This window comes from Streptomyces griseocarneus (assembly GCF_014655595.1).
GTDB classification, from domain to species: Bacteria; Actinomycetota; Actinomycetes; order Streptomycetales; family Streptomycetaceae; genus Streptomyces; species Streptomyces griseocarneus.
This window is the reverse complement of sequence record NZ_BNBL01000006.1, coordinates 125,906-353,602: the sequence shown is the minus strand read 5'-3', so window position 1 is coordinate 353,602 and position 227,697 is coordinate 125,906. Positions and strand designations below refer to the sequence as shown.

194 protein-coding genes, 2 tRNA genes, 3 pseudogenes and 1 riboswitch (1 of these 200 running past the window's edge) are annotated in these 227,697 nt (G+C 72.3%); of the genes and pseudogenes, 87 read left to right on the top strand and 112 right to left on the bottom strand.

Annotation, left to right across the window (positions count from 1 at the left end):
* Window positions 1-772, top strand: partial view of a S9 family peptidase gene (locus tag IE295_RS18120; RefSeq protein WP_190064696.1) — the 3' portion only. It extends 1,505 nt beyond the left edge of the window; only the last 772 of its 2,277 coding nucleotides appear in the window; the start codon falls outside the window, past its left edge; it ends in the stop codon at window positions 770-772.
* A 51-nt stretch (window positions 773-823) separates the two neighbouring features.
* Here the strand turns inward: IE295_RS18120 and IE295_RS18115 are convergent, their stop codons facing one another.
* Together IE295_RS18115 and IE295_RS33640 are read right to left on the bottom strand one after the other, a co-directional pair.
* Entirely contained in the window at window positions 824-2,386 is a 1,563-nt protein-coding gene (locus IE295_RS18115) for an ABC transporter substrate-binding protein (protein WP_190064695.1), read from the bottom strand.
* Between the two features lie 117 nt (window positions 2,387-2,503).
* The gene (locus tag IE295_RS33640) at window positions 2,504-2,785 is read right to left on the bottom strand and encodes an SCO4848 family membrane protein (protein ID WP_224323102.1); all 282 of its coding nucleotides are present in this window, start codon (window positions 2,783-2,785) and stop codon (window positions 2,504-2,506) included.
* Between the two features lie 109 nt (window positions 2,786-2,894).
* Between IE295_RS33640 and IE295_RS18110 the strand changes: the two genes are divergently transcribed.
* Window positions 2,895-4,277 carry a D-alanyl-D-alanine carboxypeptidase family protein gene (locus tag IE295_RS18110; protein WP_505016464.1) on the top strand — a complete coding sequence of 461 codons (1,383 nt, stop codon included), beginning with the start codon at window positions 2,895-2,897 and terminating at the stop codon, window positions 4,275-4,277.
* A gap of 75 nt (window positions 4,278-4,352) precedes the next feature.
* On the opposite strand, the gene IE295_RS18105 is transcribed toward IE295_RS18110, so the two are convergent.
* The 3 genes from IE295_RS18105 to trpS all read right to left on the bottom strand — a co-directional run bounded on the left by IE295_RS18105 (window position 4,353) and on the right by trpS (window position 7,058).
* A complete protein-coding gene (locus IE295_RS18105; RefSeq protein ID WP_190064694.1) occupies window positions 4,353-5,192 on the bottom strand; it encodes a YihY/virulence factor BrkB family protein in 840 nt (279 codons plus the stop codon).
* A gap of 83 nt (window positions 5,193-5,275) precedes the next feature.
* A complete protein-coding gene (locus IE295_RS18100) occupies window positions 5,276-5,902 on the bottom strand; it encodes a 2'-5' RNA ligase family protein (RefSeq protein ID WP_190064693.1) in 627 nt (208 codons plus the stop codon).
* Between the two features lie 142 nt (window positions 5,903-6,044).
* Window positions 6,045-7,058, bottom strand: a complete 1,014-nt coding sequence (trpS, locus tag IE295_RS18095) for a tryptophan--tRNA ligase (protein WP_190064692.1) — start codon at window positions 7,056-7,058, stop codon at window positions 6,045-6,047.
* Window positions 7,059-7,169: 111 nt separating this feature from the next.
* Between trpS and rocD the strand changes: the two genes are divergently transcribed.
* Window positions 7,170-8,384, top strand: coding sequence for an ornithine--oxo-acid transaminase (gene rocD / locus IE295_RS18090; RefSeq protein ID WP_190064691.1), 1,215 nt, complete (start codon window positions 7,170-7,172; stop codon window positions 8,382-8,384).
* Here the strand turns inward: rocD and IE295_RS18085 are convergent.
* Window positions 8,332-9,354, bottom strand: coding sequence for an Lrp/AsnC family transcriptional regulator (locus IE295_RS18085; protein WP_190064690.1), 1,023 nt, complete (start codon window positions 9,352-9,354; stop codon window positions 8,332-8,334). The genes rocD and IE295_RS18085 overlap by 53 nt on opposite strands.
* An 85-nt stretch (window positions 9,355-9,439) precedes the next feature.
* Here IE295_RS18085 and IE295_RS18080 point away from each other — a divergent pair, with 85 nt between their 5' ends.
* Entirely contained in the window at window positions 9,440-10,306 is an 867-nt protein-coding gene (locus IE295_RS18080; RefSeq protein WP_224323100.1) for a class I SAM-dependent methyltransferase, read from the top strand.
* Window positions 10,307-10,351: 45 nt separating this feature from the next.
* Here IE295_RS18080 and IE295_RS18075 read toward each other — a convergent pair whose 3' ends face one another.
* Window positions 10,352-11,554 (bottom strand): glutathionylspermidine synthase family protein, encoded by a 1,203-nt coding sequence (locus IE295_RS18075; protein WP_190064689.1) that lies wholly within the window; start codon window positions 11,552-11,554, stop codon window positions 10,352-10,354.
* Between the two features lie 10 nt (window positions 11,555-11,564).
* Window positions 11,565-11,939, bottom strand: a complete 375-nt coding sequence (locus tag IE295_RS18070) for a hypothetical protein (protein ID WP_190064688.1) — start codon at window positions 11,937-11,939, stop codon at window positions 11,565-11,567.
* 182 nt (window positions 11,940-12,121) lie between these two features.
* On the opposite strand from IE295_RS18070, the gene IE295_RS18065 reads away from it, so the two are divergent.
* On the top strand, window positions 12,122-12,970 hold the full coding sequence (locus IE295_RS18065) for a YwqG family protein (protein ID WP_190064687.1): 849 nt from the start codon (window positions 12,122-12,124) through the stop codon (window positions 12,968-12,970).
* Here IE295_RS18065 and IE295_RS34670 read toward each other — a convergent pair.
* The 3 genes from IE295_RS34670 to IE295_RS18050 are packed head-to-tail and all read right to left on the bottom strand — an operon-like array spanning window position 12,951 to window position 14,413.
* The gene (locus tag IE295_RS34670) at window positions 12,951-13,379 is read right to left on the bottom strand and encodes a DUF397 domain-containing protein (protein WP_190064686.1); all 429 of its coding nucleotides are present in this window, start codon (window positions 13,377-13,379) and stop codon (window positions 12,951-12,953) included. The two genes, IE295_RS18065 and IE295_RS34670, sit on opposite strands and share 20 nt — an antisense overlap.
* Before the next feature lie 9 nt (window positions 13,380-13,388).
* Window positions 13,389-13,586, bottom strand: a complete 198-nt coding sequence (locus IE295_RS18055) for a DUF397 domain-containing protein (protein ID WP_190064685.1) — start codon at window positions 13,584-13,586, stop codon at window positions 13,389-13,391.
* Window positions 13,571-14,413, bottom strand: coding sequence for a helix-turn-helix domain-containing protein (locus tag IE295_RS18050; protein WP_190064684.1), 843 nt, complete (start codon window positions 14,411-14,413; stop codon window positions 13,571-13,573). The genes IE295_RS18055 and IE295_RS18050 overlap by 16 nt, the downstream gene beginning before the upstream one ends.
* A 120-nt stretch (window positions 14,414-14,533) precedes the next feature.
* Here IE295_RS18050 and IE295_RS18045 point away from each other — a divergent pair, with 120 nt between their 5' ends.
* Together IE295_RS18045 and IE295_RS18040 are read left to right on the top strand one after the other, a co-directional pair.
* Window positions 14,534-14,887, top strand: coding sequence for a hypothetical protein (locus IE295_RS18045; RefSeq protein WP_190064683.1), 354 nt, complete (start codon window positions 14,534-14,536; stop codon window positions 14,885-14,887).
* 147 nt (window positions 14,888-15,034) lie between these two features.
* Window positions 15,035-15,910 (top strand): hypothetical protein, encoded by an 876-nt coding sequence (locus tag IE295_RS18040; RefSeq protein WP_190064682.1) that lies wholly within the window; start codon window positions 15,035-15,037, stop codon window positions 15,908-15,910.
* On the opposite strand, the gene IE295_RS18035 is transcribed toward IE295_RS18040, so the two are convergent.
* Complete coding sequence (locus IE295_RS18035) at window positions 15,885-18,266, bottom strand: hypothetical protein (RefSeq protein ID WP_190064681.1); 2,382 nt, start codon at window positions 18,264-18,266, stop codon at window positions 15,885-15,887. The genes IE295_RS18040 and IE295_RS18035 overlap by 26 nt on opposite strands.
* A gap of 56 nt (window positions 18,267-18,322) precedes the next feature.
* Complete coding sequence (gene pdxR / locus IE295_RS18030; protein WP_190064680.1) at window positions 18,323-19,744, bottom strand: MocR-like pyridoxine biosynthesis transcription factor PdxR; 1,422 nt, start codon at window positions 19,742-19,744, stop codon at window positions 18,323-18,325.
* 47 nt (window positions 19,745-19,791) lie between these two features.
* Here pdxR and IE295_RS18025 point away from each other — a divergent pair, with 47 nt between their 5' ends.
* Entirely contained in the window at window positions 19,792-20,304 is a 513-nt protein-coding gene (locus IE295_RS18025; RefSeq protein ID WP_190064679.1) for a carboxymuconolactone decarboxylase family protein, read from the top strand.
* A 137-nt stretch (window positions 20,305-20,441) separates the two neighbouring features.
* A complete protein-coding gene (locus IE295_RS18020; protein WP_190064678.1) occupies window positions 20,442-23,879 on the top strand; it encodes an NACHT domain-containing protein in 3,438 nt (1,145 codons plus the stop codon).
* Between the two features lie 10 nt (window positions 23,880-23,889).
* Here IE295_RS18020 and IE295_RS18015 read toward each other — a convergent pair whose 3' ends face one another.
* From IE295_RS18015 to IE295_RS17975, 9 genes are all read right to left on the bottom strand, one after another.
* Complete coding sequence (locus tag IE295_RS18015; RefSeq protein ID WP_190064677.1) at window positions 23,890-24,867, bottom strand: ABC transporter substrate-binding protein; 978 nt, start codon at window positions 24,865-24,867, stop codon at window positions 23,890-23,892.
* 7 nt (window positions 24,868-24,874) lie between these two features.
* The gene (locus tag IE295_RS18010) at window positions 24,875-26,872 is read right to left on the bottom strand and encodes an ABC transporter permease (RefSeq protein WP_190064676.1); all 1,998 of its coding nucleotides are present in this window, start codon (window positions 26,870-26,872) and stop codon (window positions 24,875-24,877) included.
* On the bottom strand, window positions 26,869-27,942 hold the full coding sequence (locus IE295_RS18005; RefSeq protein WP_190064819.1) for a quaternary amine ABC transporter ATP-binding protein: 1,074 nt from the start codon (window positions 27,940-27,942) through the stop codon (window positions 26,869-26,871). Before IE295_RS18005 ends, IE295_RS18010 begins: the two co-directional genes overlap by 4 nt.
* Before the next feature lie 86 nt (window positions 27,943-28,028).
* Entirely contained in the window at window positions 28,029-29,561 is a 1,533-nt protein-coding gene (locus tag IE295_RS18000; protein WP_190064675.1) for a GMC family oxidoreductase, read from the bottom strand.
* Between the two features lie 145 nt (window positions 29,562-29,706).
* Entirely contained in the window at window positions 29,707-31,215 is a 1,509-nt protein-coding gene (locus IE295_RS17995) for an aldehyde dehydrogenase family protein (RefSeq protein WP_190064674.1), read from the bottom strand.
* A 214-nt stretch (window positions 31,216-31,429) separates the two neighbouring features.
* Window positions 31,430-32,302 carry a serine/threonine kinase C-terminal domain-containing protein gene (locus IE295_RS17990; RefSeq protein WP_190064673.1) on the bottom strand — a complete coding sequence of 291 codons (873 nt, stop codon included), beginning with the start codon at window positions 32,300-32,302 and terminating at the stop codon, window positions 31,430-31,432.
* A 13-nt stretch (window positions 32,303-32,315) separates the two neighbouring features.
* Complete coding sequence (locus IE295_RS17985; RefSeq protein ID WP_190064672.1) at window positions 32,316-32,825, bottom strand: hypothetical protein; 510 nt, start codon at window positions 32,823-32,825, stop codon at window positions 32,316-32,318.
* Window positions 32,822-34,420, bottom strand: coding sequence for an AbeC-like domain-containing protein (locus IE295_RS17980; protein ID WP_224323099.1), 1,599 nt, complete (start codon window positions 34,418-34,420; stop codon window positions 32,822-32,824). Before IE295_RS17980 ends, IE295_RS17985 begins: the two co-directional genes overlap by 4 nt.
* A gap of 165 nt (window positions 34,421-34,585) precedes the next feature.
* Window positions 34,586-38,974: an FG-GAP-like repeat-containing protein gene (locus IE295_RS17975; protein WP_224323122.1), complete on the bottom strand. Its 4,389-nt coding sequence runs from the start codon at window positions 38,972-38,974 to the stop codon at window positions 34,586-34,588.
* An 848-nt stretch (window positions 38,975-39,822) separates the two neighbouring features.
* Between IE295_RS17975 and IE295_RS17970 the strand changes: the two genes are divergently transcribed.
* The gene (locus IE295_RS17970; protein ID WP_224323098.1) at window positions 39,823-45,675 is read left to right on the top strand and encodes an RHS repeat domain-containing protein; all 5,853 of its coding nucleotides are present in this window, start codon (window positions 39,823-39,825) and stop codon (window positions 45,673-45,675) included.
* Window positions 45,676-46,143 (top strand): hypothetical protein, encoded by a 468-nt coding sequence (locus IE295_RS17965; protein WP_190064668.1) that lies wholly within the window; start codon window positions 45,676-45,678, stop codon window positions 46,141-46,143.
* Window positions 46,144-46,231: 88 nt separating this feature from the next.
* On the opposite strand, the gene IE295_RS17960 is transcribed toward IE295_RS17965, so the two are convergent.
* From IE295_RS17960 to IE295_RS17945, 4 genes are all read right to left on the bottom strand, one after another.
* Complete coding sequence (locus IE295_RS17960; protein WP_190064667.1) at window positions 46,232-47,221, bottom strand: malate dehydrogenase; 990 nt, start codon at window positions 47,219-47,221, stop codon at window positions 46,232-46,234.
* 274 nt (window positions 47,222-47,495) lie between these two features.
* Entirely contained in the window at window positions 47,496-48,578 is a 1,083-nt protein-coding gene (locus IE295_RS17955; protein WP_308437404.1) for a helix-turn-helix domain-containing protein, read from the bottom strand.
* Between the two features lie 503 nt (window positions 48,579-49,081).
* Window positions 49,082-49,915, bottom strand: a complete 834-nt coding sequence (locus IE295_RS17950) for a helix-turn-helix domain-containing protein (RefSeq protein WP_190064665.1) — start codon at window positions 49,913-49,915, stop codon at window positions 49,082-49,084.
* Window positions 49,912-50,664, bottom strand: coding sequence for a helix-turn-helix domain-containing protein (locus IE295_RS17945; protein WP_190064664.1), 753 nt, complete (start codon window positions 50,662-50,664; stop codon window positions 49,912-49,914). Before IE295_RS17945 ends, IE295_RS17950 begins: the two co-directional genes overlap by 4 nt.
* A gap of 320 nt (window positions 50,665-50,984) precedes the next feature.
* On the opposite strand from IE295_RS17945, the gene IE295_RS17940 reads away from it, so the two are divergent.
* Window positions 50,985-51,389, top strand: coding sequence for a hypothetical protein (locus IE295_RS17940; protein WP_190064663.1), 405 nt, complete (start codon window positions 50,985-50,987; stop codon window positions 51,387-51,389).
* 110 nt (window positions 51,390-51,499) lie between these two features.
* Here IE295_RS17940 and IE295_RS17935 read toward each other — a convergent pair whose 3' ends face one another.
* The 4 genes from IE295_RS17935 to purN form a co-directional block, all read right to left on the bottom strand.
* Window positions 51,500-51,925 (bottom strand): DUF3017 domain-containing protein, encoded by a 426-nt coding sequence (locus tag IE295_RS17935; protein ID WP_224323097.1) that lies wholly within the window; start codon window positions 51,923-51,925, stop codon window positions 51,500-51,502.
* A 40-nt stretch (window positions 51,926-51,965) separates the two neighbouring features.
* Window positions 51,966-52,838 carry a bifunctional methylenetetrahydrofolate dehydrogenase/methenyltetrahydrofolate cyclohydrolase gene (locus IE295_RS17930; protein ID WP_190064661.1) on the bottom strand — a complete coding sequence of 291 codons (873 nt, stop codon included), beginning with the start codon at window positions 52,836-52,838 and terminating at the stop codon, window positions 51,966-51,968.
* Window positions 52,839-53,003: 165 nt separating this feature from the next.
* Window positions 53,004-54,551, bottom strand: a complete 1,548-nt coding sequence (purH, locus tag IE295_RS17925) for a bifunctional phosphoribosylaminoimidazolecarboxamide formyltransferase/IMP cyclohydrolase (RefSeq protein WP_190064818.1) — start codon at window positions 54,549-54,551, stop codon at window positions 53,004-53,006.
* An 11-nt stretch (window positions 54,552-54,562) separates the two neighbouring features.
* Entirely contained in the window at window positions 54,563-55,192 is a 630-nt protein-coding gene (gene purN, locus IE295_RS17920; protein ID WP_190064660.1) for a phosphoribosylglycinamide formyltransferase, read from the bottom strand.
* A 264-nt stretch (window positions 55,193-55,456) separates the two neighbouring features.
* Between purN and IE295_RS17915 the strand changes: the two genes are divergently transcribed.
* Entirely contained in the window at window positions 55,457-56,197 is a 741-nt protein-coding gene (locus IE295_RS17915; RefSeq protein ID WP_190064659.1) for a hypothetical protein, read from the top strand.
* 63 nt (window positions 56,198-56,260) lie between these two features.
* Here the strand turns inward: IE295_RS17915 and IE295_RS17910 are convergent, their stop codons facing one another.
* The 6 genes from IE295_RS17910 to IE295_RS17885 form a co-directional block, all read right to left on the bottom strand.
* Complete coding sequence (locus IE295_RS17910) at window positions 56,261-58,300, bottom strand: cell division protein PerM (RefSeq protein ID WP_190064658.1); 2,040 nt, start codon at window positions 58,298-58,300, stop codon at window positions 56,261-56,263.
* Between the two features lie 248 nt (window positions 58,301-58,548).
* Window positions 58,549-59,433: a succinate--CoA ligase subunit alpha gene (gene sucD, locus IE295_RS17905; protein WP_190064657.1), complete on the bottom strand. Its 885-nt coding sequence runs from the start codon at window positions 59,431-59,433 to the stop codon at window positions 58,549-58,551.
* Between the two features lie 20 nt (window positions 59,434-59,453).
* On the bottom strand, window positions 59,454-60,632 hold the full coding sequence (sucC, locus tag IE295_RS17900) for an ADP-forming succinate--CoA ligase subunit beta (RefSeq protein WP_190064656.1): 1,179 nt from the start codon (window positions 60,630-60,632) through the stop codon (window positions 59,454-59,456).
* 236 nt (window positions 60,633-60,868) lie between these two features.
* Window positions 60,869-62,071, bottom strand: a complete 1,203-nt coding sequence (locus IE295_RS17895) for a VWA domain-containing protein (RefSeq protein ID WP_190064817.1) — start codon at window positions 62,069-62,071, stop codon at window positions 60,869-60,871.
* Window positions 62,072-62,087: 16 nt separating this feature from the next.
* Complete coding sequence (locus IE295_RS17890; RefSeq protein WP_190064655.1) at window positions 62,088-64,544, bottom strand: DUF5682 family protein; 2,457 nt, start codon at window positions 64,542-64,544, stop codon at window positions 62,088-62,090.
* Window positions 64,541-65,635 carry an ATP-binding protein gene (locus IE295_RS17885; protein ID WP_190064654.1) on the bottom strand — a complete coding sequence of 365 codons (1,095 nt, stop codon included), beginning with the start codon at window positions 65,633-65,635 and terminating at the stop codon, window positions 64,541-64,543. Before IE295_RS17885 ends, IE295_RS17890 begins: the two co-directional genes overlap by 4 nt.
* A gap of 132 nt (window positions 65,636-65,767) precedes the next feature.
* Here IE295_RS17885 and IE295_RS17880 point away from each other — a divergent pair, with 132 nt between their 5' ends.
* Window positions 65,768-67,210 carry an SWIM zinc finger family protein gene (locus IE295_RS17880; RefSeq protein WP_190064653.1) on the top strand — a complete coding sequence of 481 codons (1,443 nt, stop codon included), beginning with the start codon at window positions 65,768-65,770 and terminating at the stop codon, window positions 67,208-67,210.
* A gap of 203 nt (window positions 67,211-67,413) precedes the next feature.
* Window positions 67,414-69,114 carry a DUF5691 domain-containing protein gene (locus IE295_RS17875; RefSeq protein ID WP_372478825.1) on the top strand — a complete coding sequence of 567 codons (1,701 nt, stop codon included), beginning with the start codon at window positions 67,414-67,416 and terminating at the stop codon, window positions 69,112-69,114.
* 116 nt (window positions 69,115-69,230) lie between these two features.
* On the opposite strand, the gene icmB is transcribed toward IE295_RS17875, so the two are convergent.
* Window positions 69,231-69,644 (bottom strand): coenzyme B12-dependent isobutyryl CoA mutase small subunit, encoded by a 414-nt coding sequence (gene icmB, locus IE295_RS17870; protein WP_190064652.1) that lies wholly within the window; start codon window positions 69,642-69,644, stop codon window positions 69,231-69,233.
* A gap of 376 nt (window positions 69,645-70,020) precedes the next feature.
* Between icmB and IE295_RS17865 the strand changes: the two genes are divergently transcribed.
* On the top strand, window positions 70,021-70,941 hold the full coding sequence (locus IE295_RS17865; protein ID WP_190064651.1) for an esterase/lipase family protein: 921 nt from the start codon (window positions 70,021-70,023) through the stop codon (window positions 70,939-70,941).
* A gap of 251 nt (window positions 70,942-71,192) precedes the next feature.
* On the top strand, window positions 71,193-72,812 hold the full coding sequence (locus tag IE295_RS17860) for a M23 family metallopeptidase (protein WP_224323096.1): 1,620 nt from the start codon (window positions 71,193-71,195) through the stop codon (window positions 72,810-72,812).
* 71 nt (window positions 72,813-72,883) lie between these two features.
* Here the strand turns inward: IE295_RS17860 and pcrA are convergent, their stop codons facing one another.
* Together pcrA and IE295_RS17850 are read right to left on the bottom strand one after the other, a co-directional pair.
* Window positions 72,884-75,349: a DNA helicase PcrA gene (gene pcrA, locus IE295_RS17855; RefSeq protein WP_190064649.1), complete on the bottom strand. Its 2,466-nt coding sequence runs from the start codon at window positions 75,347-75,349 to the stop codon at window positions 72,884-72,886.
* A 99-nt stretch (window positions 75,350-75,448) separates the two neighbouring features.
* Window positions 75,449-75,802 (bottom strand): hypothetical protein, encoded by a 354-nt coding sequence (locus IE295_RS17850; protein WP_190064648.1) that lies wholly within the window; start codon window positions 75,800-75,802, stop codon window positions 75,449-75,451.
* Window positions 75,803-76,081: 279 nt separating this feature from the next.
* Here IE295_RS17850 and IE295_RS17845 point away from each other — a divergent pair, with 279 nt between their 5' ends.
* Window positions 76,082-77,155 carry a C40 family peptidase gene (locus IE295_RS17845; RefSeq protein ID WP_190064647.1) on the top strand — a complete coding sequence of 358 codons (1,074 nt, stop codon included), beginning with the start codon at window positions 76,082-76,084 and terminating at the stop codon, window positions 77,153-77,155.
* Window positions 77,156-77,192: 37 nt separating this feature from the next.
* Here IE295_RS17845 and IE295_RS17840 read toward each other — a convergent pair whose 3' ends face one another.
* The 4 genes from IE295_RS17840 to IE295_RS17825 form a co-directional block, all read right to left on the bottom strand.
* Complete coding sequence (locus tag IE295_RS17840; RefSeq protein WP_190064646.1) at window positions 77,193-78,302, bottom strand: alpha/beta hydrolase; 1,110 nt, start codon at window positions 78,300-78,302, stop codon at window positions 77,193-77,195.
* Window positions 78,303-78,485: 183 nt separating this feature from the next.
* Window positions 78,486-79,169, bottom strand: coding sequence for a LuxR C-terminal-related transcriptional regulator (locus IE295_RS17835; protein ID WP_190064645.1), 684 nt, complete (start codon window positions 79,167-79,169; stop codon window positions 78,486-78,488).
* Window positions 79,166-80,446: an ATP-binding protein gene (locus IE295_RS17830; protein WP_190064644.1), complete on the bottom strand. Its 1,281-nt coding sequence runs from the start codon at window positions 80,444-80,446 to the stop codon at window positions 79,166-79,168. The genes IE295_RS17835 and IE295_RS17830 overlap by 4 nt, the downstream gene beginning before the upstream one ends.
* Window positions 80,447-80,529: 83 nt before the next feature.
* Complete coding sequence (locus IE295_RS17825) at window positions 80,530-82,083, bottom strand: serine/threonine-protein kinase (protein WP_190064643.1); 1,554 nt, start codon at window positions 82,081-82,083, stop codon at window positions 80,530-80,532.
* Window positions 82,084-82,229: 146 nt separating this feature from the next.
* Here IE295_RS17825 and IE295_RS17820 point away from each other — a divergent pair, with 146 nt between their 5' ends.
* Window positions 82,230-83,582 (top strand): PspC domain-containing protein, encoded by a 1,353-nt coding sequence (locus IE295_RS17820; RefSeq protein WP_190064642.1) that lies wholly within the window; start codon window positions 82,230-82,232, stop codon window positions 83,580-83,582.
* A complete protein-coding gene (locus IE295_RS17815; RefSeq protein ID WP_190064641.1) occupies window positions 83,569-83,796 on the top strand; it encodes a hypothetical protein in 228 nt (75 codons plus the stop codon). The genes IE295_RS17820 and IE295_RS17815 overlap by 14 nt, the downstream gene beginning before the upstream one ends.
* On the opposite strand, the gene IE295_RS17810 is transcribed toward IE295_RS17815, so the two are convergent.
* From IE295_RS17810 to guaA, 6 genes are all read right to left on the bottom strand, one after another.
* Window positions 83,789-84,343: a DoxX family protein gene (locus IE295_RS17810; protein WP_190064640.1), complete on the bottom strand. Its 555-nt coding sequence runs from the start codon at window positions 84,341-84,343 to the stop codon at window positions 83,789-83,791. The genes IE295_RS17815 and IE295_RS17810 overlap by 8 nt on opposite strands.
* A gap of 169 nt (window positions 84,344-84,512) precedes the next feature.
* Entirely contained in the window at window positions 84,513-85,529 is a 1,017-nt protein-coding gene (locus IE295_RS17805) for a L,D-transpeptidase (RefSeq protein WP_190064639.1), read from the bottom strand.
* Window positions 85,530-85,746: 217 nt separating this feature from the next.
* On the bottom strand, window positions 85,747-86,553 hold the full coding sequence (locus IE295_RS17800) for a class II aldolase/adducin family protein (RefSeq protein WP_190064638.1): 807 nt from the start codon (window positions 86,551-86,553) through the stop codon (window positions 85,747-85,749).
* 87 nt (window positions 86,554-86,640) lie between these two features.
* On the bottom strand, window positions 86,641-87,225 hold the full coding sequence (locus IE295_RS17795) for a Uma2 family endonuclease (protein WP_224323095.1): 585 nt from the start codon (window positions 87,223-87,225) through the stop codon (window positions 86,641-86,643).
* A gap of 108 nt (window positions 87,226-87,333) precedes the next feature.
* Entirely contained in the window at window positions 87,334-87,867 is a 534-nt protein-coding gene (locus IE295_RS17790; RefSeq protein WP_190064636.1) for a carboxymuconolactone decarboxylase family protein, read from the bottom strand.
* 111 nt (window positions 87,868-87,978) lie between these two features.
* Window positions 87,979-89,583: a glutamine-hydrolyzing GMP synthase gene (guaA, locus tag IE295_RS17785; protein ID WP_190064635.1), complete on the bottom strand. Its 1,605-nt coding sequence runs from the start codon at window positions 89,581-89,583 to the stop codon at window positions 87,979-87,981.
* 323 nt (window positions 89,584-89,906) lie between these two features.
* Between guaA and IE295_RS17780 the strand changes: the two genes are divergently transcribed.
* Window positions 89,907-90,230: a chorismate mutase gene (locus IE295_RS17780; RefSeq protein WP_190064634.1), complete on the top strand. Its 324-nt coding sequence runs from the start codon at window positions 89,907-89,909 to the stop codon at window positions 90,228-90,230.
* A 692-nt stretch (window positions 90,231-90,922) separates the two neighbouring features.
* Here IE295_RS17780 and IE295_RS17775 read toward each other — a convergent pair.
* From IE295_RS17775 to IE295_RS17760, 4 genes are all read right to left on the bottom strand, one after another.
* Window positions 90,923-92,719 carry a GMC oxidoreductase gene (locus IE295_RS17775; RefSeq protein WP_190064633.1) on the bottom strand — a complete coding sequence of 599 codons (1,797 nt, stop codon included), beginning with the start codon at window positions 92,717-92,719 and terminating at the stop codon, window positions 90,923-90,925.
* A 73-nt stretch (window positions 92,720-92,792) separates the two neighbouring features.
* Complete coding sequence (locus IE295_RS17770) at window positions 92,793-94,406, bottom strand: succinic semialdehyde dehydrogenase (protein ID WP_190064632.1); 1,614 nt, start codon at window positions 94,404-94,406, stop codon at window positions 92,793-92,795.
* Window positions 94,407-94,464: 58 nt separating this feature from the next.
* On the bottom strand, window positions 94,465-96,087 hold the full coding sequence (locus tag IE295_RS17765; protein ID WP_190064631.1) for a serine/threonine-protein kinase: 1,623 nt from the start codon (window positions 96,085-96,087) through the stop codon (window positions 94,465-94,467).
* Window positions 96,088-96,139: 52 nt separating this feature from the next.
* Complete coding sequence (locus tag IE295_RS17760) at window positions 96,140-97,738, bottom strand: serine/threonine-protein kinase (RefSeq protein WP_190064630.1); 1,599 nt, start codon at window positions 97,736-97,738, stop codon at window positions 96,140-96,142.
* 141 nt (window positions 97,739-97,879) lie between these two features.
* Here IE295_RS17760 and IE295_RS17755 point away from each other — a divergent pair.
* Window positions 97,880-97,952: transfer RNA gene (locus IE295_RS17755), tRNA-Arg, on the top strand.
* A gap of 143 nt (window positions 97,953-98,095) precedes the next feature.
* A complete protein-coding gene (locus IE295_RS17750) occupies window positions 98,096-99,274 on the top strand; it encodes a winged helix DNA-binding domain-containing protein (protein WP_190064629.1) in 1,179 nt (392 codons plus the stop codon).
* A gap of 64 nt (window positions 99,275-99,338) precedes the next feature.
* Here IE295_RS17750 and IE295_RS17745 read toward each other — a convergent pair whose 3' ends face one another.
* Together IE295_RS17745 and IE295_RS17740 are read right to left on the bottom strand one after the other, a co-directional pair.
* Window positions 99,339-100,643: a M64 family metallopeptidase gene (locus IE295_RS17745; protein WP_190064628.1), complete on the bottom strand. Its 1,305-nt coding sequence runs from the start codon at window positions 100,641-100,643 to the stop codon at window positions 99,339-99,341.
* Window positions 100,644-100,775: 132 nt separating this feature from the next.
* A complete protein-coding gene (locus tag IE295_RS17740; RefSeq protein ID WP_224323094.1) occupies window positions 100,776-102,107 on the bottom strand; it encodes an alpha/beta fold hydrolase in 1,332 nt (443 codons plus the stop codon).
* A gap of 78 nt (window positions 102,108-102,185) precedes the next feature.
* On the opposite strand from IE295_RS17740, the gene IE295_RS17735 reads away from it, so the two are divergent.
* Window positions 102,186-103,568, top strand: coding sequence for a helix-turn-helix domain-containing protein (locus tag IE295_RS17735; protein WP_224323093.1), 1,383 nt, complete (start codon window positions 102,186-102,188; stop codon window positions 103,566-103,568).
* A gap of 48 nt (window positions 103,569-103,616) precedes the next feature.
* Here IE295_RS17735 and IE295_RS17730 read toward each other — a convergent pair whose 3' ends face one another.
* A complete protein-coding gene (locus tag IE295_RS17730) occupies window positions 103,617-104,462 on the bottom strand; it encodes a DUF4344 domain-containing metallopeptidase (protein ID WP_190064626.1) in 846 nt (281 codons plus the stop codon).
* A 191-nt stretch (window positions 104,463-104,653) separates the two neighbouring features.
* On the opposite strand from IE295_RS17730, the gene IE295_RS17725 reads away from it, so the two are divergent.
* Window positions 104,654-105,331, top strand: coding sequence for a response regulator (locus tag IE295_RS17725; RefSeq protein ID WP_190064625.1), 678 nt, complete (start codon window positions 104,654-104,656; stop codon window positions 105,329-105,331).
* Complete coding sequence (locus IE295_RS17720; RefSeq protein ID WP_190064624.1) at window positions 105,328-106,458, top strand: sensor histidine kinase; 1,131 nt, start codon at window positions 105,328-105,330, stop codon at window positions 106,456-106,458. Before IE295_RS17725 ends, IE295_RS17720 begins: the two co-directional genes overlap by 4 nt.
* 37 nt (window positions 106,459-106,495) lie before the next feature.
* Here IE295_RS17720 and IE295_RS17715 read toward each other — a convergent pair whose 3' ends face one another.
* The gene (locus tag IE295_RS17715) at window positions 106,496-106,870 is read right to left on the bottom strand and encodes an STAS domain-containing protein (RefSeq protein WP_190064623.1); all 375 of its coding nucleotides are present in this window, start codon (window positions 106,868-106,870) and stop codon (window positions 106,496-106,498) included.
* A gap of 384 nt (window positions 106,871-107,254) precedes the next feature.
* Between IE295_RS17715 and IE295_RS17710 the strand changes: the two genes are divergently transcribed.
* Both IE295_RS17710 and IE295_RS17705 read left to right on the top strand, forming a co-directional pair.
* Window positions 107,255-107,821 carry a sigma-70 family RNA polymerase sigma factor gene (locus IE295_RS17710; RefSeq protein ID WP_190064622.1) on the top strand — a complete coding sequence of 189 codons (567 nt, stop codon included), beginning with the start codon at window positions 107,255-107,257 and terminating at the stop codon, window positions 107,819-107,821.
* Window positions 107,818-108,939: a zf-HC2 domain-containing protein gene (locus IE295_RS17705; protein ID WP_190064621.1), complete on the top strand. Its 1,122-nt coding sequence runs from the start codon at window positions 107,818-107,820 to the stop codon at window positions 108,937-108,939. Before IE295_RS17710 ends, IE295_RS17705 begins: the two co-directional genes overlap by 4 nt.
* Before the next feature lie 148 nt (window positions 108,940-109,087).
* Here IE295_RS17705 and purU read toward each other — a convergent pair whose 3' ends face one another.
* From purU to IE295_RS17685, 4 genes are all read right to left on the bottom strand, one after another.
* Window positions 109,088-109,951 (bottom strand): formyltetrahydrofolate deformylase, encoded by an 864-nt coding sequence (gene purU, locus IE295_RS17700; protein WP_224323092.1) that lies wholly within the window; start codon window positions 109,949-109,951, stop codon window positions 109,088-109,090.
* A gap of 47 nt (window positions 109,952-109,998) precedes the next feature.
* Entirely contained in the window at window positions 109,999-110,496 is a 498-nt protein-coding gene (locus tag IE295_RS17695) for an SCO4402 family protein (protein WP_190064619.1), read from the bottom strand.
* 203 nt (window positions 110,497-110,699) lie between these two features.
* Window positions 110,700-112,394, bottom strand: a complete 1,695-nt coding sequence (locus IE295_RS17690) for a hypothetical protein (protein ID WP_190064618.1) — start codon at window positions 112,392-112,394, stop codon at window positions 110,700-110,702.
* Window positions 112,395-112,900: 506 nt separating this feature from the next.
* Window positions 112,901-114,289 carry an NsdA family TPR-like regulatory protein gene (locus tag IE295_RS17685; protein WP_190064617.1) on the bottom strand — a complete coding sequence of 463 codons (1,389 nt, stop codon included), beginning with the start codon at window positions 114,287-114,289 and terminating at the stop codon, window positions 112,901-112,903.
* A 317-nt stretch (window positions 114,290-114,606) separates the two neighbouring features.
* Between IE295_RS17685 and IE295_RS17680 the strand changes: the two genes are divergently transcribed.
* The 3 genes from IE295_RS17680 (at window position 114,607) to IE295_RS17670 (ending at window position 117,893) form a co-directional block, all read left to right on the top strand.
* Window positions 114,607-115,275 (top strand): bifunctional DNA primase/polymerase, encoded by a 669-nt coding sequence (locus IE295_RS17680; protein ID WP_372478824.1) that lies wholly within the window; start codon window positions 114,607-114,609, stop codon window positions 115,273-115,275.
* Window positions 115,276-115,455: 180 nt separating this feature from the next.
* Complete coding sequence (locus IE295_RS17675; RefSeq protein ID WP_190064616.1) at window positions 115,456-116,247, top strand: ABC transporter ATP-binding protein; 792 nt, start codon at window positions 115,456-115,458, stop codon at window positions 116,245-116,247.
* Window positions 116,244-117,893 (top strand): transporter, encoded by a 1,650-nt coding sequence (locus tag IE295_RS17670; protein ID WP_190064615.1) that lies wholly within the window; start codon window positions 116,244-116,246, stop codon window positions 117,891-117,893. The genes IE295_RS17675 and IE295_RS17670 overlap by 4 nt, the downstream gene beginning before the upstream one ends.
* On the opposite strand, the gene IE295_RS17665 is transcribed toward IE295_RS17670, so the two are convergent.
* From IE295_RS17665 to IE295_RS17655, 3 genes are all read right to left on the bottom strand, one after another.
* Window positions 117,890-119,317, bottom strand: a complete 1,428-nt coding sequence (locus tag IE295_RS17665) for an FAD-dependent monooxygenase (protein WP_190064614.1) — start codon at window positions 119,315-119,317, stop codon at window positions 117,890-117,892. The two genes, IE295_RS17670 and IE295_RS17665, sit on opposite strands and share 4 nt — an antisense overlap.
* A gap of 148 nt (window positions 119,318-119,465) precedes the next feature.
* Complete coding sequence (locus IE295_RS17660) at window positions 119,466-120,374, bottom strand: alpha/beta fold hydrolase (RefSeq protein ID WP_190064613.1); 909 nt, start codon at window positions 120,372-120,374, stop codon at window positions 119,466-119,468.
* Window positions 120,375-120,921: 547 nt separating this feature from the next.
* Window positions 120,922-121,614 carry an iron-dependent transcriptional repressor DtxR gene (locus IE295_RS17655; RefSeq protein ID WP_190064612.1) on the bottom strand — a complete coding sequence of 231 codons (693 nt, stop codon included), beginning with the start codon at window positions 121,612-121,614 and terminating at the stop codon, window positions 120,922-120,924.
* A 165-nt stretch (window positions 121,615-121,779) separates the two neighbouring features.
* On the opposite strand from IE295_RS17655, the gene IE295_RS17650 reads away from it, so the two are divergent.
* Window positions 121,780-122,535 carry an SIS domain-containing protein gene (locus IE295_RS17650; protein WP_190064611.1) on the top strand — a complete coding sequence of 252 codons (756 nt, stop codon included), beginning with the start codon at window positions 121,780-121,782 and terminating at the stop codon, window positions 122,533-122,535.
* A gap of 48 nt (window positions 122,536-122,583) precedes the next feature.
* Here the strand turns inward: IE295_RS17650 and IE295_RS17645 are convergent, their stop codons facing one another.
* Together IE295_RS17645 and pdxH are read right to left on the bottom strand one after the other, a co-directional pair.
* Complete coding sequence (locus tag IE295_RS17645) at window positions 122,584-123,957, bottom strand: PAS domain-containing protein (protein ID WP_190064610.1); 1,374 nt, start codon at window positions 123,955-123,957, stop codon at window positions 122,584-122,586.
* Window positions 123,958-124,397: 440 nt separating this feature from the next.
* Window positions 124,398-125,090 (bottom strand): pyridoxamine 5'-phosphate oxidase, encoded by a 693-nt coding sequence (pdxH, locus tag IE295_RS17640; protein WP_268255705.1) that lies wholly within the window; start codon window positions 125,088-125,090, stop codon window positions 124,398-124,400.
* 315 nt (window positions 125,091-125,405) lie between these two features.
* Here pdxH and IE295_RS17635 point away from each other — a divergent pair, with 315 nt between their 5' ends.
* Window positions 125,406-126,506 carry a citrate synthase 2 gene (locus tag IE295_RS17635; RefSeq protein ID WP_190064609.1) on the top strand — a complete coding sequence of 367 codons (1,101 nt, stop codon included), beginning with the start codon at window positions 125,406-125,408 and terminating at the stop codon, window positions 126,504-126,506.
* A gap of 136 nt (window positions 126,507-126,642) precedes the next feature.
* On the top strand, window positions 126,643-127,671 hold the full coding sequence (locus IE295_RS17630; RefSeq protein WP_190064608.1) for a hypothetical protein: 1,029 nt from the start codon (window positions 126,643-126,645) through the stop codon (window positions 127,669-127,671).
* Window positions 127,672-127,816: 145 nt separating this feature from the next.
* Here IE295_RS17630 and serC read toward each other — a convergent pair whose 3' ends face one another.
* On the bottom strand, window positions 127,817-128,935 hold the full coding sequence (gene serC, locus IE295_RS17625; RefSeq protein WP_190064607.1) for a phosphoserine transaminase: 1,119 nt from the start codon (window positions 128,933-128,935) through the stop codon (window positions 127,817-127,819).
* A 117-nt stretch (window positions 128,936-129,052) separates the two neighbouring features.
* On the opposite strand from serC, the gene IE295_RS17620 reads away from it, so the two are divergent.
* The 7 genes from IE295_RS17620 to IE295_RS17590 all read left to right on the top strand — a co-directional run bounded on the left by IE295_RS17620 (window position 129,053) and on the right by IE295_RS17590 (window position 140,037).
* Window positions 129,053-131,989 carry an FAD-binding and (Fe-S)-binding domain-containing protein gene (locus IE295_RS17620; protein WP_372478823.1) on the top strand — a complete coding sequence of 979 codons (2,937 nt, stop codon included), beginning with the start codon at window positions 129,053-129,055 and terminating at the stop codon, window positions 131,987-131,989.
* Between the two features lie 88 nt (window positions 131,990-132,077).
* Window positions 132,078-133,790, top strand: coding sequence for an acyclic terpene utilization AtuA family protein (locus IE295_RS17615; RefSeq protein WP_190064605.1), 1,713 nt, complete (start codon window positions 132,078-132,080; stop codon window positions 133,788-133,790).
* Window positions 133,787-135,397 carry an acyl-CoA carboxylase subunit beta gene (locus tag IE295_RS17610; protein ID WP_190064604.1) on the top strand — a complete coding sequence of 537 codons (1,611 nt, stop codon included), beginning with the start codon at window positions 133,787-133,789 and terminating at the stop codon, window positions 135,395-135,397. Before IE295_RS17615 ends, IE295_RS17610 begins: the two co-directional genes overlap by 4 nt.
* 73 nt (window positions 135,398-135,470) lie before the next feature.
* Window positions 135,471-137,543, top strand: a complete 2,073-nt coding sequence (locus tag IE295_RS17605) for an acetyl/propionyl/methylcrotonyl-CoA carboxylase subunit alpha (RefSeq protein WP_308013112.1) — start codon at window positions 135,471-135,473, stop codon at window positions 137,541-137,543.
* A complete protein-coding gene (locus IE295_RS17600) occupies window positions 137,540-138,697 on the top strand; it encodes an acyl-CoA dehydrogenase family protein (RefSeq protein WP_190064602.1) in 1,158 nt (385 codons plus the stop codon). The genes IE295_RS17605 and IE295_RS17600 overlap by 4 nt, the downstream gene beginning before the upstream one ends.
* Before the next feature lie 18 nt (window positions 138,698-138,715).
* On the top strand, window positions 138,716-139,441 hold the full coding sequence (locus tag IE295_RS17595) for an enoyl-CoA hydratase family protein (protein WP_190064601.1): 726 nt from the start codon (window positions 138,716-138,718) through the stop codon (window positions 139,439-139,441).
* On the top strand, window positions 139,429-140,037 hold the full coding sequence (locus IE295_RS17590; RefSeq protein WP_190064600.1) for a TetR/AcrR family transcriptional regulator: 609 nt from the start codon (window positions 139,429-139,431) through the stop codon (window positions 140,035-140,037). The genes IE295_RS17595 and IE295_RS17590 overlap by 13 nt, the downstream gene beginning before the upstream one ends.
* Here IE295_RS17590 and IE295_RS17585 read toward each other — a convergent pair.
* Together IE295_RS17585 and IE295_RS17580 are read right to left on the bottom strand one after the other, a co-directional pair.
* On the bottom strand, window positions 140,034-140,858 hold the full coding sequence (locus tag IE295_RS17585) for an alpha/beta fold hydrolase (RefSeq protein WP_190064599.1): 825 nt from the start codon (window positions 140,856-140,858) through the stop codon (window positions 140,034-140,036). The genes IE295_RS17590 and IE295_RS17585 overlap by 4 nt on opposite strands.
* On the bottom strand, window positions 140,855-141,421 hold the full coding sequence (locus IE295_RS17580; RefSeq protein ID WP_190064598.1) for a TetR/AcrR family transcriptional regulator: 567 nt from the start codon (window positions 141,419-141,421) through the stop codon (window positions 140,855-140,857). The genes IE295_RS17585 and IE295_RS17580 overlap by 4 nt, the downstream gene beginning before the upstream one ends.
* 94 nt (window positions 141,422-141,515) lie before the next feature.
* Here IE295_RS17580 and IE295_RS17575 point away from each other — a divergent pair, with 94 nt between their 5' ends.
* On the top strand, window positions 141,516-142,187 hold the full coding sequence (locus IE295_RS17575; RefSeq protein ID WP_190064812.1) for a GDSL-type esterase/lipase family protein: 672 nt from the start codon (window positions 141,516-141,518) through the stop codon (window positions 142,185-142,187).
* Between the two features lies 1 nt (window position 142,188).
* On the opposite strand, the gene IE295_RS17570 is transcribed toward IE295_RS17575, so the two are convergent.
* From IE295_RS17570 to IE295_RS17550, 5 genes are all read right to left on the bottom strand, one after another.
* Window positions 142,189-143,184, bottom strand: a complete 996-nt coding sequence (locus tag IE295_RS17570) for an aldo/keto reductase (RefSeq protein ID WP_190064597.1) — start codon at window positions 143,182-143,184, stop codon at window positions 142,189-142,191.
* 29 nt (window positions 143,185-143,213) lie between these two features.
* Entirely contained in the window at window positions 143,214-144,350 is a 1,137-nt protein-coding gene (locus IE295_RS17565; RefSeq protein ID WP_190064811.1) for a permease, read from the bottom strand.
* Window positions 144,351-144,529: 179 nt separating this feature from the next.
* On the bottom strand, window positions 144,530-145,111 hold the full coding sequence (gene thpR, locus IE295_RS17560) for an RNA 2',3'-cyclic phosphodiesterase (RefSeq protein WP_190064596.1): 582 nt from the start codon (window positions 145,109-145,111) through the stop codon (window positions 144,530-144,532).
* Window positions 145,112-145,186: 75 nt separating this feature from the next.
* Window positions 145,187-146,557 (bottom strand): MFS transporter, encoded by a 1,371-nt coding sequence (locus IE295_RS17555; protein WP_190064595.1) that lies wholly within the window; start codon window positions 146,555-146,557, stop codon window positions 145,187-145,189.
* A gap of 91 nt (window positions 146,558-146,648) precedes the next feature.
* Window positions 146,649-147,095, bottom strand: a complete 447-nt coding sequence (locus IE295_RS17550; RefSeq protein ID WP_190064594.1) for a MarR family winged helix-turn-helix transcriptional regulator — start codon at window positions 147,093-147,095, stop codon at window positions 146,649-146,651.
* Between the two features lie 197 nt (window positions 147,096-147,292).
* On the opposite strand from IE295_RS17550, the gene IE295_RS17545 reads away from it, so the two are divergent.
* From IE295_RS17545 to IE295_RS17535, 3 genes are read left to right on the top strand one after another with little or no spacing between them, the layout of a single operon-like run.
* A complete protein-coding gene (locus tag IE295_RS17545; protein WP_190064593.1) occupies window positions 147,293-148,087 on the top strand; it encodes a CPBP family intramembrane glutamic endopeptidase in 795 nt (264 codons plus the stop codon).
* A 14-nt stretch (window positions 148,088-148,101) separates the two neighbouring features.
* Window positions 148,102-149,376 carry a sensor histidine kinase gene (locus tag IE295_RS17540; RefSeq protein ID WP_190064592.1) on the top strand — a complete coding sequence of 425 codons (1,275 nt, stop codon included), beginning with the start codon at window positions 148,102-148,104 and terminating at the stop codon, window positions 149,374-149,376.
* On the top strand, window positions 149,328-149,972 hold the full coding sequence (locus tag IE295_RS17535) for a response regulator transcription factor (RefSeq protein WP_190064591.1): 645 nt from the start codon (window positions 149,328-149,330) through the stop codon (window positions 149,970-149,972). Before IE295_RS17540 ends, IE295_RS17535 begins: the two co-directional genes overlap by 49 nt.
* A gap of 51 nt (window positions 149,973-150,023) precedes the next feature.
* On the opposite strand, the gene IE295_RS17530 is transcribed toward IE295_RS17535, so the two are convergent.
* Complete coding sequence (locus IE295_RS17530) at window positions 150,024-151,499, bottom strand: NCS2 family permease (RefSeq protein WP_190064590.1); 1,476 nt, start codon at window positions 151,497-151,499, stop codon at window positions 150,024-150,026.
* A gap of 218 nt (window positions 151,500-151,717) precedes the next feature.
* Here IE295_RS17530 and IE295_RS17525 point away from each other — a divergent pair, with 218 nt between their 5' ends.
* Both IE295_RS17525 and IE295_RS17520 read left to right on the top strand, forming a co-directional pair.
* Window positions 151,718-151,975 (top strand): DUF2530 domain-containing protein, encoded by a 258-nt coding sequence (locus tag IE295_RS17525; RefSeq protein ID WP_190064589.1) that lies wholly within the window; start codon window positions 151,718-151,720, stop codon window positions 151,973-151,975.
* Between the two features lie 89 nt (window positions 151,976-152,064).
* Window positions 152,065-154,419, top strand: a complete 2,355-nt coding sequence (locus IE295_RS17520) for an HAD-IC family P-type ATPase (RefSeq protein WP_190064588.1) — start codon at window positions 152,065-152,067, stop codon at window positions 154,417-154,419.
* Between the two features lies 1 nt (window position 154,420).
* On the opposite strand, the gene IE295_RS17515 is transcribed toward IE295_RS17520, so the two are convergent.
* From IE295_RS17515 to IE295_RS17505, 3 genes are all read right to left on the bottom strand, one after another.
* Window positions 154,421-154,612 (bottom strand): DUF1059 domain-containing protein, encoded by a 192-nt coding sequence (locus IE295_RS17515; protein WP_190064587.1) that lies wholly within the window; start codon window positions 154,610-154,612, stop codon window positions 154,421-154,423.
* Between the two features lie 41 nt (window positions 154,613-154,653).
* Window positions 154,654-157,881, bottom strand: coding sequence for a sacsin N-terminal ATP-binding-like domain-containing protein (locus IE295_RS17510; protein WP_190064586.1), 3,228 nt, complete (start codon window positions 157,879-157,881; stop codon window positions 154,654-154,656).
* 661 nt (window positions 157,882-158,542) lie between these two features.
* Window positions 158,543-159,427: a DUF3027 domain-containing protein gene (locus tag IE295_RS17505; protein ID WP_190064585.1), complete on the bottom strand. Its 885-nt coding sequence runs from the start codon at window positions 159,425-159,427 to the stop codon at window positions 158,543-158,545.
* A 326-nt stretch (window positions 159,428-159,753) separates the two neighbouring features.
* Between IE295_RS17505 and IE295_RS17500 the strand changes: the two genes are divergently transcribed.
* From IE295_RS17500 to IE295_RS17485, 4 genes are read left to right on the top strand one after another with little or no spacing between them, the layout of a single operon-like run.
* Entirely contained in the window at window positions 159,754-161,139 is a 1,386-nt protein-coding gene (locus IE295_RS17500; protein WP_190064584.1) for an MFS transporter, read from the top strand.
* A 26-nt stretch (window positions 161,140-161,165) separates the two neighbouring features.
* Window positions 161,166-161,642 carry a DUF2771 domain-containing protein gene (locus IE295_RS17495; protein WP_190064583.1) on the top strand — a complete coding sequence of 159 codons (477 nt, stop codon included), beginning with the start codon at window positions 161,166-161,168 and terminating at the stop codon, window positions 161,640-161,642.
* A gap of 11 nt (window positions 161,643-161,653) precedes the next feature.
* Window positions 161,654-162,379, top strand: coding sequence for a futalosine hydrolase (locus tag IE295_RS17490; protein ID WP_190064582.1), 726 nt, complete (start codon window positions 161,654-161,656; stop codon window positions 162,377-162,379).
* Window positions 162,376-163,227: a 1,4-dihydroxy-6-naphtoate synthase gene (locus tag IE295_RS17485; RefSeq protein ID WP_190064581.1), complete on the top strand. Its 852-nt coding sequence runs from the start codon at window positions 162,376-162,378 to the stop codon at window positions 163,225-163,227. Before IE295_RS17490 ends, IE295_RS17485 begins: the two co-directional genes overlap by 4 nt.
* A gap of 7 nt (window positions 163,228-163,234) precedes the next feature.
* Here the strand turns inward: IE295_RS17485 and IE295_RS34280 are convergent, their stop codons facing one another.
* Complete coding sequence (locus tag IE295_RS34280; protein ID WP_190064580.1) at window positions 163,235-163,618, bottom strand: cold-shock protein; 384 nt, start codon at window positions 163,616-163,618, stop codon at window positions 163,235-163,237.
* 226 nt (window positions 163,619-163,844) lie between these two features.
* Here IE295_RS34280 and IE295_RS17475 point away from each other — a divergent pair, with 226 nt between their 5' ends.
* Entirely contained in the window at window positions 163,845-164,093 is a 249-nt protein-coding gene (locus IE295_RS17475) for a hypothetical protein (RefSeq protein WP_190064579.1), read from the top strand.
* Here IE295_RS17475 and IE295_RS17470 read toward each other — a convergent pair.
* On the bottom strand, window positions 164,060-164,716 hold the full coding sequence (locus IE295_RS17470) for an HAD family hydrolase (RefSeq protein ID WP_190064578.1): 657 nt from the start codon (window positions 164,714-164,716) through the stop codon (window positions 164,060-164,062). The genes IE295_RS17475 and IE295_RS17470 overlap by 34 nt on opposite strands.
* A 129-nt stretch (window positions 164,717-164,845) precedes the next feature.
* Here IE295_RS17470 and IE295_RS17465 point away from each other — a divergent pair, with 129 nt between their 5' ends.
* Genes IE295_RS17465 through IE295_RS17455 form a run of 3 tightly spaced genes read left to right on the top strand, consistent with a single transcriptional unit; the run spans window position 164,846 to window position 167,750 of the window.
* The gene (locus tag IE295_RS17465) at window positions 164,846-165,880 is read left to right on the top strand and encodes a FecCD family ABC transporter permease (RefSeq protein WP_190064577.1); all 1,035 of its coding nucleotides are present in this window, start codon (window positions 164,846-164,848) and stop codon (window positions 165,878-165,880) included.
* Window positions 165,877-166,941, top strand: a complete 1,065-nt coding sequence (locus IE295_RS17460; RefSeq protein WP_190064576.1) for a FecCD family ABC transporter permease — start codon at window positions 165,877-165,879, stop codon at window positions 166,939-166,941. The genes IE295_RS17465 and IE295_RS17460 overlap by 4 nt, the downstream gene beginning before the upstream one ends.
* Complete coding sequence (locus IE295_RS17455) at window positions 166,938-167,750, top strand: ABC transporter ATP-binding protein (RefSeq protein ID WP_190064575.1); 813 nt, start codon at window positions 166,938-166,940, stop codon at window positions 167,748-167,750. The genes IE295_RS17460 and IE295_RS17455 overlap by 4 nt, the downstream gene beginning before the upstream one ends.
* Window positions 167,751-167,790: 40 nt before the next feature.
* Here the strand turns inward: IE295_RS17455 and IE295_RS17450 are convergent, their stop codons facing one another.
* Complete coding sequence (locus IE295_RS17450; RefSeq protein WP_190064574.1) at window positions 167,791-168,726, bottom strand: hypothetical protein; 936 nt, start codon at window positions 168,724-168,726, stop codon at window positions 167,791-167,793.
* A 100-nt stretch (window positions 168,727-168,826) separates the two neighbouring features.
* Here IE295_RS17450 and IE295_RS17445 point away from each other — a divergent pair, with 100 nt between their 5' ends.
* Complete coding sequence (locus IE295_RS17445; protein ID WP_190064573.1) at window positions 168,827-171,280, top strand: helicase C-terminal domain-containing protein; 2,454 nt, start codon at window positions 168,827-168,829, stop codon at window positions 171,278-171,280.
* Between the two features lie 13 nt (window positions 171,281-171,293).
* Here IE295_RS17445 and IE295_RS17440 read toward each other — a convergent pair whose 3' ends face one another.
* The 3 genes from IE295_RS17440 to IE295_RS17430 are packed head-to-tail and all read right to left on the bottom strand — an operon-like array spanning window position 171,294 to window position 174,655.
* Window positions 171,294-172,739 carry a PTS transporter subunit EIIC gene (locus IE295_RS17440; protein WP_190064572.1) on the bottom strand — a complete coding sequence of 482 codons (1,446 nt, stop codon included), beginning with the start codon at window positions 172,737-172,739 and terminating at the stop codon, window positions 171,294-171,296.
* Window positions 172,740-172,756: 17 nt separating this feature from the next.
* Window positions 172,757-173,692: an N-acetylmuramic acid 6-phosphate etherase gene (murQ, locus tag IE295_RS17435; protein WP_190064571.1), complete on the bottom strand. Its 936-nt coding sequence runs from the start codon at window positions 173,690-173,692 to the stop codon at window positions 172,757-172,759.
* A 57-nt stretch (window positions 173,693-173,749) separates the two neighbouring features.
* Window positions 173,750-174,655 carry a MurR/RpiR family transcriptional regulator gene (locus IE295_RS17430; RefSeq protein WP_224323091.1) on the bottom strand — a complete coding sequence of 302 codons (906 nt, stop codon included), beginning with the start codon at window positions 174,653-174,655 and terminating at the stop codon, window positions 173,750-173,752.
* 63 nt (window positions 174,656-174,718) lie between these two features.
* Here IE295_RS17430 and IE295_RS17425 point away from each other — a divergent pair, with 63 nt between their 5' ends.
* Together IE295_RS17425 and IE295_RS17420 are read left to right on the top strand one after the other, a co-directional pair.
* Complete coding sequence (locus IE295_RS17425; protein WP_224323090.1) at window positions 174,719-175,081, top strand: DUF8819 family protein; 363 nt, start codon at window positions 174,719-174,721, stop codon at window positions 175,079-175,081.
* Window positions 175,078-175,344 (top strand): DUF4031 domain-containing protein, encoded by a 267-nt coding sequence (locus IE295_RS17420; RefSeq protein WP_190064569.1) that lies wholly within the window; start codon window positions 175,078-175,080, stop codon window positions 175,342-175,344. Before IE295_RS17425 ends, IE295_RS17420 begins: the two co-directional genes overlap by 4 nt.
* Before the next feature lie 15 nt (window positions 175,345-175,359).
* On the opposite strand, the gene IE295_RS17415 is transcribed toward IE295_RS17420, so the two are convergent.
* Complete coding sequence (locus IE295_RS17415) at window positions 175,360-176,004, bottom strand: HD domain-containing protein (RefSeq protein WP_224323089.1); 645 nt, start codon at window positions 176,002-176,004, stop codon at window positions 175,360-175,362.
* A gap of 59 nt (window positions 176,005-176,063) precedes the next feature.
* On the opposite strand from IE295_RS17415, the gene IE295_RS17410 reads away from it, so the two are divergent.
* Window positions 176,064-176,762, top strand: a complete 699-nt coding sequence (locus tag IE295_RS17410) for a copper homeostasis protein CutC (RefSeq protein WP_190064568.1) — start codon at window positions 176,064-176,066, stop codon at window positions 176,760-176,762.
* Window positions 176,763-176,895: 133 nt separating this feature from the next.
* Here the strand turns inward: IE295_RS17410 and IE295_RS17405 are convergent, their stop codons facing one another.
* Window positions 176,896-178,953, bottom strand: a complete 2,058-nt coding sequence (locus IE295_RS17405; RefSeq protein ID WP_224323088.1) for a HelD family protein — start codon at window positions 178,951-178,953, stop codon at window positions 176,896-176,898.
* Between the two features lie 282 nt (window positions 178,954-179,235).
* Here IE295_RS17405 and IE295_RS17400 point away from each other — a divergent pair, with 282 nt between their 5' ends.
* Window positions 179,236-179,376, top strand: a complete 141-nt coding sequence (locus IE295_RS17400) for a hypothetical protein (RefSeq protein ID WP_190064567.1) — start codon at window positions 179,236-179,238, stop codon at window positions 179,374-179,376.
* 60 nt (window positions 179,377-179,436) lie between these two features.
* On the opposite strand, the gene IE295_RS17395 is transcribed toward IE295_RS17400, so the two are convergent.
* The 5 genes from IE295_RS17395 to thrC all read right to left on the bottom strand — a co-directional run bounded on the left by IE295_RS17395 (window position 179,437) and on the right by thrC (window position 185,567).
* Window positions 179,437-181,086, bottom strand: coding sequence for a DNA repair helicase XPB (locus IE295_RS17395; RefSeq protein ID WP_190064566.1), 1,650 nt, complete (start codon window positions 181,084-181,086; stop codon window positions 179,437-179,439).
* A 174-nt stretch (window positions 181,087-181,260) separates the two neighbouring features.
* Window positions 181,261-182,883, bottom strand: coding sequence for a chaperonin GroEL (groL, locus tag IE295_RS17390; RefSeq protein ID WP_190064565.1), 1,623 nt, complete (start codon window positions 182,881-182,883; stop codon window positions 181,261-181,263).
* Window positions 182,884-183,259: 376 nt separating this feature from the next.
* Window positions 183,260-183,463, bottom strand: coding sequence for a cold-shock protein (locus IE295_RS17385; protein WP_004929928.1), 204 nt, complete (start codon window positions 183,461-183,463; stop codon window positions 183,260-183,262).
* A 458-nt stretch (window positions 183,464-183,921) separates the two neighbouring features.
* Window positions 183,922-184,197, bottom strand: a complete 276-nt coding sequence (locus IE295_RS17380) for a MoaD/ThiS family protein (protein WP_190064564.1) — start codon at window positions 184,195-184,197, stop codon at window positions 183,922-183,924.
* Between the two features lie 83 nt (window positions 184,198-184,280).
* Complete coding sequence (gene thrC / locus IE295_RS17375; protein WP_190064563.1) at window positions 184,281-185,567, bottom strand: threonine synthase; 1,287 nt, start codon at window positions 185,565-185,567, stop codon at window positions 184,281-184,283.
* A 17-nt stretch (window positions 185,568-185,584) separates the two neighbouring features.
* Window positions 185,585-185,727: riboswitch (SAM riboswitch) on the bottom strand.
* A gap of 186 nt (window positions 185,728-185,913) precedes the next feature.
* On the opposite strand from thrC, the gene IE295_RS17370 reads away from it, so the two are divergent.
* The gene (locus IE295_RS17370) at window positions 185,914-186,861 is read left to right on the top strand and encodes a glucosyl-3-phosphoglycerate synthase (RefSeq protein WP_190064562.1); all 948 of its coding nucleotides are present in this window, start codon (window positions 185,914-185,916) and stop codon (window positions 186,859-186,861) included.
* Window positions 186,862-186,902: 41 nt separating this feature from the next.
* A complete protein-coding gene (locus IE295_RS17365; RefSeq protein ID WP_190064561.1) occupies window positions 186,903-188,414 on the top strand; it encodes an alpha,alpha-trehalose-phosphate synthase (UDP-forming) in 1,512 nt (503 codons plus the stop codon).
* Between the two features lie 45 nt (window positions 188,415-188,459).
* Here the strand turns inward: IE295_RS17365 and otsB are convergent, their stop codons facing one another.
* The 3 genes from otsB to IE295_RS17350 all read right to left on the bottom strand — a co-directional run bounded on the left by otsB (window position 188,460) and on the right by IE295_RS17350 (window position 191,065).
* Window positions 188,460-189,299 carry a trehalose-phosphatase gene (gene otsB, locus IE295_RS17360; RefSeq protein WP_190064560.1) on the bottom strand — a complete coding sequence of 280 codons (840 nt, stop codon included), beginning with the start codon at window positions 189,297-189,299 and terminating at the stop codon, window positions 188,460-188,462.
* Between the two features lie 76 nt (window positions 189,300-189,375).
* Complete coding sequence (locus IE295_RS17355) at window positions 189,376-189,594, bottom strand: DUF3263 domain-containing protein (RefSeq protein ID WP_190064808.1); 219 nt, start codon at window positions 189,592-189,594, stop codon at window positions 189,376-189,378.
* A 184-nt stretch (window positions 189,595-189,778) separates the two neighbouring features.
* Window positions 189,779-191,065, bottom strand: a complete 1,287-nt coding sequence (locus tag IE295_RS17350; RefSeq protein ID WP_443732310.1) for an extracellular solute-binding protein — start codon at window positions 191,063-191,065, stop codon at window positions 189,779-189,781.
* Window positions 191,066-191,260: 195 nt separating this feature from the next.
* Here IE295_RS17350 and IE295_RS17345 point away from each other — a divergent pair, with 195 nt between their 5' ends.
* From IE295_RS17345 to IE295_RS17325, 5 genes are all read left to right on the top strand, one after another.
* Window positions 191,261-192,295, top strand: coding sequence for an SIS domain-containing protein (locus tag IE295_RS17345; protein WP_224323087.1), 1,035 nt, complete (start codon window positions 191,261-191,263; stop codon window positions 192,293-192,295).
* An 82-nt stretch (window positions 192,296-192,377) separates the two neighbouring features.
* Entirely contained in the window at window positions 192,378-193,325 is a 948-nt protein-coding gene (locus IE295_RS17340) for an ROK family protein (protein ID WP_190064558.1), read from the top strand.
* Window positions 193,325-194,479 carry an N-acetylglucosamine-6-phosphate deacetylase gene (gene nagA, locus IE295_RS17335; RefSeq protein ID WP_190064557.1) on the top strand — a complete coding sequence of 385 codons (1,155 nt, stop codon included), beginning with the start codon at window positions 193,325-193,327 and terminating at the stop codon, window positions 194,477-194,479. The genes IE295_RS17340 and nagA overlap by 1 nt, the downstream gene beginning before the upstream one ends.
* Window positions 194,480-194,598: 119 nt before the next feature.
* Window positions 194,599-195,516 (top strand): 1-phosphofructokinase family hexose kinase, encoded by a 918-nt coding sequence (locus tag IE295_RS17330; protein WP_190064556.1) that lies wholly within the window; start codon window positions 194,599-194,601, stop codon window positions 195,514-195,516.
* Between the two features lie 147 nt (window positions 195,517-195,663).
* Entirely contained in the window at window positions 195,664-196,506 is an 843-nt protein-coding gene (locus tag IE295_RS17325) for a class II fructose-bisphosphate aldolase (protein WP_190064555.1), read from the top strand.
* Here the strand turns inward: IE295_RS17325 and IE295_RS17320 are convergent.
* On the bottom strand, window positions 196,493-197,467 hold the full coding sequence (locus IE295_RS17320) for a carbohydrate-binding protein (protein ID WP_190064554.1): 975 nt from the start codon (window positions 197,465-197,467) through the stop codon (window positions 196,493-196,495). The two genes, IE295_RS17325 and IE295_RS17320, sit on opposite strands and share 14 nt — an antisense overlap.
* Window positions 197,468-197,646: 179 nt before the next feature.
* A complete protein-coding gene (cdgB, locus tag IE295_RS17315) occupies window positions 197,647-199,416 on the bottom strand; it encodes a diguanylate cyclase CdgB (RefSeq protein WP_190064553.1) in 1,770 nt (589 codons plus the stop codon).
* 530 nt (window positions 199,417-199,946) lie between these two features.
* Between cdgB and IE295_RS17310 the strand changes: the two genes are divergently transcribed.
* The 5 genes and pseudogenes from IE295_RS17310 (at window position 199,947) to IE295_RS17290 (ending at window position 203,159) form a co-directional block, all read left to right on the top strand.
* Window positions 199,947-200,498, top strand: a complete 552-nt coding sequence (locus IE295_RS17310; RefSeq protein WP_224323086.1) for a flavin reductase family protein — start codon at window positions 199,947-199,949, stop codon at window positions 200,496-200,498.
* A 192-nt stretch (window positions 200,499-200,690) separates the two neighbouring features.
* A pseudogene (locus IE295_RS17305) lies at window positions 200,691-200,783 on the top strand (IS5/IS1182 family transposase); the annotation flags it as partial.
* Window positions 200,784-201,172: 389 nt separating this feature from the next.
* Window positions 201,173-201,628: an ester cyclase gene (locus IE295_RS17300; RefSeq protein WP_190064551.1), complete on the top strand. Its 456-nt coding sequence runs from the start codon at window positions 201,173-201,175 to the stop codon at window positions 201,626-201,628.
* On the top strand, window positions 201,625-202,230 hold the full coding sequence (locus IE295_RS17295; RefSeq protein WP_190064550.1) for a TetR/AcrR family transcriptional regulator: 606 nt from the start codon (window positions 201,625-201,627) through the stop codon (window positions 202,228-202,230). The genes IE295_RS17300 and IE295_RS17295 overlap by 4 nt, the downstream gene beginning before the upstream one ends.
* Entirely contained in the window at window positions 202,227-203,159 is a 933-nt protein-coding gene (locus IE295_RS17290) for an oxidoreductase (protein ID WP_190064549.1), read from the top strand. Before IE295_RS17295 ends, IE295_RS17290 begins: the two co-directional genes overlap by 4 nt.
* Window positions 203,160-203,233: 74 nt before the next feature.
* Here the strand turns inward: IE295_RS17290 and arfB are convergent, their stop codons facing one another.
* On the bottom strand, window positions 203,234-203,662 hold the full coding sequence (gene arfB / locus IE295_RS17285; RefSeq protein ID WP_190064548.1) for an alternative ribosome rescue aminoacyl-tRNA hydrolase ArfB: 429 nt from the start codon (window positions 203,660-203,662) through the stop codon (window positions 203,234-203,236).
* Window positions 203,663-203,861: 199 nt separating this feature from the next.
* On the opposite strand from arfB, the gene IE295_RS17280 reads away from it, so the two are divergent.
* Entirely contained in the window at window positions 203,862-204,437 is a 576-nt protein-coding gene (locus IE295_RS17280; RefSeq protein ID WP_190064547.1) for a TerD family protein, read from the top strand.
* Window positions 204,438-204,546: 109 nt separating this feature from the next.
* On the opposite strand, the gene IE295_RS17275 is transcribed toward IE295_RS17280, so the two are convergent.
* The 3 genes from IE295_RS17275 to IE295_RS17265 form a co-directional block, all read right to left on the bottom strand.
* Window positions 204,547-206,112 carry an MFS transporter gene (locus IE295_RS17275; protein WP_190064546.1) on the bottom strand — a complete coding sequence of 522 codons (1,566 nt, stop codon included), beginning with the start codon at window positions 206,110-206,112 and terminating at the stop codon, window positions 204,547-204,549.
* Between the two features lie 71 nt (window positions 206,113-206,183).
* On the bottom strand, window positions 206,184-206,891 hold the full coding sequence (locus tag IE295_RS17270) for a tRNA-dependent cyclodipeptide synthase (RefSeq protein ID WP_190064545.1): 708 nt from the start codon (window positions 206,889-206,891) through the stop codon (window positions 206,184-206,186).
* A gap of 6 nt (window positions 206,892-206,897) precedes the next feature.
* The gene (locus tag IE295_RS17265) at window positions 206,898-207,680 is read right to left on the bottom strand and encodes a 2OG-Fe(II) oxygenase (protein WP_190064544.1); all 783 of its coding nucleotides are present in this window, start codon (window positions 207,678-207,680) and stop codon (window positions 206,898-206,900) included.
* 259 nt (window positions 207,681-207,939) lie between these two features.
* On the opposite strand from IE295_RS17265, the gene IE295_RS17260 reads away from it, so the two are divergent.
* Window positions 207,940-208,296, top strand: coding sequence for a hypothetical protein (locus tag IE295_RS17260; RefSeq protein WP_190064543.1), 357 nt, complete (start codon window positions 207,940-207,942; stop codon window positions 208,294-208,296).
* A 489-nt stretch (window positions 208,297-208,785) separates the two neighbouring features.
* On the opposite strand, the gene IE295_RS17255 is transcribed toward IE295_RS17260, so the two are convergent.
* The 7 genes and pseudogenes from IE295_RS17255 to IE295_RS34275 all read right to left on the bottom strand — a co-directional run.
* Window positions 208,786-209,016, bottom strand: coding sequence for a DUF397 domain-containing protein (locus IE295_RS17255; protein ID WP_190064542.1), 231 nt, complete (start codon window positions 209,014-209,016; stop codon window positions 208,786-208,788).
* A 105-nt stretch (window positions 209,017-209,121) separates the two neighbouring features.
* Window positions 209,122-209,955: a helix-turn-helix domain-containing protein gene (locus IE295_RS17250; RefSeq protein ID WP_190064541.1), complete on the bottom strand. Its 834-nt coding sequence runs from the start codon at window positions 209,953-209,955 to the stop codon at window positions 209,122-209,124.
* Window positions 209,939-210,472, bottom strand: a complete 534-nt coding sequence (locus IE295_RS17245; protein ID WP_190064540.1) for a DUF6879 family protein — start codon at window positions 210,470-210,472, stop codon at window positions 209,939-209,941. The genes IE295_RS17250 and IE295_RS17245 overlap by 17 nt, the downstream gene beginning before the upstream one ends.
* A complete protein-coding gene (locus tag IE295_RS17240) occupies window positions 210,456-210,668 on the bottom strand; it encodes a hypothetical protein (RefSeq protein WP_190064539.1) in 213 nt (70 codons plus the stop codon). Before IE295_RS17240 ends, IE295_RS17245 begins: the two co-directional genes overlap by 17 nt.
* Window positions 210,669-210,779: 111 nt before the next feature.
* A complete protein-coding gene (locus IE295_RS17235) occupies window positions 210,780-210,998 on the bottom strand; it encodes a DUF397 domain-containing protein (RefSeq protein WP_190064538.1) in 219 nt (72 codons plus the stop codon).
* On the bottom strand, window positions 210,982-211,593 hold the full coding sequence (locus IE295_RS17230; protein WP_308013111.1) for a DUF5753 domain-containing protein: 612 nt from the start codon (window positions 211,591-211,593) through the stop codon (window positions 210,982-210,984). Before IE295_RS17230 ends, IE295_RS17235 begins: the two co-directional genes overlap by 17 nt.
* 92 nt (window positions 211,594-211,685) lie before the next feature.
* A pseudogene (locus tag IE295_RS34275) lies at window positions 211,686-211,823 on the bottom strand (helix-turn-helix domain-containing protein); the annotation flags it as partial.
* A gap of 113 nt (window positions 211,824-211,936) precedes the next feature.
* On the opposite strand from IE295_RS34275, the gene IE295_RS17225 reads away from it, so the two are divergent.
* Window positions 211,937-212,275, top strand: a complete 339-nt coding sequence (locus IE295_RS17225; RefSeq protein WP_190064831.1) for a hypothetical protein — start codon at window positions 211,937-211,939, stop codon at window positions 212,273-212,275.
* Window positions 212,272-212,373: pseudogene (locus IE295_RS34445) on the top strand (DUF6255 family natural product biosynthesis protein); the annotation flags it as partial. The gene IE295_RS17225 and the pseudogene IE295_RS34445, both read left to right, overlap by 4 nt.
* A 54-nt stretch (window positions 212,374-212,427) precedes the next feature.
* Here the strand turns inward: IE295_RS34445 and IE295_RS17220 are convergent.
* Window positions 212,428-212,751, bottom strand: a complete 324-nt coding sequence (locus tag IE295_RS17220) for a hypothetical protein (RefSeq protein WP_190064537.1) — start codon at window positions 212,749-212,751, stop codon at window positions 212,428-212,430.
* A gap of 272 nt (window positions 212,752-213,023) precedes the next feature.
* Here IE295_RS17220 and IE295_RS17215 point away from each other — a divergent pair, with 272 nt between their 5' ends.
* Both IE295_RS17215 and IE295_RS17210 read left to right on the top strand, forming a co-directional pair.
* Entirely contained in the window at window positions 213,024-213,215 is a 192-nt protein-coding gene (locus IE295_RS17215) for an antitoxin (RefSeq protein ID WP_190064536.1), read from the top strand.
* Window positions 213,216-213,449: 234 nt separating this feature from the next.
* On the top strand, window positions 213,450-213,647 hold the full coding sequence (locus IE295_RS17210) for a DUF1918 domain-containing protein (protein WP_190064535.1): 198 nt from the start codon (window positions 213,450-213,452) through the stop codon (window positions 213,645-213,647).
* 36 nt (window positions 213,648-213,683) lie between these two features.
* On the opposite strand, the gene IE295_RS17205 is transcribed toward IE295_RS17210, so the two are convergent.
* A complete protein-coding gene (locus IE295_RS17205) occupies window positions 213,684-214,175 on the bottom strand; it encodes a GNAT family N-acetyltransferase (protein WP_229922981.1) in 492 nt (163 codons plus the stop codon).
* A 488-nt stretch (window positions 214,176-214,663) separates the two neighbouring features.
* Here IE295_RS17205 and IE295_RS17200 point away from each other — a divergent pair, with 488 nt between their 5' ends.
* A complete protein-coding gene (locus tag IE295_RS17200) occupies window positions 214,664-216,271 on the top strand; it encodes a M4 family metallopeptidase (RefSeq protein WP_190064533.1) in 1,608 nt (535 codons plus the stop codon).
* A gap of 81 nt (window positions 216,272-216,352) precedes the next feature.
* Window positions 216,353-216,847, top strand: a complete 495-nt coding sequence (locus tag IE295_RS17195) for a hypothetical protein (RefSeq protein ID WP_190064532.1) — start codon at window positions 216,353-216,355, stop codon at window positions 216,845-216,847.
* Between the two features lie 115 nt (window positions 216,848-216,962).
* Here the strand turns inward: IE295_RS17195 and IE295_RS17190 are convergent, their stop codons facing one another.
* Window positions 216,963-217,694: a pentapeptide repeat-containing protein gene (locus tag IE295_RS17190; RefSeq protein ID WP_190064531.1), complete on the bottom strand. Its 732-nt coding sequence runs from the start codon at window positions 217,692-217,694 to the stop codon at window positions 216,963-216,965.
* Window positions 217,695-217,918: 224 nt separating this feature from the next.
* Between IE295_RS17190 and IE295_RS17185 the strand changes: the two genes are divergently transcribed.
* The 3 genes from IE295_RS17185 to IE295_RS17175 all read left to right on the top strand — a co-directional run bounded on the left by IE295_RS17185 (window position 217,919) and on the right by IE295_RS17175 (window position 221,264).
* On the top strand, window positions 217,919-218,929 hold the full coding sequence (locus IE295_RS17185) for a zinc-binding dehydrogenase (RefSeq protein ID WP_190064530.1): 1,011 nt from the start codon (window positions 217,919-217,921) through the stop codon (window positions 218,927-218,929).
* 183 nt (window positions 218,930-219,112) lie between these two features.
* The gene (locus IE295_RS17180) at window positions 219,113-220,678 is read left to right on the top strand and encodes an MFS transporter (RefSeq protein WP_190064529.1); all 1,566 of its coding nucleotides are present in this window, start codon (window positions 219,113-219,115) and stop codon (window positions 220,676-220,678) included.
* Between the two features lie 97 nt (window positions 220,679-220,775).
* Complete coding sequence (locus tag IE295_RS17175; RefSeq protein WP_190064528.1) at window positions 220,776-221,264, top strand: GNAT family N-acetyltransferase; 489 nt, start codon at window positions 220,776-220,778, stop codon at window positions 221,262-221,264.
* Between the two features lie 29 nt (window positions 221,265-221,293).
* Here the strand turns inward: IE295_RS17175 and IE295_RS17170 are convergent, their stop codons facing one another.
* Window positions 221,294-222,397, bottom strand: coding sequence for an aminopeptidase P family protein (locus IE295_RS17170; protein ID WP_190064527.1), 1,104 nt, complete (start codon window positions 222,395-222,397; stop codon window positions 221,294-221,296).
* 249 nt (window positions 222,398-222,646) lie between these two features.
* On the opposite strand from IE295_RS17170, the gene IE295_RS17165 reads away from it, so the two are divergent.
* Window positions 222,647-224,812 carry an MMPL family transporter gene (locus IE295_RS17165; RefSeq protein WP_190064526.1) on the top strand — a complete coding sequence of 722 codons (2,166 nt, stop codon included), beginning with the start codon at window positions 222,647-222,649 and terminating at the stop codon, window positions 224,810-224,812.
* A gap of 58 nt (window positions 224,813-224,870) precedes the next feature.
* On the opposite strand, the gene IE295_RS17160 is transcribed toward IE295_RS17165, so the two are convergent.
* Window positions 224,871-224,946, bottom strand: a tRNA-Thr gene (locus IE295_RS17160).
* 161 nt (window positions 224,947-225,107) lie between these two features.
* Between IE295_RS17160 and IE295_RS17155 the strand changes: the two genes are divergently transcribed.
* The 3 genes from IE295_RS17155 (at window position 225,108) to IE295_RS17145 (ending at window position 227,663) form a co-directional block, all read left to right on the top strand.
* Window positions 225,108-226,232, top strand: a complete 1,125-nt coding sequence (locus tag IE295_RS17155; RefSeq protein WP_190064806.1) for an ABC transporter ATP-binding protein — start codon at window positions 225,108-225,110, stop codon at window positions 226,230-226,232.
* 223 nt (window positions 226,233-226,455) lie between these two features.
* The gene (locus IE295_RS17150; protein ID WP_086575080.1) at window positions 226,456-226,872 is read left to right on the top strand and encodes a hypothetical protein; all 417 of its coding nucleotides are present in this window, start codon (window positions 226,456-226,458) and stop codon (window positions 226,870-226,872) included.
* Between the two features lie 68 nt (window positions 226,873-226,940).
* Window positions 226,941-227,663 (top strand): nucleotidyltransferase family protein, encoded by a 723-nt coding sequence (locus IE295_RS17145; protein ID WP_190064525.1) that lies wholly within the window; start codon window positions 226,941-226,943, stop codon window positions 227,661-227,663.
* The last annotated feature ends 34 nt before the right edge of the window (window positions 227,664-227,697 follow it).

Sequence of the window (227,697 nt, the reverse complement as noted above, 5' to 3'; positions counted from 1 at the left end):
GCCCCGGGGGTTCGACCCCGCCCGGCGCTATCCGGTGGTGGACAACGTCTACCCCGGCCCGCAGGTCGCCCGGGTCGCCCCGTGCTTCGATCCCGGCGGGATGGGCCTCGACGCGGAACCCCTCGCGGCGCTGGGCTTCGTGGTGGTGGCGCTGGACGGGCGCGGCACCCCGGGGCGGAGCAAGTCCTTCCACGACGCCTCCTACGGCCACCTGGCCGATGCGGGCGGCCTGGCCGACCACGTCGCGGCGCTGCGGCAGCTGGCCCGGACCCGCCCGTGGATGGACCTGGACCGGGTGGGCGCGTTCGGCCACTCCGGAGGCGGGTTCGCCGCGGCGCGGGCGATGCTGGACTTCCCCGAGGTGTACAAGGCCGGAGTCGCCCTCTCCGGCTCGCACGACGCCCCCTGCTTCAACCTGGGCTTCGTGGAGACCTACGACGGTGCGGACGCCCCCGAGGCCTGGGCCCGTACCTCCAACGTGGACATCGCGGACCGGCTGGCGGGCAAACTGCTGCTCGTCCACGGCGAAATGGACGACCAGGTCCACCCGGACCAGTCGCTGCGGCTGGCCGACCGGCTCCTCGCCGCCGACAAGGACTTCGAGCTGCTCATCGTGCCGGGGGCCGAGCACACGTTCATCGACTGCCTGGCCTACGTCCGCAAGCGCTGCTGGGACTTCCTGGTGCGGGAGCTGATGGGCACGCGGCCGCCCGCCTACCGCCCCGCCCCCATCGCCATCGGCCCCGAGCTGCTCGGCGAGCTGTTCGCCTGAGCGGACCGGCAGGCCGTCCGCGCGCCCGCCGGCGCGCCCCGTACCGCCCTCTCACATCCGTCGCAGCTGCCACAGCCGCCAGATGCCCGTGCCGTCCGACAGATACTGCGCGCCGGAGATGGACTTCGTGCTCACCGCGTAGTCCTTCTTCTGCCACAGCGGCACCAGGGGGACGTCCTCGGCCACGATGCGCTGGATGGCGCGGAAGTCGGTGGAGACGCGCCCCCGGTCGTCGTTCTTCTGGGTGGCACGGATGAGCTTTTCGATGCGGGGGCTGGAGTAGCCGGTGTGCAGGGCGTTGCCCGCGCCCAGCAGTGGGGTGGTGAAGGTGTCCGGGTCGGGGAAGTCGGCCACCCAGCTGATCGTGTACGCGTCGTACGCGCCCCGGGCGTAGCCCTCCTGGAACTCCTTCCAGCCCACGCGGCGGGTGTCCACGCGGAAGAGTCCGGTGTCCTCGAGCTGCTTCTTCAGCAGCGCCGCCTCCTCGTCCGTGGCGACGCCCTGCGAGTAGGCGAGGCCGAAGCGCACCGGGACCGTCACCCCCGCCCGGGACAGCAGCCGGGCGGCGAGGTCCGTGTCGGGCTTCGGGTAGGCGTCGTAGAAGGACGTCGTGTGACCCGTGATGCCCTGGGGGATGAGGGAGTACAGCGGTTCCACCGTGCGCAGATGGACGTCCCTGGCCAGCGCGCTGCGGTCGACGACCGCAGCGATCGCCTGGCGCACCGCCTGTTCCTTCATCGGTGCGCCGTCGCGCAGGTTGAAGACGAGCGCGCGCATGTTGGCGGCCGTCGTCTCGCTGACGCGGAACGCCGTCTCCGAGGGCGAGAGCCCCGCCAGGTCGGCGGGCGGCAGCTGGCGGCCGACGACGTCCAGGGACCGGCGCTGCCAGGCCTGTGCCAGCCCGCCCGGGTCGGCGAAGTAACGCACCGTCACTTCCTGCCCGCGCCGCGGCATCGCCCCCTCGTAGCGCTTGTTGGGCTTCAGCGCGGCGCTCGCGCCCGCCGAGTAGGAGTCGAGGAGGTACGGGCCGGAGCCGTCGACGGCGTTGCCGGTGCGCAGCCGGTCCGCCGGATAGGACCGGTGGTCGACGATCGCGCCGCCACCGGTCGCGATCTTGAAGGGGAAGGTGGCGTCCGGCACCTTCAGCCGGAAGGTCACCGTGTCGCCGGCCGCCGAGGCGTCGACCGAGCGCAGCGTCTCCACCAGCGACTCCGGGCCCTGCGGGGACTTGATCCGCACGATGCGGTCGAAGGAGAACTTCACGTCGGCCGCCGTCAGCGGGTGCCCGTTGGCGAACTTCAGGCCGGGTCGCAGCTCGCAGACGTAGGTGCGTAAGTCGTCGCCCGAGAAGCCGCACCGCCGTGCCGCGTCCGGCACCGGGGTGCTGGAGCCTGGGGCGTAGGTCAGTAACGACTGGTAGATGTTGCTGTACAGCGCCCAGGAGCCCGCGTCGTAGGCGCCCGCCGGGTCGAGCGTGCTGACCGTGTCGGTCGTGCCGACGGTGATCGGTCTTTGGCCGGATCCACCCCCCTCCGTGATCCCACAGCCTCCGACGGCTGCCGTCAGCAGCGCCGCCAGACCTACCGCACCCACCCGAATTCGGACACCACGCATCGCCTGCGCCCCTCCCGCCCAGTGATGCGCATCACGGTAAACACACGAACGTGCGTACGTCCTGGGAATCGGCCAAGTGATCGCCGACCGGGACGCGGGAGGGGCCCGGACCGTCCGCTATGAGCTGCGCCGCAACGCCCTCACGCCACGCAACCCGATGATCCCGACGGCCGTCCCCAGAAGAAACGAGGTGATCGCGAGCAGCAGATGCACCCAGAAGTACGCGGTCGGGTCACCGGAGTCGTCGAAGGCGAGCCCGCTGCCGTCCTTCCAGAGGTTCTTGACGAAAGTGATCCAGATGAACCAGCTCCACACCCCGAAGGAGAGCAGGAACCAGGACACGGGACGGGAGAGGGTCGCGGGGGTTCGGGGCGCGGCTTCCCCGGAAGACTTCACCATGGGTTTCAGTATGCGTTTCACTTCTCGCACTGGTCCTATCGGGTCCTCGACGCGGGCCCGCCGTGAGGCGCCGTCTTCCGTTACGGGGCGTGGAGGTACGTTCACCAGCGTGCCGACGAAGACATCACCTCCGCCGCGTTCCGCCGCGCGGTACTCCGCGACGCGCCGCCGACGCTCCCGCACCGCCGTCACCACCGCCACCGCGCTGGCCGCCGGCGCCTCGCTGCTGCTCCCGCTGGCGGCCGCCGCCCCCGTTCTGGCCGCCCCCACGCCGAACCCGAGCTCCAGCGCGAGCCCTCCGGCCGACGGCAAGGGCAAGCCCCCCAAGCAGCCGCCTTCCAGGATGTCCACGGTGGGCGGCGAGCTGCTCGGCAGGCCCGGCACCCAGGTCCGGCCGGAACCGGGAGCGCCCGCGCTGCCGGAGGAGCTCAGCGGCGACTCCTGGCTCGTCGCCGACGCCGAGTCGGGCGAGATCCTGGCCGCCCGCAACGCCCACTGGCGGCTGCCCCCGGCCTCCACCCTGAAGATGCTCTTCGCCGACACCGTGCTGCCGAAACTGCCCAAGAACCAGCAGCACCGGGTGCGGCCCGCGGAGCTGGAGGGCATGGGCGAGGGCAGCAGCGCGGTGGGGATCAAGGAGGACTCGTCGTACTCCGTCCACGACATGTGGCTGGGGGTGTTCCTCCGTTCGGGCAACGACGCGGTGCACGTGCTGTCCTCGATGAACGGCGGCATCGCACAGACCGTCAAGGACATGCAGGCCCACGCCGAGGACCTCCAGGCCCTCGACACCCACGTCGTCACCCCCGACGGCTACGACGCCGACGGACAGGTCTCCAGCGCCTACGACCTGACGCTCTTCGCGCGCTCGGGCCTGCAGAAGGCGGACTTCCGCGAGTACTGCTCGACGGCCACCGCGCAGTTCCCGGGCGAGGAGAAGCCGGGCAAGAAGCGCGAGACGTTCCCCATCACCAACACCAACCGGCTGCTCACCGGTCAGGGCGTGCCCGCCTACAAGGGCATGGCGGGCGTGAAGAACGGTTCCACCACCAACGCCGGCAACACCTTCACCGGCGTCGCCCAGCACGACGGCCGCAAGCTCCTGGTGACGGTCATGAACCCCGACATCAAGGAGCCCAACCAGGTCTACAAGGAGACCGCGAAGCTGCTCGACTGGGGCTTCGAGGCGGCGGGCCACGTGAAGCCGGTCGGCATGCTCGTGACCCCCAAGGGCGGGGCCGACAAGCCGGGCGGGAGGACGGCCGGGCAGGGCGGGCAGAGCGCCCAGGCGTCGGTCGCCGGGAGCGGCGGCGACGGCATGTGGACGGCGGTCGGCCTCACGGGGGCTGCGCTGGCCGTGCTGGCGGTGGCGGGGTTCGTGGTCAACCGGCGGCATCCGCTGCCGGCGCGGGCCCGGCACCGGGCCCCGGCGGAGCCGCAGCCCCAGCCGGGGCAGGAGCCGGATGGCAAGCCTGGGGCCGGCGACAGCTGAGCCGTAGGGTGCGGGCCGGTGGTCGGTTTGTGCCCACCCGTTCCGCCCCAGCGGAACGACTGCCCACAAACCTGCTTACTGTTCGTCCGTTGCCGTCCAGGCGGCGCAGTAGAGGGTCAGTTTTGCCGTGAAGTTGATCCACAGCAGCAGGGCGATCGGCGTGCCGAAGGCGCCGTACATGCTTTTGGCCGCCACGCCCTGCAGGTAGCCGCTCAGCACGAGCTTGAGGACTTCGAAGCCGACCGCTCCTATCAGCGCGCCGACGACGAGGCGGCGGCGGCCGGGGTGGACGCCGGGCAGGCGGGACAGGACGAAGACCATCATCAGGAAGTCGGCGAAGACGGCGGCGCAGAAGCCCGCCACGGTCAGCAGGGCGCCGACCCCGCCGAGGCCGGCCTTGTCGACCACCCAGCCCGCCGCCGCCGACGCGAACGCCGAGCAGGCGGCCGAGAGCAGGAAGACCCCGCCCAGGCCCACCAGCAGGGCCGCGTCCTTGACCTTGAGGAGTATGGGGTTTCCGGGGTCCTCCTCCAGCTCCCACACCGCCCGCAGGCACTCGCGCAGCGAGCCCACCCAGCTGATGCCGGTGAACAGCAGCAGGGCGCCCGCGACGACACCGATGGTGCCGGCGTTGTCGGTGAGGCTGCTGACGTCGAGGCTGCTGGAGAGGCCGGGGGCCTGCTCGGCGATCCGCTGCTCCAGGTCACGCGTGCGCGCGTCGCTCAGCGTCGCGGCCGCGACCGCCGCGCCCAGGGTCAGCAGCGGGAAGAGCGCGACGAAGCTGGTGAAGGTGATCGCGGCGGCGAGCCGGGTCCACTTCACCCGGTCGAGGGTCTCGTACGAGCGCCACGCGTGCGTGCGCATGGCCTTCGTGAGCGGGGTGCCGATCAGGGGAAGCCGGGTCAGCCAGTCCATGATCGACTTTTACCATTCCCCGGGCGGGCGTACGCCTCACCCGGACGGGTGAAACGGAGTGATGGCGCGGCGTACGGGCGCGCTCAGCGGGAGGGCGCCGCCGGGTGCGCCTCGCCCGTCTGCCGTTCGCCCGTCTGCCGCTCGTCCGTCTGGCGCGGCACGCCTGGGGGTGGGTGTTCCCCGTCAGTCCGTCCGAAAGGGAAATCGCGCTCCAGCCGCCACACGCCGTCGGCGCCCTGCTCGTAGAGCGCGAAGCCGTTGATCGTCCAGGCCGCCTCGTAGTCCGCGAGCTCCTCGAAGGCCCGGTCCATGGCCTCCTCGGGGATGCCGTGGGCGATCGTGACGTGCGGGTGGTAGGGGAACTGCAGCTCCCTGGCCACCGGCCCGGAGGCGTCCCGCACCCGCTTCTGCAGCCAGGCGCAGGACGAGGAGCCCTCGACCACGTTGACGAAGACGACCGGCGACAGCGGCCGGAACGTACCCGTCCCGGACAGGCGCATCCGGAACGGCCGGCCTTCGGCAGCGACCTCGGCGAGGTGGTCCTCGATCGCGGGCAGCGACGAGGCGTCCACCTCGGTGGGCGGCAGCAGGGTGACATGCGTGGGAATGCCGTGGGCGTGCGGGTCGCCGAAGCTCTCGCGGCGCTTCTGGAGGAAGCTTCCGTACGGCTCCGGGACCGCGATCGAAACGCCGAGCGTTACGGTCCCCACTGCGTTCTCCCTCCTGTGCGCCTGTACGTCCCCGTGGTCAGTGTGACGGCTGGGCCGCGTCCACTGCCAGGTCACCTGGTCCTGCGCCGCCGGGATCACGGTCCCGACGTGCGCGGATGCGGCCGAACCGTATCCGGATGGCTCAGTGCTTCGCGGGCAGGAAGCCCAGCTTGTCGTAGACCTGGGCCAGCGTCTCGGCGGCGACGGCACGGGCCTTCTCCGCACCCTTGGCCAGGACCGCGTCGAGCGTCTCCGGGTCGTCGAGGTACTCCTGCGTACGGGCGCGGAAGGGGGTCACCCACTCCACCATGACCTCGGCCAGATCGGTCTTGAGCGCGCCGTAGCCCTTGCCCTCGTACTTCTGCTCGAGCTCGGCGATCGTGGTGCCGGTGAGCGTGGCGTAGATGGTGAGGAGGTTGCTGACGCCCGGCTTGTTCTCGGCGTCGAAGCGGACGACCGTGTCGGTGTCGGTGACCGCGCTCTTGATCTTCTTGGCGGAGACCTTGGGCTCGTCCAGGAGGTTGATCAGACCCTTGGCCGTGGCCGCCGACTTGCTCATCTTGGCGGTCGGGTCCTGCAGGTCGTAGATCTTCGCCGTCTCGCGGACGATGTGCGCGGCCGGCATGCGGAAGGTCGAGCCGAAGCGGCCGTTGAAGCGCTCGGCGAGGTCGCGGGTCAGCTCGATGTGCTGGCGCTGGTCCTCGCCCACCGGCACGGCGTCGGCCTGGTAGAGGAGGATGTCGGCCACCTGCAGGACCGGGTAGGTGAACAGGCCGACGGTGGTGCCCTCGGCGCCCTGCTTGGCGGACTTGTCCTTGAACTGCGTCATGCGGGAGGCCTCGCCGAAGCCGGTGAGGCAGTTCATCACCCAGCCGAGCTGGGCGTGCTCGGGCACGTGGCTCTGGATGAACAGGGTGCAGCGCTCCGGGTCGAGGCCCGCGGCCAGCAGCTGCGCGGCGGCGATGCGGGTGTTCGCCCGCAGCTCCTTCGGGTCCTGCGGGACCGTGATCGCGTGCAGGTCGACGACCATGTAGAAGGCGTCGTGGGTCTCCTGCAGGGCCACGTACTGACGGACGGCACCGAGGTAGTTCCCGAGGTGGAACGAGCCTGCGGTGGGCTGGATACCGGAGAGAGCGCGCGGACGATCAAGGGCCATGCCCACATTCTCTCAGGTGCTGCACCGGACTCGGTTCAGCGGTGCGCGGGCGGGTGTAGAAAGACGTCAGCAGCATGCCCCGAACCCCCTACTGCAGGAACGGAGCACACGTTGACAGCCACGGAACGCAGCATCGCCGCCGCCGAGGAGTACAGCGCGCACAACTACCACCCGCTCCCGGTCGTGGTCGCGACCGCCGAGGGCGCGTGGATGACCGATGTCGAGGGGCGCCGCTACCTCGACATGCTCGCCGGGTACTCGGCGCTGAACTTCGGCCACGGCAACCGCCGGCTGATCAACGCGGCCAAGCAGCAGCTCGACCGGGTGACCCTGACGTCGCGGGCCTTCCACCACGACCGGTTCGCGGAGTTCTGCTCGGAGCTCGCGAAGCTGTGCGGCATGGAGATGGTGCTGCCGATGAACACCGGCGCGGAGGCGATCGAGACGGCGGTGAAGACCGCCCGCAAGTGGGGCTACCGCGTCAAGGGCGTGCCGGACGGGCGCGCGAAGATCGTCGTCGCCGAGAACAACTTCCACGGCCGGACGACGACCATCATCAGCTTCTCGACGGACCCCGAGGCGCGGGCGGACTACGGCCCGTACACCCCCGGCTTCGAGATCGTCCCCTACGGCGACCTGGCGGCGCTGGAGGCGGCGGTCGACGAGGACACGGTGGCGGTGCTGCTCGAGCCCATCCAGGGCGAGGCGGGCGTGCTGGTGCCGCCGCCCGGCTACCTGGCGGGCGTACGGCGGCTGACGAGCGAGCGGAACGTCCTCTTCATCGCCGACGAGATCCAGTCCGGGCTGGGGCGCACGGGCCGGACGTTCGCCTGCGAGCACGAGGACGTGGTCCCGGACATGTACGTCCTGGGCAAGGCGCTGGGCGGCGGCGTGGTCCCGGTGTCGGCGGTCGTCTCCTCCCGCGCCGTCCTCGGCGTCCACCGGCCCGGCGAGCACGGCTCCACCTTCGGCGGGAACCCGCTGGCGTGCGCGGTGGCCCTGGAGGTCATCGCCATCCTGCGCTCCGGCGAGTACCAGGAGCGCGCGACCGAGCTGGGCGACCACCTCCACCGCGAGCTGGGCATCCTGACGGGCACCGGCGTCGTGACCGCCGTCCGCGGCCGCGGCCTGTGGGCGGGCGTCGACATCGCGCCGGAGGTCGGCACGGGCCGCGAGATCTCGGAACGGCTCATGGCACACGGGGTGCTGGTCAAGGACACCCACGGCTCCACCATCCGGATCGCCCCACCCCTGGTCATCTCCAAGGAGGACCTCAACTGGGGCCTGGACCGCCTGCGCGAGGTGCTGGGGACCGCGGGCGCGTGACGAGCAGGGTGCCGGACCTCTTGACGTGCCGGGTGACCGGCGTGGTCTCGGCACCCCGCACGCCGGGCAGTGCGCCGACGCGCGTGGCGAGGTAGTCGTACAGCGCGTCGGCGTCCCGGACGATGACGACCGCCATCATGTTGGCCGGCCCGGTGACGGCCGCGGCGTACGCGACTTCGGGGTGGCCGGCGAGGGCCTCGGCGACGGCGGTGAGCTCGGCGGGCGCGACGGTCAGCCACAGGATGGCCTCGTGGGTGAAGCCGTAGAGCGCCGGATCGATGTCGATCTCGAAGTACAGCACCCCGGCGGTGCGGAGTTCGTCGATCCGGCGGCGGACGGTGGACTCCGACCACCCCGTCGCGGCGGCCAGGTCACCGACGGCGGCGCGGCCGTCCTCGGCGAGGGCGGCAAAGAGGCGGTGGTCCGCGGCGGTGGGCACCACGCCGCGGGAGGGCGCGCCGGACGCCGGCCGTGCCAGCTCTTCGGACTGCCGTGCGTCGAGCGCGGCGGTACGGCCCGGCCAGCCGGACGTACCGGCGACCATGCGCAGGATGCAGTGGGCGGTCACACCGGTGATCCGGGGCGTCCTGGGCAGCCTGGACAGCAGCATGCTGCCCTGGGCGGACCCTCCCCGGGCCCGGGTGATGCAGGTGATCTCGGTGCCGCCGGAGGCGAGCCCCACCCATGAGGTGTCCGCCCGCTCGGCAAGCGCGGCCGCGATCTCGGCCGAGGCGCCGGGGGCGCACTGGATGCGTACGGCCCAGTCGACGAGGCCGAGGCTGTGGGACTCCGGCGTCCCGATGACGCGCAGGACCCCGCCGGCGCGGAGGCGGTGGTAACGGCGGGCGACCGTACGGTCGGAGACGCCGAGGACGGCGGCGATCCGGCTGAACGGGACGCGCCCGTCGATCTGGAGGGCGTGCACCAACTGCCGGTCGAGGAGGTCGAGATCGCGTATGACGGAATCCACCCGGAAGACGCTATCCGATGTCGCATTCCGTCAGGTCGGGGCCGGACGAGGACGGGGGACGACCGGTCCGGTGAGAGTCCTTGGCATGACGACTGCGAACACGCTCGACACGAACGCGAACACGCTCGGTATGAATGCGAACACCTTCGATACGCATGCGAACACGCTCGACCCCGTCGCGAAGACGGCTCTTCTCACCGCTGCCATGCGGGCGCGGGAGTCGGCGAGGGCGGACGCCCTCTTCCACGATCCGCTGGCCGCGACACTCGCGGGGCCCTCGGCCATGGCCATGCTCGAGACGGTCGGCGAGGTGGCGGCGATCCCGGTACGGACGCGGTTCTTCGACGAGGCGATCGGGGGTGCGGTGGGGGACGGGGGTCCTCGCCAGCTCGTGATCGTCGCGGCGGGAATGGACACGCGCGCGTACCGGCTGGGTCTGCCGGACGATGTGACGGTCTACGAACTGGACCGGCCGGAGCTGCTGGACCGCAAGGGACGGCTGTCGGCCGGGGTCGCGTCGCCGACCGGCCGCCGGGTGGCGGTGGGCGTCGACCTCGCGGCGGACGGCTGGGAGGAGGACCTGGCCGGCGCGGGGTTCAGGACCGACGCGCCGACGTGCTGGCTGGTGGAAGGGCTCACGCAGTATCTGCGGGAGCCGGACGTGCACGCCCTGTTCGACAGGATCTCGGCGCTCTCCGCGCCCGGCAGCCACCTGCTGACCGACTTCGTGGCCGCGGAGCTGCTCGCCGCCCCGGAGGCCCGGCCGATGCTGGACCGGATGGAGGAGTGGGGCTCGGCATGGCACTACGGGGCGGACGATCCCGAAGCGCTGCTCTCGGAGCGCGGCTGGAAGGCCGAGGTCCGGTCGTTCGCCGGGGTCGCGGAGGCGCTGGGGCGGCGCATGGAGGGCGGCCCCGGCATGTCGGGGTGGCTGGTGCACGCCCGCCGCTAGAGCGTCCGGTGCGCGCCCTCCGTCAGGGGATCACGTGGGGGACGATCAGAGGATCACGTGGGGGACGAAGCGCGCGTACACGTCCGTGATCGGGCCCGAGGACTCCCGGATGCCGAGCCCGGCCGACTCGTCGCCGACCACCCAGGCGCCCAGGACCACGTGGTTGCCGTCGAAGTCCGGCAGCTCGGCGAGCTCCTGGTAGCAGCAGGGCTCGTCGCGGACGACCGGTTCGGCACCGGGGGCGTGGAGGGTGACGCCTGCGCCCTCGCGGCCGAGCAGCGGCTTGGCGGCGTAGCCGTTCGTACGGGCCAGCTCGCGCGGGCCGTCGAGGTAGGCGGGGAGAAGGTTGGGGTGGTCGGGGAAGAGCTCCCAGAGGATGGCCAGCAGGGCCTTGTTGGAGAGCAGCATCTTCCACGCGGGCTCGATCCACAGGGTCGAGCCCGTGCCGCCGCCGTTGTCGAGGGTGTCCAGGGCCTGGGGGCCGAAGTCGTCGGTCGCCAGCCACTCCCAGGGGTAGAGCTTGAAGCAGGACCGGATGAAGCGGAGCTTCTTGTCGACGAAGCGTCCCGAGAGCCGGTCCCAGCCGATGTCCTCCATGGAGATGGCCTCGGTCGCGATGCCGGCCTGTTCGGCGGTCTCCTGGAGGTAGGCGACCGTCATCAGGTCCTCGCCCAGCTCGTCCCCGGCCGAGTGCGCGAAGTGCACGGGCGCGCCGGGCGGCAGGAGGGAGGCCTGGCGCTTCCAGGCGTCGACGAGCCGCTCGTGGAGAGAGTTCCACTGGTCGGCGTGCGGAACGTCGGCGAAACGTTCCTCCATCCAGAACCACTGCGGCCCGGCGGCCTCCACCAGGGAGGTGGGGGTATCGGCGTTGTACTCCAGCATCTTGGCCGGGCCGCCGCCGGGCCGGCCGTCGTACCGCAGGTCGAAGCGCCCGTAGAGGGAGGGCAGCTCCGCGCGGCGGCGCCAGGACTCGGCGACCAGGGCCTTGAGGTCCGGATCGGTGATGCCGAGGTCGGCGAACCGGTCGCGGGCGACGATGTGCTCGGCGGCCTCCAGGCACATGCCGTGCAGCTCCTCGACGACCTCCTCAAGCGCCTCGACCTCGGGCAGGGTGAAGGAGTAGTACGCGCTCTCGTCCCAGTAGGGACGCAGCGAGCCGTCGGGCTGGCGGGAGAGCGGGTAGATCAGCCCCTGCTCCTCGACGATGGCCTGCCAGCCGGGGCGGGGGGATATGCGGTGACGCTCCATGGCTCTGCGCTCAGCCGCCGCTCGAGCCGCCGTGGGAGGAGGACGACGAACAACCGAAGCCGCCCCGGTCGACGGCCTGGCTCTTGCTGAACGTGCCCCGGTCGGCGAATCCGCCGCTGCCCGAATTGGAGGAGCCGTAGTACCAGCGCGCGGAGGAGGAACCGCCGCTGCTGGATCCGGAGCTCGAGGAGGACGTGGTGCCGCTGCTCTTCTTGCACGCCTTGGAGTCGAGGACCTTGTATCCCCGGCTGACGTCGTAGCTGTTCGGGTCGACGCACCGCTTGTCCGGCTCCGAACCGCAGGCGGTGAGCGTGGCGGCGAGCGCGCCCATGCCGCCGAGTATCACCGTGCTGGAACGAAGTCGCCTTCGTGTCTTCTGTGCCATGTGTGGGACGCCCCCGTCGCGAATAAGTCCACACACCCTAAGCCGCGAGCCGGCGAGGACGGTTTCCGGCCGGTCCCGGCTCGGTCACAGGATTGTCAGAGCACGGTCACGGGGTTGCCAGGAACCCGGTCAAAGGGTTTCCAGGAGGCGGAATTGTCAGTGGTGCCCGGCATCATCGAGCCATGACCGAGTCTTTCACCGACAGCGCCCTGCACGACCTCGCCCGTGCCCACCTGCCCGCCGACGTCGCCGAGCGCTGGATCGACGGGCTGCGCCCGGCAGCCCGCCTGACGGCCGCCTCCGGTTCCGACCCGGTCGTCGGCCGCCTCGGGGGCCTGCCCCAGCTGCCGGACGACGTGGAGTGGCCGGTATGGGAGGGCCACGGCCCCCTCGCCTTCGTCGCCTCCCTGGACTGCGCCGCGCTGCCGTCCAGTGCCCTCGACATCGAGCTGCCCGCAGACGGCACGCTGAACTTCTTCTACTTCGACGGCCAGATCGACGACGGCGACGCCCTCGTCACCCCGGACGAACCGGAGACCATGGCAGGCGCGCGCATCATCTACGTCCCCGCCGGCACCCCGACCGCCGAACGAGCAATGCCGGAGGACTTGCTCGAGGGCCTGGTCGAGGAGCTGGAGGACGTCGAGGCCTACCGCGAGGTGCCGCTCACCGCCGCGATCGAGGCGACCGTCTCCGACTCCTACGACGACACGGCGTTCCCGCAGGAGTTCCGGGACGCGCTGTGGGACCTCGCGGGCAGCGCCTGCCACCGCGTGGGCGGCCACGCCACCGCCGTCCAGAACCCGGTGGACTACGAGATCGCCCACGCCGTCCTCGAAGGCAAGGTCGCCTGGCACGAACCCGCCATGGACGAGGAGGCCCGCCGCTGGACGCTGCTCGCCCAGTTCGACTCCGACCACCGCGCCGACATGATGTGGGGCGACACCGGCTGCCTCTACTGGCTCATACGCCCCGAGGACCTCGCCGAACGCCGCTTCGACCGCGCGATGTTCACCTGGCAGTGCTGCTGAGGCGCTGCCGCTGGGCCAGGTGGTCGAGGAACGTGGACCAGGCCCCGGCCGTGAAGAGCAGGGCGGGGCCCGAGGGGTTCTTGCTGTCACGGACGGGGACGAGGCCGTTGGGTATGTTGTCGGCGATTTCGAGGCAGTCCTCCTGCCCGGCGCTGTACGTCGCCTTCCGCCAAGTGGCGTTGCTCAGGTCGGCTCGCATGAGGCCAACTCCTCCGGTCGAGGTCAGGTGTTCGATGAACGCGGACCAGACCCCGGCCGGAAGGACCAGGGCCGGGCCCGAGGGGTTTTTACTGTCGCGGACGGGGACGAGGCCGCCGGGTATGTTGTCGGCGATTTCGAGGCAGTCGCCTCCCCCGCCATTGCTGTAAGTCGACTTCCGCCAGGTGGCATTGCTCAGGTTGACCCGCATGAGGCCAACTCAGCCCCTCGGGGCCAGGTGTTCGATGAATACGGACCAGACCCCGGCCGGGAAGACCAGGGCCGGGCCTGAGGGGTTCCTGCTGTCGCGAACGGGGACGAGGCCGCCGGGTATGTTGTCGGCGATTTCGAGGCATTCTTCCTGCCCAGCGCTGTACGTCGCCTTCCGCCATGTGGCGTTGCTCAGGTCGGCTCGCATGAGGCCAACTCCTCCAGTGCCTTTTCAATCCACTTGCCGGATGCAGTCGGTGAGAGCGCGGCAGCGTGTACGCGATCGTATCGATGGGAATGCTGTGCTACCGCTTTACGATCCCTCACCATGTCGGTAAGGGAGGGGCCGCCCTCGAGGTACACCACATCCGGTGCGTTGTCGAAGGACAGCCTGGTCACCGATCCGCCCATGACCCCGTGCCCGCCAGTCGCGAACGGCAGAACCTGCAACTCAACGTTCGGGCGCCTGGAGGCCTCAAGCAGGTAGGCCAACTGCTCGCGCATGACGGACAGACCACCCACCGGGCGCCGGACGACGGCCTCGTCGAGCACGACCCAGTACAGCGGAGGGGAAACCCGATCGAGGATGCTTCGCCGGGCGAGGCGGGCTGCCACCCTTTCTTCGATTTCGTCAGCGGTCCACCATGGCAGTGACTGGCGCATCACCTCACGTGCGTAAGCCTCGGTCTGCAACAGACCAGGAACGTGGTGCGCCAGGTACTTGTGAACCGCAGTGGCCTTGGCCTCGTACTCCTTGTACTTGAGGAACGCGTCCGTGGGCGGGGATCGATCGAGGTGAACCCAAAGCTCGGACAGGTCGCCACCCGCCCCCAGGAGCTTGTCCAGCTGATCCGAGACGTCCTTCTTCGGCGTCTCCTTCCCCAGCTCGTACTGAGCGATCCGGCTGTGGGCGATAGGGATCCGATCGCCCAACTCCTTTTGTGACCAACCGGCTCGTACACGCAACTTGCGCAACTTGGCGCCGTACAGCGCGGCCAGCGATGTCGAGGGGTCGAGCTCCTTTGGTGCAGGCATCGTTGCCACCTGTTTTCGCGTCGGAAGGCCGAAAACCGTTACCCCTGGTGAGCGTAGCTCCACGCCCCGATGCTGGGAACCGAAACCGGAGTGCACACACCACGACCGAGGTACCCACCCATGCCCAATCCCCAGCCCGCCGATGCCGATGCGATCCGCCAGACCGCTGCCCGCGTGGCGGTCGAGCTGCACGATGCGCTGCGCGCGCACGGACACTCGGTCCAGGTCGTGCCCGAGCCGCCGTCGTACGGACAGCCGTACGTGACGTTCCTCAGCCCGCTCCGGGAGGACGAGGCGCGGCTGATCGCTGCCGCGCTCGCGGCGTATCCGGGGACGCGGAGGTCCGGGCAGCACTGCGGGGAGTGCCGGTCGATCAAGAAGGAATGGGCCACGGCCCAGCGTGGGGGCGACCGCGAGGGCGCGGCGGCGTTGGCGTGGAGCATGGGGCTTCACCAGCGGCGGGCGCACACCTGATCTACTCGTAACCGTACGGGTGTTGGAGTGGCGGAAGGGGCTCTTCACTTCCGCTCGCGCAGTACGTTTGCGCACAAGCGACCCCCCACGCTGGCGGCAACCGGCGAAGGGGGTCTACACCCGCGAGGAGACTAGGACCTCCTTGAGATGCTCAAGCATGTTAGCGCTCCGGCGCATTCGTTCACCCAGGTTCCGAACGAGATCATCCGCCACCCCCGCCTCTCCGCCGAGGCCGTCCGCCTCCTCCTGTGGCAGCTCGCGCTCCCGCCCGGCGTCGACGTACCGCTCTCGGAGACCGCCAAGCGCGCGGGGATCAAGAAGACCGCCTTCACGCGCGCCAAGGGCGAGTTGATCGCCGAGGGGTACGTCCACGAATGGAAACGCCAGGGCGTCGCGGGCCGCTGGGCCACCCGGCAACTGATCTCGAACATCCCCCTCACGGCGGAGGAAGCCGCGGCGGCGGCCGGTCGCCCACCGACTGCTCCGGAACCGGCCGTCGGTGAACCGGCACCCCGGGCCGTCGGCCGTCCCCAAGAGAACACTGAGGAGAACACTCCCCCACCTCCCCACCACCCGCTCGCCGAGCGGGGCGCGCAGGCCCTGGCCCTCGTCACCCGAGGCGACCGCCGCCTGCGGCTGTCGTCCCGCGACGTGCGCACCCTCGCCCCGCTCGCCGCCGAATGGCTCCAGCGCGGTGCGAGCCTGCGCGAGCTCCGTGACGCGCTGACCTCCGGCCTCCCCGACCAGGTCCGCTCCGCGAGGGGGCTCCTGCGCAACCGCCTCCTCCGCAAGATGCCCGACCCGGCCCCCGAGCCCACGCCCCCGCCGTCCCCGCTCCGCGCCTGCGCGGGCGGCTGCGGCCGCATGATCCGCCCTGCCGCCGGCGAGACCCAGTGCCGCGATTGCCGCTACGAGCTCGCCACCGCCGTACCGCACGACGACGCCTCCGGTGCCGCCGCCGCGACCAGGCGCGGCGTGGCCGCCATCCGCGAGGCCCTCAGTCCCTTCGCGCCAGCCCTGTGAGACCCACGACGGCGAGGGTGGCGGTGCCCCAGCCGACCACTGTGCAGGCGTAGGTGAAGTAGGCGAAACGCCTGCCGCAAGGGGTGGCGCCGTTCGGGCCCCAGTATTCGGACTGGTGCAGGTTGAGCACGGGTACGGCGACATCGACGGCGTACGCGGCCGGCTCGAAGGACGGGTAATCCTTCTGAGGGACGTTCGCAGTAGGCGTTGCCTTCTCCTTTGGAATGGTCTTGACCGGCACTATGAGGTCATCGTGCTGCTGGGCGCACGATGCGGCGCAAAAAACCGCACCCCAGAGGGCGATAAGGAAAAAGCCCATCCTCCAGGTCTTGAATCCGTAGGCAATAGTCTTGTCCAGGATCCAGCTCCGCATCCGGCGCGGCCGGAGGAGTTTGCCGTGCTTCCGCCTGTCCCTGCGCCGAGCGATACAAACCTTTCGAGCCGTTTTATCCCGCCCCATCTGCTTATAGACGCGAGCAAGCTGTTCGTAGGGTTGAGTGGCGAACACGTCAGGCGACGACTTGACGCCTTTGATATGTCCGCAGCGAACCCAGTCCAGCCGCTGTTCATATTCTGCCTGATTCGGGCCACCGAATCCGTCATAGGCGAAGCCGATCATTTGCAGCAAGCCATCTGAGGGCCAGTAGGCGAGCTCACGACCGTTCCAGTCGTCCTCCAGCCGATGGGCCGTCGCTCTCTCGAGGATTACCTTCCCCTTCACCGGCGCGACCGGCAACCACTGCAGTTCACCAACGATATGAGCCCCGGTAGCGTCGAGGGCTGTATGTTCGTTGGCTGCCATCTCGCTAGACACGATACGCAGCGATCCGTTGATGCGCGCACCGATGAGCCGCACTGTTCCGCGTGCCCGCAGATCCGTCCTGAACTGCTGCCCCTTCTTCTTGTTGCCCAAGTAAAGATGCTCACCCACCTGCACCCCGTCGGCATGCAGCGAAACGTGGTCGCTATCGGTGCCAAGGAGCCGGGCACCGGAGCAGTCCAGCCGTCCGACGACAGTTGCGCTACGCAGATACACAGCCCCCTTCAGGGCAGCGAATGCCTCAAGAAGCAGGTTCTGATGCACTGTGGCTCCGTCAACGTTCAGGGCCTCCCCATCCCTGTTGGCCCGCGTGACGACAGCTTCGGCGAAGTCTACGCTTCCCTTGATCTCGGCCCCGTCGAGCCGTATACCTCCGCACACCAAGGCGTATTGGAACAACGCATGCCCGCCCACCTTGATCCCATCTGCAACCAAGGCCTCCTCATCGCCATCCACGCCTTTGATCACGATGTATGAGGAGTCCAGCTGGAGCGCGATGTCGGAGCCGATCAGGCGCACGGCACCTTCCGCCCGGAAACTTCTTAGAAACATTCCGCCACGGACAGTGAGACCATCCGTTTCCACCGTGTTTCCTTCGGAGTTGGCGCGCAAAGCTTCACAGTGTGAGAGGTTCAACTGGCCCTTGATTTCTGCCCCCGGCATGAGCAGGGCCCCGCCAGCCTTCACATCCGCCAACGAAACGAAGCCATCGACGGTGATCCCGTCGGCCACCAAAGCATTCCTTTCTTCGTCCGACCCCAAAAGCCGGGCCGAGTACCCGTCGACTCCGCCGTCGATACTCGCCTGCATCAGCCGGACAGCCCCGACGAATGTCGTGGCTTTTCTGAGAACGAGTTGCCCCCCGACTTTGGCGTCGTCAGCCATCAGCGCACTGCGATCCTTGCTGCATCCCAGCAGCCTGGCCCCAGAGCAGTCGAGGCGACCGTTGATCTCGGCTCCGTCCAATTGCACTGCACCAAAGGCTCTGATGCCTTCAAGGGACACATGTCCGCCCACATCGACCCCGTCGGCGACCATCGCAACGCCTTCTGCGTCCACGCCCCTGAGCTCCACCGTGGACAAGGTCAACTCGTCAGTGAACCGCGCCCCGCTCAGGCGTACTCCCCGCCCGGCCGGAAACAGCGAACCGGCCAAGCTCAGGGAGGTCGCCTTGAGCCTCTCGGCGGAAAGCCCCACCATCTCGCAATGCAAGAAGCAGATACGCGACGCGGAGGAGTAATCGAGCGCGACCGGACCGTCGAAGGAGCAGTCCTCCAACACCAGCGCAGACTGCAGCCGTACAAACTCCAGATCGAGACGTCCAAGGATCCGAGCTCCGCGCAGCTGCACGCCCCGGAGGTTCCCCGGCTGCGAGCTGTCGAGGATGATCTTCCGCAGCGCCGAAGCCGAAATCGTGCGCTCCACACCCCACGCACGCATCGCTTCCCACGTCACGTGCTCACGGGGCTCCAGGTCGAGCTTCCTCCCGCCCGCGACGCGAGCCCGGAGCTGCGCTTCCACCGTCAGTGGGGGCATATCTCGACCGTAGGACCGCCCCGCTCACCCCGCGAGCGGGGGACCGACCCGCCCCCTCACCCCGCCGCCTGCAGCGCCCTCACCAGCGCGTCGAGGACGCCCGCGAAGGCGTGGTCCGGCGGGGTGCCGTAGCCCGCGATCAGGCCGTCCAAAGCCGCAGGCCCTGGGGCCTCGGGGTGGCGGAAGCGGCTGAGGCCGGAGAGGGCGAGGCCCTGCCAGGCGGCGGCCTTGAGGGTGTCGCGTTCGGTGCCCGGTGGGAGTTCCAGGACCGCGTGGAGGCCGGCGGCGATGCCGGTGACGCGGACGTGCGGGGCGTGCTCGGCGAGGACGGAGACGAGTTGGTCGCGGCGGCGGCGGTAGCGCAGCCGCATGGCGCGCAGGTGGCGGTCGTAGGCGCCGGAGTCGATGAACTCGGCGAGGGTGAGCTGGTCGAACACGCCCATCCCGTACTCGCCCTGGGCCTTGACGGCGAGGACCTCGTCGACGAGGTGTTCGGGCAGCACCATCCAGGCCAGCCGCAGGGCGGGGGCCAGGCTCTTGCTCGCGGTGCCGAAGTAGACGACGCGCTCGGGGTCCAGGCCCTGGAGCGCGCCGACCTGCTGCCGGTCGTAGCGGAACTCGCCGTCGTAGTCGTCCTCGAGGATCAGCCCGCCGGTGCGTGAGGCCCAGTCGGCGACGGCCGCGCGGCGGTCGGGGGGCAGGGCCATGCCCAGGGGGAACTGGTGGGCGGGGGTGAGCAGCACCGCGCGGGCCTGGCGGTGGGCGGCCAGCTCGTCGGTGCGCGTGCCGCGTTCGTCGAGGGGTAGCGGGATGGTGCGCAGGCCCGCGCGGTCGATGACGTTGCGGTGGAACCACAGCCCGTAGGACTCGACGCCCATCTCTCGTACGCCCCGGGCCCGCAGCACCCGGCTCAGGACGGACAGGCCCTGCATGAAGCCGGCGCAGACCACCACGCGTTCGGGGGTGGCGCGTACGCCCCGGGCACGCGCGAGATAGGCGGCGAGTACGGCCCGTAGCTCGGGGGCGCCGGCCGGATCGGCGTAGCCGAGGGCGGAGTTGGGGGCGGCGGCCAGGGCGCGGCGGGCGGCCGAGAGCCAGGCGCCGCGCGGGAAGGCGGAGACGTCGGCGGTGCCGGGCATGAGGTCGTGGGCGGGCCGGGGGGTGCGGGCGGGCCGTGCGCCGCGTGCGGGGGTGTCCGCGCGTGACGGGGTGGTGCGGGTCGCCACGCGGGTGCCCGAGCCCTGGCGGGCGGTGAGCCAGCCCTCGGCGACGAGGTCGCCGTAGGCCTCGGCGACGGTGTTGCGTGCGATGCCGAGGTCGGCGGCGAGGGTGCGCGAGGAGGGCAGCCGGGTGCCGGGGGCGAGCCGGCCGGTTCGTACGGACTCGCGCAGGGCGCGGGTCAGGCAGGCGCGCACGCCGCCGGGACCGGTGAGGTCGAGGTGCAGGTCGGTGCCGGAAGTGGCCCACTTTTTCGCCATGGAAATGGACCATATCCGTGGGCTACCGGAATCGTAGTGTCGTACCCATGACGACGAACGAGAACACGAACACCACTGGCCAGTACGTTCCCGAGCACACCCCCCGCCTGGTGCTGCCGAAGCTGGTCCCCGACTTCTACAAGGCGATGGTCAAGCTGGACCAGGCGGCGAGCCAGGGCCTGGACCCGGTGCTGCTGGAGCTGGTGAAGATCCGCGCCTCGCAGATCAACCACTGCGCCTTCTGCCTGGACATGCACACCAAGGACGCCCTGGCGGCGGGCGAGAGCTTCGAGCGCATCATCCAGCTGAGCGCCTGGGAGGAGTCCAAGCACTTCTACACCGCGAAGGAGATCGCGGCGATCGAGCTGACCGAGGCCGTCACCGTCCTGACGGACGGCTTCGTGCCGGACGAGGTCTACGAGCGGGCCGCCGCCCACTTCGAGGAGGCGGAGCTCGCGCAGCTCATCTCCGCGATCATCGTGATCAACGCCTGGAACCGCATCGCCGTGACGAGCCGCAGCGTCCCGGGCCACTACGAGCCGGGCTCGCTGAAGGGCTGACGCACACGGTCACGCTGGGGTGGGAACCGGAAGCCACAGGGGAGCCTCCGGTGCCCGCCTCCGCGGCTGTCATCGATTGGGGTGAAGGTCGTGCCATTACGAAAGCGTCGGGACATCGACAGTCGCACGATGAGGCCGTGTCCCGAGCACTGATTCAGCCAACACGTCGGCGCGTCGTCCGCAACGCCCTACTGGCCGGTCTCGCCCTGGTGTTCCTGGCAGCGAGCGCCTGGATCTTCCTCAGGCACCACAGCGGCGAGCGATTCATCGGTGTGTCCGGGCTGTTCACGGGCATCGCGGCGCTGGCCATGTCGGTCGCCGACTACTTCCGCCCCCGGGAGGAGCCGTCCGATCCGGGCACCCTGGCGGACCACCTGGCGACAACCGTCGAGGGCCAATGGTCCGAGGAAGCCGGGGCGCGCAGCCTGCGCGACCCCGGCGTTCTTCCTCTGAGCTGGGCTGCCAGCGCGCGTGCGGTCGCGGACTCCCCGGCAGCTCAGGTCTCCCGGTCACCGGAAGCGGGCCAGATCGTCCGGCTGCGCCTCGACGGCCGCCTGGACGGCCGCTTCACCGACGCGGTCGCGCAACTCGCGGACAGCTACGGCCGAGTGGACAGCGGGCGCCTGGTCGTCCTCGGGGAGCCCGGCGCCGGAAAGACAGTGCTGGCCATTCTGCTCACCCTGGGCCTGCTCAAAGCCCGCACGCCAGGCAGCCCCGTACCCGTCCTGCTGGCCGTGTCGACCTGGGATCCCATCTGCGAACCGCTCGACGACTGGATCGTCCACACCCTCGCCTCCTCCTACTACAGCGGGCGCCGGGACATTCCACGCAGGCTGCTGGAACGCGGTCTGCTCCTGCCGATCCTGGACGGCCTGGACGAGATCCCCGAATCCGAGCGCCGCAGCGCGATCCGCGCGATCAACCGCACACTCGGTGGAGACCGCCCGATCGTCGTCACGTGCCGCTCGGCCGAGTACGAGGACGTGATCCAGGGTGGCGCCCCGGTGCTTCGGCGGGCGCCGGTGGTGGAGGTGGAACCGGTCGCCGTCGACGACGTCGTCGCATACCTGAGAGACGTCGAATGGCCGGACGGGACGGATTGGACCGCCGTCTTCGCCCACCTGCGGGCTTCCGGCCGCGCAGACGACCCTTTGTCGTCCGCGTTGTCCACGCCGCTCATGGTGTCGCTGACGCGGCTGGTCTACGAGAAGGGCGGCGGTGATCCCGGTGAGCTTCTCGACTCCGATCGCTTCGACTGCCGGCATGCCGTCGAGGACTACCTGCTGGGGCGGTTGATCGACGCCGCGTACGAGCCGGAGCGGTTGCCGTCGGGGCGTGTCGTGGAGGAGAGCGAACCCGAATGGGACGCGGCCAAGGCCCGGCGGTGGCTCACGTACCTGGCCCACTACCTGCACCGGCACCGCGAACGTGACCTCGCCTGGTGGCTGATGAGCCAGCGCCTGCTGTCGCCGTGGGTGGCGCCCGGGATCGGTATCGGCGTCGGGGCGGTGCTGATGGTCGCAGTGCTGGCCTGGGCTTCCGTGGCAGGCGGGAACAGCCAGGGGGGCTCCCTCGTCTTCGGCTCCATGACCGGCAGCGCGTTCGCGGTCGTGGCCATGGTGATCTGGTACGCGACCGCGGGACGCCGGCCCGGGCGGCTCTCGCTGTCGGTACGGGGCTCACTGGGTCGACTGCGCCGTGGGTTCGCCACGGGCCTGGCGCTCGTCGCGGTCCCGGCTGTGCCGTTCCTCGCCGGCTCGTTCATCTTCACGTCGCTGGGCAGACACTGGTCCATGGGCGACATCAACATCTTCGCGATGCTCGTGGCCTGTTCGGTCACGCTGGCAACGGTGATCGGCCTTGCGATGGCCGTGCACAACTGGCTGCAAGCCCCGCCGAGTCGGCCCACCCAGGCAGACCCACTGACGTTCCTGCAGAAGGATCGCCGGTCCTCGCTGGCGGGAGCTCTCGCCGCCGGAGGGGTGGTCGGTGCGCTGTCTCTCCTCGCCGTGGTCCTGGGCATGACCCTGGGACGCTTCGGCGTCCAGAGCGTCACCCACCTGGCCGAGTGGTCGGGGCGGCCCGCCCTGCCTGAGCTCTGGAGCGCCGGATATCGAATGGTCAATGAGCAGCTCGTCGATTCCGTGGTCGCCCGGGTCGGGGAGGCCGTCATCCTGCCCGGCGTGATCGTCGCTCTGCTCATCCTGCTCAGCAGGGCGTGGCCCCGCTTTCTGATCACTCGTGCGCTGCTGGCACTGAAGGGCGAGCTGCCGTGGCGGTTGCTGACCTTCCTCTCCGATGCCCGCGACCGGGGGCTCCTGCGCCAGTCCGGGGGCACGTACCAGTTCCGGCACATCCGGCTGCAGGAACAGCTGGTCGACAACGCCTCCCGCACCCCGGCGGGCCTTCCGGGCCCGCGGGTCGTGCCCGAGACCACCACGCGTCGCCGGGTTCTGGCGGGGGCGTCGGCCACGCTGGCGGTCGGTGTGCTGGGTGGTGCGGCGGCGGCTTTGCCACGGGACCGGTCGCTGGCGATCCTCACCAGCGACCGGTTTCCCTTTCCCGAGAATCAATTCGGCGTCGCCGCCATGGCTTTCAGCCACGACGGGCGGACCCTCTCCGTGTGCAACCAGGTGGGAAGCACAAGTCTCTTGACCTGGGGAGATCCACGGCGTACCGCCGACATCCACATGCATCAGATGTTCGACATCCGCGAGATAACATTCAGCGCGGACGATCGGATTGTCGCGGTCAACTACAACACCAGCGATGGTTCGAGCTATATCGACCTCTGGGAGGCCGCCACCAGCCGCCCATTCAACCCGCCGGGATTCGCCGGGAACAGCGGGGCAGCCAGCAATGACGGGCGCTTCGTCGCAGTCACTCGAACAAGCGGGTCGATCGACTTGTGGGACACAGCCGCACGCCGGTGGTCCGCCAGCCTCTCAGTCGCCAATACGCTACCGGACAGCCCTCGTCCGACCACGATCTCACTCAGTCACGACGGTCTTTATCTGGCAGCGGCTACCGACGACGGCAAGGTCATTCTCTGGGACAGGAGAACAGAGACCGTCGTCGGCGGTCCCAAAATCCCCGGGACCATCACCGAACTGAAGGTCAGTACAGTCGGCACTGTCGTTGCCGTCGCCACCGACAAACAGGGAGACAAGCGATGCCACCTGTGGCACTGGCAGGCAGGCCCGATCGCGGTTCTTCCCGCGTACAACAACTGGCTGGTGAGCGGGGACGGAAGCGTGCTGGCCACCTCCCGTGACAAGTACGACGACCGGTACAAGGTCGAGCTGTGGGAAACAGCCACTGGCCGCGCGCTTCCGTCTCCCCCTGCCCCGTACGACATCTGCGCCCTGAACCGCAACGGGAGCCTGCTCGCCACCGCGGACCAAGACGGCGCGATCCATCTGTGGGACACCCGCGGTGGCGGCCGAGACGCTGCCGATCCTTTCCTCGGCCACACCGCACCGATCGTCGCGGCGGCGTTCGCCGACAAGGCCGGTTTCCTCGCCACAGCCTGTGATGACAACGTCATCCGCATCTGGCGGGTGCCCCACCCCTAGCGAAGGGCCCCTACTTCAGCCACTTCTTCCACACCTCCGGGTGCTTGTGCACCCACCGCTCGGCCGCCTTGTCGGCCGGCAGCTTGTCCTCGGCGATCATCTGCGCCACCTCGTTCTGGTCCGCCTTGGTCCAGGTGAAGTTCTTCAGGAAGCGGGCGGCCTTGCCGCCCTTCTTCGTGAACTCGGTGTTCAGGAACTTCTTCAGGGGCGTCGTCGGGTAGGCGCAGTCGATCGTGGCCGGGTCGGCGGTGCCCTTCTCGGCGCAGGCGTCGGTGTACGCAGGGAGCTTCACCTCGACCATCGGCACCTCGTTGAAGAGCCACTGCGGCTCGTACCAGTAGGTCAGGAAGGGCTTCTTGTCCTTGGCGTACTGCTGGATCTGGGTGATCTGTGCGGCCTCGGAGCCGGCGAAGACGACCTGGTAGTCGAGCTTCAGGTTCTTCACCAGCGCCTTGTCGTTGGTGACGTAGGACGGGGAGCCGTCCAGGAGCTGGCCCTTGCCGCCGCTCTCCGGGCCGCGCATCTGCGCGGCGTACTTGTTGAGGTTCTTCCAGTCCAGGACGTCCGGGTGGGCGTCGGCGAAGTACTTGGGCACCCACCAGCCGATGTGGCCGGTGACGCCCAGCTCGCCGCCGTCCGTCACGGTCTTCTTCTGCGTGACGTAACGCTTCTCCTGGTCCGGGTGGCCCCAGTCCTCCATGATGGCGTCGACGCGGCCCTGGCTGAGGGCGTCCCAGGCGGGGACCTCGTCGACCTGGACGGTGTCCACGCGGTAGCCCAGCTCGTGCTCCAGCAGGTACGTGGCGACCGCCGCGTTGGCGCGGGCGCCGACCCAGGACTGGACGGAGAGGGTGACCGTCTTCGTGCCCGCCGCGTTCGCGTAGGGCGAGGACTGCTTGGTCATGTCCGCCGCGCCGCAGCCCGTGGCCGTGACGGCCGTGACGGTCGTCAGACCGATGGCCGCGGCGGTGATCAGTGCTTTTCTCATGTCCGTCTCAGCCCTCCTTCGGCTTGGTCGGCTGGGTGACCCGGTCGAGCATCAGGCCCAGGCAGGCGATCGCCGTACCGGCCATCAAACCGGTCGCCAGGTCGCCCTGCGCCAGGCCGAACACGACCTCGTAGCCGAGCGCTCCGCCGCCGACCAGGCCGCCGATGATGACGACCGACAGCACCAGCACCACGGCCTGGTTGACCGCCAGCAGCAGCTCCGCCCGGGCGAGCGGGAACTGCACCTGACGCAGCTGCTGGCCGCCCGTCGCACCCAGCGAGCGGGCCGACTCCAGCGCCGCCGGGTCGGCCTGCCGCAGACCCTGGCTGACGATGCGGACGACGGCCGGCAGCGCGTAGACGATCGCGGCCGCGGCGGCCGGGGCCCGGCCGATGCCGAACAGTGCGACGACCGGGATCAGGTAGACGAACTGCGGCATGGTCTGGAAGACGTCCAGGACCGGGCGCAGCAGCCGGTCGACGCGCGGGCTGCGGGCCGCGACGACGGCGATGGCGAAGCCCGCGACGAGCGTGACGGCGACCGCCGCCAGCACCTGGGAAAGGGTGTCCATCGCGACGTTCCAGCGGCCCAGCACGCCGATCGCGGCGAGCGAGAGGGTCGCGGTCAGCGCGGTGCGCCAGGTGCCGATCATCCAGGCCAGGGCGGCTACGAGCGCCAGGGCGCCCCACCAGGGGAGGCCCTGCAGGCCGTCGCGCAGCGGGTCGAGGACCCAGCCGGTGTAGTGGGCGGCCCAGTCGGCGGTGCCGCCGATGCCGGGGATGCCGCTGTAGAGGTGGTCGACCATCCAGTCCTTGGCGGTGTTGACCGGGGTCGCTATCGCGACGGTCCAGTGGTCGGGCCAGGACTTGGCGCCGGCGGCGCGGCCGAGGGCCACCACGGCGGCGATGGCTACCGCCCACGTGGTGAGCGTTCGGGTGCGGCGGGGTGCCCACCCTCCCCCAGCTACCGCTGGGGGTGCCCCCAGCCCAGCGGAACGACTGCCCACAGAGCGGTGGCCCGCAGTCGTGCGGTCCAACACGATCGCCAGCAGCACGATCGGGATGCCTGCTGCCAGGGCGCTGCCGACGTCTACGGTCGAGAGGGCCTGGTAGACGCGGTCGCCTAGGCCGTCGGCGCCGATGACCGAGGCGATGACGGCCATGGAGAGGGCCATCATGATGCTCTGGTTGACGCCCAGCAGGAGCTCCCGGCGGGCCAGGGGCAGCCGGGCCGTCAGGAGGCGCTGGCGGCCGGTGGCGCCGAGGGAGTCCACGGCCTCGAGCACGCCCTGGTCCGTACCGCGCAGGCCCATGGCCGTGAGCCGTGCCATCGGCGGGGCCGCGTAGACGACCGTGGCGAGCACGGCCGGCGCCACGCCGATGCCGAAGACCAGGACGACGGGCAGCAGGTAGGCGAAGGCGGGCAGGGCCTGCATGGTGTCCAGGACCGGGCGCATCGCCCGGAACATGCGGTCGGACAGGCCGCCCGCGAGGCCCAGCAGCGCGCCGACGGCGACCGACGCCGCGACGGCGACGATCATCAGGGCGAGGGTGCGCATCGTCGGCACCCACATGCCCAGCAGCCCGCACACGGCGAACGAGGCGAGGGCGGTCACGGCCGCCCGTACGCCCGCCAGGCGCCAGGCCAGCAGCGAGGCGCCCGCCGTCACGCCGGCCCAGCCGAGGGCGAGCAGCACGAGGTACACGCCGCGCACCGACGTGATGATGGCGTTGCTGATGTGGCCGAAGAAGTAGAGGAAGAGCCAGTGGCCGTCGCGGTTGTCGATGATCCAGTCGTTGGCCCGGCCCAGGGGGCCGGCCAGGTCGACGGTCAGCGCGTCGGGCCAGGCGCCGCTGCCCCAGCGGGCCGCGGCGAGCGGCGCCAGGACGGCGGTGACGATGCCGAGCAGCAGCAGCTTGCGGGCGGCCGGCCGGCGCAGGGCGGTGCGCAGCCGGCCCGGCGGAGCGACGGCCCTCGGCGGAACGGCGGTGGTGGCGGTACTCATGCAACCGCCTTCTTCAGGGAGTGCACCCGGCCCGGCATCCGGTCCAGTCCCGCGACGATGCTCAGCAGGGACTTGAAGTCCACGATGCCCAGGCACCGCCCGGCGTCCACCACGCGGGCCGGGGCGCCCGTGCGGGCGACGGCCTCGATGGCGTCGGCGACGGTGGTGGCGGGGTTCAGCGCGGCGCCGGTCTCGGCCTCGCCGGCGCTGCGGACGGGGCGCATGGCGCGGCGGACCGTGAGGACCTGCTCGCGCGGCACGTCCCGGACGAAGTCGCGCACGTAGTCGTCGGCCGGGGAGCCGACGATCTCCTCAGGGGTGCCGCACTGCACGACGCGGCCGCCGCGCATCAGCGCGATGCGGTCGCCGACGCGCAGCGCCTCGCTGAGGTCGTGGGTGATGAAGACCATCGTGCGGCCCTCGTCGCGGTTGAGGCGTACGACCTCTTCCTGCATGTCGCGGCGGATCAGCGGGTCGAGGGCGCTGAACGGCTCGTCGAACAGCAGTACTTCGGGGTCGGCCGCCAGTGCTCTGGCCAGGCCCACGCGCTGCTGCTGGCCGCCGGAGAGCTGGCCGGGGCGGCGGGCCTCCATGCCCGCGAGGCCGACCTTCTCCACCATCTCGGCGGCCTTGGCACGGCGTTCGGCCTTGCCGACGCCCTGGATCTCCAGCCCGTAGGCGACGTTGTCGAGGACCGTGCGGTGCGGGAGCAGGCCGAAGTGCTGGAAGACCATGGCGGCCCGGTGCCGGCGCAGGTCGCGCAGGGCGCCCTTGTCCATGCCGCGCACGTCCTCGCCGTCGATGGCGATCGTGCCGGCCGTCGGCTCGATGAGCCGGGTCAGGCAGCGGACGAGGGTGGACTTGCCGGAGCCGGACAGGCCCATGACCACGAAGCACTCACCGGGGCGGACGTCGAAGGAGACGTCGCGGACGGCGACCGTGCAGCCGGTCTTCTCGCGCAGCTCGTCCGGCGAGAGGTCCGCCAGGTCGCTGCCGGGCACCCGCTCGGCCTTGGGGCCGAAGACCTTCCACAGGTTGCGGACGGAGAAGACGGGAGGTGCTTCGTTCATGCCGTGTGCTTCGCCCACGGCGTTCGGCTTCTTCAGGTCGTTCAGGTCGTTCACAGTCTCGGCGTTCATATCGACTGTAGGCATCTTTACGCCTCACCCCCTAGGGTCGCGGCCTCGGCCAGCAGTTCGGCGCACTTCTCCCCCACCATCAGCACGCCGATCATCGGGTTCACGGCCGTCATCGTCGGGAAGACCGACGCGTCGGCGATACGGATACCGTCAAGGCCCCGAATGCGCAACTGCGGGTCCACGACGGCGAGTTCATCGCTCGAAGCGCCCATGCGGCAGGTTCCGGCCGGGTGGTAGACGGTGTGCGCGACCTTGCGCGCGTACTCGCTGAGCTCCTCGTCCGAGGTGATCTCCGGGCCCGGGCAGACCTCGCGCTTGAGCCAGCCGGCCAGCGGCTCGGTCCTGGCGATCTCGCGGGCGAGGCGGATGCCGTCCACGAGCGTGCGGGCGTCGTAGTCCTCCTCGTCCGTGAAGTAGCGGAAGTCGAGGGCGGGCTTGACGGCCGGGTCGGCGCTGGTGAGGTAGAGCCGGCCGCGGCTGCGCGGCTTGGGGATGTTGGGGGTCATCGACACGCCGTGCTCGGGCTTTTCGTAGCCGAGCCGCTCGGGGTTGTCGGTGAAGGGGATCTGGTAGAAGTGGAACATCAGGTCGGGGCCGTTCGAGGCCGGGTCGCGGCGTACGAACAGGCCGGCGTCCGAGTCCATCGCCGAGTTCTCCGGGATCGGCCCGTCCGTCTCCCACACGATGACCGACTCGGGGTGGTCGAGGAGGTTCTCGCCGACGCCCGGCAGATCGTGGACGACGGGTATGCCCAGCGCCTCCAGGTCGGCCTTGGGGCCGATGCCGGAGTGCATCAGCAGCCGCGGGGTGTCCACGGCGCCCGCGCACACGAGGACCTCGCGGGCGGCCTCGACGTAGACCTCCTCGCCCTCCTTCGTGCGGACGTGCACGCCCTTCGCGCGGGTGCCCTCCAGCTCCAGCCGGTGCGCCCAGGTCTCCAGCATCAGGTGGAGGTTGGGACGGTCGAGGAAGGGGTGGAGGTAGGCGACCGAGGCGGAGGAGCGCTTGTTGTTCTCGGGGTGGTAGGCGAGGTCGAAGAAGCCCACGCCCTCGTGGAAGGGCTTCGCGTTGAAGCCCTCCACGCGCGGCACGCCGGCCGCCTCGCGCGCCGCCTCGACGAAGTCGCGCGCGATGGCGTTGCGGTCCTTCTCGTCCACCGGAACGATGTTGTTGCGCAGCCGGGAGAAGTACGGGTCCATCGACTCGGCGCCCCAGCCCTCGGCACCGGCCTGCTCCCACTCGTCCCAGTCGCCGGGCAGCGGCTTGAACGAGATGAGCGTGTTGTGCGAGGAGCAGCCGCCCAGGACGCGGGCGCGGCTGTGCCGGATGTGGGAGTTGCCGCGCGGCTGCTCGGTGGTCGGGTAGTCGTAGTCGAGGTCGCCGCCGAGCAGGCCGAGCCAGCGGCGCAGCGTCAGGACGTCCTCACGGTCGACGTCGGAGGGGCCGCCCTCGATGACGGCGACGCTGACGTCGGGGTCCTCGGTGAGGCGGGAGGCGATGACGGAGCCGGCGGTGCCGCCGCCGATGACGACGTAGTCGTAGACAGGCATGGTGGGGGTGAACTCCTTCTGCGGCAGGAACGTTCGCGCTGCCGCGGTTCCGCATTCCTGCGGTTCCGCGCCGCCGCGCTGTCGCGCGTGCGGGCTGCTGCGCGTACGCACCGTTTCTGTACGTACGAGCGGGGCGCTGCGGGCGTCAGCCCGCGAACCAGCGCACCGGCCTCGGCTCGAGGTTCTGGTAGATGTGCTTGGCCTCGCGGTACTCGGCCAGTCCGGACGGGCCGAGCTCGCGCCCGATGCCGGACTTGCCGAAGCCGCCCCACTCCGCCTGGGGCAGATAGGGGTGGAAGTCGTTGATCCACACCGTGCCGTGGCGCAGCCGGCCGGCGACGCGGCGCGCCCGGCCCGCGTCCTTCGTCCAGACCGCGCCCGCGAGCCCGTACTCGGTGTCGTTGGCCAGCGCCACGGCCTCGTCCTCGGTGTGGAAGGTCTCCACGGTGAGGATGGGGCCGAAGGTCTCCTCGCGCACGACCTTCATCTCGCCGTGGCACAGGTCCAGGACGGTCGGCGCGTAGAAGTAGCCGGTCTCCGGGCGGACGTCGCTGGGCTCGGGACGCTTGCCGCCGCAGCGCAGCGCCGCGCCCTCGGCGAGCGCGTGGGTCACGTACGCCTCGATCTTGGCGAGCTGCTGCGCGGAGACCAGCGGGCCGCATTCGACGCCCTTCTCCGTGCCGCGCCCGAGCTTGATCCGCTCGGCGCGGCGGGCGAGTTCGGAGACGAAGCGGTCGCGCACCGACTCCTCGATGATGAGGCGGGAGCCGGCCGAGCAGACCTGGCCGCTGTGGATGAAGGCGGCGTTGAGGGCCTGGTCGACGGCGGTGTCGAAGTCCTCGTCGCTCTCGCAGGCGTCGGCGAAGATGACGTTGGGGTTCTTGCCGCCGAGTTCCAGGGCGACCTTCTTGACGGTCGGCGCGGCCGCGGTCATGACCTTGGTGCCGCTGGCGAGTCCGCCGGTGAAGGAGACGAGGTCGACGTCCGGGTGCTCGGCGAGCCGGGCGCCGACCGGGTCGCCCGCGCCCGTGACGAGGTTGGCGACGCCGTCCGGCAGCCCGGCCTCGGCCAGCAGCCGCACCAGCTGCACGGTGGACAGCGGAGTGACCTCGCTGGGCTTGATCACGAACGTGTTGCCGGCCGCCAGCGCGGGAGCGATCTTCCAGCTGGCCTGCAGCAGCGGGTAGTTCCAGGGCGTGATCAGCGCACAGACGCCCACCGGCTCGTGCACGACGACGCTGTGGACGGTGTCCGAGCCCGCGTCGACGACGCGGCCGGGGCCCTCGCCCACCACCAGGTCGGCGAAGTAGCGGAACGCGTCGCGCACGCAGTCGACGTCGACCCGGCCCTCCTCGAGGGTCTTGCCGGTGTCCCGGCTCTCGGTCAGCGCGATCTCCTCGCGGTCCCGCTCGAGCAGGTCGGCCACGCGGCGCAGCAGTGCGGCCCGCTCGGCGACGGCGGTACGCGGCCAGGGGCCCGCGCCCCCGTCGAACGCGCGACGGGCGGCGGCCACGGCGGCGTCGGTGTCGGCCACGCCGCCCTCGGACACGGTCGCGAGGACCGTGGCGTCCGCGGGGTCGAGGACCTCCCGCTGCGCCCCGGACGCGGCGGCGCGCCACACCCCGTCGACGTGGATGGTCTCGACTGACGACATGACTTCTGTCCTTGCCTTCCGGTGACGAACGGTCGCGTCGCCGGGCCGGGCCGCCACGGGCGGGCCCGGGACCGACAACGGGACGCCCCTAACCAGAGCGGAGAAACCTATGCCTCCTTTTTCACAAAGAGTGACGCGAGTCACTCTGCGTCGTTTCCTTCACTGCGCGTTTAGGTGTCCCGATTACGACCTCCGCTCAGCTCATGGCGTCCGCTCAGCCCGTGCAGTACCCGACGGGGCAGAACGAGCCCAGCACCGTCCGGAACGTCTGCAGCGTGCTGAGCCGGTCGTACGAGGGCCCCGCGGCCAGCAGCGCGTACCTGCGCCGGTCGGGCGCGGTGTAGGCGTGGATCACCACGTGGCGGGTGGTGTAGTCCGTGAGCGTGTAGCTGTATTCGTACTCTCCGGCGTCCCCGCTCAGCCTGGTCAGGCGGATCTTCTGGTAGCCGCTGTACTGGGAGACGTACTTCTCGGTCGCCAGCAGTGAGTCGTACGGCGAATCCTCCAGGGTGAAGACCTGGATCAGCCGGCGGCCGTCCACCGACTTGTAGAACACGCTGGACCGCTCCGTGCTGCGCGTCCACCCCGTCGGCACGTCCAGCCGGAACCCGGCAGGGTCCACGGTCCGCACGAAGCGGCCCGGCAGGCTCGTCCCGCCGCTGAAGGGGCTGGGCGTGGGATTCGAGGAGGAGGCGGAGCCGCCGGAGGTCCCGGATGTGGTGCCGTAGGTGGACCCGTACGTGGATCCGTAGGTCGAGCCGTACGTGGAACCGTAGGTCGACCCGTACGTCGACCCGTAGCTCGGTCCGGGGCTGGCGGAGGCGGACGCGCTCGGCGTTCCGTAGTCGAGGGTGCTGCCGCCGCCGTCGTGATCGCCGTCGCGGACGAGGGCCCAGACGCCGGTACCGATGGCGCCGGCCAGCACCACGCCGGCGAGCGCCCCGGCGAGGATCGACGCGTGCGAGGGGCCGGAGTGCGGCGGGTCGGGGACGGGCGCGAGGATCACCTCGGGCTCGTCGGGGTCGGAGGATGCTCCAGGGGGTGGTTCGTCCACCCATTTCTGCAGGTCGGCGTCCCAGTAGCTCATGTGCCTCGCCGCCCTACGCCAGTAACTGGCTGATCGCCTGGACGACGGCCGCGCCGGACGCCAGCGCCCCGACGGCCGTCGCGCCGCCGGTCAGCAGCTCGCGCAGGCGCGTCAGCCGGCGGTCGCGGGTCCGGCCGTCCTGCCGGGCGTCCTCCTCGAGGCCCTTGAGCTCCTCCTCGAGCTCGGCCAGCGGCTCGGTCCGTGCGAACCGGGGCAGGTCCCCCCGCAGCTCCCGTACCGCCGCGAGCAGCTCGGGCGGCACCGGCAGCAGCCGGCGCGAGGCGTCCACCGCCCGGGCGTCCCGGCCCGCCGCGGCCGCGCCACCGGTCATCTCGCCGACGGCGATGCCGCCGTCGGCCGGCACCGGCACGGGGGCGGGCACGCCGCCCGCCGCGGCGGGCCGGTCGGTCCGCTCGGAGCGGTCCTCCGCCGTGGCGCCCGGGCCACTGGCCGCGGCGCCCCCGGTCATGCGGCCGATGGAGATGCCACCGCCGCCGCCGTGATCACGCTGTCCGTTCGTCATCGTCCCCCGCTCCCCGTTACGTTCTTCGCCTCCGCGCCCGCGCCGGCGGCGACCGCGCCGCCGCTCATCGAGCCGATGAAGACGCCACCCTCACTGATCTGCACGATCTGCTGCTCGAACTGGTCCGTCTCGTAGCCCTGCGAGCGCAGCGCGTCCCGCACACCGCTGGCGATCCGGTCCTGGACCGTCTTCACATAGCGGCTGATGTCCATCTCCTGGAACAGCGACACCTGCGGCACCGCGCCCATCTCCCGCACCGAGCCGGCCGGGCCGTCCGGCACCGCCGGCCAGTCGGCGAGCCAGGTGCGGAAGCCGGAGACGGCCGAACGCACCGTGGACACCGCGGCCGCGAACCCGGCGGCCGGCGCCGTCAGCAGCGCCCGCACGCCGTCGCGCAGGAGGTCGTCCTCGCCCCGCGAGCCGATCACGTCGACCGCCCGGAACTCCGGCCGCACCGGCGGCAGCACGTGCGGGGCGACCTCCAGGACCAGCATCCCGCCCTGGGTGTGCACCCTGACCAGCACGGACACCACGACCTGCTCGTCCCACGCGCCGACCCGCACCCGCAGGAAGTAGCGGCGCGCCTCGCCGCCCTCGTTCACCGACTCGGCGAGGTGACGCCGGACGATCTGCTCGTCGTAGGCCACGCCGTCGCGCTGCGGGCCGACGGGCAGATAGACGAACTCCTCGATCTCCAGGTCCTTCAGCCGGTCCCGGCTGGTCGCCGCCGCGGCCTCGCGCAGCGCCTCCAGCCGCGGCCGGATCAGCTCCACGACCGTACGGCCGGTGAACGGCGCCGGACCGCCGGGCTCGGCGTCCCGGCGCTTCTTGAGCTCCAGGGCGAACGACCAGGGCTCGTAGGGCATGCCCATGCCGATGAACGGCCGGTAGGGGTCGTAGATCGTCAGGCCCGCGTACTGCTCGCGGTCGATGGCGCGCGCGATGCGGTGGTGGTACGTGGACGTGGGCACCGGCCGCGGCCGCGCCGGGAAGGTCTCCCGGCCCAGCTCGTCGCGCATCACGGCCGCCACGCGCTGACGGTGCAGCCACACGGGCAGCACCAGCAACAGCGGGAAGATGATGCCGGCCCAGTTGTCGGCGCCCTGGTACAGCGCCCAGAAGGCGAAGGCCCAATAGGCCAGCGTCAGCACGGGAATCCCCACCGGCAGCAGCGCGCGCAGCGCGGCGTTGCTCTTCAGGGCCTTGCGGAGGGTGCGCTTGTCGACGACGTACGGCGCCGAGCCGCGCCCGCCGGCGGTGTGCGCGGACCAGTGCGCCACGCAGACCACGGCGTACGCGGTGGACCACAGCGGCACCGGCAGCTCCACACCCTCCGGGGTGGACGCCACGTCGACGGCGATGAAGCCCGCCCAGAGGGCGAGCAGGAGCAGTGCGGTCAGCGTGTCCTGACCACGGGCGCGCAGTGCGTGGGTGAGCACCGGCACCACGTCCACGCCCAGTGAGGGCGCGACCGGTCGTTCTTCATGTTCCACCAGCTCTTCGATGACCCGGCGGCGGAACTCGATGTCGAGGTAGGTCCCCGCGCAGAGTAACCGTGTGGCCTCTGTCGGGGACTCGTGGGTGGATTTGCTCATGAGCATCCCCCGATCCGTCGAACTCACTTGCGGATTACGTGAGTTGACGTAATTTCGGAAGAACTCAGAATAAGCCACATGGGGTTTCCACGACCCCGCTCGTACACGACTCGATCGAACGAAAACGGAAGCACCCCCGGCCACCGGCCGGGGGTGCCCGAGGTCCTACCGAAGAGTCCTCAGATCACTGGTGTAGCTGTTGATCTCGCGCGACCTGGCCCACGTCCAGTAGTCCCGGCCCGTACTCCACCCAGCGGTCTCGTCGTTGAAGCGGCCGTCCGGCTTGGCGGTCCAGGTGAACATGCGAATGCTGCCGTCCCCCATCCCGTACAGCGCCCCGACGTCGTCGCGCCCGTCACCGTCGTAGTCGCCGGTCACCATGTGCATGCGCTTGGTGTAGAACTTGTCCGCCGGGGCCTCCCAGGAGCTGACCGGGTTGCCGAAGGTCACTGTCGATGAACTCGTGCTGGTCATGGTGGACAGGGACACATGACCGTCGACGAAGTCGTACCAGTAGGCGAGGTCGTCACGCCCGTCACCGTTGAAATCGCCGGACTGGAGGCGAAAACGATCCCATGATCCCCAGTCTGCCTTGGAGCCCGTCCACGAAACCACGGGATCGGTGAAGCCGCCTCCGGAATCGGTCCGGAACGTGTGCACCTTCATCGTGCCGTCGGAGAGCCGCGCCAGAGCCGCCAGGTCATCACGTCCGTCACCGTTGAAATCGCCGGTGGCGAACTTGAGGCGCGCCTCGTCCCATGCGCCGTCGGGCGCGATGTAGGAGTTGAAGGGATCGTTGAACCCGCCCCGGACGTCGGCCGTGAACGTCCAGAGGCGATCCGATCCGTCACTCGCGCTGTACCAGACACCGATGTCGTCACGTCCATCGCCGTTGAAGTCACCTGCCTGGAGGTGGATCCGGTCGAAGTACCAGCCCGACGACGTGGACCAGGAGGTGAAGGGAGCTGCGAAGCCGCCGTCCGCCTTGCCCAGGAAGGTGAAGAGCTTCTCCTTTCCGTCGTAGTAATTGCGCAGCGCCACGACGTCTCCTCGGCCGTCACCGTTGAAGTCGCCGGTGACGAACGCCATACCCGACACGTCCCAGGCGCCCGCGGAGGCGGTGTACCCGGCATTGGGTGCCTTGAACGCACCGTCGGAGCCGGTCAGGAAGGTGTTCATGACGTCGCGGCCGTCGGCGGCGGCGTACCAGTTCGCCAGGTCGCTGCGGCCGTCACCGTTGTAGTCGTGCCGGACGGCAGTACCGCTGGTCCATTGCGACTGACCCTTGACGTTGTAGATCACGAAATTGCCGTGGTCCTGGAGCAGGGCGTATCCGCCCGGGGCCGAGGTCTTGCTCTCCCACAGGACCGTGCTGCCGTCGGCCTTGTACACCTTCAGGCTGCCGTCGGCCTGCATGACGGCGTTGGCACCGGGATTCTTGCCCGTGCCCGTGGACCACAGCTGCTTCCCGGCGTTGGACGTGATGACGAGATTGCCGTCGTTCTGCATGGTCAGTTTGGCGGATCGCGAGGTGAAGGTCTGGCCGGCTTTGATCGTGGTTCCCGCCGGTATGCGGGAACCCCCCATCGCACCGTCGATCAGGACGCCGGTGACGAAGCCTGTGAAATCGGCTCCCGTCTTCTTCCCCGCCCACCCCACCATGGTGTTGTCGGGCTTACGGGCCCACAGGTCCGGCACGCCGTCGCCTGTCACGTCCCCGGACGAGCCGATCACCGGATAGTCGGCGGCAGGCACCCCGTAGCCGATCTTCACCCGGCTGACCGTTCCCCAGGTGGCGGGATTGAGGACACCCTTCTTCTCACCCTCCTTGCCGAGGGTGCGGTAGACATCGCCGGTGGAGTTCTCCCGCAACCACAGGTCCGCAAGGCCGTCGCCGTTGAGGTCACCCGGTGCGATGACGGTGAACTTCTCCCAGTCGGTGCCGCCGATCAGCACGGGCAACTCGACCTTGTCCAGGAACTTCGAGGCGCGGTCACCGTAGTAGGCCCACAGGAGCTTGCCCTCCTTGACCAGGAGGTCGGGCTTTCCGTCACCGTTGATGTCGCCTGGAGCGATGACCTGGTCGGCATCCCGCCAGTGGTCGTCGCCGGTCGCGCACCCGGCCGGGTCATCGTCGCTTCCCGGTGTCTTGTCCGCGCAGGCCACCTGCAGCTGCCGTTTTCCGTCGTTGTAATCGACAGTGGCGATACCCAAGCCATTGTTGGGATAGACCCAAAGGCGATTGCGCTTGGCCTCCGTGTCGTACTCCAGGGCGACGAGGTCGGTGTATCCGTCGCCTCCCCAGTCGCCACGGAACGCTACCTGGGCGTTCTCGAACGACTGGCCGCCGTTCGTGGCGGACGAGAACTGACCGTTTCCCTGCCCCGCATAGGTGAGCAACGTGCCGTTGGAATCGACGCTCCAGATGTCACCGTTCGCATCACCGTTGACATCGCTCGGGCCGTCGCGCTCCGACGATCGTGCCGCGTAGTAGACGTAGGTGGCGGTGTCGGAACGGTTTCGCGCCTTGTCCACGCTGAAGGCGTGGATGAAGTGCGGGCCGTAGCCCGGCGGCTTGAACGACGGTGGGGAGGATGTCACCGAGGAGACGTCGATGTATTTGACGGCCGGATCGTAATCCGTGTACCAGCCGTACTGCACAACGTCGTTGGCGCCGTTCGGTGAGAGCGTGAAGTGACCGATGGTCCGTGCCTTGCCGGTCCTGGCAGGCCAGCCGCTCTCACCGGACGGGAACTCGGCGGAGCTGATCACCGGCGGGTTGGAGGGCCTGCTCCGGTCCACCGAGAACTTGCAGGTGGCACTCCATGAGGAGTAGGAGCCGTCAGCGTCCTTGGCCCGTACCCTCCACTGGTAGTCACCCGTCGCAGTCTTCGAGTCCGGCAGTGAGAAGGTGACCGTGCGCCCCTTGGCCGCGTCGCGCGACTCGTCCATCAGCGGAGTGCTGGAGCCTGCCGCGAACACCTGGAACTGGGCGGTCAGATTTCCGGCGTCCGGGTCGTCGACCGTGGCATACAGACTGACCTGGGTGTTTCCGATATAGCCGCCCTTGTCGCAGGAGGTCCTGGGGTTCGTCCCGAGCTTGTTAGGGGTGTTCGGGGGATGGTTGTACTTGACCTCGAGTGTGGCGGTCTTGGCGTCGAACTTCTTCCAGCCGAAGGTGTCCCCCTCGTCCGATGCGTACATGCCGAAGGTGACGTTCGACCACCTCTTGGCGGCCGCGTCCCGGATCTTGCCCTTCACATTGAACTCGAGGTTGCCGGCCGGGCAGTCGGTGCTGCCCTGCCAGCCCTTGGCAGCGTTCACCGTATCCAGTTTGGACAGCTTCGACGGCTGCCGGTTCCAGGTGGTGCTGCTGGAAATGGGACCGGTGTGCCACAGCTCGACGGGACGGGCGTTACACGACCACGACCAGACGTTCTTGATGCGGAACGTGGCATCGAGAACGGTCGCCCCCTTGATGTCGCTCGTACTCATCTGAAAGAAGGACCGGGAAAGTCCGTCTGTCTCGTTCTCGTACCCGACCCGGGCCACTTCCTTGGCGTTCCAGAAGGAGCTGTCCGGGTATTTTCGGTAAACCCGCGCCCAGTTCTCCCGTTGTCCCCACGCCCAGGACGGATCGATATAGACCGGGTACTTGGTCTGCGCGCCGTTGAGCAGTTTCTGGTCCGGGGTGATCTGGAGGGTGTCGCCGTTCACAGCGGTGGGCATGGGTGCGTCCTTGGAACCCGGGGCGGGCTCGAAGACATCGCCAGGATCCGTCCCGACTCCGCCGACGGCACGCGGCAGCCGTTTTCTTAACGATGCGACCCCGGTGGTCGTACTGGAATCCCACATCAGGGGAGTCGGGCTGCTGAAGACCGTCTGCCCAGCCGGATTGGTCGCGGTGAGGCTTCCGGTGTCCGAATCCTTGGAAACGGAGAGGCCCACCGTGTCCATCTTGAACTTCAGGGCCGACAACTGCGGATTCTTGGCCGCCTCGGCCGTCTTGACGACGATCAGCTGGGAAAAGCCCTCGACCTCTGCCTTCAGCTGAAGGTCGACACCGGGCAGGATCTCGGCGTACGTGGCCACGTTCCCGGCCAGAGTCGGCTTGGGCAGGGCGGTGGGCCAGGAGAGCGTCAGCGTCCGGCCATCCTTGACGCCCGACAGCATCGGCCCGCTGCCACCTCCGGAGAACCTGACCGCCACGTTGGAGGACTTCGGTACGGCGCCGCCGTCCTCGGAGAAGACCAGCGTCGGGTCCGTCGGCACCCAGGACCCTCCACGCCACAGACGCACGGGTGACCCATAGCGCCGCACCGAAAACGTGCCGTCCGGATTGGCCCAGGTGTCGGAGGACTCCGCACGGGCGGATACGAGTTCCACCGGCTTCCCGGTCGACTTCGCCTCCTGAAGCGCCTTGTCCTCCTCGCTGACTGAACCGTCGCCCCCCTCAACAGGAGCATCGGAAGCACGCTCTGCGGGTGAAAGCGGAATCGCGACCGCCGATTGCACGACGGCGCTCTGGGCAGTGAGCCCCCCGGCTAACACCATGGCCGCCACGACGGTTCTTCGCCGTCGGCGCCCCGGCCATCTCTTACCAGTCCTGGTGAGCACTGGATTCCCCTTCCCGGAGAGTCGAAAAAATCTGCAGCGCACCAATATGCGCTGCACACAATCTCCACTTGATCACCTTTCAGCCATTCTTCTCACTCAGGGTCAAAGTTGGCGCAGAACCTGCAGCACATGTACGGACAAATTGCACACAATAGCTACATAAAGGCAGACACTCAAGACGACTCAGGGGATGACCGCCTCTCGGCGGCGCTGTTACTGTGCGCCGGTCTTTTTCGGAAATACACAAGAGGTGGGGCGTGTTCCATTTATCAAAGCGCTGGCTGACAGCCACGATGGCTGTCGCAGCGCTCGCGGGAACGCTGCCGGTCCAGGCAGCGGACGCGGCAATGACACATTCCAGACCGGGCCTTCCATCGGTCAAGCAACCGAAGCCCCTGCCCGTCAAGCGAGTCACGACAGGGGGTTCCAAGCGCGCTGACGAGGCCGCACACCGCTGGAAAGCACCCCAGGCATTCTGGCCCTCGGCCGGCAGCGCCGAAGTCATCCTGAACTCCGGAATAAGAGATTCCAGTGGCGGAAAATCATCAGGGCTGACTGGAAGCGGTCTCGGTGCATTACCTTCCAGAGGAACACTGGACCGGACAGGTCCGCTTCCCGTGGCTGTCACGCCCGTGGATCCCCCCGCTCCACGCGCATCCGATACGCCCGCGAAGGTCAAGGTCTCGGTCGCAGACCGGGCCGCAGCACGCAAAGCCGGCGTCGAGGGACTCCTGCTGTCGCTCGCCCGCTCGGACGGCGCGGACACCGGGTCTCAGCGCTTACGAGTGACCGTGGACTACGCGTCGTTCCGCAACGCCTACGGAGGCGACTGGGCGTCCCGCCTCCGGCTCGTCGAACTCCCGGCGTGCGCCCTCACCACTCCCGGCAGCTCCGCATGCCAGGTACGCAAGCCACTGGCGACAACAAACGACACCCGGTCCGGCAAACTCACCGCCACTGTCGACATCGCGCCACGCTCGTCGGGAGACCGTGGGCACGGCGTGGTCGCAGGTGCCGGGGCCACCGTGCTCGCCGCCACTGCGGAGACCCAGGGTTCCTCAGGCGACTTCAAGGCCACGTCCCTCGAGCCCTCGGGCTCATGGACGAGCGGCGGTTCATCCGGCGGCTTCAACTGGGCCTACCCCATCGGCGTCCCCGCTGTCCCCGGCAGTCTGCAGCCCACGGTGTCCCTCGGCTATTCCTCCCAGAGCGTGGACGGCCGCACTGCGGCCTCCAACAACCAGGCGAGCTGGATCGGAGACGGCTGGTCCTGGGAGCCGGGCTTCATCGAACGCCGGTACAGGGCATGCAACGACGACAAGGAAGGCGGCACCAACAAGGCCAGGGTCGGCGACCTGTGCTGGTACAGCGACAACGCCACCCTGTCGCTGGGCGGCAGAACCACCGAACTGGTCCACGACAAGGACAAGGGCTGGCACCCGGTCTCCGACTCCGGCGAGAAGATCGAGAAGCTCACGGGTGCCGACAACGGTGACGACGACGGCGAGCACTGGAAGATCACTACGCCGGACGGCACCCAGTACTTCTTCGGCCTGAACCGCCTCCCGGGCTGGAAGGACTCCTCCACCCCCGAGACCAACTCGGCATGGACCGTCCCGGTCTTCGGCAACCAGTCCGGCGAGCCCTGCTACAAGTCCTCCTTCGCGTCCGCCTGGTGCCGGCAGGCATGGCGCTGGCAGCTTGACTACGTCGTCGATCCGCACGGCAACGCCATGGCGTTCCACTGGAAGACCGAGAAGAACAACTACGGCCGCAATGCCCCCGAGACCACCGGAAAGGCGACACCCACCTCGTACATCCGGGGCGGCTGGCTGGACCACATCGACTACGGCCTGCGCTCCGACGCGGTCTACACGTCCAAGGCCATGGGGCAGGTCACGTTCGACGTCAAGGAACGCTGCCTCCAGTCCTGCGACACGTTCAACCAGGACAATGCCAAGTACTGGCCGGACGTGCCCTTCGACCAGTACTGCAAGGACGGCGACGACGAGTGCAAGGACAAGTACTCGCCGACGTTCTGGTCCCGCAAGCGACTGACCGCCATCACGACGAAGGTCCTCTCCGGCGGCTCGTACAAGGACGTCGACTCCTGGTCGCTGGAACAGGACTTCCCGGCCTCGGGTGACGGCGTCTCCACCCCCATGTGGCTCAAGTCCATCACCCGCACCGGCAAGACGGGCGGCAGCCAGACCATGCCCCCGGTGACGTTCGCCGGTGTCCAGCGCCCCAACCGGGTGGACAAGCTCGGCGACGGCCTGGCTCCCTTCGTCCGGCTGCGCGTCTACCAGGTCACCACCGAAACCGGCGGCACGATCGCGGTGAACTACTCCGATCCCGACTGCACCGTGAACAGCCTGCCGAAGGCCGACGCCTCGAACACCACCGGCTGCTATCCCGTGAAATGGGCGTACGAGGGCGAGACAGCCAAGCAGGACTGGTTCAATTCCTACGTGGTCACCAAGGTCCTCGAGGGCGACAACCTCGCCGGAACGCCGGACAAGGTCACCGAGTACTCCTACCTCGACGGCGCGGCGTGGGCCAAGAACACGGACGAGATCGTCAAGGCGTCCGACCGGACCTACTCGATATCCCGCGGCTACGGCCGCGTTCAGGTCCGCACGGGGTCCGGCACATCCCGCACGCTCACGGAAGGGCGCTACTTCCGGGGCATCGACGGCAAGGACGTGAAGGATTCGGCAGGTGAAGCGGTCACCGACCGCGATCAGTTCGCCGGAATGATACGCGAACAGGCCACGTACAACGGAGACGGCGGACCTCTTGTCTCCGCCACCTCCTACACCCCCTGGCGCTCCGCGACCACCGCGACCCGCTCCCGCACCGGCCTGCCGGACCTGGAGGCCTATCTGAAGGGCACCAAGGAGGAGCGGACCCGGACCACCACCTCCAAGGGCGAGCGGACGACTTCGGTCTCCCGGTCGTACGACGACTACGGCATGGTCACCGAAGTGTCCGACCTCGGCGACACAGGCAAGTCCGGGGACGAGCAGTGCACGACCACCACGTACGCCCGCAACACCAGCGCGTGGCTTCTCAACAAGGTCGCCCGCACCGAGACCGTCGCCGTGCCCTGCGGCACCCCGGCCAACCGCCCCGGGGACGTCGTCGGCGACACCCGGACCTACTACGACGGCTCCGCGAGCCTCACCGCCGCACCCGTCAGGGGTGACGTCTCCCGGACTGAGAAGATCAACGGCAAGGGCGACGGCTACGACACCGCCGGCAGCACGCCCAGCACCTGCGGGGCCTCGAAGGACAAACTCTGCTTCGATGTCTACGGCCGGGCCCTGGCCTCGAGCGACGCCTACGGCAGGACCGCGACCACGGAGTACACCCCGGCCGCCGGCGAACCGGCGACGAAGATGGTCGTCGTCAACCCGCTCGGGCACCGGGTCACCACGACCCTGGACGCCCTGCGTGGACAGCCGACGGAGAGCTCCGACGCCAACGGCCGGGTCACCACGACGACGTACGACCCGCTGGGCCGGGTGACAAAGGTATGGACCCCCGCCCGACCTGCGTCCGCCAACCCGGACTCCCCCAGCTACGCCTTCGACTACCTGATCCGCAACGACGGGCCGATCGTGGTCACCACGACGACCCTCAACCACAACAACGTCCACCAGGTCTCGTACACGCTCTACGACGGGCTGTTGCGCACCCGGCAGACCCAGGCGACGTCACCCGACAACTCCGGCCGGCTCCTCACCGAGACGTTCTACGACAGCCGGGGCCAGGCCTGGCGCAGCTCGGGCAAGTACTACGCCGAGGGCAAGGCCGAGCCGGTCCTGGTGACCGGCGAGGAGACCACGTACCCGTCCTCCACCGACACGGAGTTCGACGGAGCGGGACGGCCCACGGCCGTGATCTCCCGCAGGTTCGGTGACGAGACCAAGCGGACCACCACCAGCTACACCGGCGACACCACCACCGTCGTACCGCCCCGGGGAGGTACGGCGACGACCAAGGTCGCCGACGCCCGCGGCCACATGACCGAACTGAAGCAATACACCGACGCGGATCGGCAGAAGTCCCAGTCCACGACGTACGACTACGACAGGCTCGGCCGCCTGGCGCGGGTCACCGACGCGTCCGGGGCCACCTGGAAGTACGGCTACGACGTGCGCGGCCGCAAGGTGCACACCGACGACCCGGACAAGGGCGCTCTGGACACCACCTACGACAAGGGCGACCGAACCACCGACGTGAAGGACGCGCGCGGCGTCACGCTGCACACCGACTACGACGCCCTCGGGCGCCGTACAGCCCTGTCCCAGGGCACGACCAAGCTGGCGGAGTGGACGTACGACACGGCGGCCGGCGGCAAGGGCCAGCCGGCCAGCGCCACGCGCTACGCGGATGGTGCGGCATATGTCAGCAGGACCACTGCCTACAGCAGCCTCTACAAGCCGTCCCTGTCCGAGGTCACCATTCCGGACCGGGAGGGAGCGCTGGCCGGCACGTACAAGTGGTCCGTGTCCTACTACCACACCGGCCAGGTCAAATGGACCCGTCAGCCCGCCGCCGGAGACCTGCCGCAGGAAGACCTGACGCCCGGCTACACGTACAACGCGGGCCTGCCTGTGTCACTCGCGGCGGGTACCGACCCGCTCGTCTCCGCCACGACCTACGACCACTACGGGCGCATCGCCCGTGAGGAGTACGGAGACTTCGGCAAGCGCCTCTACAACACCTACGAATACGACGAGCACACGGACCTGCTGACCCACACCACGACCGACCGCGACACGGCGCCCCAGCGCGTGGAGGAGACCCGGTACGCGTACGACCCCGCGGGCAACGTGACATCGATCGCGACGGGCACCGGGCAGGACGCGGACCGGACCACCGACACCCAGTGCTTCACCACAGACGCCCTCAAGCGCATTACCGAGGCCTGGACGACGACGGACAAGTGCGCCGCAGGCCCCTCCGGCACGACTATCGGCGGCCCCGACGCGTACTGGTCGTCCTTCACCTACGACGCCGTCGGCAACCGCAGGGCGGAGGTCCAGCACAAGACGGCCTCGGGACCCACCGGTGACATCACCCGCACCTATGCTTCGCCGGCCACGGGCAAGCACGACCTGCCCTCGGTCAGTCAGACCGGACCCGGTGGGCCGTCGGACGAGTCGTACACCTACGACCAGGCCGGCAACACCACCGGCCGCAGGGTCGGCAAGAACCCTGCCCAGAAGCTGGACTGGGATCCGGAGGGCCGCCTTGCCTCCGTGGCCCAGGGCAACAGCTCGACGAAGAACATCTACGACGCCGACGGCGCCCGGCTGCTCCGCAAGGATTCGGCGGGCACCACTCTCTACCTCCCCGGAGGCACGGAACTTCAGCTGGCCTCGTCGGGGACGGTGACCGGAACGCGCTACTACAGCAGTGGCGACAAGACCATTGCCCTGCGCACAGGCAAAAAACTGACCTTCCTCTTGGCGGACGACCACGGCACCGCGACCAACCAGATCGATGCCGACAGCCTGGCGGTCAACCGTCGCAGGACATCGCTCTTCGGCTCCCCACGCGGTGCCCGGCCCGCCGACTGGAACGGCGACAAGGGTTTCGTCGGCGGAACGACCGACAACGACACCGGCCTGACCCACCTCGGTGCCCGCGAGTACGATCCATCGATCGGCCGCTTCATCAGCGTCGACCCGCTCATGGACCTGACCGACCCCCAGCAGGCCAATGGTTACTCGTACGCGAACAACAACCCCGCCACCTCGTCCGACCCCACCGGCCTGATTCCGGGCGGATGCGGGACGGAGGGGCCGTGCTACGGGTACTCCCCGAGCCACGGGTGCCCGGGTGGGTGCGGGTCGGACGCGAACGTCGCATGGGGCGAGTCGACGGCGGTCTCGAACCCCTACTGGTCCAGCCGCGGCAGCGGCAGCACGTATCACGCCGCCTATGAGACGGGCTTCGGACGGCAGCCGACCGGGGCGCAGCGGAAATTCTTCGGGGTGGGGAAGGGCCAGGACCGAGGCATCATCATGGTGCGCTTCTTCATCAACACGCCGAAAGCGGCACTCGGTCTACTTCAAGGCGACAACCGCAGCTTCACGGACGACCCCGACGCACCTTACCGCATGGTGGTGGTCTGGGACACCGAAACAGGGCGGGTTTCCTTCACCGTTGCCCCGTCCCATACCCGTCCCGGAAACGAGGCATACATGCGAGCCAGATTCGGGCGTCACGCAGACCCAGGGCGGATGATCCCTGCGAATGGCATCAAGGTCAATGGGTGGCCCGGCGATACGACAGGGCGCAACAATGTGATCAACATGGACGGCTCTTCGTCGGACGAACTAAAACTCGGAGTCCATGGAGTGAACAGCCTGATGCCACTCTTCGCAGTCGATAACGAACTGTCTGTCTCCGCAAGGGGTTCGTCCGTCAGCGTCAGTCGCAGCGGCGACGCCTACCCCGACATGGAAGTGATCCAGTATTCGAGAAATGGCGCACCAAAGGTAATAGCCACAGACAGCATGGCTCACAGGAACGGTCTGGATTCAGCACCTGTGAAGGGCGGCCCCTATCAATCGATCGAACGCTCCTGGACCGACGGGCGCTGCACTGGAGGGTGTCGGTAGATGGGTAGCAACCCTCACTGGGATCGATTGAGAATCGTTCTTCGGAGATTGTCAGGCTGCGCCCTCTCCTATGTACTCGTCTTCGCTGCGGCTTGGGTGGTCATAGGTATCGCCGCACCCAGGGAGCTGGATCCTGCGTCGAACTCGTTCGGTAGGCTGCCCTTCTGGGAATCAGTGCTGTCCTACCTCGAACTCGGCGTGGGCATGCTGATCATCATCGGCATTCCGTCATTGCTGCTCATCCTCCTCGCCGGACTGGTCCGCCGGGAGAAGGATCCCCACGGTTTCAGAGTCATGATGGCCTTTCTTCTTCTCCTCCCGACATGGCCCCTGTGGTTCGCGGACATCCCCATAATGTTCTGGCTTCAGGCTGGTGCTCAGGTCGTGTTCGCTGCCTGTCTGATGCCGGTGCCGTTGCTGCCGGATCTAATCAGCAACGATGCTGGGGAAACGTCAGCCGGGGGCTGATCAGCCCGCCACACGCGAACGCCCCCCGACAGCCGCCTGGCTGTCGGGGGGCGTTCGCGTACGGTCGGACAATCCGATCAAACGAGGATCAGATGAGGCCGAGGGCGCGGACGGCGTCGCGCTCCTCCGCGAGCTCCTGGACCGAGGCGTCGATGCGGGTGCGGGAGAAGTCGTTGATCTCCAGGCCCTGGACGATCTCGTACTTGCCGTCCTTGCAGGTGACGGGGAAGGAGGAGATGAGGCCCTGCGGGACGCCGTAGGAGCCGTCCGAGGGGATGCCCATGGAGGTCCAGTCGCCCTCGGCGGTGCCGTTGACCCAGGTGTGGACGTGGTCGATGGCGGCGTTGGCGGCGGAGGCGGCCGAGGACGCGCCACGGGCCTCGATGATCGCGGCGCCGCGCTTGGCGACGGTCGGGATGAAGGTGTCGGCGAGCCACTGCTCGTCGTTCACGACCTCGGCGGCGTTCTTGCCGGCGACCTCGGCGTGGAAGACGTCCGGGTACTGGGTGGCGGAGTGGTTGCCCCAGATCGTCAGCTTCTTGATCTCGGAGACCGGGACACCGGTCTTCTTCGAGAGCTGCGAGAGCGCGCGGTTGTGGTCCAGGCGGGTCATCGCGGTGAAGCGCTCGGCCGGCACGTCCGGGGCGGCGGCCTGGGCGATCAGGGCGTTGGTGTTGGCCGGGTTGCCGACGACGAGGACCTTGATGTCGTCCGCGGCGTGGTCGTTGATGGCCTTGCCCTGCGGCTTGAAGATGCCACCGTTGGCCTCGAGCAGGTCACCGCGCTCCATGCCCTTGGTGCGCGGGCGGGCGCCGACCAGCAGCGCGACGTTGGCACCGTCGAAGCCCACGTTCGGGTCGTCGGTGATGTCGATGCCGCGCAGCAGCGGGAAGGCGCAGTCGTCGAGCTCCATGGCGGTGCCCTCGGCGGCCTTCAGGCCCTGCGGGATCTCCAGCAGGCGCAGCTTGACCGGCACGTCCGCGCCGAGAAGGTGACCGGAGGCGATGCGGAAGAGCAGCGCGTAGCCGATCTGACCGGCCGCGCCGGTGACGGTGACATTGACGGGAGTGCGGGTCATGGCGATCTCCTGCTGCGAACTGAGGTGGGTGTCCCTGCCCATGTGCGTCGATCTCTCTTGGTGTCAAGAGATCGGGGCTCAGGCTATCCGACGGGGCACGCCGCCGACCCCCGACCCGGTGTGGGACGCCTCACCGTCCACCCGCACCGCCTCACCGCCGCCTCACCGCCGCCCGTTCCCGCCCGTTCCCGTCCGTCTTCCCGTCCGTCTTCCCGTCCGGCGGCGGACGCCGCCGGACGCGGCCCGGCGCAACGGCCCGACGCGGGCGCCACGCTCAGCCGGTGGGCCCCGGCTGGGCCGGGCGGGCCGCCGGGCGCGGCAGCGTGCAGCCCTTGCGGCCGGACATCAGCTCCGCGCACGCCGACGCCTGGTGCGAGTCCGCGACGGCGATCATGCGGGTGTGCCCGTCGGCGCCCCGGTCGACCGTGCCGCTCTCGGAGCGCGCCTGGGCGCCCGTGCCGCTTATGCGCAGGGTGTCCCCCGGGACGGCCTGGGTGATGCGGGCCCAGGCGGCGCCGCAGACCTTGCTGTAGCGCACCTCCAGATAGGAGGCGCCGACCGTCGCGGAGCCGGCGGTGGTGGCGTGCCGGCCGCCGCAGCCCATGGTCTCCGGGTCCTTGCCCGCGCAGTCGTTCCCCGCGCACTTCACACCCTCGGGCGCCTGGGACGCGGGGCTGGTCGCGGCCGGCGTGGCGACCGTCCCCTGCGCCGTCCTGCTCTCGTCGTTCGCGCCGAGCAGCAGCACGGCGGCGGCGATGACGAAGAGGGCGCCGACGGCGCCCACGGCGAAGAGCAGGGTGTTACGGCGGGGGCTGCGGGGGCCCTTGGGGGACTGGAGGGGGATCGCCTTGTCCCGTACGTCGCGCGAACCCGGCGCCTTGGGCAGGCCGGTGATGGACGCGGCGGGCTCCCGGGGCGCCGCCGGCTCGCCCGCCGGCCGGCCCGCCGGCTCGTCCGCCGGCTCCTTGGGCGGGGTGCCCTCGCTGCGCAGGGCGGTACGGATCCGGCCCGGCGCACCCCGCCGCTCGCCCTTCTCCCCCTCGGCGGCGGGCGAGGGGCCGAACTCGCCCAGCGCGGCCCGGGCCTCGGCGACCCGGATGGCCTCCATCGTCACGTCGTGCCGCAGCTCCGACCGGCTCCAGGACCGTTCGGCCAGCTCCCACAGCGTGCCCAGGTGCCCGACATCGGTGCCCGTGACCTCGGCCAGCGCCTCCGCCGCCCCGCGCGGCGGCAGCAGCCGGCCGTTGAGATAGCGCTCCCAGGACGTCTTGCTGTATCCGGTGCGGTCCGCGACGGCGGCGATGCTCAGACCGCTGCGCTCGACGAGTCTGCGCAATTGTTCGGCGAACTCGCGCACCTGCGGATCGAGTTCTTCCGGTAGCGCCCTCCAACGAGGCATTGCCCTCCCCTGTCCCCCGGTACGAACGGTGTGGTTTCCCCGTATCGCTGCGCTTCCCCTCCACAGCCTCGCTTTCGGCTACCCATGGGGATGCCCGAAACCAGCATGTCAGTTCCCAAAGGGGCGGCGCACGGTGGCATTTGGGGTTGATCAAGCCCATGAGGCGCACGCCCCTGGGGCGTGTCCGGCAACCCCCGCCGTTGACGGTGCGTCACCGCACGGCGACGCACCCTGTCAACCTGATACGTAAAGGCGACCTCGCACCGGAACCGTCACCTCCGCGCCACAGGGATGCGGTGGACCTTGATCATTTCGTTCGCGGTCATGATCCTCAATGGTGAGCGGCAGCCCGTCCTCTCACGGGGGTGGAGGACGGGTCGCCGGCTCTCCTCCACCCCGTTGCTACCCATTTGCGCGGTTCATTACGCCGGTTCCGTACCGGGGCATCACGTGCCAGGCCACTACTCGGACAGGGTGAAGCACTCGACCTCGCCGCCGACAGCGGGCCGCAGACAGACACGTGCCCTGCGAGGTTCCTTGGTCGCTGTCATGGCGGTCGACAGATAGAGCTCCGTGTCCCGCTGGCTCACCGCCCTCACCTCCTTGGCGTGGGCACCAGGCAGACTCAGTTCGACCTGGTCGCCTAGGCGTAGGTTCATGGCGCGCGCCCACACGGCACCGCACTTCACGCCGTAACGAATCTCCAGCCGCTGCCCGCCGGCCGCCTTGCGTGTGAGGAGTGTGAACAAACCCTCCATCCCGCACCCCATCGTGACGGGGTCGGCACCCTCACACTCGATTTCGCTGCAACCCGGTTCGAACAGCTGCGCATACGGAGCCGCCTCGCCCCTGGGCTTCCGCTCGCCGGAGGCATCCTTGCCAGCCGTAAGGAACAGGATCGGGGCGAGGGCCGCCGCGACGACGACGGTGCTGGAGAGGACGAACACCCGACGGGAGCGCCCCTGCACCTTGCCCGAGCCCACCCCCTCTCCGGGCGCACCCTCGGACGCCGCCACGACTGCGGGCGACGCCGCAGCCCGCCCGCTCCATACCGACTCCGCCAGCTCCCACAGAGCCACCAGCCGCCCGGCTGGCTCGTCCACCAGCCCGCACAACGCCTCGACCGCCTGTCGAGGCGGCAGTTTCTTGCCGTTGAGATACCGCTCCCAGGACGACTTGCTGTACGGAGTGCGCTCGCTGAGCGCGGCCAGACTCAGCCCCGTGCGCTCCTTCAGTTCCCTCAACTCGGCCGCCAGCAGGGCACACTCGCCCGGAAGGCTCTGTTCACCACTCACCGCCGCAGCTCCCCCCAGGTATCCGGACCAATGACGCCGTCGACGACCAGGCCGCGGTCCTTCTGGAAGTCCTGGGCAGCCTTCTTTGAGCGCTCACCGTAGGAGCCGTCGGGAATGCCCGGGTCGAAGCCGTGGTGCTTGAGCAGGCACTGAGCCTCGAGGACCTCCCAGCCGGAGCTCTTGAGGTCCATCAACGTGGTGCGCGTGGCGCTGTAGCCAACCCGCAGCTCTCCGTTCTTGCGCTGTACGTGGCACGGGCGGGCGCGGCCCTGCATGAAAATGAACGGCGTCTGGGTGTTGCCAGTTGCACTGTCGGCCGGCTTCGCGTCGTCGTCCTGCCAGGGCTTGGTTGTCACCAGCACGGCAACCAGGGCCGCCGCGAGCGCCACCACCGTCGCGACGAGCACCCATGTCGTGCGCCGAGCCCTATCCCGGACGGGCAGCCCCCCAACGTCGTCCGTCCCGTCGCCGGCGCCCATCCCCTCGGACCAGGCCTCCGCCGCGACCTCGTGGAGCACCAGCAGGCGGGTCGGGTCCGTACCGCACACCCGCGCCAGCTCCTCGACGGCGTCGGACGGCGGCAGTTGCTTGCCGTTGAGGTACCGCTCCCAGGAGGAGCGGCTGTAGGACGTCTTGACCGCGAGCGAGGCGAGGCTGAGCCCGCTGCGGTCCTTGAGCCTTCTGAGCTGTACGACCAGCTGCCGCACGCGCTCGTCCAGCGATGCGGGTAATTCCTTCCAACGCGGCATGATCCACCCCATACGCGTCACAGTCGCCCCCGAGGCAACAAGCCTCCTGCCGCACATGATGGCGATGCCCGAGTACCGGTTCCGTACATATCAAGGGGTGCGCGTGACTTCCGGCCACGCGCGCGCCTGCCCCGCCGTCCCACCACGACGTCGCGGGATCTTGCGTCTCCGCAGGTCAGAGGCTGGGACGTCCCACGATGACCCAACTCCCCCGCATCGTTTGGCGCGTGCGGATGTGGCGCATCAGAGTCATTCCTGCAAGCCGGGCGGCGACGCGGTCCACCCCGCGTCGCCGCACCACCAACGGGAGGATGCGAACCATGAACGTACGCAGGACCATCGCCGCCACCGCCGCGACCGTCATGCTGGGCGGCGGACTCGCGCTGGCGGCACCGGCGGCCTCGGCCGCGCCGGGCACCCCGTCCGACGTCACCGTCATCAAGCTCGACCCCAAGGACATGGACGCCAAGGGGTGCTGGAACGTGTCGCGCAGCGTCGGGGGAGGCAAGGGCGCGGTCACCCTCTGCAGGACGGGCTGGGGTCTGAGCATCGACGGCTGGGTGCAGGACACCAGCGCGGACGACAAGTGCGCCCAGCTGTACGGGACGTTCAACACCGGCCGCGCCTGGACCTCCCCGAGGGCATGCCCGAAGGGGTCCAAGCCGGGGTTCACCCGCCAGCAGCAGGGTGCCACCAATAGCACCGTGCTGCTGCGCGTCTTCTAACCCGGAGCCGTAGAAATGCCGGGCGGCCCGTCCTCCCACGGGGGAGAGGACGGGCCGCCGTCACGTGTGCGCCGCGGCGGGCGCCCTAATGCGCCGCCCTACCGCGCGCCCTACTGCACGGTGAAGTGCAGCACGTCGTCCAGGAACGGGAGCTTCAGCCACGCGTGCGGCTGCGCCATCAGGGCGAGCAGGACGATCGCCGCGCCCAGGCCGCCGTACGTGAACATGTCGGTGAAGCGGGACCGCACGGCCAGCATGCCGACGTCCGGCAGCGCCCAGCGCAGCACCGCGCCGCCGATCATGGCCAGCCCGACCAGGATCGTGCCCACCCGGAAGGCGTCGAACGCGACGATCAGCAGGCCCAGGCCGGTGGCGCCCAGCACCGCCAGCAGCGGCCACTGCCGGGCCGGCGCCGGCGCGTCGCCGGGGGCGGCGCGGCCGCCGCCCTCGGGGCGGGCGGTGTCGCGCGTGACCCGCGGGGGACGGCGCGAGGAACGGCCGGCGCCCGGCCCGGCGCCCGACTCGCCGCCGGACACGCCGTCAGGGCCCGCTGCGCCCGGTTCCCGGGACTCTGCCTCAGCCGGCATCGGCGACTCCGGCGGCGGCGCGCTCGGCGGCCTCCACCACGTTCACCAGCAGCAGCGCGCGGGTCATCGGGCCCACGCCGCCGGGGTTCGGGGAGACCCAGCCGGCGACCTTGGCGACCGCGGGGTCCACGTCGCCCATGATCTTGCCCTCGCCGTCACGGCTGACGCCGACGTCCAGGACGGCCGCGCCGGGCTTGACGTCCTCCGGCTTGATCAGGTGACCGACGCCGGCGGCGGCGACGATGATGTCGGCCTTGCGCAGCTGCTCGGACAGGTCGCGGGTGCCGGTGTGGCAGAGGGTCACGGTGGCGTTCTCGGTCCTGCGGGTGAGCAGCAGGCCGATCGAGCGGCCGACGGTGATGCCGCGGCCGACGACCACGACGTGCGCGCCGTTGAGCTCGACGTCGTGGCGGCGCAGCAGCTCGATGATGCCGTTCGGGGTGCAGGGCAGCGGGCCGGGCTCGTTGAGCACCAGGCGGCCCAGGCTCATCGGGTGGAGGCCGTCGGCGTCCTTGGCCGGGTCCATCAGCTCGAGCACACGGTTGGTGTCGATGCCCTTGGGGAGCGGGAGCTGGACGATGTAGCCGGTGCACTCGGGGTTGTCGTTGAGCTCCCGGACGACCGCCTCGATCTCCTCCTGGGTGGCGGTCCCGGGGAGCTCGCGCTGGATCGAGCCGATGCCGACCTCGGCGCAGTCGCGGTGCTTACCGGCGACGTACCACTTGCTGCCGGGGTCGTCGCCCACCAGGAGCGTGCCCAGGCCGGGCGTGACGCCCTTGGCCTTCAGGGCCTCCACACGGACGGTCAGCTCGGACTTGATCGCGGCCGCGGTGGCCTTGCCATCGAGAATCTTGGCGGTCATGGGGGCCATCCTCCCGGATCGTGCGGCCCGCCTTCCACTCAGGTCGGGTCCGCGGTGTGCCAATGGCGTGGGGTGTGAACCGCCCACGGTGCGGCACGGTCGCCGCGCCCATGGGCGTACGGCCGTACGGACGCGGGCGGGCGCGCGTCCGTACGGCCGTCCCGGTCAGTGGAAGAAGTGGCGCGTGCCGGTGAAGTACATCGTCACGCCCGCCGCCTTCGCCGCCTCGACGACCTGCTCGTCGCGGACCGAACCGCCCGGCTGGGCCACGGCCTTGATGCCGGCCGCGGTGAGCACCTCGAGCCCGTCGGGGAAGGGGAAGAAGGCGTCCGAGGCGGCGTACGCGCCCCGCGCGCGCTCCTCGCCCGCGCGCTGGACGGCGAGCTTGGCGGAGTCGACGCGGTTGACCTGGCCCATGCCGACGCCGACGGTCGCGCTGTCCTTGGCCAGCAGGATGGCGTTGGACTTCACCGCGCGGCAGGCCTTCCAGGCGAAGGCCAGCTCGGCGAGCTCCTCGGCGGAGAGCGCCTCGCCGGTCGCCAGCGTCCAGTTGGCCGGGTCGTCGCCCTCGGCCTGGAGGCGGTCCTTGGCCTGGACCAGCAGACCGCCCTCGACGGGCCGGGACTCGCCGTGCGCCGCGGGGGCGTCGGCGCAGCGCAGCACACGGATGTTCTTCTTGCGGGCCAGCACCTCGACGGCGCCGTCCTCGTAGGCCGGGGCGATGATGACCTCGGTGAAGATCTCGGCGACCTGCTCGGCCATGGCCACCGACACCGGGCTGTTGACGGCGATCACGCCGCCGAACGCGGACAGCGGGTCGCAGGCGTGCGCCTTGCGGTGCGCCTCGGCGACGTCGGCGCCGGTCGCGATGCCGCACGGGTTGGCGTGCTTGATGATGGCGACGCAGGGGTCGGTGTGGTCGTACGCGGCGCGACGGGCGGCCTCGGTGTCCACGTAGTTGTTGTACGACATCTCCTTGCCGTGCAGCTGCTCGGCGTAGGCGAGGCCCTTGCCCGTGCCGTCGGTGTAGAGGGCGGCGGGCTGGTGGGGGTTCTCGCCGTAGCGCAGGACCTGCTGGCGCTCGTAGGAGACGCCGATGAAGTCCGGCCAGGGGCCCTCGTCCGCGCCGTAGCCCTCGGCGAACCAGTTCGCGACGGCCACGTCGTACGCGGCCGTGTGCTGGAACGCCTCGGCGGCCAGGCGCTTGCGGGCGGCGAGGTCGAAGCCGCCGTCGGCGACGGCCTTGAGCACGTCGTCGTAGCGTCCGGGGTTGACGATCACGGCGACGGAGGGGTGGTTCTTGGCGGCGGCGCGGACCATCGAGGGGCCGCCGATGTCGATCTGCTCGACGCACTCGTCGGGCGAGGCTCCCGAGGCGACGGTCTCGCGGAACGGGTAGAGGTTGACGATCACCAGCTCGAAGGCGGCCACGCCCAGCTTCTCGAGCTGCTCGCGGTGGGCCTCCAGGCGCTGGTCGGCGAGGATGCCGGCGTGCACGCGCGGGTGCAGGGTCTTCACCCGGCCGTCCAGGCACTCGGGGAAGCCGGTCAGCTCCTCCACCTTGGTGACGGGGACGCCGGCGGCGGCGATCCGGCCGGCCGTGGAACCGGTCGAGACCAGCTCGACGCCCGCCTCGTGCAGACCGCGCGCGAGCTCCTCCAGCCCGGTCTTGTCGTAGACGCTGACCAGCGCGCGGCGGATGGGCCGCTTCATACCTTCGGCGGTCACAGGAATTTCACCTTTCGTCCCTCTATGCGGTAGCCGTTGCGGGCCAGACGCCCCACGACCTCGACGAGCAGCGCTCGCTCGACTTCCTTGATCCGCTCGTGCAGCGCGGATTCGTCGTCCTCGTCCCGGACCTCGACCACGCCCTGGGCGATGATCGGGCCGGTGTCGACGCCCTCGTCGACGAAGTGGACGGTGCAGCCGGTCACCCGCACGCCGTACGCGAGCGCGTCGCGCACGCCGTGGGCGCCGGGAAAGCTGGGGAGCAGGGCGGGGTGCGTGTTGACGATCCGCCCGCCGAACCGGGCGAGGAACTCCTTGCCCAGGATCTTCATGAAGCCCGCGGAGACGACCAGGTCCGGCTCGTATGCCGCGGTCGCCTCCGTCAGCGCGCGGTCCCAGGCGTCGCGGCTGGGGTGGTCCTTCACCCGGCACACGAACGTCGGCAGCCCGGCGCGCTCGGCGCGCTCGAGCCCCACGATGTCCTCGCGGTCCGCGCCGACGGCCACGACGCGGGCGCCGTAGCCGTCCGGGTCGGCGGCGACGGCGTCCAGCAGGGCCTGCAGGTTCGTGCCGGAACCGGAGACGAGCGCGACGACGCGGGCGGGACGGTTCGGCGGCGGCTCCACGGCGGGACCCTTTCTCGCGGGGTGGTGCGGTGCAGGTGGTGCGGTTTGTATGGTCGTACGAAACGGGAGGGGCGCCGAATACGGGGAACCCTACGAAGCCGCCGACCGCCAGCAACGATACCGGCACACCGAACCGCCCCCACGGGACGGGGGCGCGCACGGGAGGTAGCGTCGGGACCGGATCGGACGGCGGCGCGGGAAAACGGGCGCGGCGCCGTACGCTCGAGGTGCAGGCCGACGACACAAGGGGAAGACACACTCCACATGCCGGACCGACGCCGCCACGCGGCTCACCGCCCCCCGCTGCCCACCGCCGCCGTGCTGCGCGAGCGCCAGTCGCCGCCGTCCGCCGGCCCGGAGGAGCGGGACAACCCCTTCGCGGCGCCGCCGAAGGGGCAGCCGGACCGGCCCTGGCAGCCGCGGACGCCCTCGGGCGGCGGCGAGGGGGACGGCGACGGCGGTTCCGGGGACGACCAGCGACCGGCATGGGGCAGCCAGTGGAGCAGCCGGCAGCCCGGCCGCCAGGACGGCGGCTTCGGCGGCGGCCAGGGACCGGGCGGCGGCCCGGGCGGCCCCGGCGGCGGCCTGCGCTGGGACCCGACGGACCCGGCGCAGCGGCGCGCCCGCTACGCCCTGCTCGCGGGCATGTGGGGCTTCTTCTTCGCCCTCTTCAGCATTCCGCAGGTGGCCCTGCTGCTGGGCGCGCTCTCCCTGTACTGGGGCGTGAGCTCGCTGCGCGCCAAGGCCAGGCCCCGCGACCCGGACTCCCCGGCCCCGGCCGCCGGCCCGGCTTCCGGCGGCTTCCGCCCCCAGACCACGGCGGCGGTGAGCGGCCTGGTCACGGGCGGCCTGGCGCTGGCCATCGTCGCGGCGACGTTCTCGTTCCACCTCGTCTACCGCGAGTACTACACGTGCGTGGACGACGCCCTGACCCAGACGTCCCGGCAGGCGTGCGAGAACCACCTGCCCAAGCAGCTGCGGCCGCTGCTCGGCAACCAGGACTGAGGTCGCCGGGCCCCGCCCCGGCCTGCGGGAAGCCCAGCCCCGGCTGCGGGAAACCCGCCCCGGCTACGGGAAGGGGTGGGGCGGCGGGAAGTCGGCCCTCTCCTCCCGCGCCGGCAGCGTCAGGTCCCGGGGCGCGAAGTCGGTCATGAGCCCGCCCCCCGAGTCCTTCAGCGCGGCCCACCGCCCCCGGCGGGACGCCGCGTCGTGCCACGCCGGCACCGGCGGCTGGGCGAGCGCTGGAGCCGGGCGGCTCGCGGAGCGCGGCTTGCGCCGCGTCCCCTTGCGCCGCCGGGGCTTCCACCAGCGCCGCCGCTCGAGCCGGCGCGAGGTCGCCGCCGCCTCCGGCATCGCCTCGCTGTGCGGCGTGGGCATCACCGGCAGCGTCTCCGGCTCGTAGGCCACGCTCTCCGTCGTCGCCGGCACGGCCGCCCCGCCCACGGCGAACCCGAACCAGGCCGCCACCGCCCGCCACCAGGACCGGGACGGCCCGCTGCCGGGCTCCTCGGCGGGGTCGGCAGGGGTCGCGGGGGTCGCGGGGACCGAGGGGGCGTCGGTGCCGGTGCCCGTGCCCGTGTCGGTGTCGGTGTCGGTGTCGGCAGGGGCGGTGGCGGCAGCGGGGCCGGAAGTGGCAGCGGGGTCGGGGGTGGCGTTGGCCACAGCCTCGTGCGGGGCCTGTGGAGCGGGAGCCATCGCGGGATCCGTCGACGATGGTGGCGCCACCGCCAGCCCCAGCAGCTCCCCCACCCTCCGCCATCCCGTCAGCCTCGTTCGCTCACGGTCGTCCCGCAATGCAACTCCCAGCCGCCACCGCATCAGCATCGCCCCCGGCAGCCCCACGGCCACCGTGCAGGCGGCCGCCGACGCGCCCGTACGCCACCACCGCGGGCCGAAGCCCGCCAGCGCGGCGTTGCCGAGCGGGCCGGACGCCGCGTACGCCAGCACCGTCATCACCACTCCGCACAGCAGCGCCCCCAGAACGGCCGTCACGGCCGCGTCCATCCAGCCCGGCAGAGGCGGGGAGGGTACGGCGGGATCGGAGGCGGGGTCCGCGACCCGCGGCCGGGGAACGGCGGCGAGCGCCACCGCGATCCCGGCCGCGGCCGCCAGTGCCGCCGCGCCCACCAGCACCAGCGGCCCGGCCTCGCCGGGCGACGGCAGCGCGGCGAGCAGCGGGAAGTGCGGCAGCGGGGACAGCTTGGGTACCGCCGTCAGCGGGGCGACCACACTGTCGGCGCCGACCGTGAAGCCGGGCCCGAGGCCGTACGCCACGGCCCAGATCATCGCGTTGGGCAGCAGGGCCGCGCTCACCAGGCAGACCGCCACCCGGCCCGACCAGCGCGGCGCCAGCTGGATGAACGCGTCCTCGGCCACGCCCGCGTGCAGGGCCAGCGACACGGCCACCAGCAGCGCGCCGCCGCCCAGCAGCACGGCCGTGGCCGCCCCGGCGGCCCGTACGACCTCGGCCAGATGCGCGCCGGTGAACCAGCACCGCACGCCCTCGGGCACCGTCCGCCGCACCAGCGACGGCGCGGGCAGCCCGGGGCGGCCCGCCGCGGTCCAGATCCCGGCCGCGATGAACGCTCCCGCGACCAGCGGCAGACACAGCAGCACGCTCAGCGGCGCGGGGCGCACCGGCGCGGACCACGCGTAGACCACCACGGCCAGGGCCACCAGCAGATAGCCGCCGAGCATCGCGGTGAACGCGGTGCGCGGCGCGGGGCCCGGTTCGTCCGGCGGCGCCCCCTCGGCGGGCTCGAGCGCGTGCCGGGCGGCGCGGTAGAGCAGGGTGCAGGGCACGGCCGCGAAGAGCAGGGGTGTCAGCCCGATGGGGACGGGGTTGCCGGAGAGGGAGTCGGTGCGGACGAGGTCGGCGCCGTGGGCCAGCAGCCAGAGGTCGGCGGCCACGCGCAGGGCGCCCGCCGGGCCGCCGTCGGGGTACGGGGAGGTGATCCACAGCGCCAGCACGATCATGGCGAAGGCGCCGAGCCCCAGGCCCGCGGCGAGCACCCCGCCGAAGAACACCGTGGTCGTCGCGGACGCCCCGCTCACGGCGGGCCGCTGGCGGGACGGCGACGACGGGCCGTGATCGGCGTACTGGCTCACGGGGCCATGCTGCCAAGAACGCGGCTTCGGTTCGGGTAGCCGTCACATGCCCGTCGTGTCGCTTGCGCCGGATGAATGCGCCTATGCGGCTGTACGGGGTGTATGCGGGCGTACGGGGGGTGGTGGATACGGGCGTACGAGGGGGGATACGGGCGTGGGCCCGCACCCCAAAGGGGTGCGGGCCCACGTCGTGGAGCCTTGGCGTCCGCCGGAGGACCGGAGGAGCCGCCGGGGAACCCGGAGAAGGGTCAGCCGGCCAGCGCGGCGCGCGCGAGGCGGGCGGTCTCGGACGGGGTCTTGCCGACCTTCACGCCCGCGGCCTCCAGGGCCTCCTTCTTCGCCTGCGCCGTGCCGGAGGAGCCGGACACGATGGCGCCGGCGTGGCCCATCGTCTTGCCCTCGGGCGCGGTGAAGCCGGCCACGTAGCCGACGACCGGCTTGGTGACGTTGGCCTTGATGAAGTCCGCGGCCCGCTCCTCGGCGTCGCCGCCGATCTCGCCGATCATGACGATCAGGTCGGTGTCGGGGTCGGCCTCGAACGCGGCGAGGGCGTCGATGTGCGTGGTGCCGATGACCGGGTCGCCACCGATGCCGACGGCGGAGGAGAAGCCGATGTCACGGAGCTCGTACATCATCTGGTAGGTCAGCGTGCCCGACTTGGACACCAGACCGATGCGGCCGGGCTTGGTGATGTCGCCCGGGATGATGCCGGCGTTCGACTGGCCCGGGGTGATCAGACCGGGGCAGTTCGGGCCGATGATGCGGGTCTTGTTGCCCTTGGACTTGGCGTACGCCCAGAAGGCGGCCGAGTCGTGGACGGCGATGCCCTCGGTGATGACGACGGCCAGGCCGATCCCGGCGTCGATCGCCTCGACCACGGCGGCCTTGGCGAAGGCCGGCGGCACGAAGACGACGGTGACGTCGGCGCCGGTCTTCTCCATCGCCTCGGCGACGGAGCCGAAGACCGGGACGGCCGTGCCGTCGAAGTCGACCTCGGTGCCGGCCTTGCGCGGGTTCACGCCGCCGACGATGTTGGTGCCGTCACCCAGCATGAGCTTGGTGTGCTTCATGCCCGTGGCACCGGTCATCCCCTGGACGATGACCTTGCTGTCCTTGGTGAGGAAGATAGCCATGGTTGTGGAGTCCTCGTCCTTTACTTAGCCGCAGCCAGCTCGGCGGCCTTGTCGGCCGCGCCGTCCATGGTGTCCACGCGCTGCACGAGCGGGTGGTTGGCGTCGGACAGGATCTTGCGACCCAGCTCCGCGTTGTTGCCGTCGAGGCGCACGACCAGCGGCTTGGTGACGTCCTCGCCCTTGTTCTTGAGCAGCTCGAGGGCCTGGACGATGCCCTTGGCGACCTCGTCGCACGCGGTGATGCCACCGAAGACGTTGACGAAGACGGACTTGACGTCCGGGTCGCCGAGGATGATCTCGAGACCGTTGGCCATGACCTCGGCGGAGGCGCCGCCACCGATGTCGAGGAAGTTGGCGGGCTTGACGCCGCCGTGGTTCTCACCGGCGTAGGCGACGACGTCGAGGGTCGACATGACCAGACCCGCGCCGTTGCCGATGATGCCGACCTGGCCGTCGAGCTTGACGTAGTTCAGGCCCTTGGCCTTGGCGGCCGCCTCGAGGGGGTTGGCCGAGGCCTTGTCCTCGAGCGCCTCGTGCTCCGGCTGGCGGAAGTCGGCGTTCTCGTCGAGCGAGACCTTGCCGTCGAGGGCGATGACGTCGCCGCTGGCGACCTTGGCCAGCGGGTTGACCTCGACGAGGAGCGCGTCCTCGGCGACGAAGGTCTTCCACAGGGTCACCATGACCTCGGCGACCTTCTCGGCCACCTCGGCCGGGAACTTCGCCTGGGCGACGATCTCGCGGGCCTTCTCGATGGAGACGCCCTCGTTGGCGTCGACCGGCACCTTGGCGAGCTTCTCGGGGGTCGTCGCGGCGACCTCCTCGATGTCCATGCCACCGGCGACCGAGGCCATGGCCAGGAAGGTGCGGTTGGTGCGGTCGAGGAGGTACGAGACGTAGTACTCCTCGAGGATCTCCGGAGCGGTCTCGGCGATCATCACCTTGTGGACCGTGTGGCCCTTGATGTCCATGCCGAGGATGTCCGTCGCGCGGGCGACGGCCTCGTCCGGGGTGGCGGCCAGCTTCACGCCACCGGCCTTGCCACGGCCACCGACCTTGACCTGGGCCTTGACGACCGACTTGCCGCCGAGACGCTCGGTCGCGGCGCGCGCCCCCTCAGGCGTGTCGATGACTTCACCGGCCAGCACCGGTACACCGTGCTTGGCGAAGAGGTCCCTCGCCTGGTACTCGAACAGGTCCACGCGCGTCCGTCCCTTTTCCATGGATATCGCGGTTCGTTGTCTGCGCGGGCGTGCCGCAGGCAGCGTGACGACGCGATCTTTTACGAGGGCGGCACACGTTCACCGTTGACGCGGCATGTCCGTCTCGCAGGTTATCCCCGAGGGGGGTGGGTCCCTAAATCGCAGGTCACACTCAGGCCGTGATTACGCTCACAGATCGCGACGGCGCCCGTACTCATCCGGCGCGGCGCGGCCCGTCACGCGGCCGCCTCGGGTATGGGCAGCGGGCGCTTCTCCAGGGCGGCAGCCATCACGTCCGGGAAGAGGTCGGGGGTGCAGGCGAAGGCGGGTGCGCCGAGGGCCGCGAGGGCCGCCGCGTGTTCGCGGTCGTAGGCGGGGGCGCCCTCGTCCGACAGGGCCAGCAGGGTCACGAACTGCACTCCCGATGCCTTCATGGCGGCCACCCTCTTGAGCATCTCGTCGCGGATTCCGCCCTCGTAGAGATCACTGATGAGGACCACAACGGTCTCGGCCGGGCGGGTGATGCGGGACTGGCAGTAGGCGAGCGCGCGGTTGATGTCCGTGCCGCCGCCGAGCTGGGTGCCGAACAGCACGTCGACCGGGTCGGCCAGCTGGTCGGTGAGGTCCACGACGGACGTGTCGAAGACGACCAGGCGGGTGGTGAGGGCGCGCATGGAGGCGAGGACCGCGCCGAAGACGGAGGCGTAGACGACGGAGGCGGCCATCGAACCGGACTGGTCGATGCACAGGATCACCTCCTTCTTCACCGCCTGCGAGGCCCGCCCGTAGCCGATGAGGCGCTCGGGGACGACCGTGCGGTGTTCGGGGAGGTAGTTCTTGAGATTGGCCCGGATGGTGCGGTTCCAGTCGATGTCGTGGTGCCGGGGGCGGCTGACGCGCGCCGAGCGGTCCAGGGCGCCGGAGAGCGTGGCGCGGGTGCGCGTCGTCAGGCGCTTCTCGAGGTCCTCGACCACCTTGCGGACGACGGCCCGCGCGGTCTCCTTGGTGGTCTCCGGCATCGCCTTGTTGAGCGAGAGCAGCGTGCCGACGAGATGGACGTCCGCCTCGACGGCCTCCAGCATCTCCGGCTCGAGCAGCAGGGCGGACAGCCCCAGCCGGTCGATGGCGTCGCGCTGCATCACCTGAACGACGGACGCCGGGAAGTACGTCCGGATGTCCCCCAGCCAGCGGGCGACGCGCGGCGCCGAGCCGCCGAGGCCGGCCCCGCGCGGGCCCCCGCGCCCGCTGCCGTCGCCCGGTCCCGAGCCGTAGAGCGCCTCCAGAGTGCGGTCCATGGCGGCATCGGTGCCGGCGAGCGCGCAACCCGTGCCGTCGCTGCCGGCCCCGCCGAGCACGAGCCGCCAGCGGCGCAGCCGCTCGGTGGCGGCGTCTGTGGCGGTGCCGGTCTCGGTCTCGGTGGCGGTGTCATCCGTGGTCATCGTCGTCATCCGCTTCTCATCCCCCTGTGTGTGCCATGCCCAGCAGCAGGCGCATCGTCGGCAGCACCGCCGCCGCGCGCTCCTCGTCGAGCGCCGCCCCGAAGCCGCCCCCCGCCATCTCTCCCGGGGCCGCCGCCCCCGCGTCCCCCGTCCCGCCCCGGCGGACCCGCTCGCCCAGCGTCCGGCGCACCCCCGGCTCGAAGGCGGAGAAGGTACGGCGCAGCAGGGGCAGTACGTCCGTGAAGGCGTCCGGCGCCACACCGGTCAGCCAGGCGTCGACGAGGGCGAGCAGCCGCTCGTCGTGGACGAGCAGCATGCCGCCGGAACCGCCGCTGCCGACGAACCCCTCGATCCAGGCGGCCGCCTCGGCGGGGGCCGTACCGACCGAGAGCACGAGCCCCATCAGCCGGGCGGCCCGCTCGTGCGTCAGCCGCCCGTCGTCGAGCAGCAGCCGCGCGGCCCGGCCCCGTATCCCGCCCGGCAGCCCGTCCCGTTCGGCCAGCGTGGTCAGCACGGCGGCCCAGCGCTCGCGGAGGGCTCCGGCGGACGACGCGCTGTCCTTGCCTGTCTCGCTGGTCTCGCTGGTCTCGCTGGTCTCGCTGGTATTGCTCGTCTCGTTGGTCTCGCCGGCCTCCGCCAGCAGGGCCACGGCGCGGTGGACCGCGTCCACGTGGCCGCGCATCTCCGCCGCCGCGTCCCCGTCGAGGCCCGAGCAGGCGGCAGGGAGGCCGACGAAGACGCGTTCGGCGAGGCCCTCCGCCACCTCGCCGAGGGCCGCGGTGTCCGTGCGGCGCACGTCGCCGTAGCGCACGGAGCGGACCAGGGCCGGCAGGGCCTGGGCCAGGTGCGCCACGTCCGAGTCGAGCGCGGCGCGGTCGGCGAGGGCGCGCATGACGACGGGCAGGGCGTCGGGCAGGCCCGCGAGCAGGCACTGCTCGGCGAGGGCCGTGACCTCGGCGAGGGCGGTGGCGCCCCGCGCCAGCGACTCGGCCTTCGCGGTCGCCGCGCCCTCCACCGTGGTGCCCCACACCCCCGCCTCGGCGAGCCGTACGGACAGCTCCGGCTCCCAGCACAGCCGCCAGGTCTCCCGGAACGTGCCGAGGCCGGCGCGCGAGCGCTGCGGCTCGCCCCAGCCGACGCCCAGCAGGCGCAGCCGGTGCAGCAGCCTGCTGCGGGCGGCGTCGGTGTCCTTGCGCAGGTCGAACTCGAGGTCGCGGAAGGCCGCTTCGGGCTTGATCCGCAGGCTGCGCTGGAGGCGGGCGAGGTCGCGTTGGAGGGGCGGGGCGGGCGCGGACCCGGGGACCTCGCCGAGCACGTCGCCGATGACGAGCCGGTCCTGGACGAGGGCGAGCGGCACGTCCGAGCCGTCGCACATCACGGCGCGCACCGCGTCGGTGGTCTCGCCGAGGCCGGCCAGCGGCCGGCCGCGCATGACTGCGAGCGTGTCGGCGAGCCGCACGGCCTCGATGACGTGCGCGGAGGAGACCGGGTGGTCCTCGTCGCGCAGAAGGCGCGCGACCTCGGTCATCCAGCGTTCGACGGGCCGGTCGGGGGCGCGGAAGAGGTGCCCGTACCAGCCGGGTGAGGTGATGCCGGCGCCGTAGCCGCTGCGCCGGGCGAGCCTGCGGTGGGTCCAGGGCACCCAGCCGATCTCCGTCTTGACCTTGGGCAGGCCCTTGAGCAGCTGCCGGTCGGCGGCCACGGTCCGCTTCTCGGCGAGGGCCGGGACGTGCCAGGCGCCGCAGACGACCGCGATGCCGTCGCCGAACTCCCGCCGGGCGTCGCGCAGTCGCAGCCGCATGTGGGCCTCGCGGACGGCGTCCCGGCCGGCCCGGGGACCGGACTCGGTGGCCTCGCCGGCGCCGGTCGCGTCGGCCGTGTCGGTCGCGTCCGTCGCGTCGTCGAAGGAGGCCCGCAGCTCGGCCATCGCCTCGGCGATGGCCGTGAACGGCGCGAGCGCGTCGCCGTCCGGTGCGACGCGGCCGGCGCCGCGGCGGTGCTCGACGGCGTCCTCCCACCACACTTCGGGGTCGTCGTAGCCGGCGGCTCCGGCGAGCGCGGCCAGCGGGTCCAGGCGCGGCGCGCGGCCGGCTTCGTCGCCGGCCTCCGGCTTACCGGGGTGCTCGCCCTCGGTCCCCTCCTCGTTCAGCGCGAGCGTGTGCGCGGCGGGCAGGTCGATGAAGCGGACCGGCACGTCGTGGGCGAGCGCCCAGCGGATGGCGGCCCACTCCGGGGAGAACTCCGCGAACGGCCAGAACGCGGCCCGGCCCGGGTCGGCGGCGGCGTGGGCCAGCAGCGCCACCGGCGGGCGCATGCCCTCGTCGGCCGCGAGGTGGACGAGGGCGTCCGCCTCGGGCGGCCCCTCGATCAGCACGGCGGCCGGCCGGCACTGCTCGAGCGCCGCCCGCACCGACCGCGCGGAGCCCGGCCCGTGGTGGCGCACCCCGAGCAGCGCCGGGGCGGGGCCGCTCATACGGACACCTCGCGGCAGGCGCGGTAGAAGTCCTTCCAGCCGTCGCGCTCGCGGACGACCGTCTCCAGGTACTCCTGCCAGACGACGCGGTCCGCCGCCGGGTCGCGGACGACCGCGCCGAGGATGCCGGCGGCCACGTCCCCCGCGCGCAGGACGCCGTCGCCGAAGTGCGCGGCGAGCGCGAGGCCGCCGGTGACGACGGAGATGGCCTCGGCCGTCGAGAGCGTCCCGGAGGGCGACTTGAGCTTCGTGCGGCCGTCGGTGGTGACTCCGTCGCGCAGCTCGCGGAATACGGTGACGACGCGGCGGATCTCGTCGATGCCGTCGGGCGTGGCGGGCAGGTCGAGGGAGCGGCCGAGCTGGTCGACGCGGCGGGCGACGATGTCGACCTCGGCCTCGGGGCTGGCGGGCAGCGGCAGTACGACGGTGTTGAAGCGACGGCGCAGGGCGCTGGAGAGTTCGTTGACGCCCCGGTCGCGGTCGTTGGCCGTGGCGATCAGGTTGAATCCGCGCACGGCCTGCACCTCCTCCCCCAGCTCGGGGATGGGCAGGGTCTTCTCGGACAGGACGGTGATCAGGGTGTCCTGGACGTCGGCGGGGATGCGGGTGAGCTCCTCGACCCGCGCGGTCATGCCCTCGGCCATGGCCCGCATGACGGGGCTGGGCACGATCGCCTCGCGGCTGGGGCCGTGGGCGAGGAGCCGGGCGTAGTCCCAGCCGTAGCGGATGGCCTCCTCGGCCGTGCCGGCGGTGCCCTGCACGAGCAGGGTGGAGTCGCCGCTGACGGCGGCGGCCAGGTGCTCGGACACCCAGGTCTTGGCGGTGCCGGGCACGCCGAGCAGGAGCAGGGCGCGGTCGGTGGCGAGCGTGGTGACGGCGACCTCGACGACCCGGCGCGGGCCGACGTACTTCGGCGTGATGACCGTGCCGTCGGGCAGGGTGCCGCCGAGCAGGTAGGTGGCGACGGCCCACGGCGACAGGCGCCAACGCGCGGGCCTGGGGCGGTCGTCGGCCGCCGCGAGCGCCTTCAGCTCGTCGGCGAAGGCGTCCTCGGCATGCGGTCGCAGGGCTTCCGAATTGATTCCGGGCACGGTTCAAGTCCCCCTCGTCGTGCGGTTCCGGGTTACGTCCAAAACCCTGCACCACACCACTGACAATCGGCCCCGGCATGTGGAAACCGCAGGTCAGAGCGATTGTCAGTGGGGAGTCGTAACGTCGTCGGCATGAATCGCCAGGGGGAACGCTGGACGGCGGAACAGGTGCTCGCGCTGGCTCCTGACGCCGCATCACGCAAGGCGGGCGCGAAGCTCGCGGCGCCCGGTCCGTGGTCGGGCACGGGCGCGCGGACGGACGCGCCCACGGACGGAACGGAGGGGGGTGCGGACGGGGAATCGGGCGGGGGAACGGGCGCGGTCTGGGGGGAGTGCAAGGGCAGCGGCAGCAAGCCCTACCGCACGGTCGTGGACCTCGCGGGGTCCGGCGGCCCGGCCTTCCACTGCAGCTGCCCGAGCCGGAAGTTCCCGTGCAAACACGCCCTGGGCCTGCTGCTGTTGTGGACGGAGGGGGAGGCCGCCGTGCCGTCCTCGGCCGCGACGCCGCCCGACTGGGCGGGGCAGTGGCTGGAGCGGCGCCGGCAGCGCGTCGAGCGGGCGGCGGGGGCCGGTCAGGACGGGGGGACGGCCCCCGCCCCCGCGGACGCCGAGGCGGCCCGGCGTCGCTCCGAGCGGCGCGCGGGGCGGATCGCCGAGGGCGCGGCCGAGCTGGAGCGGCGGCTGGCCGATCTGCTGCGGGGCGGGCTCGCGGCCGTCGAGGGGGCGGCGTACGGGCAGTGGGACGAGACGGCGGCCCGCATGGTCGACGCGCAGGCGCCGGGACTGGCGGCGCGCGTAAGGGAGTTGGCGTCGGTGGCGGGGGCCGGGTCCGCGGCGGGGACGGACTGGGCCTCACGGCTGCTGGAGGAGTGCGCGCTGCTGCACACCCTGGGCCAGGGGTATCTGCGGGTGGAGGAGCTGCCGGAGGCGCTGGCGGCGACGGTCCGCACGCGCGTCGGGATCACGTCGGACGCGGCGGCCCTGCTGGCCACCGTCCCGCCCGTGCGGGACCACTGGCTGGTCCTGGCCCAGCGGGACAGCGACGACGGCCGCCTGACCACGCGCCGCATCTGGCTGTACGGCAGGAGCACGGGCCGGATGGCCCTCCTCCTCTCTTATGGCGCCGCCGGCCGCGCGCCCGAGCTCTCCCTTCCGGTGGGCCTCGCGCTGGACGCCGATCTGGCCTTCCATCCCTCCGCGCGTCCGCTGCGCGCGGTGCTGGGCACACGCCACGGCCCGCCCGGCCCCAGCCCGGAGCCACCGCCGGGCGGTGGCACGGAGGCGGCGCTGCGCGCCTACGGCGAGGCCCTGCGGGACGACCCCTGGCTGGAGTCCTGGCCGGTGGTCCTCTCGGCGGTGACGCCGGTGCCGGACGCGGACGGCAAGGGCTGGCAAGTGGCCGACGCTCCGGGCGAGTCGGCGCTTCCCGTCGCGCCCGGGAGCGGCGGGGACGACATGGGCCTGTGGCGGCTGACGGCGATATCCGGCGGCGGCCCGGTGCCGGTCTTCGGCGAGTGCGGACACCGGGGCTTCACTCCGCTGACGACGTGGGCGCCGGAGCCGGTGGCGCTCTGACGCGCGCCCGTGAGGACCCGCGCAGCTTTCTGTACGGACCCGCGCGGCTTCTGTACGGACCCGCGCGGCCTCCGTGCGGTCCCGCGCGGCCCTCACGCACTGCCTCAACCGTCTCCTTCACCCCATCCGTCTCCTTCACCTCCTTCGCCGCCTCCGCCCGGCCGCACCGGCCCGGGTGGCCACCGCACAGGAAGGGCACGCTCGTGACCAGCCCCACCACCAGTCCCCTGCCCCCCACCGGCTCCGCCGCCACCTCCGGCACCGGTCCGGGCGGCCCCGGCTGGGACGACCTCCTCACCGCCGCCCTCCTCGGCACCGAACGGCGGGCGGTGCCCGCGCGGCCACGGCCGGGACAGGACGCCGCCGGGGCGCTCCTGGACGCCGCCGCGCTGCGGACCGTGCGACGGCGGGCCGCTCTGCTGCCGGCTCCCGCGCGGGCCCGGCCCGGGGCCGCCCCCCGGGACGACCGGCCCGCACTGCCCGACGCGGCCCGGCGACGGCTCGCGCTGCTGCTCGCCGACCGGGCCGCGCCCGGCGGCGGAGGACGCCGGGGCGGGGCGCCGGACCTCACCGAACTGCTCCCCCAGTGGCTGGCGGCCGCCAACGGCCATGGCTACCGCGCCCCCGAGGCGCTGCTGCCCGCCCTGCTCGAGGCGGCACGGGCCCGCAGCGACCTGCGCCCGGCGGCGCTGGCCCTCGGCGGGCCCAGGGCCCTGTGGCTGGCCCGGCTCAACCCGCAGTGGAAGTACGCCCTGCGCGGCGGTACGGCGGCGGGCTTCCCGGGAGCGGCTGCCGCGTCCGCGAGGAGCCCCGAGGACGAACGGCGCGTCTGGCAGGAGGGGCTGTTCGCAGAGCGCGTCGGCGTGCTGGCGGCCGTACGGCGCCGCGATCCCGCCGCCGGGCGGGATCTGCTGGCCTCGACGTGGGCGAAGGAGCCGGCGGAGGACCGGCTGATGCTCCTCGACTCGCTGCGCGCGGAGCTCTCTGCCGGGGACGAGACGTTCCTGGAGCAGGCCCTGTCCGACCGGAGCCGCAACGTCCGGGCCACGGCGGCGGAGCTGCTGACGGCCCTGCCCGGTTCGGCGCTGGCGGCCCGGATGGCCGAGCGCGCACGGGCGTGCGTGGCCCTGGACCGTACGGCCGACGGCGGCGCGCGCATCGTGGTCGAGGCGCCGCACGAGTGCGACGGCGGGATGCAGCGGGACGGCGTGGTGGCCAAGCCGCCGGCGGGCCGCGGCGAACGGTCGTGGTGGCTGAGCCAGCTGGTGGAGGCGGCACCGCTGGCGATCTGGTGCGAGCGGCTGGGGGTGGGCGGCGCGGCGGAGGCCGTGGCCCTGCCGGTCGCCGACGACTGGCAGCCGGATCTGCACGCCGCCTGGTGCCGGGCGGCCGCTCGGCAGGGGGACGCGGAGTGGTCCCGGGCCCTGCTCGGCCCGGCGACGTCACCGCCCGCCCCGGCGAGCTCCTCGTGGCTGGACCCCGCCAAGCTGCTGTCCGCACTGCCTCCGGCGGAACGGGCCGGGTGGGTGGCGGAGTTCGTCGCGGCCCACGGCCTGTCCGAGGCGTTCCGGCTGCTGGGGGTGTGCGCCGTCCCCTGGGCGGAGCCGCTGGGCGCGGCGGTGGTCGACGCGCTGGACACCGCACGCCGGGCGGGCGGCTATCCGTGGAGCTTCAGCGGGGTGATGGGCCTGGCCGAGCGTTGCCTCGACCCGGCTCAGGCCGACCGCCTGGAGGCGCTCACCACCGTCCCCGAGGGGCCGGCGGACGGCGCCGCCGCCGGCGCCACGGGCTACTGGGCCGAGGCCTTCCAGCGCCTCATAGGCACGCTGCGCCTGCGGGCCGCGATGCGCGCGGAGCTCGCCGGACAGGACGCGGACACGGACACGGCGACCACGCGGCCGTAGCCCCGCGCGGAGGCGCGCCCGGCGCGGGCACGTACCGGTGCCGTACCGCCGCCGGGCCGCGGACCGCGTGCGGCCCGCGGCGCGGAGAGGTACGAACCGGAGGGTTGCGGCTCCGGCTACGCCTCCGCCGGCTGCCGGACGTTGGCGTTGACCCACTCCACGATCGCCGTCGTCGTCGCGCCCGGGGTGAAGATCTCGGCGACGCCCTGCGCCTTGAGCGGGGCGATGTCGGCCTCGGGGATGATGCCGCCGCCGAAGACCTTGATGTCGGCCGCGTCGCGCTCCCGCAGGAGCTCGATCACCTTGGCGAAGAGCGTGTTGTGGGCGCCGGAGAGGATGGACAGACCGATCGCGTCGGCGTCCTCCTGGATGGCGGTGTCGACGATCTGCTCGGGCGTCTGGTGGAGCCCCGTGTAGATGACCTCCATGCCGGCGTCGCGCAGCGCACGCGCGATGACCTTGGCGCCGCGATCATGGCCGTCGAGCCCCGGCTTGGCCACCACCACGCGGATCGGACCGGTCACTCCCATCACTGCCTCCATGTACGAGCCGTCAACCGGCCGCGAGGCCCCGTACCCAAGGGCCCGGGGACGTGAACGAACGTTATCTCCAGCATCCCGCAAGCGGCCGTTTCGCGGTGGAGAGCGAGGGGGAAATCACACGTGGGACACCACGTTCGCTACGCGCCGCTTCCGCACCCCGCGTCTCACGGGCCGCACGCGCCCGATCCGACCCGAGTCGCCGGACCGTGAAGCGGTCGCGAGGGGAGCCGCGACGAGGCCTCCGCACCACCCGCGCCGGCAGCCGCACGGCACGGCGGTGCGGCTGCCGCGCACAGCTGCCCGCGAGGGCACACGGGGGACAAGGGCCGCCTTGACTGTGTGCCGTTCGGGAGGTCGGTCGGCCATGAGGGCCTTGCCCTTTCTCTGTACCCTCTTACGCCCTTGTGCTCTTGTGCGCCCGTCGGCCGCGCTGCTGCGGTCCACGGTCCTGGAGCTGGCGATCCTTACCGCGCATGTGCTGATCTACCCCACCGGCATGGCGCAGGAGCGCCGCCCGCCGCCGCGGCCCCTGCCGCCGGCGCCGACTCCGGCTGAGGCACGGGAGACGCGAGGGGCACTGGAGGCGCTTGAGACACGGGAGGCGCCGGACGCGGCGGGGGCGGGCGACACGCCCGGGGCCGGCGATGTCACCCATCTGCCGGTTCTTCTTCTTCACGGCTTCATCGACAACCGCTCCGTGTTCGTCCTGTTGCGCCGTTCGCTGCTGCGGCACGGCTGGCGGCAGGTGTGGTCGCTGAACTACTCCCCCCTCACGTGCGACATCCGCACGGCGGCCACCCTCCTCGCCCGGCACGTCGAGGAGGTCTGCGCCGGCACGGGACACGAACGGGTGGACATGGTCGGGCACAGCCTGGGCGGCCTGGTCGCGCGCTATTACATCCAGCGCCTGGGCGGCGACGCCCGCGTGCGCACCCTCGTCACTCTTGGCACGCCGCACGGCGGAACGCGCGTGGCGCCCCTTATGTCGGCCCATCCCCTGGTGCGCCAGATGCGCCCGGATTCGGATGTCATCGCGGAACTGGCCGAGCCCGCACCGCATTGCGCGACGCAATTCATCGGTTTCTGGAGCGACCTGGATCAGATCATGGTGCCGGTCGAGACCGCCCGTATCGATCACCCCGACCTGATGGCGCGCAACGTCCGGGTGAGCGGCGTCGGCCATCTCGCGCTGCCCGTGCACGGGGCGGTGGCGGCGGGCATCCGACAGGCGCTGACCACGGAAGAAGCCGTGGCCGGCGCACGGGGGGCCGCCTCCGTCGCATGAGCTGGGCCCGTGTTCACGGTGCAGGGCCGCCCTCTCGGCGCCCCCTTGACGCCTCTTTGACACTCCCGCACCCGATAGCGGATCGAACGAATATCGAACGCCGGGTCGATCCACCGGGCCGCTGTCAGCCGAAAGGCGGCTAAATGCCCGAGCCCTCACCCCGTGAAACGTGAGGAAGATTGTCGTTGCCGCATACCGCCGGGTACAGTCGCCGCTAATTCTCCTGCTGCCAAGGCGAAATGGAAGTGGTGGTGAACGACCGTCACCCGCAGGCGGGCCCGGATCAGTCCGTTCCCGCTCCCGGTGCCTCCTACGGGCACGGGCACTACGCGTCGTACGAGCAGCAGGCCTCCCCGCAGAGCTACGCCGGGTACGACGGCTACAGCACCGGCCAGTGGGACACCTCCGGCACTTCCGGCCATTGGGACACCAACAGCCAATGGGGCGTCACCGGACAGACCCAGACCTGGGACTTCAGCGGCTACGACCTGGGCGGCCAGAACGCCACCGGGCAGCACGCCACGGGTCAGCACTACACCGGTCAGCACGACACCGGCCAGTGGGCCGGCACCGACGCCTCCGGCCAGTGGAACGTTTCCGGCGCCGCGGCGTCCGGGCAGTGGGACACCGGCGCGTGGAGCGCGGCCGGTTCGGCGGCCGGTTCCCCGGCGGGTTCGTACGACACCGGACAGCACCCGTCCGGCCAGTGGGACACCGGCGCGCACCAGCAGGCGTGGGACACCAGCGGGCAGTACCCCGCCCAGGACTGGAACGCCCCCGGCCAGGACGCCTCCGGCCAGTGGGACCTGAGCGCCCAGCAGACGCAGACCTGGGACACCAGCGCCTACGCGGCGGCCCAGGCGCCCGAGGGCGGCCACGCCCCCACCCTCATGGTCGACCTGTCCGGCATCGACATGACCGCGGCCGCGCCCGCCCCGGACGGGGCCCGGGCCCAGTCGGTCGCGAACGCCGAGACCCGGGCCATGATGATCATCGAGGAGCCGGAACTCGAGCCGGCCGACGAGCCGGACACCGGTGCCGAGGCCGCCGAGGCGTCCGCGTCCGTACCGGCGCAGGCACGGCCGCACGGTGACGAGGACGTCCCCGGCCGCCCCCGCGCCAGCCGCCGCAAGGGCGCCCCCGCCCGTACCGGCTACCGGCCGCGCCGCAAGGCCCTGCTCACCGTCGCCGTCCCCTCGGTCGCCGTCATGGGCGTCGCCGGCATCGCCGCCGCCTCCGTGATGACGGGCGGCGAGAAGGAGGCCCCGAAGACCACGGCCGCCTCCGCCCCCGACACCACCGTCAAGCTCTCGGCGGCCAACAGCAAGCTCGACACCCAGCTCGCCGGCCTCAGCCGCGGCGCCGACGACTTCGCCAGCCGCGCCAACCGCACCCAGGAGCGGATCGACCTCAAGGCGCGGCAGGAGGAGGAGCGCAAGCGCAAGGCCGAGGAGGCCGCCAAGAAGGAGCGCGAGCGGCCCAAGTTCTCGCTGCCGGTCAGCCAGCACGGACTGAGCGCGATGTACGGCCAGGCGGGCGTCAACTGGATGTCGGTGCACACCGGCATCGACTTCCCCGTCGCCTACGGCACGCCGGTCATGGCCGCCACGGACGGCACGGTCCGTACGCAGTACAACGTGGCCTACGGCAACATGGCCATAGTGACGTCACCGGACGGCACCGAGACGTGGTACTGCCACCTCAGCAGCACCAAGGTCCGGTCCGGGTCCGTCAAGGCCGGCGACGTCATCGCCTACTCCGGCAACTCCGGCAACTCCACCGGCCCGCACCTGCACTTCGAGGTCCGGCCCGGCGGCTCGGCCGTCGACCCCCTGCCGTGGCTGCGCGGCCACGACCTCGACCCGACCTGATCAGGCCTGATCAGCTCTGACGCGTACTGGCGGCCGGACCCCTTGGCCCGGCCGCCGGGGCACGGCAGTCCCTAGAGCTTCTCGACCGGCGCGTAGCGCAGCAGCAGCCGCTTCGGCTTCTCCTCGCCGAAGTCGACCGTGGCCTCGGCGTTGTCCCCGCTGCCCTTGACGGCGATGACCGTGCCCAGCCCGAAGGAGTCGTGCGTGACGCGGTCGCCGATGGCGAGCGCCACCACGGGCCGGTCCTTGGCGCGCCGCGTCGCGAAGCCGCTCGGCCCCGCCTTGGCGCCGCCGCGCGAGGACGCGAAGCCCGAGGAGAAGCCCGAGGTGATGCCCGACCCCGCGCCCAGCGAGGACGCCGACGGCGTCGCGGGGCCCGTGCGGCGCCAGTCCAGGTACTGCCCGGGGATCTCCTCCAGGAAGCGCGACGGGGGGTTGTACGACGGCTGTCCCCACGCGCTGCGCATGCTCGAGCGGGTCAGGTACAGCCGCTCGCGGGCGCGCGTGATGCCCACGTAGGCGAGCCGCCGCTCCTCCTCCAGCTCCTTCGTCTGCCCCAGGGCGCGCATGTGCGGGAAGACGCCGTCCTCCATGCCGGTGAGGAAGACGACCGGGAACTCGAGGCCCTTCGCCGTGTGCAGGGTCATCAGCGTGATGACGCCCGATCCGTCGGTGTCCTCGTCGGGGATCTGGTCGGAGTCGGCGACGAGCGCGACCTTCTCGAGGAAGTCCGCCAGGGTGCCCGGCTCCTCCTCGTCGCGCTCCTGCTCGAACTCCAGCGCGACGGCGGCGAGCTCCTGGAGGTTCTCGACGCGGGTCTCGTCCTGGGGATCGGTGGACGCCTGCAGCTCGGCCAGGTAGCCCGTGCGCTCCAGGACGGCCTCGAGGACGGTCGCGGGCCCGGCCCCCGACTCCACGATCGTGCGCAGCTCCTCCATGAGCGTGTTGAAGCGCTTGACGGCGTTGGCCGAGCGGGCCGCCATGCCGTACGCCTCGTCGACGCGGCGCAGCGCCTGCGCGAAGCTGATCTTCTCGCGCAGCGACAGGGCGTCGATCATGGCCTCGGCGCGCTCGCCGATGCCGCGCTTGGGCACGTTGAGGATGCGCCGCAGCGGCACGGTGTCCTCGGGGTTGGCGAGCACCCGCAGGTAGGCGAGGACGTCGCGGACCTCCTTGCGCTCGTAGAAGCGCACGCCGCCGACGACCTTGTAGGGCAGGCCGACGCGGATGAAGATCTCTTCGAAGACACGGGACTGGGCGTTGGTTCGGTAGAAGACCGCGACGTCGCCGGCCTTGGCGTCCCCGGCGTCGGTCAGCCGGTCGATCTCGTCGGCGACGAACTGGGCCTCGTCGTGCTCGGTGTCGGCCACGTAGCCGGTGATGGAGGCGCCGGCCCCGGCCTGGGTCCACAGGTTCTTGGGGCGGCGGTTCTCGTTGCGCTCGATGACGGCGTTGGCGGCGTTGAGGATCGTCTGCGTGGAGCGGTAGTTCTGCTCGAGCAGGATCGTGGTGGCGTCCGGATAGTCCTCCTCGAACTGGAGGATGTTGCGGATGGTGGCGCCGCGGAAGGCGTAGATCGACTGATCGGCGTCACCGACGACGCACAGCTCGGCGACGCCCTCCTCGCCGGCCGTCTCGGGCGTGCCCACCAGCTCGCGCACCAGCGTGTACTGCGCGTGGTTGGTGTCCTGGTACTCGTCGACCAGGACGTGCCGGAAGCGGCGGCGGTAGTGCTCGGCCACGTCCGGGAACGCCTGCAGCAGGTGGACCGTGGTCATGATGATGTCGTCGAAGTCCAGGGCGTTGGCCTCGCGCAGCCGCGACTGGTACATCACGTAGGCCTCGGCGAGCGTCTTCTCGAAGCCGTCGGCGGCCTGCGCCGCGAAGGCCTCCTCGTCGATGAGCTCGTTCTTGAGGTTGGAGATCTTCGCGCTGAAGGACTTCGGGGGGAACTTCTTCGGGTCCAGGTCCAGGTCGCGGCAGACCAGGGCCATCAGCCGCTTGGAGTCGGCCGCGTCGTAGATCGAGAAGGAGGACGTGAAGCCCAGCTTCTTGCTCTCCCGGCGCAGGATCCGCACGCACGCGCTGTGGAAGGTCATCACCCACATGGCGTTGGCGCGCGGGCCGACGAGCTGCTCGACGCGCTCCTTCATCTCGCCGGCGGCCTTGTTGGTGAACGTGATCGCGAGGATCTGCCCCGGGTGGACGTGGCGGGCGCCCAGCAGATGAGCGATGCGGTGCGTGAGCACGCGCGTCTTGCCGGAGCCGGCGCCCGCGACAATCAGCAGCGGCGAGCCCGTGTGCACCACGGCCTCGCGCTGCTGGTCGTTCATCCCCTCGAGCAGGGCCGCGGGGTCCACGACGGGACGGGCGGCGCCGTCGCGGTAGTACGCCTCCCGGGGGACGGGCACGTCGAAGGCGCCGCCGAACAGGTCGTCCGGCAGCGGCTCGGGGGCCGCGTCCTCCGGGGGCGGCGGGTGCTCCTCGTCGGAGGGGGCCAGGTCCGCCAGGAAGCTGTCGTCAAAGAGGCTGCTCATCGCCTCCCGAGTCTAGGCGGCCGCACTGACAGGCGGCCCCCGATCCCGCCAACAGTGGTCACACCCACAACACGGGCACGCCCACGGCCACACCCACGGTCACACCCACAGCACGGCGATGAAGATGTTCGCGGTGGTCAGCGCCCCGACCGCGCCGAAGGCCGCGGGCTCGACCTTCTCCTCGTCCCGCTTGACGTAGACCAGGCCCAGGATGACGACCAGCAGGGCCAGCTTCACGCCGATCTTGACGGTGTTGACGGTGTCGCCCTGCGCCTGGTGCAGGCCCACCAGCGCGACGCCGGTGACCAGCATGGTGAGCGCGCCGTGCAGCATCGCCGGGACCATGCGGGCCTCGCCCCGGCCCATGGCCTTCATCTGGGTCAGGAAGCCGCCCAGCAGGGAGGCGATGCCGATGATGTGCAGGCCCACGACGGCGTGAATCAGTACGTCCATGGGGACCGACCCTAGCCGGGGCCATAGCACCCCCCTGCCGGGAGGTGGGGAAGGAACACGGCTTCGGTCAGTCGCCGCCCGCATCCCTCTCCACGGGGAGGGATCGCCCGGCCACGACCAGTCGCCAAACCGCCGAATAGGGGCAATAGCGGTCATGGCCGTTTCCGGATCTCCGCGAGCCCTAGCGTCCTCCTCCAGACGGCGGTGGCCCGCCCCTCCCCCCTCGTGCGGGCCGCCGCCCGGCTCCCCCTGCCGGACCGGAAGGAAGTGACGGCGATCGTGGCGTCCCACCGAAAGCCCAAGCAGAGCCCGCTCGCCGGCGGCACCGCCCGCACGGCGGCGGCCCTCGCCCTCGCGGGCGCCGCCACCGCCACGGCTCTCGAGGGCACCGGCCACGCCTCCCCCGCCCTCACCCCCGACCAGGCCCGGGCGCAGGTCGCCCGGTACTACCAGCAGGCCGAGGTGGCCACCGAGAAGTACAACGGCGCCAAGGAGAAGGCCGACCGCGCGCGCTCCGCGCTCGACCGGCTCCAGGACGAGGCCGCCCGCAAGACCGAGCGCCTCAACAGCGCCCGCAACGCCCTCGGCTCCTTCGCCGCCGCCCAGTACCGCGACGGCGGCATGCCCACCAGCGTCCGGCTGCTGCTCTCCGGCAGCCCCGACCGCTATCTGCAGGGCGCCTCCCTGGCCGGCCGGGCGGGCGAACGGCAGGCCGGCGCGGTGGCCCGGGTGCGGCACGAGCTGCGGGGCGTCCAGCGGGTCCGCGGCGCCGCCGACACCCGCCTCGCCGAGCTCCGGCACGAGGAGGCCGCCCTCGCCCGGCACAAGCGGGCCGTCGAGGCGAAGCTCGGCCGGGCCGAGCGGCTGCTGCGCGAGCTGCCCCGGGAGGAGCGCGCGGCGGTCGCGGCCGGCGAGCGGGCCACGGGCGCCACCACGAAGGCGGCGGATTCCGCGCTCGCCTCCGTGGGCTCCGCGGCGCGGCAGGTTCCGGCGGCCGCCGTCTCGGGGCGCGCCGCGCGGGCGGTGGCCTTCGCCTACTCCGCGATCGGCAAGCCGTACGTATGGGGCGCGACCGGGCCGTCGGGCTTCGACTGCTCGGGGCTGACGCAGGCGGCGTGGCAGGCGGCCGGGGTCTCCCTGCCGCGCACCACCTATACGCAGATCAACACCGGCCGGCGCATCGCCCGGGGCCAGCTGGCCCCCGGCGACCTGGTGTTCTTCTACCCCGGCATCAGCCACGTCGGCCTCTACATCGGCGGCGGCCGCATGATCCACGCCCCGCATCCCGGAGCGCCGGTGCGGATCGCGCCGATCGACGAGATGCCGTTCGCGGGAGCGTCCCGGCCCGCCTGACGAACGGTGCCGGACGAGCGGCGCCCGGCGGGCGGTGTCAGTGGGCGATCTGCTTGGTCAGCCACTTGAAGACGTCGGGGACCTGCCGCTTCCATACGGCCGTGCCGTGGCCGCCCGCGCCCGCCGGGACGACCTGCACGGTCGTCGGCGGCTTCGCGGACTCCTTGATCGCCAGGCCGCCCTGGTAGCCGTCGCCCTCCGCGCCCGAGAGGAACAGCGCCACGTGCGGCGGGGTCTTGGCGCGCTGCAGCATCTTCCACGGGTTGTTCGCCTCGCGGAGCTCCGGCGTCTTCGCGGTGAGGGAGGCGGGCTCGCCGACGGGGTCGTTGTAGCCGGACAGGCTCACTCCGGCCCGGTAGCGGTCGGGGTGGGCGATGGCCAGCTTGGCAGCGCAGTGGGCGCCCGCGGAGTAGCCGGCGACGGCCCAGCCGTCGGGCTTGTCGGAGACGCGGAAGTTGTCGACGACCATCTTGCGGACGTCGACGCTGAGCCAGGTGTCGGCGTTGACCTTGCCGGGAATGTTGGCGCAGCCGGTGTCGACGTCGCCGAGGAGGGTGGTGCGCGGCGCCACGATGATGAACGGGGCGACCTCGCCCTTCTCCATCATGGGCTTGAGCTGCGTGTTGACGTTGAGGGTGCCGAACCAGGCCTTGGCCGAGCCGGGGAAGCCGGGCAGCACCTCCACCACGGGGAACGTCTTGTTCTTGTACGCCGGGTCGTCGTACTGCGGCGGCAGCCAGACGTAGACCTCGCCCTCGACGCCCGATATGCGGCCCTTGAGCTGGGTCTCCCGGACCCCGGGCCCCATGCGCTTGTCGGAGGCGGGCTTGAACGTCTGGGTGACCTTCGGCTGCTCGTCCAGGGACTTGCCGCCGGTGCCGTCCGGGCCGAGGTCGGCGGCCGCGCTGACGTGGTCGCCGGTGCCCAGCAGGTCGGCCCAGGTGTCGAAGAGGCCGTTGGAGTTGTTGACGATCACGAAGACCATGACGACGGCCGTGACCTGCGCGAACAGCAGCATGAAGAAGCGCGTGACATGGCGTACGAGCTTCGGGCCGCCGATCTTGCCCCACAGCGTGAGCGGCAGGGCCAGGGCCACCACGACCAGGACGATCGTCGTCAGGAAGAACGGTGTTCCCGTCAGGCTCATCGGGCGGCGGCTCTCGTTTCGGGTGCTGTGCTTCTCGCCTGAGAGAGATGGCGAGGCTCGCCGGGAGGTTCCGCGAGAACCCCGAGACGTTCCGCGCACCCGATTCCGGACCGGACCGATCCGGACCGGGTCGAGCCGGGCCGGACCGGGTCGAGCCGGTCCCGGCCGGTCCGGCCGCCCGCGTCAGACCAGGCGCCGCGCCGTGGCCCAGCGGGTGAGTTCGTGCCGGTTGGACAGCTGCAGCTTGCGCAGCACGGCGGAGACGTGGGACTCGACCGTCTTCACCGAGATGAAGAGCTGCTTGGCGATCTCCTTGTAGGCGTAGCCGCGCGCGATCAGCCGCAGCACCTCGCGCTCGCGCTGCGTCAGCCGGTCGAGGTCCTCGTCGACCGGCGGCGCGTCCGTGGAGGCGAAGGCGTCGAGGACGAAGCCGGCCAGGCGGGGCGAGAAGACCGCGTCGCCGTCCCTGACCCGGAAGATCGCGTCGATCAGGTCGGTGCCGGTGATGGTCTTGGTGACGTAGCCGCGCGCCCCGCCCCGGATGACGCCGATGACGTCCTCGGCGGCGTCGGAGACCGACAGGGCCAGGAAGCGGACCGGCGCCTCCTGGCCGGCCATCAGCGCGGCGCAGCGGCGCAGCACCTCCACCCCGCCGCCGCCGGGGAGGTGGACGTCCAGCAGGACGACCTCGGGGCGGGTCGCGGTGATGACGGTCACCGCCTGGTCGACGTCGGCGGCCTCGCCGACGACCTCGACGCCCGTGCGGGCGGTGGTGCCGATCTCGGCCTGCACGCCGGTGCGGAACATCCGGTGGTCGTCCACCAGCACGACCCTGACGTGGCGCTCCGGAACCTCTTCGGTCGTCATGACGCCTTCTCCGCCCTCTCCATCTCCAGCTCCACTTCCGTCCCCCCGTCGGGCGCCGAGCGCAGACGCGCCGTGCCGCCGTTGCGCTGCATCCGGCCGATGATCGACTCCCGGACGCCCATCCGGTCGTCCGGCACCGCGTCCAGGTCGAAGCCGGGGCCGCGGTCGCGTACGGAGATGAAGACCGTACGCCCCTCGACCTCGGCGTACACCTGCACGGCGCCGCCCTGGCCACCGTACTTGGCCGCGTTGACCATGGCCTCACGGGCGGCCTGGAGCTGGGCGTCCAGGCGTTCGTCCAGGGGGCAGTCGCCGACCACGACGACCTCTATGGGGACGCCGTGGTGGTCCTCCACCTCGGCCGCGGCAGCCTTGACGGCCTCCGCCAGCGTCCGCGGCTCCTCGGCCTCCTCCTTGCCCCGGCCCTCGGGGTTGTAGAGCCAGTTGCGCAGCTCCCGCTCCTGGGCCCGGGCCAGGCGGGCGACCTCGCGGGGGTCGTCGGCGTTGCGCTGGATGAGGGTGAGGGTGTGCAGGACGGAGTCGTGGACGTGGGCGGCGACCTCGGCGCGCTCCTGGGCGCGGATGCGCATGGTCCGCTCGGCGGACAGGTCCTGGGTCATCCGTACGACCGAGGGGCCCGCCAGCAGCGCTATGCCGACCAGCACGGCCAGCGAGGCCTGCAGGACCGTGCCCAGGTGCTCCGCGGAGCCCTGGAGCACGACGATGCCGGTCGCGCCGACGCCCACCAGCAGCACTCCGGCCGCGCCGCGCGCGAGCGGCAGGACGCGCTTGCGGCGGCTGACCTCCATCCAGTGGGCCCGGCGGGCGTTGTCGGCCTGCCGCCACACCAGGGCGACGCCGGCCCCTATGAGCACCAGCGGCCAGATGTAGGCGTTGGCGCGGCCGAGGTGGAGCCGGTCGAGGAAGACGGCCGCGCTGATGACGACGGCGAGCAGCGCGAAGACCTGACCGCGGTCGGGCTTGCGGGCGAACAGGGGTCGCCGCCCGTCGGCGGACGCCTCAACGGCCGTGAGCCGGGGCGCCTCGACGCCCCCGACGCCGAGGGGGACGACGAACCAGAACACGGCGTAGAGCAGGGCCCCCATGCCCTGAGACATCATCAGCGCCACGAACGCCAGCCGCACCCAGGACACCGGCACGCCCAGGTGCCCGGCGAGGCCGCGCGCCACGCCGCCGAGCATCCGCCCGTCGGCGCTGCGGTAGAGCTTGCGCAGGGGCGGGCCGTCGGGGTGCTGCGGCGGGGGCGGGGCGGTCATGCCACTGATCGTCACATGAGCGTGTCGTTCCCGGCATCAGGGTCGTCCCTGAGCCGACCCGGGGAAACCCCGGGCCACGGGCCTCAGGACGTGCCGGCCGGGCGGAAGCCGTCGCGCACCACGTCGAAGACGTGCTTGTGGCGGTCCCAGTCGGCCTTGGGCGCCGAGAGGTAGATGGCGTACTCGTTGCCGCCCTCGCGCCCGAACCCCAGGTCGATGGCCTGCCAGTCCCGCGCCCTGCCCGTGAACGTGAACTCCCACACGGCCGCCGGCTCGCCCCGGAACCTCGTCTCCTGCATCCGGCCCCGCTTGTAGCCGCTGACGCTCTTGCGCAGCTGCTCCTCGACGTCCTTCCAGTGCTGGAGGTGGTTCGGGCTCGCGAAGTCCAGGACGTTGACCTTGAGGCCGACCAGCCCCGACGGATCGACGTAGTTGACCTCGGTGTCCGCCTTGTCCTTCTCGTCCTTGCGCTTCCAGCCGTCCGGCACGGGGAAGGAGACGCCGAGCCGGGGCTCCCTGACGAGGTGGTAGCCCTTCGGCACGGGCGGCGGGGTGCTCGGCGCGACGGACTGCGGCGGGGACGCCGAGGCTTCGCGGGCGGGCGACCGCCCGGCCTCGACGTCCTCCTGGCCGTCGCCCTGGAACAGGACGTACGCACCGGCCGCGAGCCCCACCACGGCGACCGCGGCGGCGGTGCCCCACCACAGCGCACGGCCCCGGCGGGCGCTGCCGGCGGCCGCCGGCCCCGGGGCGACGGAGGCGGGCACGGTCGGCGGCTCGGGGCGGGGCTCCAGCCGCGGGATCGTCAGGTGCGCTGTCTCGGGCTCGGCCGCCGGCTCGCGCAGGATCTGCTCCGCCAGCTCGGCCGGGGGCCGCAGGTCCGGCTCCTTGGCCAGCAGGGTCTCGATGAGCTTGGTCAGCGGTCCCGCGTGCCGCGGCGGCTCGAGGGGGTCCATGGCGATGGCGTACGCCGTCTCCACCGCCGTGTCCCGGCGGAACGGGGGTTGCCCTTCCAGCGCCTGGTAGAGCGTGGCGCCCAGCGCCCACAGGTCGGAGGCGGGGCCGGGCTTGGCGCCCTTGACCCGCTCGGGGGCGATGTAGTCGATGGACCCGACCATCTCGCCCGTCTTGGTCAGGGTCGAGGTGCCGGTGGAGTGGGCGATGCCGAAGTCGGTGAGCACGACCCGGCCGTCGTGGCCGAGCAGCACGTTGCCGGGCTTGACGTCACGATGCAGCACCCCGGCGGCGTGCGCCGCGCGCAGCGCCGCGATCATGCCGCGGCCGACCCTGGCGGCCTCCTCGGGGGTGACCGTGCCGTTCTTGAGGACGTCGCCGAGCGTTCTGGAGGGGACGTACTCCATCACGATGCAGGGCAGGCCGCCGTCCTCGACCACATCGTGGACGACCACGACGTTGGGGTGGTTGATGCGGGCCGCACTGCGCGCCTCGCGGCGGGTGCGCTCGTAGAGGGTGGCGAGCTCGTCCTCCTCCAGTCCCGGGGAGACGTGCAGCCGCTTGACCGCCACCTGACGGCCCAGCAACTCGTCCTCGGCGCGCCAGACGGTGCCCATGCCGCCGCGGCCCACCCGCTCGGCGAGCCGGTACCGCCCGGCGATGAGCCGACCTGTCTCAGGCACTGCCCCGTGCACCGCACGTTCCTCCGGTTCCCCCGCTGGTGTTCGATGCGCCACACCCTAACCGTCCGGACCTCAGGGACGATCTCAGGGAACGTCCAGGGTCGCCACGGATGCCGCACAGGCGTTCCGGTTGACACCATGTCCCCATGACCGACGCACCCCCCGCCGAGCACGCCGCCACCCCGCCGCTGCGCCGCAGCCGCGAGCACAAGGTGATCTCCGGCGTCTGCGGCGGTCTGGGCCGCTGCTTCGACATGGACCCGGTCATCTTCCGCGTGGTGCTGGGCGTGCTGGGCGTCACGGGCGGGCTGGGGCTGATCGCCTACGGCCTGGCCTGGCTGCTCATCCCCCTCGAGGGCGAGGACGAGAACGAGGCCCGGCGCATGCTGTCGGGCCGCGTCGAGGGGCCGGCGCTCACGGCGGTGCTGTGCGCGCTCGTCGGCTGCGGGCTGTTCCTGTCCATGCTCAACAACAGCGGCGTGATGTCCTTCGCGCTGATGCTGACGCTCGCCGTCACCGGCGCCACGTACTGGTCACGGCACCGGCGGCCGGAGGGGGCGACCGAGGAGGACCGTCCGGAGGGCGGCACCGAGCCGGGCGGTCATGGCATACACAAGCCACTGAAGGCACACCGCATTCACAAGACCATGGAGGCCCCGCCGGAGACACAGGCGCCTCCCACCCCTGGCTCCCCGTCATGGTGGCGCGACCCGGTCAAGGACACCACGGCCGCCACCGCGACCGCCCACGGCACCGGATATCTGTGGGGACCCGACGACGGCCCGGCCCGCGCGCCGCACGCGACGGGCGCCGCGGCCCGGACGCCGGCCGCCCGCCCCGCGCCCCCCACCACCCGGCACCTGGGCGGCTGGACCTTCCTGCTGGCCCTGGCCGCCCTCGGCCTCGGCACCGGCCTGACCTGGCATCACCGACCGCTGGGCACCTCCCTCGAGATCGGCCTGGCCTGCGCGCTGGGCGTCTTCGGCCTGGGCATCACGGTCAGTTCGCGCTACGGCCGTACGGGCGGCGGCACGATCGTCGCCGCCGTGCTCACCGGCGCGCTGCTGACGGGCGCCGCCGCGCTGCCCAAGTCCGTGACCGCCGACTGGTCCCGCTCCACCTGGCACCCCACGGACCGGTCCGACCTGCGCGAGCACTACGCACTGGGCACCGGCGTGGGCGTGCTGGACCTGACCGGCGTGCCCTGGTCCCGCACGGCGCCGGATGCCGGCGCGACACCGGTCACCGTCCGCGCCGAGGTCAGCGCCGGCCAGCTCAGGGTCGTCCTGCCCCAGGACGTCACGGCGGAGCTCGACATCGAGGTCGGCGTCGGCGACATCCGCCTCCCGGGCGAGCCCCGCGACGACATCGACGTCCAGCCCCGCCGGCACCAGCGCCTGACCCTGCGCCCGGCCGCCGGGCAGCCCTCGCACGGCACCCTGAAACTCGAGCTCAAGGCCGGTGTCGGCCAGGTGGAGGTGACCCGTGTGGCGTCATGACTTCGAACCGGGAAAGGTCGTCGTCGGCCTGGTCCTCATCGGCGGGTGCCTGGCGTATCTCGCGGCGGCGGGCGGCTGGTGGCACTTCCCCTCCTATCTGCTGCTGCCCGTCATGGCCGTCGGCTTCTGCGTGGCCGGGACGGTCTCCTCCCTCGTCTTCGCCGTCCGCCGCCACCGCGCGCGCGGCACGGACCGGCCGGACGGCCTCAGCTGAACGACGCGTCGCGCCGGGCACGCTCCCGTCGGCGGCGGGCCCGGAGCGCGTCCACCGAGAACAGGGGCGCGCCCGCGACTATCAGCGGCAGCCAGGCCATGAGGTAGGGCAGGTCATTGCCGTAGTAGTACGGCGTCGAGGCCCAGCTGACGGTCAGCCACAGGCTGAGCGAGATCAGCGCGCCCCCGGCCGCGGCCACCCGCGCGAACATCCCCAGCAGCGTGCCGATGCCGACCGCGAGCTCGCCCAGCGCCATCGCCCAGCCGAAGCCCACCGGGCTCTTCAGCGCCAGGTCGACCAGGCCCGGGATCCCGGCGCCCTCCCGCGCCGACCGCATCAACTCCCCCAGCGACCCCGGCCCGTCGGCCGCGAGGAAGGCGGGGTCGGTGAGCTTGTCGAGCCCCGCGTAGACGAACGTGATCCCCAGGAACAGCCGCAGCGGCACCAGCGCGTACCGAAGCCGCCGGCTCTCCGCGTCCGTACCTCCCCCGGGGCCTCCCCCAGGGCCTGCCCCGAGCCCCGTCCCCAGCCCCGTCCTGAGTGACATGCCACCCACCGCCTCCCTGTCGCCGTCCCTCGACGATACGTGCGGAGGGGAAAGCACGTTCAGGCCTGTGGACAACCCCCGCAGCGCCCGTCGGAGGTTGTCCACAGGCCTTGCGCGGCGCGGCGTACGTGGCGTACATCGCGCACGAGACACACCGGCTGACGTGGGCTCAGTTGCCGGTGCGCACCCCCAGCGCGCTGCCCGCCAGCCACTGCTCCCAGGTCAGGTTCCAGTCGCCGTAGCCGTTGCCGAAGTGGTCCATCGGCTTGGGCCTGCCGCTGTTGACCACCTGGACGACGTCGCCCTTGCGGCTCAGCCCGTACAGCCACTTGGCGTCGTCCGTGGACATGCCGATGCAGCCGTGGCTGACGTTCTCCTTGCCGAAGGACTCGGCGTTGTCGGGGGCGGCGTGCACGTACTCGCCGCTGACCGTCTCGCGCATGCTGTAGTCGTACGAGCCGTAGAAGCCGTCGGGGTGGTTGCGCGGGATGCCGATGGAGAGCGAGTCCATGACGACCCGGCCCTCCTTGGCGAGGATGGTCTTGACTCCCTCGCGGGTACCGAAGCCCTTGCCCTCGTCACCTCCGCTGATCGCGATGGTGCGCAGCGTCCTGCCGTCGCGCACGACGGTCATCCTGTGGGCCTTGAGGTCCACGGTGTTGACCATGGACGCGCCGACGGTGAAGGAGATCCTGCGGTCGCCGGCGGCGGCCATGCCGTCGGCGAGCTTCACGCCCGCGAGCTTCGCGTCGAGGGTGACCTCGGTGCCGGCGGGCCAGTACTTCTCCGGCCGGAAGTGGACGCGGGTGTCGCCCTTGGACTCGTTCCAGTGCCAGGCACCGGCGATCTTCGGGGAGGTGGAGACCTTCAGCCGCCCCTCGATGCCGGCCCGCAGCTCCTTGGGCACCCTCTGCTGCTTGAAGACGATCGCGATCGGCTGGCCGACGCCGACCGTCTCCCCGTGGGCCGGGGATATCTCGGGGCGTACGACCCTGGCCGCGTCGGAGAGCATCGCGGCGGGCGGGGCCGGCTTCTCGGAGGCCGGGGCGGGACCGGCGGGCGCCGGGGCGGACGCGGAGGACTTCGCGGGCCGCTCCTCGGCCTCGGCACCGCCGCCGCAGCCCGTGACGGCCAGGCCGGTCAGGGCGAGGGCGACGGACAGCCCGACGCAACGGGAGAGGCGCATGGTTCTCCTACCGATCCGAATCGTTGTGCCCACGCAGGCATGACGGGCATGACGGACCCGGGCATGACGGACCCGGGCGCGAGGGACCGGGCATGACGGAGCCGAGGCGGCTACGCCCCGGCTCCTCACCATCGTAAGCAGGGCAAATGCCCCGTAAAGGCGCCCGGAAGGACGAGCGACCCCCGCCGACGGGCGGGGGTCGAAGCGCCCGGTCGGCTCAGCCCAGCAGCTCCGGCTCACTCCGCGTGATCTGCTGGTACAGCGGCTGGTAGTTGATCCACGCCACCAGGTCGTTGCCGAGCTGCTCGCGCGTGTGGGCCGCGTTCGCCGGGGCGATCGGCACCGGCTTGCCGGCCGCCTTCGCGGCCAGCTGCACCTGGCAGGAACGTTCCATCGTGATGAACCACCACGCCGCCGCGTCCACCGAGTCGCCGACGGTCAGCAGACCGTGATTGCGCAGGATGACGGCCTTGTGCGGCCCGAGCGCCTCGGCGATCCGGCGCCCTTCCTCCTCGTCCACGACCACGCCCGTGTAGTCGTCGAAGAGCGCGTGGTCCTGGTAGAAGGCGCACACGTCCTGCGTGATCGGCTCGAGCAGCTCCCCCAGCGCGGACAGCGCCCGCCCGTAGGTGGAATGGCTGTGCGCGGCGGCCACGACGTCGGGCCGGGCCTTGTGGATCTGCGAGTGGATCGCGAACGCCGCCTGATTGACGTGGAAGCGCCCCTCGACGACCTGCCCTTGGTGATTGACGAGGATCAGGTCGGAGACGGTGATGTGCTTGAACGACATCCCGAACGGATTGACCCAGAAGTGATCCGTGAACTCCGGGTCGCGTGCGGTGATGTGCCCCGCGACGCCCTCCTCGAACCCGAAGCGCCCGAAGAGCCGGAGCGCCGCCGCGAGCCGCTCCTTGCGGTACCGCCGCTCGTCCTCGACGGAGTCGTGCGTCGGCGGCATGGCGAAGTGGAGCCGGTCGGTGGGTACGGGCTCGGGAGCGCTGGCGCTTGCGCTGGCCTCGGGCATGATGCGGCCTCCTCCGGTGGTCCGTGTCACGACGGAAGCTACCCGTGGGTACCGGAGGAGGCCAGGGCTTGCGCGAGGCCGGAGCTCCTACAGCTTGTCGATCTCGGTGAGGTCGATGTCGACCTCGAAAGGCACCGAAACCTTGAGCCTGTCCCGGTACGTGCCGGTCGGCTTGTAGGCGCGCGTCTCCTTGTCCAGCTCGAAGACGTGCACGAGCGGTTGCTCGTCGTCGGCCGTCATGTCGACCCGCCAGAAGTACGGGATGCCTGCGGCGGCGTACTTGTGCGGCTTCGTGTCGTAGTCGCGGGCCTCGGAGCTCGGCGAGACCACCTCGACTGCCAGGAGAACGTCCCTGGCCTGGTAGTACGTCTGCTTACGGTCGCGTACCGCAGCGGCACGCACAACGACGATGTCCGGCTCGGGGCCATTGCGCTTGTCGATCACCATCGTCATTTCCCGACGCACGCGGAGTTCTGCGGGAACCGAAGCCCGCAGGCCATGCTCGAGGAGGTACATCGCGAGCGTGTGGAAATCCCGCTGAGGACTCACGAAAACCAAGCTCCCGTCGATCAGCTCCGTGTGCGGCGGGAGGTCAGGCAGCGTCAACAGGTCGTCCACGGTGTAACCGTCCTGCGGCGGCACCGGCCAGGTGTGCGCGGGCTCTGCGGTCATGGTTCCTCCCATGGACGGGATTCTCGGCCGTACGGCCAGCCTACCCACGGCAAACCCCGAAACCGCCGCCCAAACGAATGAGCGACGGCTTCTTGACCGGGCCCGGCCCTACGATCCGTACCCCCGCGCGATCAGCCGGGCGGCCGTCTCGCGGTATCCGGCGGGGTCGGTCGGCAGGCTGGTGGCGAGGCCGTCGACGTAGCGGTTGTACATGCAGAAGGCCGCCGCGATCAGGACCGTGTCGTGGAGTTCCACGTCCGTCGCGCCGGCCTTGCGGGCCGTGGCCACCGCCTCGTCGGTGACCTCGCGTCCGCCGCGGCGGACGAGGTCGGCGATGGCGAGGAGGGCCGTGAGCTTCTCGGAGAAGGCGGAGGAGTCGCGGTCGTCCAGGACGCGGCGGACCGCCGGCATACCGCCGTCGAGCTGCTGGGCGGCGAGTTCGGCGTGGCTGTTGGTGCAGAAGGTGCAGTCGTTGCCGCGTGAGACATAGGCGGCGATCAGTTCGCGTTCTCCTCGGGACAACGAGCCGGGGGCGCGTAACAGGGCTTCCGCCAGGGCGTTCAGCGGATCGGCGGTTTCCGGGCGGAAGCGCATCAGGCCGAGGATCCCGGGCGCGTCATTGCCCACGTCGATGTGCGGCACAACGTCTCCTCTCGTTGGCGTGCCGCCACCATAGGGGCGGAAACGGCCGCGCCGCCCTCCGTCGTACTGCGTAGACGGAGGGCGGCGCGGCCGTTTGTCAGAGGGCGGGGATTACTCCCACTCGATCGTGCCCGGCGGCTTGCTGGTCACGTCCAGCACCACGCGGTTCACATCGGCGACCTCGTTCGTGATGCGGGTCGAGATGCGGGCCAGGACGTCGTACGGCATGCGCGTCCAGTCGGCGGTCATGGCGTCCTCGGACGAGACCGGGCGCAGCACGATCGGGTGGCCGTACGTGCGGCCGTCACCCTGCACGCCGACGCTGCGGACGTCGGCCAGCAGCACGACGGGGCACTGCCAGATCTCGCGGTCCAGGCCGGCCGCCGTGAGCTCCTCGCGGGCGATGGCGTCGGCCTCGCGCAGCAGGTCCAGGCGCTCCTTGGTGACCTCGCCGACGATGCGGATGCCCAGGCCGGGGCCGGGGAAGGGCTGGCGCTGGACGATCTCGTCCGGCAGGCCGAGCTCCTGGCCGACCATGCGGACCTCGTCCTTGAAGAGCTGGCGGAGCGGCTCGACGAGCTCGAACTCCAGGTCCTCGGGGAGGCCGCCCACGTTGTGGTGGGACTTGATGTTGGCGGTGCCGGTGCCGCCGCCGGACTCGACGATGTCCGGGTAGAGCGTGCCCTGGACGAGGAACGCGACGTCCTCGCCGTCGGCAGCGCCCTCGGCGACGATCTCGGCCTGCGCCTGCTCGAAGACGCGGATGAACTCCCGGCCGATGATCTTCCGCTTGGTCTCCGGGTCGGAGACCCCGGCGAGCGCGTCCAGGAAGCGCTCCTGCGCGTCGACGACCTTCAGCTGGACGCCGGTGGCGGCCACGAAGTCCTTCTCGACCTGCTCGGTCTCGCCCTTGCGCATCAGGCCGTGGTCGACGTAGACGCAGGTCAGCTGGGAGCCGATGGCCTTCTGCACGAGGGCCGCGGCCACGGCGGAGTCCACGCCGCCGGACAGGCCGCAGATGGCGCGCTTGGTGCCGACCTGCTCGCGGATGGCCTCGACCTGCTCCTCGATCACGTTGCCCGTGGTCCAGGTCGGCTCGATGCCGGCGCCGCGGTAGAGGAAGTGCTCCAGGACCAGCTGGCCGTGGGTGGAGTGCATCACCTCGGGGTGGTACTGCACGCCGTAGAGCTTCTTCGCGTCGTTCTCGAAGGCGGCGACCGGCACGACGTCGGTGGACGCGGTGACGGTGAAGCCCTCGGGGGCGGCCGAGCAGGCGTCGCCGTGCGACATCCACACCGACTGCTCGACCGGGGTGCCCTCGAAGAGGGTCGAGCCGGGCTTGGAGACGTGCAGGGGCGTACGGCCGTACTCGCGCGCTCCGCTGTTGTCGACCGTGCCCCCGAGCGTGGTGGCCATCAGCTGGAAGCCGTAGCACATGCCGAAGACGGGGACGCCGGCCTCGAAGAGGCCGCGGGCGTCGTCCAGGCGCGGGGCGCCTTCCTCGTAGACCGAGGAGGGACCGCCGGAGAGGATGATCGCCCTCGGCTTCTTGGCGAGCATCTCGGCGACGGGCATCGTGCTGGGCACGATCTCGCTGTAGACGCGGGCCTCACGGACGCGACGGGCGATGAGCTGGGCGTACTGCGCACCGAAGTCGACAACGAGCACCGGTTCCGCGGTGTTGTCGTGGGCGGCGGCGGGGGGTGCTGCTGACACGGGAGCGGCCTTCCGGCGATCGGAGGTGGGGGTCTGTATTTGTCGATTCTACCGGGGCGCGGGTGCTTGCTTTTGTCTCACCATCCGAATCCGCCTTGGCGCCGGGCCCGCCGCCGGGCCATACTGTGCGCCATGCGCAAGCAGCTGACCTTCGTCTTTACCTATGGCACCCGGCCCGCCGGCTGGGGTGTCGTAGGCGGTTGTGCTGCTTAGCAACTGACGAGCGACTTCCCAGGCGCCCCGGGCCGACAAGGCCCGGGGCGCCTGTCGTTTTCCCGGGTCCTGCCGCTCCGGGGGCCGCGTCCCCTTTTGGAGAAACACACATGAGCGCCAAGACCGCCACCCAGCCCGCCCGCGCGCAGGCCGCCACCGCCCGGCCCGACACCGGCGCCCGGACGGCCGAGGCCGCCGGCGTGATCAACGACGCCCGGGAGCGGATCGACGATCTCGACGGCCGCATCATCGGGCTGGTGCAGGAGCGGATGGCCGTCTCGGCGGTGATCCAGCGCGAGCGGATCGCCTCCGGCGGCCGCCGGGTGAACCTTTCGCGCGAGATGGAGATCCTCGGCCACTACAGGGACCAGCTGGGCAAGCCCGGCACCGCCCTCGCCATGACCCTGCTGGAGCTGTGCCGCGGCCGCGTCTGATCACGCGCGTCCGGTCAACCCGCCCGCGCGTCCGGTCAAGCCGCCGGCGCGTACGGTCACGCGGCCCCACGACCGCGCCGCGTCCGGTCACCCACGGGCGCGGCCGGTCGGCGACGTGCGATCAACAGCCGCACCCGAGTTCGGCGGTCGTCACCCGTACGGAGCGTGACCGCGAACTGATCATCTTCGTTGATTCCGGTGTCCGCACCAGCCAGGAGCGGCCCACCGAAATCCACGCGTGGCTTCCGTCCCTGTTCATCTGGGCGCCCGGCAACGACAGGGCGGATCCGCCGGAGTGTGAGACGCGCGAGCACGCGCGTCGTGGGACCTCACTCGGGCGGCGAGGCGACCGGTCAGCAGGGGACAGCAGCCCGGCCGCCACCCAAGGGCGGTCGGTTCCAGGGACGCCTGGAACCGACCGTATCCGGTCGAAACGGTTGCGCCCGGAGCGTGGTATCCCGCACGATGCAAAGGGAACACAGGGCCACGCCAAATCCCTTGTCCCGCATTGCCATTGGTTCAACCACTTCAGCCCGCGGCGCTCCCCCCGGCGCCGCTCCGCGGCACCGACCCTGCCCTGACCTCGGTGCCGGCAGTCAAGGGCCCCGAGGCCGCCCGCATGCCCCCGCGGAGCCGGCCCGGGGCCCTTCGCCGTTTGCCGTACCTGCCATTTGCTTGCCGTAGACGGTCTCCTACGCCCCTTCGGTCCGTTCTCCCCTCGACGGCACCTCCGGCACCGGCAGCAACGGCAGCCGCAGCGCCGCGAAGGCGTCCTTGGGCACCGCGGGACTGCAGGGCTCGACAGCCGCCAGCCGCCGGTACGGGCTCCCCGGCGCGGGGCGCGGGTCGGCCTCGCCCTTGTTGGGCCAGAACGACATCGCCCGCTCCGCCTGGGCCGTGATCGTCAGGGACGGGTTGACGCCCAGGTTGGCGGAGACCGCCGCACCGTCGACGACCGAGATGCCCGGATGTCCGTAGAGCCGGTGGTACGGATCGATGACGCCCCGCGCCGCGTCGGGGCCGATGGGGCAGCCGCCGATGAAGTGGGCGGTGAGCGGGGTACCGATCAGCTCGCCGACGTTGCTGCCGGGGAAGCCGTTGATCTCCCGTGCGACGTGGGCCGCCGCCTCGGCGGCCTGCGGGATCTGCCGCGGATTGGGCGTGCCGTGGCCCTGCCGGGCGGTGAGCAGGCCCTTGCCCGGTCCCCTCGGCCGCCGGTAGGTGGTCAGCGAGTTGTCCAGGGACTGCATGACCAGCCCGATGATCGTGCGCTCGGACCAGCGGCGGTTGGAGAGCGAGTGCAGCAGCGCCAGCGGATGCCGCGCGCAGTGCGCGGCGAAGGCCACCGCACGCGGTGCGCGCGTGCCGACCGGCACCTGGAGGATGGACAGCAGCCCCATGGCGTTGGAGCCCTTGCCGTAACGCACCGGCTCCACGTGCGTGTTGGCGTCCGGGTGGAACGACGAGGTGATCGCGACGCCCCGGGTGAAGTCCGGCTCGCGCCCGTGCGCCGCGCGGTAGCGGCGGTCCGTGGTGGCCGCGCCGACCAGGGCCTCGGAGTTCGTACGGGTCAGCACCCCGAGCCGGCCGGAGATCCGCGGCAGCAGGCCCCGGTCCCGCATGGTGTGCAGCAGCGTCTGCGTGCCGTACGTCCCGGCCGCGATCACCACGCGCTCGGCGCGCAGCACCCGGGGCGGCGTCCTGCGGGCCCTGCCGCGCCGGTCGGTGGGCACGGTCAGCACGCGGTAGCCGCCGTCGCGGTCCTCGGTGACGGCCACGACGGTCGTCATCGGGTGCACGGTGGCACCGGCCCGCTCGGCGAGGTGGAGGTAGTTCTCGGTGAGGGTGTTCTTCGCGCCGTGCCGGCAGCCGGTCATGCACTCGCCGCACTCGCGGCAGGCCCTGCGGTCCGGGCCCGCGCCGCCGAAGTACGGGTCGGGCACCTCCTGGCCCGGCCGGGCGCGGGCCGTGCCGTCCCCGTCCCGGCCGTCGCCGAAGAAGACGCCCACCGGCGCCAGGCGGAACGTCTCCCCCACGCCCATCCGTCCGGCCGCCGCCTTCATGTGCTCGTCGGACGGCGTCGTGGTCGGGTTGGGCCGTACGCCGAGCATGCGCCGCGCCTGGTCGTAGTACGGCCGCAGCTCCCGCTCCCAGTCGGTGATCCCGGCCCACTGGGGGTCGTCGAAGAACGCCTTCGGCGGCACGTAGAGGGTGTTGGCGTAGTTGAGCGAACCGCCGCCCACCCCGGCCCCGGCCAGGACCATGACGTTGCCGAGCAGGTGGATGCGCTGGATGCCGTAGAGGCCGAGGGCGGGCGCCCAGAGGTAGTTGCGCAGGTCCCAGGAGTTCCTGGGCAGGGTCTCGGGGGTGAAGCGCCGGCCCGCCTCCAGCACCCCCACGCGGTAGCCCTTCTCGGTCAGCCGCAGGGCGGAGACCGAACCGCCGAACCCGGAGCCGACGACGATGACGTCGTAGTCATACGGTGCCACGACAACCTCCGTACGGTGCCATCACAACCTCCGTCACACCCTGCGCCACAACCTGTGTCACGCCCTCCGTGGGTCAGCGCAGCCGCAGGGCCTTCAGCACCCGCATCCCGCCGGTGATCACGCGCGCGTACTGCTCGTCGTCCAGCCCGAAGGCCGGGCCCATCGGCATGATCCGCTGCTGGGCGACCGTCTGGGCCTCGGTGTACTTCAGGATGCCCTCGGCGCCGTGCCGGCGCCCCAGGCCCGAGGCCCCCATGCCGCCCATCGGCGCCCCGACGCTGCCGTAGGCGGCCGCGTACGCCTCGTTGACGTTGACCGTGCCGGCGCGCACCCGTGCGGCGACCGCGCGGCCGCGGCGGCCGTCCCGGGTCCACACGCTCGCGTTGAGGCCGTACGGCGAGGAGTTGGCCAGCCGCACCGCCTCGTCCTCGTCGTCGAAGCGGTAGACGGAGACGACCGGGCCGAAGGTCTCCTCCGTGCACACCGCCATGGGGGGCTGGACGCCGTCCAGGATGGTCGGCTCGTAGAAGAGCGGGCCGACGTCCGGCCGCGGCCTGCCGCCGGCCACGACGGTGGCGCCCTTGGCGACGGCCTCCTCGACGTGCCGGGTGACGGTGTCCAGCTGCTGCCGGGACACCAGCGATCCCATGTCGGCGCCGTAGGCGAGGCCCGTGCCCAGGCGCAGGGCCTTGGTGCGGTTGGCGAAGCGCCGCAGGAACGCGTCGGCTATGGAGGAGTGCACGTACAGCCGCTCGATGGCCATGCACAGCTGGCCCGCGGACGAGAAGCAGCCGCGGACGGCGCCGGCCGCCGCCTTGTCCAGGTCGGCGTCGCGCAGCACCAGCATGGCGTTCTTGCCGCCGAGCTCGAGCGTGGCTCCGACGAGCCGGGCCGCGGCGCCCTGGGCGACCTCGCGGCCGGTGCGCGTGGAGCCCGTGAAGGAGACGTAGTCGGCGTGGGCGACGACCGCCGGGCCGACGACCGGGCCCTCGCCGAGCACGATCTGCCAGACGGCCTCGGGAAGCCCGGCCTCGATGAGGAGTTCACGCGCCCACAGGGCGGTCAGGGCCGTCTTGGTGTCGGGCTTCATGACGACGGCGTTGCCCGCGACGAAGGCGGGCAGGGCGTCGCCGACCGACAGCTCGAAGGGGTAGTTCCAGGGCGAGATGTGGCCGACCACGCCCTTGGGCAGGCGCATTTCGGTGGCCTTGGTGAGGACCGGGAGGACGCCCGTGTGCGACTTCGGCCGCAGGTACGACGGCGCCGCGAGGCCGTAGTGCCGGGCCACGACGGCGACCGCCTGCACCTCCTCGTGGGCGTGCAGCCGGGCCTTGCCGGTCTCCAGCTGGATCAGGTCGAGGATCTCGGACTGGCGGGCGAGCACGAGGTCGTGGAAGCGCAGCAGGACGGCCGCCCGCCGCCGTACGGGTTCCGCGGCCCAGGCCCGCTGCGCCCGCCGTGCCCGCTCGAACGCCGTGGCGACGTCCTCGGGGCCGGACTCCGGCAGTTCGGCCAGCTCGCGCCCGGTGAAGGGCGTGTGGTTGGCGGTGCTGCCGCCGGAGCTCACCACCGCGCGGGTGAGGCGGGCGACGAGCTCGGGGGTGACGACGTCGGCGGCCGTGCGGGTACCCGTCGGGGCGACGGGGTTGCCATCGGCGACTGTTCCAGTGTCCTGCGTGTCCGTCATGCGGGTGAGCGTATGACGGGTGGGACTCTTTGGGTACCCGCCGGTAACCTCAAATGGGTCACTGCTCCTGGATTTTGAGGTATTTGAGGACGTTGGTGAAGAGCTTGTCGCCGTCCTTGCGGCCCTGGCCGGCGGCGGGCATCCGGACGTCCAGCTTCCAGGAGACGTTCTTGGCATCGTTGACGATGACGCGCTGGCGTATGGCCCGCTTGGGGTCCTTGTCGTCGTCTCCCGACCTGCGGTAGACGGTGACGCTCTCGGCCGCCTCCATGCCCTGGAAGGAGGCCGCCTTGGACGTCTCCGACGTGGGGTCGTTGACTCCGGACACCTTGCCGTCCTTGTAGGAGGCGGCCAGCTTCTGGGCCTCCTCCTCCGCCGAGCCGATCACCGCGTGCTCGGAGGAGTACTTGTTCCTGGGCTCCTCGGTCGTACGGGTGAGGACGACGCCGAAGACCCCGCTGGGGTCGCGGAACGCGACCCAGCCCTCGTCCGCGTTCACCTCCTTGACGTAGTCCTCGGGCACCGCGAGCGACGCCTTGACGATCTCGGGCTCGTCCCGGACCTTCCAGTGCAGCGGAACGGCCGGCCCGACCGCGAAGGGGTTCACGACCAGCAGCGTCACCGCGACGGCCACGGCCACCACGCCGCCCCCGAGCCCCCACTGCGCAACGCGGTTGCCGTGCAGCACGGGCGGCACCCACTTGCTGCCGGCGGGGCGCGCGCCCGTGGCGGCGAACGCCGGCGGCTGCGGAGCCTGCGGGTGGACCACGGACTCCAGCGCCCGCCGGACCTCGGCGGCCGTCGGCCGGGCGGCGGGGTCCTTGCGCAGCAGCTGCATGACGATCTCGGAGAACGCCCCTCTGCCGCGCGCCGGCAGCTGGGGATCGGCCGACAGGATGGCCTGCATCGTGGCCTGCGTGTTGGAGCGGCGGAACGGGGACATGCCCTCCGCGGCCGTGTAGAGCACCACGCCCAGCGACCACAGGTCCGACTCCGGGCCCGGCCGCTGGCCCAGCACCCGCTCCGGGGCGACGTATTCCGGCGAGCCGACGAACGCGCCCGTCTCCGTCAGCCCCTGCTCACCCTCGATCTGCGCGATGCCGAAGTCGGTGAGCACGACGCGCTCGTTGCGCCCGAGCAGGACGTTGTCGGGCTTCACGTCGCGGTGCAGCACCCCCGCCTCGTGGGCGGCGGACAGCGCGCCCAGCACGGCCAGCCCGACCCGGGCCGCCTCGCGCGGGTCCAGGGTGCCCTCCGCGAGCCGGTCGGCGAGCGAGTGCCCGCGCACCAGCTCCATGACGATCCACGGACGGCCGTCCTCCACGACGACGTCGTGGACGGTGACGACGGAGGGGTGGTCGATCCGGGCGGCGGCACGCGCCTCGCGCTGCATGCGCAGGTGGACGTTCTGCCGCATGCTCTCGGGCACGTTGTCCGGGACGCGCGGCTCCTTGATGGCGACGTCACGGTCGACGACCTCGTCGCGGGCCTTCCAGACCGTGCCCATGCCGCCGTGGCCGAGGCGGGACAGGAGGCGGTAGCGGCCGCCCACGACCCGGCCCGTGCCGGGGTCGGGGGCGGCGGCGTGCGCCTGGGTGGGGACATGAGGGGTGCCCCCGGGCGCCGGCGGCTGGAGTTCGTAACTGGTGGGCCCGCTCGCCCATCCCCCGTCGTTCGTCATGGCCCCATCATTACCAACCGCCCCACCCCGGCCGCACCTCGAAAGCCGCTGGTCAGGGGGATGAGACCGGCTTCGTCCGGACAAAGGTGGACAGCGCGACATCAAAATAGCGGCGACCCTCCGCCGTCCTGTCCGCCGGGGAGGACACCCACACGTCGTACATCTTCTCCCCCTCGTCCCAGGCGATGTCGTAGGTGTGCCGCGGCCCGGCAGGCGCCTTGCCCGCTCCCTCGTCGAAGCCGTCCCAGCTGAACTCCCAGGAGGCGGCCCGGTGTCCCTGGTGCACCGTGCGCTCCACCTTGCCGTCGCGGTAGCCGGGGTAGCGGTCCGGGGCGAGGGCGGCGGAGCTGCGCATCACGCCGATCGGACCGCCCTCCTGCACGTCCTGGATCAGCACGCCGATGCGGAACTCCTTTCCGGGCGCGTAGTAGAAGACGCGCGGCGGCTCGAAGGAGCGGGTGAAGCCGTCGGGCACGGCGAGCGCGAAGCCCGCCGGGTCCTGGACGGCGTGGAAACCGGCGGGCGCGGTGACGGACGCGCTGACGGGGGCGTCGGGAAGGGTCGGCGGCTTCGGCGGCCCGGCGACGACCGACCGGCCGGGCCTGGCGTCCGCCCCGGCGCCGGGACCGGCGCCCCGGTCGATCAGCAGCGCGGCCAGACCCGCGCCCATGCCGGCCAGGGCCACGAGCGTGACCGCCGCCAGCAGGGCCGTACGCGCCCGCAGGCCCACCGGGGCGGCCCCGGCGGGCCCCGGGGAGCCGGGGACGGCCGCCAGGCCCGTACGCGTCGGGGTGTAACCCTCCGGGAGCGCGGGGAGGCGGCCGGTGTCGAGGTACGCCTGCAGCAGCCGCTCGGCGTCGTCGGCGCTCATCCGGTGGACGGGGTCGCGCTCCAGCAGCCCCTGGACGACCGGCAGCAGCGGACCGGCCGCCTCCGGCGGCCGGATCTCGTCGTAGACGACGGCGTGCAGGATGCCGCCCAGCGAGTCGCGGTGGAAGGGCGACTCGCCGTTGAGGGCGGTGCACAGCAGCACCCCCAGCGACCACAGGTCGGACTGCGGCCCGGCCGGGCCGCCCGACATCCGCTCCGGCGCGGTGTACTCCGGCGAGCCGACGAACGCGCCCGCCTCCGTGATCGTCGTCGCCCCCGACACCTGGGCGATGCCGAAGTCGGTGAGCACGACCCGGCCCGTCGCGGCCTCCATCAGGACGTTCGGCGGCTTGATGTCCCGGTGCAGCACCCCGCGCGCGTGCGCCGCGCGCAGCGCGCCCAGCATCGCCACGCCGATCCGGGCGGCCTCGCGCGGGGTGACCGGGCCCTCCGCCGAGAGCAGGCCCGACAGCGACCGGCCCTCGATCAGCTCCATGACGATCCAGGGCCGCCCGTCCTGCTCGACGATGTCGTGCATGACGATCACGTTCGGATGCTTGATCAACGCCACCGCGCGTGCCTCGCGCAGCATGCGGTCGTACTGGGTCCTGACGGCCTCCGCGGACTGCTGATCGTCCACGTGCAGCTCTTTGACCGCCACCTCGCGGGCCAGCAACTCGTCGGTGGCGCGCCATACGGTGCCCATCCCGCCGCGCCCGATCTTCCGGACGAGCCGATACCGCCCGGCGATGAGACCGCCGTGTGCAGCGAAGGTGCCCATGAGCACATCTTGCCCCACGGCACGGGGCCGAGCCGTGGTCGTGCCGACGGCTTCACCCTGCGCGCGCAAGAGCAGCGGAACATTTCATGTACAGTTGTTCCCGCAACGCCGACCGGATGGCCGAAAACCACTGGTGGCCGAGCGCTCGTAGCTTAACGGATAGAGCACTTGACTACGGATCAAGAGGTTGCAGGTTCGAATCCTGCCGAGCGCACATCCTGAAAGGGAGCCGGATGACGATCCGGCTCCCTTTCTTCATGTCCTCACCCGGTCGGGCCGGGCCGGCTCCCGCGCCGGGGCCGTGTCCGGCGGCCATGTAGGACACGATCCGGCCTGGTCGCCCTCTACGGTCGCCCCATGAGCCCCGCCCCCCGCATCGGTGACGAGCAGCGCCGCGCCCGCCTCGGCACCCGCCACCTCCTGGCCCCCGCCCGCCGGGCCGCCTCCGTCGAGGCCGTGGCCGACGCCCTGGTCGCCCTGCACGCCACCGACGCGGCGACCGTCTACCTGTCCGCCTGCGCCCGCCTGGCCGAGCCGTCGGCCGGCGCGGTGGACCGGGCGCTGTACGAGGACGTCACGCTGGTGAAGCTGCTGTCCATGCGGCGCACGCTCTTCGCGGTGACCACCGAGGTCGCCCCCTGCGTCGGCTCCTCCACCGCCCGCGAGATCGCCCGGCGGGAGCGGGCGACGCTGCTGAAGACCCTGCGCGAGAACGCCGAGGGCGGCGCGCCCTGGGACGAGCGGCGGCTGGCCGCGACCGAGCGCGCGGTGCTCGAGGCGCTGGCCGCGCGCGGCGAGGCGACGACGGCCGAGCTGGCCCGGGACGTTCCCGCGCTCAAGGAGACGCTTTTGACGTCGCCCGGCAAGCCGTACGAGTCCCGGCAGAGCGTCGGCAGCCGGGTGGTGCGGTTGCTGGCCTCGGACGGCCATGTGCGGCGCAGCAGGCCACGCGGTTCGTGGACCAGCAGCCTCTATCCGTGGGCGCCGGCGCCGGTGCTGCCCGAGCGGCCGTTGCGCGAGGCGCGGGCGGAGCTCGTCCGGCGCTGGCTGGCGTCCTTCGGGCCCTCCACGGAAGGCGACCTGAAGTGGTGGACGGGCTGGACGCTGCGGGACACGCGGGCGGCGCTGGCGGACGTGGGGGCCGTGGACGTGCGGCTCGGGGCGGGTCCGGGCGTCGCGCTGCCCGGCGACCTCGAGGACGCCGGGCCCGCCGGGGACTGGGCCGCGCTGCTGCCGGGGCTCGACCCCACGGCCATGGGGTGGCGGGAGCGGGACTGGTACCTGGCCCCGGAGCACGTCCCCTTCCTCTTCGACCGGGCGGGCAACGTCGGGCCCACGGTGTGGTGGAACGGCCGCGTCGTGGGCGGGTGGGCCCAGCGGGCGAACGGCGAGATCGTCTGGCGGCTCCTCCAGGACGCCGGGCGGGAGGCTGGGGCGGCGATCGCGGCGGAAGCGGAACGGCTGTCCTCCTGGATCGGGGACACGCGCGTCACGCCGCGATTCCGCACCCCGCTGGAGCGCGAACTGGTCCGCTAGGGCGAGCCGGTCCGCCGGGGCCGCGGCCGGCGCGCGGGGCAGGCCGGTGCGGCGCTCCGCCCCGTCAGCGCGTGATCTGCCACGAGACCTGGCCCCGCAGCCGCTTGGCCAGCTCCGGGTCGAGGACGGCGTCCGTGCGGTCGACCCCTCCCGCGGTCAGCGTGTGCGGGCGTCCGTCGGCGGGGACGCCGAGCGTGCGGGGGACGACCGATGTGCGGCCCCTGACCGCGCGGGCCTCACGGCCGTCGACGTACCAGCGGACCTCGGTGGTGGCCGCCGGAAGCCGGACGGCGACGCGCTGCCCGCGGGCGGCGGTGGTGCCGCTCGAGCCGGCCGCCTTGGCGAGCACGCTCGCGTGCCGGTAGAAGCCGGCGATCATCGCCTCGCGGCCGGGGAGGTTGAACTCGCGGCCCAGCGATCTCATGATCGAGTTCTCGGTGGGCCGGTAGAGGCCCCGGGGGTAGTAGCCGCCGCCCTCGTACGTGCCGACGGTGCCGCCGTCCGGCGAGGTCCGGCCGAGCCAGCGGTACCACTTCGCGCGCTGGCCGGCCATCGGGCCGGAGCCGAACGTGCTGGTGTTGACGTCGGCGGGCTCGGGGCCGGTGTAGGTGCCGTACTCGTCGTACTGGTACTCGTCGGCGAGCTTGCCCAGGGAGTGGCCGGTCTCGTGGACGGCGACCTGGTCGGACTTCTCGTGGTCGGAGGAGGCGGTGGCGACGCCGTCGTAACCCGCCTTGGAGACGACGTCGTTGTAGCCGGCGCCGCCGTACTTGGTGGAGTTGGACAGCACCACGACCAGGTCGGCGGCGGGCGCCTTGGCGGCGTACGCCTCGACCCGGGCGGTGTCGACGCACAGCAGGCGCTCGATGCCGTCGCAGAAGAAGCCCGAGCGGAGCGCGGTGTCCTTGACGACGCCCTGGACCGGGTCGCCCGAGACGCCGGAGTCGTGCGAGACGGTGTCGACGGCCCAGACGTTGAAGAGGCCGCGGTACGAGGCGTAGGGCTCGACCGCCGACATCTTCGCCCACTTGGTGCGGACGGCCGCGTGGAAGGCGTCCTGCTGGGAGGCGGTGTAGCCGTCGCCGATGAAGACGACGTCGAGCTTGGTGCCCACCGGGCCGTTGTCGACGACGGACGTCACCTCGCCGTCGCCCTTGGTCCAGGGGCGCAGGGAGCGGGGCGGGCCGCTCGGGGCGGGGACGGTGGTGTGCTGCGGATGGCCGCCGGGTTCGTTGAAGTACTCCACCCGTTGAGTGGGTTTGGTCTGCGGCTGCCGGCCAACTGCCGGATCGGCAGCCGAGGCGCCGGTGGCGGCGGCAAGCATGACCAGGGCGGCCATGCCTGCCGCGACGGATATTCGTCGGTGCATGGGGGGTTTCCTCCCGAAACCGAAACCCGCCGCTCAAGTGGCGAGTTAAGTCGCGTTAAGGTGCCGCTCAACGTAGAGGGTCGGGAGGTTCATGACAATGGTCGAGATGCGGGGTGTTACCTAAGTGGCTTCCTACGCCTCGTCGTTCACGAGCCGCAGCAGGCGGTCCAGCACCGTGCGGCCGCCGGCGCGCAGGCCGTCGTGCTCGAACTCGTCCGTGACCCACGTCCGCAGGCCCGCGACGGCGCCCGCCGTGCGCAGCGAGTGCGCGGTGTCGACGTACAGGTCGTCGTGGTAGACGGCGGCCGCGACCGGCACGGTGGTGCGGGCCAGGCGCCCGGCGTCGTAGAGCGGCGTCCAGTCCGTGCGTTCGGCGAGGATTTCGGCGGTGCGGCGCAGCGGGCGCAGGGCGGGCTGGGTGTGCAGCATCCAGGGGTGGACGGTCTCGCCGGTGAAGAGGAAGCGGCCACCGGGCTCGAAGTGGCGTTCGAACTGCGGGAATTCCGCGCGTATCCGTTCCGCCGACCAGTGCGTCGCCCGGCCGTCCTGGGCATAAATGGCCTCATGGAGGATGGTGTACAGAGGGCTGGCGGCGCGCGAGAGCACCGCCGCGGCCTGCTCGCCGAACGCGTCGGACAGACGCGGTCCGCCGGGCGTGGGAACGAACGCGTCCTCCAGGAGGTAGTGCAGCCGGTGCGAGCCGTCGCCCGTGCCCAGCAGGATGCCGAGCTGCTGGAAGGCCTCGACGGTCAGCAGGGAGCCGTCCGGCAGGATCTCCTCCCGTTCGGCGAGGTGCTCGGCGATGCGCCGGGCCGCTTCCTCGTCGCCGGGGTAACGGGCGTAGTGCGCGAGGCACTTGCGCTCCATGCGCGGATAGGCGGCGCGGTAGACGGCGTCCGCGTCGGCGTCCAGGGAGGGCAGGCCGCCCGTGATCAGCACCCGCTCGAGGCCCTCCGGCGCGAGCGACAGGTAGGTGACCGCGCAGAAGCCGCCGAAGCTCTGCCCGAGGACGGTCCAGGGCCGGCCGCCGGTGAGGCGGGGGCGGATGTACTCGCAGTCGCGGACGATGGAGTCGGCGCGGAAGCGGGCGAGGTAGTCGGCCTGGCGCTCCGGGGTGCCGCACAGCGGCAGCGTCTGCCGGGTGGCGGGCGTGGAACGGCCGGTGCCGCGCTGGTCGAGGAGCAGCACGCGGTACTCCTCCAGGGCCCGGTCGAGCCAGTTCTCGCGGCCCACGGGCCGCCCGGCGGGGAATCCGGGCCCGCCCTGCAGGTAGACCAGCCAGGGCAGTTCCTCGTGCGCGCGGCCGGCGGCGACGACCTCGCGGCCGTAGAGGCGGATGCGCTCGCCGCCGGGGTCGGCGTGGTCGAGCGGGACGTCGAAGAAGCGGTCGGTCAGCACGAGGCCCGGCTGGCGGAAGGTGACGGCCTGGTCCCCCACCCGGGTGACCCCGGGCAACTTCGGCACGGATGACACGGTTACATCCTCACGTAAGCAGATTTACCCAACGGCTTGAATCACGGCGCAATGTACCGAGGGGCGGAAGTGGCCGAGAACAGCACCCACGGCATACGGGCGGACGAGCCCTCCGACATCGGCCGCCGCGTCCTGCGGCTGCGAACCGAAAAGGGACTGACCCAGAAGCAGCTGGCGGAGCCCGCCTACACGGCCGCCTACGTCTCCACCCTGGAGGCCGGCCGGGTCCGCCCCTCCGAGACCGCCCTGCGGCACCTCGCGGGGCGCCTGGGGATCACCGTGGAGGAGCTCGCCACGGGCCGCCCCCCGCACCTGGCCACCGAGCTGCGGCTGCGGCTGACCGACGCCCGGCGCACCCTGGCCACCGGCGACGCCGAGGACGCCGCCGCGCTCTTCCGGACCCTGCGCGACGAGGCGGCGGCCCTGGAGCTCGTGGGCGAGCGGTTCACCGCCCTCCTCGGGCTCGGCGACTGCGCCCTGGAGACCGGCGACCTCACCGACGCGCGCGACCTCTTCGCCGAGGCCGAGGCCCTGCTCGCCGGCCAGCCGCTGCCGCGCCGCGTCCCGGCCCTGCGCGGGCGGGCCACCGCCCACCTCCTGGCCGGCGAACTGCGCTACGCCTGCTACCTGCTGGAGACCGCGGTCGACGAGCTGAACGCCTCCGGCATGCACGACCCCGACGCCCTGCTCCTGCTCTACACCGCCTCCATCGCCCCCTACATGGACATGGGGGCACACGCGCGTGCCGCGCACGCCGCGGAGCTGGCGCTCGCCCTCGCACCCCAGGTGGACAACCCCGCGCTCGTCGCCGGCATGCACCGCGGCGTCGCCCGCACGCTGATCGCCGAGGGCCGGATCGCCGACGCCGACGCCTCCCTGGCCAAGGCCCAGGAGCTCTACCAGCAGCTGCACATACGGACCGAACTGGCCCACTGCCACTGGATGCGCGGCTACGTCCACGCGCAGGACGGCAACCTGCGCAAGGCCGAGACCGAGCTGCGCACCGCCCGCGACATGCTGGCGTCCAAGCGCGCCGCCCTGTTCACCGTGCAGGTCGAGGTGGAGCTGGCGGACGTGCTGCGGCGCCGGGGCAAGGCCGCCGAGGCGGAGGAGCTGCTGCGCCCGCTGCTGTCCCCCACCGCCCTGGGCGCCGAGCGCGGCGCGGTGCACGCGGGCGGCGCGCACCGCCTGCTGGGGCTCATCGCCGAGGAGCGCGCCGACACCGACGCCGCCGAGGAGCACTACTGCGCCGCCCTGTCCCTGCTGGAGCGCACGGGAGCCGCCGGCGACCTCGCCGACCTGTGCAGGCTGCTGGGCGACCTGCTGCGGCGCACGGGACGTACGGAGGCGGCCCTGGACGCCTACCGCACGGGGCTGGGCCACCGGGCCGCGCCCGGCACCACGACGCTGGGCCCGGCGCCGACGGCGCCGCCGCCCTGGCCGCGGCCGTAGGCGCGGACGTGTGGGACCGCCGACCGGCCCTCCCCTCACGGGGGCCGGTCAGCGGTCGGTCTTGTACGGCGCGAGGAGCTGCTCCCAGCCGCGCCGCAGGTTCCGGTGCTCCTCTTCGCACAGCTCGGCCCGCTCCTTGGTGAGCCGCTTGCCGTCGACGAGCCTCCTGCGCTCCTTCGCCCGGTCCTTCCGGGACGTGGAGCCGTACAGGTAGCAGCGGTAGTTGGCGCTGCGGACGGCGTCGGGGGCGTGCTCGTCGGAGGGGTCGGAGTCCGCCGGGTCGCTCTCGCGCGCGTACTGGTCGTAGTTGTCGGCGGCAGCCAGCAGCGCGGCCCGGCCGCCGGCGCCCTGCCGCAGCAGGCGGTACGCGGCGAACTGGTCGGCCACGTCCTCCTCGCGGCCGGTGAACGGCAGGTTCAGCTTGTCGACGAGGGCGTGGGCCGCCTCGTGGTAGAGCGTCTCGGTGACGACGCCGGCCGTCCGCCCCACCGGGTCGGCGTCGCCGTCGGCCTCGAACATCGAGCGGACCTCGCCGATGAAGCCGTAGCAGAGCGCGATCCGCCCGCTCTCCGGGTCGTACTCGGGCGTCTCGTCCTTCTTGCAGGAGCGTCCGACGATCTCCACCCGGGCGGGCAGCCGCACGGCCTTGTTCACGTCCTCCGCGACCTTCTCCGGCAGCCCGCGCGTGCGCAGGAAGGCGCGCTCGTCGGCGTCGCCGTCGCGGGGGGCCTGGTAGGAGACGGACAGGCCGCCGCGTGTGGGGGGCGCGGCGGCCTGCGACGGGGTGCCGCAGCCGGTCGCGAGGGCGGCGGTGCAGACGCCGGCCGCCACGAGCGCGCGGGCGCGCCGCGCTCGGGCCGGAGTCCGGGGGCCGGCCCCCGCATGGTGCAGCATGGACAGCACTCTGCCGGTCGGATCATCCGAAGGGAATCCACCGTGAGTCCCGGCCGACCCCCGCCGGTCGGCGGGGGTTGCCCTGCCCATGGGTGGAGTACTCAGCTCCGCTTTTCCCCGCCGGTGCGGCAGGCTGGAGGGGCCAGGGGCCGGTCGCGGCCCCCGGCGGAACAGGGAAGAGGTAGCGGTCGGTGATCCGTGTTGCGGTGGTGGACGACGAACAGCTCGTCCGGTCCGGGCTGCGGATGATCCTGGGCACGGCCCCGGACATCGAGGTGGTCGCGGACTGCGGCGGCGGCGAGGCCGTGGACACCGTCCTGCGGTGCGCGCCCGACGTCGTGCTCCTCGACATCCGGATGCCCGACGTCGACGGCCTGACCGTCCTGCGGGGCCTGCGCGGCCTGGCGCACCCGCCCGCCGTGGCCATGCTCACCACCTTCGACGCCGACGAGTACCTCGCCGCCGCGCTGCGCGGGGGCGCCGCCGGCTTCCTGCTCAAGGACACCGATCCGGAGCAGCTCGTACGGGCCGTGCGCACCCTCGCCGCCGGCGGCAGCGTCCTCGACCCCGGCGTGACCCGCGCGGTCATCGGCGGCTATCTGGCCGCCGAGGCCGAGACCACGGCCGCCGAGGCGGTCCGGGCGCTGACCCCGCGCGAGCGCGAGGTGCTGTCGCTGGTGGGCGCCGGCCTGGCCAACCCGCAGATCGCCGAGCGGATGGGGCTCGCGCCCAGCACGGTCAAGGACCACGTCCGGGCCGTGCTCGGCAAGCTGGGCGGGATCAACCGCGTCCAGGCGGCGATCGTCGCCGACCGCGCGGGCCTGGTCGCCTCGCAGCGGGCGTCGCGGGGCGAGAGGAGCGGACGATGAGCGGCTGGCACGCCGGCCTGCCCCCCTGGCTGCCCTCCTGGGCGCCCGTCGCGCTGCCCGCGCTGTTCGCGGCGGCGGACGCGCTGCTGGTCAACGGCGTCGACCCCGGGAGGGACCTGGGACTGTCGCTGCTGGCGGCGGTGGCGCTGCTGTGGCGGCGAAGATTCCCCGCCACCGTCTTCCTGGTCACCCTGCCGGGGATGTACCTGACCTTCATCTGGCTCGCGCCCATGATCGCCCTGTACACGGTGGCCGCCCGCCGGCCCGCCCGGTGGCTGCTGGGGGCGACGGGACTGCTGATGGCGGCCGCGCAGTTCATCCCCTACCCCGTCTCGGACCTGGCCCTGGACGACCGCCGCCAGACGGCCGTCAACCTCGTCGACGCCTTCGTCGTGGCGGCCACCCCCATCGCCCTCGGCCTGCTCACCCGCACCCGGCGCGAGCTCGCCGACCGCCTCGACGAGCTGACCCGCAGCCGCGCCCGCGAGGACCGGCTGCTCGCCGACCGCGTCCTGGCCACCGAACGCGCCCGGCTCGCCCGCGAGATGCACGACGTCGTCGCCCACCAGGTCAGCCTGATCAGCCTGCAGGCCGGAGCGGTGCAGATCAGCACCGAGGACACCCAGGCCCGCGCCGGGGCCCGGACCATCCGCGAGCTGTCGGTGCGCACCCTCGACGAGCTGCGCCACATGGTCGGCATCCTGCGCGCGGCCGGCGCCGACACCGAGGAACTCACCCCCCAGCCGCGCCTGGCGGACCTGCCCCGGCTGATCGAGCTGAGCGCGCTGGACGTCGCCTTCGAGGACGCCAGCGACCCGGCGGCCGAGCGGTCGGAGGCGGTGGAGCGCGCGGCCTTCCGCACGGTCCAGGAGGCGCTGACCAACGTGCGCAAGCACGCGCCGGGGGCGAAGGTGACGGTACGGGTCACCGAGGAGACCGACGCCGCCCTGGTGGTGGAGATCCGCAACGGTCCGCCGGATTCGACCGTTCCCGCACCGGAACTGCCGGGCGGCGGCCACGGTCTGGTGGGCCTGCGCGAGCGGGCGCAGAGTCTGGGCGGCACCCTGGAGGCCCGGGCCACGCCGGAGGGCGGATTCGTCGTACGGGCGCGCCTGCCGCGCGAGTAGCGGCCCGGGGCGCCGGACGGGGAGAGGGGCCGCGGCTTCAGGCCGAGAGCGGGTCCGCGGCCTCCGTGGTCGCGCTGTCGAGGTCGGGGTAGACCTCGAAGAGCCGGCGCACTCCCAGCGCCGCGAGCACCCTGTTGACGTGCGAGCCCTCGACCGCGCCCTGGGCGGGCAGGATCAGCCGCAGCCGGCCCTGGCAGGAGCGCATCAGGCGGCGGGCGGCGATCAGCACCCCCACCCCGCTGGAGTCGCAGAACCGCACTTCCCCCAGGTCGAGCACCAGACTCCGCCGGCCGTCCGCGACGGCGTCGTGCACATGCTGCCGGACGGCCGGCGAGGTCACCAGATCCATCTCGCCGGATACCTGGAGCACGGCCCAGTCCCCCCGCTCGCGCTCCAAAACCTTCAACGTCACGCGCTCGAGTCCCTTCACTCGGTCTGTCGTTCCTATGGAATGGACCCTTCCGCGGTGTGGCTGCCTGGCGCTTCCCCCGTGGGGCGCCGTGTGAAACACCGTGGTCCCAGACGCGGTACAAGCCGACCCATGGTGAGCCTATGCCCAGCTCGAACGCCGAATCCTCCTAGATCCGGTCACACCCGCATAACACATCGGCACATTCGGGCACGTACGATCGACTCCGATCGCACGCATCGACCCAGAGTGACGGTTCCCATACCATGCGCCGCAAAGGCCCTGGGCAGGCTTTCCGGGTTTCGCCCCAACGCTCGTACGCTGTCGGACCCGGCCGATACATTCGGCGGTAGGGGCGTACAGCAGTACGTACGGAGGGGGCCGGGCATGACGAACGACGCACCGCCGCGGTGGGACCGCAGGATGCAGCAGCGGCTCGCCCACGGCGAGGCCGCCGCGCTCGGCGAGCTCTACGACCGCTTCGCCTCCCTCGTGCACGGCGTCGCCCACCGCGTCCTGGGCGACGAGGGCGGCGCCGACCGCGTCACGCGCGACGTCTTCGCCCACGCCTGGGAGCACGCCGACGAGTACGACCCCCGCCAGGGCTCCCTGCGCTCCTGGATCGCCGGGCTCGCCCACCGGCACGCCGTCAGCCGGCTGCGGCGCGCGCACGACGACGGGGAGCGGCCGGCGGCCGAGATCGAGGAGAAGGTGCGCGCCGCGTCCGCCGCGGCCCGCGCCGACTACATCGTCACCTCCATGCCCGCGCCCCTGCGGGCCGCCCTGGACCTCGCCTACTTCCGGCGGCTGGACTACCGCCAGACCGCCGCCCGCCTCGGCGTCACGGACGACGAGGCCAGGCGCAGACTCCGGCTGGGCTTACAGCTGCTGTCCACGGCCCACGACGGACCCCGCGCGGCCTCGCCGCCCGGCGGCCGGGCGGCGCTGCGATGAGCACGGCACCCGGTCCCCATGCCCAGCCGTCCCATCCCGTGCTCAAGTCGCTGCTCGGCGCGTGGGCGCTGGCCGCCTGCTCCGCGGAGGAGACCGCCGCCGTCGAGGAACACCTCACCGACTGCGCCCCCTGCGCGGAGGAGGCCGTCCGGCTGCGCGACGCCGTCGCCCTGCTGCACCCCGAGGACGGCCTCGACCTCGACCCCACCCTGCGCTCCCGGGTGCTGGCCGGCGCCCTCGGCCGCCGCCCCGCCAAGATCCCGGTCCCCTGCTGGGCCGTGCCCTACGAGGCCGAGACCGCCCGCCTCGACGCGCTGCTGCACGACATCGGCGAGGCGGAATGGCGGGCGCCGGTGCGGCTCGCATGGTTCGAGGGCCGCCGGTCCGTCCAGCGCGAGGTCACGGTGGCCGGGGTCATCGGCCATCTGACGGCGGTGGACGGCATCGTGGCGGACGCGCTCGGCCTGGCCGACCCGCTGGGCCCCGGCACGCCCGACGAGCGCACGGCGGCCCGCTGGGCCGCCGACGAGGCCGGCGAGCCGACGTCCGGCGAGGTCCACTCCGCCTGGCGCGACCAGGGCCGCGCGCTGATACGCACCGCGTCCTTCGCCGGCGACCGCGTGGCCGACACGGCCGTGGAGTACGGCCCCTTCGGCCTGCCGCTGCACGACGCGTTCCTGGAGCGGGCCTTCGAGTGCTGGGTGCACGCCGAGGACGTCGCGGAGGCGGTCGACTATCCGTACGAACCGCCCGCCTCGCCCGACCTGCACCGCATGATCGACCTCGCGGCCCGCATGCTGCCCCTCGCCATCGCCGGCCGCCGCCGCGCGGGCCTGGCCCCGCCGCCCCGCACCCTCGTCGCGGTCGGCGCGCCCGGCCGCGCGCTGCACCTCGAGGTCGAGGGCCGCGGCGGCGGCCACTGGTACATCCCGCTCGACTCCCCCGGGGCGGTCGGCACACGCGAGGGAGAGGTGGCCCATGTGGCCCTGGACGGCGTCGAGTTCTGCCGGCTGGCCGCGGGCCGCGTTTCGCCGGAGGAGGCGGCGGCCGGCTCCCTCGGTGACGCGCAGGCCGTGCGCGACGTCCTGTACGCGATGGCGTCACTGTCGCGGATGTGACGTTCCGCTGAGGCGGCGGCCGTCCACGCCGCCGCGCGGCGCGCCACCGCCGCCGGGCGCGGGGCCCGGGCCGTAGCGACCCGGGACGTAGCGACCCTGGCCGTGGCGACCCGGGGTTGACGCGGCGAACCCGCGGCGCGTGCCTGGGCTACGCGAAGACCACCGTGCGGGAGCCGTTCAGCAGCACGCGGTGCTCGCTGTGCCACTTCACCGCGCGCGCCAGCGCCTGGCACTCCACGTCGCGGCCGACGGCCACGAGCTGCTCGGGCGTCACCTCGTGACCGACGCGCTCGACCTCCTGCTCGATGATCGGGCCCTCGTCGAGGTCGGCGGTGACGTAGTGCGCGGTCGCACCGATCAGCTTCACACCGCGCGCGTGCGCCTGGTGGTACGGCTTCGCGCCCTTGAAGCTGGGCAGGAAGGAGTGGTGGATGTTGATGATCCGGCCGGAGAGCGCCTTGCAGAGGTCGTCGGAGAGGACCTGCATGTAGCGGGCCAGCACCACGAGCTCGACGTTCTCGGCCTGCACGAGCTCCAGAAGCCGCGCCTCGGACTCCGGCTTGTTCTCCTTCGTCACCGGAATGTGGTGGAAGGGGACGCCGTACGAGCCGACGAGCTCGGCGAAGTCGGTGTGGTTGGAGACGACCGCCGCGATCTCCACCGGCAGCGCCCCGATCCGGGAGCGGAAGAGCAGGTCGTTGAGGCAGTGCCCGAACTTGGACACCATCAGCACGATCCGCATCTTCTCGTCGGCCCGGTGGATCTGCCAGTCCATGCCGAAGGAGTCGCCGATCGCCGCGAAGCTGGCGCGCAGCTTCTCCAGCGTCACCGGGTCCTCGGCGCTGAAGTGCACGCGCATGAAGAACAGGCCGGTGTCACGGTCGCCGAACTGCCGGCTGTCCTCGATGTTGCAGCCGGTCATGAAGAGATAGCTGGACACCGCGTGCACGATGCCCTGCTTGTCCGGGCAGGAGAGGGTGAGGACGTACTGGGCTTGCTGTTCGGTGGCCATAGCCCAATAGCGTCGCATATCCGCGGGCCCCGGATGACCCCAGGCGGTCAGACCCGGGTCAGCTGTGCCAGGGCGTCCAGCGAGCGCGGCGCCGCGTCCGGATCGTCGCCGTCGTTCGCCGCCAGCCGGACGTGCGCCTCGCGGGCCGCCCGTACCGCCTCCGCCCAGCCGTGGTGCTCCAGGTACGCCGACACCGGCGCGTCCGCGCCCACCTGGTGCATGATCCGCAGCACCCGCAGCACCGCGACGTCGACCAGCGCGGCCTCGCCGGAGTCCCGGAACACCGTGCCGACGTACTTCTCGGCCGACCAGTTGTCCAGCCAGGTGTCCTCGACGAGCCGGTAGACGGCGTCGGTCACATCTCCGTACCCCGCGCGTCCCGCGAGCCAGCACTCGCGCTGGAAGACCGGGTCCGAGAGCATGTGCAGCGCGGAGCGCACGCTGGTGCGCCAGCGCCACCACGGCATGTCATTGAGCGGCATGCCGTCCATGGTGGTCGAGCGGCGGCCGCGACGGGAAGACTTCTCTGAACCCTGCACAGCCATCGATCGTACGTTCCCGCCGGGGCCCGTCACGCGGCGGGATCCGGGCACCGCCGTTCACCTCCCCGTCACCGGCCGTTCGGTGGTGATCACTCGGCCGTTCCCCGACGGGCGACAGGCTCGGGCCCGGTTCCCGGGGGCCGGGGGGACTCCCGGGGGCCGCTCACTTCACGACGAGGCGACGATGCCCGCGAGCCTGTGACCGGTCACAGCTGGGACCACTCGTGCGAGGTCAGCCCGTAGGTCCTCGCGATCGGGTTCCACAGGTCCGCCGCCTTCTTCTTCGCGGTGGTGGCGTCGCTGCTCGCCTTGTCGCCGGCGGCGCTGTCACGGGTGGGACGGGCGTGGCCCTTGACGCAGCCCTTCTTGCCCTCCACCTGGTCCGACCAGTCCGCGTAGCGCAGGTCCGCCGTGGCGGACGACTTCCACGCCTTCTTCAGCTCGCTCGTCAGGTCGGAGTGGTTCGGCAGCTTGTCCGTCGGGGTCTTCTCGAGGCGCTTGAGCAGCTCGTTGCGCTGCTTCGCCGCCGCCTTCAGGGCGGACTCGGACTTGTCGAGGTCCTTGCACACCTTGATCGAATCCACCGCCTTGACCACGGCGTCCCGGCTCTTGTTGCTGTCCTTCAGCAGCGCGTCCAGCGCCTTGGCCTGGGACTCGACCGCCGGATCCGCGGACTTGGCGGGCTTGCTCGGCGTGGGGGCCGGCGTGGTCGCCTCCGTGGCGGGGGCGGACGGGGCGGGGCTCGCGACGGCGGCGTTCTGCGGCTCGTCGCCTCCCCCGCCGCTGAGCAGCGCCCCCGCACCGAGCCCGGCGACGGCACAGCCCGCGACGACGGCCACGATCAGCACGGCGGGCGACTTCTTGCGCCGGGGCGGCTGGGAGCCACGAGCAGTACGAGGCGTGTGGGGCCCGTGCGGGCCCTGCGGGCCCTGCGGGCCCTGGGCACCGTGCTGCGCGGGCGCGGCGGCGGCCGAGGAACGCGGGGGCTTCGGCAGCCGGCGGCTCGTCGTGGGCCCCGGGGTGGCCGCCGGGACGGGCGGCAGCTGCTGCGTGGGGGCGGCGGCGCGGAAGAGCGTGTCGAACTCGGCGGGCGGCGGTCGCTCGCCCGACTGCGAGATCACTCCGAAGGGCGACGCCGCACCGGGCACGCCGCCGCCGGGAGGCGTGGGCTGCCCGAGGCCGCCCACGGGCGGGAGGAGGGCGGTGGCGGCCGCGTCGCCGGGACCGGCGGGGCCGGTGGGCGGCGTGGGCTGCCCGAGGCCGCCGACGGGCGGGAGGACGGTGGTCGCCGCCGCGTCGCCGGGACCGCTGGCGCCCACGGGCGGGAGGACGGTGGTGGCGCCCGCGTCACCGGGGCCGGCGGGGCCGGCGGGCGGGGTGTTCAGCGACGGCAAGAGGGTCGTCGCCTCCGCGTCCCCGGCCCGGGGCGCGGGGGCTTCGTCCTCGTTGACCACGGGCGGCAGGTACTGCGTCGCCGGGGCGTCCTCCTCGGCCTGTCCCGGCCGGCCGGCCGGGACGACGAAGGGGCGCGGGGTCGTGGGGTCGCCGGTGCCGGCGACCAGCGGCATGAAGGCCGTGGCCTCGGCGTCCGCCGGCCCGGCCGGCGGCGTGGCGCCGAACGGGGCGTTGCCCTGGGCGGCGTTGCCGTACGCCGAGTCGCCGTAGCCGGCATTGCCGTAGGACGGGCTGTCGTACGGCGCGTTGCCGAACGTGGAGTTGCCGTACGGGGCATTACCGGCGGGTGTGTTGCCTGCGGGTGCGTTGCCGACGGGCGGCATGAAGGCCGTCGCCTCGGCGTCCGCCGGGGGCGTGGCCGGCAGGCTGTTCCCGGCGGCCGGGTTCGCGTGCGGCGTCGGGGGCTGCAGCAACTGCGTGGCCTCGGAAGAGGATTCGGGGCCCATGTCACGTATGCCCGGTATGCCCCCGCCGTGGGGCGGGACCGGCGGGGCCGGCGGAATCGGCGGCGGCGCCGACGGCATCGCCGGTACGACCGGAACGGGCGGCACGGGGGTCAGCGAGGCCGCCGACACAGGAGAGGCACCGGCCGGCGGAAGGTGCCGCGTGGCCTCGGAGTCACCCGGAGGGGTCTCCGGGGGCAGCGGGGCACCAGGGCCCCACGGGGCGGCGGGCGCGGGCGCGCCGGACCACGGGTCGGCGGGCCGTGCGGGCGGCCCGGGCGGGGCCGCGGGGCGCTGCGGCTCGTTTCCCTGTCCGCTCTGCGTCACCGGGACTCCTCAGGCTGTAACGGGACTTACGCAATCGGCCGCTCACGCTACCGGGTCGCCCCGGCGCTCGGCCATGCACCGCCCGTTCACCCGGTCCGCGGCACGATCGTCCCAGGTCACCCCAGGCCTCGGAGCAACCGCCCGGTCCTCGCCGACCGGACGTCCGGGCCTGGGGCGCTTCCCTACGCGGCCTGCATCTCCATCCGGGTCCCGAACTCCCTCACGACCGGTTCGTCCCGGTACGGCTCCAATCGCTGCCGGAAGTCGTCCAGATACTCGGCACCCCGGTTGGAACGCAGCGTGCCCAGCAGTTCCAGGGCACGCGTGCCCGTGGCGCAGGCCTCCTCCACCTCGCGCTGCTGGACGTGGGCCGTGGCGAGCAGCAGCAGGTCGATGGCCCGGCGGCGCACGCGGCCCGTCGGGTGGACGGCCAGCGCGTCCTCCGCGTGCCGCCGCGCGGGCTCGGCCTGGCCGAGGTCGCGGTGGCAGTGGGCCAGCTCGTCGGAGAGGTAGGCCCGGTCGAAGTGACGGATCCACGGCGGGTCGTCACCGGAGTCGGTGCCGTTGTCGGCGGCCTCGAGCCGGGAGACGGCCCGGCTCGCGACGACCTGGCAGGCGCGCGCGTCACCGAGCAGCGCGTGGCCGCGCGCCTCGGCCGCGTAGAACATCGCCTCGGCGCGGGGCGTGACGTGCCCCCGCGCGCCCTCCTGGGCGGCCTTGGCGAGCTGCGCGATCTCCCTGGGGTTGCCCAGGGACGCGGCGAGGTGGCTCATGCTGGCGGCCAGGACGTAGCCGCCGTAGCCCCGGTCGCCCGCGGCCTGGGCGAGGCGCAGCGCCTGGATGTAGTAGCGCTGGGCGAGCCCGGGCTGGCCGGTGTCGACGGCCATGTAGCCCGCCAGCTCCGTCAGCCGCGACACGGCCGCGAAGAGGTCGCGGCCGACCGCTTCCCGGTACGAGCCGGCCAGCAGCCCGGAGACGACGCTGTTGAGGTAGTGGACCACCACGGGACGCACGTGCCCGCTGCCGTAGCGGTGGTCGAGCTCCACGAGCGCGTCCGTGGTGGCCCGCACGGCCTCGACGTCGGAGGGGCCCACGCGCGCGCCCGCGCTCCGGGCGACCTGCGGGTCGGCGGCCGTGATCAGCCAGTCGCGGCTGGGCTCGACCAGCGCGGAGGACGCCACCGACGTTCCGCTGAGGAAGTCGCGGCGGCCGACGTCGCTGCGCCACAGCTCGCAGACCTGCTCGATCGCGCCGAGGACGGTCGGGGAGAACTGCAGCCCCACCCCGGACGCGAGGTTCTTGCCGTTGGCCATGCCGATCTCGTCGATCGTGACCGTGCGGCCCAGCTTGCGGCCGAGGGCCTCGGCGATGACGGCGGGCGCCCGGCCCCGCGGCTGCTGGCCGCGCAGCCACCGGGCCACGGACGTCTTGTCGTACCGCAGGTCAAGTCCGTGCTCGGCGCCGCACATGTTGACCCTGCGCGCCAGGCCGGCATTGGAGCAGCCGGCTTCCTGAATGAGCGCTTGCAGCCGTTCGTTCGGCTGCCGCGCCACGAGTGGCCGTGCGGCCATGCTCAACCCCCTGAGACTGCTATGCGTTCGCGATGTGCTCCGCGTGGTGCGGAGTGACCGATCCGGCTGTGAACGCCTTCTCCTGTGATCTTTGCCCCCCTGATATACGGAGAATGCAGGACTTGCCGGTATTGGCATCAATAGCGGCAATGACCTGGGTCAGTAACACGCCGCCCAGGTGGCTACCCCTTCGCGGCGGCGAACTTTCGCCTGCGCCCCCGCACATGCATCCGTGCGCCCCATGTGCTGTGCCCGGCAGGTGCGAGGAGCCTGTGCCAGAGCCGTAACCCCCGGTGACGCACTCAGTTGAGCTGGGCGTGGAAGAGACCATCGGAGTAGCAGCCCCGCATATCCCCCAACAGCGCGGCGAGCGCGTGCTGGACGCGGCGGCGAGGTACGCGGAGGACCGGCACTGGGACGTTTTCCCCGGCACCTGGCTGGAGGCCAGGGACGGGCGCGAGCACTGCTCGTGCGGCGAGCCAGCCTGCCCCGCGCCCGGCGCCCATCCCGCCCGGCCCGACTGGGCCACGCAGGCCACGGGCAGTGCGTCCACCGCGCGTCGCATGTGGACGAAACAGCCCCGCGCCTCGATCCTGCTGCCCACCGGTCGCACCTTCGACGCCCTGGACGTCTCGGAGTCGGCCGGCTTCCTGGCGCTGGCACGCATGGAGCGCATGGAGATCCAGCTGGGGCCGATCACGTGCACGCCCTTCCGCCGGATGCTGTTCTTCGTGCTGCCCGGCGGCGCCCTGAAGGTCGCCGACCACGTCCGCAAGCTCGGCTGGGCGCCCTCCACCCTCGACCTGGTCTCCCGCGGCGAGGGCGACTACGTGGTCGCTCCCCCCACCCGCATCGGCAGCCGCGGCCCGGTGCAGTGGGCGCGCCAGCCCACCGCCGCCAACCGCTGGCTGCCGGACGCGGAGGAGCTCGTCAGCGCCCTCGCCTACGCCTGCGGCCGGGAGGCGGCGCTGGCCCGCGGCCGCTGAAGCGCCAAGAGCTGCTGAAGCGCCGAGAGTCGCTGAATCACCGGGAACTGCTGTATCACCGGGAACTGCTGACAAACGTCATCGGTCCGCCCCTCGCGTCCCCCCTAAGGTGGATTCGGGGGGCGGAGCGTTGTTCCGTGTCCCCGAAGCACCACATCACGGGGACGAAGGAAGTGCGCGATGGAAGCAGTGGGGCAGGGCGCGACGCCCGCGGTCCGCGTCGAGGGGCTGTGGAAGCGGTTCGGTGAGCAGGTGGCCGTGGCCGGGGTCGACCTGGAGATCCCGGCGGGCCGGTTCATCGGCCTCGTCGGGCCCAACGGCGCGGGCAAGACGACCACCCTGTCCATGGTCACCGGCCTGCTGCGCCCCGACTCGGGCCGCGTGCTGATCGGCGGCCACGACGTCTGGCAGGACCCCGCCGCCGTCAAGGCCCGCATCGGCGTGCTGCCCGAGGGGCTGCGGATGTTCGAGCGGCTGTCGGGACGCGAACTCCTCGCGTACACCGGCCGGCTGCGCGGGCTGCCGGGCGAGGAGGTCGACAAGCGGGCCACGCAGCTGCTGGACGTCCTCGACCTCGCCGGCTCGCAGCACAAGCTCGTCATCGACTACTCCACCGGCATGCGCAAGAAGATCGGGCTGGCCGCCGCGCTGCTGCACAACCCCGAAGTCCTCTTCCTCGACGAGCCGTTCGAGGGCGTCGACCCGGTCTCCGCCCAGACGATCCGCGGGGTGCTCGAGCGCTACACCGCCTCGGGCGCCACGGTCGTCTTCTCCAGCCACGTCATGGAGCTGGTCGAGTCCCTGTGCTCCTGGGTCGCGGTGATGGCCGGCGGCCGGATCCGCGCCCACGGCCCGCTCGCGGACGTCCGGGGCGACGCCCCCACCCTGCAGGACGCCTTCCTCGAACTGGTGGGCGTGCGCGGGGCGGCCGGCGGTGACAGCCTCGACTGGCTGGGCGGCGGCGCCCGATGACGACCGCAGCCGTCCCCTCCGCCCCGTCCGCGCCGGCGGCTCCGTCCGCCGCGGCCGTGCCCTCCACCACGGCCGTGTTCGTCCGGCTGAAGCTGTCGCTCCTGCGCAACGGCCTGCGCCAGTCCACCGGCCGCAAAGCCGTGTGGATCACCTCCGTCGTCCTGGTCTCGCTCTACGCCGCGCTGCAGGTGCTCGGCCTGATCGTGCTGCGCGGGCACGCCCATGTCGGCGCCCTGTCCGTCTGCATGGCGGCGCTGCTCGCCTTCGGCTGGGCGGTGATGCCGCTGTTCTTCCCCGGCGGCGACGAGACCATGGACCCCACCCGGCTCGTGATGCTGCCACTGCGGCCGACCCCGATGATGACGGGGCTGCTCGCCGCGTCCCTGGTGGGCATAGGCCCCGGCTTCACGCTCGCGGTGCTGACCGGCACGGTGATCGCCAGTGCGCACGGCGCCGCGGCCTTCGCCGTCGGCGTCCTGGCCGCACCGCTGGCCCTGCTGGTCTGCCTGTCCCTGGCGCGGGCCGTGGCCACCGCAAACGTCCGCCTGCTGACCAGCCGCAAGGGCCGTGACCTCGCGCTGCTGAGCGGCCTGGTCATCGGCGTGGGCGGACAGTTCGTCAACCTCGCCATGCAGCAGCTCAACGGCCTCGGCATGGCCCGGCTGGAGCCGGTGGCCGACGTGCTGCGGTGGATTCCGCCCGGCTCCGCGCTGGACGCCGTGCGGGCCGCCAGCGAGGGGTCCTACGGGCGGGCCGCCGCCGGGCTGGCCCTGACGGCCGCCGCCCTGGCCGCCCTGCTGTGGTGGTGGCAGCGCAGCCTCACCAAGGTGATGACCTCTCCCGACGCCTCCACCATCGGTGCGGCCGCCGCCTCGACGGGCAAGGAGCGCGCCTCCGGCCCGGGCCTGGCCCGGCTGCTGCCCGCCGGGCGCACGGGCGCCGCCATGCACCGCTCGCTGCGCTACATATGGCGCGACCCCAAGACCAAGGCGTCATGGGTCTCCGGGCTCGCGGTGGGCGCGCTGGTGCCGATCGTCAACGCGGCGCAGGGCGCGGAGAGCGTCTGGTTCTCCGTGTTCGCGCCGACCATGCTCGGCCTGCAGATGTACAACCAGTTCGGCCAGGACGGCCCGGCGTTCTGGATGGTGCTGCAGACGATCGGCTCGCCGCGCGACGCCTACGTCGAACTGCGGGCCAGGGCACTGGCGTTCTCCCTGATAGCCGTGCCCTATGTGACGCTGGTGGTCACAGGTACGGCCGCGTTCACCGGCAAGTGGTCGGACTGGGCCGAGGTCCTGGGCCTGTCCCTGGCCCTGCTGGGCGCGCTCTTCGCCACCGGCGCGCTGGCCTCGGTGCTGGCGCCGTACTCGATCCCGCAGGACAGCGGCTTCAAGAACGTCGCGCCGGGCCAGGGCGCCATCGCCTGGTTCGGCATGCTGGGCGCCCTGGTGGGTGCGGTGCTGTGCGCCCCGCTGGGCGCGCTGGCCATCTGGCTGCACGTGGCCGGGGCGCACTCCCTGCTGTGGATCCTGCTGCCGCTGGGCGCGGGCTACGGCCTGCTGACGGCGTGGCTCGGACTGCGGCTCGCCGCGCCCCGCGCGGTCGGCCAGCTGCCGGAGATCCTCGCGGCCGTCAACAAGGGCTAGGACACGCCCTGGCGGTCCGAGGCATGCTCGATGTACCCGTCGGGGCGTACGAGCAGCGTCGTGGAGCCGGCGTCGGCACGGGTGACCGTGGTGACGCCGGCTTCCTTCTTCGGCCCTGCGCCGCGCGGCAGGACGCGGACGTGCGTCCCGGCGCGCAGCGCCTCGTACAGCCGCGTCGGGCCGCCGTCGACCTCGGCCAGCGCCAGGTCGGGCGCGCGGTGGCCGGTGAGGGGGTGGGCGCCGGGCGGGGCGGGGTAGTGGATGCCGATCCCGGAGATGAAGCGCGCGATCCGCTGGGTGGCCGGGGGTACGAGGAAGGCGGCCGCCGCCACCGTGTTGCGCAGCCGGCGGGTGGTGGGCGAGGAGGCCAGCACGGTGCGTACGAGCGCCCCGCTGGCGCGCAGCACCTGGGTGCCGACCGGGTGGCGCTCGGTGTGATAGCTGTCGAGGAGGGCGTCGTCGCCCCGCCCGGCGAGGACGGCGGCCAGCTTCCAGCCGAGGTTGGCGGCGTCCTGGATGCCGGCGTTCATGCCCAGCCCGCCGGCGGGCGAGTGGACGTGGGCGGCGTCGCCGGCGAGGAAGACCCGGCCGTCGCGGTAGCGGGGCACCTGGCGCTCGTCGCTGTGGAAGCGCGAGGTCCAGCGGGGTTCGCACATGCCGAAGTCCGTGCCGAAGGCGGCCCGGGTGACGGCCTTGAGGTTGTCGAAGTCCACGGGCACGTCGGAGGGCAGGTCGCTGCCCCGCTCCCAGGCGATGACGCGGTACCAGCCGTCGCCGAAGGGGGCGATGAACGCGAAGCCGTCGGCGACGCCGTTGAACGCGGGCACCTGACCGGGCGGGGTGTCCAGGCGTACGTCGGCGAGCATCACGGACCGCAGCACCGACTTGCCGGGGAACGGCATGCCGATGGCCGCGCGGACGGCGCTGTGCACCCCGTCCGTGCCGACGACGTAGCGGCCGCGCAGCGTGAGGGGGGCGGCGCCCTCCTCGACCGGCTGGACGTCCACGTCGACGCCGTCCGCGTCCTGGCGCAGCCCGGTCACCTTCGCGCCGCGCCGGATCTCGGCTCCGCGGGCCAGCGCGCGCTCCTCCAGGAGCCGCTCGAGCTCGTACTGCGGGGTGATGAGGACGCCCGCGAAGCGGGTGTCGAGCGCGCCGAGGTCGATGCGCGTGCGGCCGAAGATGCGCAGGCCCTGCAGGAAGGTGCCGGTGGCGATGAGCGGTTCGGCGAGCGAGCGGGCGTCGAGCACCTCGAGGGTGCGGGCGTGGACGGCGAAGGCGCGGGTGAGGTTGGACTCCTGGGCGCGCCGCTCCAGCACGACGACGCGCACCCCGGCGGCGGCGAGATCGCCGGCCAGCAGGAGTCCGGTGGGGCCGGCTCCGACGACCAGGACGTCGGCGGTGGGTTCGGTGCGCAGTGACATGACAGCTCCCGGTGGACGGCTGTGGCGCGGCTCGTACGCGACGTGGCGAAGGGCGCCCTACAGCCAGTGCACACCCGCCACCGGGGCTATGTCAACGGTCGTTGAATTAATTCGGGACACCTCCGGCCCTTCCCGGACGCTCCCGGCGTCAGGCCGGCACGGCCGCCTCCAGAAAGGGCTCGGTGACCCGGCGCCAGCCGTCGGGCTGGTCGTAGTGGATCAGGTGGCCCGCGTCGGGGACCTCGGCGTAGCGGCCGCGCGGCAGGACCCGGACCATCTCCTGCGCCTCGGCACGGCCCAGCGCGCCGTCCAGCCCCCGCACCACCAGGGCGGGACACTCCACCTGCGCCAGCTCCTCCCAGTGGGCGTCGTGGGCGTAGCCCTCGCGGGCCTGCAGCATCTGGCGGCGGAAGAACAGCGGCCGCCAGCCGTCGGCGCGCTCGGCCATCACCTCGGCGTAGAAGTCACCACGGGCGGGCGCGGGGCGCTCCAGGGTCGGGTCGTCCTCGCCGAACCACTTGCGGACGTCGGCCAGCGTGGCGAACGGCACCGGCCAGGAACCCAGCCACTCGCTCCACTCGCGCTGCGTGGCCGCGCCCAGGGCGGAGGCCCGCATGTCGGTGATGACCAGGGCCCGCACGAGGTCGGGGCGGCGGGCGGCCAGCTGCCAGGCCGTGAGGGCGCCCATGGCGTGGCCGATGAGGGTGACGGGGGCGAGGCCGAGCTGCTCGACGGCCGCCTCGGCGTCGGCGACATATGCCTCGCGGGCGTACGGGCCGCTGACCGGCTTGTCGCTGCGGCCGTGGCCGCGCTGGTCGAGGGCGATCGTGCGATAGCGCGCGGAGAGCCAGCGGGCGGTGTCCGCCCAGTGCGCGGCACGGCCCAGCAGGCCGTGCAGGAGCAGGACGCCGCCCTCCCCGGAGCACCGCCTGCCGCCGTCCCGCCCGGCGCAGCGGACCGCGCGGCGACCCGCGCCCCCGGTCTTCTGCGGTTCGGCGAACTCCCAGGCGGCAAGCCGCACTCCGCCGCTTCCGGTCACTTCGATGCGCCGCACCATGAGCCCTGGCACCCCCTCGTCTCCCCCGAGCAGCCCAACCCTATGGAACTTCCATTCGAATGAACCGTTGTTGCGCGCAACACCCCTCGTTCGAGTGACCGGGCGGCAGGATTGACCGTCTGCGGTCAGGGGAGAAATCGACTCGGGCGCGGACCGCTCGGGGAAGAAGGTCCGCGAGGCGCACCCTGGGAGCTCGGGGCTCCGGGTCGCCACGGGGGACAACGGGGAGGTGGGGCCCCGGCAGCCCATGAGGGCGCCGGGGCCCTTTTCCGTTCTCGTGCGCGTTCCCGTGCGTGTTCTCGTGCGTGTTTCCGTGCCCGCTTCCGCGCCCGTTCCCGTCCCCGCGGGCGGTGGCGCGGCCCGTGCGGTTCGCCGGCCTCATGCGATCCCCTCCCCACGGCCGTCGGCGCGCATATGCGCATCGGCACTCAGCGCCAGCGTGGCACGCCTCGGGCCCGAGCGCGCCGATTCCGCCGCGGCTCGGCAGGTTGACGTAACCGGGCGTACGTACCCGGCGCGGCGGCCCGTTCCCGGGCGTCGAGGCCGGTCAGCGCTTGGCTACGAACACATGGGAGGCGATGTCGGAGGCCAGCTCGGCGGCCTCGCCACTGCTGCCCACCATCACCCCACCGGGCGACTCCGTCACACTGACCACAGCGCCGGGCTGCACGCCGGCGCGGCGCAGGGTGTACATCAGCTGGGCGTCGGTCTGGATCGGCTCGCCGATGCGGCGGACGACCACGGTCTTGCCCTCGGAGCCCGGCTCGAGGTCCATCAGGCTGACCATGCCGTCGTTGAGGAAGGGGTCCGACTCGGACTTCTCGCCCAGCTCCTCCAGGCCCGGGATGGGGTTGCCGTACGGCGACTCAGTGGGGTGGCGCAGCAGCTCCAGCACCCGCCGCTCCACGGCCTCGCTCATCACGTGCTCCCAGCGGCAGGCCTCGGCATGCACCTGCTCCCACTCCAGGCCGATCACGTCGACCAGCAGGCACTCCGCGAGGCGGTGCTTGCGCATCACGCGCGTGGCCAGCCGGCGGCCCTCCTCGGTCAGCTCCAGGTGACGGTCGCCGGCGACGGAGACCAGGCCGTCGCGCTCCATGCGGGCCACCGTCTGGCTCACCGTCGGGCCGCTCTGGTCGAGCCGCTCGGCGATGCGGGCGCGCATGGGGACCACACCTTCCTCTTCCAGCTCAAGGATGGTGCGGAGATACATCTCCGTGGTGTCGATCAGTCCGGACATGCCGTGCCCCTCGATAAGTCGTGCGCTGGCCCTGGACTCAATTCTGACGCATGCCGCGGACAACAGGGCCGCGTACGCCGCCGCCCGCCCCCGTCGTATTGACAGGGCCCAGGTCGAGACCGCAACGTGACGTCGAGCCGAACCGAGCCAAGGAGCCCCGCAGCGATGAGCGAGAACAAGCTTGCCGGGCAGTTCTTCGACGCCGCGATCGCGCTGCTGGGGCGCGTGCGCGACGAGGAGGCCGACACCGTCGCCGCCGCCGGGAGCGCGCTCGCCGACACCGTGGCCGACGGCGGCCGGCTGTTCGTCTTCGGCGCCGGGCACTCCTCGCTCGCCGCGCAGGACGTCGTCTACCGCGCCGGCGGGCTCGCCCTGATGAACCTGCTGGCCGTGCCGGGCGTCGTCGGCGTCGACGTCATGCCCGCCACGCTCGGCAGCGCCCTGGAGCGGGTGGACGGGCTCGCCGGGGCGGTCCTGGACACCAGCCCCGCGCAGCCCGGCGACGCCCTGATCGTCATCTCGCTGTCCGGGCGCAACTCCCTGCCGGTCGAGATGGCCGTGAACGCCCGCGCCCTCGGCCTGAAGGTCATCGGCATCACGTCCCTGGCGTACGCCGAGGAGACCCGCTCGCGGCACGCGTCCGGAACGTTCCTCAAGGACCACTGCGACATCGTCATCGACACGAAGATCGGCACGGGCGACGCCGAGCTGTCCGCCGAGGGCATCGCGGCGCCCTTCGGGCCGGCCTCCACGGTCGTCGGCGCGGCGGTGGTGCAGGCCGTCGTGGCGTCCGCCGCCGGGGAGCTGGCCGCGCGCGGCATCGACCCGCCGATGCTGCGGTCCGGGAACGTGGACGGCGGCCACGAGTGGAACGGACGGGTGCTGAGCGAGTACGGGGACCGCATCTTCTTCCGGCACTAGGCCGGGATCTTCTTCCCCGCTCCCACCCGCCACCGCCGTCGCCCGCTCCTACCCCGCCACCGCCACCGCCAGGTCGATCGCGGCGGCGACCCGCGAGGCGATGTCCTCGGCGTACACCGCGTCCGCCCGGTCGAAGGCCCTGCGCGAGCCGCCCCGCAGGAACGTGACCACGCCCACCGTCCGCCCCCGGCTGCGCAGCGCCGTGGCCAGGGCGTGCCGCGTGCCGTCGGGCCATCTGCGGGCCGCCGCCCACCCCTCGCTGCGGTCCGCGGCCGCCCGTACCGAGCCGCAGCGCTCGACCGCCTGGAGCGCCGGATGGCCGTCCGCGTACGGCACGGGCAGGCCGCCGCCGGCCGCGACGGGGCCCTGGCCCGGCGCCCCGGCGGGCGTCGTCGCGGCGCGGATCAGCCGCACCGGCTCGTCCGGGTCGGCCTCCGGATCCGGCAGCAGGTCGATCAGGGCGTGGTCGGCGAAGCCCGCGAGGGCGAAGTCCAGGTAGAGCGCCGCGGCCTCCATCGGGTCCTCGCACTCGGCCACGGCCCGCCCCGCGCGGTGCAGCTGGCTGCCCCGGAAGCGCAGCCGCGCGCTCTCCTGCTCGGCCAGCCGCGTCTTCGTCACGTCCAGGAACAGCCAGGCCACGCCCAGCGGCACCGGCTCCTCCACCAGCGGCGTCGCCAGTCTCAGGAAGCCGCTGCGCCAGCAGCGGCGCTCCGCCGCGGCCCCGGCCACCGCGTCGGCCGAGCGCACCGTCACCCACAGCTCGGTGGGCGCGGGCGGGGCACCGGCCGCCAGGACGTGCTGCAGCGCGCCCTCGAGCTCCTCCACGCCCTGGTCGAGCAGATCGCCCAGCGGCCGGCCCAGCAGCGCCGTGCGGCTCGTCCGCAGCAGCCGGGCGGCGTGCGCGTTGGCCAGGGCCGGGCGCAGGTCCGCGTCGACCAGCACCACGCCCCACGAGGAGGCCTCGCCGAACAGCGCCTCGCTCAGCGCGACCGACCGTTCGAGGTCGATCTGCGTGTGCACCTCGCTGAACGCGCAGTACACCCCGGCCGGGCTGCCGTCCGCGCCCGGCACGGCGGAGGACTGGATGCGCACCAGCACCCGCCCGCCGTCCTTGGTCAGCAGCGCGAACTCGTCGACCTGCCGCCCCGGGGCCTTCATCGCGCCCAGCAGCCGCCCGGTGACCTCTTCCGCGTCCGCCTCGCGCACCGCCCAGCCCGCCAGGCCTCGCCGCCCGACGGCCTCGCGCGCGCTCCAGCCGAGTATCCGTTCGGCCTCGCGGTTCCAGTGGGTGACCGTGCCGTCCGCGTCGAAGGCGCACAGGGCGGCGTCCATGCCGTCCAGGAGAGCCGCGAGGAGGTCGTGGTCGTCGCCGTCCGCCGTCGGTCCGTGGCGGGCGGGGCCGGACTGGTGTGGAGCGGTCACGGGGTACCCCCTGCTGAACGCGTCTGCGGGTGGAGCGTGCCGTGCATGTCCTGCACGAGCGGCATTCAACTCGAGACGGGCGCGGACCACACCGCGTTCGGTGAAATCCGTACGCCGAAATCACGCCGCGGAAAATTCGCTTGTCGCCGCCGGAGGCCCTTCCTAGGCTGTGCCGTACACGAGAAGGGAGGTGGTTCGGGACATGATTTCTTTCCGGACGCGTGAGGTGACTGCGGGCTAGCGCCCGTCGTCGCGTATCTACGCAGCGCCGGCTCCGCCGGCCGAATCCCAGGCAGTCACCCGATCCGTGGGCCGCCGAGTCGTCCGCTCGGCACCGCCGCGTTCGCGCTGTGCGCGTGCGGCGGTAACAGCCCACGGATCGTCTGCGTTCACGGGCACAGGCGGTTCAGGGGTACAGACGGTTTACGGACACAGACGGCTCACGGGCACAGGCGTTCCACGCGCCAGCCGCTGTCGCCCGCGCCGTCGGTGCGGACGTACCGCAGCCGGTCGTGCAGCCGGTTCGCCCGCCCCTGCCAGAACTCCACGGTCCGCGCCGTGACCCGGAAGCCGCCCCAGTGCGGCGGCACCGGCACCGGCTCGCCCTCCGGGAAGCGGGCCGCCATCCGCGCGTACGCCGCGTCGAGGTCGGCGCGCGAGGCCGCCACCGCGGACTGCTCGCTCGCCCAGGCCCCGATCTGCGAGCCGTAGGGCCGGGAGCGGAAGTACACGGCCGTCTCCTCGGGATCCACCCGCTCGGCCGTGCCCGTCACCACCACCTGACGGGCCAGCGGATACCAGGGGAAGAGCAGGGAGACGTGCGGGTTGGCCGCGATCTCCCGGGCCTTGCGCGAGCCGTAGTTGGTGTAGAAGACGAAGCCGCGCTCGTCGTAGCCCTTCAGCAGCACGGTCCGCGAGCTGGGCCGGCCGGCCGCGTCCGCCGTGGAGACGACCATGGCGTTGGGCTCGTGCAGCTCCCCCGCGGCGGCCTCGGCGAACCAGCGCGCGAACTGCCGGTGGGGGCCGGGCGCCAGCTCGTCCTCGGCGATGCCCTCGAACTCGTAGTGCCGGCGCATGGCGGCGAGGTCGTGCTCGTGTGCGTACTCGTCGGTGTGTTCGTCGGTGTGGGACACGGCCACATCTTGCAGGAGCGGGCGGCGGCGGGAGAAGACCCGGCCCCGTCACGGACCCGCCGAACGCGCGGTGTGCCGGACATCACCGAGGTGTACAGCTGTGGCTCCGCTGACCAAGGGGCTATCGTTTCCGGCCCCGGCACGGCGACGGCTTTCGCGCGGCATTCTGCGGAGGCTTTCTGCGGAGGCCGGGTGAACCACCGGGTGAACCACCACCGCACGGGGCATGACCGCTTTTGACCGGGACGGACCGCGAGCCGCGCACACGGCCCCGGTCGGCAGTCGCGTGTCGAACACATCATGAGGAGCCGCCTGATGTCCGACTTCGTACCCGGACTCGAAGGAGTCGTCGCGTTCGAGACGGAGATCGCCGAACCCGACAAGGAAGGCGGCTCGCTCCGCTACCGAGGCGTCGACATCGAGGACCTGGTGGGCGACGTGTCCTTCGGGAACGTCTGGGGCCTGCTGGTCGACGGCTCCTTCAACCCCGGCCTGCCGCCGGCCGAGCCCTTCCCCATCCCCGTGCACTCGGGTGACATCCGCGTCGACGTCCAGTCCGCGCTCGCGATGCTCGCACCGGTCTGGGGACTCAAACCCCTCCTCGACATCGACGAGGCCACCGCCCGCGACAACCTCGCCCGGGCCGCCGTGATGGCCCTGTCGTACGTCGCCCAGTCGGCCCGCGGCCAGGGACTGCCGATGGTGCCGCAGCGGGAGATCGACAAGGCGGAGACCGTGGTCGAGCGCTTCATGAAGCGCTGGCGCGGCGAGCCCGACCCCAAGCACGTCAAGGCCGTCGACGCCTACTGGACCTCGGCCGCCGAGCACGGCATGAACGCCTCCACCTTCACCGCCCGCGTCATCGCCTCGACGGGCGCCGACGTGGCCGCCGCCCTGTCCGGCGCGGTCGGCGCCATGTCCGGCCCGCTGCACGGCGGCGCGCCCTCCCGCGTCCTGGGCATGATCGAGGAGATCGAGCGCACGGGCGACGCCGTCGCCTACGTCAAGGGCGCCCTCGACCGCGGCGAGCGCCTCATGGGCTTCGGCCACCGCGTCTACCGCGCCGAGGACCCGCGCGCCCGCGTCCTGCGCCGCACGGCCAAGGAGCTGGCCGCGCCGCGCTTCGAGGTCGCCGAAGCCCTGGAGAAGGCCGCGCTGGAGGAGCTGCACAACCGCCGCCCGGACCGGGTGCTGGCGACCAACGTCGAGTTCTGGGCAGCCATCGTCCTGGACTTCGCCGAGGTCCCCGCGCACATGTTCACCTCGATGTTCACCTGCGCCCGCACGGCGGGCTGGAGCGCCCACATCCTGGAGCAGAAGCGCACCGGCCGCCTCGTGCGCCCCTCGGCGCGCTACGTCGGCCCCGGCCCGCGCGACCCGCGCCAGGTCGACGGCTACGCCGACATCGTGCGCTGACGGCCCCCACCCCCCGGGCGGACGGCGGCCGCGCGCCCTGCGGGCGCCGCCGCGAGGATCGCATGATCATGCGACCGGGGCGTGGCGGAGCGGTGGCTGCCGCCGCTCCGCCACGCCCGGATGGCAGGCTTGGTCCATGCGTCCATTCCTCCCAGCCCTGGGGATCGCCGCGCTGGTCGCGCTGTCCGCCGCCCCGCCCGCGAGGGCCGTACCGGCGGCGGACGGCGATGTCCCCTCCGCCTTCACCATCCAGGACCCGAGGATCAAGGAGTCCAGCGGCCTGGCCGCCAGCCGCGCGCACCCGGGCGTGTACTGGACCCACAACGACAGCGGCGACGGCGCGAACGTCTTCGCCGTGGACAGCCGCACGGGGCGCACGGTCGCGACGGTGACGCTCAACGGCATCAATCCCCGGGACGTGGAGGCCATCTCGATCGGGCCCGACGGGAACATCTACCTCGCCGACATCGGCGACAACCTCGGCGGCAGCTGGCCCGAGGTGTGGATCTACCGCTTCCCGGAGCCGAAGACGCTGCGGGACACGTCCGTCGCCCCCGTCCGCCTCACCGTCCGCTACGACGAGGGGCCGCGCGACGCGGAGTCGCTGATGGTCCATCCGAAGACGGGCCGCCTCTACATCGCCAGCAAGAAGCGCTCGGGCAAGGGCGCCCTCTACGAGGGGCCACAGCACCTGTCGGAGTCCGGCGTGAACACCTTCCGGCGCGTCGCGGACGTCAACGTCTGGGCGACGGACGGCGCGTTCTCCCCGGACGGCACGCGGCTGGTGGTCCGCGGCTACTTCGAGGCACGCGCGTACCGCTGGCAGAACGGCCGCCTGGGCGAGGAGGCCGGCCGCCCCACCGTCCCGCTGCAGCGGCAGGGCGAGTCCGTCACGTTCACCCCCGACGGCCGCACCCTGATGTACGGGACGGAGGGCGCCGGCAGCCGCGTCACCCCCGTCGAGCTCAAGGGCGAGCTGCTGCCCGAGAGCGTGTCCGAGCGCGCGGGCGACGACGACTCCGGCAAGGGGGGTGACCGGTCCGACGCCAACGCCTCGGGCTCGGGGGGGCACGAACGCGACCGCAACCTCGCCATAGGGGCGGGCTTGTTGGTGGTCGTGACCCTGCTGGTCGTCGGACTGCGCCGGCTGCTGCGGCGTACGTGAACCACGTGGCGCACGTGAGCTAAGTGGCGTGCGTGGGCCCTACGCGACGTACGTGAGCTCGCGCGACGTACGTGAGCCCGCGTGGCGTACGTGAACCACGCCGCGGTCGGGGCGGACACGCGGTCCGCCCCGGCCGCGGCGGGTGTCAGAGACGCTCGATGACGTAGTCCACGCAGGCCGTCAGGGCCTCGACGTCCGCCGGGTCGATCGCCGGGAACATCGCCACGCGCAGCTGGTTGCGGCCCAGCTTGCGGTAGGGCTCGGTGTCGACGATGCCGTTGGCGCGCAGCACCTTGGCGATCGCGGCGGCGTCCACGTCCTCGGAGAAGTCGATCGTGCCGATGACGGCCGAGCGCCGCGCCGGGTCCGCGACGAACGGGGACGCGTGCTTGGAGGCCTCAGCCCAGCCGTAGAGGGTGCGGGCGGAGGTCGCCGTGCGGCGGACCGCCCAGTCCAGGCCGCCCTGGCCGTTGAGCCACTCCAGCTGCTCGTTGAGCAGGAAGAGGGTGGACAGCGCCGGGGTGTTGTACGTCTGGTTCTTCAGCGAGTTGTCGATCGCGGTCGGCAGCGAGAAGAACTCGGGGATGTGCCGCCCGGAGGCGTGGACGCGGGCCGCGCGCTCCAGGGCGGCCGGGGAGAACACCGCGATCCACAGGCCGCCGTCGGCGGCGAAGGACTTCTGCGGCGCGAAGTAGTAGACATCGGTCTCGGTGATGTCGACCGGCAGCCCGCCCGCGCCGGAGGTGGCGTCCACCAGCACCAGCGACCCGGCGTCCGCGCCCTCGACGCGCCGGACGGGCGCGGCCACGCCGGTGGAGGTCTCGTTGTGGGTGAGGGCGTAGGCGTCGACGCCCGCCTCCGCCTTCGGCTCCGGGTGGGTGCCGGGCTCGGAGAAGATGACGGTCGGCTCCTCGAGCCACGGGGCCAGCCGGGCGGCCGTGGCGAACTTCGACGAGAACTCACCGAAGGTCAGGTGCTGCGACTTCGACTCGATGAGGCCGTGCGTGGCGATGTCCCAGAACGCGGTCGAGCCGCCGTTGCCGAGGATCACCTCGTAGCCCTCGGGCAGGGAGAAGAGCTCACCGATGCCCGCGCGCACCCTGCCGACCAGGTCCTTGACGGGAGCCTGGCGGTGGGACGTGCCGAGCAGAGAGGTTCCGGTGGCAGCCAGGGCGTCGAGCGCCTCGGTCCGCACCTTGGACGGGCCCGCGCCGAAGCGACCGTCGGCGGGCTTGATGTCAGCGGGGATCTGGATATCAGCCACGGCCGCAGCCTAGTGCGAAAGAGCGGCGCGCGGGGCTGCCGTTCCATCGGATGAGATGTGGCTCATGCCCGCCGGGCCCTCCCCCGGCGCAGGCCGGCGGCCTGCAGGATGACGCCCATGGGCGAAAGCGGCGGGAGCGGCGAGGGCGGGGCGAACCGGGGACGCGGCGGGAGCGCCGCGCTGGAACGGGCGCTGCGGGCGGCCGTGGCCGGCGGCGTGGACTTCTCGACCACCGCCCGCGCGCTGATGACCATGGACGCGTCGAACTACCGCCGCGTGCCGCTCGGCGTGGTCGCGCCGCGCGACGCCGACGACGTGGCGGCCGCGCTCGCCGTGTGCCGCGAGCACGGCGTGGCCGTCGTCGCGCGCGGCGGCGGGACGTCGGTCGCCGGGCAGGCGACGGGCGAAGGGGTGGTGCTGGACTTCACCCGGCACATGAACGCGATCGTCCGCCTCGACCCCGGGGAGCGCACGGCCGTGGTCCAGCCGGGCGTCGTGCTCGACACGCTGCGGGCGGCGGCGGACGCGTACGGGCTGACGTTCGGGCCCGACCCGTCGACGCACGGGCGGTGCACGCTCGGCGGGATGATCGGCAACAACGCCTGCGGGGCGCACTCGGTGGCCTGGGGCACGACGGCCGACAACGTGGCCGCGCTGCGGGTGCTGACCTACGGCGGCGAGCACGCCCGGCTCGGCCGGGGCCCCGAAGCGCTCGCCGGGCTGCCGGAACGGCTGGCGGACGACGTACGGGCGCTCGTACGCGGCGAGTTGATGTTACTGCGCACCGGGTTCCCGGACCTGCCGCGCCGGATCTCCGGCTACGCGCTGGACGCGCTGCTGCCCGAGCGGGGATACGACCTGGCCAGGGCCTTCACCGGCAGCGAGGGCACGCTCGGGGTGCTGACCGAGGCCACGGTCCGCCTCGTCGAGAGGCCGGGCGCCCGCGCGCTGGCGGTGCTCGGCTACCCGGACGAGGGCGCGGCGGCGGACGCGGCGCCCCGGCTGCTGCCGCTCGGGCCGCTGACGGTCGAGGGGATGGCCGCCGACCTGGTGGGCGGCATCGCCGGGCTGCTGCCCAGGGGCGCGGCCTGGCTGTTCGCCGAGACCGGCGGCGCGACGCCGGCCGAGGCGGCGGCGAAGGCGGCGGAGGTCTGCCGGGCGGCGGCCGCCGACGGCGCCACCGGGCACGCCGTCGTCACCGGCGGCGCGGAGCAGCGGGCGCTGTGGCGCGTACGGGAGGACGCGGCCGGCGCCGCCACCCGGCTGCCCGGCGGCGGCGAGGCCTGGCCGGGCTGGGAGGACTGCGCGGTGCCGCCGGCCCGGCTGGGAGCGTATCTGCGGGACTTCCGGGCCCTGTTGGGGCGCTACGGACTGCGCGGCGCGCCCTTCGGCCACTTCGGCGAGGGCTGCGTCCACGTGCGCATCGACGTCGACCTGCTGAGCGCGGAGGGGGTGCGGCGCTACCGCGCCTTCTCGTCCGACATGGCCGCCCTCGTGGTCGCGCACGGCGGCTCGCTGTCCGGCGAGCACGGCGACGGCCAGGCGCGGGCCGAGCTGCTGCCGCGCATGTACGGGACGGACGTCGTACGCCTCTTCGAGCGCTTCAAGGACCTCTGGGACCCGGCGGGCAAACTCAACCCCGGCATGCTCGTGCGCCCCTACCGGCTCGACGAGAACCTCCGCTTCGACGTCCTGCCCGGACGGGCGGAGGCAGGGGCAGGGACGGGGGCGGGGGCGGGGGCGGGAGCGGTCGACGTGGAGTTCGGCTATCCGGCGGACGGCGGGGACTTCGCGGCGGCAGTCCGGCGGTGCGTGGGCGTCGCCAAGTGCCGCGAGACGACGACCGGTACAACCGGTACGGCCGTGATGTGCCCCTCGTTCCGGGTCACGGGAGAGGAGCGGCACTCCACCCGGGGGCGGGCCCGGCTGCTGCACGAGATGCTGGCGGGCGAGGTGGTCACCGGCGGCTGGCGGGCGCCCGAGGTGCGCGAGGCGCTGGACCTGTGCCTGGCCTGCAAGGGGTGCCGCACCGACTGCCCGGTGGGGGTGGACATGGCCACGTACAAGGCGGAGTTCCTGCACCACCACTACGCGCGGCGCCTCCGCCCGGCCGCGCACTACACGATGGGGTGGCTGCCGGTGTGGCTGCGCGGCGCGGCGGCACTGCGGGCCACGCCGGCGCTCAACGCGCTCGCGCGCGTGGGGCCGTTGGCGGCGCTCGCGAAGCGGGCCGGAGGCATCGCGCCGGAGCGCGCGCTCGTGGAGCTCGCTCACGAGCCGTTCACGCGGTGGTGGAAACGGAGGCCTCCGGCGGGTGCGGGAGGAACCGAGGTCGTCCTGTGGCCCGACACGTTCACCAACCACCTCTCCCCCGGGGCCGGACGCGCCGCCGTCGCCGTGCTGGAGGACGCCGGGCTGCGCGTCGGCGTGCCGGACCGGCCGGTGTGCTGCGGGCTCACCTGGGTCTCCACCGGCCAGCTCGGCCGCGCCCGGGCCGCGATGCGCCGCACCCTCGACGCCCTGTCCCCGGACCTGGCCGCCGGCCGGCCCGTCGTCGGCCTCGAACCGAGCTGCACGGCCACCCTGCGCACGGACCTGCCGGAGCTGCTTTCGGACGATCCTCGCGCCCATCGGCTCGCCTCCTCCGTCCGCACCTTCGCCCAGGCCCTGGAGGAGTTCGCGCCGCACTGGCGGCCGCCCCGCATCGGCCTGCCCGTCGTCGGGCAGACCCACTGCCACCAGCACGCCGTCCTGGGCGACGAGGCGGAGCGGCGCCTTCGCCGGCGCGCCGGGATGACCGGCGAACTCAGCGGCGGATGCTGCGGGCTGGCCGGGAACTTCGGGTACGAACGCGGCCATTTCGACGTTTCCGTCGCGTGCGCCGAGGAAACGCTGCTGCCCTCCCTGCGGCAGGCGCCGGACGGCGCCGTCGTACTGGCCGACGGCTACTCCTGCCGTACGCAGATCCGCCAGCTCACGGGGGTGCGGGGGCTGCATCTGGCGGAGGTTCTGGCCGATGGTTCGGGTGCGGCGGGGAGGGACGCGGGCGTTTGATCGCCCCCGCCTCGCCCCGGCCTCACCCGGCCGAAAATCATGCAAGCACGCTTGCTTGTTTTGTCGGCCGCTGCCACCCTCCCGTGCCATGCCTGCGCCTGTCCTCCGAATCGGCAACGCCTCCGGCTTCTACGGCGACCGCTTCGACGCCCTGCACGAGATGCTCACCGGCGGCCCGCTGGACGTCCTCACCGGCGACTACCTCGCCGAGCTGACCATGCTCATCCTCGGCCGCGACCGACTGAAGAACCCCTACCGGGGCTACGCCCGCACCTTCCTCGGCCAGCTGGAGCAGAGCCTCGGCCTCGCCGTCGAGCGCGGCGTCACCCTCGTCACCAACGCCGGTGGCCTCAACCCCGCCGGCCTCGCCGGTCGGATCGGCGAACTGGCCGACCGCCTCGGCATCCCCGCCCGCGTCGCCCACGTCACCGGCGACGACCTGCTCGAGGACCAGCGGTGGGGCGAGGACGTCCTCACCGCCAACGCCTACCTCGGCGGGGGCGGCATCGCCGCGTGCCTGCGGGCCGGCGCGGACGTGGTGGTCACCGGCCGGGTCACCGACGCCGCCCTCGTCACCGGCCCGGCCGCCGCGCACTTCGGGTGGGGCGCCGGCGACCTCGACGCGCTGGCCGGCGCGGTCGTCGCCGGGCACATCCTCGAGTGCGGCACCCAGGCGACGGGCGGCAACTACGCCTTCTTCGGCGAACACGACGTCCGCCACCCCGGCTTCCCCCTTGCCGAGATCCACGCGGACGGCTCGGCCGTCATCACCAAGCACCCCGGCACGGGCGGCGTCGTCGACGTCTCCACGGTCACCGCCCAGCTGCTGTACGAGACGGCGGGCGCCCGCTACCTCGGCCCCGACGTGACGGCCCGGCTCGACACCGTCCGGCTCACGCCCGACGGGCCCGACCGGGTGCGCGTCAGCGGGGTGCGCGGCGAGGCCCCGCCGGCCTCGCTCAAGGTCGGGCTGACCCGGCCCGGCGGCTGGCGGCACGAGGTGGTCTTCGTCCTGACCGGCCTGGACATCGAGGCCAAGGCCCGGCTCGTCCGCGACCAGCTCGACGGCGTCCTGGCCGCACGCCGGCCGGCCGGGGTGCGCTGGACCCTCGCCCGTACGGACCGGGCCGACGCGCCCGTACAGGAGGAGGCGAGCGCGCTGCTGCGGCTGGTCGTGCGCGACCGCGACCCGGAGGTCGGGCGGGCCGTCGAGGCCGCCTGCGTGGAGCTGGCGCTGGCCAGCTATCCCGGGTTCCACGTCGCCACGCCGCCGGGCAAGGGCACGCAGTACGGGGTCTTCGAGGCGGCGTACGTGGACGCCGGGGCCGTCACGCAGATGGCGATGCTCGCGGACGGGGGGCGGGTGGTGGTGCCGGGCTCCGGGGCGGCGGCCGTACGTGAGCTTGTGCCCGGGCTTGGGCTTGTGCCCGAGCCCGAGACCGTGCTGCCCGAGCCGCTGCCGGCCGGGCGCACCCGGCGTGCCCCGCTCGGGCTCGTCGCGGGTGCCCGCAGCGGCGACAAGGGCGGCAGCGCCAACGTCGGCGTCTGGGTGCGCGACGAGTCCGCGTGGCGGTGGCTGGCCCACGAACTGACCGTGGAACGGTTCCGGCAACTGCTGCCGGAAACCGCTGGCTTCGCCGTCGAACGGCACGTCCTGCCGAACCTGCGGGCGCTGAACTTCGTGGTGGACGGCCTCCTCGGCGAGGGCGTCGCCTCCCAGGCCCGCTTCGACCCGCAGGCCAAGGCCGTGGGCGAATGGCTGCGCGCCCGCCATCTGGAGATACCGGAGGTGCTGCTGTGACCGTGCTGGCGTCCGCGCTCGACGTGTCCGGCCCCGAGTACGCCGCCCACCGCGCCGCCATGCTCGACAAGCTCGCCGCCCTCGAGGCCGAGCACGCCAAGGCCGTCGCCGGCGGGGGCGAGAAGTACACCGCCCGGCACCGGGCACGCGGCAAGCTCCTCGCCCGGGAGCGGGTGGAGCTTCTCGTCGACCCCGACACCCCGTTCCTCGAGCTCTCGCCGCTCGCCGCGTGGGGCAGCGACTTCACCGTCGGCGCGTCGATCGTCACCGGCATCGGCGTGATCGAGGGCGTCGAGTGCCTCATCACCGCCAACGACCCGACCGTGCGCGGCGGCGCGAGCAACCCGTGGACGCTCAAGAAGGCCCTCCGGGCCAACGAGATCGCCTACGCCAACCGGTTGCCGGTCGTCTCGCTCGTCGAGTCAGGGGGCGCCGACCTGCCGAGCCAGAAGGAGATCTTCATCCCCGGCGGCGGCCTCTTCCGTGACCTGACCCGGCTGTCCGCCGCCGGCATTCCCACCGTCGCGGTCGTCTTCGGCAACTCCACGGCCGGCGGCGCGTACGTCCCCGGCATGTCCGACCACGTCATCATGGTCAAGGAGCGCGCCAAGGTCTTCCTCGGCGGTCCGCCGCTGGTGAAGATGGCCACCGGCGAGGAGAGCGACGACGAGTCGCTCGGCGGTGCGGAGATGCACGCGCGCGTGTCCGGGCTCGCCGATTACTTCGCCGTGGACGAGCTGGACGCGTTGCGGCAGGCCCGGCGGGTCGTTGCTCGGCTGAATTGGCGTCCGGTGGACACTTTTTCGGCGGGTCGTTCGGGCTCAGTCACCCCTCCTCTTTACGACGAGGACGAGTTGCTCGGTGTGGTGCCGGGGGATCTCAAGGTGCCCTTCGATCCGCGCGAGGTCATCGCGCGCATGGTGGACGGGTCGGACTTCGACGAGTTCAAGCCGCTGTACGGCGCCAGTCTCGCGACCGGGTGGGCCCGGCTGCACGGCTACCCCGTGGGCGTGCTCGCCAACGCGCGGGGCGTCCTCTTCAGCGAGGAGTCGCAGAAGGCCGCCCAGTTCATCCAGCTGGCCAACCAGCGCGACATTCCCCTGATCTTCCTCCACAACACCACCGGCTACATGGTCGGCCGCGACTACGAACAGGGCGGCATCATCAAGCACGGCGCGATGATGATCAACGCCGTCTCGAATTCGCGCGTGCCGCATCTGTCGGTGCTGATGGGCGCCTCGTACGGGGCCGGCCACTACGGCATGTGCGGGCGGGCGTACGACCCGAGGTTCCTCTTCGCCTGGCCCAGCGCCAAGTCCGCCGTGATGGGACCGCAGCAACTGGCCGGCGTCCTCTCCATCGTCGCGCGCGCGGCCGCCGCCGCGAAGGGGCGGCCGTACGACGAGGACGCCGACGCCGGGCTGCGGGCGATGGTCGAGCAGCAGATCGAGGCGGAGTCGCTGCCGATGTTCCTGTCCGGCCGGCTGTACGACGACGGCGTCATCGACCCGCGCGACACGCGGACGGTGCTCGGGTTGTGCCTTTCCGTTGTGCACGGCGCGCCTGTTGAGGGGGCTCGGGGTGGGTTCGGTGTCTTCCGGATGTGACGTCGGATGTGACCGGGGTGGTGTTGGGGGGTCCGTTGTGGGTTCTGTTTTGGGTTCTGCTGGTGTTTCTTCCTTGCTCGTCGCCAATCGGGGTGAGATCGCTTGCCGGATCTTTCGTACGTGCCGTGAGCTCGGCATCGCCACCGTCGCCGTCCACTCCGACGCCGACGCCGACGCCCTCCACGTCCGGGAGGCCGACGCGGCGGTGCGGCTGCCGGGCGTGGCGGCCGCCGATACGTATCTGCGGGGCGACCTGCTGATCGCCGCCGCGCGGGCGGCGGGCGCGGACGCCGTGCATCCGGGCTACGGCTTCCTGTCCGAGAACCCCGGCTTCGCCCGGGCCGTGACGGACGCGGGGCTGGTGTGGATCGGTCCGCCCGCCGACGCGATCGAGGCCATGGCGTCCAAGACGCGGGCGAAGCGGCTGATGGGCGGCGCCCCGCTGGACCCCTCGGCGGTCACGGAGTCGGACCTCCCGGTGCTGGTCAAGGCCGCCGAGGGGGGTGGCGGGCGCGGCATGCGCGTCGTCCGCTCCCTGGCCGACCTGCCCGGGGAGCTGGCGGCCGCCCGCTCGGAGGCGGCGGCCGCGTTCGGGGACGGCGAGGTGTTCGTCGAGCCGTACGTCGAGGGCGGACGGCATGTGGAGGTCCAGGTCCTCGCGGACGCGCACGGCACGGTGTGGACGCTGGGCACGCGGGACTGCTCGCTGCAGCGCCGGCACCAGAAGGTGATCGAGGAGTGCCCGGCGCCGGGGCTGCCGGGGGAGCCGGGCGCGGTGGCGCGGGCTCTGTGCGACGCCGCGTCGGCGGTGGCGCGGGCGATCGGGTACGTGGGGGCGGGGACGGTCGAGTTCCTGGTGACGGCGGACGGCCGGACGCACTTCCTGGAGATGAACACCCGGCTGCAGGTGGAGCATCCGGTGACGGAGGCGGTGTACGGGGTGGATCTCGTGGCCCTGCAGATCCGGGTTGCCGAGGGGGTGGCGCTGCCGGAGGATCCGCCGCTTCCGTACGGGCATGCGGTGGAGGCTCGGGTGTATGCCGAGGATCCGGCGCGGGACTGGCGGCCTTGGGCCGGCGTCGTGCACCGGCTGTCCGTGGGCGACGGTGCGTCGTGGGTGCGGCGCCGGGGCCTCCGGGGCGGGGGTCCGGGATCGTCTATTTACGGGCCCGGCACCCCGCATCCTTCGCGCACCCCCTCATTGGGCCCGCAAATACACGGCAGCATCCCGGACCCCCGCCCCTGCGACCCCGACGCCTCCCGTCCGCTCTCCCCTGACGCGCCATGGGTGCGTGTCGACTCCGGCTACTCGGACGGTGACCGGATCCCGGTCCACTACGACTCGCTGGTCGCCAAGGTCGTCGCCTGGGGGCGGAGCCGGGACGAGGCCGTTCGGGCCTTGGGTCATTCTTTGGCTCGTGCCCGCATTCATGGGCCCGTTACCAACCGGGAGTTGCTCGTTCGGTCGTTGCGGCATCCGGAGTTTCTTCAGGGGCGGATGGATACCGGGTTTTATGGGCGGCATCTTGGTGAACTTGCCGCCGGGGGTGGGGGCTTGGAGCTTGCCGCCCTTGCTGCTGCTCTCGCTGATGCCCAAGGGCGTTCGTCCTTCGGGGGGTGGCGCAACGTTCCCTCGCAGCCTCAGGTCAAGTGCTATCGGTCCGAGCCGGATGGCGAGGAGTGCGAGGTTCGCTATCGGCTCGGTCGGGGCGGGCTGGTTGTCGAGGGGGTGTCCGGGGTGCGGCTGCTCGAGGCCGAACCGGATTGTGTTGTGTTCGAGGTTGAGGGGGTTCGGCGCGTTTTTGGTGTGGGCGACTATGGCTCTGTTGTTCATGTCGACACACTCCATGCCGGTTCGTACGCCCTGGTTCCCCTTCCCCGTTTCCCCCTCCCCGTCTCCCCCGTCACGCCCGGCTCCCTGCTCGCCCCCATGCCCGGCACCGTCGTGCGGGTCGCGGACGGCGTCGCCGTGGGGAAGGCCGTTACGGCCGGGCAGGTCCTGCTGTGGCTGGAGGCGATGAAGATGGAGCACCGCGTCGTCGCGCCCTCCGGCGGCACGCTCACCGCGCTGCACGCGGTGGCCGGGCGGCAGGTCGAGGTGGGGGAACTGCTCGCCGTGGTCACCGAGTCCGAGGAGTCCTCATGAACCTGATCGAGTCCGCCGAGAACCGCGCCCTGCGCGCCGCCGTGGCCCAGCTCGCCGGTCGCTACGGCCGTGAGTACTTCGCCACCGCCGTGCGCGAGGGCCGCCACGCCGACGAGCTGTGGGCGGAGGCCGGCAAGCTCGGTTATCTCGGGGTCAACCTGCCCGAGGAGTACGGCGGCGGGGGCGGCGGGATCGCCGAGCTCGCCCTGGTGCTGGAGGAGCTGGGCGCCGCGGGGTGCCCGCTGCTGCTGATGGTCGTCTCGCCGGCCATCTGCGGCACGGTGATCGCCCGTTTCGGCACCGACGAGCAGAAGCGCGCCTGGCTGCCCGGGCTCGCCGCCGGCACGGCCAGGATGGCCTTCGGGATCACCGAGCCCGACGCCGGGTCCAACTCCCACCGGCTGACCACCACGGCCCGGCGGGACGGGTCGGACTGGGTCCTGAGCGGCCGCAAGGTCTTCATCTCCGGCGTCGACGTCGCCGACGCGACGCTGATCGTGGGGCGGACGGAGGACGCCAGGACGGGCAGGCTCAAGCCCTGCCTGTTCATCGTCGGCCGTGACACTCCGGGCTTCCTGCGACGGCCGATCGAGATGGAACTGGCGTCGCCGGAGAAGCAGTTCGAGCTCGTACTGGATGATGTGCGCCTGCCCGCGGAAGCGCTGGTCGGCAACGAGGACGCCGGGCTGCTGCAGCTCTTCGCCGGGCTCAACCCCGAGCGCGTGATGACCGCGGCGTTCGCGATCGGCATGGGCCGGTACGCCGTCGCCCGGGCCGTGGACTACGCGCGGACCCGGCAGGTGTGGGACGAGCCCATCGGCGCCCACCAGGCCGTCGCGCATCCTCTGGCGCGGTCGCACATCGAGATCGAGCTGGCGCGGCTGATGATGTACAAGGCCGCGCACCTCTACGACGCCGGGGACGACGCCGGTGCGGGCGAGGCGGCCAACATGGCGAAGTACGCGGCCGCCGAGGCGGCCGTGCGCGCCGTCGACCAGGCCGTGCACACCCTCGGCGGGAACGGCCTCACCGTGGAGTTCGGACTGGCCTCGATGATCACGGCGGCGCGCGTGGCGCGGGTGGCGCCCGTGAGCCGGGAGATGATTCTCAACTACGTCTCGCATCAGACCCTGGGACTCCCCAAGTCCTACTGAGAGAAGGAGGATTGTCCGATGCTGGTCCGCCACTCGTACGAGCGCGGCATCACGACCCTGACCCTGGACTCGCCGCGCAATCGCAACGCCCTCTCCACCGCTCTGGTCGGCGAGCTGCGGGAGGCGCTCGGGCGGGCCGGCGACGATCCGGACACGCGGGCCGTGGTGCTCGCGCACACCGGCAACACCTTCTGTGCGGGCGCCGACCTCACGGAGCCGACGCCGACGGGACCGCTGGAGCTCGCCGGGCTCCTGCGCGGGATCGTCGAGCTGCCCAAGCCCGTGGTGGCGGCCGTGCGCGGCCATGTGCGGGCCGGCGGGCTGGGGCTGGTCGGGGCGTGCGACATCGCGATGGCCGGGGAGGCCTCGACCTTCGCGTTCACCGAGGCGCTGCTGGGGCTGGCGCCCGCCGTCATCTCCATGCCGCTGCTGCCGCGCCTCGACGCGCGGGCCGCGGGCCGCTACTACCTGACCGGCGAGCGCTTCGATGCCGGGGAGGCGGCGAGGATCGGCCTGGTGACGGCCGTGGGCGAGGACCTGGAGCCGGTCCTGGCCGGGCTGCGGCGGGCCTCGCCGCAGGGGCTCGCCGAGTCCAAGCGGCTGGTCACCGCGGAGGTGCTGCGGGCCTTCGACCGCGACACCGGGGAACTGGCCGAGCGGTCCGCGCGGCTGTTCGCCTCCGACGAGGCCTGCGAGGGCATGACCGCGTTCCTGGAGAAGAGGGATCCGGCATGGGTGCGGTGACCTCCCCCAAGCAGGATCGCAGCCGCATCACGCGGCAGCGCCTCATGGAGGCGGCCATCGAGTGTCTGGCCGAGCACGGCTGGGCCGGCTCGACCGTCTCCGTGGTCGCCGAGCGGGCCGGGGTGTCGCGAGGGGCCGCCCAGCATCACTTCCCCACGCGCGAGGACCTGTTCATCGCCGCGGTCGAGCACGTGGCGGAGGAGCGTCTGCGGGAGCTGCGTTCGCTCGCCGAGACGGCCTCGCTGATCGTGGGGCCGGCGCGCCGGTACGCGGTGGTCAGGACGGTGGTCGGGCTCTACACCGGGCCGCTGTTCCGGGCCGCGCTGCAGCTGTGGGTGGCCGCCTCGCACGACGAGGGCCGGCTGCGGACGCGGGTGACGGACCTGGAGGCCCGCGTCGGCCGCGAGACCCACCGCATGGCGCTGAGGCTGCTGCGGGCCGACGAGGACAAGCCGGGTGTGCGGGAGACCGTACAGGGGTTCCTGGACATGGCGCGCGGGCTGGGGCTGGCGAGCCTGCTGACGGACGACAGCGCCCGGCGCGAGCGCGTGGTCGAGCAGTGGGTGGAGATTCTGGAGGGGGTGCTGGGCGACTAGCCGAGGACCTCGCAAAGGAGTGCGGCGAATTCGGCCGGCTGGTCGGTGTAGCCGGAGTGGCCGCCTGGGAAGTCGACGACCTCGGTGGCGAGTTGTGCGGCCAGCTCGGTGGCCGGGCGGTACGGCAGGTTGTCGCGGCCGTCCCTGCCGCCGGCCAGGACCAGCTTCGCCGACCGGTCCCGCAGCGCGGGCACGTCGGGGAGGAAGGAGGTGAACTGGCGCAGCTCGTGCTCGAGGAAGTACGGCTGGTTGGACACGAGCCGCTCGATCAGGGCGGCGAACGGCGGCGGCAGTTCGCCGGGGGACGGCATCTCGAAGTCCCCCATGCCGACCGCCCTGCCGAAGGCGGCCATCCCCGCGTGGGCCCCCTCGGCGCGGTACGTCCCGTACACGCCCTCGACCATCGCCCGGTGGCGGGCGGCGTCGGGCAGCACGCCGAAGAGCGGAGGCTCGTGCGCGACCACGCGCCGCAGCCGCTCCGGGTGCCGGACCAGCAGGTCCATTGCGACGACGGCGCCCGAGCTGCTGCCGAACACGGAGGCGGGCCCGTCGGAGAGGTGGTCCAGGAGGCGGCGCGCGTCGTCGCTCTGTTCCTCGACGCGCTGATCGCGGGCCGGGCCGTCCAGGGGGCTGCGGGAGTAGCCGCGCGGGTCGTAGGTGACCACCGTGCAGCGGTCGGTCAGGCCCGCGGACAGGGGCTCGAAGACGCCCGCGTCGCCGCCCCCGCCCGGTATGAGCAGCAGCACGGGGCCGGTGCCGCGCACCTCGTAGTGCAGGCGGGCGCCGGGGACGCGCAGGGTGCCGGTCGTCGTCTCGCTCATGATGTCCAGTGCTCCAGGAGGGTGTGCAGGGCGTCGACGGAGCGGTCCCAGGAGGCCCGTACGTCGCGGGAGTGCCCGAATCCGCCGGTGGACTCGAGGCTGACGAAACCGTGGAAGGTGCTGCGCAGCAGTCGCACGGCGTCGGTGAGGTCCGGTTCGGACAGCCCGTACGCGCGCAGCATGCCGTAGGTGTACTCGACGTTGCGCAGGTGCCCGGGTGATTCGGCGACCGCCGCCGGGTCGAGCTGGATCTGCGTCGCGGCGTACCGTCCGGGCCGCTCCAGCGCGAAGTCGCGGTACGCCCCGGCGAACGCCGCCAGCGCGTCCTTCCCGGCCCGTCCGGCGACGGCGGCCCCGATCCGGTCGGCGAGCTCGCCCGCGGCCAGCACGGCGACCCGCGTGCGCAGGTCCCGCACGTTCTTGACGTGCGAGTACAGGCTCGCGTCCTTGACGCCGAAGCTCCGCGCGAGCGCGGAGACGGTGATGTTGTCGAACCCCACCTCGTCGGCGAGATCCGCCGCGGCGCGCACGACGCGCTCGGCGGTCAGTCCGGCACGGGCCATGACACTCTCCTTTCCTAGGGCCTCTAGGTTACAGCCTAGATCAAAGAGGTGAGAGCGCGATGCGCCGTCAGGCAGAATGGGGGCCGTGCGGATCATGTTCGTCGGCGACTCGATGACGGTCGGTAGCGCCGGGGACTACACGTGGCGCTACCGCATGTGGCAACACCTCAACGCCTCCTACGGCGGCCCGTACAGGATCGTCGGGCCGCGCCGGGAGCTCTACGACCCCGCCGCCGATGCCGCCGGGTCGCTCGACTACGGCGACCCGGGCTTCCCCGAGCGCGCCCGCGCGCACCTCGCCGGCTGGGGTGAGGGGTGGCTGCACATGGCGCCGCTGATCGCGGAGGCCGTGCGCAAGGGGAAGGCGGACACCCTGCTGGTCTCCCTCGGCCTCATCGACCTGGGCTTCTACACCAACGCCGAGCAGACGGCGGACAACGTCCGCCGCTTCCTCGCCGAGGCCCGCACGGCCAACCCGCGGATACGGGCCGTGCTGATGCCGGTGCTCCACAACGTCCGCGCGATGGCGGAGCCGGACTTCGCCGCCGAGGTCGAGCGCTTCAACGAGCTGCTCGGCAAGATCGTCGCCGATCTCGCCGAGCCCGCCTCGCCGCTGCTGCTCGCCTCGCCGCCGGAGGGCTGGGACACGCACCGGGACACCTACGACGGCACGCATCCCAGCGCCGCGGGCGAGCACCGCATCGCCGCCGCGTTCGCGGACGCGATGCACCAGGCGTGGGACGTGGGCGGCCCCTACGAGGGGTAGCTCACCAGGCGAACGCCTCCGGCGAGGGGCCCGGGCCCGGGAAGATCCCGTCGAGTGAGGTCAGCAGGTCCGCGTCCAGGCGCAGTTCCAGGGCGCGCAGCGCGCTCTGAAGCTGCTCGAGGGTGCGCGGCCCGACGATCGGGCCGGTGACGCCGGGGCGGGTGAGCAGCCAGGCCAGGGCCACCTCGCCGGGGGCGAGGCCGTGCTTGTCCAGCAGGTCCTCGTACGCCTGCACCTGCTCGCGGACCTTGGTGTTCGCGAGTGCGTCGGCCGACCGGCCGGACGCGGCGCGGGCGCTGCCGCCCTCTCTTTCCTTGCGCAGGACGCCGCCGAGGAGGCCGCCGTGCAGCGGGGACCAGGGGATCACGCCGAGCCCGTACGCCTCGGCCGCCGGGACGACCTCCATCTCGGCGCGGCGCTCGGCGAGGTTGTACAGGCACTGCTCGCTGACGAGCCCCAGCGTGCCGCGGCGGCGGGCGGCCTCGTTGGCCTGGGCGATGTGCCAGCCGGCGTGGTTGGACGACCCCGCGTAGACGATCTTGCCCTGCTGGACGAGGACGTCGATGGCCTGCCAGATCTCGTCCCACGGGGTGGCCCGGTCGACGTGGTGGAACTGGTAGAGGTCGATGTGGTCCGTCCCCAGGCGCCTCAGGCTGCCCTCGACGGCCCGCCGGATGTTCACGGCGGACAGGCGGTCGTGGTTGGGCCAGTCGGCGCCGTCCGACCCCATGTTGCCGAACACCTTGGTGGCGATCACGACCTTCTCGCGCCGCCCGCCGCCCTTGGCGAGCCAGCTGCCGATGATCTCCTCGGTGCGGCCCTTGTCGTCGCCCCAGCCGTAGACGTTGGCGGTGTCGAAGAAGTTCAGGCCCGCGTCGAGCGCGGCGTCCATGATGGCGTGGCTGTCGGCCTCGCCGGTCTGCGGGCCGAAGTTCATGGTGCCGAGGACGAGTCGGCTGACCTTGAGTCCTGTGCGTCCGAGCTGCGTGTACTCCATGTCGGCCTAGCCAACGCCCTGGAGCGCGCTCAAGGCAAGGGCGCCCCGCCCATCGTACGGAGCATCGTCCGTCCGCCCGTGGCGAGGAAGCGGGCCACCAGCACCGCGCCCAGCAGGAGGAAGGCGATGTTGAGGAACGTGGTGTGGTTCCAGGTCACCCCCTCCATGGGCACGTGTGCGCCGGCCCGGTCGGGGATCAGCCCGAGGGCGCCGAAGGCGAACTCCACGGCGTACCCGGCGAGGACCGTGGCGGCGTAGAAGGTGCCCAGCAGGTACAGGGCCGTACGGGTGCCGTAGTACTTCCGGTAGATGGCGAGGATGGGCAGGATCAGCAGGTCGGCGAAGATGAACGCCACCACGCCGCCGAAGCTGATCCCGCCCTGCCACAGCACCACGGCCAGCGGCACGTTGCCGATCGAGCACACGAACGAGGCGATCGCCACCAGCGGCCCCACCAGCGGGCCCCAGAGCTTCGCCGCCAGCGGGTGGCCCTCGAAGAACAGCGCCTGCCAGAAGGATTCCGGCACCCAGGCGGCGATCGCGCCGGCGATCAGCAGGCCCAGCACCAGGTCGCGCAGGATCGCCGCCCACTCCATCACGAAGACGTGGGAGACGGCCGTGAAGCCCCTGCGCGAGAGCAGCCGGCGGACGAACGAGCCCCGGCCGCCCACCGACATGTCCATCGCCGCGTGCCCCTCCATCGCCCCCGCCACGCCCCGCCCGGCCTGTTCCCTCGCCCGGCGCAACAGCCCCTCCGGCAGGGTGAGGCGGAAGAGCACCGCCAGCACCGCGATCATGAGGAAGCCGCCCGCGAACTCCGCCGCCGTGAACTGCCAGCCCAGCAGCAGCGCCAGGATCACCCCCAGCTCGACGACCAGGTTCGTCGAGGCGATCTCGAAGGCCATCGCCGCCGTGAAGTGCGCTCCCTTCACGAACAGCGATCGGGCGAGCGCCACGGCGGCGTACGAGCAGGAGGACGAGGCCGCGCCCAGTCCGGCCGCGACGGCGAGCGTACGGGGACGGTCGTCACCGAGCAGCGAGAGGACGGCGGACCGCCGCACCACGGCCTGGACCACGGCGGACAGCGCGAAGCCGAGGATCAGCGCCCAGGTGATCTCCCAGGTCATGGCCCCGGCGAGGGACAGCGCGTGCAGCACGGCGTGGATCACCCGGCCAGCATCGCCGCCCGCGGCCCGCCGCAGGGGGTGGGCGGTCGGCGTGTCGCGTCCGGCGGCGTCACTTCACCGCGGCCACCACGGCGACGACGACGAGTATCACGGCGAGCGCACCGGTCATGATCCGGTTTCTGGTCTTGGGGTCCACCCCTCGAGCGTAACCGGAGCGGTCAGCCGACCCGCCGGGTGCCCAGGGGCCAGGACGCCACGGTCTCGTAGCGGGGGCGCTCGCCGGGGACGCCGGAGGCGGGCAGATGGCTCTGGACGAGCTCCACGCGCTCGGCCCACCAGCGGCGTCCCCGGAACTCCGCCAGCTCCTCCGCGTACGGCCGGAGATTCACATGTCCGGCGGTCCGGGCGAGGGTGAGGTGGGGGCGGAAGGGCTTGGTGTCGGCCATGTGCACGCCGGCCCGCCGGGCGCCGGCGGCGGTGGAGCGGGCGAGGCCGCCCAGGGTCTCCACGGAGCCGGTCGCCCCGACCCACAGGATCCGGTCGCCGAACCGGCCGCCTCCGGCGAACCGCAGCTCGTGCACCGGATGCCGGTGGGCGGCGCGGCCGAGGCGCTCGTCCAGCTCCGGGAGCAGGGCCTCGTCGACCTCGCCGAGGAAGGCGAGCGTGAAGTGCCACAGGGCGGGCTCGGTCCAGCGCAGGCGGCCGCGCCGGTCGGGCAGGGCGGCGCGCAATTGTGCCACCTCGCCCGCCAGTTCGTCGATCGCGGGCTGGGGAGGAACCACCGCGGCGAACAGTCGCATGGGGCCAGTGTCGCCCGGATCACGGCCGATCGGCCGGAGGTGGGGCAGGGGAGCCGTGGCGCCCCCGCCCCGCCGTCACGCCGCCGCGGTCAGCCGCTCCGGGCTCTTGGGGGCCTCGCGCGGGACGAAGGCCACGTGCCGGTGGCCCCGCCGGAAGTCGATCTTCAGGCGCAGGTCGCCCGCCCGGGCGAGCGCCAGGCCGATGGCGGCCGCCGCGAGCGCCGAGACGACGCCGCCGGCGAGGAAGCCGGTCCGGGGCCCGTACGCGTCGGTGATCCAGCCGACCAGGGGCGCGCCCAGCGGCGTGCCGCCCATGAAGACCATCATGAACAGGCTCATCACCCGCCCCCGCAGTGCGGGGTCGGCCGCCATCTGGAGGCCGGAGTTGGCGGTGACGTTGATCGTCAGGCCGCACATGCCGATCGGCACGAGCAGCAGCGCGAAGACCCAGAACGACGGCGCGAGCGCCGCCGCGATCTCCAGCACGCCGAACAGCGCGGCGGCCCCCACCAGCAGCCTCAGCCGCGAGCTGCCCCGGCGTGCCGCGAGCAGCGCGCCGGCCAGCGAGCCGCCCGCCATCAGGGTGTTGAGCAGGCCGTAGGTGCTGGCGTCGGCGTGGAAGACGTCGTTGACGAACGCCGTGAGCCAGATGGGGAAGTTGAAGCCGAAGGTGCCGATGAAGCCGACCAGCACGATGGGCCAGATCAGGTCCGGGCGCCCGGCGACGTAGTTCAGGCCCTCCCGCAGCTGGCCCTTGCCGCGCGGGGCGCGGTCGGCCTTGTGCAGTTCGCTCGTGCGCATCATCAGCAGTCCGGCGATGGGCGCCGCGAACGACAGTCCGTTGGCCAGGAACGCCCAGCCGCTGCCCACGGCGGTGATCAGCACACCGGCGACGGCCGGGCCGACCAGGCGGGCGGACTGGAAGTTGGCGGAGTTCAGGCTGACGGCGTTGCGCAGGTCGGCGGGGCCGACCATCTCCGCGACGAACGCCTGCCGGGCGGGGTTGTCGACGACGGTGACGAGACCGAGGGCGAAGGCGGTGAGGTAGACGTGCCAGACCTCGACCCGTCCGGTCAGGGTGAGCACGGCGAGCGCGACACCGGTGACGCCCATCGCCGCCTGGGTCATCAGCAGCAGCCGGCGCTTGGGGGCGCGGTCGGCGATGACGCCGCCGTAGAGCCCGAAGAGCAGCATGGGCAGGAATTGCAGTGCCGTGGTGATGCCCACGGCGGCCGAGGAGCCGGTGATGCTGAGGACCAGCCAGTCCTGGGCTATTCGCTGCATCCAGGTGCCGGTGTTGGACACCACCTGTCCGGCGGCGAAGAGCCGGTAGTTGCGGATGCGGAGCGAGCTGAACGTGCCTCCCTTGGTGTGCAGGGAGGTGGTGCGTGCGTCGTGGTGGCGGTTCGGTGCGGGTGCGGAGTCTGCTCCGGGTCCCGAACTCAAAGTGGGGTCGCCTCCTTCTCTGTGCGCTGTTCCTTGCGCGGTGCTCGGGCAGGCGCGGGCCCGGGACGCTCGCGGGAGCGTTCCGGTGCGCCTACAGGTGCGCGAGTTTCTCCAGTACGGGCGCGGCGGCGCGCAGCGTCGCCCACTCGTCCTCGTCGAGCTGTCCGGCCAGTTCGGCGAGCCAGGCGTTGCGCTTGCGCCGGCTCTCCTCGAGCATGGCCTCGGCCTGCTCCGTCTGGCGGACGACCTTCTGCCGGCGGTCCTCGGGGTGCGGCTCGAGGACGACGAGCCCCTTGCCCTCCAGCAGCGCGACGATGCGGGTCATCGACGGCGGCTGCACGTGTTCCTTGCGGGCGAGCTCGCCGGGTGTGGCGGAGCCGCAGCGGGCGAGGGTTCCCAGGACCGACATCTCGGCCGGGCTGAGCGACTCGTCCACCCGCTGGTGCTTGAGCCTGCGGGACAGCCGCATCACCGCCGACCGCAAAGAGTTCACGGCGGCGTTGTCGTCTGGATCGAGGGTGCGGGACAGCTCCGGCATGACAATTAGATTACCTCATTACTTCGCCTAAAGAAAGTGGGCACTGGGGCGGACGGAAGCACACGAGGGGAGCGCTCCCGCACCGGCCCGGGGGGTGTACGTACGTACACCCCTGCCCGGCAGCCAGACGCAGTGGCCGCCGCCCCGCCGCCCGGCATCGTCGGAGGTGAACCAACGACCCGAGGGGGCACGACGGCATGCGGAAAGCCGGCACCACGCAGAACGGCGGCATCGGAGCACCGGTGGGGGTGTTCCTGGCCGTCGCCTTCCTGGCCGCGGGGGCCCTGGGCGCCGCGCAGCCCGCGACCGGGATCGCCCCCGAGGTCGTGCAGCTGACCCAGTTCGGGCCGGCCCTGGGGGTGGGGCTGGCGGCGGTGCTGTGGCCGGGCCGCGTACGGGCGCTGCTCGCCGGGGCCCTGCGGGGGCGCGGGGCCGGCGGGGGCGCCCTGCTGCTCACGGCGCCCCTGATCATCGCGCTGAGCGCGGGCGCGTACGCCCTCCTCACCGGGGACGCGCGGTTCACCCGGCCGGACGCGCTGGAGCACCCCTTCGCGCTGATCGTCGCGGCCCAGGTGATCGGCGCCTGCGGCGAGGAGATCGGCTGGCGCTGCTTCCTGCAGCCGCTGCTGCGCACCCGCTTCGGCCCGCCGGCCACCTCGGTCACAGTGGGCGCCGTCTGGGGCGTCTGGCACGTGCAGGTCTTCGTGCAGGACCCGGTGTACGCGGCGGCGTTCCTGCTGGGGGCCGTGGCGATGTCCGTCGTCCTGGGGTGGGCGCTCGAGGGGACGCGGGCCGGGGCGCTGCCGCTCGCGGGCGGCTTCCACGCCCTGATCAACCTCGGCATGCTGCTGCTGATGGACGAGGAGTCCGGCGCCGTGCTCCCCATGACGCTGTTCGGGGCGGCGTGCCTGGTGGCGGCGGTGCTGTGGACCCGGGCGGGCGTCCGTACGGCACCGGCTAGGATCCGGGCGGTTCCCGAACACGTTCGATAGGGCGGCGCACGGCCATGGCCTCGGTTGTCTCCCGCGCCTGCGTCGCCGCCGCGCGGTGCCAGCTGGCGAGCCTGCTCGCCCTGGCGGTGCCGGTCGTGGGCTCGCTCGTGGTCTGCGCCCTGCTGCTGTTGCCCGTCGGCGCCGGCTTCCGGCTCCTGCCGCCCACCGCGACGGCGCTGCGCTCGCTGTCCGACCGGGCCCGCGCGCGGGCCGCCCGCTGGACCGGCACGCACATCGGCCCGCCACCGGAACTCACCGCCGACCGCGCCCTGGGCCCGCGCCGCCGGGCGGGCGCCGTCCTGGCCGACGAGGGCTTCTGGCGCGACCTGGCATGGGCCTGGCTGGAGCCGGCGGTCGGCGGACTCCTGGTCGCCGTGCCGCTCGCGCTCATCGAGTACGGGGCGTTCGGCGCGCTCGTCCAGCCGTTCATCTGGCGGATCATCGACGACGGCAACTGGTACGGCTTCATCCCGGTGCACAGCACCGCGACCATGCTCGCCGCCCTCGCCCTGGGCCTGGCCCTCATGGCCGGTGGCCTGTTCGCCGCGCCCGCCGTGCTCCGGCTGCACGCCCGCTGGGGCCGGCTGCTGCTGTCCGCGCCGCGCAGCGCCGAACTCGCCCGCCGCGTCGAGCGGCTCACCGACACGCGCGAGCGGGCGCTGGACACCCAGGCGGCCGAGCTGCGGCGCATCGAGCGGGACCTGCACGACGGCGCGCAGGCCCGGCTCGTCGCCCTGGGCATGACGCTGGAGCGCGCCACCCGCCTGCTGGAGACCGACCCGGCGGCCGCCCGTGAGCTGCTGCTCGACGTCCGCCGGACCTCCGAGGCGGCGCTGCGGGACCTGCGCGACCTGGTCCACGGCATCCTCCCCCCGGTCCTCGCCGACCGGGGGCTCGGCGACGCGGTCCGGTCACTGGCGCTCGACAGCTTCCTCGACGTGCACGTCGAGGCCGCCCTGCCGGGCAGGCCCCCGGCGCCGGTCGAGTCCGCCGCGTACTTCGCGGTGAGCGAGGCGCTGACCAACGCGGCCAAGCACGCGGGGGCCCGGGAGGTGCGGATCACGCTGACGCACGAGGACGGCAGGCTGCGGGCCGTCGTCACCGACGACGGCCGCGGCGGCGCCGACGTCGCGGACGGCACCGGACTGCTGGGGGTGCGGCGCCGGTTGGATACCTTCGACGGCGTCCTCGCCCTGCACAGCCCGCCGGGCGGCCCGACCACCGTGACGATGGAGATTCCGTGCGCGTTGTCCTCGCCGAAGACCTCTTCCTCCTGCGCGACGGACTGATACGCACGCTGCGCGAGCACGGCTGCGAGGTCGTGGCGGCCGTGGACAACGGCCCGGCGCTGCGGCGCGCGCTGCTGGAGGAGGAGCCGGACGTGGCGGTGGTCGACGTCCGCCTCCCGCCGACCTTCACCGACGAGGGGCTGCAGGCCGCGCTGGAGGCCCGCCGCCGGCGGCCCGGCCTGCCCGTGCTGGTGCTCTCGCAGTACGTCGAGCAGCTCTACGCCAACGAGCTGCTGGCCGGGGGCGAGGGAGCCGTCGGCTATCTGCTCAAGGACCGGGTGACCGACACCGAGCAGTTCGTCGACGCGGTCCGCCGGGTCGCCGCGGGCGGCACGGTGATGGACCCCCAGGTCATCGCCAAGCTGCTCGCGCGGGGCGAGGCCAGGGGGACGGTCGGCGACCTGACGCCGCGCGAGCGCGACGTCCTGGAGCTGATGGCCGAGGGCCGGTCGAACGCCGCGATCGCCGGCGGCCTGCACATCAGCGAGAGCGCGGTGGCCAAGCACACGGCGAGCATCTTCGCCCGGCTCGGCATCGCCCCGTCGGCGGACGACAACCGCCGGGTGCTGGCCGTGCTGGCCTACCTCAAGCGTTAGGGCGTGTCCGACGGTTCGGACACGCCCTGGTCCGGCACGGCCGGCTCGCGGTTACTTCACGCCCAGCAGCTGCTCGATCGGGTCGAGCATGAAGTAGACCAGGAAGCACGCCCCGACCACGTTCAGCAGCCACGGGATCTCGCGGGCCCGCTTGTCGGCGATCCGCAGCAGGATGAAGGCGAGGACGCCGATGCCGATGCCGTTGGTGATCGAGTAGGTGAACGGCATGGAGATGATCGTCAGGAACGCGGGGATCGCGATCGTGAAGTCACTCCAGTCGATCTCCTTGACGTTCGAGGCCATGATCAGGAAGCCCACGACGACCAGGGCGGGGGTCGCGGCCTGGGCGGGCACGACGGTGGCCAGCGGGGTGACGACGAGGGCGAGCAGGAAGAGCCCGCCGGTCATCAGGTTGGCCAGGCCCGTACGGGCGCCCTCGCCGACGCCGGCCGTGGACTCCACGAAGCAGGTGTTGGCGGAGGCGGAGCCGGCGCCGCCGGCCGCGACGGCCACGCCGTCGATCATCAGGATCCTGCCCATGTTGGGCAGCTGGCCGTTCTCGTCCGTCAGGCCGGCCTCCTCGCCGACGCCGATGATGGTGCCCATGGCGTCGAAGAAGCCGGACAGCAGCACGGTGAAGACGAACAGGCAGCCGGTGAGCAGGCCGACCTCGTGGAATCCGCCGAAGAGGCTGACGTCGCCGATGAGCCCGAAGTCGGGGGTGCCGACGACGCTGTCGGGCATCTTCGGCACGCTCAGGCCCCAGCTCGCGTCGGGGATGTCGGCGAGCGTGTTGATGACGATCGCGGCGACGGTCATCGCGACGATGCCGATGAGGATCGCGCCACGCGTCCTGCGGACGAGCAGCACGAAGGTCAGCGCGAGGCCGGCCACGAAGACCAGCACCGGCCAGCCGTGCAGCTGACCGCCCTGGCCCAGGCCCAGCGGGACGGTGGTGTGGGCGGCGTCGGGGTTGCGGCTGACGAAGCCGGAGTCGACCAGGCCGATCAGCGAGATGAACATGCCGATGCCGATCGCGATGGCGCGCCGCAGTCCGCCGGGGATGGCGTCCATGACGCGCTGCCGCAGGCCGGAGGCGACCAGCACCATCAGCACCAGGCCGGCCAGGACGACCATGCCCATCGCGTCCGGCCAGCTCATCTTGGGCGCGAGCTGCAGCGAGACGACGGCGTTGATGCCGAGGCCGGCGGCGCAGGCGATGGGCACGTTGCCGATCGCGCCCATGAGGACGGTGCTGAGCCCGGCCATCAGGGCGGTGGCCGTGACCAGCTGTCCGTTGTCCAGCTGGTGGCCGAACTTGTCCTGGCCCGCCCCGAGGATGATCGGGTTCAGCACGATGATGTACGCCATCGCGAAGAAGGTCGCCAGGCCGCCGCGCAGCTCACGGGCGACGGACGAACCCCGCTCGGTGATCCGGAAGTACCGGTCGAGGGCGTTCTTTCCGGCGGGCGGCACGGGGGACGACGGCTGGGCGTCGTCCACCGCGGGGGTGGCCGAGGTGGGCATGGGGGAACCTCAGTCGTACGGGCCCGGGAGGGCAAGAGGGCGAACAAAAAGGATCAAGAACTAAACAGCTTTTGGATGATTGAACAAAAGCGTTCAGTCAAATCCAGTTCGATTCAGTATGAATAAACAAACGCGGAATGGCTATCTCCGCGCGTAGACCCCTGTGGCACAAGGCCTCCCCCGCCCGGCCGCCGACCGGCACGCACTAGGCTTGCGCCATGACGAAGTGGACACCCACGCACGAGGCCCCCGAGCCCCTGGAAGGCCCGGTCGTCGCCACCATCACCGGCGGCACGATCCTGTGGTTCGTCCTCTTCCTCGCCCAGCTGCCGTTCTACGGCTGGTTCGAGGACCACGGCCACGCGTGGTGGGTGTGGACCTGCCTGGCCGGCGGCGGACTGGGCCTCATCGGCGTCTGGTACGTCCGCAGGCGCGACGCCGCCATCCGCCGGCACACGGCGTCGAACCACTCCTGACCCCACCGGGCCGCTCCCGGCCCCGCCGGCTCCCGCCCGTTTGCCCGGCACCGCCAGCCCCCCGGTCACCCACCGGCTACGGTCGGACCATGAGCGATCCGCACCCCGGGCTCAGCGCCCGCGAGGTCGCCGAGCGCGTGGCCCGCGGTGAGGTCAACGACGTCCCGGTCCGCTCCTCCCGCTCCACCGCCGACATCGTCCGGGCGAACGTCCTCACCCGCTTCAACGCCATCATCGGCGTCCTCTTCCTGATCATCCTGGCCGTCGGCCCCCTGCAGGACGGCCTGTTCGGCTTCGTGATCATCGCCAACACCGCGATCGGCATCGTCCAGGAACTCCGCGCCAAGAAGACGCTCGACTCCCTCGCCGTCATCGGCGAGGCCCGGCCCACCGTCCGCCGCGACGGCACCCCCGCCCCCGTCCCCACCGGCGAGATCGTCCTCGACGACGTCATCGAACTCGGCCCCGGCGACAAGTGCGTCGTCGACGGCGAGGTCCTCGAGGCCGACGGCCTCGAGATCGACGAGTCGCTCCTCACCGGCGAGGCCGACCCCGTGCTCAAACGCCCCGGCGACAAGGTCATGTCCGGCTCCTTCGTGGTCGCCGGCGGCGGCGCCTTCACCGCCACCAAGGTCGGCCGCGAGGCCTACGCCGCCCAGCTGGCCGAGGAGGCCTCCCGCTTCACCCTCGTCCACTCCGAGCTGCGCACCGGCATCAGCGAGATCCTCAAGTACGTCACCTGGATGATGATCCCCACCGCCCTCGGCCTGATCGTCAGCCAGCTCGTCATCGAGGACCACGACTGGCGCGAGGCCGTCCGGCGGATGGTCGCCGGCATCGTGCCCATGGTCCCCGAGGGCCTGGTGCTGCTCACCTCGGTCGCCTTCGCCATCGGCGTCGTCCGCCTCGGCCGCCGGCAGTGCCTGGTGCAGGAACTGCCCGCCATCGAGGGCCTGGCCCGCGTCGACGTGGTCTGCCTCGACAAGACCGGCACCCTCACCGAGGGCGGCATGGACGTCAGCGAACTGCGCCTGCTGCCCGACGCCCGCGCCGACGAGCCCTACGTACGCCAGGTGCTCGGCGCCCTGGGCGAGTCCGACCCCCGCCCCAACGCCAGCCTGCGCGCCATCATCGACGCCTACCCCGACGGCACCGGCTGGCGCTGCACGGAGTCACTGCCGTTCTCCTCCGCGCGCAAGTACAGCGGCGCCTCCCTCAACAGCCCCGACGCCGAGAGCAGCAACTGGCTCCTGGGCGCCCCCGACGTCCTGCTGCCCTCCGGTGCCGCGGCCCTCGCCGAGGCCGACGACCTCAACGCCAAGGGCCTGCGCGTCCTGCTCCTGGCCCGCGCCGCGCGCGAGCTGGACGACCCGCACGTCACCGAGGACGTACGCCCCACCGCGCTCGTCGTCCTCGAGCAGCGGCTGCGCTCCGACGCCGCCGACACCCTGCGCTACTTCGCCGAACAGGACGTCGCCGCGAAGGTCATCTCCGGCGACAACGCCGTCTCCGTCGGAGCCGTCGCCGCCAAGCTGGCGCTGCCCGGCTCCGAATCCCCCGTCGACGCCCGCCGGCTGCCCGGCGAACCCGACGCGATGGGCCGGGTCCTGGACGGGGGCGCGGTCTTCGGCCGCGTCACCCCCCAGCAGAAGCGGGACATGGTCGGCGCCCTGCAGTCACGCGGCCACACGGTGGCCATGACCGGCGACGGCGTCAACGACGTGCTGGCGCTCAAGGACGCCGACATCGGCGTCGCCATGGGCTCCGGCTCCGAGGCCACCCGCGCCGTGGCCCAGATCGTGCTGCTGAACAACAGCTTCGCCTCGCTGCCCTCCGTCGTCGCGGAGGGCAGGCGCGTGATCGGCAACATCACGCGCGTGGCGACGCTGTTCCTGACCAAGACGGTCTACTCCGTCCTGCTGGCCGTCCTGGTCGTCTGCACCCGCGTCCCCTACCCGTTCCTCCCCCGCCACCTGACCCTGCTGTCCACGCTGACCATCGGCGTCCCCGCCTTCTTCCTCGCCCTCGCGCCCAACCGGGAGCGGGCCCAGCCGCACTTCGTACGCCGCGTGATGCGCTACGCCGTGCCGGCGGGGCTGATCGCGGCCGCGGCCACCTTCGCCGCCTACCTGCTGGCCCGCCACCACTACACGGGCGCGGACGCGCTCGGCGCGGAGACGAGCGCGGCGACGCTGACGCTGTTCCTGGTCTCGCTGTGGGTGCTCGCGATCATCGCGCGGCCCTACACCTGGTGGCGGGTGGCGCTGGTGCTGACGATGGGGGCGGCGTTCCTGGTCGTCCTGGCGACGCCGTGGCTCCAGCGCTTCTTCGCGCTGAAGCTCGTCGGCACGACGATGCCGTGGGCGGCCGTGGCGATCGCCGCCGCGGCCGCCGCCGCCCTGGAGTTCGCCTGGCGCTGGGTGAGCCGCCGCTTCCCGGCGTGAGTCACACGCCGGGCTTCTCGTCCTCCAGGAACTCCTTGATCTGCTTGCGCAACTCGGGAGAGTCCTCGTGCCGGTGGACGGACACCGCGTGCTCGGTGGCGGCCCGCACGACCTCTTCCTCCTCGCCCGCGATGCGCAGCGTGCAGTTCGACTCGCTGGGGAATCTGCGGCAGTCGGCGACTTTCCTGGTCATGGCAGCCTCCCGGAATCGGGTGCACTGCCAGGATAGATCCGTCAGTCGAACCAGCGGTCCCGCGCCAGCTCCTCGGTCCGGGAGGCGTCCTCCAGCAACGCCGCCGCCTCGAACCGCCGCGCCCACGCGCCCGCCGCCCAGGCCAGGCCCGCCGCCACGCCCTCCAGCGTCGCGGCGTGCAGCACCCCGTCCGGGCCGTGACGCCAGTCGAGCTCGACGCCGTCGACCAGGAGCTCCTCGTGCTCGACGTACGTCACCGGCGCCCCCGGCAGCAGCACCCGCACGCCCTCCGGCACGTCCCGGACCTCGCCCTCGCCGGCCGCCACGACCGCCGGCACGGCCTCGCTCAGCCGGCGCACCTGCAACAGCTCCGCCAGCTCCGCCGCCCGGTCCGGCCGCACCGGCAGCAGGGGGATCCCCTCCGCCAGCGGCAACAGGTCCGGAGCGTCCGCGACGACCGCGTCCCGGGCGTCCACGACCCGCACCTCGCCGTCCACGACCGCCCGCAGCTCGTCCGGGAGCGTCACCTCCGACGGGTCCAGCCCGGCCAGCGCCCCGTACAGGCCGTGCAGCTGCGCCGGGCCCACCGCGAGCTCCGGGTCCGCCAGGCGGCCCAGCAGCTCCGCCGCGCCCCCGGGCTCGTCCAGCAGCGCGGCCACCGAGGTCCGCACCCCCAGCGCCCGCAGCACCTGCTCGTCCGCGAGACCGCCCGCGTCCGCCGCCTCGTACAGCCCCGCCAGCAGCGGGTCGCCGCCCTCCACCCGCAGCCCGGCGGGCCGGCGGCCGTCCAGCACCGGGTGGCCGCGCAGCCACCACGCGGTGTACGGGCGTACGGACTCGGTCGTGCCGTCCGGCAGCAGCACCCGCACCGGCGCGGTCAGCGCGTCCCGCAGCGGCGGCCGGGACAGCATGTCCAGCGCCCGCGGCCAGGCGTCGTCGTCCACCAGGTCCAGGTCCCGGACGGCCACGATCTCCGTGGCGACCGGCGGCACCGGGGTTTCCGGCAGCCGGTCCAGGACGTCCTCGCACCACACGTCCACCGCGTCCAGCAGCCCGGCGTCGTCCGCCTCCGCGAAGTCGCCGTCGCGCGGCTCCAGTTCGTCCGGGTCCAGGACGACGTCCGTCGCCCGCACGAGCGCGAAGTCCGCCAGCACCCCGACCGCCGTCAGCGGCTGCTCTCCCCAGCGCTCGACCAGCTCGGCGTCGCACGCGGCAAGCTCACCCGGACGGATGACCGACTCGAACGCACTCCCCGGCAGAACGAGTTCACCGGCGGGCGCCAGCTCGCCGTCCTCGTCGGGCAGCGCGAGGGCACCGAGCCACGGCTCGTCCCCCGGAGCGAGATCGGCGTCGCGCACCAGCGTGAGCACCACCTCGACGAGCGCGTCCGCGTCCAGCCCCTCCTCGTCCCAGACGTCCTCCGCGTCCAGCGACCCCGCGACCGCCGCCCGCACCTGAGGAGTCGTCAGCACGGCACGCGGAGAACTCGGCGTGGCACCGAGCTTCTCCAGCAGCGGATGGGCCGCGTCCGGGTGGGCGACCTTCAGCCCCAGACGCGACAGCCGCTCCGAGCCCGCCGTGTCGGCGGGCGGCAGGAGCACCTGCCGGGGGCCGATGGCGGTACGGCCGTCGGCCAGCGGCACGGGCAGGCCGGTCAGCCGGTCCGGGTCGACGCCGGCGAGGCTGTCGTACAGCCTCCACCACCAGGTCGCTGGGCGCTCGGCCCCGGCGAGACGGTCGATGGCCTCGCCGAGCGGCACGCGGGCGACGCCCAGCGCGCGGAGCTCCTGGCGGCGCTCGAGCCCGGCGGGCAGCAGGTTGGGGAACAGCTCGCCCAGCACCGCGACGGTCTCCGCCCCGGCACCCTCGACGACCTCGGCGTACACCGGACGCAGGGCGACCCGCTCGCCACCGCCCGGCCCCTCCGGGGCGAGGGCGTCGTCCCAGCTCTGGCCGGCGGCGTCCGGGCCCTCGGTCCAGGGGATGCCCTCGATGCCGCCGCCCGGGGGCGGGGTGGGCTCGCCGCCGACGTCCGTCACCGAGGCCGCGCTCGGCAGGAACGGCACGCGCGGCAGCCGCTCCAGCACCTGGCGGCGCAGCTCGGCGTCCAGGGCGCCGGTGGCCAGCGGGCCCGGGACCAGATCGAGGGTGCCGGTGGAGACCGGGTGCCAGTCGCGGAGCAGGCCCGCGTAGGCGTCGGCGGCGCGCTCGGTGAGGAAGTCCGTCAGCGGGCCGGGGGCCGTGTGACGGCGGGTCGGCTCGAGCGGAAAGGTGGCGATGAGCAGGCCCGGCAGGCCCAGCGGCTCGTCCGTGGGAGTCGGGGCGTGCAGCACCGGGGCGGTGCGCGGGCGTTCGGGCGCGCCGTCGGGGCCGGCCGGGACGGCCCAGGTGACCGACCAGTGGGGGCGCAGGCGCTCCTCGACGGGGCGGTCCGCGAGGAGGGCCGCGTCCAGCGGGCCGCCGGTGTGCTCCACGCGCCAGCGCGTCGGCGCGGGGCGGGCGGAGTCGTCGATGACGACGTACGGGCCCTCCTGGCGGCGCGTCAGGGTGCGGGTGACGCCGTCCGGCGTCTCGACGACGACCTCGGCGAGGCCGGGCAACGTCAGCAGCAGCGCGTCGTCGACGCCGGCCAGCAGGCGCGTGGTCAGGTCCTCGGCCGCGCCGTCGCGCAGGGGGAGGACGACGACCGTGTCGTAGCCCTCGGGGGCCGAGCCCTCGGCGGGGAAGGGCAGGCGCAGCAGCGGCACGTGGCCCTCGCGGCGGCGGAGCTCGCCGCCGAGGCCGGGGCTGCCGAACGCGCCGTCCTCGGCGAGGGCGCGGGCCTCGGTGAGGGACCAGCGGACACCGCCGGTGCGGCCGACGATCGCGGGTTCGTCGCTGACGGCGAGGACGGCGGCGAAGCCGACGCCGAAGCGGCCGATGGACCGGCTCTCGTCGTCACGCTTGGCGGACGCGCGCAGCGTGGACAGCGACTCGACGCCGGTCGCGTCGAGGGGGACGCCCGTGTTGGCGGCGGCGAGGGTGGCGGGGGTGCCCACGCCCGCGGGGTGCAGGGTGAGGCGGAGGCGGCCGGGCACGCCGGCGCGGGCCGCGGCGTCGGCGGCGTTCTGGGCGAGCTCGACGACGAGGCGGTCGCGGTACCCGCCGAGGGCGAGGTCCTCCTCGGCGTTGGCGTCCTCACGGAAGCGCGCGGGCGAGGTCACCCACGCGTCCAGCACGCCGCGGCGCAGCCGCGCGGTCCCGAACGGATCCACTCCGGTGCCGGTCACGTCTTGTCGTCTCCCTGGTGCCGTTTGCCTGTGCGGCTGAACGTACAGCGCGGGTGGGGGTGCGTGGTGGGTCGGGGCCGGGTCGGTGTGGGCCGGGCCCTTCCGGGGCTGGATTATTTACGGCCCGGAGCCCCCAGCCGTAACGCTTGCCCCGCACCAGGGCCGCAAATAACCCTGACGCCCCTACCAGGGCCCGTCCCACCCCGCCCCGCCCCCTCACGCCACGCGGGGGGGGGAGGGGGATATGGGGGCGGGGGTGGGTGGGCCCCCTCACCTCACAGACGGGGGGTCACCGGTACGCGCCCCGAACGGGGGACAGGTCCCGCCCACCCATCCAGGGATGGGTGCCCACCCAACCGGGGATGGGTGCCCACCCACCCGGGGATGGCTGCCCACCCAGCCCGGGATGCTCACCCAGCCGGGGCTGGCCGCCCACCCACCCCCACCCACCACCCCAGCTGGCCGTCCCGGTGACGGGAGGGGGTCGGGGGCGCAGGAGGGTGTTCCGGAATGCTGCCGGATATTTGTGGGCCCAATGTGAGGGCGATCAACACGCGAGACGGTGCCGGGCCCGTAAATATCCGATTCCGGAACACCCTCCGGAGCCCCCGGCCCCCGCCCCGACAACCGGCGGCAGCCACCCATCACCCCCGCACAGACGTCACGCGTGCCCGAGGTCGTCCTCGTCCTCCGCCACGGATTCCCGCAGCGGGAACTCGTCCACCAGCGTCTCGTCGACCACCGGCGGCGCCGGCCGCGGCGCCTTCGGCATCACGGCCGCCTCCGAGTGCCCACCGCACCCGTACGCCAGGGACACCACGTGCCCGTCCGCCGGACCGAACTCGTTGCCGCAGATACCGAACGCCTGGCCGAGCGAGCCCCCGATCGGCACCAGGAAGCCGCAGCTGACGCAGGGCGCCGGCGCCGCCTGGGCCATCGCGGTCTTGGCGCCGTGGGTCTCGTCCCAGCGGTCGGCCGCCGTGTGCAGTCCGTAGCGGGACAGCACCCGGGCGCGGCGCAGGCCCAGTTCCTCGGCGAGGGCCGTGATCGAGCCGCGGGCCGGCGCGGCGGGCTGGGCCGACGGCGGGCCGGCGGTGACCTCCGCGTCCTCGGCGTCGGCCAGCTCGGCCATCTCCGCCGAGACGGCGGAGTTCGGCGGCGGCTCCTCGTCACCGGTCCAGCCGGGCTCCAGGCGCAGGTCGTCGGCCTGCGTGGGCAGCAGGTCGCCGGGGCCCATGTCGCCGGGGCGCAGGCGCTCGCTCCAGGGCACCCATTCGGGGGCAAGGAGCGCGTCGGAGCCGGGCAGCAGGACGGTCTCGTCGAGGGTGACGTGCTTGGCGCGGGAGGCGCGGGCGACGGTGACGGCCCAGCGCCAGCCCCGGTAGCCGGGGTCCTCGCAGGCGAAGTAGTGCGTGACGACGCGGTCCCCGTCGGCGACGACCTCGATGTGGTCGCCGACCTTTCCGGGCAGCGCGGCTTCCTCGGCCGCCGCCCGGGCGAGTTCGACCGCCTCGGCGCACAGGCGGTCCGGGGTACGGCTTCGCATCGCAGCACTCACAAGAATCGATTCTCTCTTCCACGCCGTCTCACGAGTGCGCCAGCCGAACGGTCGGGGCCGCGGACGGAGCGGACCGGGGGACCGCGTCGACGTCCGCGCCCGAACGGCCTCGGGCGCACCTGTCATCACCCATTCTGCGGGATCTGGACTCGGGGTGCGGCCAAAGCGGCGACCGGTGGCGCGCTACGCACGCTACCCCGCGCGGCCGCCCGGGGGATACCCGGGCTTCGGCGAGCCCCCGACAAGGTGCCGGGCGCGCCCCGCGGATACCCCGAAAGTGCCCTGCCCGGTGCCAGTTGGGGCAGTATGGCGTGGTGGGAGCCATCCGGTCAGCCGAAGGCGGCCCGCTCCGCCGTACGGCCCGGGGCGTGGGCCGGGTGCTTCGCGCGCCCTTCGCGGGGGCCGCCCGGGGCGTCCGCAGGGCGACGCACGCGCACGGCGCGGGCGAGTCCGGGCTGGGCAAGCTGATCGAGCTGCACGCCGTGAATTCGGCGGGTGACATGCTGATCACGGTCGCCCTGGCGTCCACGGTCTTCTTCTCCGTACCGACCGACCAGGCACGCGGCCGGGTGGCGCTGTACCTGGCGGTGACGATGGCGCCCTTCACGCTGCTGGCGCCGGTGATCGGCCCGCTGCTCGACCGCATCCCGCACGGCCGCCGGGCGGCGATGGCGGGGGCGATGCTGACGCGGGCGCTGCTGGCGCTGACGATGTCGGGCGCGGTGGCGACCGGCGGGCTGGAGCTGTATCCGGCGGCGCTGGGCGTCCTGGTGGCGTCGAAGGCGTACGGGGTGGTGCGCTCGGCCGTGGTGCCGCGGCTGCTGCCACCGCGGATCGCGCTGGTGAAGGCGAATTCCCGGGTGACGCTGGGGGGCCTGCTGGCCACGGGCGTGGCGGCCCCGCTGGGAGCGGGGCTGCACCAGCTGGGGCCGGCGTATCCGCTGTACGGGGCGTGCGCGGTGTTCGCGTTCGGTACGTACCTGTCGCTGTCGCTGCCGCACAAGGTTGACTCGGCGAAGGGCGAGGCCCGGGCCCGGCTGACGGCGGACGGGCCGCCCCGGCAGCCGGTGCGGCGGCGCCGGAGTGCCGCCAAGCGGCCCCGGCCGGGGCTGCGCACGGTGGGGTCCTCGGTGCTGCACGGCCTCCAGGCCAACGGCGCGCTGCGGATGCTGTCGGGGTTCCTGACGTTCTTTCTGGCGTTCCTGCTGAGGGTGCATCCGCTGGGCGGCCTGAGCCCGGCGTTCTCGCTGGGGGTGGTCGCGGTCGCGGCGGGTGCCGGCAACGCCCTGGGCACGGCGATAGGGGCGCTGCTGCGCTCGCGGGGGCCGGAGAAGATGATCGCGCTGGTGCTGACGGCGGCGCTGGGCACGACGATAGTGGCCGCGGTGCTCTACAGCGCCTTCTTCGTCGTCGTGGTGGCGGCGGTCGCCGGGATCTCGCAGGCGCTCGGCAAGCAGTCGCTGGACGCGCTCATCCAGCGGGATGTCCCGGAGGAGGTCCGCACGTCCGCTTTCGCCCGTTCGGAGACATTGCTGCAGATGTGCTGGGTGGTGGGCGGGGCGATCGGGATCCTGCTGCCGCTGAACGGGGTGGTGGGAATGTCGGTGGCGGCGGCCTTCCTGGCGCTGGGCGCGGCCACTGCCGTACGGGGCCTGCTGACGGCGGCCCGGCGCGGCTCGCCGCACCCGCGCGTGGCCTGAGCGGAGGGGCCCGATAGCCTGCCCGCATGACCGCTGCGATTTTCCGGGGCAAGCGCCGCCGCGCCGCTGCCGCCGTCGGTGCCGTGACCTTCGGGCTCGTCGCCCTCTCCGCCTGCGACAAGCCGACGCCGCTGGCGACCGTGACCGTCGGTTCGTCGACGATCACCTCCGAGGCGGCCTGCTACAACGAGGGCGAGGCCGTGGCCAATGACAAGATCCTCGGCTGCATGAAGGAGAGCTCCGGCAAGACCGTCAAGGCGGCCTTCGAGGACAAGGTCCGCTTCGGCGTCGACCCGAAGATCGCGGAAGAGGGCTGGACGATCTTCATCAACGGCCAGCCGGCCGAGCAGGAGCCGAACAAGAAGACCTACCGGACGATCCCGGCGAGCGCCTTCTTCTCCGGCGGCCAGGGCGGCGCCACCAAGGAGACCAAGGTCAGCATCGTGGAGTCCTCCTCGGGCAAGGCCCTGGGCGTCTGGAACTTCACCCTCGAGCGCGACTGACGACGCCGCTGATGCGTGTTCTCGTCGTCACCGCCGTCCCGGCCGAGCGTGACGCCGTGACCGCCGCCGCCGGACCGCCTCCCCGGGAGGTCCGGCTGCCCGGTGGCGCCCTGCTGCACCGGGTGCGGCCGGGCGACGCCGACGGGCCGGTGCTGGACGTGCTGGCCGCCGGAGTCGGTCCCGCCGCCGCGGCGGCCGGGGCGGCGACGGCGCTGACGGCGGCCGCGGTGGCCGGCGAGCCGTACGAGCTGGTGATCTCCGCCGGCATCGCGGGCGGCTTCGCGCCCCGCGCGGCGCTGGGCGGCGTGGTGGTCTCCGACGCGATCGTGGCCCCCGACCTGGGCGCGCAGTCGAGCGACGGCGGCTTCCTGTCCCTGGAGGAGCTGGGCTTCGGTGTGATCGAGCACCGGGTGCCCGAGCGGCTCGCGCGCCGGGTGGCCGAGGCGACCGGCGGGGTGCGCGGCGCCGTGCTGACCGTGACGGCCGCGACCGGCACCGCCGAGCGGGCCGCGGAGCTGACGGCACGCCACCCGGACGCGGTGGCCGAGGGCATGGAGGGCTTCGGCGCCGCCGAGGCGGCCGTGGCGCACCGGGTGCCGGTGCTGGAGCTGCGCGCGGTCTCGAACGCCGTGGGGCCCCGCGACCGGGGCGCGTGGCGGATCGGTGCGGCGCTGGCCGCGCTCACCGGCGCCTTCCGCCGGCTGTCCCCCGTACTCGAACCGGAGGTGCTGCGGTGAGCGAGCCGATCAGGATCGCCTATTCGCCCTGCCCGAACGACACGTTCGTCTTCGATGCCTGGGCGCACGGCCGCGTGCCGGGCGCGCCGGAGCTGGACGTGACGTTCGCCGACATCGACCTCACCAACGGCATGGCCGAGCGCGGCGAGTTCGACGTACTGAAGGTGTCGTACGCCGTCCTGCCGTGGGTGCTGGACGAGTATGCGCTGCTGCCGTGCGGCGGGGCGCTGGGGCGGGGCTGCGGGCCGCTGGTGCTGACCCGTGAGGCCGCGAGCCCGGCGGACCTGGCGGGGAAGACCGTCGCGGTGCCGAGCGAGCGCTCGACGGCGTACCTGCTGTTCCGGCTGTGGGCCGCGGCCGAGGTGCCGGGCGGGGTCGGCGAGGTCGTCGTGCTGCCGTTCCACGAGATCATGCCCGCCGTGCGGGACGGCAAGGTGGACGCCGGCCTGGTCATCCACGAGGCGCGGTTCACGTATCAGAACTACGGGCTCACCCGCCTCGCCGACATGGGCGAGCACTGGGAGGACACCACCGCGCTGCCCATTCCGCTGGGCGCGATCATCGCCAGGCGGTCGCTGGGCGAGGAGACGCTGCGGGAGCTGGCCCGGGCGGCGCGGACGTCCGTGCGGATGGCCTGGGACGATCCGGAGGTCTCCCGGCCGTACGTGCTGGAGCACGCTCAGGAGATGGACCCGGCGGTCGCGGACGCCCACATCGGGCTGTACGTCAACGAATTCACGGCCGACCTCGGCGAGGCCGGCTACGCCGCGGTGCGCGGGCTGCTGACCCGCGCCGCGGCCGAGGGGCTCGTACCGCCCCTCGGACCGGGCGCGCTCGGCTTCGTGTGAGGGCCCCTCACACGTCCAGCTGGTCGGCGACCGCGCGCAGCATGCCGGCGATCTTCGAGCCGTGGGCCTTGTCGGGGTAGCGGCCGCGCTCCAGCTGCTGGGTGACGTTCTCCAGGAGCGTGGTGAGGTCCTGGACGATGGAGGCGAGTTCGTCGGGCTTGCGGCGCTGGGCGGCCGCGACCGACGGAGTGGGGTCGAGCAGAGTCACCGTCAGCGCCTGGTCACCGCGCTGGCCTGCCACGACCCCGAACTCCACGCGCTGGCCGGGCTTGAGGGCATCGACCCCGTCCGGGAGCACCGAGGAGTGCACGAAGACGTCTCCGCCGTCGTCGCGGGAGAGAAAGCCGAAGCCCTTCTCGCTGTTGAACCACTTGACCTTGCCGGTAGGCACGTCTGTCCTCGTCCTCGTGTCTCGTCGGATACCGAAAAAGCGAAATTCTGCAATCAACAGAAAAACTGCTCTGGATAGCACTACAGCGGGCCGCAAGACCCGCCACCCCCAAGGCTAATGGTCCCGGGCCCGGTGACAAGACGTCCTCGGGCCGTACCGCTGCGCGTCCGGTCCGTTCGCCGTCAGCCGGACGCCATACCGCCGCCCAGGGATCTACCCTGGTCAGGTGAGTAGCGAAACGCCCCGAGCCGGGGATCTGCTGGTACGGGCCGGTGCCGTCGTCTTCCTCGTGGGCGCGGTGGCCACGCTGGCCACCGTCGCGCCGCTGTTCCTGGGGGCCGATCCGCTGCCGCCCGCGGCGTACTTCGTCTGCATGCTGATGGGCGTCGGATTCCTGGTCTCCGGGGCCGGGGTGCTGCGCTCGATCGCCGAACAGCGCCGTCAGGCGCGTGGAACGGCGGATTCCGCGGCGTAGTGGCCGCGGAGCCAGGCGGGGAATTCCGCCAGGCCGCCCTCCAGCACGACATCGGCCCCCTCCGCGCGCAGTTCCGCCGCGCCGTACGGGCCGGTGGGCACCGCCACCGCGACCGCCCCGGCGGTGTGCGCCCCGCGCACGTCCCCGACGTGGTCGCCGACGTACACCGAGGCGCCGTGCTCGCGCAGCGCGACCGCCTTGGCCTCCGCCCACAGGTCGCCGACGAGCACGTCGGGCCGGATGTCCAGGTGCTCGAGGTGCAGGGCGGCGTTGCGGGGGTTCTTGGCGGTCACCACGATGGCCCGGCCGCCCAGTTCCCGCACGGCCGCCACGGCCTCGCGGGCGCCCGGCATGGCGGGCGAGGGCAGGATGCCGTGCTCGGGGTAGCCGGCCAGGTAGACGGCGTTGACGCGCTCGATCTCCTCCTCCGGGAACCAGTTGCGCAGTTCCTGCTTGAGCGGCGGCCCGAGGCGGCCGATGACGAGGTCGATGTCGATCGGGGTGCCGGTGGCGGCGACCAGTGCCTCGTACGCCGCCCTGATGCCGGGCCGGGAGTCGACCAGCGTCAGGTCGAGGTCGAAGCCGACCGTGAAGCGGTGGTCCGTGCGCTCAAGCGGGGTCATGCCCCACATTGTGCCCGGCACCCCACCCGTACACTTAGCCTCGCCTAACCGAGGCTCGATCCCGCAGGAGCGGCTTGTTCCGGCCGTAGCCGTGCGCCGCAGCCGTCGCCGTTCGCCGAAGTGGAATTCATGCAAGCCGCCGTCCCGATCAGCAGCCCGAGAACGTCCCCGGGCGCCCGTCGCCGCGTCGGCTGGACGGCGGCCGCGGTCGCCGCCCTGCTGCTCGCGGCCCTGCTCAGCCTGGCGGTCGGCAGCCGGCCCGTCGCGCCCTCGCAGGTCCTCGACGCGCTGCTGCACGACGGTGACGACCCGTCGACGACCATCGTGCGGAGCATGCGGCTGCCGCGCACGGTCGTCGGGCTGATGGTCGGCGCCGCCCTGGCCATGGCGGGCACCGTCATGCAGGGCATCACCCGCAACCCGATCGCCGAGCCGGGCATCCTCGGCGTCAGCCAGGGCGCCTCGCTGGGCGTGGTGCTCGCCATCGCGGTGGCCGGGGTGCACGGCCCCGGGAGCTACGTGTGGTTCGCCTTCGCCGGCGCCGCCCTGGCATCGGTGGCCGTCTACGCGATCGCCTCGCGCGGCCGCGGCGGCGCCTCGCCCGTCAAGCTGGCGCTGGCCGGGGCCGCGCTCAACGCCCTGATCGCCTCCGTCGTCAACGGCGTGCTGACCACCCACGCCGCCACGCTGGACGAGTTCCGCTTCTGGCAGATCGGCTCCATCGCCGGGCCCGGCACCGGCACGGCCTGGAAGATCTGGCCGTTCCTGCTGGCGGGCACGGTGCTGGTGCTGTCGGTGGCCCGCGGCCTGGACGCGCTGGCGCTCGGCGAGGACGTCGCCAGGGGACTGGGGCAGAACGTGGGGCTCGTACGGATCGTCGGCGGCGTCGGCGCGACCGTCCTGACCGGCGTCGGGGTCGCGGCCGCCGGCCCCATCGTCTTCCTGGGCCTGGCCGTCCCGCACCTGGCCCGCGCGCTCGTCGGCACCGACCACCGCTGGGTGCTGCCGATGGCGGCGCTCCTCGGCCCGGTGATGCTGCTGGGCGCCGACGTCCTGGGCCGGGTGCTGTACGAGGGCAGCGAGGTGCCGTCCGGCGTGATGACGGCGCTGATCGGCCTGCCGTTCCTCGTCACGCTGGTGCGCCGCAAGGCGGTGGCGGCGTGAGCGCGATACCCGTGGCGAAGGCCGCGCGTCCCGCCGGCTACGCCGTGCTCCGGGCCGGGCGCGGGTCGTTCCTGGTGCACCGGCGCGGCGCGGCCGTCACGCTCGGCCTGGTGCTGCTGCTGGCCGCCGCGTGCCTGACCTACCTGTGCGTCGGCATGACCAACACCGCGCCCGGCGAGGCGCTGAAGGTGCTCTTCGGGCAGCCGTCCGCCGCGGAGTTCACCGTGGGCACCGCGCGGCTGCCCCGGATGACCGTCGGCCTGCTGGCCGGCGCCGCCCTCGGGGTCGCGGGCGCGCTCATCCAGACCGTCGCCCGCAACCCGCTGGCCAGCCCCGACGTCATCGGCGTCAGCCAGGGCGCGAGCGCCCTGACGGTGGGTGCGATGACCTTCGGCGTCACCTCCTACGCCGCGCTGCCGTACGTGTCGATGGCCGGCGGCCTGCTGGCCGCCGCGCTCGTCTACGCCTTCGCCTGGCGGGGCGGGCTGCAGGCCACCCGCTTCGTCCTGATCGGCATGGGCTTCGCCGTCGCGCTGCGCTCGGTCACCCACCTCTTCCTGACCAAGGGCGACTACCTCGTCGCCCAGCAGGCGAAGGTGTGGATGACCGGCTCGCTCAACGCGCGCGGCTGGGACGAGGCGGCCCCGCTGGCGTGGGCGCTGCTGGTGCTGGTGCCCTTCGTGTGCTGGGCGGCGCGCGCGCAGCGCACGGTGTCCATGGACGACGACACGGCCACCGCGCTGGGCGTGCGGCTGGGGCGGGTGCGGCTGGGGCTCGCGCTGCTCGGCGTCGTCCTGGCCTCCCTCGCCACGGGCGCGGCCGGGCCGGTGGACTTCGTGGCGCTGCTGGCACCGCAGATCGCGCGCCGCATGACGCGGACCGCGCAGATCCCGCTGCTGTGCTCGGCGCTGCTGGGTTCGGTGCTCGTGGTGGTGGCCGACCTGCTGGCCCGCAAGCTGTTCGAGCCGACCGAGCTGCCGGTGGGCGTGCTGACCGCGGCCGTCGGGGCCCCGTATCTGATCTGGCTCATCGCCCGCGGCCGTACCGGAGGAAAAGCGTGACCGTCGAAACCGCCGCCGGCAGCCGGCTCGGCGCCCGTGACCTGACCCTGTCCTACGAGGAACGCACCGTCGTCGAGGGCCTCGACCTGGACGTCCCCGACGGCGAGGTCACGGTGATCGTCGGCCCGAACGCGTGCGGCAAGTCGACGCTGCTGCGCGCGCTCGGCCGGCTGCTGCGGCCCGCGCGCGGCGCGGTCCTGCTGGACGGCGAGGAGCTCGCCCGGATACCCACCCGGCGCGTCGCCCAGTCGCTGGGGCTGCTGCCCCAGACGCCCGTCGCGCCGGAGGCCATCACGGTCGCGGACCTCGTGGCGCGCGGCCGCCAGCCGCACCAGCGGTGGTGGCGGCAGTGGTCGGAGGCGGACGAGCGGGCGGTGGCCGACGCCATGGCCCGCACCGACGTCGCCGCGCTCGCCGACCGCGCGGTGGACGAGCTCTCGGGCGGCCAGCGGCAGCGCGTGTGGATCGCGATGGCCCTCGCCCAGGAGACGGACCTGCTGCTCCTGGACGAGCCGACCACCTACCTGGACATCTCCCATCAGGTGGAGGTCCTCGACCTGTGCCGCCGGCTCAACCAGGAGCGGGGCCGCACGGTGGTGGCGGTGCTGCACGACCTCAACCAGGCGGCGCGCTACGCCGACCACCTGGTCGCGATGAAGGCGGGCCGGATCGTGGCGCGCGGCCGGCCGGCGGACGTGGTGACGGCCGAGCTGGTGCGCGAGGTGTTCGGGCTGGAGTCGGTGGTGGTCGAGGATCCCGTGACGGGTGGTCCGCTGGTGGTCCCGGGCAGGCCCTGGGAGGGGGCGTAGCGCCCCCCTTGCGTCCTCACGTCCGTGCGGGCCCGTCGGCTCATCCCGGCCGGCGTGCCCGCCAGAGCACGAACGCCGCCGACGCGACGGCGGCGGCCTTCACCACCACCGGCCAGGTGTCGGCGAGCGCCCCGGCCATCTCTCCCGGCGGTATCGGGGCGCCCCAGCGCCCGTTGAACCGTCCCCACAGCCACACCACTCCCCCGGTCACCGCGAGGCCCGGGATGCCCATGGCCGCCCACTTCGACTCCGCCTGGGTGAGCCGGCGCGTGACGTAGGCCAGGGCCCAGCCCACGGCGAGGGCGATCCAGTTGCCGAGCACGGCGCCGGCGACGAGGAGGACGGCCACGAGCAGGAGCAGCGGGCTCATGGGGACGCCGGCCTTGGAACGCCAGAAGCTGAAGCGGGGCTCGTCGGAGCCGGACTCCGCGCCCGTCTCCTCCGCCGGCTTGCCCTCCCGCGCCTCCTGGGCGTCCTCCGTGCGGGGAACCTCCGGGGCGGGGGGAGGCGGGGGCCTGAGCATGTCCGGGATCTCGATGCCGCCCGTGAAGCCGTGCACGGTGTCGCCGGCCGTGGCCGGCCCCGGCCCGACGCTCCACCAGCCGGGCTCGCCGCCGCCGCGCGGCCGCAGTTCCTCCTCGGTCGCCAGGTGCGGCGGCGACGCGCCCCAGGGGGCGCGGGCGACGGCCGCCGGGCGCTCGTCGCGGCGCTGGGCGGGCACCCGGCCGGCGCCCTCGGCGGCCGCCAGGACGCCGTCCACGTCGGCGACGGCCTCGGCGGGCGTGCCCAGGCCGTCCAGGATGCGCTGCACGGCGGCCGGGGTGTCGGCCGCCTCGGCGGCCCGGCGCCGCTCGATCTCCGCCCGCAGCCGGGAGACCAGCCGCATCCGGTCGCCCGAGGTGAGCGACTGTCTCTGGGCGAGGTCGCCGACCCGGCTCAAATAGTCGTAAACAAGCTGATCGCTCTCGATCCCCACCGGAACCCCCAAGGCCACACGAGCCGCCGAACCCCACCGAAGGTACCGAACCCGGGCCGAACCCGGGGCCCATCCGCACCGACCCGGTACCGTAAGCAGAATGACCACTTCGCGGGAGACCGGCAGCACCGGCGGCGGCAGCGCCGCGGGGCCGCGCACGCTCGCCGAAGAGCTGCGCGCACGCCCCGACGACGGCCTCGCCGGACTGCTGCGCGCACGCCCGGACCTGCTCAATCCCGTGCCGGGCGACCTCACCCAGCTGGCCACCCGGGCCGCCACCCGGGCCTCGGTGGTGCGGGCGCTGGACCACCTCGACCGGTTCGCGCTGCAGGTCGCCGAGGCGCTCGCGGTGGCCCCGGACCCCTGCCCGTACGCCACCCTGGCCGCGCTGATGACGGGCGACGGGCCCGCCGGCGCCGAGGGTGCCGCCATCACCGCCGAGCTGCCGCGCGCCGTGGCCGCCCTCCGCGACCAGGCCCTCGTCTGGGGCGGCGAGGACCGGCTGCGCCTGGTGCGCACCGCCCGCGAGCTGCTCGCCCCCACCGCGACCCGCCCCTCGCCGACCGGCCTGGGGCCCTCCGTCGCCGAGGCCACGGCGGGCATGTCGCCGGGCCGGCTGCAGGAGATCATCGCCGCGGCGGGGCTGCCCGCCACCCATGACCCGGTGACGGCCGTCACCGCCCTGACCGAGCTGTTCGAGGACCGCGGGCGCATGGCGGCGCTGCTGGCCGGTGCGCCCGAGGAGGCCACGGCCGTCCTCGGCAGGCTGCTGTGGGGCCCGCCCCACGGCACGGTCACCGCCGAGCCCGCCCCGCACCTGCGCTGGCTCCTCGACCGGGGCCTGCTGCTGCCCACCGGGCCGGGCGCCGTGGTGCTGCCCCGCGAGGCGGCCCTGCACCTGCGCGCCGGCCGGGCGCACCGCGCGCCGGAGCCGCTGGCTCCCGAGCTGTCCCCGGTCGCCGCGCACGACCCCCGGACGGTCGACGCGACCGCCGCCGGGCAGGCCTTCACGGCGCTGGCGACGGTGGAGGAGCTGCTGCGGGAGTGGGAGGGCGCGGGCCCGCTCGTGCTGCGGGCCGGCGGCCTGAGCGTGCGGGACCTCAAGCGCGCCGCCGCCGTCCTCGAGACCACGGAGGCGGCCGCCGCCTTCTGGGTGGAGCTCGCCTACACGGCCGGGCTGCTGGCCTCCGACGGCGACGTCGACGAGCGTTACGCCCCCACCCCCGCCTACGACGAGTGGCTGCTGCTGCCCGCCGAGCGGCGCTGGACCGCGCTGGCCTCGGCCTGGCTGACGGCCACGCGCACGCCGGGGCTGGCGGGCGGGAAGGACGCGAAGGGCCGCACGCTGGCGGCGCTGGGCCCGGACCTGGACCGCGGCCCCGCCCCCGAGGTGCGCCGCCGGGTGCTGGACCTGCTCGCCGGCCTGCCCGCGGGTTCCTCCGTGCCCGCCGACGCCCTGCTCGCCCGGCTGCGCTGGGAGCGCCCGCCGCGTTCGGCGGCCGACGACCTGCGCTCGCGGCTGGCGACGTGGACGCTGGCGGAGGCCGAGCAGCTGGGCGTCACGAGCCGGGGCGCGCTCACGGCGCACGCCCGCGCCCTGCTGACGGACCCGGAAGCCGCCGCGACCGCCCTGGCGCCCCTCCTGCCCGAGCCGCTGGACCACGTCCTGCTGCAGGCCGACCTCACGGCCGTGGCGCCCGGCCCGCTGCACCGTCCGCTCGCGCAGCTGCTCGCCGTGCTCGCGGACGTCGAGTCCAAGGGTGGCGCGACCGTCTACCGCTTCACGCCGGAGTCCGTGCGCCGCGCCCTGGACGCCGGCCGCACCGCCGCCGACCTGCACGCCTTCCTCGCCGAGCACTCGCGCACGCCCGTGCCGCAGCCGCTCGCCTACCTCATCGACGACGTGGCCCGCCGGCACGGCCGGCTGCGGGTGGGCGCGGCGTCGTCGTACGTACGCTGCGACGACGAGGCCCTGCTGGCCGAGATCCTCGCCGACCGCCGCTCGGCGCCGCTGCGGCTGCGCCGCCTGGCGGCGACGGTGCTGGCCGCGCAGGCGGCGCCCGACACTCTCCTCGAGGTGCTGCGCACGATGGGCTACGCGCCCGCCGCCGAGTCCGCGGAGGGCGATGTCGTCGTCACGCGTGCCGACGCCCTGCGCACTCCGCCGCGCACCGCCCCGGCCCCGGTCCCCGAGGGCCCGCCGGTGCCGGACGCCACGCTCCTGGGCGCGGCGGTCCGTGCCATCCGGGCCGGTGACCTGGCCTCCACGGCGCAGCGCAAGCCGGTGGCCTCCTCCCCCGCCCCGGCCGGCGGCGGGCTGCCGCGCACCACCTCGGCGGACACGCTCGCCACGGTCCAGGCGGCGGTGCTGACCGGGGCGGCGGTGTGGATCGGCTACGTCAACGCCGAGGGTGCCGCCAGCCAGCGCGTCATCGCCCCGATCCGGGTCGAGGGCGGCTTCGTGACGGCGTACGACCACACGGCGGACGAGGTCCGTACGTACCCGCTGCACCGCATCACGGGGGTGGCGGAGCTGGCGGACGACCTGGCGTGAGGCCCGGGGGCGTTCACTCGGCCCGGGCCGCCGTCTCCTCGTTCACCCCGAAGAGGTACGTCGCCACGAACCCGACCGCGTACCCCACCAGCAGCCCGGCCCCGTAGACCGCCGCCGCCCGGAGCGGCCCGTGGCCACCCCGCAGCAGCGGGAAGAGGGCCCAGCCGGAGGGGCCGATGGCGGTGGAGCCGACCTTGTCGCCGAGCTGGCCGAGCAGGCCCACGAACGCGCCGCCGGCCGCGCCGCCCGCGCACGCGGTGACGAACGGGCGCCCCAGCGGCAGCGACACGCCGTAGATGAGCGGCTCGCCGATGCCCAGCAGGCCGGCCGGCAGGGCCGAGCGGATGGTCCTGCGGATCGTGGTGGCCCGGGTGAGCCGGAGGTACACCGCGAGGGCGGCCCCGACCTGGCCGGCGCCGGCCATGGCGAGGAGGGGCAGCAGGACGGTGGAGCCCTGCTCGGCGATGAGGGTGGTGTGGATGGGGATCAGCGCCTGGTGCAGTCCCAGCATCACCAGGGGCAGGAACAGGCCGCCCAGCGCCAGGCCGGCCACCGCGCCGCCGCCGCTCAGCAGCCCGTCGGCCAGGCGCCCGATGGCGGTGGAGACCGCGCCGGCCGCGTACATCAGCCCGTAGAGCGTCACCAGGCCCGGCAGCAGCACCGTCAGGAACGGCGTGAGCAGCACGTCCAGCGCCGCCGGCACCACGCGCCGGCAGCCCTTCTCCACGTGGACCGCCAGCAGCGCGGCGGTCAGCGCGCCCAGCACCCCGCCCTGGCCCGGGGAGAGTTCGAGGCCGAAGGCGTCCACCCGGGCGACGCCGGGATACACGACGACCGCCGCGACCGCGCCGCCCAGGATGGGCGTGCCGCCGAACTCCTTGGCCGTCGCGTAGCCGACGAAGACGGCGATCAGCGACATGAAGCCGCCGGAGATCGCGCCGAGGGCCGCCACGAGCGAGGGTGCCCGGTGCAGGTTGGCGAGCAGGCCCGCGAGGCCGGCGACCATGCCGCAGCCGATCAGGGCGGGGATCAGCGGCACGAAGACCTGGGCGACGCGGCGCAGGAGGAGTTTGCCGGGGGTGGCGTTGCGGGCCCGGTGCTCGGCGCGCAGGGTGGCACCGCGCTCGGCGAGCGTTCCGGGGGCGGCGAGCGTTCCGGTGGCGGCCGCCTGGCGCAGCCGTTCCAGCTCCGGGGTCACGCGGGCGACGGTGCCCGGCCCCAGCACGATCTGGTAGGCCGCCGGGACGGACGCGGCGTCCTCGACCACGCCCAGGACGCCCGGTACCGCCCGCAGTTCCGCGCCGCGCACGAGCGCGGGGTCGCGGACCTCCACGCGCAGGCGGGTCATGCAGTGGGCCACGGTGGAGAGGTTGGCCGGGCCGCCGAGGAGGGGCAGGAGCGCGGCGGCCGTCGCGGCGGGCGTGCTGTCGTCTGCTGGTGGCACGGTGCCTTGCTTCATCAGTGCATGACGGTATGTCAGTCGGCGGCCGCTCGCAGGGCGGCGCGCAGATGGCCGTGGGACTCGGCGAGCAGCCGGGCGGCGGTCGGGCCGTCGACGTCGCCGAGGAGGACGAGGATGGCGTTCTTCACCTCGCCGCCGGTCTCGGTCAGCGCGGCCTCGATCTCGCCGTCCGCCGCGCCCGTGGCGAGGGAGACGATGCGCCGCGAGCGGGCCCGCAGCTTCTCGTTCGAGGCCCGGACGTCGACCATCAGGTTTCCGTACGTCTTGCCCAGCCGGATCATCGTGATGGTCGAGAGCATGTTGAGGACGAGCTTCTGCGCCGTGCCGGCCTTCAGCCGGGTGGAGCCGGTGAGCAGTTCGGGGCCCACGACGACCTCGATGGGGTGCTCGGCCGCGGCCCCGAGCGCCGAGCCGGCGTTGCAGGACAGCCCGACGGTCAGCGCCCCGGCGGCGCGGGCGTGCCGCACGGCGCCGACGGCGTAGGGGGTGCGGCCGGAGGCCGAGACGCCGACGACGGTGTCGTCGGGCCCGATGCCCAGGGCGGTCAGGTCGGCGGCCGCCAGCTCCTCGCTGTCCTCGGCCCCCTCGACGGCCCGCACCAGCGCCTCGGGGCCACCCGCTATCAGCCCGACGACCCGCCCCGGGTCGGTGTTGAACGTCGGCGGGCACTCGCTGGCGTCCAGCACGCCCAGCCGCCCCGCCGTGCCCGCGCCCGCGTAGACCAGGCGGCCGCCGCGGGCCATGCGGGCGGCGGCCGCGTCGATGGCGGCCGCGATCTCGGGCAGCCGTTCGGCGACGGCGGCGGCCACCGTCGCGTCCTCGGCGTTCATGATCTTCGCGATGGACCGGGTGGGCAGCCGGTCGATGTCCGCGAGGTCGGCGCGGAACGCCTCGGTGGTGAGCGTCGCCAGCTGGGCTCGGAGTGCGGCGAAGGCGGCGGTCGAGGTCATGGCGGGCGGCTCTTTCCGTCGGTCCGCCGGCTGTCGCCGGCGGGGGCGTCCGGGGGGTCAGCGCCGGTCACGCGGGGCGTGCCGGTGCGCCAGCGCCTCGTACGAGGCGGACAGGGCGGGTGCCGCGCTCGCGTACGTGCGCTGGGCGACGCCGATGAACAGGCAGTCCACCACGAGGAGCTGGCTCGTGCGGCTCGACATGGCCGCGGGCCGCAGCTCGCTCTCCCGTGCGGAGGACGTGGCGAGGACGTGGTCCGCGTACTGGACGATGTCCCCGTCCGGCCGCCCGGTGACCGCCACCGTCGTCGCGCCGTGCTCGAAGGCGACCCGCAGCGGCTCGATCACGTCGGTGGTGCGGCCCGAGTGGCTGATGGCGATCGCCACGTCCCCGGGGCGCAGCTGCACGGCGTTGGTGACGGCCAGGTGGGGGTCGGCGGGCGCGTGCGCGATCAGGCCGATGCGCAGCAGCTTCTGGGTGAGGTCCTGGCCGACGAGGTTGGAGGCGCCGATGCCGTAGACGTCGATGCGCCGGGCGGCGGCGAGCGCGCCCGCGGCCGCCTCCAGCGCGGCGGTGTCCAGCCCGGCGGCGGTGTCCGCCAGGCACTGCGCCTCTTCCTGGGCGAGCTTGGCGACGACGCCGGCCATCGGGTCGTCCACGGAGATGTCGGCGGTGACGGCGGGCGCCCGGCCGGCCGCCTGCTCGGCCGCGAGCGCGGCGAGCGCGAGCCGCAGGTCGCGGTAGCCGGGGTAGCCCAGGACGCGGGCGGTGCGCACGACGGTGGCCTCGCTGGTGCCGGTGCGTTCGGCGAGTCCGGTGACCGTGAGCGCGGCCGAGCCCGCCGGGTCGTCGGCCACCGCCTCCGCCACGCGCTGCATGGAACGGGTCATGGAGGGGGCGAGCGTACGGACCTTGGCGGCCAGTGCGGCCGGGGAGCCGAAAGTTTCTTTCGCGACGCCGCTCACATGCTGAAAGGTATTTTCGGGCTGGTGTGCCGTCAACCCTCCGCGCCCCCGACAATGGATCCCATGGAGCTCGAACAGGCACTGCACACGGCACGGGCGCTCGTCCTCGCCGACCTCGTCGCCGGCGACGTCGCGGAGGCCGACGTGGTCTCGCTGGTCGAGGACGCGGTCGCGCACCGGCGGTGGTGGGTCGAGCAGTGGCCGGAGGGCGCCGGGTTCCTCCCCGGGCTCGTCGCCCAGGACGTCCAGGACGCCCTGCTGGAGCGGCACGGCCGCTGGCCCCTGTGCCCCGTCTGCACCGACGGCGGCGACCCGCACGCCCTCGAGGTCGAACCGGAGCTGGGCCCCGACCCGCACTGGGCCTGCACGAAGCAGGCGGTGTTCGTGGCGCGGGTGGGCTCCCTGGGAACGGCGCTCGGCCGATGACGCTGTACATCGACCCGCCCAACTGGCCGGGCCACGGCCGCATGTGGTCCCACCTGGTCAGCGACGTGTCGTTCGACGAGCTCCACGCCTTCGCGGCCCGCCTGGAGGCCCCGCCCAAGGCGTTCGACGGCGACCACTACGACATCCCGTCGACGTCCTACGAGGCCGCCGTGCTGCTCGGGGCGCGCGAGGTGAGCAGCCGCGAGGTGGTCCGCCTGCTGAAGGCGAACGGCCTGCGCCGCCCCAAGCACCCCGCGCGCTGAACCCCGCCCCGCCGCTCAGGCGGTGAGCAGCTCCAGCTCCGTGGTCAGATTGCGCCGCGCGAGCAGCTCCCAGCGGTCGTGCCCCAGCGGGGTGCGGAACAGCCGCGGCAGCTCCAGCAGGTGGCGCAGCACCTGCGCCCGTCCCTCGCGGAAGGCGTCGTCGGGCACGAAGCCGTACTCCTCCCGCACCGCCGCCGCGTAGAGCGCGTACTCCTCGGGCGTGCCGCCCAGCACGGCCAGGTCCGCGTCGCACAGCACCTCGCCGTCGCGGTCGCCGGGCCCGGGATCATGACTGACGGTGAGCCGTACGAGCCGGGCGACCTCGGCGGTACGGGCCCGGCCGATGCCCAGCTCGGGCAGCGCCCGCTCGGCGAGGTGCGCGGACCGCTCCTCGTTCTCCGAGCGGTCGGGCCGGTAGACGGCGTCGTGGAACCAGGCGGCGAGGCGGACGCCGTCGATGTCGTCGGCGTGGGCGGCCAGCGTGTCGAGGTGCCCGAGGACGGCGGCCAGGTGCGAGACGGTGTGATAGCGCCGCTGCGGCTCCGACCACCGGGCCAGCAGGTCGTCGGCGTAGGGACCGGGATCCGGTCCGGACGCGTCGCGGACCCGGTCCACGGTCTGCTGCCAGCGGGCGCGGAGGTGCTCGGACGTGACGGCCATGCGTCCAATTGTGGGGCACGGCTTCATGCGGGGGCGGCGGGTGTGGCAGGCTTGGCTACATGTCTAGACCAATTCTTGAGGTGATCGCCCTCGGCCCCGAGGACGCGGTGGCGGCGCAGTCCGGAGGTGCGGACCGGCTCGAACTGGTCAGCGACATGGCCGCCGACGGCCTCACCCCCTCGCGCGAGACCTTCGCGGCGGTACGGGCCGCCGTCGGCATCCCCGTACGGGTGATGCTGCGCGCCGCGGACGGCTTCGCCGCCGGGGGCGCCGCCGCGCTCGAGGCGCTGTGCGAGGAGGCCCGGGCGCTGCGGGCGGAGGGCGCGCGGGAGTTCGTCCTCGGCTTCCTCACCGACGACGGGCGGGCCGACCTGGCGGCGGTGGCCGCCCTGACCGAGGCCGTCGGGCCGCAGGCCCGCTGGACCTTCCACCGCGCGATCGACCGCGCCGCCGACCGGGACGCCCTGCGCAAGCAGCTCGCCGACCAGCCGGGGCTGGACACCTACCTCACCGCCGGCTCCGCCTCCGGCGTCGACGACGGCATCCCCACGCTGCTGGCCGAGGCGGCGCGCGGCGACGAACCCGGCTACGAGCCGCGGATCCTCGTCGGCGGCGGCCTCAGGCTCAAGCACGTCCCGGTGCTGCGCGCGGCCGGCATCACGGCCTTCCACATCGGCGGCGCCGCGCGCCCGGCGGGCTGGGACGCGCCGGTGGACGCCGGAGCGGTACGGGCCTGGCGCGAGGCGCTGGACGGGTAGGGCGGGGGCGGCGCCGGGGGCCGGGGGCTTGCCCCCGGTTACGGGAAGGGGCGGGACTGGGGAAAGAACCCCCGCCGCGACGGCGCCCCGCCCCCACCGGCGAACCCGGCGGTGCCGTGCTACCCGCGGCCCGCTACCCGGCCAGCTGCGCGGGAAGCGGCTGCGCGTGGACGATCGTCAGCCCCGACACCGCCCGCGTCAGCGCGACGTACAACCGCCGCAGGCCGGTCCGTTCGTCCGGCTCCCCGGCCACCACCGCGGCCGGCTCGTCCAGCACGACGTAGTCGTACTCCAGGCCCTTGGCCAGCGTCGCGGGGACCAGCGTCAGCCGCGCCTCGGCCGACGTCTCCTCGCCCGGATGGAGCCAGGGCAGGCCGGCCGCCGCCAGCGCCGCGCCCAGCTCCCCGAACCGGTCGTCCGCCGCGATGAGACCGATCGAGCCCTCGTACGACAGCGCCCGTCGGCACGCCTCGACGACCGCGGCGTCCAGGGCGTCCGCCGCCACCTGCCGCACCGCGAAGTCGCCCGGCGACTCGCGCACCGACGTCGCCGCAGCCAGGCCGGGCGCGATGGCCGGCAGCAGCCGCGAGGCGTAGGCGATCACTTCGCGCGGCACCCGGAAGCCCTGCGTCAGCTCCTCCACGGCCGCCTCCGGCTTGCCCAGGTGGGCCAGCGCCTCCCGCCAGCTGCTCGTCGCCCACGGCGTGGTGCCCTGCGCGAGGTCGCCCAGGATCGTCGCCGACCCGGTCGTACAGCGGCGGCCCACCGCCCGGTACTGCATGGGCGACAGGTCCTGCGCCTCGTCCAGCACCACGTGCCCCAGCGAGTGGGTGCGGGCGACGAGGTCGGACGCCTCGTCGATCAGCACCGCGTCGGCGGCGGACCACTTCGCCGACCGCACCGACCGCGCGGGCTTCGCCCAGCGGATCTCCCGCTGCTCGGCCGGCGAGAGCAACCCCTCGGCGTGCTCGGCCAGGAACTCCGCGTCGGACAGCAGCCGCAGCACCAGCTTCGCCGGGTCGACCGCCGGCCAGATCGCCTTGACCGCCGCCTTGACGGCCGTGCTGCGCGCGACGGCGTCCTGCACCCGGTCGTCGGGCGCCTCGCCGGCCTCCTCCATGCGCACGAGCACGGCGTGCGCGATGCGCTGCGGCAGGGCCTCGCGCGCGGCCCCGTAGCGGATGTCGCGGGCGAGCAACTCCCGCACCATCTCCTCGATCTCGTACGCGGGAACCCGCCAGCGCCGCGAGCCGCGCACGACGACCACCGCCTCGTCCGGCATCGTCACCCCCGACCGCACCGCGCGCCGCAGCACCTCGGCCATACGGGCGTCGCCCTTGATCAGGGCGGCGGCGGGCGAGTCGTTCCCCCGCACGTCGACGTGCGCGACGAGATCGTCGACGGTCGCCTGGGCGACGTTCAACTCACCCAGGGCGGGCAGGACTTGCTCGATGTACTGCAGGAAGGACCGGTTCGGGCCGATGACCAGCGTGCCGGTGCGGGCGAGGCGCTCACGGTGGGCGTAGAGCAGGTACGCGACGCGGTGCAGGCCGACGGCCGTCTTCCCGGTGCCGGGGGCGCCCTGGACGCACACCGTGCCGCCGATCCCGGCGCGCACGATCTCGTCCTGCTCGGGCTGGATGGTGGCGACGATGTCCCGCATCGGGCCGACGCGCGGCCGTTCGATCTCGCTCTGCAGCAGCCGGCTCGCCTGGTCGCCGCCGGCGGGGTCGGTCAGGTCCTCGTCCTCGTAGGCGGTCAACTCCCCGCCCGTGTAACCGAACCGGCGCCGCAGCCCGACCTCCATCGGGTCCTTCTTCGACGCCCGGTAGAACGGCTGGGAGACGGGCGCGCGCCAGTCGATGACCATGGGATCGCCGACGGCGTCGTGCACGTGCCGGCGCCCGATGTAGAACCTGTCCGCGTGCAAATAGTCGAGGCGGCCGAAGAACAGCGGGGTGTGCGCGAGGTCGGCGAGGGCGTCGATCCGCTCCTCGATCTGCCGTTCCAGCACGGCGGCGTTGACCCAGTTGGCCGTGACGTCCTTGATGTCGAGGGCCTCGACGTCGGCCCGCATCGCGCGCAGCGCGGAACGGGACGCGGCGAGGTGGGCGCGCTCGCGCTCCAGGGGCTCGTGCTCAAGGGGCTCGTGCTCGAGGGGATCGTTCGCGTTCGTTACGGGCGCGGGCACGGCAAGGCCTCCTGGCGTACGGCGATGTGAGCGAGGGGCCACCCGGTTTCCGACCGGGCAGCGGCGCTCCCGTAAAGCGGGGCGGGAGGCGGCGGGAAGGGTGGATTCTAATCAGCGGCCCCTGGGGGCGCGAACGATTTTCGGCGCACCCCCGGGCGGCCCTCAGGGTCGGCGTCCACCTCCCGTAGGGGACGCCATGATCCTTGGGTCGTACGGCCGCACCCACCCGTTTACACCAGCAGACCGATGCCCCGGGCGCGTCCGGGAACCATCATGGAAGGCATGACCACAGCATCCATGACTCCGGACGGCTCGCCGGCCGCCTCACCCCTCGCCACCGCCCTCCGGGCGATCAAGGCCTTCGCGGGTGCGGCCGTCAGCGTCGTCGTCCTCGGCGAGTACGCCGACAAGCGCAAGGCCTGAGCCGGCCCAGCAAGGCCTGAGCCGGCCCCCGGCAAGGCCTGAGCCGGCCCCTGGCCTGCCCTACGCGTCCTCCCCCGCCAGCAGAGAGTCCGCGTCCACGATCCGGTACGCGTACCCCTGCTCGGCCAGGAAGCGCTGGCGGTGCGCCGCGAAGTCCTGGTCGACCGTGTCGCGGGCGACCACGGAGTAGAAGCGCGCCTCGTGGCCGTCGGCCTTCGGGCGCAGCACCCGGCCGAGCCGCTGGGCCTCCTCCTGCCGCGAGCCGAACGTGCCCGACACCTGGATGGCGACCGTCGCCTCCGGCAGGTCGATCGAGAAGTTGGCGACCTTGGAGACGACCAGCACGGAGATCTCTCCCTGCCGGAAGGCGTCGAAGAGCTTCTCCCGCTGGGCGTTGGTCGTCTCGCCCTTGATGACGGGCGCGTCCAGATGCTCGCCCAGCTCGTCGAGCTGGTCGATGTACTGGCCGATGACCAGCGTCTGCTCGCCCTGGTGCTTGCGCACCAGCGCCTCGGTGACCTTCCGCTTGGTGGCGGTCGTCGCGCAGTAGCGGTACTTGTCCTCCGTCTCGGCCGTCGCGTACGCCAGCCGCTCGGAGTCGGTGAGGTTCACGCGCACCTCGACGCAGTCGGCCGGGGCGATGTAGCCCTGGGCCTCGATCTCCTTCCAGGGCGCGTCGAAGCGCTTGGGCCCGATGAGGGAGAAGACGTCGGACTCCCGCCCGTCCTCGCGCACCAGCGTCGCGGTCAGCCCCAGCCGCCGCCTGGCCTGCAGGTCGGCGGTGAACTTGAAGACGGGCGCGGGCAGCAGGTGCACCTCGTCGTAGACGACCAGGCCCCAGTCACGGGAGTCGAACAGCTCCAGGTGCGGGTAGATGCCCTTCCGCTTGGTCGTCAGCACCTGGTAGGTGGCGATGGTGACCGGGCGGATCTCCTTCCTGGTCCCGCTGTACTCGCCGATCTCGTCCTCGGTCAGCGAGGTCCGCTTGACCAGCTCGTGCTTCCACTGCCGCGCGGAGACGGTGTTGGTGACGAGGATCAGCGTGGTCGCCTTGGCCTGGGCCATGGCGCCCGCGCCGACGAGCGTCTTGCCGGCGCCGCACGGCAGCACGACCACGCCGGAGCCGCCGTGCCAGAACCCGTCCACGGCCTGCTTCTGGTACGGCCGCAGCGCCCAGCCGTCCTCGCGCAGCTCGATGGGGTGGGCCTCGCCGTCCACGTACCCGGCCAGGTCCTCGGCCGGCCAGCCCAGCTTCAGCAGCGTCTGCTTGATCTGGCCGCGCTCGGAGGGGTGCACGGCCACGGTGTCGGGATCGATCCGGGCGCCCACCAGCGGCTGGATCTTCTTCGAGCGGAGGATCTCCTCCAGCACCGGCCGGTCGGTGCTCTCCAGCACCAGCCCGTGCGTGGGGTGCTTGAGCAGCTTCAGCCGCCCGTAGCGGGCCATGGTCTCGGCGATGTCGACGAGCAGGGCGTGCGGCACGGGGTAGCGGGAGTACGACACGAGCGCGTCCACGACCTGCTCGGCGTCGTGCCCGGCGGCGCGCGCGTTCCACAGCCCCAGCGGCGTCACCCGGTAGGTGTGGATGTGCTCGGGCGCCCGCTCCAGCTCGGCGAACGGCGCGATCACCCGACGGCACGCGTCCGCCTGGTCGTGGTCCACCTCCAGCAGCAGGGTCTTGTCGCTCTGGACGATGAGGGGTCCGTTCACGCCTCGGCCTTCCGCTCGCATCGGTCCCGTCCGTGGTGCGGGACAAGCTTCCAGTGTCCCTCATGCGCCGCCGTACGTGCCGCCTCGCCCGGAAAACGCCACCGGGGCGGCACCCTCCGCGAGGAAGGTGCCGCCCCGGTGTCCAAGAGGACGGTTGATCAACCCAGGGGTCGATCAGAAGTCCATCTCACCGCCCGGCATGCCGCCCGGAGCGGCCGCGGCGGCCTTCTCCGGCTTGTCGGCGATGACGGCCTCGGTGGTCAGGAAGAGCGCGGCGATGGACGCGGCGTTCTGCAGGGCGGAGCGGGTGACCTTCGCCGGGTCGATGATGCCCTCGGCGATCATGTCGACGTACTCGCCCGTGGCGGCGTTCAGACCGTGGCCGACGGCCAGGTTGCGCACCTTCTCCACGACGACGCCACCCTCGAGACCACCGTTGACGGCGATCTGCTTGAGCGGGGCCTCCAGGGCCAGCTTCACGGCGTTGGCGCCGGTCGCCTCGTCGCCCTCGAGCTCGAGCTTCTCGAAGACCGCGGAGGCCTGCAGCAGGGCCACGCCACCACCGGCGACGATGCCCTCCTCGACGGCCGCCTTCGCGTTGCGAACGGCGTCCTCGATGCGGTGCTTGCGCTCCTTGAGCTCGACCTCGGTCGCGGCACCGGCCTTGATGACGGCCACGCCGCCGGCCAGCTTCGCGAGGCGCTCCTGGAGCTTCTCGCGGTCGTAGTCCGAGTCGCTGTTCTCGATCTCGGCGCGGATCTGGTTGACGCGGCCCTGGACCTGGTCGCTGTCACCGGCACCGTCGACGATGGTCGTCTCGTCCTTGGTGATGACGACCTTGCGGGCGCGGCCGAGCAGGTCGAGACCGGCGTTCTCGAGCTTGAGGCCGACCTCCTCGGAGATGACCGTGCCACCGGTGAGGATGGCGATGTCGCCCAGCATGGCCTTGCGGCGGTCGCCGAAGCCCGGGGCCTTGACGGCGACGGACTTGAAGGTGCCGCGGATCTTGTTGACGACCAGCGTGGACAGGGCCTCGCCCTCGACGTCCTCGGCGATGATCAGCAGCGGCTTGCCGGACTGCATGACCTTCTCGAGGAGCGGCAGCAGGTCCTTGACCGAGCTGATCTTCGAGTTGACGATCAGGATGTACGGGTCGTCGAGCGACGCCTCCATACGCTCCATGTCGGTGGCGAAGTACGCCGAGATGTAGCCCTTGTCGAAGCGCATGCCCTCGGTGAGCTCCAGCTCCAGACCGAAGGTCTGGGACTCCTCGACGGTGATGACGCCTTCCTTGCCGACCTTGTCCATGGCCTCGGCGATGAGCTCGCCGATCTGGGTGTCGGCGGCGGAGATGGAGGCGGTGGAGGCGATCTGCTCCTTGGTCTCCACGTCCTTGGCCTGCTCGAGCAGGGCGGCGGAGACGGCCTCGACGGCCTTCTCGATGCCGCGCTTCAGCGCCATCGGGTTGGCACCGGCGGCCACGTTGCGCAGACCCTCGCGGACCAGCGCCTGGGCGAGGACGGTCGCGGTCGTCGTGCCGTCACCGGCGACGTCGTCCGTCTTCTTCGCGACCTCCTTGACCAGCTCGGCGCCGATCTTCTCGTACGGGTCCTCGAGCTCGATCTCCTTGGCGATGGACACACCATCGTTGGTGATCGTGGGGGCGCCCCACTTCTTCTCGAGGACGACGTTGCGGCCCTTGGGGCCAAGGGTGACCTTGACGGCGTCGGCGAGCTGGTTCATCCCGCGCTCGAGACCGCGCCGTGCCTCCTCGTCGAACGCGATGATCTTGGCCATGTGAAGTGGTCCTCCCAGGACGGGGTGGAGACTGCTCCGGACCGCGCTGGCGCCCGCGACGGACGGCCCGTGCACCCCGCGGTTCCTTGCCCCGCTTGGCTCCCGGACCTCACCGACGGTCCAAATCTGTCACTCTCACCAGGAGAGTGCTAAGCCCAATGATTAGCACTCGACCCCTGCGAGTGCAAGCGACTCAGGCCAACCCGAGGCATGCCCACGTTTGCGGGAGTGCATGCGTGACCCCGCCCCCGGGTCGCACGCGCACCCCCTGACCCGCGCGTACGCCCGCGCGCGCCCGGGCATGCGCGAGGGGCCCGCACCCTCCTCAGGTTGCGGGCCCCTCGTGAGCCGATCGAGCAGGTCGATGCGTGCGCGATCAGGCGCTGAGCCTCACCATGTCCGCCTGCGGCCCCTTCTGGCCCTGCGAGATCTCGAACTCGACTCGCTGCCCCTCCTCGAGGGTGCGGTAGCCGTCCATCTGAATCGCGCTGTAGTGGACGAAAACATCCGCACCACCGTCGACCGCGATGAAGCCGTACCCCTTCTCCGCGTTGAACCACTTGACGGTGCCCTGAGCCATGCCTAACTCCCCTATTACTGGCCCTTGCACAGGACCGCACTTCGCGGACCCGGGTCAGACCTCACCCCCAGACAGGTTGGAGGTGTGCGCCGGAACGCGTCGACCGCGGCTGAATGTATCTGCACGGATGCCGTCTGCAACAGGTCAGTCGGACGAGAATTCCAGGTGCGGCCGATCGGTTATTCGTACCGATTTCCACAGCTTCTCGGGCAAGTCGGACCGGGCATAACGCAACCAACCCGACAATTCGTGCACATGTTTCGCGCACAACTTGACGGGTTCTCATATGCGTTCGGTGCTGACACCGGAGGGGGAACGCCACAACTGTATCGCGCTTCAACAGACGGAATCGCCCCGTCCGTTTTACGGGCGGGGCGATTCCGGGGATATGCACAGGAACGCAGAGAAAAGCTCAGGCCATTGATCTATGACCTCTCGAGAGCCGATCGGCGGCCCGGTCAGCCGCCGGCGACGGCCGGAATGATCGAGACGCCGGCCCCGTCGGGCGTGGCCGCGTCCAGCCCGCCCTCGAAGCGGACGTCGTCGTCGTTGACGTACACGTTGACGAACCGGCGCAGCTTCCCGGCGTCGTCGAGCACGCGCGCGGCGATGCCCGGGTGGTTCTGCTCGAGCGAGGCGATGACCTCGGCGAGGGTGGCCCCCTCGGCGGGGACCTCGGCCTGCCCGCCGGTGTAGGTGCGAAGGATGGTGGGGATGCGAACGGAAACGCTCATGGAAGTCTCACCTATCGGTAGAGAAGGTTGTGGGCAGTCGTTCCGCAAGGCGGAACCGGGTGGGCACAACCGGCCCGCAGTCGTCAGCCGGCGGCAAGCCCGGCAGCGCGGAACGCCGCCAGCGAAGGCCGAATCGTCGCGGTGGGCCCGGCAGCGACAGCGTCCAGCGTCTTCAGCCCGTCCCCCGTATTCAGCACAACCGTGGTCAGCGAAGCGTCCAGCACCCCGCTCTCCAGGAGCTTCCGCGTCACTCCCACCGTCACGCCGCCCGCCGTCTCCGCGAAGATTCCCTCCGTGCGCGCCAGCAGCCTGATCGCGTCCACGATCCGCTCGTCGTCGACGTCCTCGACGGCTCCGCCCGTCCGCCGCGCGATGTCCAGCACGTACGGCCCGTCGGCGGGATTGCCGATCGCGAGCGACTTCGCGATCGTGTCGGGCTTCACCGGGCGCACCACGTCGTGCCCGTCCTTGTACGCCCGCGAGACCGGGGAGCAGCCTTCTGCCTGGGCGCCGAAGATGCGGTACGGGCGGTCCTCGACCAGGCCCAGCGCGATGAGCTCCTTCAGCCCCTTGTCGATCTTCGTCAGCTGCGACCCCGACGCGACCGGCACGACGATCTGGTCCGGCAGCCGCCAGCCCAGCTGCTCGCAGATCTCGTACGCGAGCGTCTTGGAGCCCTCGCCGTAGTACGGGCGCAGGTTGACGTTGACGAAGCCCCAGCCCTCGCCCAGCGGGTCGCCGATCAGCTCGCTGCAGAAGCGGTTGACGTCGTCGTACGTTCCCTCGATGCCGACGAGGTCGCCGCCGTAGACGGCGGCCATGACGACCTTGCCGGCCTCCAGGTCGTGCGGGATGAAGACGCAGGAGCGGAACCCCGCGCGGGCCGCCGCCGCGCCGACCGCGCCCGCGAGGTTGCCGGTCGACGAGCAGGACAGGGTGGTGAAGCCGAAGGCGCGGGCGGCCTCGACGGCAATGGCCACGACGCGGTCCTTGAAGGAGTGCGTGGGGTTTCCTGAGTCGTCCTTGACGAACAGTTCCCCCGTCACGCCCAGCTCGGCGGCGAGGTTGTCGGCCTTGACGAGCCGGGTGAGGCCGGGCTCGAGGTTGGGCCGGTCCGCCACGTCGGCGGGGACGGGCAGCAGCGGCGCGTAGCGCCAGATGTTCGCCGGCCCGGCCTCGATCCGGCGGCGCAGCGTCTCGGGGTCGCCGGCCGGCAGCTCGTACGCGACCTCGAGCGGTCCGAAGCAGGAGAGGCAGGCGAAGGCGGGGCCGAGGTCGAAGCGCTCGCCGCACTCGCGGCAGGAGAGCGCGACGGCGGGACCGAAGGCGGAGGGTGCGGAGGTACGACTTTCAACGGCTTGGACAGCCATGGAGGCGAGGCCCTTTCTCCTCATCTTCCTCGCGGCGGACGTCACCGCGAGACGGAATTGGCACCTTCCCCGCCGGGAGCCTCGCCGCGTGAACGGGAGATCGGCTGGAGGGTTGCCGGGGCTTCAACGGGCCGTGTCCCTCTGCCCCTCTGGATGAGCGGTATGGCGCTGGGCAGGGCCCAGGCGTTTGTGCGCGCGACGACCCCGACATGCATCGGGCGTCCGCGTTGTTCAAGACTGTAACGGAAGGGTCGGCCGCGTTGGAGGGCCGTCCCGCACCGCGAGACACGTCACAGCGGCCGATCCGGACGATCCCGCTGACGATCAACACTGAGGAGTCGTACACGTGCTGGAAGAGGTGGAGCGCTGGCTTGCCCGGCGGTCCTGGTCCGCCGCCGACCGTCCGCTCGACCAGCTGCTCGCCGCGAAACGCGGCTCGGGCACGACCGTCAGCGTCGTGCTGCCGGCGCTCGACGAGGAGGCGACGGTGGGCGCCATCGTGGCGACGATCCGCCGCGAGCTGATGTCGGACGCCGTACCGCTCGTGGACGAGCTGGTGGTGGTGGACTCCGGTTCCACGGACCGCACCGCCGAGGTCGCGGCGGCGGCCGGCGCCCGTGTGGTGCACCGCGACGAGATCCTGCCGCGGCTGCCCGCGCTGCCCGGCAAGGGCGAGGTGCTGTGGCGGTCGCTGCTGGCCACGACCGGCGACGTCGTCTGCTTCGTGGACGCGGACCTGAAGGACTTCTCCGCGGACTTCGTCTCGGGGATCGTCGGCCCGCTGCTGACCGACCCGGACGTGCACTTCGTCAAGGCGATGTACGACCGCCCGCTCGGCGAGGCGCCCGGGCAGGGCGGCCGGGTGACGGAGCTGGTGGCCCGGCCGCTGCTCAACCTGCACTGGCCGCGGCTGGCGGGCTTCGTCCAGCCGCTGGGCGGCGAGTACGCGGCCCGCCGCGAGCTGCTGGAGCGGCTGCCGTTCCCGGTGGGGTACGGCGTCGAGCTGGGCCTGTTGGTGGACGCGCTGCACACGGTGGGCCTGGACGCGCTCGCCCAGGTGGACGTGGGCGTGCGGCGGCACCGGCACCAGGACGGCCGGGCCCTGGGCCGCATGGCGGCCGCGATCTACCGCACCGCGCAGCTCCGGCTGGCCCGCGGCCATCTGGTGCGCCCGGTGCTCACCCAGTTCGAGCGCACCGCGGAGGGATTCGTGCCGCGTACGTACGCGGTGGACACCGAGGAACGGCCCCCTATGGCCGAGATACCGGAGTACGCACAGCGGCATGCCGCGTAAGCGTACGTTTGAGCGGTTCTTCGAAGGGCAAGGCTGCCGTCATGGTCGTTGAGCACACGCACCACGCACCAGACCGCGCACCCGATCGCGCACCGGACAGCGCCGCGGATCCGGGCGCCGCGCCGATCGTCGTGGCCTCCAACCGGGGGCCCGTCTCGTACCGCCGGAGCGAGGACGGCTCGCTGATGGCGGGGCGGGGCGGCGGCGGGCTGGTCTCCGGGCTGAGCGCCATAGGCCAGGACTCCGGCGCGGTGTGGGTGTGCGCGGCGCTCGGCGACGGCGACCGCGAGGCGGCCCGGCTCGGGGGCCGGCGGCTGCCCGAGGCCGACACCGGCGGCCACCGGGTGCGGATGCTGGACATCGACCCCGCCACGTTCGCCGCCGCGTACAACGGCGTGGCCAACTCCGTGCTGTGGTTCGTCCACCACATGCTGTGGCAGACGCCGCTGGAGCCCGTCTTCGACGGCGCCTTCCGCGCCCAGTGGGCGGCGTACGAGGCGTACAACACCGCCTTCGCGGACGCCATCGCCGAGGAGGCCGCGGAGGGCGCCTCCGTCCTGGTCCAGGACTACCACCTCGTCCTCGTGCCCGGCCTGCTCCGCGCCCGCCGCCCCGACCTGCGCATCGGCCACTTCTCCCACACCCCCTGGGCCCCGCCGGACTACTACCGCCTGCTGCCCGACGACGTCGCCGGGCAGGTCCTGCGCGGCATCCTGGGCGGCGACCGCGCGGGGTTCCTGACCCGGCGCTGGGCGGAGGCGTTCGCCGCGTGCTGCGAGAGCGTGCTGCCGGGCGCGGAGGTCTCGCGCGAGGACGGGGCCGCGGTGTCGGTGACCTTCGAGGGGCGTACGACCCGGCTCGGCGTCCACGGACTGGGCGCGGACGCGGAATTCCTGCGGGAGCGGGCACACCGCCCGGACGTCGAGGAGCGTCTGGCGACGCTGCGGCGGCAGGTCGGCCCCGGCCGCCGGACGATCGTGCGGGTGGACCGCACCGAGCTGTCGAAGAACATCGTCCGCGGCCTGCTCGCCTACCGCCGCCTGCTGGAGGACCACCCCCACTGGCAGGGCGAGGTCGTGCACATCGCCTTCGCCTACCCCTCCCGGCAGGACCTCGCGGTCTACCGCGAGTACATGGCCGAGGTCGGCCGCGTCGCCCACGAGATCAACACGACCTTCGGGACGGAGGACTGGACGCCGGTCGCCCTGCAGATGGAGGACGACTTCCCCCGTTCGCTCGCCGCCTACCGCCTCGCCGACGTGGCCCTGGTCAACCCCATCCGCGACGGCATGAACCTGGTCGCCAAGGAGGTCCCCGTCGTCTCCGACCACGGCTGCGCGCTGGTGCTCTCGCGCGAGGCGGGCGCCGCGGCCGAGCTCGGCGAGGACGCCCTGACGATCAACCCCTACGACGTGGCGGACACCGCCCGCGCGCTGAACGCCGCCCTGCTGATGGACCCCGCCGAGCGCGCTGAGCGCACGAAGCGGCTGGCCACCGCGGCGACGGCGCTGCCGCCGGCCCGGTGGTTCGTGGATCAGCTGCGCGCGCTGTGAGCGGGGCCCGCGCCGACTGGTTCCCGCGCGGGCCGGCCGGCGCGGTCAGCCGAGCTTGTCCGCCAGCCCGGTCAGCAGGTCCACCACGCCCGCCGGCCCGTCCACGACGAGGTCGGCGCGTTCGGCGAGCGCGGTGACCTCGGCGCTGCCGCTGCACACGAGCGTGCCGGGCACGCCCTCGGCGCGCAGCTTCTCCACCGCGGCGAAGGCGGCGAGGTCCCCGAGGTCGTCACCGGCGTAGAGCACGGATCCGGCGCCGGATTCCCGTACGTACTCGGCGAGGGCGACGCCCTTGTCCATGCCCGGCGGGCGCAGCTCCAGGACCAGCCGCCCGGGCTCGACGATCAGGCCGTGCCGGGCGGCGAGGTCGGCGAGCGGGGCGCGCAGGGCCTCGAAGGCGCGCTCGGGGTCGTCCGCGCGGCGGGTGTGGACGGCGACGGCCCGGCCCTTGTCCTCGATCCACGTGCCGTGCCAGGCGCCCGAGTCGTCGAGCACGCCGGGGAGTTCGGCCTGTACGGCGGCGACGCCCGGGTGCGGGGCGGGGGCGCGCACGGTGCCCGTCACGGCGTCCCAGCGCTCGGCGCCGTAGTGGCCGAGCACGACGAGGTGCTCCAGCCCGGCGGTCCCGGCGAACCCGCCGAGGCGCACCGCGACCCCGGCCGGGCGGCCCGTGATCACGGCGACGGAGCCCAGGCGCGGCGCGAGCCGGGCGAGGGCGGGCACGGCGCCGGGGTGGGCGCGGGCCCGTTCGGGGTCCGGCACGATGGCGGCGAGGGTGCCGTCGAAGTCGAGCGCGACGACCGCGCGTTCGGGTCGCGCGAGCAGCGCGGCCAGTCCGTCGCGGCCGGCGGCGGTCACGGGTTCCGGGAGGGGTTGGCTGCCCATACGGCCGACCCTACCGGTGTGTCCGCCGCCGGGGCGGGCACTTGTCCGCGTCCGCGGGACCGGACTCGCCCCGCCCTCAGCGGCGAGCGCGCCGCTCGTCCCGCAGCCGCCGCAGCCGGTTGACCGTGACGGGGTCGTGGGCGAGGGCGCGCGGGTCGTCGAGCAGGGCGTTGAGCAGCTGGTAGTAGCGGGTCGGGGTGATGCCGAGCCGTTCCCGGACGGCGCGTTCCTTGGCGCCGGGGCCGGGCCAGGACTGCCGCTCCAGGGCGAGCACGGCACGGTCCGCCTCGGCCAGCCCGCCGGGCTCGGGCTCGGGCCCGTCCGCGTCCTCGCCGACGGACTCGGACCCGGGCTCAAACTCGCCGACGGGCTCGGACTCGGGCTCGGGCTCGTACGCGTCCTCGCGCTCGAGCCCGTCCGCGTCCTCGCGCCCGTCCTCGCGCCCGTCCTCGTTCACACCGGCGTCCATACCGGCCAACCTAGCGGTCCGTGCGGTCCGCGAGCTCGGTGGCGTTCGCCTCGCGCTGGATCTCGCCGAGAACGGCGGCGGGGTCGCCGCCCTTCTTCACGGTCGCGCCGATCTTCTCCTTGACCGTCTTGCTGACCGAGGCCCAGGAGGTCTTGCTGGCCGGGTAGAACTCGGCGACCTGCAGCTGCTTCAGGAACTGCCAGAGATCGCTGTTGGCGCGGCTCTCCTGCATGGCCTCGGCGGCGCTGGTGGTCACCGGCAGCAGCTTGTACTGCGTGGTGAACGACAGCACGTTGTCCTTGCTGAACACGAAGTCGAGGAAGGTGCCGATCTCGTCGCGGTGGCCGTTCTTCTTGAACGCCATCATCCAGTCGGCGACGCCCATGGTGGACTTCGAGGGGCCCTTGACGCCCGGCAGCGGCGCCATGTCGAACTCGATGCGACCGGCCTTGGCCTGCTGCATCAGGGTGGGGTGGCCGTTGAGCATGCCGACCTCGCCCTTGCAGAAGGCGTCGAAGACGTCCTGCCGGTTGGTGCGGCCGGGGTCGCCGGGGCCGGTGAGGCCCTGGCCGACCAGCTCGTCGCGCAGCCAGGTGAAGGCCTTGACGTTCTCCGGCGAGTCGATCAGGTAGGAGCCGTTCTGGTCGGTGTAGCCACCGCCCGCGCTCAGCATCCACATCATCGTCTCGGCGGGCGCCTCCTCGGGGCCCAGCGGCAGGCCGAAAGGTATCTTCACGCCGAGGGCCTTGAGCTTCTTCGCGGCGGCCTGGAGCTCGTCCCAGCTCTCGGGCGCCTTGGCGATGCCGGCCTTGGCGAACAGCTTCTTGTTGAAGAAGAGCAGGCGGGTGCTGGAGACGAACGGAAGGCCGTACTGCACCCGGTGCACCTCGCCGGCCTTGGCGAGGGAGGCGATGATGTCGGCCTGGGTGGGGATGGAGAGCATCTGCTCGGCGCTGTAGAGCTTGCCGGCCGCGGCGAAGTCGGCGTACGCGCCGATCTGCGCGATGTCGGGGGCCTTGCCCTTGGCCACCATGTCGGCGACCCGCTTGTCGACCTCGGTCCAGCTGTAGACCTCGACGTCTATCTTGATCTTGCCGTGCTGCTTCTCGAACTCACGGGCCAGGCTCTCCCAGTACTTCTTGGAGCTGTTGGCTTCCTTGTCGCCGTAGTCGGCGGCCACGAACTTCAGCCTCGTGTCACCACCGGGAGTGTCGGTCCCGCACCCAGTCAGCACCGGTGCCAACGCCGTCGTGGCGGCACCCGCCGCCGTCATGCCCAAGAACCGCCGCCGCTGCACTACTGCTACCCACCTTGTGGTTCGTGTGTTCGTCAGTGGAGACCGTGAGTCTCTCCCGCGCGCCACCTTACGGTCTACTTCTCCCGGGTTGCGCTTCGGTATCGCCGTAGGGCTCTTCCCCCAGGTCACAGGCGACTGCTATGCACGGGGCGACCGCTTTCGCCGCACGACCGCACCCACGAGGAGCACCAGCGCATGAAGCCGTCCCCTTCCTCGGCCACCCCTTCCGCCGCCTCTCCCTCCTCTTCCGGCTCTTCCGATCAGGCCCCCGGCACCCCGGCCTCCGGCACCCTGACCGCCCGGGAGCTGGCCACCCAGCCCGGCAGCTGGCGCCGCGCCGCCGAGGCCGCCGTGGGCGCGGCCGGGCTGCCGAGGCCGGGCGAGCGGGTGGCGGTGGCCGGCTGCGGCACGTCGTGGTTCATGGCCCAGGCGTACGCGGCGCTGCGCGAGGCGGCCGGGCAGGGCGAGACCGACGCGTTCGCCGCGTCGGAGTTCCCCGTCTCGCGCACCTACGACCGGCTGGTGGTGATCACCCGCTCCGGGACCACGACCGAGGTGCTCGACCTGATCGGGGAGGTGCGCGAGCGGTGGGAGGTGCTGGCCCTGACCGCCGACCCCGCGACGCCCGTGGTGCGGGCGGCGGACGAGGTGGCGCTGCTGGACTGGGCGGACGAGGAGTCCGTCGTGCAGACCCGCTTCGCGACCACCGCGCTGGCCTTCCTGCGCGCGGGCCTGGAGGCGCACGGCCGGCTGCCGGCCGGGGTGCGGACGGTGGCCGAGGCCGCGGCCGACGCCGAGCGGGCGCTGAAGGAGCCACTGCCCGCCGCCGCGCTGTCCGCCGAGCAGTGGACGTTCCTGGGCGGCGGCTGGGCGTACGGGCTGGCCCGGGAGGCGGCCCTGAAGATGCGCGAGGCGGCGGGTGCCTGGACGGAGGCGTACCCGGCGATGGAGTACCGGCACGGACCGCTGGCGATCGCGGGCCCGGGGCGGGTGACCTGGGCGCTGGGCCCGCTGCCCGAGGGGCTGGCGGACGACGTCGCGAAGGCGGGCGGCACGCTGGTCGGCGGGGGCGCGGCGAGCCCCGACGGCGCCGAGCGGGCCGGGGGCGCCGAGGACCCGATGGCGTCGCTGGTCCGCGTCCAGCGGCTGGCGGTGGCGGTGGCACGGGCCCGGGGGCTGAACCCTGACGCCCCCCGGAACCTGACCCGCAGCGTGATCCTCACCCCCTAGCCGCCCTCCCGCCGGATCCCGGCACGCCACCCACCGGCGAGTGGACTAGACCTTTCGCACCCCGTCGGGCGAAACTACCTGGGTGAAACACGTCATCGCCCTCGATGTGGGCGGCACCGGAATCAAGGCCGCCCTGGTCGGCGCCGACGGCGCGCTCCTGCACGAGGCGCGGCGCCCGACCGGCCGTGACCGGGGCCCCGACGCCGTCGTGGCCGGCATCCTCGACTTCGCGGCCGAGCTCCAGGAGCTCGGCCGGGAGCGGTTCGGCACCGCCGCCTCCGCCGCCGGCGCGGCCGTCCCCGGCATCGTGGACACCGCCGCCGGCACGGCGGTCTACTCCGCCAACCTCGGCTGGCGCGACCTGCCCCTGCGGGACCTCCTCGCCGCCCGCCTCGGCGGCATACCCGTGACGCTGGGCCACGACGTGCGCACCGGCGGCGTGGCCGAGGGCCGCGTCGGCGCCGGCAAGGGCGCCGACCGCTTCCTGTTCGTCCCGCTGGGCACCGGCATCGCGGGCGCCATCGGCATCGACGGCCGCATCGAGGAAGGCGCCCACGGCTACGCGGGCGAGATCGGCCACATCGTCGTACGCCCCGGCCCCGAGGGCGCCGAGTGCGGCTGCGGCGGCCGCGGCTGCCTGGAGACGCTCGCCTCCGCCTCCGCCGTCTCCCGCGCCTGGGCGGCCGCGAGCGGCGACGCCGGCGCCGACGCCGCCGGCTGCGCCGAGGCGGTCGCCGCCGGCGACCCGCGCGCCCGCGCGGTCTGGCAGCACGCGATCGACGCCCTCGCCGACGGCCTGGTCATCGCCGTCAGCCTGCTGGACCCGCGCACGCTGATCATCGGCGGCGGGCTCGCCGAGGCCGGCGAGACGCTGTTCGCACCGCTGCGCGCGGCGGTCGCGGAACGCATCGGCTTCCGCAAGCTCCCCCACATCGTCCCGGCGGCCCTCGGGGACACCGCCGGCTGCCTGGGCGCGGGCCTGCTCGCCTGGGACCTTCTCGCCACGGAAACAACGGAGGTATCCGCCTGATGGTCGAACGAACGGTTCTCGCCGGCGCCCGCGTGGTGCTGCCGACCGGGGTGGCGGAAGGGGGCCGCGTCACGATCGAGGGCGGGCGCATCGCGCACGAAGCACCGACGGAGTCCCCCACGCTGGACCTGACGGGCCACACGATCGTCCCCGGCTTCGTCGACACCCACGTGCACGGCGGCGGCGGGGCGTCCTTCTCCGCCGGTACGGCCGAGGAGGCGCTCACCGCGATCCGTACGCACCGCGCGCACGGCACCACGACGATGATCGCCTCCACCGTCACCGGCGACCTGGACGACCTCGCCCGGCAGGCGGCGGTCCTCTCCGAACTGACCGAGCAGGGCGACCTCGCGGGCATCCACTTCGAGGGCCCGTTCATCTCCCCGCACCGCTGCGGCGCGCACCAGCCGGAGCTGCTGCGCGACCCGGACCCGGCGGACGTGCGCAAGCTCGTCGACGCGGCGCGCGGCGCGGCCCGCATGATGACGCTCGCCCCGGAGCTGCCCGGCGGCCTGGAGTCCGTCCGCATGCTCGCCGAGCACGGCGTGATCGCCGCCGTCGGCCACACCGACTCCACCTACGAGGCGACGCTGGAGGCCATCGACGCGGGCGCGACCGTCGCCACCCACCTCTTCAACGCCATGCCGGCGCTGCAGCACCGCGCCCCGGGCCCGATCGCGGCGCTGCTGGAGGACGAGCGCGTCACCGTCGAGCTCATCAACGACGGCACGCACCTGCACCCCTCCGTCCTCGAGCTGGCGTTCGCGCGGGCGGGTGCCGACCGGGTCGCGTTCATCACCGACGCGATGGGCGCGGCGGGGATGAACGACGGCATGTACTTCCTCGGCCCCATGGGCGTGGAGGTCAAGAACGGCGTGGCCCGCATCGCCGACGGCCCGACGGCCGGCTCGATCGCCGGCTCGACCCTCACCCTGGACACGGCCTTCAAGCGCGCGGTCACCGTCGACAAGCTGCCGCTCGAGGACGCGGTGCGGGCGCTGTCCACCACCCCCGCGCGGCTGCTGGGGCTGTCCGACCGCATCGGCTCGCTGGAGCCGGGCAAGGACGCGGACCTGGTCGTCCTCGACGCTTCGTACGACCTGGTGGGCGTCATGCGCCGGGGCGAATGGCTGGTCAGTCCCGAAGTGCGGTGATTGTCCCTCGATTTGGGGTACGGCGGCGGGTCCGGAGGTCTGGGCCTGCCGCCGCTGTTTTGGCATGATCGCTGGCGCGGTTCGTCATGTCGTCACCCCGGTCGAGAAGAGAGGCGCCGATGATCCTCACGGTCACGCTCAACGCCGCGCTCGATCTGACCTACCGTCTTCCGCGCCTGCGCCCGCACGCCGAGCACCGCGTCCCACCGGCCGTCGAACGCCCCGGCGGCAAGGGCCTGAACGTCGCGCGCGTCCTGGCCTCACTGGGCCACGAGACCGTGGCCACCGGCTTCGCCGGCGGCGCGACCGGAGACACCGTCCGCGCACTGCTGGCGGAAACCTCCGTCACCGACGAGTTCGTCCGCATCACCGGCCCCACCCGCCGCACGGTCGCCGTCGTCGACGACGAGCCGGCCGGCGACGCCACCCAGCTCAACGAGATCGGCCCCGACGTCACCCCCGCCGAGTGGGCCGCCTTCGACGACCGCTACGCCCATCTCCTGCGCGACGCCCGGGCCGTGGCCCTGTGCGGCAGCCTGCCGCCGGGCGTGCCGGTGGGGGCGTACGCCCACCTCGTACGCGCCGCCCGCGCCCGGCGCGTGCCGGTGCTGCTGGACACCAGCGGCGAGCCGCTGCGCCGCGGCATCGCCGCCCGCCCGGACGTCGTCAAGCCCAACGCCGCCGAACTCGCCGCCCTGACCGGCGCCACCGACCCCCTGCGCGCCGCCGTCGCGGCCCGCCGCCGGGGCGCCCACGCGGTGGCCGCCTCCCTGGGCCCCGACGGCATGCTGGCCCTCACCCCCGACGGCGCCTGGCACGCCACCCCGCCGAAGCCCTTGCCGGGCAACCCGACGGGGGCGGGCGACTCGGCGGTGGCGGGCCTGCTGTCGGGCTGGGTCGAAGGCCTTGCCTGGCCCGAACGCCTCGCCCGGGCAGTTGCCTTGTCGGCGGCGACGGTGGCGGCTCCGGCGGCGGGCGAGTACGACGCGGCGGTGTACGAGAAGCTGCTGGGGCAGGTGAGGGTGGATCAGCTGTAAGGGAGCCGGCCCAGTTGTGGGCAATCGTTCCGCAGGGCGGAACGGGTGGGCACAACCGGTCAGCCGGGACCACGAACCCGCACCACCCCGAGGTCCGGGGGCCTGCCCCCGGTTACGAGAAGGGGCGGGGTGGGGGAAAGAACCCTCATGCCACTCACCCGCACCGCAGACCTCATGACCGCCGCCCGGGCCGCCGGCGAAGCCGTAGCCGCCTTCAACGTCATCACCCTCGAACACGCCGAGGCAATCGCCGCGGGCGCGGAAGCCGCGGGCACCCCGGCCGTCCTGCAGATCTCAGAGAACGCCGTCCGCTTCCACGGCGGCGACCTCGCCCCCCTCGCCGCCGCCACGGCCGCCGTGGCCCGCGCCTCGAGCGCCCGCCTCGCCCTCCACCTCGACCACGTCGAGAGCCCCGGCCTGCTGCACGCCGCATCAGCGCACGACTTCACCTCGGTGATGTTCGACGCGTCGAAGCTCCCCTACGGAGACAACGTCAAGGCGACGGCGGCCGCGGTCCGTTGGGGCCACGAACGCGGCATCTGGGTCGAGGCGGAACTGGGCCGCATCGGCGGCAAGACGGGCGACGCCCACACCCCGGGCGTCCGCACCGACCCCGCCGAGGCGGCGGCCTACGTCGCCGACACCGGCGTGGACGCCCTGGCCGTGGCGGTCGGCAGCACCCACGCGATGACCGAGCGCACGGCCACCCTCGACCACACCCTGATCACCGCCCTCCGCACGGCGGCCGGCGTACCCCTCGTCCTCCACGGCTCCTCAGGCGTCCCGGACGCCGAGCTCCGCCGCGCGGTGACGGCCGGCATGACGAAGATCAACGTCGGCACGGCCCTGAACACCGCGTACACGACGGCGGTACGGGCCTACCTGGCCGCCCACCCCGCCACGGTCGACCCGCGCAGGTACCTGGTCCCTGCGCGGGAGGCGATGGCGGAGGTGGTGGCGAGGTTTCTGCGGGTGGTCAGCCCTTGCTGATCCACACCTGGTCGAGGTGAACCTCGCACTTGTTGCCCGGCTCGCAGGAGAGCTTGATGGTGTTGGTGCCCTTGTTGAGGTTGACGTTGGCCCAGGTGTTCTTCCACCCGGCCTCCCAGTCGCCCTCCTTCGTACCGCCGAAGTTCTCCATCCGTATGGCACGGGTGTCGCCCTTGCCATTGGCGCCGATGGTGAGGTTGGCGTCCTTGCCGGGCACGCCGTACCGCACGTTCAGCCGGTACTGGCCGGTCGCGTCGACGTCGACGGTCCACTCGACCGCGGCACCCACCTGGTTCATGCCGGTGATGTAGAGGCCGTCATCGGCCTCCGCACCCTTCACGATCTTCTCCGTGGTGGCGCCACCGCTCAGCCGCAGGCTGGCCGCGTCGCGCTTCTTCATGCCGTTGGCGGAAGGATTCTTGGGCTGGTCGCCCTTCTTCTCCTTCTCCTTCTTCTTCTCGGTGTCGTCGGGCTTGCCCGAGTCCTCCGTGACGACCTTGCCGCTGTCGCCCCCGGCGCTCTGGGTGCCCTTGTCGTCCGAGCTGTTGGTCATGACCGCCACGCCGATGCCGCCGGCGACGACCACGACGACGGCTATCGCCGCTATGAGCAGGCCGCGCCGCTTGGGCCGGTCGCCCGTGCCGCCGCCGTGGGCGCCGCGGCCCGCGCCGGCGCCCGGGGCGGGGGTCCCGGGGGCGGCGGGTGCGCCGCCCGGGAGGGTCTCGGGGGCGGAGTAGTGGGGGTGCGACTGCTGGGCGCGCTGCGCGGCGGGCTGCTGACCGTACTGGCGGGAGCCCACCGGGCGTACCTGGTTGTACGACGTGCGCGGGACACCCGGCTGGCGGGCGGCGGCCTGCTGCTGGCCACCCTCGGTGGCCCCGTCGCCGCCTTCCGAGCGGTACAGGTAGCCGAACGGGTCGTCGTTCTCCGGCGTCCCGGTGCCGTTGTTACCGGCCGTCATCCCCTGTCACTCCCCACATGGTGTGCCCATCGGCGCCCACGCTCCTGTGCGCCGAAACCGTGGTTTTCGAGGCCGGGGCGGCGACCACGGTCGGCGGCGGTGCCGCATCGGCGCAGCCTACCCCGAGCCGACGGGATCACGCCGTGGTCCAGACCTCACGAAGAGGTGCAAACCATCACTCACCCGGCGCGTCTGCCCGCCTTCGCGCGCGACCGTTTCTCGATGTACATCCGCTGGTCGGCGGAGTGCAGCACCTCGTCGGCGGACATTCCGCAGCCCGCCCAGCCGATTCCGAAACTCGCCCCCACCCGGACCGCCCGCCCGTCGACCCTTATGGGCGGGATGATCGCGTTGCGCAGCCGGGCCGCGAGGTCCTCGGCGTCGGCCTGGCCCAGGCCGTCGGCCAGCACGACGAACTCGTCGCCGCCGAGGCGGGCCACCGTGTCGCCGTCGCGGACGCCGTTGCTCAGCCGCTGGGCCACCTCGATCAGGACGGCGTCCCCGGTGTGGTGCCCGAACCGGTCGTTGATCGACTTGAAGCCGTCGAGGTCGCAGAAGAGCACGGCCAGCCCCTTGGTGCCGTCGTCGCCCCCCTCGTCGGGGGCGATGGTGTGCTCGTGGTGGTCGTACGCCCCCGCCGTCATCGCGCCGGACAGGCCGCCGGACAGGCCGCCGAAGTCGTCCGGGACGTAGTCCGGCCCGGCGTCGGAGCCGAAGCCGTGCCCATGCAGGACCGGCTCGCCGACGCGGCCGTGGGCGTGCCCGGCGTACGCCGCGACGCTCGCGGTGCTCTCGACCTCGGCGAAGGCGTCCAGGTGGCCGTACGGACCGACGGCCGCACTGGCGTGCGCCTCGCTGCCGGGCGGGCGGGCGCACAGCCGGCTGCTGAGGCGCGAGCGCAGCTCGGCACTGTTGGGCAGGCCGGTCAGGGAGTCGTGGCTGGCGCGGTGGGCGAGCTGCAGCTCGTGCCGCTTGCGCTCCTCGATGTCCTCGACGTGGGTCAGCAGGAAGCGCGGCCCGTCGGCGGCGTCGGCGACGACGGAGTTGCGCAGCGAGACCCAGACGAACGTGCCGTCGCGTCGGGCCAGGCGCAGCTCGGCGCGGCCGCCCTCGGCCGAGGTGCGCAGGAGGGTGCCGACGTCCTCGGGGTGGACGAGGTCGGAGAAGGCGTAGCGGCGCATCTGGGACGCCGAGCGGCCGAGCAGCCGGCACAGGGCGTCGTTGGTGCGGTGCAGCCGGCCGTGCTGATCACCGCCGAGTTCGGCGATGGCCATGCCGCTGGGCGCGTACTCGAAGGCCTGGCGGAAGCTTTCCTCACTTGCGCGCAGCGCCTGCTGCTCGCGCTCCAGCCGGACCAGGGCGCGCTGCATGTTTGCGCGCAGGCGAGCGTTGCTGATCGCAATCGCGGCCTGCGATGCGTACATCTGGAGGGCCTCGCGGCCCCAGGCGCCGGGTCTGCGGCCGCTGGTCGGTTTGTCGACGGAGATCACACCGAGCAGCTCGCCGCCGGACGGCCCGGTCGTGTACATCGGGGCGAACAGGCGGTCCATCGGGTGCCACTCGTGGGCGAAGCGCGGGGCGGTGCCGCCGGTGTGCCACTGAGGCACGTCGTCGTCGTCGAGGACCCAGCCCTCGGTGTACGGAATGAACCGCAGATCGCCCCAGTGCTCGCCCATCGCCAGGCGCCGCTCCCAGGAGACGCGGGAGCCCACCCGGCCCGCCATCAGGGCCTCGGCGCTGGCGCTTCCCGCCACCGCGGCCACGACGAGATCGCCGTCCGGGCGCACGAGATTCACGGCCGAGAGCTCGTAGCCGAGCCCGGTGACGATGCCGTCGGCGACGGTCTGCAGGGTGTCCGCGAGGCTGCGCGCGGTGTTCAGCTCCGCGATCGCCCGGTGCACCTGTCGCAAGGTCGCCAGGCGGACGTACGGCTCCGACTCGGTCTCCATAGCTCGCTCTCCCCCGAGACCTCGACAGCAACTCCAGGCTTCTTGTTCGTCCGTTTACCGGGCCACTGAATCACAGCGAGCTGACCACTCGGTACACAGGGTCAACAATTACCGCCCTCTGTGACTCATGTCACATGATGTGATGATGTCCCGCTACTGGCGTTCGACTGCAGCTCTATGCTTCCTGAACGCAAATTCGGCAGCCCACGGATGTCACTTCCGTGGCAATTTCCTGATCCATTCGCAGCACTTCGAAAGCGCTTTGCCGACGCTTTCAGGCCGCTGGCACACCGTATCCGCGCCGTATCCGCATCGCATCCGCGCCATATCCGCACCGCATCCGCGTCGATCCGTGCCGCTTCCGTGCCGCTTCCCGGCGCCCTCGCGGGCGCCCGCTCCGGCTTGCCGATCATTTCCGCAGGTAACGGCCGCTCCCCCGGGTCACCGCCGTACCGTGCCCTGCGACCTAGGACCCGTCTGGTCCCCCAGCCCGATGCGGCCCGCGCCCTGGTGCGGCTAGCGTGCTGAACGTGTTGCAGACGACTTCGCCCACAGAGACCGGCATAGCTCATCCTGAAGGGGTGACCGCCGACGAATTCCGTGCCGCCCTCGCCCGCCTTGCCGCGGGCGTCGTGCTGGTGACGGCGCACGACCCCGAGGACGGTCCGCGCGGCGAGGACGTCGGCATGACGGCCACCGCGTTCCTGTCCGTCTCGCTGGACCCGCCCCTGGTGATGGTGAGCGTCCGCAACGGCTCCCGCATGGACGACCTCCTCGAGCGCCAGCCGCTCTGGGGCGTCTCCGTGCTCACCGAGAGCCAGCGCCACATCGCGGGCCGCTTCGCCATGAAGGGCCGCATCAGCGACCGGCTCCTCTTCGAGGACATCCCCTACGAGCGCGGCAAGGAGACGGACGCGCCGCTCGTGCGGGGCGCGCTGGCGGTGCTGGAGTGCCGGACCGAGCAGCGGGTGGCGGCCGGGGATCACACGCTGGTCATCGGCCGGGTGCTGCGGGCGGACACGCCGAGCACGGAGAGTGGGCCGCTGACGTACTTCCGGGGACGGTACCGGCAGTTGGGGTGACCGGCCCGTGGGCTGACGTCGTTGCGTCTGGTGCGGGGGCCGGGGGCTCCGGAGGGTGTTCCGGAATCGGATATTTACGGGCCCGGCACCGTCTCGCGCATTGATCGCCCTCACATTGGGCCCACAAATATCCGGCAGCATTCCGGAACACCCTCCTGCGCCCCCGACCCCCTCCCGTCACATCGACGATCCGGGGCCGTGGACCCATCCGCCTTCGACCGCGATGCCTACAAGCAGCGCAACACCGTCGAACGCTGCATCAACCGCCTCAAGCAATGGCGCGGCCACAGCGGTCGCCCGCCGCCCGCGGACGCGGGTGCGCTGCCCGGCTGGATCCGGCACCGCTTCTGGTGTGCCCGGCGACAGGGCCGCCGGCGTCGCCACTGCCGGGCTACGGCCGCGGTCGCCCGGTTCCAGACATGCCGGATTCACTCGATCTCCGCTTCCGGGAACGGCGGCACCCCGGCGCTGTCGCCGGCCGCGCGCTTCCGCTTGTCCCTCCGGGCCTGCTTCACGCGCTTCGCGTCCCGCCCCAAGGCTTCCTCCTCGCCGATCAGCCCCCAGCCCGACCAACGACCCCGCCATATCGAGGGCTCAAGACGGCATCGCATCGACTATTGGTTACACCGTACACACCGTGTACGGTGTAACCACATCGACGACCGGAGGATCCGATGTCTCAGCAGACCGTCGCGCACGCGTTCGCCGCATTGATGAACGGCCACGACCCCGATGCCGTGGACGGCTTCGTGGCCGAGGACTACGTCAACCACAACCCGTACGTCGAGGACGGCCGGGAGGCCAACCGGGCCTTCTGGGGCCGCTGGTTCGCCGCTTTCCCCGACACCCGTGTGACCCTTGAGGACGTCCTGGTCGACGGAGACCGTGTGGTCGGCAGGTTCACCTACCGTGCCACCCACCTCGGGTCGCTGCTCGGCGAGGAGCCCACCGGTCGCCCGGTGGAGATGCGGTCGCTGGACATCTGGCGCGTACAGGACGGCATGGCGGTCGAGCACTGGGACGAGCTCAACACCATCGAGTTCTTCACCCAGCTGGGCCTGCTCGCACCGATGAACATGCCCGGCGCCCCCGCCGGCGCGCCGAGCCGGGAAGAGGGCGATGCGTCATGACGCCCCCCGGGCAGGAGCCCGAGCCCTCCAAGTCCCGGCAGCGCCGGGAGCGGGAACGTGCCGAAACGCGGACCGAGATCCTGCAAGCCGCCCGTGAGCTGGCCCGCGCCGAGGGCTGGGATGCGGTGAGCATGCGCCGCCTGGCCGACCGGATCGGCTACTCCGCCAACTACGCCTACCGCTATTTCAAGGGCCGCGACGACATCCTGCTGGCCTTCGTCAAGGACGGCTTCACCAGGCTCGCCGCCCTCATGCGGTCGGCCGGTACGACGGTCCAGGCCGCAGCGGGCGCCTACCTGGACTTCGCGCTCGACGAGCCGGACCTCTACCAGGTGATGTACGGCCTCGGCGGCGTCCACGTGCCCGCCGCCGACACCGTCACCGAAGGCGACGCGGTCGGCGCCGTGATCGCGGACGCCCTCGGGATCGCCGACCCCTACGACGACCGCATCGCCCGCATCTGGGCCACCGCGCACGGCCTCGCCGCCCTGCACGCCATCCGCAAACTCCCCGTGGACCGCGCCCACCTGCACCGGCTGCTGGCGGCAAGCGTCGACGACCTGCTCCGCGCCCCGCAGCAACCAGAAGGAGACGCCCGATGACCACCGCTCTCGCCGTCCCCGCCCGCTGGACGGCGGACGACATCCCGGACCAGACCGGCCGCACCGTCATCGTGACCGGTGCCAACAGCGGCCTGGGCTACGTCACCGCGCGAGAACTCGCCCGCCACGGCGCCCACGTCATCCTCACCGCACGAAACGCGGACAAAGGCAGAGCCGCGCTGGACAGGCTCCGCGGCGAACTCACCGAACCCACCGTGGAGCTGCGTGCCCTGGACCTGGCCGACCTGGAGTCGGTCCACGCGTTCGCCGACGCCCTCGACACACCCGTGGACGTGCTCGTCAACAACGCGGGGATCATGATGCCGCCGCGCACCCTCACCAAGCAGGGGTTCGAGTCCCAGTTCGGCACCAACCACCTGGGGCACTTCGCCCTGACCGGCCTGCTGCTGGAGCGGCTGCGGACCGGAAGCGACCCACGCGTGGTGACGGTCACCTCGACCCTCCACAAGAACGGAGCCATCCACTACGACGACCTCGACGGCGAAGGGTCCTACTCACCGCGCGGGTTCTACGCCCAGTCCAAGTACGCCAACGTGCTGTTCGGCCTCGAACTGGACCGGCGACTGCGTACGAGCGCCGTCCCGGTCCGCAGCGTCCTGGCCCACCCCGGCTACTCGGCCACGAACCTCCAGTCCTCCGGACCGACCGGGCTGCTCAAGGCCATCCTCAAGGTCACCAACCGACTCGTCGCCCAGGACGTCGAGACGGGCGCGCTCAACCAGCTCTACGCGGCCGCTTCCCCGCACGCCAGGGGCGGGCAGTTCATCGGCCCCGACGGACGCAACGAGGCGAAGGGCCACCCGACCCTCGTACAGCCGGCCGAGTCCGCCACGGATCCTGAGGCCGCCCGCCGCCTGTGGGACCTGTCGGAGCAGCTCACAGGAGTCCGTTACGACTTCACCAACTGACCGACCGGCCCGCACCACGCCGCCATCTCGCAGGCATCTTCATCTGGTCCGCAAGATGATCCGGAAGAAACGGCCTAGCCCCAGTCGCGTCCCGTGCGGCCGCGCTTCGTCTCGCCGCGGGCCTTCTTTTCCCGGAGCCGTCGTTCGTTGATGCCGCGCGGGATCCTGGTGGGCCGCCGCGGCTTCGGAGGGGGCGCCGTCGCCTCCGCGAGCAGCGCCGCCAGGCGTACGGCCGCGGTCTCGCGGTTGCGCCACTGCGAGCGGTGCTCGGAGGCCCGTACGGTCACCACACCGCCGACGAGCCGGCCGGCGAGGCGCTCGAGCGCCCGCTCCTTCCACACCGGTGGAAGGGATTCCGTCGCGGCGAGGTCGAAGCGCAGCTCGACCTGGCTGTCGCTCGTGTTCACGTGCTGCCCGCCCGGCCCCGAGGAACGCGAAAAACGCCAGATGAGCTCGGCCTCGGGAAGCGAGACGGAGCCGCGGATGACGTGGGGACCGGACATGCCCCCATGATCCCGCGCCCCGGGCGGCCCCGTCACCTCGATTTTCGGGGCGATGTGCCCGGCCCGCGTCAGGAATGAGCAAAGAAAGTAAAGGGAGCTGGAACCCTCCCTCCCCCGATCCGCGTTATCCGGGGTGACTGTAACTTCGAGTGCGCGAGCCGCGAGCGGGTTCGCGAACCGACGGAAAGGGACACATCCCATGGCTGTAAGCCTGTCCAAGGGCGGCAACGTCTCCCTCACCAAGGAGGCCCCGGGCCTGACGGCCGTCACGGTCGGCCTCGGCTGGGACGTGCGCACCACCACGGGTACGGACTTCGACCTCGACGCCAGCGCCATCGCGGTCAACGGCGGCGGCCGGGTCTACTCCGACTCGCACTTCGTCTTCTTCAACAACAAGTCCACCCCGGACCAGTCCATCGTCCACACCGGTGACAACGTCACGGGTGCCGGCGAGGGCGACGACGAGCAGATCAACGTCAACCTGGCCGCGCTGCCCGGCGACATCGAGAAGATCGTCTTCCCGGTCTCCATCTACGACGCCACCACGCGCTCGCAGAACTTCGGCCAGGTCCGCAACGCCTACATCCGCATCATCAACCAGGCCGGCGGCGCCGAGATCGCCCGCTACGACCTGAGCGAGGACGCCGCCACCGAGACCGCCATGGTCTTCGGCGAGCTCTACCGCCACGGCTCGGAGTGGAAGTTCCGCGCGGTCGGCCAGGGCTACGCCTCGGGTCTCGCGGGCATCGCCCAGGACTTCGGCGTCAACGTCTGAGACGTCCGAGCGACTACGTACGCATAGTCAGCGGTAGCGCGGTACGGACGTGGGGGCCGCCGGGATTCCGGCGGCCCCCACGCGTCGTATCAAGCGGTTCGTGCGGTCGTCAGACGGTCTCCGTCGTCACCGCGGCCTCCGGGGCGCCGGACGTCGCCGCGGCCGCGGCTCGCCGGCCGGCGAGCCCCAGCAGGCCGACGACCACGAGCGCGGCCAGCGAGGTTCCGGCCACCATCCACATCGCGGCCTGGGTGCCGTCCGAGAACATCCGGTCGAAGACCTCGCCGGCCTGTCCGGCGCTCAGCGACGTGTGTTCCCGCAGCAGCTCCGCCGCCCGCTCCGGGTCGGCCACCACGTCGTGCGTCCAGCTCCCGGCGGGCGCGTCCAGCCGGGACAGCGCCGAGGTCAGGCTGTCCTCCGCCTGGGCGCGGTAGAGGACGATGCCCACCGCGAGGCCGATGGCCCCGCCGAGGTTGTGGAACGTCCACGAGGACCCCATGGCGAGCCCGGCCTGGCGTTCGGGCACGGACGACAGCGCGGACACCGTGGCCGGGCCCAGGATGCAGGCCCAGCCGAGCCCCATCGCCACCAGCGCGAGGGCGACGTACGTCAGCGACGTGCCGCCGTCCAGGCGCGTGAGCAGCAGCGCCGAGACCGTGAAGGCCGCGAAGCCCACGGCCAGGAGCCGGCGCGGGCCGAAGCGGTCGGTGAGCCGGCCCACGAACGGGGACAGCACGGCCATCACGGCGGTGCAGGGCAGCAGCAGCGCCCCGGTCGCGTATCCGCCGTAGCCGTGCACCTCGTGCAGGTAGAGCGGCATCAGGAAGAGCACGGTGGTGTAGAAGCAGGCCAGCGCGAAGTCGGAGACGATGGCCGTGAGGAACGCGCGGTGCTTGAACAGCCGGAAGCTGATGATGGGGTCGGCGGCGCGGCGCTCGACCGCGTAGAAGGCGATCAGGACGACCAGCGCGAAGGCCAGCAGGCCCAGCGTGCGGCCGCTCGACCAGCCCCACGAGCCGCCGAGGGTGAAGGCGAGCACCACGGCCGGAATGCCGAGGCTGATCAGGACGAGGCCCGGCCAGTCCACGCCGGGCCCGGCGTCCTCGTTGCGGGACTCGCGGACGCTGAACGAGCACAGCGCCAGCGCCACCGCGACCAGGGGCACGTTCACCCAGAACACCCAGTGCCAGCCCAGGGCGGAGACGATGACGCCGCCGAGCAGGGGCCCGATGGCCAGGCCGACGCCGTTGACGCCGTACAGGGCCCCGATCGCCCGGCCGCGCTGGGACTCGGGGAAGGCGTTCTGCACGATGGCGCCGGTGGAGGTGTACAGGATGGCCCCGGCCGCGCCCTGGAGGAAGCGGAAGGCGATGAGCCAGCCCGTGCTGTCCGCGAACCCGGCCCCCAGCGAGGCCAGGCCGAAGACGACCGTCCCCGCGTAGAGGACACGACGCCGCCCGTACGCGTCGGCCAGGCGTCCCATGGTCACCATGAACATCGACAGGGCGACGATGAACATGTTGACGATGAGCTGCAGGTCGGTCACGGAGGCGCCCAGATCCGACTGGATCTGGGGGGCGGCGGTGTTGACGATGGTCAGGTCGATACAGCCAAGGAAGCTGATCAGGCCGACCCCCGCGAATGCCCACCATTTACGGTCGGTTGATGTCGTCACAGTTCGTGTCCTCTACACGTATAGCGGCGTTACGAAGCGAGGCGAAGTGCTCTGCCCGCTGTGTGCCGTGTTTATGCCGCGGCTTCGGGCACGGCTGCCCGCTTCTTGAACCTCAGGGACAGCCACCCGCCCTTCCCGGGGTATTCCCCGGCGACGAACAGTCGCTGAGTTTCAGCCATTGCGGCGGTCATGGGCTGCGGATATATGACGTAGTCGTACCCCTGGTGTGCCCACATCGGCATGATGATGGGACATTCCTCGATCAGATAGGACAAGCAGTTCCTGAAGGCGAGTTCGGTATCGGCCTCCGGGTCGCGGGCGGTGAGCCGGTCGATGAACTTGCCGATCGTCGCTTCGACCGCCGCCCGATAGCCCGGATCCTCGGCATAGGCGCGCTCCACGCGCTGCCGGAACTCCCCGTACTCGGGATCCTCCAGCGCCTGGTCCCAGCGCAGCACCTCATTGCTCACGGACAGCCGGCCGAGAACCTTGTCGTTGCGTTCCAGCCACTCGTCACCCTCCCGCAGTGCCCTTTCGTAGGCGTCCTCGGGAGAGAGGTGGAGGTAGTTGGTGCGCTGCAGGGTGTCGGCGACGGCGATGGTCAGCTGCTGGAATCCGCTGCGGTTGACGAGTTCCACGGTCGCCCGCAGCTTGTCGCCCTCGTGATAGCGCTGACCGACGCTCACCAGCAGAATGGCGCGGGTTCCGGCCAGTGTCAGCTTCTTGGCCTCCTGACCGAAATTCGCTTTGGTCCGGCCGTCGATGATGTAGTCGTTCATCAGGCGTCAGCTCCAGAGCTCGAGGGGCCGGTCGGTTCCGTAGTAGCCGAGGAAGTGCCCCAGCGTGATGCGCGGTTCGTCGCCGGACGGCCGCACGGCGTGGATCTGCCGCGGGTTGAGCAGCAGCAGGTCACCGGGCGCCGGCTTGATGACCTCGACGGGCGGTCCGAGCTTGTCGCGCTCGATGCCCCAGACCCGCTCACCCTTGAGCTCGTTGTACGTCTCCTCGCCCGGCTCGGTCCCCCACAGCTCCAATTCACCGCCCTCGCGCGGGATGTTGACGTAGATGTTGACCGAAAGCTGCGCGGTGAGTCCCTGGGCGTGGTCGGCCGGCAGGTTGCGCTCGAGGGCGTCGGTATGGGGGTTGAGGTCGACGTTCTTGTCCTGATAGCGGCAGATGCCGATGAAGGCCTTGCGCCCGCCGACGTGCATCAGATTCGCCCCCGCATGCCAGGTCTCCTCCAGCAGCAGCCGGAGAACGTCACTGGGCGAGGCGTAGGGCGCGAACAGATCCCGCATGCGCTGAATATTCGCCCGCGCCTCGGCGTGATAGCGGTCCCTCGACGCCTCGTCACTGATCTCGGAGTACGCGAAGCCGATGCGCTGGAACGCGGTGTCCTGGCTCAGACCGTCCCGGTCGGGGTGGTCGTAGAGCTGAGCGCGTGCGGACGCCAAGGCCTCCGGATGAATGAAGCCAGGTATGTGTACAGCCAATGCAGTGCCTTCGACGACGGCAAGGATGTCCTCGTGCGACAGCTCTGATCCGTTATTCCGCTTGATGACGGTCATGTGGCCCTTCTCCATGTACAGGCGGGCAGGCGAAATAGATCGCCGGCACATCCGAGATGCACCTCAGGGCGATCGGTGGCCACTACACCGGTCTTAACGCGCTAACGTCAAAGGCAGTTGATCAGCTGAACGAAGACTTTCGGCAAGCCTGGCTTGAAGGTTTTCCCGGCCGCGGGACCCCTCGGGGACCCCTCAGGGCTCGTGAATCTGAGTACGCGTACGGATGCGCGCCGGCCCCGCCCTGGCCGACGCTGTCGACATGACGACCCCGAACCCGGACGAACACAGCAGAATGCCCTACATCGTGGGCATGCTCGTCCTCACCCTGATCTTCCTGTCCCCGGCCATCTGGGTCTGGACCCTGCAACTCGAGGACGTCCAAAACCCATCGGGCTCCGACTGGATGGCCAACCACGACGCAAACGTCCGCTTCGCCCAGCTCACGGGCTGGATCGCGGGCGTACCGGCGGCGGGAGCGATAGTCGGCTCAATAGTGGCGGCGGCTTGCCGCCGCCACCCGGGAGCAGGCGCGGCCACCGGCGCGTTCCTGGCCGCGGTGGGCCTACTGGCCTTCGGCCTCTACGACTTCGCGGTCCACTTCACGCTGGAGCCGTGACCCCGCCACGGGACACCGCGCCTCGGGCGCGGCCCGGTTCGGCGAACAGGTCACCAGCGCGAGCGAGAGGAAAAGGGGCCGTTCGAGGTAGTACCCCCGCGCCACGTCCCCACCCCACGCCAGCCGGTCCATCACCGATGACGCGTGCGCGGCCAGCCGTGTCGGATCCCGGTCCTGCGGCGAATGAAACCGGGCCGCATGCGCCGCCAGCCGCCCCACGAGCCAGGCTGCGGCCCCCGACGGCACGTCCCACGTCCCGCGCACCAGCCCGGCCGGCTTCAGCAGCCAGTCCGCGGTCCGCATCGGCGGCACGCCCGACCCCCCGAACCCCGGCCCACCCGGCCGCCGGTCACCCTCACGGTCGAAGACCGCCTTCTCCCCGACCCACATGTACCCGTGCACGTGCATCAGCGCCCACCACTTCCGCATCGCCGGCCGGACGCCGCCCCCGGTCCCGATACGGGCCGGGGGGCCGTCCACTGCCGTCGATCAGGCCGACAGTCCGAACCGTCCGGGCTCGATGCCCGCCGCACTCAGTTCGGCCGTGGTGAACCTCAGGGGCTCCCTCTCGGGCCGCTTGCTGTCGCCCACCGCCCAGACCCCGTCCCCGATCCGCGCGAGCGTGACGCACGATTCCCCGTCCGGGTGGGTGTTGCCGCCGCACGCCGTGCGGAACTCGACCCCGTCAATGGCGATCACGTACAGGTCCGTCTGCGACATCGCATTCTTCCCCTCTATGACGAGCCGCCTCATCGAGCGGCCGATGGCGCCATACTCCCCGTACCCCGGAAGCAATTCCAGAAGATTCCCGCGATGAAATAAAGATCAGGCACGGTAGGAGCCAGCCCAGGCACCAAGCAGTTCCCGGGCCGCTTCGCCGAACCGGGCGGACCGCTCGAACAGCGCGAAGACTTCGAGGTATTCAGCCACATCACGGGCATCGCCGAACACCATCCGCCCGGTGAAGTTCTCGACAGTGGCCAGCCGCTCGTCATAGACCGTGAACGTGTTCATGGGACCGCGAGCCAATGGGGTTCCGCAGGGAATAATGCCGATCCGAACGTTCGGCAGGCGCGAAAGCGACACGATCCTGTCGAGCTGCACGGCCATGGCCGCGGCCGGCACAACCGCCCACCTCGCAGCCTGCTCGGTGAGCAGGAACGTGAAGGACTTGCTCACGTCATAGAGGACAGTCTGCCGCTCCAGCTTGCGCGACACCGTCCGCGAGGTGTCGCCCGGCGAGTGCGTCAGGCTCGCCCTGACGTACTCGGGCGTCGCCAGCAGGCCGGTCACCATGGCGGGAAGGAAGTACCGGAGAGCCTTCGCCTCACCCTCCAGCGCCGCGAGTTCCCGCTGCCGCTTCTCGAGACCCCGACGCCAGGTCGAACGCTTGCTCTGCCACTCAGTATTGGCGATCCTGGCCAGAGCAGTGATTTCCGCCGTCAACTCGGGTGGGGCGTCGAGCGCCCGGAGAATACGCTCGACGTCCACCAGCTTCGGCGTCTTCTTACCGGTCTCAAATTTACTGATCTGCGATTGAGACATGTTGCAACGCTTGGCCAGACGATCTCCGGTGAGACCGGCTCGCTTACGCAGATCACGAAGCTTCTCTGCCAGATCGGCCTGTGACTGACCCAGCTGCTCAGGCTCGAATGTCACCCTCAGTCTTCACGTACTCTGCGAACGGCACGGAATGGGCCTGCGCTATGCGCTTCCACTCGCGGTAGGGGGAGACATCACCGGCCACCAGCTCGCGATTGATCTGCGTGCCGTCAGAGCGGAAGTTGAGGCGAACAACCCGGCACTCGTCGAACATCCACCAGTCCGTGGCGGTCAGCGGCAGACCGTAATCCTCGCGCGTGACGTCGAGGATCCGGATGTCCTCTCCCGCCCGGATGTTTCCGGGGATCCCCCACGAGAACTGGTACCGCTGATAGTCGGTGAGAGGCCGCCGCACAATGCGCACTCGGCCGATCCGTCGTCCCGACGCCACGTACCCGCGCACCCGCTCGTGCCACCGTGCGTTGTGGTCGTCAGGCTTCGGCTCCCCCCGCAGGAACCTGGCGACATTCTCCGCCTCGCGGGGCATGGTGTAGACCGGCTGAGCCTCGAAACGCCAGGCCTCCCGCTGGTGGGCGTCGAAGGCCTTCCGCCACTCGTCACCATCCAAGAGCACGGACAGCCTCCCTCAACACCGCTTCGGGAATCTCGACCAGCCCCTCGCCTTCGGGCACCACGAAGCCACGGTAGAGGCGCCCCTGGACAATCACACTGCCGCCCGCCTCGTCCCGGTAGACGTTGGGACAGTCGTCATCGTCGCAGTTCGGGCCGTTCAACCTGCCGGTGAGCCGGGTCAGTTCCTGACGCCCCATGGAGCCTCCTCGCACAGGCCTCTGGCCGAGACCGCTTGCTGCCAGACGCTAGTGACACGAGGGGCGGCCGGTCCACGAAACAGCGACCTATTCCCGTACTGGCATAAACGATCAGACCAACGCCGTTGCCTTCACGCCGGCGACGAAGGCCGCCCAGGCGGGGGCGGCGATGGTGAGGGTGGGGCCGAGGGGGCGCTTGCTGTCCCGGACGGGGACGAGGGTGGGTATGTTGTCGGCGACTTCGAGGCAGTCGTCGGTGCCTCCGGCGCCGGGACCGCTGTACGAGCTCTTGCGCCATACCCAGACGCCAGGATCATTCTCGGTTGCCATCCGCGTACTCCTCCGCAGCCGCTTCGATCAAGGTCAGCGAGGAGTCGCGCGGCAGTGCGGCGGCCCTCGCGAAATCGTAGGCACGCTGCAGCTTGGCAACGAGGGCGGGATCGTCCATCAAGCTGCCGCTCATGGCGCCTTCCGAGTAGGCGACGGGCGGAGCGTCGTCAAAGGTCATGAGCTTGAGCATCCCGCCGAGCACAGGAGCACCGGAACTGTACGGCAGGACCTGCACGACCAGGCGATCGCTGCGTGCCAGTGATGCCAGGTGCTCCAACTGCTCCCGCATCACGGCAGCTCCGCCGGTGGGGCGCCGGATCACATTTTCGTCGATGACCGCCCACAACAAGGGCGTTGTTGGATGCGCGACGATGCATTGTCGCTCGAGCCGCGCAGCTACCCAGGCGTCGATGTCGTCATTCAGGGCCAGCGGAAAACCACCCTTGAACACCGCCCGCGCGTAAGCCGCAGTCTGCAGCACTCCCGGCACGAACATCGGCGCGTACGCATGGATCTCGGTGGCGATCCCCTCGAGGTAGGCCGCGTCCGCAAAGTAGTGGACGTTCGTCGTGCTGTTGATGAGTTCCTCGCACATTCGCGCGAAGAACCCGCCCGTCCCCAGCTCAGCTCGATCCGCTCGGCGACATCCAGCTGCGGTTTTCGCACCCCGGTCTCGAACTGCCCGATGTACGTGCCCGAGCAGAACACCCGTCTTCCCAGCGCCTGTTGTGACAGTCCGACGGCCTCGCGTCGTCGCTTCAGCTCCGAGCCGAAGAACTCCCAGCCGACCTTGGCCTGACCGTACCGACCAGAACCGTTGGCCACGGCGTACCCCCTATGGCAACAGGCGCGTTGCGGGCGTTTACCCCCTCCCGCAGCCTAGCCCCGCACCGTCACGCTCTCTGTACAGCCAGTGAGAAAACCCCGAAGGGAACGCCGTGCAGGACACCCCCACCCCGCCGGAGACAATGACGTACCGCGTCGGCACGTACGTCATCGACACCCGCAGCGCGACGCTCGCCCAAGTCATGGGCACCCTCGGCCCCCACGTACAGGTACGGCGTCCCGGTGGCGGCCGGGAGGGGGAGGTGCCACCGCACGCGCTGCGGCTGGCGACGCGGGAGGAGCGGGTGGCGTACCGCTGCAAGGAGTGCGCGAGGCTGCTGGCCGCACAGCGGAAGGCGGTGGACGGGGGCAGCAGGGAACAGGCCGTCGCCGCGACCGTCGCCGTACGGAATCACGTGCGCAGGGCCCACCCGACCGGGAACCCCTCATGACCGCGCATACGACGGGGCGCATGATGCGCAACTGCCGTCACGCTTCGGGCTGGACGCACACCGGCGGGACGTCGACGTGCGACCGCTGCGGCGCTCGGCGGTTCACCGAGTACGGCGCGCTGCGGCCACCCGGCCTGCCGCAGGCCGTCGGGTCAGAAGACGAGCCAGTACACGAGGAAGCCGACGATCGCGATGAAGGGTGCGGCCGCCAGCAGGTAGCCGAGGCCCACGATCACGACCCACAGGACCATGACGATGTCGCCGATCCGTTCGACCACGGTCTTGCGGTCCCGCGGGTCGTCCTTCCGCCTCGGCGGCGCCGGCGTCGCCGCCCGGTGCTCCCGCTCGCGCTGGGCCTCGTACTGCCTGATGCCCTCGGCGACGGCGTGCTTCATTTCGCTCTTGGTACCTCGTTGGGACCGTTTGATGCCCTCGGCGATCGCCCGTTCCAGGTCCCGCCGCTCGCGCCGGTCCATTCGACACTCCCCCGCTCGTACAACCCGTCGGCTTCAAGGAACCGCACGCTAGTGCCACCAGCCCCCGCGCCCAAACGGTATTGCCGGCGCCGGTGGTGCAGGCTCGCCGAGGCGGTCGGGTTCAGGGGTCGGTGACCCCGACGCGCGGTCCGTTCCGCCGGGGGCGCGCCACGCGCCCCCGGGGGGCTCCCGCGCGCCCCCGGCCTGGGATGCGGGCGGGCGGAATGGCAGCGATCCTGAGGAGGTCAGGCGTTCCCTCAAGGAGGACGATCATGTCCATGCTCGACAAGCTCAAGGGCCTGATCAAGGGCCACCCGGACCAGGCCAGGCAGGGCGTGGAGAAGGCCGGTGACGCGTTCGACGCGAAGACGCAGAACAAGTACCAGAGCCAGGTCGACGCCGCTCAGCGGAAGATGAACGAGCAGCTCGGCTCCGACCGTCCGCCCACGGACGAGCAGCGCTAGGCCACTCTTCCGGATCAGTCCGATCGTCGGCCCGGTGCGCCAGTGGGTGCGGGGCGCGTGACGGCTCCGGCACCGCCTTGGGCGGGCCTGGGCCGTCGTTCTGTTCAGCCTCGGAACGTGTGCGATGCCTCGTCCGAACGAGGCAAGCATCCGGCCGGGGGGATGACAGCGGTGGTGTGCGGGGTAGTCCCTCCTGGTCCAGCTTGATGGCCGTGAGAGTGGTCGGAGGTTCGCATGCACGCGTCGGTCGGGGACACGATCCATATCCATTCACGAGCGGTGGGACTGAAGGATCGGCAGGGCGAGATCGTGGAGGTGCGCGGCACGGAAGGTGCACCGCCGTACCTGGTCAGGTTCACCGACGGCCATGAACAGCTGGTCTATCCGGGGCCGGACTGCATGATTGAGCCAAAGGTTCCGGAGGAAACCTGACCGGACCCGGCCACCGCCTCCTTCCTCACCGGAGCCTCACCAGAGTCTGTCGATCTCGCCGGGGTGGAGCGCGATGCGGCTGTGCCGGAACGCGGCCGCATGCCTCATCGCGCGCTCGGTGAAGAAGCCGGCCATGGTGACCTTGTCGAAGCCCGGTCCGTCGCTGGGGAAGGGGTCGTGCGGGGTGCCGCCGATCAGGACGGTCCCGTCCAGGCACTCCCACCCCGCGCTCTCGTAGAAGCCCCGCAGCGGACGGTCGCACGTGAAGAGCGCTACGTCCGCCCGTGCGACGTCCGCTTGCGCGACATCCGCCGGCGACACGTCCGCTCGCGCCACGTCCACCCTCCGCGCGGCGGACGGAAGTGATCCGCTCCCCGCGATCAACTCACGGGCGGCAGCCACGAGCTGTCGCCCGTTTCCCTTGCCCCGGTGTGCCGTCGCCGTGACGACCGCGCTCAGTCCGGCGGCCCGGTAGGTCTGTCCGGCGTGGGTGATGTCCTTGGTGAGGACGTCCAGCGCCGCCACCACCTCGCACGCTGCACCCCCTGTCGCGGAAGGTGTTACCAGTAGTACCGTCACAGGCCGCAGCAGCGGATCATGGGCGTCGCCGCCCGCGCCGGGCCATGCTTCCTCGCGCAATTCGGCAATCTGCGTGCGGAATTGATTCGGAACCTCCACTTCCGGGTAGACCCTGATCTCCACGCGTCACACCTCTCACTCCGGCCCCATCGGCGCCATTTCGGCGCGCCTGGATACCTTCCGCATCGCTTCCAGAGGGCCAACTCGCCCTGGCGAACAGTTGAACACCTCTTCGATTCTGCTCAACTCACCGCATAGCGGACCCAATCCACCGGTCATCGGTTACCGGCAAGTCAATTCCTTGTTGCGCCCCTGTCAAAGTCCACCAATCGATGGCACTCTCTCCTCAATTCGCTCCTGCACAACTCCTGCAACAGCGGGCGGCCTCACTCCTCGGCTGCCCGTAACCCCCCTCATAGGAGACTGAGTTGAGAAGCATGACCGCCACCTCCCGCAAGAACTCCCTGCGTGCCGCCGCTCTGGTCGCCTCCGCCACCATGGTCGTCATCGGCGTGCAGACGGGCTCGGCGAGTGCCTCGGCCGACAAGAGCAACGGCGGGCAGCAGCTCGCGCTCTCCGCCGGGCAGCGGGCTGCCGCGATCAAGGACGCTCAGGGTTCGACCTCCTCCATCGCCTCGAAGATCGGCCTCGGCGGCAAGGAGAAGCTGGTCGTCCGTGACGTCGTCAAGGACGCGGACGGGACGGTGCACACGCGCTACGAGCGCACGTACGAGGGCCTGCCGGTCCTCGGCGGCGACCTGGTCGTGCACCAGAAGAAGAACGGTGACCGCGACGTCACCAAGGCGACCGACGCCGACATAGCCGTGCCCAGCACGACCCCCTCGCTGGCGCCCTCCGCCGCGAAGAAGAGCGCGCTCGGCGTCGCCGCCGACCAGAAGACCGCCAAGGCCGACGCCGGCCAGGCGCGCAAGGTCATCTGGGCCGCGCAGGGCAAGCCGGTCCTCGCGTACGAGACGACCGTCATCGGCGTCCAGAAGGACGGCACGCCGAGCAAGCTGCAGGTCATCACCGACGCCACCACCGGCAAGAAGCTGTTCCAGAACGAGACCGTCCACACCGGCTCGGGCACCAGCACCTACAGCGGCACCGTGCCGCTGACCACCACGCAGTCCGGCTCGAGCTACACGCTGACCGACGGCGCCCGTGGCGGCCACAAGACGTACGACCTGAACCAGGGCACCTCCGGCACCGGTGCGCTCTTCACCAACTCCAGCGACGTCTGGGGCGCGGGCCGCCAGAAGGCCGCCGTCGACGCGCACTACGGTGCCGCCGTCACCTGGGACTTCTACAAGAACGTGCTCGGCCGCACCGGCATCAAGGGCGACGGCGAGGGTGCCTACTCCCGCGTCCACTACGGCAACGGCTACGTCAACGCCTTCTGGGACGACGACTGCTTCTGCATGACGTACGGCGACGGCGAGAACAACGCCAACCCGCTGACCTCGCTCGACGTGGCCGCCCACGAGATGAGCCACGGCGTCACCTCGCACACCGCCAACCTGCGCTACAGCGGTGAGTCCGGCGGCCTCAACGAGGCCACCTCGGACATCTTCGGCACCGCCGCCGAGTTCTACGCCAACAACTCGACCGACGCGGGCGACTACCTCATCGGCGAGAAGATCGACATCAACGGCGACGGCACCCCGCTGCGCTACATGGACAAGCCGAGCAAGGACGGCTCCTCGCGCGACTACTGGTCCTCGTCGCTCGGCAGCGTGGACGTCCACTACTCGTCCGGCCCCGCCAACCACTTCTTCTACCTGCTGTCCGAGGGCAGCGGCAGCAAGGTCCTGGGCGGCGTGAGCTACAACAGCCCGACCTACAACAACTCCAAGATCACGGGTATCGGCCGCGACAAGGCCACCAAGATCTGGTACAAGGCCCTGACCACGTACTTCACCTCCACCACCAACTACAAGGCCGCCCGCACCGCCACCCTCAAGGCGACCGCGGACCTCTACGGCTCCACCAGCAACGAGTACAAGACGGTCGCCAACACCTGGACCGCGATCAACGTGAAGTAACACCCCCTTACGGGTCTGCACCCGGTGCCCCCGCCGCCCCTGTGGCAGCGGGGGCACCGCTGTCGTACGTACCATCGAGACGTGATCGACCTCGGCTACTCCCTCTCCCGCCGCTTTCCCGACCCCCCGCAGACGGACTACCGCACCGCGGACGTCCACGCGCTGCGGCACGACCTCTTCTGCGGCGACGTCTACCTCGCCGACGTCAAGGAGGACCGGGAACTGTCCACAGCCTGGGGATGGGTGCCGGTGCTCGACTTCGCCTGGGCCCTGTGCGACGTCGTCGAGAAGATCGACCAGGACCCCCGGGGCAGTCGCTCGGCGACCACGCAGTTCGCCGAGCTGGACTTCACCGAGTCCACCGACTGCCTGGTCTTCGAGCGCCGCTTCGGCTGGGTGGACGTCACCGCCGACTGGGCACCGGACGAGCCCCCGCTCACCTTCGACCACCGGGCGCTGCGCCGCGAGGCCCGCGACTTCCTGCAGGACCTGATCGCCGACCTGGCCGACATGCACGAGGGCCTCGCCGACAACCCCGTCATCTGGGACCTGCAGAGCCGCTACCCGCGGGTGTGATCCACCCACGGGGGCACCCACGGCGACATCTCGTGGCGGCACCCACGGCGGCATCCACGGCGGCACCCCGGGCGTCCGGGCGCGCCGGCACCGGGCCGTCCGGGCCCCGCCGGCGTCAGTCCGCCGGCGGCGCCTCGACCCGGAGGCCTATCGCGGCCGCGAACGCCGGGGCCAGATCGAGGAGTTGGGACGGGGTGACGATCGCCCCCGACAGCCGCTCGACGCCCCGCGCGATGTCCAGCTCCGCGACCGTCCGCAGGTCGACGTCCGTCATCTGCGTACCCGTGAAGTCCACCCGCCGCAGCACGCAGTCGCGGAAGACCACCCGCTCCAGCCGGGCACCCCCGAAGTCGGCCTCGGAGAGCACACAGCCGTCGAAGGTGACGTCCTTGAGCACGGCCTTGCGCGCGTTCAGATAGTCGATCTTGCCGCCCTTGACGAGCACCCGCTCCAGGACCGCGCCGTGCAGCTGCACGCCGCCGAACCGGGCATCGCGCACCTCCACGCCGCGCAGCGACGCCTCCGACAGGTCCGTGCCCACGCCGCGCACGCCGTCCAGCACGCAGTCCACCATCCGCGCCCGGCCCAGCAGGGTCTCGTCCAGCGCGCAGCGGTACAGCCCGCAGTCGCCGAAATACGCGCCCTTCCCGCTCTGGCCGGCGAAGTCCGCGTCCGAGAAGTCGAGCCCGTCGTAGTCCTCCTCGGGCTCGAGCTCCCCGCCCCCGTACGGCCGCAGGGCGGGCAGCCGCACCTCCGGCAGCCTGGCCACCGGCCCCGCGTCGCGCGCCTTCCCTCCCTTGCCCGCCTTGCCAGTCTGCCGCCCTCGCCCGCCTCGCGCCGTCGTCATGACACCCGCACCCGCTTCCCCTGCTCGCCCGTTGCCCGCCCGATGCCGGCCCGTTGCTCGCCCGCTCGGACTCGTCACTGTCCGTGCACACCCACCGTGGCACAGCCCACTGACAACGACCCCGGCCCACGCCTTGACCTCAAGCGCGCTTCAGGTTGAAAACTCGTTGAAAGCCCATTGAAAACTCACGTTTTCCCGCGCCGACCACACCCCCTGGAGCTCCCATGCACGCCGTCCGCCTGCACGCCTTCGGCCCCGCCGAGAACCTCGTCCACGAGCGGACCGGCGACCCCGTCCCCGCTCCCGGCCAGGTACGGGTCGCGGTCGCCGCCGCGGGCGTCCACCTGGTCGACGCCAGCCTGCGCTCCGGCGACCCCAACGGCCCGTACGGCCTGCCCGAGCTGCCCGCCGTCCCCGGCCGGGAGATCGCCGGCACCGTCGACGCGCTGGGCGAGGGCACCGACCCCCGGTGGCTGGGGCGGCGCGTCGTCGCCCACATGGGCCCCGACAACCCCGGCGGTTACGCGGAACTGGCCGTGGTCGACGCCGACCGGCTGCACGAGATCCCGGACGGGCTGGCCGAGGACCGGGCCATCGCCATGATCGGAACGGGCCGTACCGCGCTCGGCATCCTCGGCTACACCGAGCTGACCGGCGACGACGTCGTCGTGGTGCTGGCGGCGGCCGGCGGCATCGGCTCCCTGCTCGTGCAGTACGCCAAGCGTGCCGGGGCCACCGTCGTGGGCCTGGCGGGCGGACCGGCCAAGGTCCGGCACGTCCGCGCGCTCGGCGCGGACATCGCGCTGGACTACGACGACCCGGCCTGGGCCGGTGCCGCCCGCGCCGCCCTGGACGGGCGCGCGGCCACCGTCGTCCTCGACGGCGTGGGCGGAGCGGCCGCGCTGGCCGCCGTCGGCCTGCTCGGGCCCGGCGGCCTCCACCTCGTCTACGGCTGGTCGTCACAGGGCATCACCGGCGGCGGGACGCCGGGGCTCTCCCCGGAGGAGCTCGCCGACCGTTCGATCACGTCGCGGAGCGTTCTGGGCCCCCAGATGCTGGAACGGTTCGGCGGCGGCCGGACCGGCCTGCGGCGGCTCGAGGAGGAGTCCCTGGCCCAGGCCGCCGCCGGTCACGTCGTGCCCGCCGTGCAGCGCTTCCCGCTCGCCGAGGCCGCCGCGGCCCACCGGGCCCTGGAGACGCGCGGCACGATCGGCAAGGTCGTCCTCATCCCCTGAGCGGCCCCTCGCAGCCATCCACCCGAGCCACCGGCCTCCGCCACCACCGGCCCCGGGGCCGCCGCATGCCCGCCCTCCCCGCCGGGGAGCACACATCCCCCGTCGGGCCTACGCTGGACTGCGAGTTTCTGCACGCTACCGGCCCGCCGCGCGCGCCGCGGCGGCCGCGAGGAGCAGATGTCCATGCGCCCGACGAGCGAGCCCCCGACGGCAGCCGCACCACCGCCCCAGCCTCCCCACGCCGATCCGCACCGCTGGTGGGGGCTGGTGGTCATCGCCCTCGCGCAGTTGATGGTCGTCCTCGACGCGACCATCGTGAACATCGCCCTCCCCTCCGCGCAGCGCGAGCTGCACATGTCCGACACCAACCGCCAGTGGGTGATCACCGCCTACACCCTCGCCTTCGGCGGTCTCCTGTTGCTCGGGGGCAGGATCGCCGACCTCATCGGCCGCAAGCGCGCGTTCCTCATGGGCCTCGTCGGCTTCGCGGGCGCCTCCGCCCTGGGCGGCGCCGCGCACAGCCAGGGGATGCTGTTCGCGGCCCGCGCCCTGCAGGGGGCCTTCGCGGCCGTGCTCGCCCCGGCGGCGCTGTCGCTGCTGACCACGACGTTCACCGACCTGAAGGAGCGCTCCAAGGCGTTCGGGATCTACGGCGCCATCGCCGGCGGCGGCGCCGCGATCGGCCTGATCGCGGGCGGGCTGCTGACCGAGTACCTCAACTGGCGCTGGTGCCTGTACGTGAACGTGCCCATCGCCCTCGTCGCCCTGCTCGGCGCGGCCTGGCTGCTGCACGACCGCCGCCCCGGCCGGGCGGAGCGGCCGAGCATGGACCTTCCCGGGGTGCTGCTGGGCTGCGGCGGCCTGGTGGCCATCGTCTACGCCTGCAGCGAGGCCGAGCCGCGCGGCTGGAACGATCGCCTGGTGCTCGGGCTGCTGTGCGGCGGCGTCGCGCTGCTGCTGGTGTTCGCCTGGTGGCAGAGCCGGACCGCGAGCCCCCTGCTGCCCCTGCACATCATCCGCAACCGCAATCGCGGCGGCGCGCTCGTGGTGATGGCGCTGGCCGTCGTGGGGATGTTCGGCATGTTCCTGTTCATGACCTACTACCTGCAGGTCGTGCTCGGGTACTCCCCGCTGAGGACCGGCCTGGCCTTCCTGCCGATGACGGCCTCCATCGTCGTGTCCTCGACGCAGATCTCGGCCCGGCTGATGAACCACCTGCCCCCGCGCCTGCTGATGACGCCCGGAGCGGTGCTGGCCGCCACGGGCCTGTACCTGCTGACGTTCCTGACCGTCGACCCCGCCTACGTCTCCCACGTGCTGCCCGCCGAGATCCTCCTCGGCCTCGGCATGGGCATGATCTTCATGCCCGTCGTCAACGTCGCCACCAGCGGCGTCGCCCAGCGCGACTCCGGCGTCTCCTCGGCCACCGTCAACACCGCCCAGCAGGTCGGCGGCTCCATCGGCACGGCGCTGCTGAACACCATCGCCACCTCCACCAGCGCGACCTACATCGCCGCCCACATGAAGGCGGCGGCCGCCGCCGGAGTCGCCGGGCCGGCCGTGCGGGACAGAGTGATCAAGGAGGGCGTGGTGCACGGCTTCGGCGTCGCCATAGCGTGGGGCGCGGGCATCATGCTGCTCGCGGCCGTCGTCGCCTGGACGATGGTCACCGCCCGCGCCCCGAAGCACGGAGCCGTCGCCCCCGAATACGCGCCCGCCTACGACCCCCACCGCATGCGGTCCGTCTGAGGGCGCGCGCACCCCCTCGTACGCCGTCCGGGCGCGTACGGCCGTCCGGGCGGAAAACGGGTGGCGGACCCCACCCGCCCCGGCCATGCTGACGCCCATGCTGATCAGAACCGCCGAGGCGGACGACTGGGCTGCCGTCTGGCCCTTCTTCCGGACCATCACCGCAGCCGGGCAGACCTACACCTACCCCCGCGACCTGACCTCCGAGCAGGGCCGCGGCATGTGGATGCTCACCGCCCCGGCCCGCACGGTCGTGGCGGTCGACGATGACGGAACCGTCCTCGGCAGCGCCAAGATGAACCCCAACCAGATGGGCCCGGGCGCCCACATCGCCAGCGCCAGCTACATGGTCGCGCCCGAGCACGCCGGCCGCGGCGTCGGCCGGGCCCTGTGCGAGCACACGCTGGAATGGGCGCGCGCCGAGGGCTACCGCGGCATGCAGTTCAACGCCGTCGTGGAGTCCAACACCCGTGCGGTCTCGCTCTGGCGCTCGTGCGGCTTCACGATCGTCGGCACGGTGCCCGGCGCCTACCGCCTTCCCGACGGCTCGTACACCGGGCTGCACGTCATGCACCAGGCGCTCTGAGAGGCCCTTTCCGGACCGCCCCCCAGCCCCTAGACCACCGTCCGCATTTCCCGCGCCGTGTTGTTCAACCGCCGGGCCCCGGATTCCGTGCAGACGACAATGTCCTCGATACGGACTCCGAACCGGCCCGGCAGATAAATTCCCGGCTCGATCGAGAAACACATCCCCGGCACCAGCGGCAAATGCTCGCCCTCCACCATGTAGGGCGGCTCGTGCGTGGTGACGCCGATTCCGTGCCCGGTGCGGTGGATGAAGTACTCGCCGTAGCCCGCCTTTCGGATGACCTGGCGCGCCACCCGGTCGATCTCCTGGCACGCCACCCCGGGCCGCACCGCCTCGAACGCCGCCTGCTGCGCCTCGCGCACCAGGTCGTGCACCTTGCGCTCCTCCGACGTCGGCTCGCCCACGTGCACCGTGCGCGTCGTGTCGGAGCCGTAGCCGTCCTTCAGCCCGCCGAAGTCCAGGACGACCATGTCGCCGTCCTCGATCATCCGGTCCCCCGCCTCATGATGCGGATTGGCACCGTTGGGGCCCGAGCCGACGATCGTGAAGTCGACCTGGCTGTGCCCGTTCTCGCGCAGCAGCCGCGCCAGGTCAGCGGCCACCTCGTTCTCCCGGCGCCCCGCGAACCGCAGGTCCACGATCGCCTCGTACGTGGCGTCCGCCGCCGCGCCGGCCGCCGCCAGCCGCTCCAGCTCGTAGGCGTCCTTCACCGCCCGCAGCATCGGCAGCGCCTCCGTCAGCGCCGCGTACGCGGCTCCGGGCTGCGAGCGCTGCAGGGCCAGCAGGTGCAGCGCCCAGGCATTGTCCGAGACGCCGTAACGTCCCTGCGGGTCAAGGGCCTTGGCGATCTCGGCGTACGGATTCTCGCCGTCCGCCCAGCCGGTGATCCTCAACGCGCCCGCGCCGGGCGCCTTTTCGGCGTCCGGCCGCTCCAGGTGCGGGACCACCAGCAACGGCTTGCGGTCCGGGAGCAGCAGCAGCGCCGTCAGGCGCTCGGTGACCACCGGCTCGTAACCGCACAGCCATACGAGGTCAGGGCCGGGCGCGACCACCAGGCCCGCCAGTCCCTCCTGCACCGCCGCCCGGACGGCGCGGTCCATGCGCGCGGCATAGAAATCCACATCGCTCATGGGGGCAGAGTAATCCCGACGAGGGCGGTCGGCAGGGCGGTCTCTACCCCACGGGTGAGAGGGCCCTCCTACCCAGGGCTGAGAGGCCCCCCACCTCAGGGCCGATTTCCCCCTGGTTCCCCCGGAAATCGTTGTGCGCGCGGAACTCCGGTGCCTAGCGTGTTCATGCCCGTGCTGCACGCCCGTACGACCGAACGATCGTCCTCCCCGCGTCCATGGCGCGCAATACAGTGAAGTTGAAGGAGCACCATGTTCCGACGAGTCGGGCGGTTCGCCGTCCACCGGCCCTGGCTCACGATCGCGGGCTGGATCATCGCAGCCGTGGCGCTCGCCATGCTGGCACCGGGGCTGAAGTCCACCACCGACGAAACCGAATTCCTGCCCTCGCACTACGAATCCGTACGCGTCGGCAATCTCCAGCAGAAGGCCTTCCCGCAGACCGAACAGCCCGCCGCCATCGCCGTCTTCCAGCGCTCCGACGGCGGCAAGCTCTCCGCCGACGACCAGCGGGACGTCGCCAAGGTCGCGGCCGGCCTGGAGGGCAAGCACCGCGAGAAGATCGCCAAGGTGGCCACCGGCCCGCAGGCCGTCTCGCCCAACGGCGAGATAGCCCTCGCCAACATCATCGCCACCACCAAGAACTCCTACGACGAGAAGCTGCCCGCCTCGGTCAAGAAGCTCCGCGAGGACGCCAAACCCCTCCTCAAGGACACCCACTTGAAGATGGGCATCACCGGCCAGGCCGCCAGCGCCCTCGACTCCCAGGAGTCCTCCGGCGACACCGACGCCATGATCATGATGGCGACGCTGGTGCTCATCGTCGTGCTGCTGCTCGTGATCTTCCGCAGCCCGCTCATCGCGATCCTGCCGGTCCTGATCATCGGCGTCGTCTTCTCGGTCGCCCTCGGCCTCATCGGCACCGCCGCCGACCTGGGCGGAATGAAGGCCGACAGCTCCATCTCGGCGATCCTCATCGTCGTCCTCTTCGGCGTCGGCACCGACTACATCCTCTTCCTCCTCTTCCGCTACCGCGAGCACCTGCGCGCCGGCCAGGAGCCCAAGCAGGCGCTCGTCGACGCCGTCGCCAAGGTCGGCGAGACCATCGCCTCCGCCGCCGGCGCCGTGATCGTCGCCTTCCTCGCCCTGCTGCTGTCCACCATGGGCATGATGCGCGCGATGGGCCCCTCGCTGGCCATCTCCGTCGCCGTCACCCTCGTCGCCGCGCTCACGCTCGTGCCCGCCGTCTTCTCCCTCCTGGGCACCAAGGCCTTCTGGCCCTCGAAGGCCTGGAAGAAGACCCCGAAGAACCGCTTCGCCAACGCCGTCGGCGGCGTCGTCTCCCGCCGGCCCGCCCTGGTCGCCGTCCTGTCGACGGCCGTGCTCGCCGTCCTCGCCGTCGGCACCTTCAGCTTCCGCGCGGAGTTCGACACCTCCAGCCAGATGCCGCAGAAGCTGGAGTCCGTCCAGGCCATGAAGGACATGCAGCGCGGCTTCTCGGCCGGCCAGTCCGACCCGGCGATGGTCTACCTGAAGTCGAAGGACGGCTCCCGCCTCGACAAGGCGGCGCTCGAGACCTACCGCGCCCGCCTCGACGCCGTCGAGGGCGTCGGCAAGGCCGCCCCCGCCGTCACCAGCCCCGACGGCACCGTCGCGCAGTACAGCGTCGTCCTGAAGTACGCCCCCACCGCCGACAAGGCCATCGCCCTCGCCGGCGGCCCCCTGCGCGACAGCGCCCACAAGGCCGCACCGGCCGGCACCGAGGCCCTGGTCGGCGGCACCTCCGCCGTCCTGTCGGACGTCAAGGACGCCGTCAGCCACGACTACCGCGTCGTGTTCCCCGTCGCCGGCATCGCCATCATGATCATCCTGGGCCTGCTGCTGCGCAGCCTGGTGGCCCCCTGGTACCTGATGATCTCCGTGGCCCTCGGCTTCGGCGCCACCCTCGGCTCCACCGTCTGGCTCTTCCAGGACTACAAGGGCGAGAGCGGCCTGCTGTTCATGCTGCCGGTCATCGTCTACCTCTTCGTCGTCGCCATCGGCACCGACTACAACATCCTGATGGTCGCCCGGCTCCGCGAGGAGGTCCGCCGCGGCGTCGCGGCCCGCGAGGCCATCCGCACCGCGGTCGCCCAGTCGGCCCCGACGATCGCCTCCGCCGCGATCATCCTCGCCGGCACCTTCGGCGTCCTGATGCTGGCCGACAACTCCATGCTCCAGCAGATGGGCTTCGCGGTGGCCTTCGGCATCCTGCTCACCGCCTTCATCATGGCGATGCTGCTGGTCCCCACGGTCACCTCGCTCCTGGGCCACAAGGCCTGGTGGCCGGGCCACCAGGACGCCCCCCGGGCGGACGCGGTGGCACACGACGCCCCGCCGGCCGCCCAGTGGCAGGCCGAGGAGCACGCCCGCCGCTGACCCCCGCACACAACACAGAACCGCGGGTCCCCAGCCGGGGGCCCGCGGTTCTGCCGTATGGAGCCGACTGTCGGGTTCGAACCGACGACCTTCGCTTTACAAGAGCGGTGCTCTACCAGCTGAGCTAAGTCGGCGTGCGTCACGCAGTCTACCCACAACGACTTCGTGACCCGCCACCTGCTGACAACCGCCTTTCGCGCAGGTAGCGTCACCAGCACCCCAGCCCAATTGGACTGGACCACTCCCTCTACTCGGATCGTCCGGCACGTTCCTGCCGGTGAAGGGACTCACCACCATGGCCACGGTCACGTACGACAAGGCGACCCGCATCTACCCGGGTTCCGACAAGCCCGCCGTCGATCAGCTCGACATCGCGATCGAGGACGGCGAATTCCTCGTCCTGGTCGGCCCCTCGGGCTGCGGCAAGTCCACCTCGCTGCGCATGCTGGCGGGGCTCGAGGACGTCAACGGCGGAGCGATCCGCATCGGCGACCGCGATGTGACGCACCTGCCCCCCAAGGACCGGGACATCGCGATGGTGTTCCAGAACTACGCGCTGTACCCGCACATGACCGTCGCCGACAACATGGGCTTCGCCCTGAAGATCGCGGGCGTCAACAAGACCGAGATCCGGCAGAAGGTCGAGGACGCGGCCCGCATCCTGGACCTCACCGAGTACCTGGGCCGCAAGCCCAAGGCGCTCTCCGGCGGCCAGCGCCAGCGCGTGGCGATGGGCCGCGCGATCGTCCGCGAGCCGCAGGTCTTCCTCATGGACGAGCCGCTGTCCAACCTGGACGCCAAGCTGCGCGTGCAGACCCGTACGCAGATCGCCGGGCTGCAGCGGCGGCTCGGCATCACCACGGTCTACGTCACCCACGACCAGGTCGAGGCCATGACCATGGGCGACCGGGTCGCCGTGCTCAAGGACGGCCTGCTGCAGCAGGTCGACTCGCCGCGCAACATGTACGACCGCCCGGCCAACCTCTTCGTGGCGGGCTTCATCGGCTCCCCCGCGATGAACCTCGTCGAGGTGCCGATCACCGACGGCGGCGTGAAGTTCGGCAACAGCGTGGTGCCGGTCTCGCGCGAGGCCCTGACCACCGCCGCCGACAAGGGCGACCGCACCGTCACGGTCGGTGTCCGGCCCGAGCACTTCGACCTGGTGGACGGCGCCGGCTCCGTCGGCTCGCTGAGCAAGGACGCCCCGGCCGGCGTCGCCGTCACCGTGAACGTCGTCGAGGAGCTGGGCGCCGACGGGTACGTGTACGGGACCGCCGAGGTCGGCGGCGAGCAGAAGGACCTCGTGGTCCGCGTCAACGGACGCAACGTCCCCGCGAAGGGCTCCGTGCTGCACGTCGTGCCGCGGCCGGGCGAGCTGCACGTGTTCTCGACGTCCACCGGCGAGCGCCTCAGCGACTGACCGCGGACGGTCCGGACGGCGCTCCGGACGGCGGTCCGGGCGGCTGACGCACGGGCGTCGGAGGCGGGCACCGGGGCGGTGCCGCGGGGGCGGTAAATACCCCGGCACACCCCTCATTTCGACTCCCGTGCGTCAACACCACAGCTGCATACGGGCGCGGCGGCATCACTCGACCGGGTGACTAAATGTCGCCGCGTCATTACCCCTCGCTACCATCTGCGGCATGAACCAGGCCGCCCGCCGCATCGGCAGAACCCTCGCTCTCGTCCTCCCGGTCGTTCTTGTGCTCTCGGGGACTCTCGCGGTGACGCGCGTCCCCTGGGCGGCGCCGAACGCCGAGTCGCAGGTGCTCACCGCGTCCTCCGACAACGCCTCGACCGTCGCCACGGCGCGCGCGCCGCACGAGGTGCTGCGCGACCGGCTGCTGAGCGAGCTCCAGGAGAAGAACCCCGGCGTCGCCCTGACGCACCTGCAGGAGGCGACCAACGGCCGCCCCTCGCTCGCCCGTCACTGCATGGACATCGCGAAGGCGCTGGGCCAGGCCGCGGTCCGCAAGTACCGCTCGGCCAAGGTGGCCAACGCCTACTCCCGCCCCGTCTGCGACACGTCCTTCGCCACCGGCGTCGCCCAGGGTCACTGAGCCCAGGGGCACCGACAGGGCTCCCACCGGCCGCACCTCCGCTCGCGGCACGGCATATCGTGCGGAGCATGACCGGCACCCAGCCCTACCCGTACCCCGCGCAAGCCGTGATCCTGGCCGGAGGCCAGGGGTCGCGGCTGCGCCCGTACACCGACGACCGTCCCAAGCCGATGGTCGAGATCCCCGGCACGGGGGTCCCGATCATCGGCCATCAGCTTGCCTGGCTGGCCGCCGAGGGCGTCACCGACGCCGTGGTCTCGTGCGGCCATCTGGCCGAGGTGCTGCAGGACTGGCTCGTGTCGGCCGATCTGCCGCTCCGGGTGACCACCGTGGTCGAGAAGGAGCCGCTCGGCCGCGGCGGCGGCCTCAAGCACGCCGCCGCCTCGCTGCCCCGCCCCGACGAGCCCTGGTACGCCACGAACGGCGACATCTGGACCCGCTTCTCGCTGCGCGAGATGGCCGCCTTCCACCACGAGCGCGACGCCACGGCGACGCTGGCGCTGGCCCGGCCGCGGATCCCCTGGGGCGCGGTGGAGACGGACGAGTTCGGGCACGTCCTGGACTTCATCGAGTCGCCCCCCTCGCCGTATCTGATCAACGCGGGCGTCTACGTCTTCTCGCCGGGCTTCACGGATCTGCTGCCGGAGCGCGGCGACCACGAGCGGACCACGTTCCCGCGGCTGGCGCGCGAGCGGCGGCTGGCGGGCTTCCCGCTGCCCCACGGGGCGTACTGGCGCGCCATCGACACGGCCAAGGACCTGATGGAGGCCGCGAAGGAGCTGGCGCGGTAGAGCGCCGGGGAAACGGGGCGGGAACGCCGGACGG

What these genes read in the sequence shown, in the direction of transcription:
- IE295_RS17415 (WP_224323089.1), bottom strand. Translation starts at nt 176,004, where the DNA reads ATGGCCGTCACGTCCGAGCACCTCCGCGCCCGCTGGCAGCAGACCGTG.
- IE295_RS18105 (WP_190064694.1), bottom strand. Translation starts at nt 5,192, where the DNA reads ATGGACTGGCTGACCCGGCTTCCCCTGATCGGCACCCCGCTCACGAAG.
- IE295_RS17685 (WP_190064617.1), bottom strand. Translation starts at nt 114,289, where the DNA reads ATGGCCGCACGGCCACTCGTGGCGCGGCAGCCGAACGAACGGCTGCAA.
- IE295_RS17780 (WP_190064634.1), top strand. Translation starts at nt 89,907, where the DNA reads ATGAGCGCCAAGACCGCCACCCAGCCCGCCCGCGCGCAGGCCGCCACC.
- IE295_RS17590 (WP_190064600.1), top strand. Translation starts at nt 139,429, where the DNA reads ATGGGTGCGGTGACCTCCCCCAAGCAGGATCGCAGCCGCATCACGCGG.
- IE295_RS17995 (WP_190064674.1), bottom strand. Translation starts at nt 31,215, where the DNA reads ATGTCGTCAGTCGAGACCATCCACGTCGACGGGGTGTGGCGCGCCGCC.
- IE295_RS17520 (WP_190064588.1), top strand. Translation starts at nt 152,065, where the DNA reads ATGAGCGATCCGCACCCCGGGCTCAGCGCCCGCGAGGTCGCCGAGCGC.
- IE295_RS17620 (WP_372478823.1), top strand. Translation starts at nt 129,053, where the DNA reads ATGGGCGAAAGCGGCGGGAGCGGCGAGGGCGGGGCGAACCGGGGACGC.
- IE295_RS17840 (WP_190064646.1), bottom strand. Translation starts at nt 78,302, where the DNA reads ATGAGCCTGACGGGAACACCGTTCTTCCTGACGACGATCGTCCTGGTC.
- IE295_RS17990 (WP_190064673.1), bottom strand. Translation starts at nt 32,302, where the DNA reads ATGAGCTACTGGGACGCCGACCTGCAGAAATGGGTGGACGAACCACCC.
- IE295_RS17880 (WP_190064653.1), top strand. Translation starts at nt 65,768, where the DNA reads ATGAATCGCCAGGGGGAACGCTGGACGGCGGAACAGGTGCTCGCGCTG.
- IE295_RS18000 (WP_190064675.1), bottom strand. Translation starts at nt 29,561, where the DNA reads ATGCCTGTCTACGACTACGTCGTCATCGGCGGCGGCACCGCCGGCTCC.
- IE295_RS17675 (WP_190064616.1), top strand. Translation starts at nt 115,456, where the DNA reads ATGGAAGCAGTGGGGCAGGGCGCGACGCCCGCGGTCCGCGTCGAGGGG.
- icmB (WP_190064652.1), bottom strand. Translation starts at nt 69,644, where the DNA reads ATGGGAGTGACCGGTCCGATCCGCGTGGTGGTGGCCAAGCCGGGGCTC.
- IE295_RS17765 (WP_190064631.1), bottom strand. Translation starts at nt 96,087, where the DNA reads ATGACGAACGACGGGGGATGGGCGAGCGGGCCCACCAGTTACGAACTC.
- IE295_RS17270 (WP_190064545.1), bottom strand. Translation starts at nt 206,891, where the DNA reads ATGAACGACTACATCATCGACGGCCGGACCAAAGCGAATTTCGGTCAG.
- IE295_RS17145 (WP_190064525.1), top strand. Translation starts at nt 226,941, where the DNA reads ATGACCGGCACCCAGCCCTACCCGTACCCCGCGCAAGCCGTGATCCTG.
- IE295_RS17915 (WP_190064659.1), top strand. Translation starts at nt 55,457, where the DNA reads ATGCCGGACCGACGCCGCCACGCGGCTCACCGCCCCCCGCTGCCCACC.
- IE295_RS17490 (WP_190064582.1), top strand. Translation starts at nt 161,654, where the DNA reads ATGCGTGTTCTCGTCGTCACCGCCGTCCCGGCCGAGCGTGACGCCGTG.
- IE295_RS17550 (WP_190064594.1), bottom strand. Translation starts at nt 147,095, where the DNA reads ATGCCGGAGCTGTCCCGCACCCTCGATCCAGACGACAACGCCGCCGTG.
- IE295_RS17420 (WP_190064569.1), top strand. Translation starts at nt 175,078, where the DNA reads ATGACGCTGTACATCGACCCGCCCAACTGGCCGGGCCACGGCCGCATG.
- IE295_RS17820 (WP_190064642.1), top strand. Translation starts at nt 82,230, where the DNA reads ATGACCGACGCACCCCCCGCCGAGCACGCCGCCACCCCGCCGCTGCGC.
- IE295_RS17445 (WP_190064573.1), top strand. Translation starts at nt 168,827, where the DNA reads ATGACCACTTCGCGGGAGACCGGCAGCACCGGCGGCGGCAGCGCCGCG.
- cdgB (WP_190064553.1), bottom strand. Translation starts at nt 199,416, where the DNA reads ATGGAGACCGAGTCGGAGCCGTACGTCCGCCTGGCGACCTTGCGACAG.
- IE295_RS17810 (WP_190064640.1), bottom strand. Translation starts at nt 84,343, where the DNA reads ATGTCACTCAGGACGGGGCTGGGGACGGGGCTCGGGGCAGGCCCTGGG.
- IE295_RS17655 (WP_190064612.1), bottom strand. Translation starts at nt 121,614, where the DNA reads ATGTCCGGACTGATCGACACCACGGAGATGTATCTCCGCACCATCCTT.
- IE295_RS17240 (WP_190064539.1), bottom strand. Translation starts at nt 210,668, where the DNA reads ATGGGGCGTCAGGAACTGACCCGGCTCACCGGCAGGTTGAACGGCCCG.
- IE295_RS17965 (WP_190064668.1), top strand. Translation starts at nt 45,676, where the DNA reads ATGGGTAGCAACCCTCACTGGGATCGATTGAGAATCGTTCTTCGGAGA.
- IE295_RS17805 (WP_190064639.1), bottom strand. Translation starts at nt 85,529, where the DNA reads ATGCGCCTCTCCCGTTGCGTCGGGCTGTCCGTCGCCCTCGCCCTGACC.
- IE295_RS17470 (WP_190064578.1), bottom strand. Translation starts at nt 164,716, where the DNA reads ATGACCCCGCTTGAGCGCACGGACCACCGCTTCACGGTCGGCTTCGAC.
- IE295_RS17850 (WP_190064648.1), bottom strand. Translation starts at nt 75,802, where the DNA reads ATGGACGTACTGATTCACGCCGTCGTGGGCCTGCACATCATCGGCATC.
- IE295_RS17770 (WP_190064632.1), bottom strand. Translation starts at nt 94,406, where the DNA reads ATGACGGACACGCAGGACACTGGAACAGTCGCCGATGGCAACCCCGTC.
- trpS (WP_190064692.1), bottom strand. Translation starts at nt 7,058, where the DNA reads ATGGCCCTTGATCGTCCGCGCGCTCTCTCCGGTATCCAGCCCACCGCA.
- IE295_RS17505 (WP_190064585.1), bottom strand. Translation starts at nt 159,427, where the DNA reads ATGCGAAGCCGTACCCCGGACCGCCTGTGCGCCGAGGCGGTCGAACTC.
- IE295_RS17730 (WP_190064626.1), bottom strand. Translation starts at nt 104,462, where the DNA reads ATGCTGCACCATGCGGGGGCCGGCCCCCGGACTCCGGCCCGAGCGCGG.
- IE295_RS18070 (WP_190064688.1), bottom strand. Translation starts at nt 11,939, where the DNA reads ATGGCACAGAAGACACGAAGGCGACTTCGTTCCAGCACGGTGATACTC.
- IE295_RS17525 (WP_190064589.1), top strand. Translation starts at nt 151,718, where the DNA reads ATGACGAAGTGGACACCCACGCACGAGGCCCCCGAGCCCCTGGAAGGC.
- IE295_RS17260 (WP_190064543.1), top strand. Translation starts at nt 207,940, where the DNA reads ATGACGACCCCGAACCCGGACGAACACAGCAGAATGCCCTACATCGTG.
- IE295_RS17705 (WP_190064621.1), top strand. Translation starts at nt 107,818, where the DNA reads ATGAGCACGGCACCCGGTCCCCATGCCCAGCCGTCCCATCCCGTGCTC.
- IE295_RS17760 (WP_190064630.1), bottom strand. Translation starts at nt 97,738, where the DNA reads ATGGGCACCTTCGCTGCACACGGCGGTCTCATCGCCGGGCGGTATCGG.
- IE295_RS18065 (WP_190064687.1), top strand. Translation starts at nt 12,122, where the DNA reads ATGACCGAGTCTTTCACCGACAGCGCCCTGCACGACCTCGCCCGTGCC.
- thpR (WP_190064596.1), bottom strand. Translation starts at nt 145,111, where the DNA reads ATGCGACTGTTCGCCGCGGTGGTTCCTCCCCAGCCCGCGATCGACGAA.
- IE295_RS34670 (WP_190064686.1), bottom strand. Translation starts at nt 13,379, where the DNA reads ATGCGGGTCAACCTGAGCAATGCCACCTGGCGGAAGTCGACTTACAGC.
- IE295_RS17830 (WP_190064644.1), bottom strand. Translation starts at nt 80,446, where the DNA reads ATGACCGCCCCGCCCCCGCCGCAGCACCCCGACGGCCCGCCCCTGCGC.
- IE295_RS17330 (WP_190064556.1), top strand. Translation starts at nt 194,599, where the DNA reads ATGATCCTCACGGTCACGCTCAACGCCGCGCTCGATCTGACCTACCGT.
- IE295_RS18005 (WP_190064819.1), bottom strand. Translation starts at nt 27,942, where the DNA reads ATGAACGAAGCACCTCCCGTCTTCTCCGTCCGCAACCTGTGGAAGGTC.
- IE295_RS17635 (WP_190064609.1), top strand. Translation starts at nt 125,406, where the DNA reads ATGTCCGACTTCGTACCCGGACTCGAAGGAGTCGTCGCGTTCGAGACG.
- IE295_RS17400 (WP_190064567.1), top strand. Translation starts at nt 179,236, where the DNA reads ATGACCACAGCATCCATGACTCCGGACGGCTCGCCGGCCGCCTCACCC.
- IE295_RS17380 (WP_190064564.1), bottom strand. Translation starts at nt 184,197, where the DNA reads ATGAGCGTTTCCGTTCGCATCCCCACCATCCTTCGCACCTACACCGGC.
- IE295_RS17440 (WP_190064572.1), bottom strand. Translation starts at nt 172,739, where the DNA reads ATGAAGCAAGGCACCGTGCCACCAGCAGACGACAGCACGCCCGCCGCG.
- IE295_RS17665 (WP_190064614.1), bottom strand. Translation starts at nt 119,317, where the DNA reads ATGTCACTGCGCACCGAACCCACCGCCGACGTCCTGGTCGTCGGAGCC.
- IE295_RS17930 (WP_190064661.1), bottom strand. Translation starts at nt 52,838, where the DNA reads ATGACCGCCAAGATTCTCGATGGCAAGGCCACCGCGGCCGCGATCAAG.
- IE295_RS17545 (WP_190064593.1), top strand. Translation starts at nt 147,293, where the DNA reads ATGCGGAAAGCCGGCACCACGCAGAACGGCGGCATCGGAGCACCGGTG.
- IE295_RS17230 (WP_308013111.1), bottom strand. Translation starts at nt 211,593, where the DNA reads ATGTGCGAGGAACTCATCAACAGCACGACGAACGTCCACTACTTTGCG.
- IE295_RS17425 (WP_224323090.1), top strand. Translation starts at nt 174,719, where the DNA reads ATGGAGCTCGAACAGGCACTGCACACGGCACGGGCGCTCGTCCTCGCC.
- IE295_RS17515 (WP_190064587.1), bottom strand. Translation starts at nt 154,612, where the DNA reads ATGACCAGGAAAGTCGCCGACTGCCGCAGATTCCCCAGCGAGTCGAAC.
- IE295_RS17650 (WP_190064611.1), top strand. Translation starts at nt 121,780, where the DNA reads ATGAGCGAGAACAAGCTTGCCGGGCAGTTCTTCGACGCCGCGATCGCG.
- IE295_RS17745 (WP_190064628.1), bottom strand. Translation starts at nt 100,643, where the DNA reads ATGCACCGACGAATATCCGTCGCGGCAGGCATGGCCGCCCTGGTCATG.
- IE295_RS18075 (WP_190064689.1), bottom strand. Translation starts at nt 11,554, where the DNA reads ATGGAGCGTCACCGCATATCCCCCCGCCCCGGCTGGCAGGCCATCGTC.
- IE295_RS17365 (WP_190064561.1), top strand. Translation starts at nt 186,903, where the DNA reads ATGGTCGTTGAGCACACGCACCACGCACCAGACCGCGCACCCGATCGC.
- IE295_RS18010 (WP_190064676.1), bottom strand. Translation starts at nt 26,872, where the DNA reads ATGAGTACCGCCACCACCGCCGTTCCGCCGAGGGCCGTCGCTCCGCCG.
- IE295_RS18045 (WP_190064683.1), top strand. Translation starts at nt 14,534, where the DNA reads ATGCCCAATCCCCAGCCCGCCGATGCCGATGCGATCCGCCAGACCGCT.
- IE295_RS17255 (WP_190064542.1), bottom strand. Translation starts at nt 209,016, where the DNA reads ATGTCGCAGACGGACCTGTACGTGATCGCCATTGACGGGGTCGAGTTC.
- IE295_RS17695 (WP_190064619.1), bottom strand. Translation starts at nt 110,496, where the DNA reads ATGGCTGTGCAGGGTTCAGAGAAGTCTTCCCGTCGCGGCCGCCGCTCG.
- IE295_RS17295 (WP_190064550.1), top strand. Translation starts at nt 201,625, where the DNA reads ATGACGCCCCCCGGGCAGGAGCCCGAGCCCTCCAAGTCCCGGCAGCGC.
- sucD (WP_190064657.1), bottom strand. Translation starts at nt 59,433, where the DNA reads ATGGCTATCTTCCTCACCAAGGACAGCAAGGTCATCGTCCAGGGGATG.
- groL (WP_190064565.1), bottom strand. Translation starts at nt 182,883, where the DNA reads ATGGCCAAGATCATCGCGTTCGACGAGGAGGCACGGCGCGGTCTCGAG.
- IE295_RS17200 (WP_190064533.1), top strand. Translation starts at nt 214,664, where the DNA reads ATGACCGCCACCTCCCGCAAGAACTCCCTGCGTGCCGCCGCTCTGGTC.
- IE295_RS18050 (WP_190064684.1), bottom strand. Translation starts at nt 14,413, where the DNA reads ATGCCTGCACCAAAGGAGCTCGACCCCTCGACATCGCTGGCCGCGCTG.
- IE295_RS17720 (WP_190064624.1), top strand. Translation starts at nt 105,328, where the DNA reads ATGAGCGGCTGGCACGCCGGCCTGCCCCCCTGGCTGCCCTCCTGGGCG.
- IE295_RS17795 (WP_224323095.1), bottom strand. Translation starts at nt 87,225, where the DNA reads ATGACCGCAGAGCCCGCGCACACCTGGCCGGTGCCGCCGCAGGACGGT.
- IE295_RS17940 (WP_190064663.1), top strand. Translation starts at nt 50,985, where the DNA reads ATGAACGTACGCAGGACCATCGCCGCCACCGCCGCGACCGTCATGCTG.
- IE295_RS17570 (WP_190064597.1), bottom strand. Translation starts at nt 143,184, where the DNA reads ATGGAGTACACGCAGCTCGGACGCACAGGACTCAAGGTCAGCCGACTC.
- IE295_RS17540 (WP_190064592.1), top strand. Translation starts at nt 148,102, where the DNA reads ATGGCCTCGGTTGTCTCCCGCGCCTGCGTCGCCGCCGCGCGGTGCCAG.
- IE295_RS17235 (WP_190064538.1), bottom strand. Translation starts at nt 210,998, where the DNA reads ATGGCAACCGAGAATGATCCTGGCGTCTGGGTATGGCGCAAGAGCTCG.
- IE295_RS17585 (WP_190064599.1), bottom strand. Translation starts at nt 140,858, where the DNA reads ATGAGCGAGACGACGACCGGCACCCTGCGCGTCCCCGGCGCCCGCCTG.
- purH (WP_190064818.1), bottom strand. Translation starts at nt 54,551, where the DNA reads ATGAAGCGGCCCATCCGCCGCGCGCTGGTCAGCGTCTACGACAAGACC.
- IE295_RS17800 (WP_190064638.1), bottom strand. Translation starts at nt 86,553, where the DNA reads ATGCCCGAGGCCAGCGCAAGCGCCAGCGCTCCCGAGCCCGTACCCACC.
- IE295_RS17985 (WP_190064672.1), bottom strand. Translation starts at nt 32,825, where the DNA reads ATGACGAACGGACAGCGTGATCACGGCGGCGGCGGTGGCATCTCCATC.
- nagA (WP_190064557.1), top strand. Translation starts at nt 193,325, where the DNA reads ATGGTCGAACGAACGGTTCTCGCCGGCGCCCGCGTGGTGCTGCCGACC.
- IE295_RS17155 (WP_190064806.1), top strand. Translation starts at nt 225,108, where the DNA reads ATGGCCACGGTCACGTACGACAAGGCGACCCGCATCTACCCGGGTTCC.
- IE295_RS17220 (WP_190064537.1), bottom strand. Translation starts at nt 212,751, where the DNA reads ATGGACCGGCGCGAGCGGCGGGACCTGGAACGGGCGATCGCCGAGGGC.
- IE295_RS17895 (WP_190064817.1), bottom strand. Translation starts at nt 62,071, where the DNA reads ATGACCACGGATGACACCGCCACCGAGACCGAGACCGGCACCGCCACA.
- IE295_RS17865 (WP_190064651.1), top strand. Translation starts at nt 70,021, where the DNA reads ATGAGGGCCTTGCCCTTTCTCTGTACCCTCTTACGCCCTTGTGCTCTT.
- IE295_RS17280 (WP_190064547.1), top strand. Translation starts at nt 203,862, where the DNA reads ATGGCTGTAAGCCTGTCCAAGGGCGGCAACGTCTCCCTCACCAAGGAG.
- pcrA (WP_190064649.1), bottom strand. Translation starts at nt 75,349, where the DNA reads ATGAGCAGCCTCTTTGACGACAGCTTCCTGGCGGACCTGGCCCCCTCC.
- IE295_RS17660 (WP_190064613.1), bottom strand. Translation starts at nt 120,374, where the DNA reads ATGGTGCGGCGCATCGAAGTGACCGGAAGCGGCGGAGTGCGGCTTGCC.
- IE295_RS17180 (WP_190064529.1), top strand. Translation starts at nt 219,113, where the DNA reads ATGCGCCCGACGAGCGAGCCCCCGACGGCAGCCGCACCACCGCCCCAG.
- IE295_RS17595 (WP_190064601.1), top strand. Translation starts at nt 138,716, where the DNA reads ATGCTGGTCCGCCACTCGTACGAGCGCGGCATCACGACCCTGACCCTG.
- IE295_RS17670 (WP_190064615.1), top strand. Translation starts at nt 116,244, where the DNA reads ATGACGACCGCAGCCGTCCCCTCCGCCCCGTCCGCGCCGGCGGCTCCG.
- IE295_RS17690 (WP_190064618.1), bottom strand. Translation starts at nt 112,394, where the DNA reads ATGGGCCCCGAATCCTCTTCCGAGGCCACGCAGTTGCTGCAGCCCCCG.
- IE295_RS17960 (WP_190064667.1), bottom strand. Translation starts at nt 47,221, where the DNA reads ATGACCCGCACTCCCGTCAATGTCACCGTCACCGGCGCGGCCGGTCAG.
- IE295_RS17530 (WP_190064590.1), bottom strand. Translation starts at nt 151,499, where the DNA reads ATGCCCACCTCGGCCACCCCCGCGGTGGACGACGCCCAGCCGTCGTCC.
- IE295_RS17630 (WP_190064608.1), top strand. Translation starts at nt 126,643, where the DNA reads ATGCGTCCATTCCTCCCAGCCCTGGGGATCGCCGCGCTGGTCGCGCTG.
- IE295_RS17265 (WP_190064544.1), bottom strand. Translation starts at nt 207,680, where the DNA reads ATGACCGTCATCAAGCGGAATAACGGATCAGAGCTGTCGCACGAGGAC.
- IE295_RS17300 (WP_190064551.1), top strand. Translation starts at nt 201,173, where the DNA reads ATGTCTCAGCAGACCGTCGCGCACGCGTTCGCCGCATTGATGAACGGC.
- IE295_RS17835 (WP_190064645.1), bottom strand. Translation starts at nt 79,169, where the DNA reads ATGACGACCGAAGAGGTTCCGGAGCGCCACGTCAGGGTCGTGCTGGTG.
- IE295_RS17320 (WP_190064554.1), bottom strand. Translation starts at nt 197,467, where the DNA reads ATGACGGCCGGTAACAACGGCACCGGGACGCCGGAGAACGACGACCCG.
- IE295_RS17750 (WP_190064629.1), top strand. Translation starts at nt 98,096, where the DNA reads ATGAGCCCCGCCCCCCGCATCGGTGACGAGCAGCGCCGCGCCCGCCTC.
- IE295_RS18055 (WP_190064685.1), bottom strand. Translation starts at nt 13,586, where the DNA reads ATGCGAGCCGACCTGAGCAACGCCACATGGCGGAAGGCGACGTACAGC.
- IE295_RS18025 (WP_190064679.1), top strand. Translation starts at nt 19,792, where the DNA reads ATGACGACGAACGAGAACACGAACACCACTGGCCAGTACGTTCCCGAG.
- IE295_RS18080 (WP_224323100.1), top strand. Translation starts at nt 9,440, where the DNA reads ATGACGACTGCGAACACGCTCGACACGAACGCGAACACGCTCGGTATG.
- IE295_RS17210 (WP_190064535.1), top strand. Translation starts at nt 213,450, where the DNA reads ATGCACGCGTCGGTCGGGGACACGATCCATATCCATTCACGAGCGGTG.
- murQ (WP_190064571.1), bottom strand. Translation starts at nt 173,692, where the DNA reads ATGACCTCGACCGCCGCCTTCGCCGCACTCCGAGCCCAGCTGGCGACG.
- IE295_RS17575 (WP_190064812.1), top strand. Translation starts at nt 141,516, where the DNA reads ATGTTCGTCGGCGACTCGATGACGGTCGGTAGCGCCGGGGACTACACG.
- IE295_RS17975 (WP_224323122.1), bottom strand. Translation starts at nt 38,974, where the DNA reads ATGGTGTTAGCCGGGGGGCTCACTGCCCAGAGCGCCGTCGTGCAATCG.
- IE295_RS17945 (WP_190064664.1), bottom strand. Translation starts at nt 50,664, where the DNA reads ATGCCGCGTTGGAAGGAATTACCCGCATCGCTGGACGAGCGCGTGCGG.
- IE295_RS17890 (WP_190064655.1), bottom strand. Translation starts at nt 64,544, where the DNA reads ATGAGCGGCCCCGCCCCGGCGCTGCTCGGGGTGCGCCACCACGGGCCG.
- IE295_RS17170 (WP_190064527.1), bottom strand. Translation starts at nt 222,397, where the DNA reads ATGAGCGATGTGGATTTCTATGCCGCGCGCATGGACCGCGCCGTCCGG.
- arfB (WP_190064548.1), bottom strand. Translation starts at nt 203,662, where the DNA reads ATGTCCGGTCCCCACGTCATCCGCGGCTCCGTCTCGCTTCCCGAGGCC.
- IE295_RS18035 (WP_190064681.1), bottom strand. Translation starts at nt 18,266, where the DNA reads ATGCCCCCACTGACGGTGGAAGCGCAGCTCCGGGCTCGCGTCGCGGGC.
- pdxR (WP_190064680.1), bottom strand. Translation starts at nt 19,744, where the DNA reads ATGGCGAAAAAGTGGGCCACTTCCGGCACCGACCTGCACCTCGACCTC.
- otsB (WP_190064560.1), bottom strand. Translation starts at nt 189,299, where the DNA reads ATGGGCAGCCAACCCCTCCCGGAACCCGTGACCGCCGCCGGCCGCGAC.
- IE295_RS17710 (WP_190064622.1), top strand. Translation starts at nt 107,255, where the DNA reads ATGACGAACGACGCACCGCCGCGGTGGGACCGCAGGATGCAGCAGCGG.
- IE295_RS17290 (WP_190064549.1), top strand. Translation starts at nt 202,227, where the DNA reads ATGACCACCGCTCTCGCCGTCCCCGCCCGCTGGACGGCGGACGACATC.
- IE295_RS17385 (WP_004929928.1), bottom strand. Translation starts at nt 183,463, where the DNA reads ATGGCTCAGGGCACCGTCAAGTGGTTCAACGCGGAGAAGGGGTACGGC.
- IE295_RS17325 (WP_190064555.1), top strand. Translation starts at nt 195,664, where the DNA reads ATGCCACTCACCCGCACCGCAGACCTCATGACCGCCGCCCGGGCCGCC.
- IE295_RS17580 (WP_190064598.1), bottom strand. Translation starts at nt 141,421, where the DNA reads ATGGCCCGTGCCGGACTGACCGCCGAGCGCGTCGTGCGCGCCGCGGCG.
- purU (WP_224323092.1), bottom strand. Translation starts at nt 109,951, where the DNA reads ATGGCCACCGAACAGCAAGCCCAGTACGTCCTCACCCTCTCCTGCCCG.
- thrC (WP_190064563.1), bottom strand. Translation starts at nt 185,567, where the DNA reads ATGGCTGTCCAAGCCGTTGAAAGTCGTACCTCCGCACCCTCCGCCTTC.
- IE295_RS17185 (WP_190064530.1), top strand. Translation starts at nt 217,919, where the DNA reads ATGCACGCCGTCCGCCTGCACGCCTTCGGCCCCGCCGAGAACCTCGTC.
- IE295_RS17150 (WP_086575080.1), top strand. Translation starts at nt 226,456, where the DNA reads ATGAACCAGGCCGCCCGCCGCATCGGCAGAACCCTCGCTCTCGTCCTC.
- IE295_RS17600 (WP_190064602.1), top strand. Translation starts at nt 137,540, where the DNA reads ATGAACCTGATCGAGTCCGCCGAGAACCGCGCCCTGCGCGCCGCCGTG.
- IE295_RS17165 (WP_190064526.1), top strand. Translation starts at nt 222,647, where the DNA reads ATGTTCCGACGAGTCGGGCGGTTCGCCGTCCACCGGCCCTGGCTCACG.
- IE295_RS17465 (WP_190064577.1), top strand. Translation starts at nt 164,846, where the DNA reads ATGCAAGCCGCCGTCCCGATCAGCAGCCCGAGAACGTCCCCGGGCGCC.
- IE295_RS17495 (WP_190064583.1), top strand. Translation starts at nt 161,166, where the DNA reads ATGACCGCTGCGATTTTCCGGGGCAAGCGCCGCCGCGCCGCTGCCGCC.
- IE295_RS17410 (WP_190064568.1), top strand. Translation starts at nt 176,064, where the DNA reads ATGTCTAGACCAATTCTTGAGGTGATCGCCCTCGGCCCCGAGGACGCG.
- IE295_RS17980 (WP_224323099.1), bottom strand. Translation starts at nt 34,420, where the DNA reads ATGAGCAAATCCACCCACGAGTCCCCGACAGAGGCCACACGGTTACTC.
- IE295_RS18040 (WP_190064682.1), top strand. Translation starts at nt 15,035, where the DNA reads ATGCTCAAGCATGTTAGCGCTCCGGCGCATTCGTTCACCCAGGTTCCG.
- IE295_RS18115 (WP_190064695.1), bottom strand. Translation starts at nt 2,386, where the DNA reads ATGCGTGGTGTCCGAATTCGGGTGGGTGCGGTAGGTCTGGCGGCGCTG.
- IE295_RS17345 (WP_224323087.1), top strand. Translation starts at nt 191,261, where the DNA reads ATGAAGCCGTCCCCTTCCTCGGCCACCCCTTCCGCCGCCTCTCCCTCC.
- IE295_RS17190 (WP_190064531.1), bottom strand. Translation starts at nt 217,694, where the DNA reads ATGACGACGGCGCGAGGCGGGCGAGGGCGGCAGACTGGCAAGGCGGGC.
- IE295_RS17215 (WP_190064536.1), top strand. Translation starts at nt 213,024, where the DNA reads ATGTCCATGCTCGACAAGCTCAAGGGCCTGATCAAGGGCCACCCGGAC.
- IE295_RS17615 (WP_190064605.1), top strand. Translation starts at nt 132,078, where the DNA reads ATGCCTGCGCCTGTCCTCCGAATCGGCAACGCCTCCGGCTTCTACGGC.
- IE295_RS17175 (WP_190064528.1), top strand. Translation starts at nt 220,776, where the DNA reads ATGCTGATCAGAACCGCCGAGGCGGACGACTGGGCTGCCGTCTGGCCC.
- IE295_RS18015 (WP_190064677.1), bottom strand. Translation starts at nt 24,867, where the DNA reads ATGAGAAAAGCACTGATCACCGCCGCGGCCATCGGTCTGACGACCGTC.
- IE295_RS33640 (WP_224323102.1), bottom strand. Translation starts at nt 2,785, where the DNA reads ATGGTGAAGTCTTCCGGGGAAGCCGCGCCCCGAACCCCCGCGACCCTC.